The organism is Citrobacter sp. W9 (genome assembly GCF_026719375.1).
GTDB classification, from domain to species: Bacteria; Pseudomonadota; Gammaproteobacteria; order Enterobacterales; family Enterobacteriaceae; genus Citrobacter; species Citrobacter werkmanii.
Genome location: NZ_JAPPTE010000006.1, coordinates 57,672 through 253,722, shown reverse-complemented (window position 1 = coordinate 253,722; position 196,051 = coordinate 57,672). Strand labels below are relative to the sequence as shown.

Below are 196,051 nucleotides of genomic sequence, written 5' to 3'. Positions count from 1 at the left end.
TGCAGGACTTTAATTTCCATACGAATCTCAAAAGTGATCATAAGCTCCCCTGTATTCAGAGGAGCAGATTAACCCCTGGATCAATTTTCAACCGCTGGGGTGGATCAGTTTTGCACCGTTGGTAACATACAATGCCATTGATTAAATTAATAACATCCTGGCGCGTAATCTCAGCAGCATTTCGGGCTCCTAGGCTTTTAACGGCGTCACCATAGAGAGTACGACGAACCTCAGCCTGCCCTTTCGGCTTTCTGGCGCCGGGAATAACCTTCCCGTCCTTCGTTTTACGATCCTCAATACGTTCGGTAAGATACAGTTCAACTAATCCCTGTACGGTCAATTCAGGGATCTTAGCTTGTTCAGCCTGAATCGCACGCTGGATCTTATCTTTTTTGAGTTCAGTCGCAGGGCACCGGCCTTCCTGTCGGAGGAGCTTTAATTCGTGGAGTTTAAGACGTGCAGCGGCGAGAGAAGTCTGCGGGAAGTTACCAATTTTAACCTGAGCAAGCTTGCCAGTCAGAGGACTTGTGTAACGGTAGAAAAAAGACTTAACCCCAGTTGCACCACAGGAGACACGTAAGCCACGATTTTCGCCTACATCAGCCTTATCTTTGTCGCCAGGCTTCATCATTTCTACCGCTTTAAACGAAAGTGGCTTTCCCTCTTGTTTTCCTACCATAAAGACTCCGTTATCATGCACCTTATGTAGTTATGAACAAAAATGTAGGTTGTGCTGTATGTAGCCATATTTTACCAGGCTATAGGTTGGCAAGCTACACTTTAACCTACATTTAAATGTAGGATTTCATGAGATCCAATGAGACAAAGTGAAACTCAATGAGAACAACAAAATTCACTAACTCGTTAAAATTTAAGAAAATGGACATCATAAACTGATGAGTACACAAGAGAATTTCGACGCCCACACCCCAATGATGCAGCAGTACTTCTCTAGACAATCTAATGTCATGATCTAAAATGAATAAATATAAAAACCCTCTTCAAAAGTTACTTATAGGCTACATATGAAAAGGATAATCGGTTATCTCTTCACATTACTCTTACTTGTTGTGCTTGTGTATGCAGGATTAGTAAAGGGCGATGTATTCCCTGAATGGATCATGAGTAAGAAGCTCATGATTCGTTGTGGATTGATAGGTGTTCTTGGTGGAACTCTTTACTGCATTCGTGGAGTATATCTAAACAAATGTGTTAGGAATTGTTGGGATGACCGTTGGCATGTTTGGTATGTATTAAGACCTATCGTTAGTGGCATCTGCGGTGTAGTGGCTTATCTATTCCTTAAAGCTGGATTAATAGTGTTAGATGCATCACAAAATGGCAGTGGTGGTGACTACGGATATATGGCATTTGCCTTCTTTGCAGGGTTGAATGTCGATAAGTTCGTTGGCAAAATTGAAGATGTTGGTATGGCTATTTTTGGGATTGAAAAATCTCGCACAGCAAGATCGGGTGATAATTCCGATCAGAAATAATTAAAAAGGATATGATATGTCTGCAAAGATATGCTTCTTTCCCGTTGGGAATGGGGATATGACCCTCATCCAAACGGAAGATGATAAAAATATTTTAATAGATTGTCGCATCAGGGATGGTGAAGAACATCCTGATGTTCGCACCCAACTCAGAGAAAAGCTTCCTCGAAATAACGAAGGTCGTTTGTTTGTCCATCTTTTTATTTGGACTCACCCTGATTCAGATCATTGTGATGGGGTGGCTGACCACTTTCATTTAGGAAAACCAGAAGATTGGAGTGAGAAGAACGATAAAATTTTTATAAATGAGATTTGGTCAAGTCCAATTGTATTCAGGCGACACCATGCACAAAATCATCCGTTATGCGATGATGCAATAGCTTTGAATAAAGAAGTTAAGAGAAGAGTTAATCTTTATAAAGAAAAAAATTATTTGGATGGAGTTGGAAACCAAGTTCTGGTCTTAGGAAAAGACGAAGATGGGAAAACAGACGACATACCAGGTATCCTATTAGAATTAGACCAAAAAACCCGCTGGATTAATCAAAGTTATTCTTCATATTTTGAAGCTCATTTATTGGGTCCTTCACCCAAGAAAGATCTTGATGAGTTGGAAGATAAATTAGGTAAAAATCATTCCAGCGTAATAATAAATTTTGAAATTAAAGGTGACAATAAAACTGCACACTTTTTAAGTGGTGGTGATGCAGAAGTCGTTTGTTGGGAAGGTGTTAGAGATCGTTTAACCAATAAATATTCTATGTCATGGTTAGATTATGACATTTTACAAGCACCACATCACTGTTCTTGGCATAGTCTATCTCATGATAGTTTAAGCAAAAAAGGAGATGATGCTAAAACTTCCGAGAAAGCTATGGAAGTTTTTAATAGAGCAAAAGAAAAAGCATTTATAATTTCAAGCTCTAAAACAATTGAAAATGACGAAAAAGATCCTCCAGCATACCGAGCCAAAGAAGAATATGAAAAAATAGTAGATGATGTGCAAGGTCAGTTTTTATGTGTGTCAGACCATAAAAAGAATGGAGAGAATATTCCGTTAGAGATTGAAATTTCCGATAACGGTATTAAGAAAATTGCTGCATCTGCATTAGGTATGGCCGAATCATCAAGTGCCGCTGTAAATAGACAAGGTGGTGGTGGTTATGCCTGATTGTCTTAATAAAAAGATAGATCAGTTGAGCACTATCCTTGCACCTTATGGTGCAAGGAAGCTTTCTACGAATGAATTATCAAAATTCAACGGTAAATATGTTTGTGCTTGGGAATTAGTAACTGATTTAGAATTTAGTAATGAACCTATTGTATTGCAACTAAGATACAAAACTCTTAGTCAATTTGACATCCCAGATGTGTTTATTTCCTCACCAAAAATTGATGTTTGCCAACTCCCACACTTGGAAAAAAATGGCAAGTTATGTGTTTGGCCTGACATTTATATCATCGATCATAATGATATGACCTATGCAGTCGATTTACTAAACGATGCTATACTAATGCTAAGAAAAGGAATAAATGGTGATTTAAATGAGGATTTTATTGATGAGTTCCAGAACTATTGGATTTATCAATGTAATAAAATAGATCGACTTATAAGCCAGTGTGATCTAACAAATAAAAACACAAGGTTGGTTTTCGGTTATCGGACCCGGAAATTTGGAGTAATATATTCTGACACACAAAAAGAATTAATTAACTGGTTGGAAAACCAAAAAATATTGCCATTAGAATCGGATGGAAGTAATTCAAAAGATAAACGAATAAGGCAACAGCAACTCTCTAAAGTAGTTTCAATTCCATTGATATTCTTCAATGAAGCCTGGTATCCGAGTCAATATCCCAAAACTGCAAGGGATTTTTTTGAACTCATAAATCAGCAACAGGAAGATCCAGAAAGCACTATTGAATTGATCTTAAGATCTTGTGCTAATATGTTCAATGTCAAGCCCATAATTCTAGTTTCATTCCCAACGCCTTCTGGGATGAATATTATAGGAATACAGATTCCTAAGGGAGTTAGTGATCTTGCCACTGACCGCTTTGATACCAGAGGTATTAGTCGGGGTCGATTCAGAAATACAGCTTTATTAGATGGTTATAGAAATTACATTGATGGAAAGATTTTAAAAAATAGAATAGGCCAAACTAAAACAGAAAATCTTATAGTAGACCGTTCTGACGATTCTTGGTTAACGGGTCGTGAGCATAACAAAACTTACAAGAAAATCTCTGAACATAAAGTAGCTATCGTCGGATGTGGTTCAGTAGGATCTTCGGTATCAAGACTGTTACTTCAATCAGGCATTAGAAAAATGATGCTTTGGGATGATGATTTAATGAAGAGTGAAAACTCCTCTCGTCATCTATTAGGATTTGATTCTGTTTATAAAAATAAAGCATTAGCTCTTGCCTCAAGGCTACGGGAAGAGTTTCCAAATGTCTATATAGAAGCTTTTAATGAAGATTGGACAGAAGATTCCAAGTATAACAAAAAAATTGCAGAAGCCGATATTATAGTAAGCTGCACTGCACATTGGAATACTGAACAGCAGTTAATTAAAAGACAGTCGGAAGACATTCTCGGTGCTATTGTCTTTGCATTTGTTGAAGCTCATGCAATGGCGGGGCATGTAATAGTCAACCAAGTGGATTCTAATGCTTTTAATAGCTGGCATATTACAGAAGGCAAAAATATAGGTGCATTAAAATATCCTGCTACTTACTGGAAAGAAAATACTCGTAAAAGAATAGCAGCATGTGCCGGAGAGTTCCAACCATACGGAGCTATCCCTTTGACTAATTTACATGCTCTAACGGCAAGAACTGTAATAGATCTAATCATGGATCGTTTTTCAAATAAATCTTTTGCATATAGTTACATAGGAAGAGAAGCAGAGCTTTTAGAACTTGGTGGTAACTGGAATGATAAATGGATTGCACAATTCGGAAACCCAGGAAAGGGTGATTGTATTATACCTTTGATTTTTGAAAATTCTAATTGGGAAAAAAGTGATGCATAAATTTCATTGTGCCGAATTAGATTTCAAAATATGCATCAGCCAAAGCATAGTAGATGAATTATTTTCTCATCGTCAAACCCACTGTTTTAGTAAAGAATCAGGAGGTATGCTATTTTCCAATAATCTCAATGATTCTGAGATTGAAATCAATAAAATAACTACACCAGGCTCTACTGACTTGAGGAAAAGAAATTATTTCAAGTTAGATGAGAAAAAAGCCAAAGAAGATATCATATCGTTATTCAAGCAGGGTTTCCACTACTTAGGTGATTGGCATACACATAACGAAGGAATGGCAAGCCCATCAGGAACAGATATCCGCAGTATCCAAGACTTATTTATCAAATCAGGTCATACAAGACCTTTTTTTCTCATGCTAATAATCCCAAACAAAGAAAATATTTCACACTGTTATTTATCAGCAGCAGATGGGAAGATGTTATATAAATTCACATATCAAAAACCAAACAAATAAAAAGGTTGTAATTATATGAATAGCACAAGTAAATCATATCCACGGTGGTTAATCATATTAATACTGTTATTTATTTTTGCTGGCTTCGTTGTTCTTGGGGTAATAATTAATCATAAGTATCACTCTAATGAAAGCTTATCTAAATATATACTCTTAATTCCCCCTGCAATTTTGTCATTAGGTTTTTCTGTATTTTATAAAAGATACGAAGTACAAGCTGAGTGGCTATTTTCATTTGCGACAGCTTCGGCTGCGATAAGTTTATGCGTTGATTCTTTACCTGGTGTCCAAAATGACCTTTTTCCTATATTCCTTCAAAGCGGGTTAGGCTATGCACTTCTCGTAATAATTGCAGCATTGTCGTTCGCAAAAATAATTTCGGCTTTCGTCAGTAGATTCATAAACTAATCATATTTCAATTCTTAAAAGTGTAGTTAATATTTTCAGTTGCTACACTTTTTTACAGGAAAGAAAACAAAAGGGAATACAATAATATAATATATAGGTAGTAAAATTATAAATGTTTCACCAAGACTATTGCTGTTAGCTAATAGTTCATTAACGAAAAAAGTGTATATGAATGATAACAGGAACATAAAAGCCAACAGATATAGTATTTTTTTATTATTAATCATAATCAGGCCTCATCTATTTTAACAATAATCCATTGATACAACATTATATGAGTATGTCAATAGCATCTATATAGATGCAAGGTATGACTAAACGAAGCGGAGCTTCGTTTAGTCTCCTTGTTTTTCGCCCTTCGGTTGAAAAAGAAAGAAAGTCAAAGTCTTATCTAACTAATTGACATAAATTGCATTTCTATTATAACTGTATTATGGGTGTGCAAGGATTGCTCACCATAAAGCGAATACACATATGAAAAGGAGTTTCTATGAGTAATACAATAACCTTATCCTATACAAATGATTTTAAACCAGTCAATAATCATATCCCCCCTGCTCAATCTTTGCGAATACATTGTGTCAGTGTTCGATTTAATAAAGAAGAATTGGCTATTCTCAATAAAAACAGAGGTGACAAAAGCAAAGGCGAATGGCTTCGTTTAACTTCTCTTGATAGGCTTCCTCCTGTCGTTCCTGCTATCAATGTTGAAGCTTGGAAATCACAGTCTAACATATCCCAAAAGCTGAACCGCCTTATAAGCCATCTTGATGCAAAAAGTAGCAATAGTGAGTTAGCTAAAACAGAGATCTTCGCAGTCAAGAAACAGATCAAAGAGCTTCGCTCGTGCCAGACAGCCTCTATGAGTAGGTATTCCTATGAAGTGAATGCAACAGCCCCTCATCCCTCTAAAAAATGGTCATGAGAGCATGATTGTCAGGATTGCAATTAGCCATCAAATTCTTTTTATTTTTTTAGCTTTATCTGAATTTTCTAATATGATTGAAGAAATTATTTTTTCTTCTTTTTTTGCAATTAGAGATTGGATATTAATAGTACCATAATCTAAATTATCTCCCCACCAGTACATGAATTCTTTTATTACGGGAGTCATATTGTCTATAACCTCTTGAGATCCTTCGTTATAAATAAAAGATAGTATTTTTAAATTTTCAACATCAATCTCTTGCACAATTATCCGAAACATATCATCAGTTGGATATAAATTCGTTTCATTTAATGATATATTTAATTTTTCAAGCATCTCATTCATAAGCAAGTCTACTTCATTGAAGGCCGTATTATATTCAGTCATTATTTAACCTCTTGTTTTAAATTTATACAACATTACAATTAATCACTTTAAGAAAGAATGTCAAGCATTTTTGTGAAATAACTAATATTTATTATAAAAAGAATTGCTTGAGTGAATAATTTTTTAATTATAAGCACCATACAGTGTCATCTATTCAACCGAAGCGGAAATTTATAGCATCTTCTGTGCTGCAAGAGAAGCTTTAAAATAAATGCAAGTTAAGCTGTATATCTTTATATAAAATATCAGGCACTGCGATTTTTTATTATTATAGCGAAATGAAGCAAGGGCTAACTCTGCGAAGCCGCTGCGCTTGCTTCTTCGAGTTCCCCTTGCTTTTCTGCCCTTCGGTTAGAAAAGAAACCAAACCGCTACCAACCTTGAATATCTATATCCTTGAATAGCCCCTCCCCCCTTAACTATCATTATCAAAAATAAAAAAATAATTTTACAAACAACCCCATACACATCATTTTAATTACAACCTTATTAAATTAAAAATTCAACCTTAGATGGAATTTAATGTGCAAGGAATGTCTTGCTGTAACGGAGAATTTTAAATATTGAAAATTATAGTTATGGTTTGTCATAGCCTGTGCATATATTCACCTCATGTATGTGCACTAAGAAATCTTTTTGAATACTGGAGTTACCCCTGCTAAAACGGACACGGCTAATTAACTGCTAATATGGCATCACAATATTCGCGTGGCGATTTCATGTTCCCCCCCCTTGTGTGGACGCAGATTATTATAGCCCTCTATCCATTCTGCCATTTTTTCCATCACTGAGACTGCATACAGCCAGCAGATCATTTACGTACACGTAACCCCTCTTGAACGTCTTCACAAACGATTCTGCCATGCCGTTACTTTCTGGACTGTGTACTGGTGTAGTACACACGATGAACCCCAGTAAACTGGCGAATGTACGCGTGGCATCGGCTGTGCAGCAATTATGCCAATGACAGTGGCTCCATTGACGGCAATGAGCTGACATCTACAATCCCGCTACAAAGCACTTACTCCATGAGTCATTGCACTTGCTGAGCTAAACAAACACACTAAAACAGATAAAAAATTAATCGCTTTATAAGCTCGTAACAACCGGAACTTTAAGGCAAAATAGGGCGATTTTCCTTATTCATGAAGTTACGCTAATGGCTAGAAAACCTAAAGAAATCAAAACAGACCCGTTAGAGGTCATCCTGTGGAAAGCGGCTGATAAGCTACGTAAAAACATTGATGCCGCAGAGTACAAGCACGTGGTACTGGGCTTGATTTTTCTTAAATACATTTCAGATTCTTTTGAATCACATTACGAACAGCTAAAAGCCGGAGAAGGTGAATTTGCAGGAGCCGATCCGGAAGACAAAGACGAATATACCGCCTATAACGTGTTCTATGTTCCTGAACTGGCGCGATGGAGTTACCTGATATCTAAGGCCAAGCTACCGGAAATCGGTAAGCTGGTTGATGATGCGATGGAGTTTATCGAAGCGGGTAACCCACAGCTAAAAGGAGTCTTGCCGAAAGTCTATGCTCGCCAGAATCTTGATGCCACAGTGCTGGGGGAACTGATAGATTTGATTGGCAACATTGCTTTGGGAGATGCCAAAGCGCGTTCTGCTGACGTTTTAGGCCACGTATTCGAATACTTTCTTGGTGAATTTGCACTGGCAGAAGGCAAACAAGGCGGTCAGTTCTATACGCCTAAATCTATTGTAAGCCTGCTGGTCAACATGCTGGAACCCTACAAAGGCCGTGTGTTTGACCCCTGTTGCGGTTCTGGTGGTATGTTTGTTCAGTCAGAGAAATTCGTTGAAGCTCATCAGGGTAATATCGACGATATTTCGATTTACGGTCAGGAATCCAACCAGACGACCTGGCGACTGGCAAAAATGAACCTTGCTATTCGTGGTATCAACTCAGAACACGTCCGCTGGAACAGTGAAGGCTCATTCCTGAACGATGCCCATAAAGATTTAAAATCTGATTTTATCATTGCTAACCCACCGTTTAACGTTTCCGACTGGTCAGGTGAACAACTTCGGAGTGATGCCCGTTGGCAATACGGTATCCCTCCTGCTGGCAACGCTAACTTTGCCTGGATGCAACATTTTCTGTATCACCTGTCGCCAAAAGGTCAGGCTGGGGTTGTGCTGGCAAAAGGGGCTTTGACTTCGAAAAGTTCTGGTGAAGGTGATATCCGTGCGGCGCTGGTTAAAGATGCAAATGTTATTGACTGTATCGTTAACTTACCCGCAAAACTGTTCCTGAATACCCAGATCCCTGCCGCATTATGGTTTATGCGCCGTGATCGTGAAAACAGCAGCCAGTATCGTGATCGCAGTAAAGAAATTCTGTTTATTGATGCCCGTAATCTTGGTCATTTGATTAATCGTCGTACCAAAGTGCTTTCTGACGACGATATCAAGACCATTGCTGATACCTACCATAACTGGCGTAATAAAGGTGGTGACTATGAGGACGTTGCTGGTTTCTGTGCTTCCGTAGACATTGATGAAGTGGCTAAACTCGATTATGTGCTGACACCGGGTCGTTATGTCGGTCTCGCTGATGAAGAAGACGATTTCGACTTTAAAGAACGGTTTACTGCTCTTAAAGCGGAGTTTGAAGCACAACTGGAAGAAGAAGCGCGCCTGAATAAAACTATCGCTGATAATCTGGCGAAGGTGATGTTATGAGTGAGTGGTCAAACGTAAATCTAGCGTCATTGTTGTCGTTTGGTAATGGCAAATCCCGGCCATTAGATTCTGGAAATATTCCAGTATATGGCGGCAACGGTATTATGAGCTATGTATCTCACTTTAACTATGATCATGAAACAATCATAATTGGTCGTGTAGGGGCCTATTGCGGTGCTACTTATTATGAAAATAAGCCCATTTGGATTTCTGACAATGCTCTGTCAGCCAAAGCGGTTGGTGAACATAATACAAAATATTTATATTATCTATTAAAAAACTTAGATTTAAATCAATTTGCAGAAGGTTCAAGTCATCCTCTGCTAACACAAAAGCTGTTAAATTCAATTGAAACAAAAACAGCATTAAATCCTAATGAACAAAAATCTATTGCCTCTGTGCTGTCCTCTCTTGATGACAAAATAGATCTGCTTCATCGCCAGAATAAAACTCTGGAATCTATGGCTGAAACCCTGTTCAGGCAGTGGTTTATTGAAGAAGCACAAGATGAATGGCCTGAAAAAAGCCTCAATCAATATGTTGAGCTAAATAAATCATCAATAAGTAAAAAGTATGATTTCAAAGAGATTCAATACTTGGATACAGGTTCTCTAACCAAAGGGAAAATATCTGAACTTCAAACCATGCTGTTATCAGAGGCACCAAGTCGAGCTAAAAGATTAGTCAATGAGTTTGACATAATAATATCAACAGTACGCCCAGATCAGTGTCATTATGGTATTTGCATTGATCCACCGTCAAATCTCGTTGTTTCAACAGGTTTTTGCGTCATTTCTGGCAAATCAATTAGCCCATTTTTTATTTACTATCTTTTAACTTCTGAGGATATGACCGAATATCTGCACTCAATAGCAGAAGGTTCTACGTCAACCTATCCTTCTTTAAAACCAGAAGACATTGGCAATGTTTTATTCCTCTATCCAGGTGAGGAAAAATTAAAAAACTTTCATAAACTTGTTGGCTCTTACTGGAACAAGATTCATAACAACTACAAAAAAATACAGACCCTAGAAACCCTCCGAGATACTCTCTTACCGAAGCTGATGAGCGGTGAAGTACGGGTTCAGTATGCAGAACAAGCAATCGCGTCAGTAGCATAAAATAATTAAGCGGATACACAGCCCGTTCTCTGGGTAAGCAATAAGGACAATACGCATGGCAAAGATGACCGAATCCGATATTGAAGTAATGGCGATTGAGCACCTGCAAGGTCTGGGCTATGAGTATGTTTACGGCCCGGACATTGAACCCAGTGGCATCAATCCGTTACGTAGCTATCAGCAGGTTATCCTTGAAGATAAAGTGCGTACTGCCCTGCAACGTCTGAACCCGCACCTTAGCGAACAGAAGTGTGAGGAAGCCCTGAAACAGGTGATGCAGATCAGCACACCTGACCTGATGGCAAACAATCTGGCTTTTCATCGCCTGTTGACCGAAGGAATTAATATCGAAGTCAGTAAGGATGGTAATACACAAGGAGAGCTGGCCTGCCTGATCGACTTTAACGATCCCACGAATAATGAATTTCTGGTCATTAATCAGCTCACCATCAAAGAAGGCAACCATACCCGTAGACCGGATCTTATTTTGTTCATCAACGGTCTGCCATTAGTCGTTATCGAACTTAAAAATGCCGCTGACGAAAATGCAACGGTTGCAGGTGCTTATAACCAGATTAAAACCTATCAGAACCAAATCCCCAGCCTGTTTACCTACAATACATTTAATGTGATATCTGACGGGCTGGAAGCCAAAGCGGGGACGGTTTCTGCCGATTTCAGTCGTTATATGACATGGAAAACATCAAACGGCAAAACGCAAGCCACCAGTACCCAGCCAATGCTCGAAGTCCTGTTACAGGGGTTGCTTAATCCTGTAACACTGCTGGATATGATCCGCCACTTTATCGTGTTTGAGGCCAGCAAACATGAAGACAGCAAAGGGATTATCAGTATCCGTACTGTTAAAAAAATGGCGGCTTATCATCAATACTACGCTGTCAATGCGGCGGTACTTTCCACTATCCGTGCCTCGGCGGTGAATGCGGACTCCCCCTCTGCCGAAGTAGCAGTACGCCAGCAGGGGCGTAACAGTAAAGATCTCGTTAATGCGCAAAAAACCGGGGACCGCAAAGCGGGCGTAGTCTGGCATACCCAAGGTTCCGGTAAATCGCTTTCGATGGTGTTTTATACCGGGAAAATTGTACTGGCGCTGGATAATCCGACCGTGGTTGTGATCACTGACCGTAACGACCTTGATGATCAGCTATTCGGTACGTTTTCTTCTGCTACACAGCTACTACGTCAGACACCTAAACAGGCTGATAACCGGGAAGAACTCAAAGAATATTTGCGCGTCGCGTCTGGTGGTGTGGTGTTTACCACTATTCAAAAATTTCAACCTGATGATGGCAGTAATATCTTTGAGTTGCTGTCAGACAGAACCAATATTGTCGTTATCGCTGATGAAGCCCACCGCTCACAGTACGGTTTCAGCGCCAAAGAAGTTGACGTGAAAGACAGCGAAGGCAACGTAACAGGTAAGCGCACCGTTTATGGCTTTGCCAAATATATGCGTGATGCCTTACCCAATGCGACCTATCTGGGCTTTACCGGAACCCCCATAGAAAAAACGGACGTAAATACCCCTGCTGTTTTCGGTAACTACGTTGATATCTACGATATTTCGCAGGCCGTTGAAGACGGTGCAACCGTGCGTATCTTCTATGAAAGTCGTCTGGCGAAAATTGCCATCAGTGATGAGGGTCGACAGCTTATCGAAGAGTTTGACGATGAGTTTAACGAGGATGAGCTGACACTTACCCAGAAAGAACGTTCTAAATGGGCCAGAATCGAAGGGCTGATTGGCAGTTCAAAACGCATTAAAGCCATTGCAGCGGATATGGTCCAGCACTTTGAACAACGCTTAAAGTCCAATGCCGATCATGGCAAGGGCATGATTGTTACCATGTCCCGTCGTATTGCCGCTGAATTGTATAAGGAAATCGTCGCACTTAAACCCGAATGGCATAGCGATGATTTAAATGACGGCGTGATTAAAGTCGTGATGACCTCTTCCGCTGCTGACGGGCCAGAAATCGCTAAACACCATACCACTAAAAAAGAACGTCAGGTTCTGGCTAACCGAATGAAAGACGACGACGACAAGCTGAAACTGGTGATAGTGCGTGATATGTGGCTGACCGGCTTTGATGCGCCAAGTATGCATACCCTGTATATCGACAAACCGATGAAGGGCCACAACCTGATGCAGGCCATTGCCCGTGTCAACCGCGTGTACAAGGACAAAATCGGTGGTCTAGTGGTTGACTATCTGGGTATTGCTTCTGATTTAAAAGAAGCCTTGTCGTTCTACTCCGATGCCGGAGGACGTGGTGATCCAGCCGAAGTTCAGGAAGAAGCCGTAACGCTCATGCAGGAAAAGCTGGAAATCCTGGAAGGCATGATGCATGGATACGATTACAAAGCTTACTTTGCCGCAACTACCTCACAACGCCTGACAATTATTCTTGAATCAGAAAACCATATTTTAGGGCTGGATAACGGTAAAGGTAAAATGCGTTTCCTGGCTGCGGTTGCAGCCTTATCGCAGGCATTTGCATTGGCGACACCGCACGATAAAGCAATGGAAGCGGCACCCGAAGTAGCATTCTTCCAGGCAGTAAAAGCCAGACTGAATAAATTTACTGAAAACTCAGACGGATCAGAAGAAGAACACAATGACAGTCTCGAAGTTCGGGTAAAACAGACTATCGATCAGGCTCTGGTTACCGATAAAGTTGTTGATATTTTTGACGCTGCTGGGATACAAAAGCCTGATATTTCCGTTCTTTCTGAAGAATTCCTTCAGGAAATGAAGGATTACCAACACAGAAATATTGCTTTGGAAACGCTTAAAAAACTGCTTTCTGACGAGATCAAGGTTCGCTCGAATCAAAGTATCACCCAAGGCAAAAAACTGATTGATATGCTGACCTCTGCAATCAATGGCTACCAGAACAAGGTACTGACCGCAGCGGAGGTAATTGATGAGCTAATCAAGCTTGCCAAGACTATCCAGGAATCTGACAGCCTTGCCACCCAGTTAAACCTCAGCGCTTATGAATATGCCTTCTATTCTGCTGTTGCAGATAACGACAGTGCTCGCGAGTTAATGGAAAAGGAAAAACTACGAGAACTGGCAGTCGTACTTACGGAGGCTATCCGCAACAATGTCAGTCTTGACTGGACAGTGAAAGAAGCAGCAAGAGCAAAAATTCGCGTGGTGGTAAAACGTCTGCTCAAAAAATATGGTTATCCACCCGATATGTCCTTGCTCGCCACAGAGACCATTTTGAAGCAGGCTGAACTTTTAGCTGGAGAATTAGGAAAATGATTCCCTAAATTTTTAGCATATAAACTATTTTAAGTTATACAGGAGAAGCTAATGGATAGCAGGCCATATCTTAAAACAGTACTATATATACTATCACTGTGGCTTTTATTTTTATCATTATTAATTATGTCCTACGATAAGGTTTTGATAAAAAATGTGTGGGACTATATTTTCACTGAAAATTTTACTTTTCCGATCTCGTCATTGAGAGTGAGAAATATCGTTTTCATAGTTAGTTTGGTTTTCATCTTTATCGGTGCAATTATTTTAATAATTCTTGCAAATAGTTTTGGTTCGGGCTGGTCTGTTGCATGTACTGTATCAGACATTAGCAATGAAAATCATGAGCATTTAGAGTTTTTAACCACTTATATAATGCCCTTAGTTTTTACTGATGTCGACAGTAAACGAACTGTATTAAATTTAGGATTGATGATATTTGTCATCGGCGCGATATACGTAAAAACAAATAGGTTTTATTCAAATCCATCACTTGCAATACTCGGATTCAGAATATACAAAGCTAATGTTCATGATAGAGGTGTTAAAAAATGCACAATTATATGCCGTGGTGTTCTAAAAAGCACAGATAGTATAAAGTATATAAAAATCGACGATGAAACTTATTTGGCTAAAATAATATAGAGATCACAATATGTTCACTGACATTGAAAATATTTTACAATCACAGAAAATCTCTGGTGAAGCTTTTTTTGTTGCTGATACTCAAGGTGTTGTAGATATATTTAAAGTTAATCTTGAACCTAATGCCGAAGTAGATCTGACCACTTCATTTTCCAAAAGTATAATGGATAATATCATTGAACCTAACAGAGGTAAGGCAGTAATCCCACTTGTGTCAACATTACTGGAACGAGACAAACAAGTTTTCGAATATGACCATTTAGCAATCAATCACCTCCCTATTGAATTTACGAAGATGAACGATGTGCTAAATTTCGGAGTCAATGGTAATGCAACACAGTTTGATTTCACTACACAAAGCCTTACATCGGTAAAAGCCGTAATTTACCATATTTGTGATGGCAATGGGAACAGTGTAGTAATTTACCAACACAAATACCCTGTTTCACTACATAAGAAAACAAAAAAATCTTTTTTTAGTTTAAATGGCAGAACCTTAGATAAAATAACTCATGATAGTATTGATATAAATGACACTATTGACTTTTTCTTCTTCCAGAATAAATATTACGCATTAAATATTAAATTACTTGAAAGAATGTATGGGTTAGAGAGTGTGATAGATAATCTTGCAAACAACTCAACGCCATTGATAATCAGTCTTGGAATTGTTAACACACAAGGTATGCCAGCACCGCTAGATATTTTCAAGGATATGTATAAAGACAGGGCATTTATGCGTAGACTTGCTATGGTCTCGAAAGGAAGCTTAGTACAAACGGGGGTATCAATACCTCAAATACAACAAGTAATGCAGCAATTCCCTGTTTTTCAGAGAAATATTGATCTGACAGGTGGCTTAGTGAACCTTAATACGAAAGATCAAAAAAGATATTTTATCCGACTACTTAATAATGAAGCTTCTTTTGCTGCCCTCGACAACTCGCCCTTCCTGGCTGTTGAAAAAGACTCCGCTGCTTAAATTTTAAATGAGCATCCTCAAGCCGAATAACTTAAAGGATGCTCTTCAAATTTTAATAAGCATTATCAACAGCAAAAAACCTCATAAAAAACACTACTCATTTAATTTCCAAAATTAAGAAGAACATTAATAATCACCATTATATTACATGATCTTTTCCATATCCTATAGCATTACTCTCTAAAGTATTAATATCTGAGCCTCTAATTATCTCCTTTATACAGATCAGTTCCAATATGGATAAATATTTTTGTGAAAATGGTTAACCCACATCACATAGGATAACCTTAACGTCCCTATGTTCCATTAAGTTAAGAATAACCTCAAACAAACCAAATCAGATCCCCCCCTAATAAAACAAAAATAAATTTGAATACCGTAAAATCTGGTGTCATTAATATCTTGAAAACAACAAAAAAGGAGATAAACAATGATATCAAGCGAAAATAATAAAAATAACCTATTCCGTGTAAAGTCTAAAAATGGTGTCCTTCGTTGCCTTAAGGCTGGCGTGGATATAAATACCTGTAATGAAAAAGGTCAAACAGCTCTTTTTACCTGTAATGTACCTGAAGCTATACAGGCAATGATTGACGCTGACATTGACATTCACCACTTGGATAATGACGGTAATAATGCATTATTCTATGCTCAAAATGTTGAAACAGTGGAACTTCTTGTCAGCAATGGTATTAATGTTAACCACCGGAATAAGTCAGGTACCCTTGCGATTCAACATATTGATGTTTCACCAGGGTTAGTAAAATATCTTATCAAAGCTGGACTAGATATCCATACCAAAGATAGCTATGGCAACTCCTTTCTTTTCATTCCATTTGAAGGATATGTATACGATGCACTCATTGAGGCTGGTTGCGACATTAATCATAAAAATTTAAGCGGGCAGACAGCATTCGATTACTGGCAGTCAGAAAACCACAGCATAGCTGGTAAATATACTCACTGGGAATCTAAAAACGATAACTACATTCGTTTTCTTATCCGTAATATTCATCTTAAAGACAGTTCAAAAATTGTATTCACGAACATTACATTTAAATCAATTGAGCTGTTGTCGTTACTTATAAAGCAAAAAAATGAATTTGAGATAAGTGATAAGTGCATTATCACACCAACAAATGCCGACGTTAAAAAATTAATTTTACAACTAAAGAAACTGACAGACATTAGTCATGTTTGGTTTTACATAAACAGTACATATCTACTGACTCACTATGCAGGAAGACTGCTAATTAAATGGTTAATATGTCATGATATAAAAGTTGATATAGAATCACTAAAAGAACGCTACTTCTATGAAGAAATCCTCCAGGAAAAATCACAGAGAGAGCAAAAGGTTTTACCAACAACGATTCAACCAGTTACCTGTAAAGCAATTACAAAAAAAAGATTATGAATTGAATCTGCCTGAACACTCTCCCCTTGGCTTTAACCTTTAGTTAGATAGCCAAGGGACGCTAACATCATTAATTTAATACAAAGCCCCACATTGCACCTTAGCACTTTGAGAAATTTATTTTTAAAAACACCCTCATCGCCAATTCATACAATATCAATTACTACTCTCAAACCAAATCAATCAAATAAAACACAGCACTTTTTGATAAAAATAATTAACAATGAAAAACAACACCTTATATGAAATATAATAAAAATATATCTATTTAATTAAATAAATATAAAAATATATTTGCATTTTGTTTATTTAATAATATATATTTCCTTTGTTAATTAAATAAAGGAGAACTAAAATGAATAAAACAAACTATCCAAGCCTGACTAACTATCTCGCAAAAACAAAAAAGAACGCAGATCTTTATAGATTATATAATCCACAATTTTCTTTTTTCTGCAAAAGTGACACTCAGGAGCAAAGATTTTATTTCGATTATTTCTCAAGACATATGGTCTCGAAGAGAAATATTTTAACCGTATTCTCTATCTATACATTCACCTCTTATAACATGAATAAAAAAGAGACAATAAAAAATTTCATTCGATTTCTCAAAACGACGAATGAAAGTACATTCCATAATGCTTTTTCATTTCGCGGTGGTAACATTTTGTATGTAAGCAACAAAAACATGTTGAAAGAGATCTCATGGTTTTCACTCGCTCGAATTTACGAAGACATTAAAAAAATAAAGGAATATAAAACCAACCATGACAACTATATCAGATTAGTCGCTTAACAGAGGAGAAAAATTATGAATAACAACGCAATAAATGCATTACTCTCTTGTAAAACTCCAAAAGACATTCAGGCTTGCATTAATGCAGGCTCCGATATTAATACACTGGATTCGTTTGGAAGAAATATACTGTTTTACTGTAAAAACCCAAGAATGATTGACACTCTGGTTAAAGCAGGAATAGATTTTAACCATGCTGACAACTATGGTCACAATGTTTTGTTTAACCAGCGAAATCCTCACATACTGAAAAAATTGATTGATTCCGGCGTAGATATACACCACAAAAATGGTCTCGGCCAAACCTGTTTATGCTCGTTAGCTGATAATATATCCTGTTGCAAAACCCTGATCAATGCTGGAATTAATGTCAACAATGTGGATAAATGCGGAAGAACAATACTTTTTTACGTAAAAAATCACTCTATCTTTGATTTGATGGTTCAGGCCGGTTGCGATATAAACCACAGAGATAACCAGGGTCACGGTATTTTTGAAATTTGCTATTCATTAGGCGATTTCAAAGCCAAAATGCTCATTCGTCATATTAGTATGAAGGATAGCAGTCCAGTAATTTTCAACTACCTCAACAGCGAAAGTCTGCAGATAATGGATTTGCTTCAGAAGAAAAACCTTAACTTTACTATCTCTGATAACTGCCAGGTTTATCTAAGTGCCAATGAAAATGAAATGAGCTCTTTCTTCAGTGAACTAAAGAAGAAGACAGATATCAGCAACACACATTTTCGCCATATTGTACTGCGAGGTTATGATTTACGCGGGGACATTGAAACCATTAAATGGTTTATCCGCAATGACATCAAAATAGATAAAAAACAACTGGAACAGCATATTCGACATGATGAGATTTGTAAATATATAGCAGAACATGAGAGAAAGAAACTTAGCGAAATTATGAAACAAACAATCTCTTTAATGCCAGTAAAACGTAGATTGTAACCTCCACCCCTCCTCACTGTCATAATGAATTTAATATGAACCCTATTTTCACCCAGAGCAGATTACCTAATTAGCAATCTGCTCCACCTATCTTATTTATAAATTTCGACACTGCCTTGACTTATTTTACCAATGCGCTAACTGTAGATCATGAACACATTTTAAAAAAGGTTAGATATGCATAAAAATGAAAGTAAAGAAGATCTATCAAGAAGCTCAAGAAGAGGTAAATTCCATACAGCAAAATATACACCTAATGAAGTTCGAACTCACTGCGTCAGCGTTCGGTTAAACGAAGAAGAATTATCTATTCTCGATAGTAAAAGAGGCCCTTATAAAAAAGGGGAATGGCTAAGAATGGCATCCCTCAACAAACTCCCACCGGTGTTACCTGAAATCAATCGTGAAGCATGGATTAAACTCGGCAACCTTTCACAGGATTTAAACCGCCTGCTGAATCATCTCGACAGCAAAAGCCCTGACAGCGAACTGACCCGTACAGAACTCTTCGCCCTGCGCAGACAAATCAAAACTCTCAGGGATCACCTTATTCCATCAACCTTTCTGGAGCAAGACCAGTGAAAGGCATGCAGAAAATAAAGCGGGGTAAACAGTTTGCAGGTGTGGTTCTCTATAGCCTTAAGTCAGGATCTCACCACAAAATCACGCCTTATATTATCGGTGGCAACATGACGGGAAGCACTGCTGCTGAACTTATCAGTGAATTTGAAGGCACAAGACTACTGCGCCCCGGTGTCGCCAAACCTGTCTGGCATAATTCGCTTCGCCTGCCAAAGGGAGAAACACTGTCAGTCAGACAATGGGCGGCATTCGCTGACGATTATATGACCCGGATGGGATTCACTGAAACCCATCTTCGCTGCTATATCATGCACGATGATTCGGACGGGCAGCATATCCATATAATAGCTAACAGAATTAACATGGTCGGTGGGAAGCTGTACCTTGGGAAAAATGAAAATCTTATCAGTACCCGGATTATCAGCGAGCTGGAGAAAGTCCACAAACTCACTCAAACCACATCTGCAATCAGTAGTCATAGTCAGGAGAAAAGAAAGCCTTCCCGCAACGAGCTGATGATGGCTGAAAGAACGACAACTCCCTGCCCCAGGTCCACTCTGCAGAGCCTGATTGATAATGCGTTAACCGGCCGCCCTGATTTGCTGACTTTTATCGCTATGCTGGAAAAGGTAGACGTCAGCTGCAAACCCAATATCGCCTCAACGGGAAAAATGAACGGCTTTTCATTTCAGTACCAAGGTATTGCCTTTAAAGCCTCTCAATTGGGTAAAAAATATGGCTGGTCTTCCCTGCAAACATTGATTGATTTCGTACCGGAACATCTGACTTTACTGAAACAAGCACAAAAGCCAACAGTACCTGCACCTGTGCCATTAACAGTGCCAATGCCAATGCCAATGCCAATGCCAATGCCAATGCCAATGCCAATGCCAATGCCAATGCCATCATGCGAGTCTGAAGAACAGGCTGCAAACCGGGAAACGATTCTGGAGAAAATCCATCAGCTTGAAGAAAAAATTCGTCTGGAAAGACAACAGGAGACAGTGGGTATCATTCAGCTCAGGAGCAAGCTGCACAATACAACCCGTCAGATACCCCGCCAGCGTCGCCTGAAGGCGTGGCTTTTACTACTCAGCCAAATTGTTGTACTTCTAAGGCGCAAGGGACTGTCACTGCTGCATGCCACAATACATCATTTCCGCAAGATTCTTCATCTGCACCTATTAGAACCCATTCCTTTCACAGCCGGTCATTCCCTTCAGGAACAATCAGTTAGTAATAACCAGCACCTCACACCATAAGAATCCTTAGTTTATAATGCAATGATAGTCAATAAATTATTGATCGTTTATATAGATCGATAATTTGATTACAATAGTTAAAACCAATCACAAAGCAATCATCGATCGGTACAAGCAATTTTACTAAAGCGGGTCATTCATCGAAAATGTTCAAAAATACATCACCTTAAATCAGGCCATGGAGTCATGATGGATAATAAAACGATTAGCTGCCCCTTCTGCTTTACACAAAGCCCGCACGGCGTGCGGATTTGCAAAGGCTGCCATGCAAAAGTGGCCTATGGTGAAAGTCCGCTCAGTGTGGCATTCCTTTTTCAATTCGTGGCATTAGCTCTCGCCTGGTTAGTATTTTCATTGACCGGCAGTACTCCTGTCTCAGTCATTACGTTTTTTGCCAGCGTTATTATTCTTATCTGCATAATTAAAAAGACCTATGCAGACAGAGTTATCTTTATACGGTGATATTAATTTCACACCACAGCAAACATAAAAAATTAACATGAGGGACCTATGAAAAAATTCATTACTTCTGCGTTTTTTATTTCCGCTTTACTTATTTCTGGCTGTTCGACATCAGGCAATCAGCATCTCAAAAACGAAACATCACAAAGTCTGCAGTCAAAAATCATCAAAAATAAAACAACGAAATCAGAAATAATTACCGCATTAGGCGAGCCCGAAACCAAGACTACACTTGATAGTGGAAATGAAGAATGGACTTATTCGATGGATAACAATCAGTTTGATGCCACCACATTTATTCCCGTTGTCGGGCTGCTGACGGGGGGCTCACAGACGCAGGCCAAAACGCTGGAAATCGAATTTAAAGGAGAAACGGTCAGCAAATGGTCGTTCTCTGAAAATACAAGCAGAATGAATACAGGTCTGATTCAATAACTCACGTTACAGCCAGGGAATTATTTATGAAAACTTATGCCGTTATCACACTCGTTACCGCTGCATCGTTGCTGAGTGGCTGTAACAGCGAACCTTCCGAACAGGATATTTACACTGCCATGAATAAGGTCGTTGCGCAGGCGAATGCTTTCGTGAAATCTATAGCAGGCAAGGATGTCCCAAAAGACGCACTGCGCGAATTAAAATCAGTCAAAAAGCATGACTGCGTAGAAGTCTCTGATAAAAGTTATAAATGCAATGTGACGGCTATTGTCGATAACGAAAAGCGTACTGCTGCTGTAACCCTTGTCAAAACGGATGATGGCTGGCAGGTCGTTGATAAGTAAACCCACCTTAAAGCCATCACGACAGGCGGGACGCCAACTGGGTGGCTCCTGCCTTTTTAATACTCGATTTTGACCTGCCGGAAACGCCAGCTCCATTTCTCTCCACCATTCAGCATCCCATTCCTTGTACACGCTGCTGCCGCTATCAAAGTCTTTTCCTGATCACTGAGCCTGGCGGAGTATAAGCCAGAGAGCCTGCAATGCGTTTCTTTTCATACTGAGCCAGCAAATCAGCATAAATATGCTCTGCTTCGTCCAGATTGCCTGAAATATAATTCACAAGTGAATTCAGGCAATGCAGCAATGTATTGCTGTTTGCAAGCTTCCTGAGCAGAGTTGTGTTCAGGGTTGAAACGACTCCTGTAAACATCTGCATAATATTATCAACGTGATAACATGAATTGCGATACTGCGCCCGTGAATAAAAATACTTCAGATGATACCCGGCGAAGAGAACATAAAGTTTTTTGTAAAAGACATTGTTATTAACGCTGTTGTGATGATGGGTTATAAATTTATCAACAACATGTATAAACTTTTCCTCCTGAGATAAAACATCAATAGCACTCATAATTTTCTCCATTTTTTGTTTTTATAATTAAGTACTATCATCTTCAAAAATAAAATCAATAGTAATTTAAAAATATTTTTATAAAACAATATTTATTCTATTCTCACTTAAAACAGCTTTCACTGTGGAGATATTGAGTCCTCCAGATTGCATTACTATTTCATATTTCAATTATCTGAGTCATTTCCATATTTCAGATAAAAAAACCACAGGAATATTTTTGAGAGCGTGCTACGCACTGGCTTACGCCCCGACTACCGATAAATGTTAATTATTTTTACCAAACCGGTGAAAACCATAATTTTGTTTCCCTGGCAGCGCCGCTGAGTGCCCACAGCACTCACTCGCTGAAGCAGAAAGGGTTTTTCCGAAGGGTCCCGGCGTGAGCCGTACTCAGCAAATGGGCAAATCATGTATCTGTGTTCGCTTTCCCGATCAACTCAGCCTCCTGATTTTTTGCGCGAAGCGTATTTGTAATGACAGTTAACCTCAGGTCTATGAACTCGTGCGCGAAGCGTATTTATACTTACAGAAAATACTGTAGTAATGTTCTGAAGCCCAATGGCGCAACACACAGTTGCGCAGGCTTCACTTAAGAAATGATATAATGTAAGAAAAACAATAATAAAAGTGTTTTCATCAGGTACACCAAGGCCTTGAGTATCATTCTAATGCAAAACTGTGGTTTCTTATTTCTTTATCACTCTTTTATCTTGCAGAACACAATTGAAAATTAACCAATAAAATCAAATAATTAAACAAACCCTGCCGTTATTAATTTCAGAACCAAAAATCATTAATTACATAACAGGTGATGGTGAAATTTAGCACCCCTTGTTTTAAATTTGATAACCAACCATCTCCCACTAAATAACAACCGTAAAATCTCAAAGTAAATACAATTAAATAATACTACCAACCAAGTTGACAAATAAATTAAATGTGCCATATATGTAATCACAACAATAAAAAAGGAGCCATCATGTCAATCACAAGCGTTGTATTAACTAAAGAACAAAAGTCCATTATTGCAGAAGCATTAGAGGTTATGCCCGAAGATCTGGAAGAAATAAAGATTAAAGCAAATAGCTATAAAAAAACGTCATTCAGAGACGATTTCTCAATGATATTCAAAGGCAATATGGCCACACTCGCCAGGATGGATTTGACGCCCACAGCGTTTAGAATTGTGCTTTATCTCTTCTCAGTAATTGATTATGGAAATATTATCCCTGATTTTTCACAGTCACGTATAGCCAAAGATCTTGGGCTGAATAAATCAAATGTCTCACGCGCATTCAAAGAGTTATTTGAGAGAAAAATACTTATTCGTGACGCCATAGATAACCAAGTATACCTTAATTCAAACTTGTGTGTTAAAGGAATCCCTCGTCGTTTCAATGAAGATCTGATGGATAAATTTAGAAAGTCCAGACTGGAGACAGAAGACTTTGCCAATTCGTTTAACTTTTATCGTGCAGGGAGTAAAACAAAGCCGGTTAAAAATCCCAAAAGAAGATATCCTACAGACGGCATTCCATTTGATTAAAATAATAAATAATGCTGTTGAACAATTTATACTTCCGCAAATGACTATTTCCCAATATAAATTTAATTTTATATTGGGAATGAAATTAATCATAAAATATCATTAAGTATATGACGTTCTTGTTCAATTTCACATGATTTAACCATCCCACTTAGTACACTAACAAAAACGTCATTCCATTTCTGGCGCTCTCTCGAAGCATGCCAGTTCTCAAACAACACTTTCTCAAGAGAGATCCAAATAACTTCTGCGCGAGAGGTATTTAATAGCTCCTTGAATACTTCGTCAGATACAGTAAGGGCATGAGAATAAATTTTATTATCAATAGTCCAGAAAGGCTCTGGCTTGGTAAAATCAGCCAAAGAAGCAAAAGCCAACCCACGGACCTGTGCTGCTTCCATTGTGCTGTTCACTTTATGATTATCCCGCCAGGTTTTTAAATCACCCAACAGATAATTTACGCGTTGATTTCTTGCTTTGCTATCTTCAGCCTGGTATTGGATATAAGCAGGGCCATTACCAGTCTGGCGATAACGAGCCAATGTTTTGACACTTACACCAAGGTAAAGGGCCGAAACTTCAGCACTCAGGGTTGCATCATCTGGCATACTACCAAATAGCCGCCATACTTCAGCATATTCCCTTAAAGTATCGATTGCACTCATTCCCTGTCCCCCTAATTTGTTGGCAATGGTTGATATTTCGCCGAAGCCAAAAGTGTATTATACAACTCAGGTACTGTCATCAGCATATGAAGCTCAATCCGTTGAAGTGCCTCAAAAACTCGCTCGTTATCAGGCTCAGCATATCTTTCAGTAGGGTCCGTGGTATTACGGTGGTTAAGCAATCTTTTCACCACTGCATACGAAGTTAGTTCTTCTGCAACACGGCCAAAAGTTCTTCGCAGATCGTGCATTCCCAGCTTCATTATTCCAGCTTCCTGACAGATATACTCGCGCAAGCTTTTACTGTCAGAATAATGTCCAACCTTGCTTCGTGATGAACGAGCCGGAAAAACCCATTTGCGTTTATCTGCCCGTATTTCGGTATCGTTGACGATATCTCGTCGGTCTTCCAGAATTCGCTTTGTAGCATCACAGATTGGAAGCTCATGGTCGTTACGATTTTTCGTGTCGTAAAAGCGAATAACCCGGTTTTCGAGATCGACATAGCTTGTCGTTCTGACTTCCTCTTCTGTCAGGGCCTCTCGCCAGCACAGTGTTGCTGTCTCTTCTTTCCTGGCTCCTGTCAAAATGGTCAGCAACAGATAATCACAACCCAAACGATTAAAACCTCTCTTATTGTGTAATGCAGCTAGAAACCGTCCCAAAGTATCTTTGGGGGACAATGGATTTCGTACGCCCTTGGCACGATAGCTATCTTCCAGCTCAGATCGTGTTCTGAACTTCTTCTGTACCTTTAAAATTGAAAAAGGATTATAGGACAACGAAGGTTGTCGTTGCTGGGTCTGAGCATTCCCAGCTTCAATCTCGATTGCGTGTTTTACAGCAACATTGGCCCACCTAAAAGTCTGTTCTGCTGCTGTTCTGGCTCTTGAAGCAATCTCGTCAAACTTTCGAAGGATTTCATTACCAGTAAGATCCTTGATTCGAAGGTTTTGCCATTCTTTCAACCGATTCTCAGCTTTGTCTAACACATTGAGAGTGTTTGGTTTAGCAGGTTTGGTTCTGCCAAGTAAGTGACTCCTGTATTGGGCAAAAGCTTCACTCACGGTCAATTCAGCCAGATCGAGTTCCCTTTTAATCTTGTTGGGATTTCTCTTTGTTGCAATCATTGTCTGAACCAACTGCCGAGCTGCCTCACGGGCTTGATCGATACTCGGAAAATCGGACACATTCCCAACCTTTACTTTCAAGACAGAGCTTGGCTTCTTACCCTCACTGACATTACGATCTGAAGAGGCTACTCTTCGCTGGATTACATAGGTTTTTTTCGTCAAACTGACCTTCACACCGAAGCCAACGGGTGAATCTCGATGATCGTCAAAAACTATGTAAGGTTTTTGGTCAGGGTTGGCTTCGAAAACGACTTTTCCAGAGCTACTGAGCTCAGGCTTAACATTAATACTTAACTTGTTGATAATAAAAGCCTGATTGAGAGTTGTTTTCAAAGTATCACCACCATTTGTAACCCAAAGAAGGAGTACAACCAATCTATCACGCTTTGGGCTACAAGTGAGCTACAAATTTATGGGTTTATGTGGGTTTAAAGGGGTTTTACCTGGGGCCATATGAGCACTTGAAAGAATTAAAAAATGAGTAAAATCAATATGAATGAAGACATTGATAAGGACTTCTCTAGCCATACCCCCATGATGCAGCAGTATCTCAAGCTGAAAGCTCAGCACCCGGAAATACTGCTGTTTTACCGCATGGGCGACTTTTATGAACTGTTTTATGACGATGCGAAACGCGCGTCTCAGCTGCTTGATATCTCCCTGACTAAGCGCGGCGCATCCGCAGGCGAGCCCATCCCAATGGCGGGTATTCCCCACCATGCGGTAGAAAACTACCTTGCCAAGCTGGTCAATCAAGGGGAATCCGTCGCTATTTGCGAACAGATTGGCGATCCGGCCACCAGCAAAGGACCGGTGGAGCGTAAAGTTGTGCGCATCGTTACGCCCGGCACCATCAGTGATGAAGCGCTGTTACAGGAGCGCCAGGACAACCTGCTGGCCGCCGTCTGGCAGGACAGCAAAGGCTACGGCTATGCCACGCTGGACATCAGCTCCGGGCGTTTTCGCGTTAGCGAGCCTGCCGACCGCGAGACCATGGCCGCCGAACTGCAGCGTACTAACCCGGCTGAACTGCTGTATGCCGAAGATTTTGCAGAAACCTCACTGATTGAAGGACGTCGCGGCCTGCGCCGCCGTCCGCTGTGGGAATTTGAAATTGATACTGCCCGTCAGCAGTTAAATCTGCAGTTTGGCACACGAGACCTGATTGGCTTTGGCGTTGAGAACGCCCCGCGCGGATTATGCGCTGCTGGCTGTCTGCTGCAATATGTGAAAGATACCCAGCGTACCTCACTGCCGCATATTCGTTCCATCACCATGGAGCGTCAGCAGGACAGCATCATTATGGATGCCGCCACCCGCCGCAATCTGGAGATCACCCAGAACCTGGCTGGCGGCGTTGAAAACACATTGGCTTCGGTACTCGACTGCACCGTAACACCGATGGGCAGCCGTATGCTCAAGCGCTGGCTGCATATGCCGGTCCGCGACACCAAAATCCTCACTGAACGCCAACAAACCATCGGCGCGTTACAGGATATCACCAGCGAATTGCAACCCGTGCTGCGTCAGGTGGGCGATCTGGAACGCATTCTGGCGCGTCTCGCTCTGCGTACCGCGCGCCCGCGCGATCTGGCCCGCATGCGCCACGCTTTCCAGCAACTCCCAGAACTACGCGCGCAACTGGAAAACGTAGACAGCGCCCCGGTGCAGATGCTGCGTGAGAAAATGGGGGAGTTTGCGGAGCTGCGTGAACTGCTGGAACGCGCCGTCGTGGAAGCTCCACCGGTGCTGGTACGCGACGGCGGCGTCATCGCGTCTGGCTATAACGAAGAGCTGGACGAGTGGCGAGCGCTGGCCGATGGCGCAACCGACTACCTCGACAGACTGGAGATCCGCGAGCGCGAACGCACGGGTCTTGATACGCTGAAAGTTGGATTCAACGCCGTTCACGGATACTACATTCAGATCAGTCGTGGACAGAGCCATCTGGCGCCAATTAATTACGTGCGTCGCCAGACGTTGAAAAACGCTGAACGCTACATTATTCCAGAACTGAAAGAGTATGAAGACAAAGTTCTGACTTCCAAAGGTAAGGCGCTGGCACTGGAAAAACAGCTATACGACGAGCTGTTCGATATGCTGCTGCCGCATCTGGCTGATTTACAACAGAGCGCCAGCGCGCTGGCTGAACTGGACGTCCTGGTCAACCTCGCAGAACGTGCTTATACGTTGAATTACACCTGTCCGATCTTCACCGATAAACCCGGCATTCGCATTACCGAGGGCCGTCACCCGGTGGTGGAGCAGGTACTGACAGAGCCGTTTATCGCCAACCCGCTCAACCTTTCCCCACAGCGCCGGATGCTGATCATCACCGGGCCGAACATGGGGGGGAAAAGTACCTATATGCGCCAGACCGCATTGATTGCGCTGCTGGCGTATATCGGCAGCTATGTCCCGGCAAAAAAAGTCGAGATTGGGCCTATCGACCGTATATTTACCCGCGTTGGCGCGGCGGATGATCTGGCATCAGGTCGTTCCACCTTCATGGTTGAGATGACCGAAACCGCCAACATTCTGCATAATGCTACCGAAAACAGCCTGGTGCTGATGGATGAGATTGGACGCGGCACTTCAACCTACGACGGCCTGTCGCTGGCATGGGCGTGCGCAGAAAACCTGGCGAATAAAATCAAAGCATTAACATTGTTCGCCACCCACTACTTCGAACTGACTCAGTTACCGGAGAAGATGGAAGGCGTCGCGAATGTACATCTGGACGCGTTAGAGCATGGCGATACCATCGCCTTTATGCACAGCGTACAGGATGGCGCGGCGAGCAAGAGCTATGGCCTGGCGGTAGCAGCCCTGGCAGGTGTACCGAAAGAGGTCATAAAACGTGCGCGGCAAAAACTGCGCGAACTGGAAAGCATCGCGCCGAATGTTGCCGCAACCCAGGTCGATGGTACACAGATGTCGCTGCTTTCGGTTGCGGAAGAAACATCTCCCGCCGTTGAAGCGCTGGAAAATCTCGACCCGGATTCACTCACGCCTCGCCAGGCACTGGAATGGATCTATCGGTTAAAAAGTCTGGTGTAACGCCGTTGTGCCGGGTACGGTTTCGCCGCACCCGGCATTTTTTGATTAACGCTTATCTTCCGCCAGCAGCGGCGGGATACTTGGCACCATTGGCGCATCGTCGATATCTTTCTGCGTCATGCGAAACGCTTGCGGATAATGCTCGCGGCTGGTACGGCGTAGCGGCTCGGTATTACGCCAGGTGTACAGACAATGCTGGCATTGATATACGGTCCAGACACCTTTTACCGGCGAGTTCGCCATCACTTCAATATGTTCATCGGCACAACGTGGACAAATCATCTGCTACTCCTTATTTACGGTTGGCCAGCATGGCGGTCAGCTTTTCAGCCCAGGCTTTTGTTTCCGGTAAATCACATACCGGTTGGCTGTAATGACCTCGGTTATCCGGTGCAACCGGTGTCGTGGCATCGATGATGAGCTTGTCGGTAATCCCCGCCGGACTGGAACCGGGATCAAGTTCCAGCACCGACATATTCGGCAGTTGCACCAGATCGCCCGCCGGATTGACCTTCGAGGAGAGCGCCCACATCACCTGCGGCAGGTTGAACGGGTCAACGTCTTCATCAACCATAATCACCATCTTCACGTAACCCAGGCCGTGCGGCGTGGTCATAGCACGCAGTCCCACCGCGCGGGCAAAGCCGCCGTAGCGTTTTTTGGTGGAAATAATCGCCAGCAGTCCGTGGGTGTACATGGCGTTCACCGCCTGCACTTCCGGGAATTCGGCTTTCAATTGTTGATAAAGCGGTACGCAGGTCGCCGGGCCCATCAGGTAGTCGATTTCGGTCCACGGCATACCGAGATAGAGTGATTCAAAAATCGGTTTGCTGCGATAAGAGACTTTATCGATACGCACCACGGTCATATTGCGTCCACCGGAATAGTGGCCGGTAAACTCGCCAAACGGACCTTCGATTTCGCGTTTACGGCTTTCAATGACCCCTTCGAGGATCACTTCAGAGCCCCACGGCACGTCAAAACCGGTGAGCGGCGCGGTAGCGATCGGGTACGGGCTTTCACGCAGCGCTCCCGCCATCTCGTATTCAGACTGATCGTATTTCAGCGGCGTGGCGCCCATCAAAGTGATGATGGGATCATTACCCAGCGTGATGGCAATCGGCAAATCTTCACCGCGCTCTTCCGCTTTATGCAGGTGCAGCGCGATATCATGCATTGGCACCGGTTGCAGACCGAGCTTACGTTTGCCCTTCACTTCCATGCGGTAGATGCCGACGTTCTGTTTGCCGAAGTTGTCCCGATCCAGCGGATCGCGCGACACCACGCAGGCTTTATCCAGGTAGAAACCGCCGTCGCCATCGTTCAGGCGAAACAGCGGCAGAATGTCGAAAAGATTAATGTCTTCGCCGTCGACGGTATTTTCAGCCCATGCCGGGTTCGCACGACGTTCCGGGGCAACCGGAAATTTATCCCAGCGACGGATAAACTCATCAATTTGTTTTTTCACTGGAGTATTTGGTGGCAGACCTAAAGAGATGGCGTGATTCTGCCATGAACCGATGGTGTTCATCGCCACGCGGGCATCGGTAAAACCGCGAATATTGTCAAACCACAGCGCAGGCGCGCCATCACCAATACGCCCGGTCGCATTGGCCGCCGCCGCCAGATCCGGCTCGGCGTTAACTTCCTCACTGATTTTCAGCAGTTGTCCCTGGTCGTCCAGCGCCTGCAAAAAGCTGCGCAAATCATCAAATGCCATTATTCGTTCTCCTGTGCAAAATTCTGCGCCTGTCGTAATCCCTGCCAACGACGGGCGTTAGGGTGTTCAAGCCCAAACTGGTCGAGCACACGCGCGACAATGTGCTGGGTGATGTCATCGACCGTTTGCGGATGGTTGTAAAACGCGGGCATTGGCGGGACCATCGCCACGCCCATGCGGGAAAGCGAGAGCATGTTTTCCAGATGGATGGTGCTGAGCGGCATTTCACGCGGCACCAGCACCAGTTTGCGCCCTTCTTTCAGCACCACGTCTGCGGCACGCCCCACCAGCCCTTCCGCGTAACCTGCGCGAATACCGGCCAGCGTTTTCATGCTGCAGGGGATAATGATCATGCCGTCAGTACGAAACGATCCGGACGAGATGGTCGCGGCCTGGTCCGCTGGCTTGTGGCAATAGTCTGCCAGTGCGGATACATCGCGGACGCTGTACGGCGTTTCCAGCTCAATGGTCGTTTTTGCCCATTTCGACAGCACCAAATGGGTTTCCACCCCCGGCATTTCCCGCAGCGCCTGTAGTAGCGACACGCCGAGCGGTGCGCCGGTAGCCCCCGTCATTCCTACGATCAGTCTCATTCAACCCCTCAATTTGTTCGTGTACGAACGTTTTGATTAAAATACTCCCACAATTCATTGTGGGCAAGGCCACCGCGCACGGATAGCTAAAACAGCGATGGTTAAAAAAGGAGGCGTAACCCGCTATGATAGAGACTGACCGATATCCCGGAGCTCTCATGCCGTTACGCAATAAAGCATTTCATCTTTTACGTCAGCTTTTTCAGCAGCATACGGCTCGCTGGCAACATGAGTTACCAGAGCTAACCAAACCGCAGTACGCGGTGATGCGCGCCATTGCCGAACAGCCCGGCATTGAACAGGTCGCCCTGATGGAGGCAGCGGTCTGCACCAAAGCCACACTTGCGGAAATGCTGAGCCGAATGGAAAAGCGTGGGCTGGTCAGGCGGGATCACGACCCGGCGGATAAGCGTCGGCGGTTTGTTTATTTGACTGCGCAGGGAGAAGCATTATTGGCCAGCGCAACCCCGGTAGGAGATCGCGTGGATGATGAGTTTCTGGGCAGACTGAGCGAGGAAGAGCGCAAACAGTTTACTCAACTGGTGCGTAAGATGATGGGATAATCGTTCGGATGGCGGTTTTGGGTGATGTCTTTGTAGGCCCGATAAGCAAAGCGCCATCGGACAATATGTGCCGACCAATAAGCGGTAGCGCTAAAGAAAAAGGCCAGTCTCGATGAGACTGGCCTTTCTTGATGGAACTTGTGCTTACTCGCGGAACAGCGCTTCGATATTCAGCCCCTGAGTCTGCAGAATTTCGCGCAGACGACGCAGGCCTTCAACCTGAATCTGACGAACACGTTCACGCGTGAGACCGATTTCGCGGCCCACATCTTCCAGTGTCGCAGCTTCATACCCCAGCAGACCGAAACGACGTGCCAGCACTTCACGCTGTTTGGCGTTCAGTTCGAACAGCCATTTGACGATGCTCTGTTTCATATCATCGTCTTGCGTGGTGTCTTCCGGGCCGTTTTCTTTTTCATCGGCCAGGATGTCCAGCAACGCTTTTTCGGAATCGCCACCCAGCGGGGTGTCTACCGAGGTAATGCGCTCGTTGAGTCGGAGCATACGGCTGACGTCATCAACCGGTTTATCCAGTTGTTCAGCAATCTCTTCTGCGCTCGGTTCATGGTCCAGTTTATGCGACAACTCACGCGCGGTACGCAGATAGACGTTCAGCTCTTTTACAATATGAATCGGCAGTCGGATCGTACGGGTTTGGTTCATAATAGCCCGTTCGATCGTCTGACGGATCCACCACGTTGCGTATGTTGAGAAGCGGAACCCGCGTTCCGGGTCAAACTTCTCGACGGCACGGATAAGCCCCAGATTGCCCTCTTCAATCAAGTCCAGCAATGCCAGACCGCGATTGCCATAACGGCGAGCAATTTTCACCACCAGACGCAGGTTACTTTCAATCATGCGGCGGCGAGAGGCGACATCTCCACGCAGTGCGCGACGCGCAAAATAAACTTCTTCTTCGGCTGTTAACAGTGGTGAATAACCAATCTCACCAAGGTAAAGCTGAGTCGCGTCCAACACACGCTGTGTGGCCCCCTGCGATAACAGCTCTTCTTCAGCCAGGTCGTTATCACTGGGTTCCTCTTCACTCAAGGCTTTCTCATCAAAAGCCTCTACTCCGTTCTCATCAAATTCCGCATCTTCATTTAAATCATGAACTTTCAGCGTATTCTGACTCATAAAGGTGGCTCCTACCCGTGATCCCTAACGGAACTAGCAAGTGAAAGCCTGGTTCCGCCGAATTATCGCTGCGGCAAGTAACGCAGCGGGTTTACGGATTTCCCCTTGTAACGAATTTCAAAATGCAAGCGTGTTGAACTGGTTCCGGTACTACCCATGGTAGCTATTTTCTGCCCCGCCTTGATTTCTTGTTGTTCCCGGACCAGCATTGTATCGTTATGGGCGTAGGCGCTCAGGTAATCATCGTTATGTTTGATGATAATAAGATTACCGTAACCACGCAGCGCGTTACCGGCATAAACGACGCGTCCATCTGCGGTCGCGACAATAGCCTGTCCTTTGCTGCCTGCAATGTCGATCCCTTTATTGCCACCTTCGGTAGCCGCAAAGTTTTCGATCACTTTGCCGTCAGTTGGCCAGCGCCAGGTAGAGATTGGCGCGCTGGTCGACGTTGAGCTTGCAGTTGTTTCGGTTGTGCTAACTGCTGGAGCCGTTACTGGCGCTGTGACAACTGTCCCAGCAGGCTTGTTGTTCGGCAACATTTTGTTAGCACTTTGTTCACCTGAATCCTCAGAATACGTAATTGTTGGTTTCGAAGCAACAGCAACGGTGGAATTTTGTGCAGGGTTGGTCACAACTCCTTGCTGTGCTGCATCCGCCTGGGTGATGGCATTCCCACCGGTAATCGGTGTACCCGAGGCGTTGCCCACTTGCAGAGTTTGCCCGACATTCAGGCTATACGGGGCCGGAACGTTATTGCGCTGTGCGAGGTCACGGAAATCGTTCCCGGTAATCCAGGCAATATAGAAAAGTGTGTCGCCTTTCTTGACAGTATAGGTGCTGCCGCCCGTGTAGCTACCTTTCGGAATATTCCCATACTTACGGTTGTACACGATACGACCGTTTTCCATCTGTACAGGCTGTTCTGCAACAGGTTGAATTTGCGTTGGTTGCGTAGTCGGAGTCTGCACCGGTTGGATCTGTGGCGTCTGTTGTACTGTCGACGTCGAGCCCATTTTTGGCGGAGGCGTAATCAGCATGCCGGAACTGGTGTTCGTGGATGCACCGCCGTCAACCGAGCTGACCGGCGCTGGTGGATTCGAGGTGTTTGAACAACCTGCCAGCCATAATGAAACCAGTGACAATGCCGCAATACGGCGAATGGTAAATTTGTGGCTTCCCGCGCTCATTTATCCCCCAGGAAAATTTGGTTAAAACCCGTAACGTAATCACCGTGCAAAAGCATCGACACGATACGCTGACTAATTCCAGAATATCCAGGAAAACTCCAGGTATTCAGAGCCAGTGTCTACGCAAGCTCCCCTTTTACTAAGGGAACAAAACGTACGGCCTCCACGGTATCAATAATAAATTCGCCTCCCCGACGACGCACCCGCTTCAGGAACTGGTGCTCATCGCCCACGGGTAAGACGAGAATACCGCCTTCATCCAGCTGCATCATCAGCGCAGTTGGGATCTCCGGCGGTGCTGCCGTTACAATGATAGCGTCAAACGGGGCTCGCGCTTGCCAGCCCTGCCATCCATCACCGTGACGGGTAGAAACATTGTGTAAATCCAGCTGCTTCAGGCGACGACGCGCCTGCCATTGCAGGCCTTTAATACGCTCAACGGAGCATACATGCTGCACCAGATGCGCCAGAATCGCCGTCTGGTAGCCGGAGCCAGTGCCAATTTCCAGCACCCGCGATTGCGGCGTTAGCTCAAGCAGCTCAGTCATGCGTGCAACCATATAAGGCTGCGAAATCGTCTGCCCTTGACCAATCGGCAAGGCAATATTGTCCCAGGCCTTATGTTCAAACGCCTCATCAATGAATTTCTCACGCGGCACGGCGGCGAGTGCATCCAGGACATGCTCATCTCGGATGCCCTGCGCACGTAATTGTTCAAGAAGAGTATGTACGCGTCTGCTTACCATTGCGTGTCGACTCCCACGCTGTCCAACCAGCTCGAAACCACCTCATGCGCGCCGTAGGCGGTTAAATCGACATGCAGCGGCGTGATGGAAACATAGCCTTCATCGACGGCGGCAAAATCGGTATCCGGCCCGGCGTCGCATTTTTCCCCCGGCGGCCCAATCCAGTACAACGTATTTCCGCGCGGATCCTGCTGTGGAATAACCTGATCCGCCGGATGGCGGCTGCCGCAGCGGGTGACGCGGATGCCTTTAATCTGATCCAGCGGTAGATCCGGAACGTTGATATTTAAAATACGCCCGGTGCGCAGCGGTTCACGACTCAGCGCCCGTAAGATACGACAGGTTACTGCCGCAGCAGTATCGTAGTGCTTATGGCCATCAAGCGAGACAGCCAGCGCAGGGAACCCAAGGTGACGACCTTCCATTGCCGCCGCAACGGTACCGGAATAGATGACATCATCCCCGAGATTAGGACCTGCGTTAATACCAGAAACGACAATGTCCGGACGCGGACGCATTAACGCGTTCACGCCCAGATAGACGCAGTCGGTGGGCGTACCCATTTGTACGGCGATATCGCCGTTATCATAGGTAAACGTGCGAAGTGAAGATTCCAGCGTCAGCGAGTTAGACGCGCCACTGCGGTTACGATCCGGGGCAACCACCTGTACGTCAGCAAACTCACGCAGGGCTTTCGCCAGCGTTTGTATACCGGGTGCATGGACCCCATCATCGTTACTCAGCAATATACGCATAATCACCCATTGTGTTAATAAGTTCCCTTACTACACTGGTGGCGAAGCTACCTGCCGGTAGCCAGAAGCGTAACTCAACGGTTACGTCATCCCACCAGTTCCAGCTTAATTGTTGTGGATACAGCAACATAGCGCGTCGCGATGCCTCGACTTTCTCGCGCAATAGTAGAGACTGCAGCACGGTTTCATCCGCAACAGCGCTTTCTTCAAACACCAGCGCGTCGCGCTGAGTTCCCCACTCACCGCTACCCGGTAATGCCGCTGTAATCATCAATTCTTTGTCATCGACGCGCCGCTGTAATTCAGTCTGTTCTTCCTGCGTGGCGACAAACCAGCTTCCGCGTCCCGACAATTGTAGCGCATCGCCGTCAACAACTTGATTAAAGTCTGTTTTTTTCAAGCGTTCACTGACGATCTGATTAAACAACGCGCTACGGGCCGCCGACAACCAAAAACTGCGTTTATTGCGATCGCGCACCGGCGCATCGCTTTGCGCCCAGCGCAGCGCCCCTTGCAGGTTGCTGCCGCCGATCCCAAAACGCTGAGCGCCAAAATAGTTCGGTACGCCGCGCTCGCTAATCGCCTGTAATCGCGCTTCAACATCATTTCGCTCGCTCACTTCACGCAGCACCAGCGTAAATTCGTTGCCTTTCAGCGCCCCTAAACGCAGCTTACGCTTGTGGCGCGCGTACTCCAGCACTTTACAGCCTTCGAGCTCAAATTTGCTTAAATCAGGCATTACATTGCCCGGCACGCGCGCGCACAGCCACTGTTCCGTGACCGCATGCTTATCTTTTTGCCCGGCAAAGCTCACTTCACGGGCGTGAATTTTCAGGAACTTCGCCAGCGCATCAGCGACAAAACGGGTATTGCAGCCGTTTTTCAGGATGCGCACCAAAATGTGCTCGCCTTCGCCATCCGGTTCGAAGCCTAAATCTTCGACGACGACAAAGTCTTCCGGATTGGCTTTCAGGACGCCATGGCCCAGTGGTTTACCATGAAGATATGTCAGATTTTCAAACGCAGTCATTTCGTTGCCTTAATGAGTAACGCCACCGCTTCACAGGCAATCCCTTCCCCACGCCCGGTGAAACCGAGTTTTTCCGTGGTGGTCGCTTTCACGTTAACATCATCCATATGGCAGCCAAGATCTTCGGCAATAAATACGCGCATTTGCGGAATGTGCGGCAGCATCTTCGGCGCCTGAGCAATAATCGTCACATCCACATTACCAAGCGTATAGCCTTTCGCCTGAATACGCCGCCAGGCTTCACGCAATAATTCGCGGCTATCTGCACCTTTAAAGGCCGGGTCGGTATCCGGGAAGAGTTTACCGATGTCACCCAGCGCCGCCGCGCCCAGCAAGGCATCGGTTAGCGCATGTAACGCCACATCACCATCAGAATGCGCCAGCAGTCCTTTTTCATACGGGATGCGCACGCCGCCAATGATAATTGGGCCAACGCCGCCAAAAGCGTGTACGTCAAAACCGTGTCCGATTCGCATTATGCATTCTCCAAATGGATTGTTCGGGAGAGATAAAACTCCGCCAGCGCCAGGTCTTCCGGGCGGGTGACTTTGATGTTGTCAGCGCGTCCTTCGACCAGTTGCGGATGAAAACCGCAATATTCCAGCGCCGAAGCTTCGTCCGTAATGGTTGCGCCTTCGTTGAGCGCACGGCTCAGGCAGTCATGCAACAGCTCGCGAGGGAAAAACTGCGGCGTTAACGCATGCCATAAGTCGGTACGATCGACCGTATGGGCAATGTCTGTGCGGCCCGGTTCAGCGCGTTTCATCGTATCGCGTACGGGTGCCGCCAGGATCCCGCCAGTGCGGCTGGTTTCACTGATTTCCAGCAAACGTGCTAAGTCATCCTGATGCAGACACGGACGCGCGGCGTCATGCACCAGCACCCAACGCGCATCTCCTGCGGCTTGCAAACCGGCAAGGACAGAATCGGCACGTTCGTTGCCGCCATCCACTACGGTAATTTGCGGATGCGCGGCAAGTGGAAGTTGGGCAAAGCGGCTGTCGCCTGGGCTGATAGCGATGACGACTCGCGTCACCCGGGGATGGGCCAGTAGCGCATCAACCGAGTGTTCAAGAATGGTTTTATTGCCAATTGAGAGGTACTGCTTAGGACACTCTGTTTGCATTCGGCGGCCAAATCCGGCAGCCGGCACCACGGCGCAAACGTCCAATAAAGTGGCTGCCATGTTAGATCCCTGGACGATTTATCGATTGTTTTGCCCTGCAGTCTGGGCGCGTTTAGACGCGTCAGGCACCAGACGATAAAAAGTTTCGCCCGGCTTAGTCATGCTGAGTTCGTTGCGCGCGCGCTCCTCAATGGCCTCTTGTCCGCCATTGAGATCGTCAATTTCGGCAAAGAGCTGATCGTTACGCGCTTTAAGTTTCGCGTTTGTAGCCTGCTGCGCAGCAACATCATCGTTGACGCGACTATAGTCATGTATGCCGTTCTTACCGAACCACAGCGAATACTGTAGCCAGACTAATAAAGCCAGCAACAGCAGCGTAAGTTTACCCATCCTGCCCCCTGAAAAACGGCATTAACATCCCATAACTTCCGTAGACGACTTTACATCAACGGACGGGAATGCCGCGACAACGCGGGCAAATGTACCACATTTGCCCGTTGTTACGTATACCCCGTGTAAGGAGAACATAATCTCATTGTTGGTTACGGTTTGAATTATGACCAGACAGTGAACGACATCGGCGATCGTTTAAAACGCACTTAGCCTAGCCCAAAAGCCAAAAGAATAGCGCGCTAAACATTCCACCCACCACCAGTAGGGTGCTGGTAATGCTCAGCAGCAGCTTTCCTTTTAACAGCGAGTGCAGGGCAATACCCGCCACAATCGCCACGGGCAGCAACGCGAGGAAGAAAGGCCAGGTATAAAGGAAGAAAAACAGTGTGTTAGGGCCATACATCAGACATGGTAACCCCAGCGCCAGCAGCCACGCTACAAAACCGACCACGGCCCCTGGTAGGGACCAGGTGGTTTCGTCGTCGGTAGCGAAGGTCTCTGACTCTGTAATAGTAATGTTATGGCTGTTACGCATATCTAATCCTGTGACCGTGACTGACCGGGCATGTAAGCTCGGGTGTCTCAGGATCTGATAATATCTCCCTGCCTCAGCAGGTCTAATAATTGGGGAACCAAATTTGTTACCAATTGTTCACCATCCAGATGAATCTCTGGCGATTCAGGCGCTTCGTATACCGAATCAATTCCGGTGAAATTGCGCAACTCCCCCGACCTGGCTTTTTTATACAGCCCTTTTGGGTCGCGCGCTTCGCACGTTGCTAATGGCGTATCGACAAAAACCTCAATAAAACGCCCTGCGCCAACGCGCTCGCGGACCATTTTTCGCTCGGCGCGATGCGGAGAGATAAAGGCGGTCAGAACTACCAGACCGGCATCCACCATCAGGTTAGCCACCTCGCCAACCCGACGGATATTCTCCTTACGATCGGCATCGCTAAACCCCAGATCGCTGCACAGGCCGTGACGCACGTTATCGCCATCCAGCAGATAAGTGCTGACGCCCAGCTTGTGCAACGCTTCTTCCAGCGCTCCCGCTACCGTAGATTTACCGGAGCCAGACAGTCCGGTAAACCACAGCACAACACCACGGTGACCGTGGCGTTGCTCCCGCTGTTGCGGTGTAACAGGATGGGCATGCCAGACGACGTTTTCGTCATGCAACGCCATTATTTGCCTCCCAGCAGATCGCGCGCACCCCAGTGTGGGAAGTGGCGACGCACCAGCGCATTCAGCTCCAGTTCAAACGCGCTGAACTGAGAAGCGGCGGCCTGCTCCTGGATGATAGGCTCACGCACCAACCCCGCGCCGACGGTGACGTTAGTCAGGCGGTCAATGATAATCAACCCACCCGTAACCGGGTTCTGCTGATAGGTATCCAACACCAGCGGTTCATCAAACGTCAGATTAACCAGACCAATGCCGTTCAGCGGTAACGCGTCGACCTCACGCTGGGTCAGGTTGTTAATATCGACCTGGTACTGCACGGTATCCACGCGCGCGCGGGTCTTCTTGCCGGCAACTTTGATGTCGTAGCTCTGCCCCGGCGACAGCGGCTGTTCCGCCATCCACACCACATCAACGGCAGCACTTTGTACCGCTGGCAACGCTTCACCTGCATCCAGCAGCAGATCGCCCCGGCTGATATCAATCTCATCTTTCAGCACCAGGGTGATCGCTTCACCGGCATGCGCTTGCTGTAAATCACCATCAAAGGTAACGATCCGCGCCACGCTCGACTCAACGCCGGACGGTAACACCTTGACGCGTTGTCCTACCTGCACGCGACCGGAGGCCAGCGTTCCGGCATAACCACGAAAATCCAGATTTGGTCGGTTCACATACTGCACCGGGAAACGCATCGGCTGGGTATCGACAATGCGCTGGATCTCAACGGTTTCCAGCACTTCGAGCAGCGTCGGGCCGCTGTACCATGGCATGCTGACGCTTGGCGAAGCCACGTTATCGCCTTCCAGCGCGGAGAGCGGCACAAAACGGATATCCAGGTTGCCCGGCAGTTGTTCAGCAAACGTGAGATAGTCTTCGCGGATGCGGTTAAATGTCTCTTCGCTAAAGCTCACCAGATCCATTTTGTTGATCGCTACCACCAGGTGCTTGATCCCAAGCAGCGTGGAGATAAAGCTGTGACGACGGGTCTGATCGAGCACGCCTTTACGCGCATCGATCAACAGGATCGCCAGGTCGCAGGTCGACGCACCGGTCGCCATGTTGCGGGTGTACTGTTCGTGACCGGGGGTATCCGCAATAATAAATTTTCGCTTCTCGGTGGAGAAATAACGATAAGCCACGTCGATGGTGATGCCCTGCTCGCGCTCGGCCTGCAAGCCGTCAACCAATAGCGCCAGATCGAGTTTTTCGCCTTGGGTGCCGTGGCGTTTACTGTCGTTATGCAGCGATGAGAGCTGATCTTCATAGATCTGCCGGGTATCATGCAGCAAGCGACCAATCAGGGTACTTTTCCCGTCATCCACGCTACCGCAGGTTAAAAAACGCAGCAGGCTTTTGTGTTGCTGAGCAACCATCCAGGCTTCAACGCCGCCTTCATTAGCAATTTGTTGTGCAAGTGTCGTATTCATGGCGGCTCCTTAGAAATACCCCTGACGTTTCTTCAGCTCCATGGAGCCCGCCTGGTCGCGGTCAATCACGCGGCCCTGACGTTCACTGGTGGTTGAGACCAGCATCTCTTCAATAATTTCCGGCAGCGTCTGCGCGTTAGACTCCACCGCGCCGGTCAGCGGCCAGCAGCCAAGCGTGCGGAAACGCACCATGCGCTTTTTAATCACTTCGCCGGGTTGCAGATCGATTCTGTCGTCATCAATCATCATCAGCATGCCATCACGCTCCAGCACCGGACGCTCAGCCGCCAGGTACAAAGGTACGATGTCGATATTTTCCAACCAGATGTACTGCCAGATATCCTGTTCGGTCCAGTTAGAGAGCGGGAATACGCGAATGCTTTCGCCTTTGTTAATTTGTCCGTTGTAGTTGTGCCACAGTTCCGGACGCTGATTTTTCGGGTCCCAGCGATGGAAGCGATCGCGGAAGGAGTAAATGCGCTCTTTGGCGCGCGATTTCTCCTCATCACGGCGTGCGCCGCCGAACGCGGCGTCAAAACCGTATTTGTTCAGCGCCTGCTTAAGCCCTTCGGTTTTCATAATATCGGTATGCTTAGCGCTGCCGTGGACAAAGGGGTTGATGCCCATCGCCACCCCTTCCGGGTTTTTATGCACCAGCAGTTCGCAGCCGTAGGCTTTCGCCGTACGGTCACGAAATTCATACATCTCGCTAAATTTCCAACCGGTATCAACGTGCAGCAAGGGGAACGGCAGCGTGCCAGGATAAAACGCTTTGCGCGCCAGATGCAGCATTACGCTGGAATCTTTGCCGATGGAATACATCATCACCGGATTAGAAAACTCGGCGGCCACCTCACGAATGATATGGATGCTTTCCGCTTCCAGTTGCCGCAGGTGGGTAAGTCGTTTTTGATCCATAACCGTTCCTATGTAATGCCGTTATTTTGCTAACGATGCTCAGATAACCTGACTATAGGGAGGGCAAGGAGGCGAATGAAATTACGAATTGGAATGAGTAGTTCCTCAAAGGAATAACGATCTGGAAAAGCAAATATCAAAAAGTGCTTAAGCCACCGGATTTCGGGCATTTAGGAGCAAATGAAATTGTTTTACCGCGATCACGGTTTCATACTAGCGGCTAAAAATTTCTGCTTGGTATTTAAGGACTCACTATGTTTTCCGCATTGCGCCACCTGACTACCGCCCTGGCGCTCGGCGCGTGCTTTATCCTTCCCGCACAGGCAACATCTTCGAAGCCCGGAGATATCGCAAATACCCAGGCACGCTACATCGCCACATTCTTCCCAGGCCGTGTGACGGGTTCTCCGGCAGAAATGTTATCTGCTGATTATATACGTCAGCAATTTCAGCAGATGGGCTATAGCAGTGATATTCGGACGTTTAACAGCCGCTATATTTATACCGCCAAAGATAATCGTAAAAACTGGCATAACGTAACGGGCAGTACCGTCATTGCAGCCCATGAAGGCAAAGCGCCACAGCAGATTATTATCATGGCGCACCTCGACACCTACGCTGCGCAAAGCGACGCCGATTCCGATGCCAATCTGGGTGGATTAACCCTACAGGGTATCGACGACAACGCCGCAGGGGTGGGCGTGATGCTGGAGCTGGCTGAACGACTCAAAAATGTGCCGACGCAGTACGGTATTCGCTTTATCGCCACCAGCGGTGAAGAGGAAGGCAAACTCGGCGCAGAGAACATCCTTAAGCGAATGAGCGCCGCCGAGAAGAAAAATACGCTGCTGGTTATCAACCTCGATAACCTGATCGTTGGCGATAAGCTCTATTTCAACAGCGGGAAAAGAACCCCGGAAGCCGTACGAAAACTGACGCGCGACCGGGCGCTGGTCATCGCACGCAGCCGCGGTATTGTCGCCAGCACCAACCCCGGACTGAACAAAGACTATCCGAAAGGTACCGGCTGCTGTAACGACGCAGAGGTGTTCGATAACGCGGGAATTGCCGTCCTTTCCGTTGAAGCGACCAACTGGAACCTGGGCAAGAAAGATGGCTATCAACAACGCGCCAAAAGCCCTTCATTCCCGGATGGCAACAGCTGGCACGATGTGCGTCTGGATAACCAACAGCATATCGATAAAGCGTTACCTGGGCGAATCGAACACCGCAGCCGCGACGTGGTACGCATCATGCTGCCGCTGGTAAAAGAGCTGGCGAAGGCAGGGTAATCCTGAAAAAAAGAGCCTCGGTAATGCATAACGCTTACCGAGGCTCATATTACCCTTCGTGCAGCCCGCACTCGCGCTTCAAGCCGAAGAAGCGCGTCTCTTCTTCCGCCATGCCCGGCTCCCATTTGCGGGTGGTATGCGTATCGCCCACCGACAGATAGCCCTGGTCCCACAGCGGGTGATATTTCAGCCCGTGCTTTTGCAGATACTGGTAAACGGTACGGTTATCCCAGTCGATGATCGGCAGCACTTTAAACACGCCGCGCTGAATTGCCAGTACCGGCAAATGCGCCCGGCTGCCTGACTGCTCGCGGCGCAGGCCCGCAAACCAGGTCTGTGCTTTCAGCTCTTTTAGCGCCCGGTTCATCGGCTCGACTTTGTTGATGTCATTGTATTTCTCAATGCCTTCAACGCCCTGCTCCCACAGTTTGCCATAGCGTGCTTCCTGCCAGGCAGCACTCTCCTTCGCCCGATAGACTTGCAGATTCAGCCTGAGTTTGTCCGTTAACTCGTCAATAAACTGGTAGGTTTCCGGGAACAGATAGCCGGTATCGGTCAGAATTACCGGGATATCCGGGCGGATCTGATTCACCAGATGCAGGCTTACTGCGGCCTGAATACCAAAGCTGGAAGAGAGCACGTATTCTCCCGGCAAATTCTCCAGTGCCCACGCCACGCGGCCTTCGGCGTCCAGCTTTTCCAGTTGGCTGTTAGTTTCCGCCAGCGCCATAACGCGTTCAACTTTCGGCAGGTCGTTCAATGCGTGTAGATCAAGTACGGACATGATTACCTCATCTTATGCCTGATAGCGCTACGCTTATCAGGCCTACAAAACCGTCGTGTCACCAGGCAAAGGGAACTTATTCCCAGAAATCACGTGCTGGATCGAGCACCGGGCGAATGATGCCCGCACGCACCGTAAAATCGCCGAAGCCTTCACCCGCTTCGCGCTCTTTCGCCCAGCGCCCAACCAGTTCGTCAATGGAATCGAGAATTTCCGCTTCCGTAATGTTTTCGCGATACATGCGTGGAATACGTGTTCCCATGCGGTTGCCGCCCAGATGCACGTTGTAACGCCCCGGGGCTTTGCCCACCAGACCCAGCTCCGCCAGCATCGCGCGGCCACAGCCGTTCGGGCAGCCGGTCACGCGCATCACGATATGCTCGTCAGGAATGCCGTGTTTTTCCAGAATCGCTTCCACTTTGTCCGTAAACGACGGCAGGAAACGCTCGGCCTCCGCCATCGCCAGCGGACAGGTCGGGAACGACACGCAGGCCATCGAGTTTTCACGCTGCGGTTTCACCGCATTCATCAACCCGTGGTCGCGCGCCAATTTCTCGATCTTCGCTTTCTGGCTTTCCGGCACGCTGGCAATAATCAGGTTCTGGTTAGCGGTGATGCGGAAATCGCCTTTGTGGATCTTCGCGATCTCCAGTAAACCGGTTTTCAGCGGGCGTCCAGGATAATCCAGGATACGACCGTTTTCGATAAACAGCGTCAGGTGCCAGTTGTTGTCGATCCCTTTCACCCAACCGATGCGATCGCCACGACCGGTAAATTCATACGGGCGGATCGGCTCAAACTTGATCCCCGCGCGACGCTCAACCTCTTCCTTAAAGGTGTCGATACCGACGCGCTCCAGGGTATATTTGGTTTTCGCGTTTTTACGGTCGGTACGGTTACCCCAGTCACGCTGGGTCGTCACCACCGCTTCGGCCACGGCCAGGGTATGCTCCAGCGGCAGGAAGCCGAACTCGCTTGCCGTACGCGCATAGGTTTTCTTATTACCGTGCTCAATAGACAGACCGCCGCCAACCAGCAGGTTAAAGCCCACCAGCTTGCCGTTTTCAGCAATCGCCACGAAGTTCATGTCGTTGGCGTGCAGATCGATATCATTCTGCGGCGGGATCACCACCGTGGTTTTGAATTTACGCGGCAGATAGGTTGCGCCGAGGATCGGTTCTTCGTCGGTGGTCGCGACCTTCTCCTGATCGAGCCAGATCTCCGCATAGGCGCGGGTACGCGGCAGCAGATGTTCAGAGATCTTTTTCGCCCACTCGTAGGCCTCGGCGTGCAGCTCGGACTCATACGGGTTGGAGGTGCACAGCACGTTACGGTTCATGTCGTTGGCGGTCGCCAGCGCGTCCAGCCCGACGGAGTGCAACATCTGATGCACCGGCTTGACGTTCTTCTTCAGAATGCCGTGGAACTGGAAGGTCTGACGGTTGGTCAGACGGATGCTGCCGTAAATCGTGTTGTCAGCGGCGAATTTATCGATGGCCTTCCACTGGGTGGTGGTGATCACCCCGCCCGGCAGACGACAGCGCAGCAACATCGCATGGCGCGGCTCCAGCTTCTGCTCGGCGCGCTCGGCGCGAATGTCGCGGTCATCCTGCTGGTACATGCCGTGGAAACGGATCAGCAGGAAATTATCGCCGTGAAAACCGCCGGTCAGACCGTCATTCAGGTCTTCCGCGATGGTGCCGCGCAGGAAATTACTTTCACGCTTCATGCGCTCGGCGTCAGTCAGTTTGCCTTCGACCACTAAAGGCCCTGGGTATTTTTCGCTCATTAGTAGACATCTCGCTGATAACGGCGCTCAACGCGCAGCTCACTTAAAAATTCATCCGCCGCTTCGATGTCCATTGCACCGAACTCAGCAATCACTTCCAGCAATGCTTTTTCGACATCTGCGGCCATGCGCCTGGCGTCGCCGCAGACATAAATGTGGGCACCGTCATTAATCCAGCGCCACAGCTCCGCGCCCTGTTCGCGCAGTTTGTCTTGTACGTAGATTTTTTCTTTTTGATCGCGGGACCAGGCCAGATCGATACGGTTCAGCACGCCTTCTTTCACGTAGCGCTGCCATTCGACCTGATAGAGGAAATCTTCGGTGAAGTGCGGGTTGCCGAAGAACAGCCAGTTCTTACCTTCCGCACCGTCGGCGGCGCGCTGCTGCATAAAGGCGCGGAACGGCGCGATACCGGTGCCCGGACCAATCATAATCACCGGGGTCTGCGGGTTCGCCGGCAGGCGGAAGTTGTCGTTGTGCTCAATGAACACGCGCACTTCGCCCTCTTCTTCCACGCGGTCGGCGAGGAAGCTGGAAGCACCACCGGCGCGGGCACGACCTTCGATGTCGTAACGCACGACGCCGACGGTCACGTGGACTTCGCTTTCAACTTCCGCCTGCGCGGAGGCGATAGAATAGAGACGCGGCGTCAGTGGACGCAGCAGGCCGATTAATGCTTCGGCATCAAGCTGTGCCGGGGAGAAACGCACCATATCGACGATTGGCGTGGTAGCCGCATACTGCTGAAGCTGGGCTTTATCGCCCACCAGCGGCAGCAGCGATTCACTGCGCGTCAGCGTGGCGTAGTTTTCCACGATATTCGCGGTGTTGACCGTCAGCTCAAAATGCCACTCCAGCGCTTCGGCCAGCGGCAGGGTTTTGCCATCAACCGTGACCGGTTCATCCCCTTTCAGCCACAGCAGTTCTACCAGCTCTTTGACCAAAGCCGGATCGTTCTGATACCACACGCCCAGCGCGTCACCCGGCTGATAACGCAGGCCGGAATCACCGAGATCGATTTCGATATGGCGGACGTCTTTTTCCGAGTTACGACCGGTAATTTTCTGGTTCACCGACAAGGACGCCGTCAGCGGCGCTTCTTTGGTGTAGGGGCTGGTATGTACTTCATTTACCGCACCGCTCGCTGCAACCTGTACAGACGGTGCTGCAGGCGCACGCGCTTTCAGTACATCAACCAACCGGGCGCGCCACTGCGCGGCAGCGGCCTGATATTCGACGTCGGCATCGACGCGATCGAGCAGACGTTCACCGCCAAGCTCAGCCAGCTTGCTGTCGAAATCTTTACCGGCCTGACAGAAAAATTCGTAAGAGGTATCGCCGAGAGCAAACACGGCGAAAGCGGTGTTATCGAGTTTCGGCGCTTTTTTCGAGAACAGGAATTTATGTAACGCCACAGCTTCTTCCGCTGGTTCTCCTTCTCCCTGAGTCGATGCCACCACAACCAGCAACTTTTCATTGGCGATTTGTTTGAATTTGTAGTCGCCGGCATTGATCAGAGTGACATTGAGCTTCGCGGCAATCAGATCATCGCGCAGGGCTTCCGCCACACGACGCGCATTGCCGGTTTGCGAGGCGGAGATAAGCGTAATCCCCGGCATTTCGGCAACAGGCGCAGGAGCCGCTGCATTCGCCCCCGGCTGCTGATTCAGCACGCCCCAAAAATAACCAGAAACCCACGCAAGCTGCGCGGGAGTGAAATCGGTCGTGGCCGCCTGAAGGCGAGCCAGTTGCTCCGGGTTTAGCGGTAGCAGAGCGGAAGGTGGGGCCTGTGTCGTCATGCGTTGTCATGTTCCAGTAAGCAAAGCTGTTTTTCGTGCCCAAATGGCACCAAAAAAAGAAATGAAAATACTCTAAATAATTCGAGTTGCATGAAGGCGGCAAGTGAACGAATCCCAGGAGCTTACTGAAGTAAGTGACTGGGATAAGAGAGTGAAGCCAACACACATGCAGCTCGAAGTATGACGAGTATTAGGTTAACGGCGGGCATAGTAACAATTAAAGAAGGGATAGAAATAACAAATAACCAAATGAACTAACCTGTTTTAGTTATAGTTATTAACAGCGAAATCGATTTAATAAGCATTTGATATATAAATAGTTATTGAACATTATCTTTATGAATGGATTGTTCTGATACTCTGCGCCCTTTTAACTAATGATAAAATTTGCTCTTTACGGTACCCTACGGCGGTTTTTCGCATTCTTGAGAGTAAAAAATGTCCACCACCTTGTTTAAAGATTTCACCTTCGAAGCCGCTCACCGCCTGCCGCATGTACCGGAAGGGCATAAGTGTGGTCGCCTGCATGGTCACTCATTTATGGTGCGTCTTGAAATTACCGGTGAAGTCGATCCGCATACCGGTTGGATCATGGATTTCGCAGAGTTAAAGGCGGCGTTTAAGCCGACTTATGACAGACTTGATCACTACTATCTGAACGATATTCCAGGCTTAGAAAACCCAACCAGCGAAGTGCTGGCAAAATGGATTTGGGATCAGGTAAAACCGGTTATCCCTCTGCTGAGCGCAGTGATGGTAAAAGAGACCTGCACAGCGGGTTGCGTGTATCGCGGCGAGTGATTGTGACTTTGCCGGATGGCGATGCGAAGCCCACCCGGCAAAATTTATCAGGCAATATTCAGGTATTTATGGGTCTGCATCGACAGACGCCAGTTACGCGCGATACAGGTATCAATGCACAGACGCGTCGCATCTTCTTTCTGGCTGATTGGCTGTAAGGCAATGATTCGCGGCTTATCATCGCTCAACGTTGCCAGCAGTTCATCCAGCGCTTCAATATCGCGAACGCGGCCGACCGGATGTTTGATTTCATTCGCGCGCTCCAGCGCCTGTGACAGCACATCATAACCACCGCGCATATTCACCTTCGGCGATACGGTCACCCAGGTATTCGGCGTACAGCGTACTTCGTGGGTACCGCTGGTTTCAATCTGGCAGCTAAAGCCGTTCTTTTCCAGCAGGTCAGTCAGCGGCATCAGGTCATGAATGCAGGGCTCACCGCCGGTGATCACCACGTGACGGGCGGTATAGCTCTGACGCTGAATAACAGCCAGCAAATCTTCGCTGCTCGCCGCGCCCCACTTATCGCTCTCTTTCGTTTTAGCCAGGATGCTGTACAGGGAGACTTCCCGATCCTCAAGCTTATCCCAGGTGTGTTTGGTATCGCACCAGGCACAGCCAACCGGGCATCCCTGTAAACGAATAAAAATGGCGGGGACGCCGGTAAAGTAACCCTCACCTTGCAGGGTCTGGAACATCTCGTTAATCGGGTACTGCATAGCGTTCTCAATATGGGGATAAACGCTAATTATCGCAGATCCCCGCCAAAGTATCATGCCCCATCGATGCTTTACGAGGCGATCGCCGCGACAAAGCGTGCCGTTATCTGCTGCGGACGCGTGATAGCGCCTCCAACCACCACGGTATGCGCGCCTAATGCCAGGCAACGTGCGGCGCGTTCCGGGGTATCGACGTTACCTTCCGCCACAACCGGTATGGTGACCGCCGCCAACACCTCACGTAAAAAACCGCAGTCGTTTTCCGCCAGCACATGCCCGGCAGTGTCCGCAGTATAGCCATAGAGTGTAGTGCCTACGCAGTCAAAACCCAGCCGCTCGGCTGTTATCGCCTCATCGACGGTAGCGATATCCGCCATCAGCAGTACGGACGGGTAGCGGGCGCGGATTTGCGTGACCAGCTCTTCCAGCGTTTGCCCACCGGGGCGCGGTCGCGCTGTCGCATCCAGAGCAATAATTTCCGGCTCAACGGTCATCAGCTCATCCACTTCCTGCAGGGTGGCCGTGATAAATACATCGCAGCCCGGATAATCGCGCTTGATAATCCCTATTACCGGCAGGGAGACACTCTCTTTGATCGCGCGAATATCTACCACGCTGTTCGCACGGATACCTGCCGCACCGCCCTGCGCTGCCGCCAGCGCCATACGCGACATAATAAACGGGCTGTGCAGGGGTTCATTTTCCAGCGCCTGGCAGGAGACAATTAATTTACCTTTCAGGGAATCCAGTACAGTTTTCATCACGATAAGATCTCTTCGACTTCATTTTTAATGATGGTGACATGCGGGCCATAAATCACCTGAACACCGTTGCCGCGAATAATTACGCCGCGCGCTCCGGTCGCTTTCAGCGCAGCTTCATCAACCTTGCTGCTCTCTTTCACCGTCACGCGTAAGCGTGTGGCGCAACAGTCCACCTCTTCCAGATTCTCTTTGCCTCCCAGCCCGGCGATGACTGCCGCTGCGCGTTCGCTCTGAGGCAGACCGGACTCCACCTGGGCAGCGCTCTCACGCCCCGGCGTCAGCCAGTTAAAGCGGTTAATCAAATAACGGAAGGTGAAGTAGTAAAGAAAGAACCACGGCACCCCAACCAGGGGGACGTACATCCAGTTGGTTTTCGCTTCCCCCTGTAGCACGCCGAAGAGGAGGAAATCGATAAATCCCCCCGAAAAGGTTTGCCCAATAGTGATATGTAAAATATGCGCCATCATAAACGCCAGACCATCGAAGAAGGCGTGAATGACATATAACACCGGAGCCACAAACAGGAAGGAGAACTCAATAGGCTCAGTGATGCCGGTCAGGAAAGAGGTCAGAGCCGCCGATAGCAACAGTCCGGCGACAAGCTTCCTGTTCTCCGGTTTTGCCGTGTGGTACATCGCCAGGCATGCGCCAAGCAGGCCAAACATCATGGTGATAAAGCGCCCGGACATAAAGCGCGAGGTACCAGCATAAAACTGCTGCGTATTCGGATCGGCAAGTTGGGCAAAGAAAATACGCTGGGTGCCTTCGACCAGTTGACCGTTGACGATTTCGCTCCCGCCCAGCGCCGTTGTCCAGAACGGCAAATAAAAGATATGGTGTAAACCCAGTGGGCCAAGCATACGCAGAATGAAACCGTACAGTAGCGTCCCCAGATAGCCCGTCGCATCCACCAGACCGTCCAGTCCAAAAATGAGCTTCTGGAAATGCGGCCATACCACCGTCATGATCGCCCCCACCACAATCGCGGCAAGCGAGCTGATAATCGGTACAAAACGCGAACCACTGAAAAAGCCAAGAAACTGAGGGAGTGAGACTTTATTGAAACGGCTATGCAGCGCGCAGGTGACCAGACCAATCACGACCCCACCAAACACGCCCGTTTCCAGCGTCTGAATGCCCAGCGTCATTCCCTGGCCCACAGCACCTGGATTCTCGTGCGCCAGCGTTCCGTTGAGCGTTAACAAAGCATTGATGGTGGCATTCATCACCAGAAAAGCCAGCAATGCCGCAAGGCCCGCCGTGCCTTTATCCGTTTTCGCCAGTCCCACGGCAACACCAACCGCAAAAAGCACCGACAGGTTGGCAAACACGATAGAACCCGCGCTGGTCATGATCGTGAAGATTGCCTGCAGCCAGTCGACATTCAAGAAAGGGTAGGCCGTCAGCGTATTGGGATTCGACAAAGCCCCACCAATCCCCAACAACAACCCCGCTGCGGGCAATACCGCAATCGGCAGCATGAACGATTTGCCGAACCGCTGCGCTTTTTCAAACCATGCGCCTGACGAAGCGCCGCTAAATATTTGCATCATTTTTTCATCTCCCCGAACATTGATGAAAATTTTTACCATAATTAATTTTAAAAATGAAAATTACCATCAAAAACCAGGACGCCGATCATACTTTTTTAAAATGACTGGCATCTCTCCCCTGCTTTCCGCCACACTATCGGCAGAGAAACGCATTAAGGATTTTGCATGTCAGAAAATGAAAACCTGCTGCTAAGATTGCGCCAGGGCGTTGATGGATATAGTCGAACTCAACAAAAGCTGGGAGAGTTTGTGCTTAGCGATCCGGCAAGAGTGGTCTATCTGACGATTACCGAACTGGCGCGTGAAAGCGACACCAGCGAGGCGAGCGTCACGCGTCTGTGCCGTACGCTGGGGTGTAAGGGCTATAACGAATTTAAGATGGCGCTGGCACTCGATCTCCGGCAAGGAGAGCCGGTAGAGCACAGCGGTGATGAGATTGACAATGTGGTCAATGAATCCGTGCAAGCGCTGCAGGACACGGCAAAATTACTCGACAGAACATTACTGGAAGCAGCCGCTCTGGCGCTGCATCAGGCTCAGTCGGTACAAATTTATGGCGTAGCGGCCAGCGCTATTCTGGGGGAATATTTACATTACAAACTCCTGCGCCTCGGCAAACCCGCGCAATTGTTCAGCGACATGCACCGTGCTGCTATGAACGCTACAACGCTAAGCAAAGATACGCTGGTAGTGGCGATATCCAGTTCGGGATCCACGCGCGATCTGCTGCATGTCGTAAAGCTGGCGCGTAAGCAAGGCGTACGCGTACTGGCGCTAAGTAATACACCGCGTAGTCCACTGGCATCGCTGAGTGATATTCAACTGGTCGCAGCCAAACCAGAAGGTCCGTTGAGCGCCGGCGCGCTAAACGCCAAGGTGGGTGTCATGCTGTTGGTGGAACTGCTCACCACGTCGCTGATTGGACTGGATGAAAAGTACAGTGATGTGAGCCAGCAAACGGCGAGTGCGACCTTACCACTACTACTTTAAAGGCATAAAAAAACCCGCCGCAGCGGGTTTTTACGTTAAGAGTTAAAGAACAGGATTACGCCTGACCTTTGATCTCTTTACGACCGTTGTACGGAGCTTGTTCGCCCAGCGCTTCTTCGATACGAATCAGCTGGTTGTACTTAGCTACGCGGTCAGAACGGCTCATAGAACCGGTTTTGATCTGGCCTGCAGCGGTACCAACAGCCAGGTCAGCGATGGTAGCGTCTTCAGTTTCGCCAGAACGGTGAGAGATGACAGCGGTGTAGCCAGCGTCTTTCGCCATTTTGATCGCAGCCAGAGTTTCGGTCAGAGAACCGATCTGGTTGAATTTGATCAGGATGGAGTTAACGATGCCTTTTTCGATGCCTTCTTTCAGGATTTTGGTGTTGGTTACGAACAGATCGTCACCAACCAGCTGGATTTTGTCGCCCAGAACTTTAGTCTGGTATGCGAAACCGTCCCAGTCAGACTCGTCCAGACCATCTTCGATGGACACGATCGGGTACTGTTTGGTCAGTTCTTCCAGGAAGTGAGTGAATTCTTCGGAGGTGAACGCTTTGTTGCCTTCGCCAGCCAGAACGTATTTACCGTCTTTGTAGAATTCAGAAGCTGCACAGTCCATCGCCAGAGTGATGTCTTTGCCCAGCTCGTAGCCAGCTGCTTTAACCGCTTCAGCGATTACAGCCAGAGCTTCAGCGTTGGAGCCCAGGTTCGGCGCGTAGCCGCCTTCGTCACCAACTGCAGTGTTCATACCTTTAGCTTTCAGAACTTTAGCCAGGTTGTGGAACACTTCAGAACCCATACGTACGGCTTCTTTCAGAGTCTTAGCGCCAACCGGCTGAATCATGAACTCCTGGATGTCGACGTTGTTGTCAGCGTGCTCACCACCGTTGATGATGTTCATCATCGGAACCGGCATGGAGTATTTGCCCGGAGTACCGTTCAGTTCAGCGATGTGCGCATACAGCGGCAGGCCTTTAGCAGCAGCTGCTGCTTTGGCGTTCGCCAGGGACACAGCCAGGATGGCGTTTGCACCGAAGTTGGATTTGTTTTCAGTACCGTCCAGATCGATCATGATCTTGTCGATGCCAGCCTGATCTTTAGCATCTTTACCCAGCAGAGCCTGAGCAATTGGGCCGTTAACAGCTGCAACAGCTTTCAGTACGCCTTTACCCATGAAACGGGATTTGTCGCCATCGCGCAGTTCCAGTGCTTCGCGGGAACCAGTAGAAGCACCTGACGGAGCTGCTGCCATACCAACGAAACCACCTTCCAGGTGTACTTCGGCTTCAACAGTCGGGTTACCACGGGAGTCGATGATTTCACGACCGATGATTTTAACGATTTTGGACATTAGGTTTTCCTCAGTACAAGTTAAACTAAAACTCCAGACAAACAATGCACCCGAATGGGTGCATTGCCGTTCTAACTTTTTACTTCTTACTTCGCCTGACGCTTCTGATGTTCACTGGCGGCTTTCACAAAGCCGGCAAACAGCGGGTGCCCATCACGTGGCGTGGAAGTAAATTCCGGGTGGAACTGACAGGCCACGAACCACGGATGATTCGGTACCTCGATGATCTCGACCAACTGATCATCACCGGAACGGCCTGCAACACGCAGACCAGCAGCTTCAATCTGTTTCAACAGCATATTGTTGACTTCGTAGCGGTGACGGTGGCGTTCAACGATTGTCGGCGTGCCGTACAGTTGACGGACCAGGCTTTCATCGCTCAGCTGACACTGCTGCGCGCCAAGACGCATGGTGCCACCCAGATCGCTCTTCTCGGTACGGACTTCGACGTTGCCGTCTTCGTCACGCCATTCGGTAATCAGAGCCACCACCGGGTACTTACAGTCTGGCACAAATTCCGTGGAGTTGGCGTTGTCCATACCCACTACGTTACGCGCAAACTCAATCAACGCAACCTGCATACCCAGGCAAATGCCCAGATAAGGAATATTGTTCTCACGCGCAAAGCGCGCCGTCGCGATTTTACCTTCAACACCACGGTAGCCGAAGCCGCCAGGGATCAGGATAGCATCAAGACCTTTCAGGATCTCAACGCCGCGCGTTTCGACATCCTGCGAATCGATCAGCTTGATGTTGACGTTGACACGATTCTTCAGACCACCGTGTTTCAGCGCTTCAATCACTGACTTATAGGCGTCCGGCAGTTCAATATACTTGCCGACCATACCGATAGTCACTTCACCTGCCGGATTCGCTTCTTCGTAGATAACCTGTTCCCATTCTGACAGATTAGCTTCCGGACAGTTCAAGCTGAATCGTTTACAAATATAATCGTCAAGGCCCTGGGATTTCAACAGGCCCGGAATTTTATAGATGGAATCGACATCTTTCAGAGAAATCACCGCTTTTTCCGGAACGTTACAGAACAATGCAATTTTCGCACGTTCATTCGCCGGAACTGCGCGATCGGAGCGGCAGATCAGGATATCTGGCTGAATACCGATAGAAAGCAGCTCTTTTACAGAGTGCTGAGTCGGTTTCGTTTTGACTTCACCTGCCGCCGCCATGTACGGAACCAGCGTCAGATGCATAAACAGCGTGTGCTCACGGCCAATTTCTACGGCCATCTGGCGAATCGCTTCAAGGAACGGCAGAGATTCGATATCCCCAACGGTTCCGCCGATTTCGACCAGAACAACATCATGACCTTCACCGCCTTCCAGAACGCGCTCTTTAATTGCGTTGGTGATATGCGGGATAACCTGAACAGTAGCGCCCAGATAGTCGCCACGGCGTTCTTTACGCAGAACGTCAGAGTAGATACGCCCCGTGGTGAAGTTGTTGCGGCGGCTCATTTTCGTACGGATGAAACGCTCATAGTGACCCAGGTCCAGGTCGGTTTCAGCGCCGTCTTCGGTAACGAACACTTCCCCGTGTTGGATTGGGCTCATAGTACCCGGATCGACGTTGATGTACGGATCCAGTTTCATCATGGTCACGTTGAGGCCACGGGCTTCAAGAATGGCTGCGAGGGAGGCTGCGGCAATGCCTTTTCCCAGAGAGGATACGACCCCGCCGGTCACAAAAATATAGTTCGTTGTCATGCTGGACCTGAGAAGTTAGGGTGAAACGATGGAATTACCAAGACGGGAAAGTAGTATACCCGAACATGACGAGCGCCACAAACTTTCATTATCCCTCCTCTTCACCAGGCTCACATTAACATCGGGAGTGAGAAAATAGCCCCTTTGGGGTAAATGTTTTTGACGTAAATCAAGCGCTTGTTATTTAAAAAATCACACAAAACGCCCTTGACCGACGAAATCCCTTAGAGATCAATTTCCTGCCGTTTTACCTGTTGCCAGACTTCTTCCATCGTTTCCAGATCAACACCCGTCATTTCCAGACCACGAGCAGCGACAATTCGCTCAACTTCACGAAAACGTCGTTCAAATTTCTCGTTCGCTTTTTGTAACGCAGTCTCGGCTTTTGTCCCCAGATGACGAGCCATGTTGACTGTGGCAAACAGCAGATCGCCCATTTCCTCCTCCAGTTTAGCCTGGTCGACAACAGCCTGCTTTGCCTCAAACATGACTTCGTCGATCTCTTCATAAACCTTGTCGACAACCGGTCCTAATGTTTTCCAATCGAAGCCAACATTAGAGCAGCGTTTCTGGATTTTCTGGGCGCGCATTAACGCCGGTAAACTGCGGGGAATATCGTCGAGTGCGGAATGCTGTGCTTTCCCGGCGCGTTCCTCGCTTTTAATTTGCTCCCAGCGGGTTAGCACTTCAGTACTGTTGCTGGCAGAAACATCAGCGAATACATGCGGATGCCGGCGTTCAAGCTTATCGCTGATGGCGGCGCAGATATCATTGAAATCAAAACGGCCTTCTTCCTGCGCCATCTGGGCATAAAACACCACCTGGAACAGCAGGTCGCCGAGCTCTCCGCGCAGATCGTCGAAGTCTTCACGCGCAATCGCATCCAGTACTTCATAGGTTTCTTCGAGAGTGTAAGGGGCAATAGTGGCGAATGTCTGCTCTTTATCCCACGGACAACCGTTTTCCGGGTCGCGCAAACGCTGCATAATACCGAGCAGTCGATCGATTTGGTTCATGTGAAAATCCTGAAATTTCAATACGGTAGGCCGGATAAGGCGATAGCCGACATCCGGCAACATGGCAATGCCTGATGGCAACGCTAACGCGTTTTATCAGGCCTACAAGATTATCCGGCCTACAAAATAATTAATTACCGTGCAACCGCCGTGCGTCGATCACATCCGGCACCTGGTTCAGCTTGCCAAGCACGCGTCCGAGCACCTGCAGGTTATAGATTTCGATGGTCATATCGATGGTGGCCAACTGTTGTTTGGTATCGCTCCGGCTGGCAACCCCCAGCACGTTCACTTTCTCGTTGGCAAGAATGGTGGTGATATCACGCAATAAACCGCTGCGATCGTTGGCCTGTACGCGAACCACCAGCGAATATCCCGCCGAGTAGCTTTCGCCCCAAACCGCATCAACAATCCGCTCCGGCGCGTGTGAACGCAGCTCTGCCAACTGTTCGCAATCGGCCCGGTGCACGGAAATACCGCGCCCCTGGGTGATAAACCCAACGATTTCATCGCCAGGAATCGGCTGGCAGCAGCGCGCGATGTGGTGCATCAGGTTACCGACCCCTTCCACCACGACGCGACCATCGTCTTTACGGCGACTCTGCGGCGCCTGGGTTTTCTGCTGAAGCTGTTTCAGCGCGGCTGCATCCTGCTCGGCAGCGCTGGGCTTATTAAACTGCGCCTGCAGGAAGTTCACCATCTGGTTGAGACGGATGTCTCCTCCGCCAATCGCCGCCAGCAGTTCATCCAGTTCATTGAAGCTGTAGCGCGGCAGCAGATGTTTTTCCGCCTCTTTCAGGCTAATGCCCAGGTGCGCAAGCTCATCGTCGAGGATCTGGCGGCCCGCAAGGATGTTTTTGTCACGATCCTGTTTACGGAACCAGGCGTGGATCTTCGAGCGACCACGGCTGGTGGTCACATAGCCAAGGTTAGGGTTCAACCAGTCACGGCTTGGGTTTGGCTGTTTCTGGGTGATAATTTCAATTTGATCGCCCATCTGTAACTGGTAGGTAAACGGTACGATACGCCCACCAATTTTCGCGCCAATGCAACGATGCCCTACATCACTGTGAATGTGGTAAGCAAAGTCCAGCGGCGTGGAGCCTGCAGGTAAGTCAACAACGTCACCTTTTGGCGTAAAGACGTAAACCCGGTCATCGAAGACCTGGCTGCGCACTTCATCCAGCATTTCGCCGGAATCCGCCATCTCTTCCTGCCAGGCGATCAGCTTACGCAGCCACGCAATGCGGTCTTCATGCCCAGAACGCGCCGCGCCTGACGCAGTCCCTTCTTTGTACTTCCAGTGCGCCGCCACGCCCAGTTCGGCATCTTCATGCATCTGTTTAGTGCGGATCTGGATTTCAATGGTTTTTCCACCCGGCCCCAACACAACCGTATGGATCGACTGGTAGCCGTTGGGTTTCGGATTAGCGACGTAATCATCGAACTCATCCGGCAGATGGCGATAGTGAGTATGTACTATCCCGAGCGCGGCATAGCAGTCCTGTAGACGCTCCGCCACGATGCGCACCGCGCGCACATCGAACAGTTCATCGAAGGCTAACTGCTTTTTCTGCATTTTACGCCAGATGCTGTAGATATGCTTCGGACGCCCGTACACTTCGGCTTTGACGCCTTCCGTTTTCATTTCTGAGCGCAGATGACCAACGAACTCTTCAATATAGTGTTCGCGATCGATGCGACGCTCGTGCAGCAGCTTAGCAATGCGTTTGTATTCGGCCGGGTGCAGGTAGCGGAAGCAGTAATCTTCCAGCTCCCATTTTAATTGTCCGATGCCCAAACGGTTGGCCAGCGGCGCATAGATATTGGTGCACTCTTTTGCCGCCAGAACGCGTTCATCTTCCGGTGCGTCTTTCACTTCACGCAGATGCGCGATCCTCTCCGCCAGCTTGATGACCACGCAGCGGAAATCATCCACCATTGCCAGCAGCATACGGCGGACGTTATCGACCTGCTCGGAAGAGACTGAATCGGTATGCGTGGCTTTCAGCTGGCGTATCGCCGCCATATCGCGCACGCCATGGATAAGATGCACAATGGATTTACCCACGCTTTCGCGCAGGATGTCCTCACTGACCACGTTGGCATCCGCCAGAGGAAACAGCATTGCCGCACGCAGCGTGTCGATATCCATGCTCAACATAGAGAGTATTTCTACCATCTCCACGCCACGCCATAGCAGCAAATCCGCATCAGGATGTCCCTGTGTTTGCTGCTGGCAGTACGCCCAGGTTTCGGCTAAGCGTTCACACGACTGCTGGCTGGAGATTCCCAGACTCGCGATCCATTTCTTGGGATCAAACTCACCAGCTTTATTTATATGTGCACTTCTTACCGCAACCATTGTCCTCTCCTTTAGGGGCCTGGCCTGTCGAAGTCGACAAGCCATACCCATTGTCTTTCATGCTGCATTACAACCCGAAATCCAATGGGTACAAATTTCATTACAAACGCTCAAACAGGACCATCGATTCCAGGTGTCCAGTGTGCGGGAACATATCGAGCATTGCCAGTCGCCGTATGGCATATCCCGCGTTGAGCAAAGCGTCGCTGTCACGAGCCAGCGTTGCTGGGTTACAGGATACATAAACAACGCGACCAGGGCTTAATTTTATAATATGTTGCATCACACCGGCAGCCCCCGCACGCGCAGGATCGAGCAATACTTTGTCGAATCCGTTTTTCGCCCACGGCTGCTGGGTAACATCCTCCTCAAGGTTTTCATGAAAGAATGTCACGTTGTGTAATCCGTTATTCAGCGCGTTTTCCCGGGCTTTTTCGACCAGCGCCGGTACTCCTTCAACCCCCACCACGCTTGCTGCCCGCACAGCCAGCGGCAGAGTAAAATTCCCCATACCGCAGAACAGATCGAGCACGCGATCTTCAGGTCGCACATCCAGCCATTCCAGCGCACAGGCGACCATTTTTTGGTTTACCCCTGCATTGACCTGAATAAAATCACGCGGGCTGAAGCTTAACCGTAGTCCATTTGAGTCATACCAGGGCGATTCTTCTGATACTGATTCCAGTATCTCGCTTTGCGGGGCCAGAAACAAAGACAGCCCCTGAGAATGCGAAAAGCATTCCAGTTTTTCTTTATCCGCAGCACTTAATGGCGCCGTATGGCGCAAAATCATCAACGCGCCGCTCCCTGCCTGCACCAGCTCAACATGACCGAGATGACGTAACCCTTGCAAACTCTCCAGACACGCCCTGATGTGGGACAACAGCGCTTCAAGTTGGGGCACCAGAATAGGGCATTGTTTGACATCAATAATGTCGCTGGAACCGGATTTGCGAAAACCCATCTGCAATTTTTGTTCTTTTGGCCGATAGTTCAGGCTCAAACGTGCGCGACGACGATAGCCCCACGGGGTATCAGCGATAACATCCGACACTTCACATTTCATTAAACGCGCTAACGCCGCGCTTTTGCTACGCTGCTGCAACGGGATGCTGGCGTGCTGCTGCTGGCAACCGCCACAGACGCCAAAATGCGGGCAACGTGGCACTTCACGTTGTGGACTGTCGTTTAAACGTCGTTTTACTTGCGCGCGGGCGAACTGTTTTTTATCTTCGGTAATCACCACCTCTGCGCTTTCCTGGGGTAGCAATTCCGGTATAAACAACGCCTTTCCGTTATGGCGAGCGACACCCTGACCAAAAGGATCGAGGTCATTGACGGTAACGGTTATGATCTGACGCGTCGTCACGCGTCGTTTTGCAGAGTAGAATTGCGCCATCGACGAGATATTTCTCTATTTAACAGTGTGACCCTAATTGTCCCATAACGGAACTCCATGACCAACTACAGCCTGCGCGCACGCATGATGATTCTGATCCTGGCCCCGACCGTCCTGATTGGTTTGCTGCTCAGTATCTTTTTTGTTGTGCATCGCTATAACGACTTGCAGCGTCAACTGGAAGATGCCGGCGCCAGTATCATAGAGCCACTGGCGGTCTCCAGCGAATATGGCATGAACCTGCAAAACAGGGAATCCATCGGCCAGCTCATCAGCGTGCTGCATCGCCGCCATTCCGATATCGTGCGGGCAATTTCTGTCTATGACGAGAACAACCGGCTGTTTGTCACCTCCAATTTTCATCTCGATCCGTCTGAAATGCAGCTGGCGACCGGTTCACCGTTTCCCCGTAAGCTGAGCGTCACCCGGCTCGGGGATATCATGATCCTGCGAACGCCAATTATATCGGAAAGCTATTCGCCGGATGAATCTGCCATAAGCGACGCCAAAAATACGCAAAATATGCTGGGGTATGTAGCGCTTGAACTGGACCTCAAGTCGGTTCGACTGCAGCAATATAAAGAGATCTTTATCTCCAGCGTAATGATGCTGTTTTGTATTGGTATTGCGTTAATTTTCGGCTGGCGTCTGATGCGCGACGTAACCGGCCCGATTCGCAACATGGTGAATACCGTTGACCGTATACGTAGAGGGCAGCTCGACAGCCGTGTGGAAGGTTTCATGCTGGGCGAGCTGGATATGCTCAAAAACGGTATCAACTCGATGGCGATGTCTCTTGCAGCCTACCATGAAGAGATGCAGCACAATATCGATCAGGCGACTTCCGACCTGCGTGAAACCCTGGAGCAGATGGAAATTCAGAACGTCGAACTGGATCTGGCGAAAAAACGCGCCCAGGAGGCGGCCCGAATTAAGTCTGAGTTTCTGGCTAACATGTCGCACGAGCTACGCACCCCGCTGAATGGCGTGATTGGCTTTACGCGCCTGACGCTGAAAACCGAGCTTAACACCACGCAACGCGATCACCTGAATACGATTGAGCGATCGGCCAACAATCTGCTGGCCATCATCAATGATGTTCTCGATTTCTCCAAACTGGAAGCGGGCAAGCTCATTCTGGAAAGCATTCCGTTCCCGCTACGCAGCACGCTGGATGACGTCGTCACGCTGTTAGCGCACTCGTCCCATGATAAAGGGCTTGAGCTGACGCTGAATATTAAGAATGATGTGCCGGACAACGTCATCGGCGACCCGCTGCGCTTACAGCAGGTCATTACCAATCTGGTCGGCAATGCCATCAAATTTACCGAAGGCGGTAATATCGACATTCTGGTCGAGAAACGCGCCCTCAGTAACACGAAAGTGCAAATTGAAGTGCAAATCCGTGATACCGGCATCGGTATCCCTGAGCGCGATCAGTCACGCCTGTTCCAGGCCTTCCGTCAGGCGGACGCCAGTATTTCCCGCCGCCACGGCGGTACCGGACTGGGTCTGGTCATTACGCAAAAACTGGTCAACGAAATGGGCGGGGATATCTCCTTCCATAGCCAGCCGAACCGCGGATCCACCTTCTGGTTCCATATTAGTCTCGATCTCAACCCTAACGTTCTCATCGATCGCTCGACAACCCGGTGCCTTGCTGGTAAACGACTGGCTTATGTCGAACCTAACGCTACTGCCGCGCAATGCACGTTAGATATATTAAGTGAAACGCCGCTGGAGGTGATTTACAGCCCTTCATTCTCCGGGCTGCCGAAGGATCACTACGATATTCTGCTGATTGGCATTCCGATCACGTTGCGCGAACCGCTCACCATGCAACATGAGCGGCTGGCAAGCGCAGCGGCGATGACCGATTTCCTGTTATTAGCCCTGCCCTGTCACGCACAGATTAACGCCGAGAAATTGAAACAAGGCGGCGCGGCGGCGTGTCTGCTGAAGCCTCTCACCTCAACCCGACTGCTGCCTGCGCTGACAGAGTATTGCCAGTTGAACTACAGCGCGGATCAGCCATTGCCAGATGAAAGCAAAATCGCCATGACCGTTATGGCGGTGGACGACAACCCGGCGAACCTCAAGCTGATTGGCGCACTGCTGGAAGATAAGGTACAGCACGTCGTACTCTGCGACAGCGGGCACCAGGCGGTGGATCGCGCCAAACAGATGCCGTTTGATCTGATCCTGATGGATATTCAGATGCCCGACATGGACGGTATTCGCGCCTGCGAACTGATCCACCAGTTGCCTCATCAACAACAGACGCCAGTTATTGCGGTCACCGCGCATGCGATGGCCGGGCAAAAAGAGAAGCTGCTCAGCGCCGGGATGAATGATTACCTGGCGAAGCCTATCGAAGAAGATAAGCTGCACAATCTCCTGTTACGCTACAAACCCGGCGCGGCCACATCGCTTAGGGCGCTCGCAGTTGAACCTCCGGAGCCGGTCGTCAATCCGAATACCACGCTCGACTGGCAACTGGCATTAAGACAAGCCGCGGGGAAAAACGATCTGGCGCGGGATATGCTGCAAATGCTGCTCGATTTTCTACCCGAGGTGCGCAACAAAATTGAAGAACAACTGGTAGGCGAAAACCCTGAAGGGCTGGTGGATATGATTCATAAGTTGCACGGTAGTTGCGGCTATAGCGGCGTCCCGCGCATGAAAAACCTGTGCCAGCTCATTGAGCAACAATTACGTAGTGGGACCAAAGAAGAAGAGCTGGAGCCTGAGTTTTTAGAGCTGCTGGATGAAATGGACAACGTTGCCCGCGAAGCGAAGAAGTTGTTGGGCTGATATTCGCCGGATGGCGGTGTGACCGCCTTATCCGGCCTGTAACTCAGCGTAACTGTTGCCCCGCTTTCAGCGTCGCAGCCACGTTGCGCGCGGTCATGCGTACGTTCTCATTCGCATTCTTCAGCGCCTCATCCAGCGAACAAATGGTATAGATGACGCTGAAAACCGCATCCAGCCCATGCTGGTGCACAACACCGACATCCGCCGTCAGGCTACCGGCAATGCCGATCACCGGTTTGTTGTAACGCTTTGCGATCTTCGCTACGCCAACCGGAACCTTACCGTGAATAGTCTGGCTGTCGATACGCCCTTCACCTGTCACCACTAAGTCTGCATCCGCAACGCAGGCATCCAGGCGTAACGCATCCGTCACGATCTCAATACCGCGGCGTAGCTGTGCACCGCAAAACGCATACAGCGCCGCCCCCATACCGCCAGCAGCGCCACCGCCGGCCAGCTCCAGCACATTGACATCCAGATCGCGCGCGATCAGTTGCGCATAGTGCGTAAGCGCCCGATCAAGACGCGGAATCATCTCCGCCGTCGCCCCCTTTTGTGGGCCAAAGACCACTGAGGCTCCTTCTTTACCGGTCAACGGGTTAGTGACGTCGCAGGCCACTTCGATACGACATCCGGCAAGACGCGGGTCTAACTGCGAGATATCAATCCGGGTGAGCGATTCCAGGCCCATCGCGCCATGAGCAATATCTTCATCTTGCGCATCCAGCAACCTTGCGCCCAGCGCCTGCACCATACCAGCACCGCCATCATTGGTGGCGCTACCGCCAATCCCAATGATGATATGCTCCACGCCCGCATCCAGCGCATGACGAATTAGCTCCCCGGTTCCCCAGGAGGTCGTTTTCAGCGGATCGCGTAAATTAGCAGGAACCTGCTCCAGCCCGCTGGCGGCTGCCATTTCAATAAACGCCGAGCGCTCATCGCCGGATAAACCATAAAAAGCCTGAATTGTATTGCCCAAAGGGCCGGTAACATCAACATGCACAAGGTGGCCTTGCGTAGCGGCAACCATCGCTTCGACCGTTCCCTCACCGCCATCTGCGACCGGGATTTTCACGTAATCCGCCTCAGGCCAGATCTCACGGAATCCCAGTTCAATCGCCGTTGCGACTTCAAGCGCACTCAAACTTTCCTTATAGGAATCCGGTGCGATCACTATTTTCATAAAGCATCCTTACGCATGTTGACTGTGTTAAGCATACACCAGGAGGAAAACCGCTCCATTTATGGGAGCGGTCCCAGTTCGCTTAGCGTACCATGCACGGGCGCTTATTATCAAATGTCCAGTTCGGGATCAGATACTGCATTCCCATCGCATCATCACGTGCACCCAGTCCATGTTGCTGATACAGCTCATGCGCTTTCATCACCTGATCCATATCCAGCTCCACGCCCAGGCCCGGTTTCGCCGGAACCTGCACCATACCACCCTTGATTGCAAAAGGTTCTTTGGTCAGTCGCTGGTTACCTTCCTGCCAGATCCAATGGGTATCGATAGCGGTAATTTTCCCAGGCGCCGCCGCCGCGACATGAGTAAACATCGCCAGCGAAATATCAAAGTGGTTGTTAGAGTGCGAGCCCCAGGTCAGCCCGAACTCATGGCACATCTGCGCCACGCGAACAGAACCCTGCATCGTCCAGAAGTGCGGATCCGCCAGCGGGATATCCACGGACTGCAACGACAGGGTATGCCCCATCTGACGCCAGTCGGTAGCGATCATATTGGTCGCCGTCGGCAGCCCGGTAGCTCGACGGAATTCCGCCATCACTTCACGACCGGAGAAGCCCTGCTCTGCGCCGCACGGATCTTCCGCATAAGCCAGCGATCCTTTCAGGTACTTACCAATTTTAATCGCTTCATTCAGCGACCATGCGCCGTTGGGATCGAGCGTGACGCGCGCCTGTGGAAAGCGTTTCGCCAGCGCCACAATAGATTCCGCTTCTTCTTCCCCGGCCAGTACGCCGCCTTTCAGTTTGAAGTCGTTGAAACCATATTTCTCATACGCTGCTTCCGCCAGACGCACTACCGCGTCCGGGGTCATCGCCTCTTCATGACGCAGGCGATACCAGTCGCATTTTTCATCCGGTTGGCTTTGATACGGCAGCGGCGTCGCTTTACGGTTACCAACGAAGAACAGATAGCCAAGCATTTCGACTTCGCTACGTTGCTGACCATCGCCCAGCAGAGATGCGACGTTGACGCCCAGATGCTGACCTAACAGATCCAACATCGCCGCTTCGATCCCGGTAACCACATGAATAGTGGTACGTAAATCGAAAGTCTGCAAACCACGGCCACCGGCATCACGATCGGCAAACGTATTACGTACCGCGTTCAGTACGTTTTTGTACTCACCCAGCGTTTTACCCACCACCAGCGGAATGGCATCTTCCAGGGTCTGACGAATTTTTTCGCCGCCAGGAATTTCCCCTACCCCGGTATGGCCAGAGTTATCTTTAATAATCACAATATTACGTGTAAAGAACGGGGCATGAGCACCGCTCAGGTTCATCAGCATGCTGTCATGGCCCGCAACCGGGATCACCTGCATAGAGGTCACGACGGGGGTAGTAAATTGTGCGCTCATATTTAAATCCTTATTCAAAATTAGTGGCGGCCGAAAACGGGACGTTTACGGTCAAAAGTCCATCCGGGAATCAGGTACTGCATCGGGCCTGCGTCATTACGCGCGCCGCCGGGCAGCGCCTTATAGGCCTCATGGGCTTTCTGTATCTGCTCCCAGTCCAGCTCCACGCCCAGACCGGGCGCATCGGGTACCGCAATTTTTCCGTTTTTAATCTCCAGCGGATTTTTGGTCAGACGGCAATCGCCCTCCTGCCAGATCCAGTGGGTGTCGATAGCCGTCGGGTTGCCCGGTGCCGCGGCGCCAACGTGGGTAAACATCGCCAACGAAATATCAAAATGGTTGTTGGAATGGCAGCCCCAGGTCAGGCCCCAGTCATCGCATAACTGTGCCACGCGCACCGCGCCGGAAAGGGTCCAGAAGTGCGGATCGGCCAGCGGAATATCTACTGAATTCAGCATCACCGCATGCCCCATTTCACGCCAGTTGGTGGCGATCATATTGGTCGCCACCGGCAGACCGGTCGCACGGCGGAACTCGGCCATCACTTCGCGGCCTGAAAAACCCTGTTCGGCACCGCACGGATCTTCAGCATAAGTCAGAACATCGTTCAGCCCTTTACACAGGGAAATGGCTTCATCCAGCAGCCAGGCCCCGTTGGGATCAACCGTAATACGCGCCTCCGGGAAGCGTTTTTTCAGCGCACGAGCGGTGTCGATTTCTTGCTCGCCGGGCAGTACGCCCCCCTTGAGTTTGAAATCTTTAAAGCCGTAGCGATCTTGCGAAGCCTCTGCCAGGCGCACCACCGCTTCACTGTTCATCGCTTGCTGGTGACGCAAGTGATACCACTCATGGTGGCCCGGCGTGCTCTCCAGATACGGCAGATCGGTTTTGCTGCGATCGCCGACATAGAACAGATAGCCGAGCACAGTGACCGCATCGCGCTGCTTGCCTAGCCCTAACAGTTCACAAACCGGAACGTTCAGCGCCTTGCCCAGCAGATCGAGCAATGCGGCTTCAAGCGCGGCCACCGCATTAACCCGCAGTTCAAAGGTCCAGGCGCCTTTGCCGAAAGTGTCAAAGTCAGCGGCCTGGTTGCCTTTATGCACCTGCTGAACCACTTTATTCAGACGCGCGACTTCCTGTCCCAACACCTGTGGGATTGCATCCACCAGCGTCTGATAAATCACTTCACCGCCCGGCGCTTCACCAACCCCGGTATTGCCGGCGTTATCGGTGAGCACCACGATATTGCGGGTAAAATATGCGTTATGCGCACCGCCAATATTGAGCAGCATGCTGTCATGCCCGGCCACCGGGATGACCTTCATATCGGTAATAACGGGACTCGATTGTGTTGTCATCGTCATTGTCCTGCGACAGGTTTCAATTCGATACGTTTAATATCCCCCACCAGCACCAGATAACTGACGACAGCAATCAGCGCATGTACCCCTACGTAAATCAACGCGCCGTTAAACGAGCCGGTAGTGCCCACAATGTAGCCAATGGCAATTGGCGTGACGATGCCGGAAATGTTGCCAAACATATTGAACAGGCCGCCGCTCAGACCGCTGATCTCTTTTGGCGCGGTATCGGCCATCACCGCCCATCCCAACGCGCCGATGCCTTTGCCGAAGAAGGCCAGCGCCATAAAGCCGATGATCATCCACTCGACGTTGACGTAGTTACAGAACACCATCACCATCGATAACAGCATCCCCATGACGATTGGCGTTTTACGCGCGATATTCAGCGAACCGGTACGGCGCATCAGCCAGTCGGAAATAATGCCGCCGAGCACGCCGCCCGCAAATCCGCAAATGGCCGGGACCGAGGCAACAAAGCCGGCTTTCAGAATGGACATACCGCGCGCCTGCACCAGATAAACCGGGAACCAGGTGATAAAGAAGTAGGTCAGCGCATTAATGCAGTATTGGCCAATATAAATACCGATCATCATTCGCGAACCCAGCAGTTGTTTGATCTGCCCCCACTTCACGCTGAACGGTACTTTAGCTTTGGCTGCCGCCTGATCCATATTGATCAGCGCCCCGCCTTCGGCAATGTACTCCAGCTCTTTTTGGTTTACGCCCGGATGCTGGTTCGGTTCATGAATCACCTTCAACCAGATAAAGCTGATAACAATTCCGAGACCGCCCATAAAGAAGAACACGTGTGACCAACCCACTTCATGAGTCAGCCAACCCATGATTGGCGCGAAGATAACGGTGGCAAAGTATTGCGCCGAGTTAAAGATAGCGACCGCCGTGCCCCTTTCCTGCGCCGGGAACCACGCCGCCACAATACGACTGTTGCCGGGGAAAGAGGGGGCTTCGGCTAACCCTACGAGGAAGCGCAGGGTAAACAGCGCGACGATAATACCGAAGCCGCTAAAGATATCGACGAAGCCCTGCAGCAGGGTAAACATGGACCAGATAAAAATGGACCAGAAATAAACACGTTTGGAGCCGAAGCGATCGAGCAGCCAGCCGCCGGGGATCTGGCCGATGACATACGCCCATGAGAAAGCGGAGAATACATACCCCATGCCTACCGCATCCAGGCCAATGTCTTTGGCCATCTCCGAACCGGCAATGGATAAGGTGGCGCGATCGCCGTAGTTGAAGGATGTGACGATAAACAGCATCACCACTATCCAGTAGCGAGCGTTAGTGCGTTTTTCCGCGCTGCTCGCCGCCTGACTTAATGAACTCATTGTTGCACTCCTGAATCCTGGCTTGCGCCAGTTCATTCTGTACAGCACCTGTAGGGTGATCAGAATGAGAGGTTAGTGTGTGGCAGTTTTGGTACAGCTCAGGGCCGTTTTATTCTGACTCGCTGCCATTCCGGGAACTGACGGGAAAAGTATATGAAGGAGTGCCACTTCCCCTCACCGTGCATGAACACAACATTAGGGAGGCAGTGAGAAGTTGTTTGGGGCATAAGCCCAAAGCAATGGAAGTTAGTTCACGTAATTGGGGTTTTATTGCCGGGTGTCGGCTTCGCCTGACCCGGCCTACGGTTTTCTAATGAGGGTTGTATGCCCGTGCGGGCGAGGGATTATTTAAGCAAGGTGCCCCAGTTTTCTACCCAGGGATTAGATTCGCTTTCCGGTTCAGGATGCTCGCTGGCATCAATCAGCAGCATTTCACCTACACGCTGCGCGCTTTGTTCCTGTAACAGCGCATCGAACTGCTTGCCGCCATTGCAAAAATTAACGTAGCTGCTGTCGCCAAGCGCAATGACGCCATAACGCAGATTCGGCTGGAAACCAAGACTATCTTTGATTCCCTGAAACAGCGGTACGATGCTATCCGGCAGATCGCCCTGCCCAGTCGTTGAGGTTACCACCAATGCATATTTATCCTGATATGCCTGCCAGTCGGTAAGCTCCGGGTCTTCAAATACCGTGGCTTTATGGCCCTGCGCAGTTAAAATCGCCTCGGCCTCTTCGGCAACCAGCAGCGCGTTTCCATACATCGTGCCGACAAAAATTCCAATTTCCGCCATAACCTTTATCTCCAGGGACTTAAGAATCTATCTGTTCATCCTGACCTGACAGCCCGCTGAACTCAACCCTTTCATTCTCCGGGAGAAGTCCGCGCCAGCCAAACTGTAACAGCGCCTGCATCCAGACCTCATCCAGCCCGGCGCGAATAACCAACGGCTCGCCAGTGAAAGGATGAGTCAACTCAAGCTGGCTGGCATGCAGCATCAAGCGCTGACAGCCGAAATGCTCTGCGGCGCTGCGGTTTTGCCGTAAATCACCATGCTTGCTGTCGCCAATAATCGGATGGCGCAAGTGAGCCAAATGGCGTCTGAGCTGGTGCTTACGACCGGTCTGAGGCTCCAGTTCCACCAGCCCGTAACGGGTGGTGGGATAGCGCCCGGTCGCCACCGGCATTTCAACCGTCGCCAGACCGCGATAATGGGTGACCGCAGGCTGCGGCTCTTTATCCTCGCGGGCAAATTTATCGGCTATCTTATCCCGCTCTTCCACCAGCGGGTAATCCAGCACGGCGTCGTCCATCAGCCAGCCACGCACAATCGCATGATAGCGTTTCTGCATTTGATGATGTTCAAACTGCTGAGACAGCAACCGCCCGGCTTCGCTGGACAGCCCCATCAGCAGCACGCCGGAGGTCGGTCTGTCGAGCCGGTGGGCGGTAAACACGTGCTGACCAATCTGGTCGCGCACCGTTTGCATCACCACCACTTTCTCATCGCGGTCGAGCCAACTGCGGTGAACCAGCCAACCAGAAGGTTTATTGACCGCAACCAGCCATTCGTCCTGATAGAGGATCTCCAGCATCAGGCGTTATCACTTGTAAATAGCGCATCCAGTTCCTGCAATGCCGTCAGGAGAATGTCGCGTTGCGGGTGATCGGCCGTCAGCGCCATTTCGTAATACGGTGCGATGGCAAAAGCCTGCGGCAACGGCTGCGCATTATCAAGCAGCGTATGCATACGGGGAATCAACACCCACTGCAGCCATTCGACCGGCTCCATGGTATCCATACAAAAAGGCTGCGTGCTGGCAAACAGATGCTCTGCTGGCTCGTCCATCCGCCAGTGATGATGTTCACGCAGTAGCGCTTCAAGCGCGTGTAACTGCTGGCGCACACGGTCATGAGTCGTCATGAAATTAACCTCAATGATGAAAAATCTGGCGCGAAGAATAGCATTAGTGAAAAGGAAATAAAAAAAGGGAGCACTGTAAAAACAGTGCTCCCGGTTCGTTTCGCAGCATTCCAGCTACTTTTGGTGCTCCCTGCTCATCCGTGACAACTTTTCCTGTGGTCTTGCGACCTTGTTCATCCTGAACTTTTGCATCCTGCTCACACCACCCCGATGTGAAAACTTCATCCTGAAGCGTCCTGGCCATCCTGACCCGCCGAACATCCTGACCGGCTCTCATTCTCCATCCTGGAGGTGTCCTTTAACGCATCCCGCGCTTTCCTCTTTGCTTCATCCTGAAGCCTGTCCTTGCAACACCATCCTGGTGTGTCCTGCCGAAGAGCCATCATCCTGATGTTCACTTCGTTGTGCGACTCCTTGTCGACATATATAGAATCGCCTGTTTCGCTTTGTCTTACAAGATACCTACAGACATACCCTTAAGATAATTTTCATATGAAAGTTGACAATAAAATATTAACAAATTGAATTATAAGTAATTATTAGTTTTTCAATTCATTAAGTCTTCACTTATTACCTGGCAATGTCCTACAGGGTTTGTAAGAGATATCTCACACGATTGAGGGCAAACTGGATTACAGAACTGGCTTAAGTTGAGTGAGGAATTCCGCAAGCGAGGCCGCCAGCACCGTTCGTTGACGGGTTCCCAGCGTTTCTTTGCACACTTCACCGGACAGATTGCACACCGAGATGACATCAAGTTCGTTGTCCTGCGTGGCAATAAAAAGCGTAGGCGAGAGCTTGAGTCGCTTTTGCGTAACCAAGTGACCAATCAGGTTTTCCTGGACGCGCCTGAAGTCATCCTCACTCCAGGTTTGCAGCAACGTCAGCTTTTCATTCGCAAACTGCGCGTGCATATCCCCGGCAAACTGGGCGGTGTAAAAAGCATGAACGGCAGGTTGTATCACAATGTCAAAGGCACGTTCAACCGCATTGACGTTTTTTTCACCGACAAAAGGCTGAGGTTGCCAGTAAACCGCATCGTTAGTGGAAGAAATGATGCATGGTGAAGGTACGCCATACAGCTCTTCGCTGAGCGGCCAGCTGTTGTTTTTGTCATGCCACGCGTCGCAATAACGCGTCGTAAAGGCTGTCAACGCCTGCGCTGTCAATTCGTCCACTGATTTCTCTCTTCACAAAAGCCAGGATACACTTGTCGCATAGTGTATCTGGTTTATGACGGTGAAACATGTCTTCTTATGAAAATCATCGGGCGCTTGACGGCCTGACTCTCGGTAAATCAACGGATTACCGGGACAATTACGATGCCAGTTTGTTGCAGGGCGTTCCGCGCAGCCTCAACCGCGACCCGCTGGATTTAAAGGCCGATAATTTGCCTTTCCACGGTGCCGACATCTGGACGCTGTATGAACTGTCATGGCTGAATGCTAACGGCTTACCGCAGGTTGCGGTCGGTCATGTGGAGCTGGATTACACCAGCGTAAATCTGATTGAATCGAAAAGCTTTAAGCTGTACCTGAACAGTTTTAACCAGACGCGTTTTGACTCCTGGGAGGCGGTACGCCAGACGCTGGAAAACGATCTGCGCGCCTGCGCTCAGGGCGATGTCAGCGTGGCGCTATACCGCCTTGACGAACTGGAAGGACAACCGATCGCCCACTTTAACGGCACCTGTATCGATAATCAGGATATCGTCATTGATAACTACCAGTTCAGCACTGAATATCTGGAAAATGCCGTGAGCGGCGAAAAAGCGGTGGAAGAGACGCTGGTCAGCCATCTGCTGAAATCCAACTGTCTGATCACCCACCAGCCCGACTGGGGCTCCATACAAATTCAGTATCGCGGACGCAAAATCGACCGGGAGAAGCTGCTGCGTTATCTGGTCTCCTTCCGCCACCATAATGAATTTCACGAGCAGTGCGTGGAGCGTATTTTCAATGACATTCTGCGCTTCTGCCAGCCGGAGAAACTGAGCGTCTACGCGCGCTACACGCGGCGTGGCGGTCTGGACATTAACCCATGGCGCACCAATACCGATTTCACGCCAGCTACGGGCCGACTGGTACGTCAGTAATCTTTTTTCTCAATTTTGCGTGTCGGATTCCGCGCGCAAGGTTGTGAAAGGCCATCAGCCAGGGCTATTGTAACTACCAGGGAATGACGTTTTGCGTCCCATAAGGAGTCTACTTGATTACACATATTAGCCCACTTGGCTCAATGGACATGTTGTCGCAGTTGGAAGTCGAATTACTTAAACGCACGGCCAGCAGCGACCTGTATCAACTGTTTCGTAACTGTTCACTTGCCGTTCTGAACTCCGGTAGTCTAACCGACAACAGCAAAGAACTGCTGTCCCGCTTTGAAAATTTCGATATTAACGTGCTGCGCCGCGAACGGGGCGTGAAGCTGGAGCTGATTAACCCGCCTGAAGATGCGTTTGTTGATGGGCGCATCATTCGTGCGCTGCAGGCCAACCTGTTTGCCGTGCTGCGCGACATTCTGTTCGTCAATGCTCAGATCCATAACGCGGGTCGTTTTCAGCATCTGGATCTCGAAAGTTCGGTGCATATTACCAACCTGGTGTTCTCGATCCTGCGTAACGCCCGGGCGCTACATGTCGGTGAAGCGCCGAACATGGTCGTCTGCTGGGGCGGTCACTCAATTAACGAAAATGAATACCTGTATGCGCGTCGCGTCGGCACCCAGTTAGGCCTGCGTGAGTTGAACATCTGTACCGGCTGCGGTCCGGGAGCGATGGAAGCGCCAATGAAAGGCGCAGCGGTCGGTCACGCCCAGCAGCGTTACAAAGACAGCCGCTTTATTGGTATGACCGAACCGTCAATCATCGCCGCTGAGCCGCCTAACCCGCTGGTTAACGAACTGATCATCATGCCGGACATTGAAAAACGTCTGGAAGCGTTCGTGCGCATCGCCCACGGTATTATCATCTTCCCGGGTGGCGTCGGGACTGCGGAAGAGCTGTTGTATCTGCTGGGGATCCTGATGAACCCGGCTAATAAAGATCAGGTGCTACCGCTGATTTTGACCGGACCAAAAGAGAGCGCCGATTACTTCCGCGTGCTGGACGAGTTTATCGTGCACACGCTGGGGGAAGATGCCCGCCGACACTATCGCATTATCATTGACGATGCGGCTGAAGTTGCGCGCTTGATGAAAAAAGCGATGCCGTTGGTAAAAGAGAACCGTCGCGACACCGGAGACGCCTACAGCTTTAACTGGTCGATTCGTATCGCACCTGATTTACAGATGCCGTTCGAGCCGTCCCATGAAAACATGGCTAACCTGAAACTGTATCCGGATCAACCCGTTGAAGTTCTGGCGGCCGACCTGCGTCGTGCATTCTCGGGTATTGTGGCCGGTAACGTGAAGGAAGTCGGCATTCGCGCCATCGAAGAGTTTGGCCCGTACAAAATCCACGGTGACCGCGAAATGATGCGCCGCATGGACGATCTCCTGCAGGGATTCGTTGCGCAGCATCGTATGAAGTTGCCAGGCTCCGCGTACATCCCTTGCTACGAGATCTGCGCCTGACCTTCAACACCCGATAGCAGACGCTCTCGTGGTGACAGTTTTGTCCATATCAAAGCCGGGTTTGGCGCAGTCGCCTCCCGGCTTTTTTTAGTGATACCAGTCACATAGCTCAGACGATTATATAAATACCAATGATATGTCGTTAAAAATCACGCGCCACGCAAACGATTACTTCCAAAAACCAACCGTTATTTATCTTAGGAAATTATTATTAGTCGCCAAAATCCTCTAAAAACAACAGTTTTTACAGCGCAACGCTCGTATCTTCGCGCCTTCGCTTTCATGAGATATGTCGTTAATGTTAGCCTCTGCGCCCGTAAATTCGCTTTGACTATTTTTTAACAGATTAATGGTCCAAATTTATCCACATAAAAGGTGGATTATTGCATTTGGGATCGCGATCACTGATACATTCATTACTAAAATGTATCTTTCCGCCCGCAAATTATTACGGCGAAAAATTATATAAAAAATCGCTCAACGAATTTCGATTTACAGTCGGGTTCTTTCTCATTGGATTGACCCCAAACCCGACTTTTTAAGCTTCCTCCAGGAGAAATAGATGGAAAACACTCAAACCAGCACTATCGTTACGGGCCAGACCCGCAGCGCATGGCGCAAGACGGATACCATGTGGATGCTGGGCCTTTACGGCACGGCGATTGGCGCGGGTGTATTGTTCCTGCCGATTAACGCAGGTGTAGGCGGTATGATCCCGCTGATCATCATGGCAATCCTTGCCTTCCCAATGACCTTCTTTGCGCACCGTGGCCTGACCCGCTTCGTGTTGTCCGGTAAAAACCCGGGTGAAGACATTACTGAAGTTGTAGAAGAACACTTTGGCGTTGGCGCAGGTAAACTGATTACCCTGCTCTACTTCTTCGCAATCTACCCGATTCTGTTGGTTTACAGCGTAGCAATCACCAATACCGTTGAAAGCTTCCTGACCCACCAGCTGGCGATTACTCCGCCGCCGCGTGCCATCCTGTCTCTGATCCTGATTGTCGGCATGATGACCATCGTGCGCTTCGGTGAGCAGATGATCGTGAAGGCGATGAGCATCCTGGTATTCCCGTTTGTTGCTGCCCTGATGCTGCTGGCTCTGTACCTGATCCCTCAGTGGAGCGGCGCGGCGCTGGAAACACTCTCTTTTGACTCTGCGGCTTCTACCGGCAACGGTCTGTGGATGACTCTGTGGCTGGCGATTCCGGTAATGGTGTTCTCCTTCAACCACTCTCCGATCATCTCCTCCTTCGCCGTGGCGAAGCGTGAAGAGTACGGTGATGACGCTGAGAAGAAATGCTCCAAAATCCTGGCATTCGCTCACATCATGATGGTACTGACCGTTATGTTCTTCGTTTTCAGCTGTGTACTGAGCCTGACCCCGGCGGATCTGGCTGCAGCGAAAGAGCAGAACATCTCTATCCTGTCTTACCTGGCGAACCACTTCAACGCGCCGATTATCGCCTGGATGGCGCCAATCATCGCGATGATCGCTATCACCAAATCCTTCCTCGGCCACTACCTGGGCGCACGTGAAGGTTTCAACGGTATGGTGATTAAGTCTCTGCGCGGCAAAGGCAAAACCATCGAAATCAACAAACTGAACAAAATCACTGCGCTGTTCATGCTGGTCACCACCTGGATTGTGGCGACGCTGAACCCAAGCATCCTCGGTATGATTGAGACCCTGGGCGGCCCAATCATCGCGATGATTCTGTTCCTGATGCCGATGTATGCCATTCAGAAAGTACCGGCAATGCGTAAATACAGCGGCCATATCAGCAACGTCTTCGTTGTAATTATGGGCCTGATCGCTATCTCCGCAATTTCCTACTCTCTGTTCAGTTAATTCCCCTGCGCCGCTCCCCGGGGCGGCGCACCTCGATACACAATGGACGCCTCATGATTAGCGTATTCGATATTTTCAAAATCGGCATTGGCCCTTCCAGCTCCCATACTGTTGGCCCGATGAAAGCAGGCAAACAATTCACGGATGACCTGATTGCACGCGGAATTCTCACTGACGTAACCCGCGTAGTGGTTGATGTTTATGGTTCTTTGTCCCTGACGGGGAAAGGTCACCATACCGATATCGCAATTATTATGGGTCTGGCGGGTAATCTGCCGGATACCGTAGACATTGATGCCATCCCGGCCTTTATCCAGGATGTGAACACTCATGGGCGTTTGCTGTTGGCGGACGGTCAACATGAAGTCGAATTCCCGGTCGACAAGTGCATGAATTTCCATACGGACAATCTGTCCCTGCACGAAAACGGGATGCGTATTACTGCACTGGCGGGCGAAAAAGCCGTTTACAGCCAGACTTACTATTCCATTGGCGGTGGGTTCATCGTTGATGAAGAACACTTTGGTTTACCGAACAGCGCTCCGGTAAACGTACCGTATCCGTATAAATCTGCGGCGGATTTGCAACGTCATTGCCAGGAAACCGGCCTGTCGCTTTCCGGCCTGATGATGCAAAATGAACTGGCGCTGCACAGCAAAGAAGAGCTGGAACAGCACTTTGCCAACGTCTGGGAAGTGATGCGTAGCGGGATTGAGCGCGGTATCACCACCGAAGGCGTATTGCCGGGTAAACTGCGCGTTCCGCGTCGTGCGGCGGCGCTACGTCGTATGCTGGTAAGCCAGGACAAAACCACCACCGACCCGATGGCGGTTGTTGACTGGATCAACATGTTCGCGCTGGCCGTGAATGAAGAAAACGCTGCCGGTGGACGTGTGGTTACCGCGCCAACCAACGGCGCATGCGGGATTGTTCCTGCCGTGCTGGCTTACTACGACAAGTTTATCCGCGAAGTGAACGCTAACTCGCTGGCACGCTACATGCTGGTCGCGAGCGCCATCGGTTCACTGTACAAGATGAACGCCTCTATCTCTGGCGCCGAAGTCGGCTGTCAGGGAGAGGTTGGCGTAGCCTGCTCCATGGCAGCGGCCGGTCTGGCTGAACTGCTGGGCGGTAGCCCAACGCAGGTATGCATCGCGGCGGAAATCGGTATGGAACACAACCTGGGTCTGACCTGCGATCCCGTTGCCGGCCAGGTTCAGGTACCGTGCATTGAGCGTAATGCCATTGCTTCGGTCAAAGCGGTTAACGCCGCGCGTATGGCGCTGCGCCGTACCAGCGAACCGCGCGTGTGCCTCGATAAAGTCATCGAGACCATGTACGAAACCGGGAAAGACATGAATGCCAAATACCGCGAAACCTCTCGCGGCGGTCTGGCGATGAAGATTGTCTCCTGCGATTAAAGCCCTGCCTATTGCCGGATGGCGGCTGACGCCTCATCCGGCAAAATGTTGATTTCAGATATTCGCCTCCCCCCGCCGTGAATGTTACCCTACAGCCTGATTTGTTAGGGAGAACACCGTGGCCGTCCACTTACTTATTGTCGATGCACTGAATCTTATCCGCCGCATTCACGCCGTACAGGGATCTCCCTGCGTGGAGACGTGCCAGCACGCGCTCGATCAATTAATTGTGCACAGTCAGCCCACGCACGCCGTGGCGGTATTTGATGATGAAGCGCGCAATAGCGGCTGGCGTCACCAAAGACTGCCTGATTACAAAGCCGGTCGTCCACCGATGCCAGATGACTTGCATCAGGAAATGCCCGCCTTACGCGCCGCTTTTGAACAGCGCGGCGTCAGCTGCTGGGTCTCCAGCGGTAATGAAGCCGACGATTTAGCCGCTACGCTGGCGGTTAAAGTTTGCCAGGCGGGACACCAGGCCACCATCGTCTCCACCGATAAAGGCTACTGTCAGTTGCTCTCCCCGACGCTGCGTATTCGCGACTATTTTCAGAAGCGCTGGCTGGATGCACCGTTCATTGAGAAAGAATTTGGCGTGCTGCCGCAACAACTGCCCGATTACTGGGGGCTGGCCGGGATCGGTAGTTCAAAGGTTCCTGGCGTGGCAGGTATTGGCCCCAAAAGCGCCACACAATTGCTGACGCTGTTTCCAACGCTGGAAGGGATTTACGCGCATCTTGATGAGGTGCCGGAAAAGTGGCGCAAGAAGCTTGAGATGCATAAAGAAATGGCGTATCTGTGTCGCGATATCGCACGACTGCAAACGGACTTACATATCGACGGGAATTTACAGCAGCTACGGCTGGCTCGGTAGTGTTATTGCCGGATGACGGTGTAAACACCTTATCCGGCCTACTTATCGTACAACCCTGTAGGCCGGATAAACGCCGGGTGATTACCAGGCGGTATGGTACAGCTCAACGATATCGCCCAGGCTCGCTTCACGCGGATTTCCCCCGGTACAGACATCATCAAATGCAGCCTGCGCCAGCGCAGGAATATCCTCTTTGCGTACGCCAACATCGCGCAGGTGCCGCGGGATCCCAACATCGTGGTTAAGGGCAAATACCGCATCCACTGCCGCTTTCCGTGCTTCTGCCAGCGTCAGTCCTTCAACCTTCACGCCCATCACCCGGGCGATATCGCGGAATTTCTCCCCGGTGTATTCGGCGTTATAGTGCATCACATGCGGCAGCAAAATGGCATTTGCGACGCCGTGCGGGGTGTTATAAAACGCGCCCAGCGGGTGCGCCATGCCATGTACTAATCCCAGACCAACGTTGGAAAAACCCATTCCCGCCACATACTGGCCCAGCGCCATCGCTTCCCCCGCCTGACTGTCGCCCGCGACCGATCCGCGTAAAGCCCCGGCAATAATTTCAATCGCTTTAATGTGCAGCGCATCGGTAAGCGCCCACGCCGCGCGCGTGATGTATCCTTCAATGGCATGGGTCAGGGCATCCACACCCGTGGCCGCTTTTAACGCCGCAGGCATGCCGTCCATCATGTCAGCATCGATAAACGCCACCTGCGGAATATCGTGTGGATCGACACAAACAAACTTACGCCGGTTTTCTTCATCCGTGATCACATAGTTAATGGTCACTTCCGCCGCCGTCCCTGCTGTGGTTGGGATAGCCATAACCGGCACGCTCGGGCAGCGCGTCGGGGATAACCCTTCGAGGCTGCGTACATCCGCAAACTCAGGGTTATTGTTGATAATGCCAATCGCTTTACAGGTATCCTGCGGGGAGCCTCCGCCAATGGCTATCAGATAGTCTGCGCCACTTTGCTCAAAGACCTCCAATCCTTCCTGCACCACCGCAATGGTTGGGTTAGGAATAACGCCTGAATAGATGTCCCACGCCAGACCCGCGTCATCCATCCGGGACGTCACCTTCTCGACAACACCGCACCGCACCAGGTTTTCGTCGGTCACAATCAGCGCCTTGCGATAACCACGACGGATGACTTCATCGGTCAATGCACCAACAGCTCCCCGGCCAAACCATGCCGTTTCGTTCAGAATCATTCTGTTCGCCATCGTATTTCTCCTTTTCGCTATGCGAAATTACTCTTCAATTCGTAATCCGTAAGATTTGAATTTCTCCAGCACAATAGCGATCTCCTCATCGTCCAACACCGGAACCGGATCAACAATGGCCAGGGTGCTCAGATAAAGGCGCGCCAGAACTTCCACTTCATGCGCCAACCACAGTGCTTTTTCCAGATTCGCTTCACAAGCAATCAGCCCATGGTGCTGTAAAAGCGTTGCCTTACGGTTTTTCAGGGCGACGCTCACATGCTCTGACAACTCTCGTGTACCAAACGTCGCATAAGGCGCACACGGAATAGAGTTTCCCCCCGCCGCCGCAATCATGTAATGGATTGCCGGAATTGGACGGTTGAGAATCGAAACGGCCGTACAATGCACAGCATGGTTATGGACGACCGCATTGGCGTCCGGACGCGTCTGGTAAGCCGCCAGGTGAAAACGCCATTCGCTGGAGGGTAACTGACCTTTATCATATTTTCCGTCGTTATCTACATACACGATCATGTTTTCAGTAAGTCTTTCATAAGGAATACCGCTGGGCGTGATCAACATCCCATTCTCATATCGCGCACTCACATTTCCCGCCGTCCCCTGATTTAATCCAAGGCTGGTCATTTCAAGACAGGTTTCAATGATTTCTCGTGACAAACGCATTCTTTCCATAATGATTCTCCGGGTACAGTTTCTCCTCGTCTTTAATTGCGAAAAATGTAGCCGCAGAGTAAGACGGGTCAGGTTTCAGATATGGGCAGCCACTGAATGTGTTTATTCAGATCCAGTTGGCCGATTTATTTATAGCAACGTATTATTGTTGTCTTACGCGCTTAATAAGTTTCATCGGTACTTTTACAGTTTCTTTAATAGGTTGGTCGTCTATGGCACTCATCATCATATCAAATGCTTTTTCCGCCCAAACATTTTCATCCTGCTGCATTGACCAGACATTATTGGCGAGGAATCCCAGCATCGGATGTTCATCGAATGTGCCAATATTAATATCAGGTGGAATTGTGCCGAAACGATGGCGAATAGCGTTAATAGCACCTTCCAGTACGGGTAATGATGAAGCTATAAACGCCTGTGGCCGCCCCTGTTCACCAATCAATCTATCCATCAGTTGAAAGCCACCTTCAGGAGTGTTGTCAGGACCTTCACGCACCCAATCACGGTGATGAATACCATTATTCTTCAAAGAATTAAGGTAACCTTGCAGACGATCGCCAATACTGGGTAATCCGGTATCTCCGACTAAAAACCAGATTGGAGCCTTTCCGGCATCAAACAAACTTTGCGTCAACTTTTCGCCGCCTAAAATATTATGACTTTCAACCAATGCGTTATCGGTATACTTAAAATCACGGTCCAGTAACACCATCGGTTTTCTGACCTGGCGTAAATGGTGTTGCTGATTCTCCAATGTAGAGGGAACAATAAAAAGGCCATCAACATTGCGAGCGATTAACGCTTTGGTCAATTTATTTTCGTAATCAACATCATCATAGGTACAGCTAATCATTAACTGATAACCGGAGCGACGACAGCGTTGCTCAAGTTTCTCGGCGAGAGTGGCAAAAAAAACGTTGGAAATATTGGGAACAATCAGTCCCAATGTATCCGTTTTATTCAATTTCAGGCTACGGGCTGAATGGTTTATGACGTAACCATAGCGCTCAACATATTCATTAATACGCGTTTGGGTTTTGACACTGATTCGATATTGCTCTGCTTTCCCGTTCAGCACCAGTCGTACGGTCGTAACCGATAAATTCAGATCGCTGGCTATCTGTTCTACTGTTTTAGCCATTTATATGCCCCAGTCCACATCCAAAAACGTCAATCTCCAATCATAAAAGTATTTTAAACTTTTGTCTTACTGCATAAGTTGGTTAATCGCCTGCTGCTGATCCCACATCATCAGATAAGCCTGGTATTTGCGGTCATAGAAGTCCCGCCGTGCCGGATTAGCCTTAATAATCTCGCCGGAGCGAACCATCGCCTGGCATGCAGATGGAATATTCGCCCACGCGCCGCTTGCTACCGCGCCGGTGATAGCTGCCCCTAACGTCACTGCATCTTCCTCCTGCATAAGATGAATATCGCATCCGGTAGCATCGGCATATTCCCGCATCCACAGCGGGTTATGCGTTGCGCCGCCGCACAGCGCCAGTCGGGAAATGGTATGGCCGTTTTCACGCATCACTTCCATAATGTGCCGCGTGCCGCAGGCAATCGCCTGTAACGTCGCCAGGTACAGGCGAGCCACCTGCATCTCGCCTCGCTCAAGAGTCAAGCCGCAGACGCTGCCCCGTGCATCGGGTCGCGCGCGGGGGGAGCGATTGCCATGGTGATCGGCCAGCACATGCAAATAACGACCAGGTTCAGACTCCTTCCTCTCAAGTTCCGCAACCCATTCGTTGACTAAAACGATCGGATGGCAACCCCGCGCCTCGGCCTTATGAAATAGCTCGGCACTCGCGCCTGATTCCTGGAGCGTCCAGTCGACCAATGCCCCAGCGGCGCTTTGCCCTCCCTCCGTCAACCAGTAACCAGGCAGCATGGCAGACCAATACGGTCCCCATACGCCCGGCGTATAAATTTCCTGTTTGCTGCACAGCATATGGCAGTTTGACGTTCCGCTAATCAACGCTAACGTTCCCGTAGGCTCAACGCCAGCAAGCGCCAAACCGCCTGCATGGGCATCAATCATCCCACTGGCGACGACAACAGCCGTCGTCAGCCCCAGCGCCTGGGCCGCATCGGCGCTAAGCGTTCCCACGGCGGCGCCTGGCGGAAGAATATGCGACGGGATTTTGCCCGTTAAATCCGTTAACTCTACGGCGTCGAGCAGAGAGTGGCTAAAGCGTTGTTCATGGGCCAGATAGTTCCATTTACAGGTCAGCGTACACAGACCGGCAACGTCACTCCCGGTGGCTTTACAGACAAGATAGTCAGCCAAATCGTAAAAACGATGCGCACTGTGCCAGGTTGCAGGAAAGTGTTTTTTTAGCCATAGCACCTTGGGAAGCTCCATTTCGACGCTGACTTCACCGCCAACGTAACGTAGAGCCGGATCCTGCGTAGCGTTAATATGCTGAGCTTCCTGCACCGCGCGATGATCCATCCACATGATGATGTTATGGTCTGATGGTTCGCCAGGTGAAACCGCCAGGCCCTGCCCCTGCTCGTCGAGAGCCACCAATGAACAAGTGGCATCGAATCCCAGTGAACGGATATCCTCAATGCAGATCCCGGATGACGATACTGCCCCCTTAACCGCATCGCAAACCTGCTGCCAGATTTCTGCAGATGACTGCTCAACCCGATCGGGGCCGGGTCGAAACTGCGAGATAGGGCGTGTCGCAAAGGCCAGACGTTTGCCGCTGGCATCGAACACACCCGCCCTGACACTGGCAGAGCCGACATCCACACCGAGGAAATATCCACTGCTCATAGTAACTCCCTGACGTTAGCTAATAGTGGGGCGAGTACCTCGCCCCAACGCTCTTATTTTTTACCGAATGGGTGTAACAGCTTGTCAATTTCTGGGGTATCAATGTTCTTCGCACTAACGAATTTCACCGGAATATCAATCTCTTTTGGTACAGACTGACCGGATACCGCCGCATTCAGCGTCTTGATACCCTGATAGCCAATCTGGTAGGCGTCCTGCACAACAAAGCCCTGAATCACCCCGGACTTCAGGAAGGCAATAATGGCCTCGGTGCTGTCAAAACCAATCACCTTCACTTTGCCTTTCAGGTTTTGACTATCAATTGCGTTTGCTACGCCGAGCGTTGAGCCTTCATTCGTGCCATAAATCCCTGCAATATCCGGGTTGGCCTGAATCATATCGATGGTTTTATCCATCGCTTTTTGCGGATCGCCATCGCTATACTGGACCGGTAGCACCTGGATATCCGGATATTTCTCCTTCATGCGGGCAATAAACCCTTCTGAACGCTCAATCGCTGAGGAGGTCCCTGCTACGTGCGCAATAATGCCCACTTTTCCTTTGTTGCCCACTTCCGCTGCCAGCGCGTCTGCCGCTTCAGCCCCGGCTTTACGGTTATTCGTGGCGACAAAACTGACCGGAATATCAGAATTCACACCGGAGTCAAAGGTCACAACTTTAATGCCGCGTGAATTTGCGGTCTCAACTAATGGCGCCAGCGCATTGGCATCTAACGCGGCCAGTAATAGTCCATTAGGTTTTTGCGCCATCGCGTTTTCAACTAACTGAATCTGCTCGGCAATCTGAGTTTCATCCGCCGGGCCCACATAGCTGGTTTTGTCACCCAACTCTTTTGCTGCCGCTTCCGTCCCCATTTTTACGGTTTGCCAGAATTCATGCTGGAAACCTTTACTGACCACGGGAAGATTCATATCTTTAGCCAAAACGCTGGATGTCATACAGGCCAGCAGGGATAACGCATAGACAAAATTCCTGGTTCTCATTGTTTTACTCCGTTCTGAGTGAGTCACCCTAAACGTCAGGGTTATGATGTCCCGTGACTTCCGGGAGCGTAAATCAACGAATTTTTTTGCGTAATGTGTCGAGATAAACCGCAGCAATGACCACTATCCCCATGGCCACCATTTGCCAGAACTGGGAAACACCCATCAGGTTCAGACCATTTTTCAACACGCTCATAATGAATGCGCCAATGATAGTGCCGCCGATGGTGCCAATCCCGCCCATCAGACTGGTACCGCCAATAACGACCGCCGCGATGGCTTCCAGCTCATAACCCACACCGACCGTCGGCTGCCCGGAGTTTAAACGTGAGGCCAGAATGACCCCGGCAATCCCGGTCAGCAGACCACAAAAGGCGTAGACGAAAATTTTCACGCGCTGCACTTTAATCCCGGAAAGATGTGCCGCCACCTCATTACTGCCCACCGCGTAAACATAGCGGCCTATCACCGTTTTCTTCAGGATGTACGCGGCGATGAGCGCCACCACCACCAGGTAAAAAACGGGATAGGGCAGCACATCAAACAACCGTCCCTGGGCCAGCATTTTGAAGGTGGGGTAATCAGCGAAGTAAATCGCGCGGCCATCGGTCATCACCATATTGATACCTCTGACGGACATCATCAGACCCAGCGTGGCGATAAAAGGCGGGATAGTCATTTTGGTAACCAGCAGACCATTGATATAGCCGCATAATCCTCCAGCCAGTACACCCGCAAAAATACAGACGGGCAGAGGCAGACCTAGCGTGGCGCAGATACCTACCGCGACACCAGAAAATGCCACGACTGAACCGAGAGAAAGGTCGATCCCTGAAGTGATAATGACGAAGGTAACGCCAATCGCCATAATGCCAATCACCGAGGTTTGCAGGGCAATTGTCATAATGTTTTCAGTGTTAAAGAAAAATGGCGAACCAAAACTAAAAAATATTACCAAAATAATCAGACTTAAAAGTGGCGCAAGGCGCATTAAAAGTTCTTTGTTAATTTTTATTTTCTTATTATTGCTGTCTGAAGAGGTTACAGAGATAGTCATAAGTTAGTCCTCTAACGTCGCATATTGCATGATTTTTTCTTGTGTGGCGTCATCAGAAGCTAGCTCCCCGGTAATACGCCCATTACGCATCACTAAAATGCGATCGCACATACCCAGCACTTCCGGTAATTCAGAGGAGATCATGATAATTGATTTCCCTTTTGCCACCAGCCGATTCATTAATTCATAAATTTCAAGCTTGGCCCCCACATCAATCCCGCGAGTGGGTTCATCAAAGATGAGAATATCGGTGTCTTTACACACCCATCGGGCAATAATAATTTTCTGCTGATTACCACCACTTAAATTCAAGGCGGCTTGCTCTAAATGTGGTGTTTTAATACGTAGGGCTTTAACCTGTTCCTCGCTGGTTTTCTGGCAACGTTTGCTGTCCACATTGCCAAAACGATCGGAATACTCAGGGTAATTGCCCAACATAATATTGCGCTCAACGGACAGTCCTAATGCCAGTCCCTCTTTTTTCCGGTCCTCGGTTAAATAGCTGATACCCTGTTGGATAGCATCAGGAATATCTTTAATCACCGTAACTTTACCGTTCAGCTTAAGGGTTCCACCATCAATGGGATCCGCGCCAAAAATCGCCCGCGCCAGCTCAGTACGCCCTGCGCCCATCAGACCGGCGAAGCCCAGGATTTCTCCTTGGTAAAGCGTGAAATCAATATTGTTCAATACACCATTACGCGTCAGCCCACTCACTTCCAACACGGGCTTACGTTGAGCCAAAGGTTCACGGCGAGGATAAATATTACCGAGGTCACGCCCGACCATCATGGCAATCAGGTCGCTAATTTTGACCGCATCATAATCCACGGTGGCAATAAACTGCCCATCGCGCATTACCGTAGCGCGATCGGCTATCAGCGCCAGCTCCTCCAGTCGGTGCGAAATGTAAACAATGCCAGTCCCCTGTTCTTTCAATAAACGGGTTACCTGAAACAAGCTGTCGATTTCCGTTTCCGTCAGTGCCGCCGTAGGTTCATCCATAATAAGAATCTTGGCATTGACCGATATCGCTTTAGCTATCTCAACCATTTGTTGTTGAGCAACGGTCAGATCGGCAACCAACGTGTCTGGGGCGATATTCAGGTTTAACTTTTGCAAAATATCGATCGCAGCCTGTCGCTGTTGTTTTTCATCCAGACGCCAGCGATTATTTTTGCAAAACTCCCTGCCAATAAATATATTTTCTTCAACGGTGAGTTCAGGGAATAGGTTAAATTCCTGATGAATAATCGTGATACCTGCACTTTGCGCACTTAACGGGTTAGCGAAAGTAACTGGCTGCCCCTCAAAAATAATCTCCCCTTCATCAGGCTGATAAACACCGGATAAGATCTTCATCAACGTAGATTTTCCTGCGCCATTCTCACCCAGCAGCGCATGAACCTCACCTTTGTGTAAAGCAAAATCCACATTACTCAACGCTAATACGCCGGGAAAACGTTTCGTAATATGACTCATCTGTAAAAATGTTTCAGACATTGCTGCTTTCCTCAATATACAGAAACTGCAGTCAGTGAATCAGGCGAAAACAAGATTCCAGAGGGCCATCGTCACCGTTAATGCGAATACTACTTACAAGTTCATATGCGTTTTATCAATTATGCTAACTCGAGTTAGCGAAGTGCCTTTTAAAGCTATTTTAGCTACTCAAATTAGCCAAATCATTTGGTTTAAAACTGTGATGCTGAACAGACAATTTATTATATTGTTATGATTTAAAAGGTTTTTATTAAAAATCTGCGTATTTGTTTATTTGACGCAGATCGAATTTTAACCACTTCTCGTGAAGCCTCTCACAGTTCCATAACAAAAAAGTTGTGTAAAAAACTCTCCAATACCTAAGCTAACTCGAGTTAGCAAAAATGGGTAATTCAGCCAACTGCGACAGTGGTGTTCAACATCCGCTTTTGCAGCACGGCACAAAGTGAGATGAGGAACCTCGAATGAGAAAAAATAGCTTACCGAAGATTGGTATCCGCCCGGTTATTGATGGTCGTCGTATGGGGGTACGTGAGTCGCTTGAAGAGCAAACCATGAATATGGCGAAAGCCACCGCCGCGCTTATTACGGAAAAACTTCGCCATGCCTGTGGCGCACAAATTGAATGTGTAATTGCCGACACCTGTATTGCCGGTCTGGCGGAATCCGCAGCCTGTGAAGAAAAGTTCAGCAGCCAAAATGTTGGCGTAACGATTACCGTTACCCCCTGCTGGTGTTACGGCAGCGAAACCATCGACATGGATCCGATGCGTCCGAAAGCTATCTGGGGCTTTAACGGCACAGAACGCCCTGGCGCCGTTTATCTTGCTGCCGCGCTGGCTGCGCATAATCAAAAAGGTCTGCCCGCGTTCTCCATTTACGGTCACGACGTACAGGATGCCGGCGACACCACCATCCCCGCCGATGTCGAAGAAAAACTGCTGCGTTTCACCCGGGCGGGCTTAGCCGTTGCCAGTATGAAAGGTAAAAGCTATTTATCCGTAGGCGGCGTTTCTATGGGCATTGCCGGTTCTATTGTCGATCATAACTTCTTTGAATCCTGGCTGGGAATGAAGGTTCAACCTGTTGATATGACTGAACTTCGCCGTCGAATTGATCAGAAAATTTATGACGAAGCTGAACTGGATATCGCACTGGCGTGGGCAGACAAGCATTTCCGCTACGGCGAAGATCAGAACGCCCAACAGTATAAGCGTAACGAAGAGCAGAGCCGCGCGGTACTGAAAGAAAGCCTGCTGATGGCGATGTGCATCCGCGACATGATGCAAGGCAATCAGAAACTGGCAGACAAAGGTCGTGTTGAAGAATCGCTGGGTTACAACGCGATTGCCGCGGGCTTCCAGGGCCAGCGTCACTGGACGGATCAATATCCAAACGGCGACACTGCCGAAGCACTGCTGAACAGCTCCTTCGACTGGAATGGTGTGCGTGAGCCGTTCGTTGTCGCGACTGAAAACGACAGTCTCAACGGCGTAGCGATGCTGTTTGGTCACCAACTCACCGGTACAGCACAGGTTTTTGCTGATGTGCGCACCTACTGGTCGCCAGAGGCGGTGGAGCGTGTCACGGGTAAACCGCTGACCGGGCTGGCTGAGCACGGCATTATTCACCTGATCAACTCTGGATCGGCAGCCCTGGATGGTTCCTGCAAGCAGCGCGATGGCGAAGGGAAACCAACCATGAAGCCGCACTGGGAAATCTCGCAGAAAGAGGCCGATGATTGTCTGGCGGCGACCGAATGGTGTCCGGCTATTCACGAATACTTCCGCGGCGGCGGTTACTCCTCTCGCTTCCTGACCGAGGGCGGCGTGCCATTCACCATGACTCGCATCAATATTATCAAAGGGTTAGGACCGGTACTGCAAATCGCCGAAGGCTGGAGCGTGGAGTTACCAAAAGAGGTGCATGCTCAGCTTGATGCGCGTACCAACTCGACCTGGCCGACCACCTGGTTTGCGCCGCGCTTAACCGGTAAAGGTCCATTCAGCGATGTCTATTCCGTCATGGCTAACTGGGGCGCAAACCACGGTGTGCTGACGATTGGCCACGTCGGCGCAGACTTTATTACGCTTGCCGCCATGCTGCGTATTCCGGTTTGCATGCACAACGTGGAAGACGAAAAAATCTATCGTCCTTCAGCCTGGGCAGCCCACGGTATGGATAGCGAAGGCCAGGATTATCGTGCCTGCCAAAACTACGGCCCGCTGTATAAACGTTAATGTGGCTTAGCCCGGTGGCGCAAGCTTACCGGGCCTACGGACGAGTGAACCGTAGGCCGGATAAGCGTAGCGCCATCCGGTAGCGTTTCAGGAGTTGTTATGAAACAAGACGTTATCCTGGTACTTGACTGCGGCGCGACCAACGTGCGGGCCATTGCCGTTGACCGACAGGGAAAAATTATCGCCCGCGCCTCAACGCCCAACGCCAGTGATATTGCCGCAGAGAACGGGGCCTGGCATCAGTGGTCGCTGGAGGCCATTTTGCAACGTTTCGCCGACTGCTGTCAGCGGCTCTCTACGCAACTGGCCAATTGCCGTATCTGTGGGATCGCCGTCACCACCTTCGGCGTAGACGGTACGCTGGTCGATCAACACGGCAAACAGTTATATCCGGTAATCAGTTGGAAATGCCCGCGCACCGCAGCAGTGATGGAAAATATCCATCGCTACATGTCGCCCCAGCAACTGCAGGAAATCTCCGGCGTCGGCGCGTTCAGCTTCAATACCCTGTATAAACTGGTGTGGCTGAAAGAAAACCACCCACAATTGCTCGAACAGGCACACGCCTGGCTGTTTATTTCGTCGCTTATCAACCACCGTTTAACCGGCGAGTTCACCACAGATATCACTATGGCGGGCACCAGCCAGATGCTGAACATCCAGCAGCGCGATTTCAGTGATGACATTTTGCAGGCAACAGGCATACCGCGCCGACTGTTTCCACGTCTGGTGGAAGCGGGCGAACAGATTGGGGCACTGCAACACGAGGCCGCCATCCTGCTCGGGCTTCCAGTGGGTATTCCGGTGATATCTGCCGGGCACGACACGCAGTTTGCGCTGTTTGGCGCGGGGGCTCAGCCAGACGAACCGGTGCTCTCTTCCGGTACATGGGAAATTCTGATGGTGCGCAGTGCGCAGGTGAACACCTCTCTGCTCAGCCGTTATGCGGGTTCCACTTGTGAATTAGACAGCCAGGCCGGACTGTACAATCCCGGCATGCAGTGGCTGGCCTCCGGCGTACTCGAATGGGTGCGTAAGCTGTTTTGGACTGCCGAAACGCCCTGGCAGACGCTGATTGACGAAGCCCGGTCCATTCCTGCTGGCGCAGAAGGCGTCAAGATGCACTGCAACCTGCTGGCCTCTCAGGATGCGGGCTGGCAAGGGGTTACGCTCAATACCACCCGCGGGCATTTTTATCGCGCCGCGCTGGAAGGACTGACAGAACAGTTGCAGCAGAATTTGCACACGCTGGAAAAAATCGGTCATTTCCAGGCCTCTGAATTGTTATTGGTTGGCGGGGGCAGCCGTAACGCATTGTGGAACCAGATTAAAGCTAACGTTCTCGGGATCCCTGTCAAAGTGCTGGATGACGCCGAAACCACCGTGGCAGGCGCCGCAATGTTTGCCTGGTCAGGTATGGGTGAATTTACCACCCCGGAACAGGCTCGTGCCCAGGTGAGCTACCAGTACCGTTACTTCTATCCGCAAACCGAATCTGAACTGACAGGAGTCGAGTAACATGCTCAAAACGATATCACCCTTAATTTCTCCCGACCTGCTGAAGGTGCTGGCTGAAATGGGTCACGGCGATGAGATTATCTTTTCCGATGCCCATTTTCCGGCTCACAGCATGGGACCGCAGGTGATTCGCGCCGACGGTCTGCTGGTCAGCGATCTGCTGCAGGCGATTATTCCGCTTTTTGAACTGGACAGCTACGCCCCGCCGCTGGTGATGATGGCGGCAGTAGAAGGCGACGCTCTCGATCCTGACGTCGAGGCTCGCTATCGCCAGGCGCTTTCCTTACAGACCCCCTGCCCAGACATCACGCGTATTGACCGTTATGCCTTTTACGAACGCGCGCAAAAGGCGTTTGCGATCGTTATCACAGGAGAACGGGCAAAGTACGGGAATATTCTTTTAAAAAAAGGGGTAACGCCATAATCTCTGGTCAGCATGCCCGTCTGGTACGGGCATGCTGCATAAAATGAGGATCAGAACATGAAAGCGGCGCGCCAGCAGGCCATCGTAGATCTGCTTACCCACCACAAAAGCCTGACAACCGAAGCCCTGTCTTTGCAGCTTAACGTCAGCAAAGAGACCATCCGCCGCGATCTCAGTGAATTACAAACCCAGGGCAAAGTGCTACGCAATCACGGACGGGCCAAGGCCATTCACCGGAAAAATCAGGACAGTGGCGACCCGTTTCATATTCGACTCAAAAGCCACTATGCGCACAAAGCGGATATTGCGCGGGAAGCGCTGGCATGGATTGAAGAAGGAATGGTGATCGCCTTAGACGCCAGCTCAACCTGCTGGTATCTGGCACGTCAGCTACCGGACATCGACATTCAGGTTTTTACCAACAGCCAACCCATTTGCCAGGAATTGGCAAAACGCGAACACATTCAGCTCATCAGCTCTGGCGGCCGCCTTGAACGTAAATACGGCTGTTATGTTAATCCCGCGCTCATCTCGCAGCTAAAATCCCTCGATATCGATCTGTTTATTTTTTCCTGCGAAGGGATCGACAGCGACGGCACGCTCTGGGACTCCAATGCCACCAACGCAGACTTCAAATCCATTCTGCTTAAGCGCGCATCGCAATCTTTATTGCTGATCGATAAAAGTAAGTTTAATCGTTCCGGGGAGGCCCGGATTGGGCGTCTGGATGGTGTGACGCATATCGTGTCAGATACGCAGCTGATTGAAACAACATAGACCGGATAAGACGTTTACGCCGCCATCCGGTCTATGTTTAGCGTTATCGCTCGTCCCGGCGACCGCCGACGGCAGCCCACAGACGACGCACGTGTACGGTCACTTCTTCCCGATCATGATACAACTGACGCGCCTGCATCTGGGCATTGACGCCATGCTCATCAAGCTGTGCCTGGATATAGGCCAGATTCTGCGATACCTCTTCATAACGTTTTTTCATCGGCAGCTTGAGGTTGAAGATCGTCTCGCGACACCAGCCGTTGACCAGCCACTGCGCCATCAGCGCGGCAACCTTCGCCGGTTTCTCCACCATGTCGCACACCATCCACGAGATGTTGTTACGATTCGGGCGATACTTAAATCCGTCTTCGCGCAGCCAGGTGACCTGCCCTGTATCCATCAGGCTTTGCGCCATCGGACCATTATCCACGGAATAAACCCACATGTTGCGTTTAACCAGTTGATAGGTCCAACCGCCCGGACATGCGCCTAAATCCACGGCATACATGCCATTGGCCAAACGCTCGTCCCACTCATCTTCTGGAATGAACACATGCAGCGCCTCTTCCAGCTTCAGCGTTGAGCGGCTCGGCGCATCGGCCGGGAACTTCAGGCGCGGAATACCCATGTAGAACGGGGAGTTATTGTCAGGCCAGGAATAACCGGTATAACAACAGCCAGGGGCGATAAAGAAAACATGAACCACTGGACGTTTCGGCGTTTCATATTTTGCCAGTACGCCCGCTTCGCGCAGCGCCGCGCGCAGCGGTACGGTAAATTTACGGCAGAACTTAACCAGCTCTTTGCTTTCATTGGTGTCGGCGACTTCGACTCGCAGATCGCCGCCTTTTTCCACCACGCCCTGCAACATGCCGACAATTGGCGTAATACGGTCTTCCGGCGGTAAATATTGCAGCAGTTCGCCCACCACAAACATCTGACGGGCAAAAATCAACGAGCTAAACGGCAGCTCTTTCACTAACTTTTCGGCATCGTCCTGCTGATAGCATTCGAAGATCACATAGCCCGCATTGTCTTTTACACGGGCGAAACCGAAGATTTCCCGACGTCCTGCTTTATCCGTAATTTCTGCGGCGCACTCTTTTTCAAAACCCGGGCGACACAACAATACAACCTTATTCATGGCTAACGCCCTTACGTTTCAATCGAATAGCGCCCACTAACATCAGCGCCCAGCCCACAAGGAAGCTAAAACCACCGACGGGGGTAACAAACGCCCACAGGCGTAAATGGGAGAGCGCGAGGCAATACAGGCTACCGCTAAACAGCACCGTTCCTAATGCCAGAAACACGCTACTCCAGTAAAACCAAATGCTAATGCGTCGCTGCATGGCGACGGCCAGGCCGAAGATAGCCAGCGTATGAAACGCCTGATACTCAAGGCCAGTCTGGATCCAACCCATTTCTACGACACCCAGGGTTTTACTCAGAACATGTGCCCCAAAGGCGCCCAACGCCACAAAGATAAAACCACTTACGGCGGCAAAAATCAGCATAAAACGGCTGGTCATGTTAATACCCTACGTAATTTATTGTTCATAACGAAAGCGGAATTTTTCTTGTTCCGAGGCCGCTTTCGCCAGTATCCACTGACGGAAGGCGGCTATTTTACCCAGTTCTGCCTGACTGTCATGACAAACCAGATAAAACGCGTTTTTGCTGACCAGAACATCATTGAACGGACAGACCAGACGTCCGGCTTCAATTTCGGACTGCGCCATAACGTTATTCGCCAGCGCAATCCCCTGTCCATGGATAGCAGCCTGTAGCACCATGGCGCTATGGCTGAAGATAGGCCCTTGCTGTACGTTAATATGATTCAGGCCAAGCTGGCGCGTATAGGCTTGCCAGTCACGCCGCGACGCATCGTGCAACAATGTGTGTTTTGCCAGATCATCCGGCGTCTTCAGCGGCTTATCACCGGTAAGTAGCAGCGGCGAGCAGACCGGCAATAAATATTCTGCGTACAATTTTTCAACGCGCAGACCCGGCCAGTTGCCGCGTCCGTAGAAAATCGCCACATCAACATCGTCAGCCAGTTTGTCTTCCTGACGGTCCACCGCCTGGATCCTGACATCGATTCCCGGATAAGCTGAGTTAAAGCTAGAGAGTCTGGGCACCAGCCATTGGATCGCGAAACTGGGCAATAAACTAACGGTAAGCGCACCTTTTGCACTGCGTGCCTGAAGTTTACGCGTCGCGTCAGTTAATTGCGAAAAAATCTCTTTGATGTCGAGGAAATAGCTTTGACCCTCTTCTGTTAACAGCAGAGATCGATTGCGTCGACGAAACAGCTTCAGCCCCAGGAAATCCTCAAGTGACTTGATTTGATGACTTACTGCGGCCTGCGTCACAAAAAGCTCTTCCGCTGCGCGGGTAAAGCTCAAATGGCGCGCTGCGGCATCAAAAACACGCAATGCATTTAGGGGTGGTAATCGTTTTGACATGACTTTTAGGCTTTGATGTTAAATGAATTTAACAATTATCTAACAGGATGTAACCTATTAGTTTTTTTTATCTGAGCCATTATAAATTGTCCGTTGAGGTTCTACCAGCAAATACCTATAGTGGCGGCACTTCCTGAAGCCGGAACGAAAAGTTTTATCGGAATGCGTGTTCTGGTGGGCTTTTGGCTTACGGTTGTGATGTTGTGTTGTTGTGTTTGCAATTGGTCTGCGATTCAGACCATGGTAGCAAAGCTACCCTTTTTCACTTCCTGTACATTTACCCTGTCTGTCCATAGTGATTAATGTAGCACCGCCAAATTGCGGTGCTTTTTTTTGTCCGACTTTATGTCAATGGCGACCGGTTAGTTATCCAGTTCTACCATCTCTTTCACATCGGTACGGTTGATCTGCTGTTTGTTGCCGTTAGCGTCTTTATACGAAATCATTCCCGTTTCATTGTCGGTCTGTGGCTTGCCATCAGATACGATTGATCGACCATCGTTGGTGTGCATCACGTAATTCGATCCAGAACAGGCGCTCAGGGCAAAAGTCAGCATACAGGCAGAGATAATTGCGGCAGTCTTTTTCATCTTCTTCTCCTTAAAGCGATTTATGCTATTAAAAACACACTCCGTAACAGGCAAAATTGCTCGCCTAACGCTATTTAGCATAAGACACTGTGAGGACTTTGCCAGGATATCCAGAGTATTCCGATGGTTAGCACAACCCTTGTGTCAGCGCCTGTTTTGCGCGACGATCGGTTTATTGAACTGAGGATGACCATGAACGCATTTAATCCCGCGCAGTTTCGCGCGCAATTTCCCGCACTCAACGATGCCGGCGTCTACCTCGACAGCGCTGCTACTGCACTGAAGCCGCAATCCGTGATTGAGGCGACCCAGCAATTTTATAGCCTGAGCGCCGGGAACGTGCATCGCAGCCAGTTTGCCGAAGCGCAACGCCTGACCGCGCGCTATGAGGCCGCACGGGAAAAGGCCGCGCGCCTGATCAACGCCCCGGATGACAAAACGATAGTCTGGACCCGTGGCACAACGGAAGCTGTCAACATGGTTGCCCAAAGCTATGCGCGTCCGCGCTTACGGCCGGGCGATGAGATTATCGTCAGCGTGGCGGAACATCATGCCAATCTCGTTCCATGGTTGATGGTGGCTGAGCAAACGGGCGCTAAGGTAGTCAAACTCCCGCTCAACGCCCATTTGCTACCGGACGTCGAGCGTCTGGTTGAGCTCATCACTCCGCGCAGTCGCATTCTGGCGCTGGGGCAGATGTCGAACGTCACCGGCGGTTGCCCGGATTTAGCCCGCGCCATTACGCTCGCCCATGAGGCTGGCATGGTGGTGATGGTTGATGGCGCGCAGGGAATTGTGCATTTTCCCGCTAACGTGCAGCAGTTAGATATTGATTTCTATGCCTTCTCGGGCCACAAGTTGTATGGCCCTACCGGTATTGGCGTACTGTATGGTAAGCCAGAATTACTGGAAGCCATGTCACCGTGGCTCGGCGGCGGCAAGATGATTAGCGAAGTCAGCTTTGACGGTTTCACCACCCAGGCGGCCCCCTGGAAGCTTGAGGCCGGTACGCCTAACGTAGCTGGCGTCATCGGGCTAAGCGCGGCGCTCGAGTGGCTGGCGGACATTGATGTTGCGCAGGCCGAAAACTGGAGCCGGGGTCTGGCGACGCTGGCAGAAGACGCCCTGGCGAAACGTCCCGGTTTTCGTTCCTTCCGTTGTCAGGACTCCAGTCTGTTAGCCTTTGATTTCGCTGGCGTTCATCACAGTGACATGGTGACGCTGCTGGCCGAATATGGCATTGCGCTGCGCGCAGGGCAACACTGCGCACAACCACTGCTGGCGGAGCTGGGCGTATCCGGGACCCTACGCGCCTCTTTTGCGCCCTATAATACGCAAAGTGATGTGGATGCGTTGGTCGCAGCCGTTGACCGCGCGCTGGAAATATTGGTGGATTAATGACAAGCCCTTTATTCGCCGGACACCCGTTTGGCACAACCGTAACGGAAGAGACGTTGCGTACTACGTTTGCCCCGCTCAGCCAGTGGGAGGATAAATATCGTCAGCTAATTCTGCTGGGTAAGCAGCTTCCGGCGCTGCCGGAGGCGCTAAGGGCGCAGGCAAAAGAGATAGCGGGATGTGAAAACCGCGTCTGGCTGGGATATACCCTGCACGAGAACGGCACCCTGCATTTCTTCGGCGACAGCGAAGGCCGCATTGTGCGCGGGCTGTTGGCGGTATTGCTCACCGCCGTTGAAGGTAAAACCGCAGCCGAGTTACGGGCGCATTCACCCATGGCGCTATTTGACGAGTTAGGGTTAAGCGCGCAACTCAGCGCCTCGCGAAGCCAGGGCCTGCATGCGTTGAACGAGGCGATTCTTGAGGCTGCCCGGCAAGCCGGATGACGACGGCTGATGCGTCTTATCCGGCCTATAACATCGCACGAACTGTAGGTCGGATAAGCATAACGCCATCCGACACAATCAACTCTGGCGCGCCGCTTTCGCCATCATCTTCTTCAGCGCATGGGAAACGGCTACAAAGCCAAAGGTAGCCGTCACCATGGTGGCGGCGCCAAACCCTGAGGCACAATCCATACGTTTTGGCCCTTCCGCCGTCGCCTTCATGGCACACACCGAGCCATCTGCCTGCGGGTAAACCAGCGCCTCGGTCGAGAACACGCAATCCACGCCCAGCTTGCCTTTACTGTTTTTCACCACGCCAAAATCACTCTTCAGCCGCTCACGCAGCTTGGCCGCCAGCGGATCCTGAATGGTTTTTGCCAGATCAACCACCTGAATCTGCGTCGGATCGATCTGCCCGCCCGCACCGCCGGTGGTTACCAGCGGAATCTTATTACGCCGACAGTACGCAATGAGCGCCGCTTTCGGGCGCACGCTGTCAATCGCATCGATGACATACGAATAACCCGCATTCATATACTCCGCAACGTTATCTGGCGTAACAAAATCATCGACCACGTTCACCCGGCACTCCGGGTTAATCTGGCGGATACGTTCCGCCATCACCTCAGCTTTCGCTAAACCAACGTTATCGCGCAGCGCATGGATCTGACGGTTAGTATTGGTGACGCAAACATCATCCATATCGATGAGCGTAATCGCGCCAATGCCGGTACGCGCCAGCGCTTCCGCCGCCCACGATCCCACACCGCCAATCCCGACCACGCAAACATGCGCGCCGGCAAATAACTGCAGCGCATTTTCGCCATACAGCCGCGCCGTGCCGCCAAAACGCTGACGCCAGGCGTCACTGATAACCACAGACATAGAACCTCAAATATAGAAAACAAAAAGAGCGGACAAATACCGCCCTTGATGACTGCATCATTGCCTGATGGCGGCTACGCCTTATCAGGCCTACTCAGTAATGTAGGCCGGATAAGCGAAGCGCCATCCGGCAATTAACCGCTAAATACGTTACCCGCGTTGGCCGCTGTTTTCAGCACCCATACGCGACCGTAGTGATTATACCACCCGGCACGATGTCCGGCGTCAGCGCCAATACCCTGATAGATATCAAAGTGCTGGCCTTTAATCGCACCGCCCACATCCAGCGCCACCATCAGGCGCAGTTCGTACTGGCCGGTGAACTTACCGTTATTGTCCAGTAAGGGGACTTCCGCCAGTAACGTGGTGCCCGCAGGAATGATACTGCGGTCAGAAGCCACGGATGCGCGGCCAATCAGCGGTACCGCGCTGGCCCCTTTCACCGGCGCAAAAGATTGCGGCTTAAAGAAGACAAACGATGGGTTCTGCTCCAGCAGCTCACGCACTTCGGCCTCGCTGTGCGTCTCTCCCCAGTGGCGAATGGCCTGCATCGACATATCTTCTTTTTTCACTTCGCCACGATCAATCAACACCTTACCGATACTGCGATAGGCATGGCCGTTTTTCCCGGCATAGCTAAAGAAGTTTAGCGGGCTGCCGTCGCCAAAATCGATATAGCCACTGCCCTGAACATCCATAATAAAGTTGTCCATCAGGGAGTTGCTGTACGCCAGAATATAATTATCGCTTAGCGCGCCTGCGTAGATCTCGGCACGAGAGGGTAAACGTCCGCGTTTTGGCGGCATGCGATAAATAGGATACTGGAACTCGCCCTGACGCGTGTGGCGCGCCTGAATAACCGGCGTGTAATAACCCGTAAACTGGACGTTACCGTAGTTGTCCGCCCCTTCCATTTGCCACGCGTCAATACCAAACTGACGCATGCTGCGCGTATCACCGCCCGCACGTAACCATTGCTGGATAGCGTTGTAGACGTTGCTCTGGTTACCGTACAAACGCGGCGAAGCGCTGCGAATTTGATTAACCTGCTCGGCGAAATCACCGGCATTGATTGGCGCGCCAACCGCATCAGGCTGGTTCACCAGTGAGAAAGGCTGGGTAAATTTCCCGTCTTTATACTGCTGCCCACGATCGGTGGGTTTTGAGGAACACGCGGCGAGCATCGCAACGACAGCTCCCGCCAGAAGATATTTTGCCCAACGTCCTTTCATTGTTCTCGTCTTATGTTGCCTGAATGCGAGACGAAGATAACAAACCCCCGTACCTAATGAAATGCGTATGCATACCCGAACGCAAATTTTGCGCAAAAAATAATCCAGAATACGTTGTTTTTGTTCATTTTCACCCTTAAAACGTGATCAAGGTGAAAAAAGGGTTGCATGAAAATGCGAGCAGAGTATAGTGCGCATCCACGGACGCGGGGTGGAGCAGCCTGGTAGCTCGTCGGGCTCATAACCCGAAGGTCGTCAGTTCAAATCTGGCCCCCGCAACCAATTAAAATCAGAAGCAGTAACGTTACTCGATGGAAGAGTAATGACGGACGCGGGGTGGAGCAGCCTGGTAGCTCGTCGGGCTCATAACCCGAAGGTCGTCGGTTCAAATCCGGCCCCCGCAACCAATCATATTTGCTGCAATATTTTTGCAAAGTAGTTCGAATCACAGCAAGGCGGCGACGCAGTGAATCCTTAGGAGCTTACTCCAGTAAGTGACTGAGGTGAACGAGGAAAGCCAATGTAGATGTGGTTTGAAATACCAAGCAAAAAGACGGACGCGGGGTGGAGCAGCCTGGTAGCTCGTCGGGCTCATAACCCGAAGGTCGTCGGTTCAAATCCGGCCCCCGCAACCAACACATTAAGCACCTTAACGGGTGTTTTTTTGTATCTGTCGTTCGTAAAAAAAGCGCTTTTCAGCGCTTTTTTGTTATCCCCTTCTCGCCAGCGTCGCACCATCGGCAAAGTAAGCTTTAATCCCTGCCAGAATCGACTCCGCCACTTCCTGCTGGAAGGTCGCCGTCTTCAGCTTACGCTCTTCTTCGACGTTACTGATAAATGCCGTTTCCACGAGGATGGAGGGAATATCCGGCGCTTTCAGCACCGCGAACCCGGCTTGCTCAACCTGATTCTTATGCAGGTTGTTGATTTTACCAAGCTTATTCAGCACCGCTTTGCCAAACTTCAGGCTGTCGGCGATGGTCAGCGATTGCACCATATCGAACATGGTGTGGTCGACATAACGGTCACCGCTTTTGCTAACGCCACCGATGAGATCCGAGGCGTTCTGGGTTTGGGCCAGATATTTTGCCGCGGTACTGGTCGCCCCTTTAGTCGAGAGCGCAAACACCGATGAGCCGCTGGGTTGCCGGCTGGTAAAGGCATCGGCGTGAATAGAGACAAACAGGTCTGCACGCTGTTTCTGCGCTTTCGCCACACGCACTTTTAGCGGAATGAATATATCTTCATTACGCGTCATAAAGACCTTCATGTTGCCCTCTTTTTCAATAAGGGCTCGCAGGCGACGGGCAATTTGCAGTACCACATCTTTTTCACGCGTCTTGTATTTCCCCACCGCACCGGAGTCTTCTCCACCGTGTCCGGGATCCAGCATAATGACAATCGGACGATCGCGCCCCGCTTTACCCGGTTGCGGACCACTTTGCGCAGGCGGCACCTGTTTATCCAGATCGTCCTTGTTGTAATCTTCAAGCAGCGCCAGCAGCGGATCCTGAACATCCTGCGCATTGGCAGGATAAAGATCCATGACCAGGCGCTCTTTAAAACCGGCTACGGGGGCCAGGGCAAAGAGTTGCGGCTTCACATTCTGTTTCAGCTCGAACACCATCCGCACGGTCTGCGGGTCAAATTGCCCGACTCTCGCCGACTTAATATAGGGATCGTCAGGACGAATCTGCGCGCCGATGCCCTTAAGCACCGAGTTCAAATTAACGCCTTCAATATCGACAACCACACGCTCAGGATTACTCAGGGCAAACTGTTTGTATTTCAGCAAACGGTTGGATTCCACCGTGACGCGGGTATAACTGGACGCAGGCCAGATACGAACGGCAACGACCTGACTCACAGCAGCCAGACCAACCTGACTGACGCTCAAAAGCCACATAGCACCCGCACCTTGCAGTAAACGACGGCGACTGATTGCTGAATTGGATCCCGACATGCTTCTCCCGAGCAAAAGAAATCTTTATTGAAGTAATACGTAAAACGTCCGAATTGACCGGAAACTTTAACGAATGACGCATAATCTGTCATCTATAAAAGGGTAAACATTCTTTTTATATTCACGGCATTACTGAAAAAAATCTTCGGCATGAGTAAAAATTACGCTTGCGCACAGCACCAAAACAGAATAAAAATACACAAATTACGAATAATCATGCAATGAGGGTGTGCCGTGGTGAAGGAGCGTAGAACCGAACTGGTACAGGGATTCCGCCATTCTGTTCCCTATATCAATACCCATCGGGGAAAAACGTTTGTCATTATGCTGGGCGGCGAAGCCATCGAGCATGAAAACTTTTCCAGTATCGTCAATGACATTGGGCTTCTTCATAGCCTCGGCATCCGCCTTGTCGTGGTCTATGGCGCACGACCGCAGATTGATGCCAATCTTGCGGCGCATCATTATGAGCCGGTGTACCACAAAAATACGCGCGTCACCGACGCTAAAACCCTGGAGCTGGTCAAACAGGCTGCGGGATTGCTCCAGCTTGATATTACCGCCCGCCTGTCGATGAGCCTGAATAATACGCCATTGCAGGGTGCGCATATCAATGTGGTCAGCGGTAATTTTATTATCTCCCAGCCGCTGGGCGTTGATGACGGCGTAGACTACTGCCATAGCGGGCGTATTCGTCGTATTGATGAAGAAGCCATTCACCGTCAACTGGACAGTGGCGCGATAGTCCTGATGGGGCCAGTCGCCGTTTCCGTTACCGGTGAGAGCTTTAATCTGACGTCAGAAGAGGTCGCCACGCAGTTGGCTATCAAACTGAAGGCGGAGAAAATGATTGGCTTTTGCTCCTCCCAGGGGGTCACCAACGATGATGGCGATATTATTTCCGAATTGTTCCCTAACGAAGCCCAGGCGCGCGTCGAGTCACAGGAAGAGAAAGGTGACTACAGCTCAGGTACGGTGCGCTTCCTGCGTGGTGCGGTGAAAGCCTGTCGCAGTGGCGTACGCCGCTGCCACCTGATCAGCTATCAGGAAGATGGCGCGTTGCTGCAGGAACTGTTCTCACGCGATGGCATCGGTACGCAAATCGTGATGGAAAGCGCGGAGCAAATTCGTCGCGCCACCATTAACGATATCGGCGGTATTCTGGAGCTGATCCGTCCGCTGGAACAACAAGGCATTCTGGTCCGCCGCTCGCGCGAGCAACTGGAAATGGAGATCGACAAATTCACCATTATTCAGCGCGATAACCTGACCATCGCCTGCGCCGCACTGTATCCTTTCCCGGAAGAGAGGATTGGCGAAATGGCCTGCGTGGCGGTACACCCGGATTACCGTAGTTCGTCACGTGGGGAAGTATTGCTGGAGCGGATCGCCGCGCAGGCCCGGCAAATGGGGCTGAGTAAGCTGTTCGTACTGACCACCCGCAGCATCCACTGGTTCCAGGAGCGCGGCTTCACGCCGGTGGATATCGACCTGCTGCCGGAAAGCAAGAAAGAGATGTACAACTATCAGCGGCGATCAAAAGTGCTGATGGCTGATTTGGCCTAGGCGTGGCTGCCGGATGCGGCATAACAGCCTCATCCGGCCGACAGCTACATCATGCCGTCATTAAATAACGCCGACAGTCCGCTGCGGCGTTCGGTACGCATGACAATTGCCCCGCCCAATATTCGTTCATCGGCATACAGCGACAGACGGCGGCGCGCGCGGGTTACGGCGGTATAGACCAGCTCGCGGGTAACCACGGGGGAATGCTGGCTGGGTAAAATCAGCGCCGCATGGTCAAACTCAGAGCCCTGCGATTTATGTACCGTCATCGCCCAGGTGGTTTCATGCTCAGGCAAGCGGCAGGGTTGCACCGACTTAATCGAACCGTCCGGCAGCGCAAACCACACCCTCAGCCCTTGTCCGCGATCGAGGGCAATGCCAATATCACCGTTAAATAACCCCAGCGAACTGTCATTGCGCGAAATCATCACCGGTCTTCCCTCATACCAACGACTGTGCGTCGAACGGTGAATTTTACGTTTTTGCGCCATCACCTGCTCAATGCGCTCATTCAAACCGCCTACGCCAAACGGCCCTTCCCGCAAAGCGCATAGCAGCTGATACTCATTGAAGGCCTGAATGATGGCATCCGGCGCGGCGCCCTCATGCAGTAAATCCAGGTAGTGCCCATAACCTGCCAGCGCCTCATCCAGCATCGCGGCGTAATCTTCACTGCTGCGTAACGTGCGTTTTTCGATATCGCTGAATCCCTGCTGGAAAACCGTTTTTACCGCAGCTTTGTCACCGCGATTAATCGCAGCAGCCAATTGACCGATCCCAGAATCACTGCCGAAACGATAGCTTTTTTGCAGCAGACACAAACTGTCACGCAACGCCGCCGCCTGAGTACCCGTTCCCGCCGGAATAGCGCTACCGGTCAGGCGACTAAGCTGCCGGGCACGTTCCGGGGTAAATCCTTCGCTGACAAAAGCACAGATATCCCCGAGCACCGCCCCCGCCTCGACGGAGGCGAGCTGGTCACGATCGCCGAGAAAAATCACCCGCCCGTGCGGCGGTAGGGCATCGATAAGGCGCGACATCATCGGCAAATCAATCATTGAAGCTTCATCCACCACCAGCACATCCACATGCAGCGGATTCCCCGCGTGATGACGCAAGCGCTGGCTGCCGGGCTGAGCGCCTAATAACCGATGCAGCGTACTGGCATCATCGGGAATGCGTTTCTTTTGCTCATCGGTAAGCGGCAGTTCTCGCAACGCCGCTCCCAACGAGGCGGTCAGACGCGCAGCCGCTTTTCCCGTTGGCGCCGCCAGACGAATACGGCAGCGTTCACCGTCCGCCATCTGGATCAACGCCGCCAGAAGTCTCGCGACCGTTGTCGTTTTTCCGGTGCCCGGCCCGCCGGAGATCACTGATATACGGCGGGTCAGCGCCACAGCAGCGGCCACCTTTTGCCAGTTAACGCCTTCCGATGATGGAAACAGCGCCTCCAGCGTGTCAGTCAGCCGTTGTTCATCCACCTCAATGGCGTGGTTAACTTCACTGAAAAAACGCGCCACCGCGCGTTCGTTATGCCACATGCGGTTCAGATACAGGCGATCGCCGTACAGCACCAGCGGGGTCGGTTGCTCGCCATGGCTTACTGCCCCGGAGGCCAGCAAACATTCCGCCCAGTCTTCAGGCTCGCCCATCTCAGCAAGCCAGGCGCTTAACAAAGGATGAGCATCTTCGCGTAAGGATAATCGCGAAAGTGGTAAGCAGACGTGCCCTTCTCCCGCTTCGCGGCTGAGCAATGCCGCAGCCAGCGCAACCGCAGGATTACCATTTCCGGCCACTGCCAGCGCAAACTGGGCATCCAGAGGCCGGAGCTGTTTTTGTTCAACGGCTTCCAGTAATCGTTTCTGGATTGTCATGACATCTCCTCCAGCTCCGCACCAGCAAACATCTCATCCATCAAAGCGATCAATTCTCCGTCTGGTCGGGTGGCGTAAATTCCCTGCTGCGGATCCTCGCCATCAACGCCGCGCAGGAAAAGATAGATAACGCCGCCAAAATGGCGTTCATAGTCATAATCAGCAATGCGATGGCGTAAGTAGCGATGCAGCGCCAGGGTATAAAGTTGATATTGCAGGTCGTAGCGATGCGCCTGCATGGCTGAGGCCATCGCCTGCTGCGTGTAGGCTGCGCTGTCTTCACCCAGCCAGTTAGATTTGTAATCAAGCAGGTAATAACGCCCCTGATGACGAAACACCAGGTCAATAAACCCTTTTAGCATGCCGCGTACCTGCATAAAATCCAACGCAGAGCAGCCCGCTGAGAGCGGATCGTATTTACGGATCAACGCATCAAGTCGGCTGGCCATCAGCGGCTGCGAAATCGGCAGATAAAACTCCATCTCCACCTGTTTTTCACGGGCGGAAAGTTGGCTCAAACTGACGCCCGTCTCGTTAAGAGGCGCCTGCAAAATGACGTCCAGCCATGCGGTCAAAACCGGCGTCCAATGCGCGTCATAACCGCCCAAGGCCAGTTTTTCCTCGACCCAATGCGGATCTACCGGTTGGGTAAAATCAAGGTCCTCAAACAGGCTATGCAAAAACGTGCCCGGCGAGGCGCCGCGCGGAAATTGATGCGGGGTGAGTCCTGACTCCGCAATGACCTCGCCAACGCCTGCGGCATCAACATCCAGGCGCGGGATCAGATCCTGCGCGATTCCATGTCCGCGCTGTTGCAGGCCGGAATAACTGGTCACGCGCCAGCCATCGCCGGGGGTGCGTTGCAATGTTCTCGCACTCAATGTGGCGCTGACCGGCTGTGCAACCTGCCAGCGCTCACCGTCAGGTTGACCTGGCGTCAGGCAGGCAATATCGTCGCAACCCAGTGCGTCAATCGCGCCACGCAGTCCCACGGCATCCATTGGCTCACCTTTTTGCAACAGACGACCAAGGGCGCTCTGATGCACATCGGTATCCCCTTTTTTATCGCCTCGACGACGTATCAACGGCGCAACGCCAAGGCTGCAGTGCCATACCGAACGGGTTAGCGCAACGTAGAGCAAGCGCAGGTCTTCCGCCAGGCGTTCAGCCTCTGCCAGCTCAACGCTCTCCCTGGCGTCACTGAGGTCCAGTACCGCTTCAAAGGAGCTGCGATCGTGGTAGAACGCCTGATCCTGGACGCGGAAATTCGTGATAAACGGCAGCCAGACCAGCGGGTATTCCAGCCCTTTCGATTTATGAATGGTCACGATTTGTACCAGATGCTTGTCGCTTTCCAGTCTGAGCTGCTGGCTGGACGCATTGCTGTCCGGTTCAAGAATATGCTGGGACAACCAGCGCACCAGCGCATGCTCGCTTTCCAGTTGCGATCCCGCTTCCTGGAGCAGTTCGCTGATATGTAAAATATCGGTTAGACGGCGTTCGCCCCCTGCCGTCGCCAGCAGGTTTTCCGCAATCTGGCGATTTGTCATCAGCGCACGCAGCATCGGCATGACGCCGCGTTTATGCCAGATTTGACGATAGCCGTCGAATTCTTCAACTACCGCATCCCAGGCATTCTCATCGTTATTTAATGCTTCAATATCCTGCGCATTCAGCCCCATCATTGAGGTCGCCAGCGCGCTACGCAGTGTGTTTTCCCGTTCCGGCGTCATCACCGCTTGCAGCATCCACAGCAATTCCTGCGCTTCCAGCGTTTCAAATACGCTGTCACGGTTGGAAAGGTAGACGGAGGGAATCGCCAGTTGCGTCAGGGCATCGCGGACCAGCGCCGCCTCCTGGCGGCTACGAACCAGTACGCTGATGTCTGAGGCGCGTACCGGCCTGGATGCTTTACCGCTGACCAGTTGCGCATCACCAGAGTGTCCGGCCTTCAGCCAGTCGCGAATTTGCGTCGCGCACACCTGCGCCATGTAGTTCTGGTAGTCGCCTACGCCACAACTTTCCCCTTCCATCAGCCACATACTCATTGCGGGCTGCGTTTCACCATGTAAAACAAACCGCAGCGACTGGTTTTTCTCTGCAAATTTTACCGGGCTAAAGGGGATTTCGCGGAACATAAAGGCGTCGTCCATCTGGCTGAAAAGCGTATTCACGCTATTGACCATGCCGGGGGCAGAACGCCAGTTGGTATCGAGCGTATAGTGTGCGCTGACTTCGCTGCGCGCCTTCATATAGGTGAAAATATCCGCGCCGCGAAACGCATAAATAGCCTGTTTGGGATCGCCAATCAACAGCAGCGCGGTCTCTGGCTGATGCTGCCAGATCCGGCGGAATATGCGGTACTGCTGCGGATCGGTATCCTGAAATTCATCGATCATCGCGACCGGGAAACGGGTACGGATAGCCGCCGCCAGCGCATCGCCGCTGTCACTGCGCAACGCCGCATCCAGACGGCTGAGCATATCGTCAAAGCCAAGCTCGCCGCGTCGACGCTTCTCCTCAGCAACAGCGGAACGGATCTCCGCCAGCGCCCGGGTGATCACCAGATCGCGGAGAGTTAACGGTTCGCTAAGTAGTTCATCAATGGCGACGAAAAGCGGGTGCTGAGGCGTTACGCCCCCCGCTTTGGTGCGCTCTTGCAGAAAACGCTGTGAGAATTTCTCCAGCGCGTCAGGAAGCTGGTAACTCTGGGTTTCTTCCTGTGCCCATGCGCTGATCTTTTCGATCCACTTGCTCTGGTTACCGCGATTGAATTTACGTCGGTCGATCCCGGAGGCTTCCAGCAGCCCGTCCAGCTCATCAACAGAGCCGCGCCATTGCTGCTTAATCCGGTTAATGCGGGCGAGAATTTGTTCGTGTCGGGAGGCCAGCGTTTCGTCATCGGACGGGGGAGCCTTGATCACCGGCGCTTCGCCCTGCAGATAGCGATCGATATCCCTCAATAGCGCCTGAGGACCTTTCCACGTTTCAAAAATGACCTGCGCAATGTCGCGGGACAACGGATAGCAATGCCGCCGCCAGAAGTCCGCGCACGCCTGATAACGCAGCAGTGATTCGTCTTCAATCAGTTGCTGTTCAAACAGCATGCCTGACTCAAAGGCGTTGAGGCTCAGCATGCGTTGACAAAAACCATGAATGGTAAACACCGCCGCTTCATCCATCTGTCTTTCAGCCAATAGCAGCCACTGGGCGGCCTGTTTTTTATCGGCTATTTCGTCTAACAAACGGGCATATAGCGGGTTGTCGGTGGTTTCACGCAGGCAGGCAATGCGCAGCTCATGAATGTTGCTACGAATTCGGCCACGCAGTTCCTCTGTGGCCGCCTCGGTAAAGGTGACCACTAACAGTTCTTCAACGGTCAGAGGACGTGGAAAGGCGGCAGAGCCGCCCAGTCCAAGCAGTAAACGTAAATACAGGGCGGCGATGGTAAAAGTTTTACCGGTGCCCGCAGAGGCTTCAATCAGGCGCTCGCCCGTCAGGGGCAAGCGCAGTGGATCAAGGGACTCAGCGGCATCATTCATTCTTGTCACTCATCAGGGGTAAGGTTTGCTGCAACGCGCTAACGGTCTGCCACACTTTCCAGCCTTCCGGGCGCACGTATTCTGCTTTCCCGTTCTGACTGCCGGAAACCTGTGACAGTATCGCCATGCCTTGCGGCTCAACCACCGCCTGATGGAAGAAGTCGGCAAGTTTTTGCGGCGTCAGCAGTTTAATCTGAGCCACTATTTTATCACGTGAATCGAAGCGCATATTGCCGCGATCAAAATCTTTGCTTAACTGTGAGGCTTCTTCCCCCAGCGTTTGCGGCGCCTGTAGCATTTGCGCAATGATCGCCTGCTGAATTTGTGCAAACTCTTCAGGTTTCATTGTCCGCAGCTTCGCTTCCGCCGTCGGGAAAAATGCTTTATAACGCTCCCAGAGGTAAGACGGTTGCTTATCACTGCTTTGTAACAGGAACCCCATCCCCCACTGACGCCCAACGCTCATCGGGAAAGCAAATACGGCATAGCCTAACTGCTCTTCAGTACGCAGTTGGTTGTAGAACCACGGCTGAACAATTTGCCCTAACATGGCGCTGTAGGCTGAACTGCTGTATTCGTCATAGCCAGTTGGCACAAATACCGCCGCCAGCGCAGAATCCGTGCTGCTGCCCGCTTTCTCAAAGATGACGGACTGCTTCTTGTCCACGACCACTTCTTTGTTCCGGCACCACTGCGAGCCATTCGCGCCAAGCTGTTTCTGAATATCCTGCGCCATGGTTGTAGCCTGAGCTTTGCTCATATTACCCACCACCAGGAACTCAGGCCGCGCCCCCGCTTTTAACGCATCGCGGTAGGACATCACCTCTTGCAACGTAATGGATGGCAATAGCGCGCGACGTTCATCGCGTGAGAAATAGGGCACCTGAGACAGCATTTGCACCGGCATAATCGCCTGATCGTAGGCTTTACCTTTTTCCGCAGAGTCCATCATCTGGGCGTACCAGGATTTCGCCTGTGCCAGTTGTTCATCCGTTGAGGTGTAGCTGAAATAACCGCTCAATAACGCCTGAAAAAGCTGCGGCAGACGTTGAGTGTAGCCGTTAGCGTTAAGCATCAGACCATTGTTTGCGTTGGTCGAAAAACCTATTCCCCCCACCGATGCCTGGTTGCTTAACTGATCGAGCGCGATTCCCGCCAGGTAATCGTTCAGGGCGAATAATACCTGGTTGCGCGCGCTATCCATCGCTTTCGGGTTACGCAGGATCACGCTGACATCAGCCTTCGGCTCGCTGGCAAAATACTGGCTCGGCGCATACACCACGCGCAAATCCGGCTCATCGACGATCAGTTCCGGGTGAGCGTATTTTTTATCCGCTTTGATCAGCGTGAAATCATCCGGAATGTAGGGGTTCAGCTCTGGCAAAGACAGCGCAATGCCCTGTGCTTTTTGCTGCCAGTCAGCAAAGGTTTTGTCGCTGATTTTGTCCACCTGATAAGGCGCATCGACAAAATAAGCGGTTTTATTATGCGGTTCTTTCGCGCTGATATACCAGATACGCGCATTCTGCGGCGTCATCATTGCCAGACGTTGCGCAATGGCTTGCGCATCATATTGGTCGGCAATATTCACCGCATCCAACGTATGCTCGACGGGAACGCGGATCATGGTATCAGCCAGCCATTCCACGTAGTCCATATCACGAGTGATTGAAGGATAACGGAAATCGAGATCCAGCACGTGTGCCAGTTCGTTAAAGTAGCGTTTATCGACGCCTTTCTCACGTAACAGATTGAGATAGCTAAAGATGGCCGCAACAACTTCATCGCGGTTCGCCAACCCTTTGTCGGTTAACGTCGCAGAAATGGCTAATACCCCGCTGTTGCCATTAACCACCGGATCGGAATCGGCGCGAATGCCCTCCACCAGCCCCTGTTTTTGCAGCCAGTCGGACAGCGTACCAGGACTACGATTGCCAATCAGGTAGGTTATCAGTTCATCAGTTTTACTGCGGAACTTTGCGCTGTTGTTATCGATACGAAACTCGACGCGCAAGACTTTGCGCGGCATCGCCGGCACATAGTGGATGATGATGCCTTTCTGCGCGTCGGTGACAACCGGTACGGTGATTTCCGGTTTTTCGATATTTCTGTTCGGTACGCGGCCGAAAGTATCAGCGGCTATCCGCGCCAACTCTGGCAGTGGTTTATTACTATAAATCACCGCCTTCATCAGGTTCGCGGAGTAGTACTTTTCATGAAATTTTTGTAAAGCCAGCACCACCGGGTTACCCGGTTTATCGCTTAATGTCTCCAGATTTCCGCCGGAGAAACGCGAGCCAGGGTGCGCCGGGTTGATCGTCTCAGCGCTGACCTGCGCCATACGCATCCCATCCCGGGTACGCGCCAGCGTCAGCTCGGAGTTCACCGCGTTACGCTCGCGATCGGCATATTTTTTATCCAGCAACGGATCGGCGATCGCGTCCGCCAGTCTATCCACTGCCCCCACCAGCGCGTCGTTTTCGACTTCAAGATAAAAAGCCGTACGGTAAGGCGCTGTGCTGGCATTGTGGCTGCCGCCATGCATTTTCAGGAATTCAGCCAGGCTGTCGGGCTGCGGGTATTTTTTCGAGCCCATCAGACACATGTGTTCGAGATAATGCGCCAGCCCCTGATGATCGTCCGGATCTTCCAGCGAGCCAACAGGCACCACCAGTGCAGAAAGGGATTTCACGGCCTGCGGATCGGATACCAGCAACACGACCATGCCGTTATCAAGGCGCACGGCCTGATACTGGCGGGTATCTTTATCGCTTTTACGGATGGTTTCAGCTAAAGGCTGCCAACCGGTATCTGCCTGACTTACGGGAACCCAAAGGGCGACGAACAACAGTAATGCGCTGAACCAGGTGCTGCGGGGCATTCACAAACCTCATCATTAACGTATTCACCTGTTCACTGCAAACCACGTATCAATACGTGGCATGAACAGGGCAAGACTTCGTGCTGAACAAGTCAGCATCTTCTCTTTTTAAGAATCAGTCCGTGACAGAATGCGCATCATAGTGGAAGCCATCAAATTGCGCAATTTTTATACAACCATCAGGACTGGTTAAAGCGAAAAATCGGTAACAGATAGCGCTGTGACTGTAAAACAATGCGTTCCAGCGTCTCGGCATCCAGTTGACGCCACAGGCGTTGATACCAGATATCATCGCCTTCGCCACGAACCATCATGTTGCCTTCATAAGCCTGCAAAAACTTACTGCGCGCTTTTTGCAGCGTATCGTCGTCCTCTAACATGGCATCATTTGCAGCGTCATAACAGGTTTTTATCCATGCGCCGCCGCTTTCCGGTAATACCAGCAATGGCGACGACATGCCTTCCCGATATCCCTCAATGAGCTGCGACAAATACAGCAGCGCCTGTTCTGCCGCCAGTGGAGGGAAACGCCATTCCCCGTCTTTGCGCAGGAACAACCGACTCTCTCCCATACCGCCACTGGCACAATAGACAAGATGTTCCAGCCAAAGTTGCACCCCCTGGGCAATGCTTATCAAAGATGGGCGCCAGCGCAACAAACCGTCCTCTTGCACCTGCGGCAACCAACCGGTGATTTGCACACCGTTACAGATGAGATCAATCTCCATGCTCTGGCAAGGCTGACGGCAGGCGATAATGCGTTCAGCCAGCGACTGCATCTCCTGACGCTGCGTATCCCACAGAATTTCGCCAAATGACCCATAGGGCAGCACGCCTGCCGCACGAAAACGGCGGAACAGTCGTTCAGCATCGTTCTCTTCAACCAGCGTGTTAAGCAATTGCTGATTAAGCTGATAGCGAGTTAATCCTTCCAGAACAAAAGGTTCAGTTTCCGGGATCTCACTTTCTTCAGAACGAAAGTTGACCTGCAAACGCATCTGAAAAAAGGCCCGTACCGGATGAGCCCAAAATCGCTGTAACGTTTCCAGCGTTAACGTGGCTGGCATTTCAAAGGGGAGAGGCTGCACAAAATCCGTGTGCGCTTTTCCTGACAGGCTCGCCGCAGGCAGCCACTCCCGGGCATAGCTTTGCTGTTCGCCAGGCTGATAGTTTTGTGCGTCAAAAGGCATGCGGGTATGCAGACAGGTAATGTGCGCTTTTACCCGGGCCTCGCTTTGATCGCAGGTCAACGATTCGTCGCCCGGCAAATAGTGGCTTTGCCCGATGTAATCCATCAGTTCCTGCACCAATACCGACGGGAAGCGTTCGCTGTTATCCTGAATTGAGCGGCCAATGTAGCTGATGTAGAGCGTTTGCTGCGCCGAAATTAATGCTTCGAGGAACAGATAACGGTCATCATCGCGACGGCTGCGATCGCCCCGCATCGGTTTTTGACTCATCAGATCAAAGCCCAGCGGCGCAAGCTGACGCGGATAAACGCCATCGTTCATGCCCAGCAGGCATACAACCTTAAAAGGAATAGAGCGCATCGGCATCAGCGTACAAATGTTAACGGGCCCTGCCAGGAAGCGCTGGCTAATGCGTTCCTGGTCGAGACGCTGCGCCAGCTCATCACGTAGCAAGGAAAGCGGTACGGCATCGCCATACTCAGCCCCCAGTCCTTCAGTAATAATGGCCTGCCACTGCTGTTCAATCAGCGTCATCGCCGCTTCGGTATCCGCATCCGGCAGGAAGAAATCATTAAGCATGTCCCGACAAACAGGCAGCCACTCTTCCAGCGGGCGCTCCTGCGCCAGTCCTCGACGCCAGAGATTAAGCTGCATCAGCAACGAGGCCAGATGCCCTACCAGTTCGGCAATCAAACCGCTCGACTCATCATAGGGCAATACCGATTGCCACTCGCCCTGGGCGCTTTCCATCGCATAGCCGAGCAGCATGCGCGTTAAACCAAATTGCCAGGTATGCTGACCCGTTGGCGGAAGTTCCAGCTCACGCACGTTATCGTCGTCAATTCCCCAGCGAATACCTGATTCATTAACCCACAAACGAAGATAGCGCAGACCATCTTCATCAATATTGAAACGTGCCGCCAGCACGGGGACATCCAGTAATGCCAGCACATCCTCAGAGACAAAACGGCTATCCGGTAGCGACAGCAGACTGATAAAGGCCTGCAAGACGGGATGAGACTGACGCGCCCGACGGTCGGAAATCGCATAGGGTAAGTAACGGTCGGCTGGCGCGCTGCCAAAAACCGCCTGAATGAACGGGCTGTAGCTGTCGATATCCGCCACCATCACGATAATGTCGCGCGGCGTCAGCGTGGGATCTGCTTCCAGCATTGCCAGCAGTCGGTCATGAAGAATTTCCACTTCACGCTGAGGGCTATGGCAGACATGGAAAGTCACGCTGGTGTCGTTCACATCAAGCAGTCGTTTGTTATCGCTCCGGGAATACTCGTCCAGCGTAACGCCCGCCACGTCCCGGCTTTGTAACTCGAGGATATCCGACTGAATGTTATGCAAAAGATTGTCTGGGGTTATATCGACAAACGCATCCAGCTCCTGGCTGTTTTCCAGTTCTGAAAGCAGATAAATATAATCACGTCCCAACTTACCCCACGAGGCCAGCATCGGGTTGCCTACATCCTGCTCACCATCACTGTTAAACAATCCTGCCGCATTCTGAGTATCACGAAACAGCGGCAGGTGACGTTCTTCAAAACTGTGCCGACGCTGACGCGCCAGCAACTTTGCCAGCCAGGCGGGATCTTTAATGTCGCCCCAATAGTAGCGACAAGGGTTGGTAAACAGCAGATGAATATCAATGTGCTTACCCAACGCCTGCAAGGCCTGCAGGTAAACCGGCGGTAGCGCCGAAATTCCGCAAATAAAGACGCGAGAAGGCAGCCCCTGCGGACATTCAGACGCATTTTCCAGGGTGTGAATAAATCGCTGATATAAATTGGCGCGATGCCAGCGCGGTTGACCCAGTTCAGCGGTGTATTCCACCAGCGCTTTCCACAACGGCGCCTGCCATGCCTGAGCCTCGCCGAGTCCTTCAATCTGGCGCCCCGCTTCCCACTGCGTTAACCAGTCAGGGCGATAAACTAAATACTGATCGAAAAGGTCCGCCGCGCGAGAGGAAAGCTGAAACAGCTTACGTTTATCGGTGTCGTCCGTCAGATAGTGTCGCAGCAGTGCGAAGTCATCGTTATCCAGCAATTGCGGCAGCAGAGTCATTAACTTCCAGCTCATGCTCTGTTTGCTGAACGCGCTCTCTTTCGGGATATCCGGCAGCACGCGCACAAACATATCCCAGATAAAACTCGCGGGTAGTGGGAAATCGATGTTGGCGGCGATACCAAATTTCTGTGCAAGGGTCATTTGTAGCCACTGCGCCATACCAGTGCTTTGCACCAGGATCATTTCCGGCTCAAAGGGATCGTCCAACCGCTCGCGCTCAACGATAAACTCCATTAACGCTTCCAGCACATCCAGACGATTGGAGTGGTAGACCCTTAACATAGCGGCTCCTGACTACTGACGGTTCGGGCAATGCAGACGTGTCATTTGACCTTGCCTGCCCAGAGGTGAAGAAATTTTAACGCTGATGCTGACACATCCTGCTTCCGTTGTCTGCATTCGGTTAACCTGCCAGTTCACAGGTGGTGAAAACGGATACAGCTGGGTTTGCTGCCAGGCGTGACGCCAGAGTTGCTGATACTGGTTTCTGACGATAAAACTGTTCATCAACGCCCGCTGGTATCCCGATAGCGCAGTCACAACCATGATCATCAGCACCATTGCCAGCATAACTTCCGGCAGGCTAAAACCACGTTGTCTGTTCAGGGAGTCTGACATAACGCTACCGCCTTTAACGGACAAAAATCGCTCCAGCCATGCGCCGAAAATTCGATATTGCCATCGATAATCGCCCCCTGACGCCATAGCGATACGCCTTCATAATGCGCAATAAGCAGCACGGAAGTCTCAGTAAGTCGTCGCAGGCAAACCGCGACGTCCTGCCCGGTATAACGCCGACACTGTAAAGCCGGTTGTAAGCCCCAGGACTGCATGCGTCCCCATTCGATGGCGGATTGCACTACCGCCTGCCGTTGCAAAGACCGACTTTCCGTTGTAACACGCGATGCAAAACTCGTTTCTTGTCGGCTAACACCCTGCAATAACAGGCTGCCGAGCACCAGAAGTAGCAGGACCATCGCCAGGGACGAAACACCTCGCTCACTATTCACAGGTTGAAACCTGTCACACTGTAAAAGGCTTCAATGACTTTTTGCGGTTCGACGTTGCTCACTCCACGCAAACGCAACGTAAGGAGTGGTTGAAATCCGCGAATATTCAGGCGCTCAACCTTAAACGCCTGAATCTCTATCGTGGCTGGATCGGTCATTTTCTCCCACCCTTTGCCATTACAACTCGTTGCTCCTCGCTGGGTCTCCAGGACTTTGTCCTGTAAACGAAATCCGATGGTATCGGACTCTTTCGCGGGAACGCTCTCCCAAATGCCGTTACTGTTGGCATCCCAACGGGCAATGACACAGTCACCCTTAGCCGATATCACCAGTCCCTCTCCGACACAGGTTCCCCGGCAATACCCTGCCCGCTGAAGATGTTTTGCCACGGTATAGACCCGCTGCCATATTTCATCCTCCAGCGCTAGCTGGCACGTATTGCGTAGGATCTCTCGCTGCAGAGCGGGTAAAAATCGCGCTGCGCTGAGCAGTAAAATGCTGCTAATGACCATAGCAATGAGCACCTCCAGCAGTGAAAAACCCCGCTCGTTTACTGACATGACCTGGCCTCATCGCGCTCGCAAAGCCTGATCCGCCCCCAGCCTGACACCACCACGCGCCATTCGCCTGCCGCATTTTTCAGACGAATATGTCCAGCCCATGCCGTATTGCGCAGCCCAAAAAAGGCCAGTGAAGGCGTTATCTCTGCCATTTCGACATCGTCCCAGCGCGGTGCAAACACCAGCGGTGAAGTCGGTTTACACCCGTCTTGTAAAGCCGCAGAACTGACCAGACACCACGATGGCCCATCCTCCATCACGCTTACCACGTGATCGCGGTTACGCCAGTTAGCATCTTCACGTAGTTGCAGCAGGTAGTCCCGCACCTGACAGGCGGTCTGCCACAGACGCTGTTGTTGTTGCCAGGACTGCCAGCCATACAACCCGGACGCGCCAAGCGCCGCGACAATCAGCATCGCAATCAGGGTTTCGAGAAACGTGTAGCCTTGTTGTTTTTTCATGCCGCCAGTATGGCGTGAGGAAAATGAATAACGAGCGGGAAATTCGGTTTCTACGACGAGCTACGGGGAATATTTGACGCGTTGCAGAGCGTTGCAATATTTCAGGAACCCGCGCCGAAGAATGAAATGACAGACAAAAAAAACCGACGCGCGAAGGCGTCGGTTGTGACAGCATCAAGCCCGGTTAGATAGCTACTGGCGCTTTAATACCGGGATGTGGATCGTAGCCTTCGATTTCGAAATCTTCGAAGCGATAATCAAAGATAGATTCAGGCTTACGTTTGATGATCAGCTTCGGCAACGCGCGCGGTTCGCGGCTAAGCTGCAGATGCGTTTGATCCATATGATTGCTGTACAGGTGCGTGTCGCCGCCGGTCCAGACAAAATCACCCACTTCAAGGTCGCACTGCTGCGCCATCATGTGTACCAGTAAGGCGTAGCTGGCAATGTTGAATGGCAGACCGAGGAACACATCGCACGAACGTTGATACAGCTGGCAAGAGAGCTTGCCATCCGCCACATAGAACTGGAAGAAAGCATGGCACGGTGCCAGCGCCATCTTATCCAGCTCACCGACGTTCCATGCGGAAACGATGATGCGTCGAGAGTCCGGGTCATTTTTCAGTTGGTTTAGCACCGTGGTGATCTGGTCAATATGGTGACCGTCCGGCGTTGGCCACGCGCGCCACTGTTTGCCATAAACCGGGCCTAAATTACCGTTTTCATCCGCCCATTCATCCCAGATTGAGACATTGTTTTCATGCAGGTAGGCAACGTTAGTGTCACCCTGCAAAAACCACAGCAGCTCATGAATGATCGAGCGTAAATGGCAGCGTTTAGTCGTAACCAGCGGGAACCCTTCCTGCAGATTAAAACGCATCTGATGACCAAAAATGGAAAGCGTTCCGGTTCCGGTACGGTCGTTTTTCTTTGTGCCTTCATCCAGCACTTTTTGCATCAGTTCTAAATACTGTTTCATGGTTCCTCAGGAAACGTGTTGCTGTGGGCTACGGCGATACGCCCAAACCATCATAATAATGCCTGCGACAATCATCGGGATAGAGAGGATCTGTCCCATGCTGATGTACTGCACCCAGGTGCCGGTAAACTGTGCGTCCGGCTGGCGGAAGAATTCAACGATAATACGAAACGCGCCATAACCAATCAGGAACAGACCGGACACCGCACCCATAGGACGCGGCTTGCGAATGTACAGGTTCAGAATGATAAACAGTACAACCCCTTCCAGCGCCATCTCATAAAGCTGCGAGGCGTGACGCGGCAGCGAGCCGTAGGTATCAAAAATGGACTGCCACTGCGGGTTGGTTTGCAGCAGTAAAATATCTTCGGTACGGGAGCCCGGGAACAGCATGGCATACTTGAAGTTCGGGTCGACGCGTCCCCACAGTTCACCGTTGATAAAGTTGCCCAGACGCCCTGCGCCCAGACCAAACGGGATCAGCGGAGCGATGAAATCAGAAACCTGGAAGAACGAACGCTTGGTGCGTCTGGCGAAGATAATCATCACCAGAATCACGCCGATAAGCCCGCCGTGGAAGGACATGCCGCCATCCCAGACGCGGAACAGATACAGCGGATTATCGAGGAACAATGGGAAGTTATAGAACAGTACGTAACCAATACGCCCACCGAGGAAAACTCCGAGGAAGCCTGCATACAGTAAGTTTTCTACTTCATTTTTAGTCCAGCCACTGCCCGGACGATTAGCACGGCGCGTCGCCAGCCACATCGCGAAAATAAAACCCACCAAATACATCAAGCCGTACCAGTGAAGCGCGACGGGTCCGATTGAGAAAATGACCGGATCGAAATCCGGAAAATGCAGATAGCTACTGGTCATCTGTCACCACAAGTTCTTGTTATTTCGCTGAAGTCAGACAGCAATTGATAAGCGCGCCTGCATAAAGCAGGCGCTCCAAAGGTGCGAATGATAGCACAAGGGGATCGCAGCGGATGCCGGGAAGATGTAAAAGATCTGTATAGGTAATCTTTCCCCCGTAATGCCTGACAGCGTTACGCTTATCAGGCCTACAGTCCCCCGCGAATCAGCCCCCCCATGCCACGGCGCTCCATAAAGGCCGCCACCTGATGGCGTACTTCAGCCGCCATCTGCGCTTCCAGGCTGCGCTGGGCCAGCGTTTGCGCCTCGCCAAAATCGATATGGCGCAGCAGATATTTCACGCGGGCCACGGATCGACCGTTCATTGATAAATGACGGAAACCCAGGCCGATCAGAATGGCCACGCACATCGGATCGCCCGCCATTTCACCGCATAAGCGCAAATCGATACCGCTTCTTTCGGCTTCTTGCGCAATCATCGCCAGCGCACGTAACATCCCCGGATGCAGACTGTCATAAATGCTGGCCACCCGCGTATTGTTACGATCAACGGCCAGAATGTATTGGGTGAGATCGTTGGTTCCGACCGAGATAAAGTCTATCCGGTTAGCCAGATGCGGCAACATAAACACCATCGACGGAACTTCCAGCATGATGCCGATGCGCGGTTTCGGGATTGCGTAACCGATCATCTCTTCCACTTCGCGTCCGGCGCGTTCAATCAGGCGTCGCGCTTCGTCCACTTCATCAATACTGGTCACCATCGGCAGTAAAATGCTCAGGTTACCGGTTGCCGCGTTTGCACGCAGCATGGCCCGGACCTGGATCAAAAAGATCTCCGGTTGATCGAGCGTAATGCGGATCCCACGCCAGCCAAGGCATGGGTTCTCTTCACTGATCGGCATGTAGGGCAGCTGTTTATCGGCCCCGACATCCAGCGTCCGCAGAGTCACCGGCTTGTCGTTAAACATTTGCAGCATCCCTTGATACTGCGCAACCTGTTCTTCTTCCGAAGGAAAGCCGCTTTGCAGCATGAAAGGAATTTCTGTGCGATACAGACCAATGCCATCGATCCGACTGCCCAGCTTCTCTTCATGTTCCGGGCTGAGACCCGCATTGAGCATCACCTTCACGCGCTCGCCGCTTTTTAACTGCGCCGGTTGGTTAACGTCATCTTCCGCCAGGCGGCTCAGCTCGATCTCTTCGCTGATAAGGCGCTGGTATTCCTGGACCAATACCGGTTCCGGATCGACCAGCACTTCGCCACGATAACCATCCACCACCAACGTTCGACGGTGTAGTACTGACGGCTGGATATCAGCCCCCATGACGGTAGGAATACCCAGCGCACGCACCATAATCGCCGCATGAGAGTTGGCTGCGCCGTCCCGGACAACCACGCCGACTAACCGGTCCTGGGGAAGTTCCGCCAGCGTCGTAGCGGAAAGCTCATCCGCCACCAGCACAAAACGTTCCGGCCAGGCATTCGGTCCCTGGATCGAGTCGTCAAGATGGAACAGCAGACGCTGGCCCAGCGCGCGTAAATCTCCGGCCCGCTCTTTGAGATAGTTATCGCTCAGCGCGGCAAACTGTTCGGCAAATTTTTCGATGATCGTTTTAACGGCCCACTCAGCCACCGAGCCGTTATCCACTTCCGCAAACAGTTCGCGGCGCAGACGGGTATCGGAAAGCAGGTGCGAGTAGAGATCAAAGATCGCCGCCGTTTCTTTCTGCGCCCCGGCGGTAAAGCGTTTGCTGTAACGGCGGAATTCGTTCGCCGCCTCTTCCAGCGCGCCGGTCAGCCGCTCGCGTTCAAGCACCGGGTCCAGCGTTGAAGCCTGATAGACCTGCTCCATCAGCGGTAGCGTTGCATCCTGCCAGCCTTCGGCAATGGCTACGCCGGGAGCGGCTGGCAATGCACGGATACGCGTTTGCCGGTATTGGCCGAACAGTGCGTTCAGTTGCGACTGGGAAAGTATGGCCGCCATTTGCGTGGCGAGCGTCACCAGAAAAGACTCTTCGCTTTCGTCGTACTGACGTAATTCACGCTGTTGCACCACCAGCACACCTAACAGCTGACGACGCTGAATAATCGGTACGCCTAAGAACGCACGAAAGCGCTCTTCTTTTACCGAAGGGATGTATTTAAAGCTGGGATGTTTTTGCGCATCGGCGAGGTTGATAGGTTCCGCCAGCCTGCCAACCAGGCCAACGATACCTTCATCAAACGCGAGTGCGACGGTGCGACCACGTGGTTTTTTCAGACCTCGTGTCGCCATGAGGTAATAACAACGTCGGTCGTGATCGGCCAGATAGACCGAGCAGACCTCTGTATCCATCGCAAGACAGATGTCGGTAACCAGTATATTGAGCGCCTCATTAAGACGTGGAGCACTGGCCACCTTTTCGACTATTTCGCGCAGGCGGGTGAGCATAATTTGCGTAGCTTAACCTCTTTTACGTCTGTACGCAGGTGCGCTTTGCGGTTTAGGAGTGCTCTCCTGAAGCGCCATGACAACACTTGCGAATTCTTTCATCACCCTGCGATAGACATCGCGTTTAAATGACACCACCTGTCGAACCGGATACCAGTAACTCACCCAGCGCCAGCCGTCGAACTCAGGTGTACTGCTGGTTTGCATATTAATTTCAGCATCGCTGCTGACCAATTGCAGAAGAAACCATTTTTGTTTCTGGCCGATACAAACCGGCTTTGTGTCCCAACGCACCAAACGTTTCGGTAACTTGTAACGCAACCAGTTACGAGTAGAAGCAAGGATCCGTACATCTTTACGGCTGAGACCCACTTCTTCAAAGAGTTCCCGGTACATCGCCTGCTCTGCTGTCTCTCCTGCGTTTATCCCACCTTGTGGGAATTGCCAGGAGTGCTGACCAAATCGCCGGGCCCACATGACCTGCCCCTGGCGGTTACAAATTACTATCCCTACATTCGGGCGGTAGCCATCGTCATCAATCACCGGACTACCTCAACATAAACCTTATATACAAACGATTGTTTCACACTCCTGAGAGGCGGTAAACCACTCTGTTAAGGGTGCGATATTCTAATAACAATTGAATAACTCACAGCGAAGCCCAGAGTTATAAACAGAAGAAGGGCATTCAGGGCGATTTTATTCACCTTTTCTGTGGATATAGTTGTGAAGAAGTACGGAATTACTATGGGAAAACCCAGAACAGTCCGAATAAGACATTCGTCACATATAAAAAATAGTCTTATTTATTCATTAAGTTAAAAACGATCGGTACCAACGCACACACATAAATGTGATGTGTGTCACGCACACGATCTTCACGCTGATGAAAGATCGACCAGCGTTGGTTTTATCCACAGATTATGCCAATAAGTTAGGCACAATTTGTGTAAAAATTCGATTTTCGTCGCACGTCAAGGCTGTAAATTGAAACAGTAGTGGGTGTTTTTCACAGTTATCCCATCTTTCTGTGGATAACATGGTGTAAGATCCTGTTCATTGTCAGTGACCAGAATTGGAAAACCCGCATTGCTGTTGCGCAACTGCGCGCGTGTGAATATAAAAACCAATATAAATCATATAATTGAATAAAGCATGTGGAAAAAGATAAACTCTGTCCACACGGTATAAAATCATTGCTCATTTTTTCGCCTAAGGGTTAATCCGATGCCAGAACTCCATCCGCTACTTTCTCCACCTGACTCTGAAGCCCAATTGCTGACTCAGGCGCGGCAGCTTGCGGGCTACTCGTTGGGAGAATTGGCGACCATGGCGGGGCTCGTCACCCCAAGGGATCTCAAGCGTGATAAAGGCTGGATTGGCGTCCTGCTGGAGATTTGGCTGGGTGCCAGCGCAGGCAGCAAGCCGGAGCAGGATTTTGCGGCGCTGGGCGTGGAGTTGAAAACGATCCCTGTGGACAGTCTTGGCAGACCGCTGGAAACCACCTTCGTATGCGTAGCGCCGTTAACTGGCAATACAGGCGTCACCTGGGAAACCAGCCATGTGCGGCACAAACTTAAACGCGTACTGTGGATCCCGGTAGAGGGTGAACGCAGCATTCCACTGGCTGAACGTCGCGTCGGCTCGCCCTTGCTCTGGAGCCCAAACGACGAAGAAGACCAGCAATTACGGTTGGACTGGGAAGAACTAATGGACATGATTGTGCTAGGCCACGTCGAACGCATCACCGCTCGCCATGGGGAAGTGTTACAACTGCGTCCCAAAGCCGCCAATGCCCGAGCGCTTACCGAAGCGATTGGCGCCCATGGCGAACCCATCCTGACCCTGCCGCGCGGGTTTTATCTGAAAAAGAACTTCACGCGCGCATTGCTTGAGCGGCATTTCTTATTCCAGCCGCAATAGGCACTGCCCGGCCTTTCACCCGCCGCGTTACGGGCCTATAATTACCGCTTCTTTTTTTTGGCAGGACTTTGCTCGATGTTATTTGCATGGATAACCGATCCTAACGCCTGGCTTGCGCTCGGTACGCTGACGCTGCTGGAGATCGTTCTTGGGATCGACAATATTATTTTCCTCTCTCTGGTTGTAGCCAAACTTCCGACAGCGCAACGCAATCATGCCCGACGTATTGGGCTGGCGGCAGCAATGATTATGCGTCTGGCGCTGCTGGCCTCTATCGCCTGGGTAACACGGCTGACAAACCCGTTGTTCGAGGTATTTGGCGAGGCGATTTCGGCGCGCGATCTGATCCTTCTGCTCGGCGGGTTGTTCCTGATCTGGAAAGCCAGTAAAGAGATCCACGAATCCATTGAAGGTGAGGAAGAGGGACTGAAAACCCGCGTCTCTTCATTCCTGGGCGCGATTGTGCAGATCATGTTGTTAGACATTATCTTCAGTCTGGATTCCGTAATTACAGCGGTAGGCTTGTCTGACCATCTGTTTATCATGATGGCGGCGGTGGTGATTGCCGTGGGCGTGATGATGTTTGCTGCTCGCCCAATTGGTGAGTTTGTCGATCGTCACCCTTCAGTGAAAATGCTGGCGCTCTCTTTCCTGATTCTGGTCGGTTTTACGCTAATTCTGGAAAGTTTCGACGTCCACGTTCCAAAAGGATACATCTATTTCGCCATGTTCTTCTCTATCGCGGTAGAGACACTGAACCTGTGGCGTAATAAAAAAAATCCGCTCTGATGAAATCTGTCGCTCCCCGCAAGGGGAGCGAATACCGCGCCGGACCTACCTCTTCTCACAGTTTAAGATTTTACTGCTTTCGTCATGCATAACTTCGCGTTATTACTAAACTATTGTCAGACGCAGGCCATGAGAGGATAAGCAGATGAAAAAATGGGCAGTTTTGATTTCCGCCGTAGGACTGGCTTTTGTAGTTTCTGGGTGCAGCAGCGATTATGTAATGGCGACAAAAGATGGCCGAATGATCCTGACCGACGGAAAACCAGAGATTGACGACGATACCGGTCTGGTGAGCTACCACGATCAGCAAGGCAATGCGATGCAGATCAACCGCGACGATGTATCTCAAATCATTGAACGCTGATGGTTGAGGTCAGCAGCGCGCTGGCCTTAACAATTTTACTTCCCTTTTTCTCTTCCCTCAGCCATTTTTATAATCCTTATGTTGTGATTATAAAAAGGAAACGGCTATGCAATATCACCGTATACCCCACAGCTCGCTGGAAGTCAGTACACTGGGGCTGGGCACAATGACGTTTGGTGAACAAAACAGCGAAGCCGACGCCCATGCACAGCTCGATTATGCCGTGGCACAAGGCATAAATTTGATCGACGTTGCCGAGATGTATCCGGTTCCGCCGCGTCCTGAAACCCAGGGGCTCACCGAAACTTACGTGGGCAACTGGCTAGCCAAACACGGTAGCCGCGAAAAGCTAATCGTGGCGTCGAAGGTCAGTGGACCATCACGTAACAACGACAGCGGCATTCGACCGAATCAGGCGCTGGACCGTAAAAATATCCGTGAAGCGCTGCACGACAGTCTGAAAAGACTGCAAACCGATTACCTGGATCTGTATCAGGTTCACTGGCCGCAGCGCCCCACCAACTGCTTTGGTAAGTTAGGCTACAGCTGGACGGACTCCGCGCCGGTCGTTTCCCTGCTGGATACGCTGGACGCGCTGGCTGAGTTTCAGCGCGCGGGAAAAATTCGCTACATCGGCGTTTCCAATGAAACCGCGTTTGGCGTGATGCGTTATCTGCATCTGGCGGACAAACACGATCTGCCGCGCATCGCCACTATCCAGAATCCCTACAGCCTGCTGAACCGTAGCTATGAAGTTGGACTGGCAGAAGTCAGCCAGTACGAAGGGGTTGAACTACTGGCCTATTCTTGCCTGGGCTTCGGTACGCTAACCGGTAAGTATCTGAACGGCGCGAAGCCTGCCGGCGCACGTAATACGTTGTTTAGCCGTTTCACACGCTACAGCGGTGAGCAAACGCAAAAGGCCGTTGCAGCCTATGTGGATATCGCGAAACGCCATAATCTGGATCCTGCGCAAATGGCGCTGGCATTCGTGCGTCGTCAGCCGTTTGTCGCCAGCACCCTGCTGGGAGCAACGACGATGGAGCAGTTAAAAACCAACGTTGAAAGCCTGCATCTGGCGTTGAGCGAAGAAGTTCTGGCCGAGATTGAAGCGGTGCATCAGGTGTATACCTATCCTGCACCATGACGGTTAGTGCCTGATGGCGCTACGCTTATCAGGCCTACAGAAAGCATTCCCTGTAGGCCGGATAAGGCAACTACACGTCACAGACTAATGGCGGCGCTGCCAAATCCATAGCGCCGCAATCGCCAGCGCAAACAGCGCGCCAAACCCTATACCAATCGCTACCGCCGGGATCCCCACCAGCACCGCCAGCGAGTAAATACCCAGCATCAGCAGCATCGCGCTGTTTTCACCCAGGTTTTGCACCGCAATCGCATTACCCGCACTGACGCTTTTCTTGCCCCGCTCCTGTAACAACGCATTCAGCGGCACCACAAAGAAACCGCCTGACACGCCGATAAGCATCAGCAACGCGTAGGCCGGAAGCAGCGCATGTTGCAGCGAGAAGATCAGCACCACGACGCCAATCAGGATCCCTGCAGGCATACAGCGCGACACGGTTTCCAGCGTCACCAGCTTCGCTGCCGCACCCGCGCCGACCACAATCCCAATCGCCACCATGGCATTCAGGTAAGTAGGTGTGGCGTTATCGGTGATGCCCAGCGCTACCGGCACCCACAGCACCAGCAGAAAACGCAGCGTGACGCCAGCGCCCCAAAAGAGGCTGGTTCCCACCAATGAGAAACGCGTTTCACCGTTACGCCACAGCGAAGTGGCCGCACAGAAAAAACTGCGGGTCATTTTCCCCAAATGCCAGGACTGGCCAGGGCGAGCCGCGGCCAGCTTCGGGATAAACAGGTTAGCCACCACAGCGCCCGCATAGGCCAGCGCACAGGCAGAAAGCGCAGCAATCACGTGCCAGTCGGCCAGCACGCCCCCCGCCACAGAACCGAGTAAAATCGCGGCAATGGTGGAGGCTTCCATCAGGCCGTTAGCTTTCACCAGTTTGTCGCCAGTGGTCAGTTCACCGAGAATGCCATACTTGGCTGGTGAATACGCCGCCGCGCCGATCCCCACCAGCGTATAGCCGAGAAACGGATTAACGCCGAAGCAAATACTCGCCGCGCCCAGCAGCTTCATGCCGTTAGCGAACATCATCACCCTGCCTTTGGCAAAGCTGTCCGCCACCTGCCCGACAAAGGGCGCAAACAGGATGTAAGCGCCCACAAACACCATTTGCAGGATCGGCTGACTCCAGTCCGGATAAAATTGTTCCTTAAGCAAAGCCAGCGTGGCGAACAGTAAGGCGTTATCGCCAAACGCCGACAGGAACTGCGCGGCGATAACGGACATCATCCCTTTGGACCAGATAGAAGTGTTAGTGTGCACTGACTCACTCATGTTGTTTTTCCGGCTCATCGACCCAGCTTTTCAGCGTGACAAAATCCGGCTTACCGCTGCCGAGTAATGGGAGTTGTTTCAGGTGGCGAATATCACGCGGCACGGCAAGTTCAGGCACGCCGTGCGCTCGCGCATACTGCTGCAGTTTTTCGCGCGTCAGTTCACTGTCGGTGGTGAACAGCACCAGCGCCTCGCCTTTGCTGGCATCGCTTTTGATCGCCGTGGCGTGCATTTTATCCGCAGATACCGCCAGCGCCAGTTGCTCAACCATTTCCAGCGAGATCATCTCTCCGGCAATTTTAGCAAAACGCTTGGCGCGTCCCTGGATCTGTACAAAGCCGTTTTCATCAAAGCGCACGATGTCTCCGGTGTCATACCAGCCGTGCTCAATCTCACCCTGCGCATTTTCTGCCGTCGGCACTTCCAGCACGCCGGGTTTTTCGACGCGCAAATAGCCGCTCATAATATTAGGGCCTTTCAGCTGTAAACGCCCTCCGTCCTCAATGCCTGGAACAGCTAACAGTCGGGCATCCATACCGGGCAAGATGCGCCCTACCGTTCCTGATTTCGCCGCCATCGGCACGTTGATCGACACCACTGGCGCACATTCCGTCACGCCATAGCCTTCAAGGACGCGCAGACCAAATTTCTCCTGCCACAGCTGTTTTGTGGTGTTTTGCAGTTTTTCCGCTCCCGCCACCACATAGCGCAGACGGTGAAAATCATAGGGATGCGCGAAACGCGCGTAGTTGCCAAGGAACGTTGACGTACCAAACAGTACGGTGCAGTTCCGGTCGTAGACCAGCTCCGGCACAATGCGGTAATGCAGCGGGCTGGGATAAAGAAACACTTCTGCGCCGGTCAGCAACGGCGTGAATAATCCCACCGTCAGACCAAAGGAGTGGAATAGCGGCAACGCAGACATAAAGCGGTCGTCGGCGGTGAAATCGGCGATGGTTTTAATCTGCTCGACGTTCGCCAGAATGCTCTTGTGGCTATGTACCACACCTTTTGGATGACCTTCCGAGCCAGAGGTAAAGAGGATCACCGCAGCCTCTTCCGGCTGCTGTTTCACCTGCGCCAGATGCGGTGCCAGCAGGTGTGAGAAGATCCACAGCTTATCGCTAAACGTCACATCGGCTTTCAGGTCTTCCAGGTAAACCCAGCGCACCTGGGTGAGCTGTTCCGGTAAATGCCAAAGTTTGCCTTTATCGAGAAACTGTCGGGAAGTGAAGATAGTTTTGATTTCTGATGCAGTAATGGCGCTGGTTAGCCCTTTTACACCTGCTGTATAGTTCATCATCGCCGGAATACGTCGACGCGCAATAGCGCCAAAAATGACCGCCGCACTGATCCCCGCGTTTGGCAGCATCAGGCCAATTTTTTCACCCTCAGAGGTATATTTTTCCAGAATACGGGCCACAAACAGCGTCTTAGTCAGCAGTTTACGGTAGCTGTCCGGCGTAAAGTTAACATCTTCAATGCAGTTTTTGCCTGCGCCATAGCGATATTTCGCCGCCAGCAGAGACTCATAAAGCGTTTCACGCGGACGTACCGCCATGCGCGCTTCCATCATAATTTGATGCAGCATTTCACCCGCGATTTTGCGGCGATCGCGAGCACGCGGCGCTTCCGGCATCGGCATATGGGTCGGCGGCAGGATGTGCAAGCGAATACGCGGGAAGAATCGCTGTTTAACCAGACCTTTCAGGCGACTAAAGCGTGACAGCTCCGCGCCTTCGATACGCACAGGAACCACCGTGGCCCCTGACTTTGCCGCGACAAACCCGGCGCCGTCATAGATTTTCATCAATGAACCGGTGGTCGAAATACGCCCTTCCGGGAAAATAACCACCGGACGTCCCTGCTCGACCAGGCGAACCAGATGTTTAATCGACATCGGTTTGGTCGGGTCTAACGGCACGAAATCAATCAGCGGGGTCAGCCAGCGCATGTACCATTGCTGGCTTATAGAGGTGTAAACAGCAAAAACGGGGCGAATCGGTAAAAAAAGCGCCAGCAGGATGCCGTCGATAAATGAGACATGGTTGGGAGTAATTAGAACGCGTTCTCCCTGTAGCGCGCTGATATCGCCCGTGACGCGAACGCGGAAAAGCACGCGAAACAGATTACGAAAAAAGCCAAATAGCATCTCAACTCCCTGTGCCATTAATTACATAAACATTAATGATGGGAGAGTATACGAGTTGGGGAATGGGCGCGACAGGTAACTGGTGAATTCAATCCGAAAAAAAACCTGCGCATCCGCGCAGGTCGGTGCAAGAGACAGGTACGAAGTGCGTACCGAATAATCTCACCAATCAATACCTCTGGGATCTTGATTGTGGTCGTCAGCAGCCAGATACGCCAGTGCGAAAACGCAAAGGAATGAACCCAAATGCAACGAGTTGTGTAAATTATCGGTTACTGTTACAGATAGGCCGAAGACAAAAAAAAACCTGCGCATCTGCGCAGGCTGGTGTAAATCTAGTGATCAACCCGAAAGTTGATTTCACCTATCAATACCTCTGGGATCCCAACTTTAGCAATCTGCTCAGTGCCCTCACCAGCAAACAATCGCAACAGCACATCGCAAAGTGTAAGTAAAAATTAGCGTTTTCTATTTTCTGTCTTACTTCGCTCGTGCGCGCTCACATTTGCGACGTCCTGACAGGCAATCTGCTTGAACAGCCAGCCGTTTTCCGTAACACTGACACAATGTAAGCGTTTACCCACAACAGGTACTATCATGGCGACCATAAAGGATGTAGCCCGACTAGCTGGTGTATCAGTCGCCACCGTTTCTCGAGTGATTAATGATTCCCCCAAAGCCAGCGAAGCATCGCGTCTGGCCGTAACGAGTGCAATGGAATCACTCAGCTACCACCCCAACGCCAACGCGCGTGCGCTGGCGCAACAATCTACCGAAACCGTCGGACTGGTGGTTGGTGATGTGTCAGATCCATTTTTTGGGGCAATGGTTAAAGCTGTCGAGCAGGTGGCCTATAACACCGGTAATTTTTTACTGATCGGCAACGGCTACCATAATGAACAGAAGGAACGTCAGGCGATTGAACAGCTTATTCGCCACCGCTGCGCTGCGCTTGTTGTCCACGCCAAAATCATCCCGGATGCAGATCTGGCTTCATTAATGAAGCAAATCCCCGGCATGGTATTAATCAACCGAATTCTGCCAGGATTCGAACAACGCTGCGTTGCCCTCGATGACCGCTTCGGCGCGTGGTTGGCTACCCGACACCTTATTCAGCAGGGCCATACGCGTATCGGTTATCTGTGCTCCAATCACACCATTTCAGATGCGGAGGATCGCCTGCAAGGCTATTACGATGCGCTGACGGAGAGCAATATACCGATTAACGATCGGCTGGTGACCTTTGGCGAGCCGGATGAGAGCGGCGGTGAGCAGGCCATGACCGAGTTGCTTGGCCGTGGTAAAAACTTCACGGCTGTAGCCTGCTATAACGACTCAATGGCGGCTGGCGCGATGGGCGTGTTAAATGATAACGGCATTGATGTACCAGGCGAAATTTCCCTGATCGGCTTCGATGATGTGCTGGTTTCCCGCTATGTGCGTCCACGTTTGACCACGGTACGCTATCCGATAGTGACGATGGCGACCCAGGCCGCTGAACTGGCGCTGGCGCTGGCGGAGAAGCGACCTGCGCCTGAAATCACCCACGTATTTAACCCAACTCTGGTGCGCCGCCATTCCGTTTCGACGCTGACAGAGCCGGGCAATTCTTCGTCAAACGATTAACCAGGATAGCGTCATGACCACGATGTTGGACGTTTCACGACACGCTGGCGTCTCAAAAGCGACCGTTTCGCGCGTGCTGAATGGTACGGGTCAGGTAAAAGAGAGCACGCGCCAGAAAGTGTTTAAGGCCATGCAGGCACTTGATTATCGACCCAATTTTTTAGCGCGTTCTTTAGCGAACCGTACCAGCAATAGCATTGGCCTGGTGGTTTCCACGTTTGATGGATTCTACTTTGGCCGTCTGCTGCAACAGGCTTCGCGCCAGACGGAATCTCACGGTAAGCAGTTGATCGTCACCGACGGTCACGACACGCCGGAGCGTGAACAGGAAGCCGTGCAAATGCTGGCCGACAGGCAGTGTGATGCCATTATTCTCTATACCCGTTATATGAGTGAGCAGGCGATTATGTCACTGATGAACAGCATTGCTATGCCGTTGCTGGTCATTAACCGTGATGTCAGTCAGGCCCGCGATCGCGCGATTTTCTTTGAACAGGAAGAAGCCGCGTTCCAGGCGGTCAATTATCTGATCTCCCAGGGGCATAGCGATATTGCCTGCATCACCGTGCCGGGCCATACCCCTACCGGTAAATCACGTTTGATGGGATATCGTAATGCGCTGGAAAAAAACGGTATTCCCTGGGACCCCGGCAAGGTTAAATACGGCGATTCAACGATGACGCGTGGCTATGAAGCCTGTCGTGAGCTGCTGGAGGAAGGGGTGACATTTAGCGCTCTGTTCGCCTGTAACGATGACATGGCATTAGGTGCATCAAAAGCGTTGCATCAGGCTGGCCTGAAGATCCCGACGGACGTCTCGTTGTTTGGTTTTGACGATGCGCCCAGCGCTAAATGGCTGGAGCCGGGACTCTCTACCGTCTATCTGCCGATTGACGCCATGATAACAACGGCAATTGACCAGGCTATCCGTCTGGCCAACGGTGAGAACGTAGAGCCGATCCCACCGTTTACTGGCAAACTGGTGTTGCGGGAATCGGTGACAACGGGGCCGTACTTTAAGTAATCAGATGCCGGATGGCGCTACGCTTATCCGGCTTTTCACAACGCTGTATTCAGATTAATTCCAGCGCCAGTAGCTCATCAATAGTCTGACGACGACGAATCAGTCGCGCCACGCCGTGATCAAACAACACCTCCGGCAGCAACGGGCGGCTATTGTAGTTTGACGACATTGACGCGCCGTACGCCCCGGTATCATGCAGCACCAGATAATCCCCCGGCACCACCGCTGGCAGTAGACGGGTTTCCACATTTCCGCCTTCCTGCTGGGTAAAGACGTCGCCGGACTCACACAGCGGCCCGGCTACTACTGTTTCTATTTGCGCGGCTTGCTCCAGAGAACGGCCATCCCCCGACAGTGCAGAGATATGGTGATAGCTACCGTACATCGCCGGGCGCATCAAATCGTTGAAGCCTGCGTCAATCAGCACAAAGTGACGGCTGCCCATCGCTTTTACGCTGCGCACCTGCGCCACCAGCACGCCGGATTCCGCCACCAGAAAACGGCCCGGTTCGATCTCCAATTTAACAGCGTGACCCAGATGACGCGCAATTTGATCGCGCGCGGCGTTCCATAACCCAAAATAATGATCGGTGTTGATCGCCTCTTCGCCCTCACGATATGGGATCGACAGCCCGCCGCCCGCGGAGATCGCCTCCAGATCCTGACCAAACTCGACAACCTGACGCACCATCGCGCCGCATACCTGTTCCAGATGGCCGTAGTCGACGCCGGATCCGATATGCATATGAATGCCAACCAGCTTCAACTGATAGCGCTGGATCACTTCCAGCGCCGCCGGTAGATCGCTGTACCAGATCCCGTGTTTGCTGTTCTCGCCGCCGGTGTTGGTTTTCTGACTATGCCCATGACCAAAGCCAGGGTTCACGCGTAGCCACACGCGATGGCCCGGCGAAAGCTGACCCAGTTGCTCCAGCATATCCACTGAACCGGCATTTACCGGAATGCTCAATTCATGCACCCGAGCGAGCGTCGCGCCATCGATCATATCGGCGGTAAAGACAATCTCATCTTTTCCCGGCTCAAAACCCGCCGCCAGCGCGCGTTCAATTTCGCCCAGCGAGACGGAATCGACCTTCACGCCCTGCTCGCGCATCAGGCGCAGAATATGAATATTTGAGCATGCCTTCTGGGCAAAACGCACCACGTCAAACTGGCTCAGTTTGGCAATCTGCGCGCGGATAATCTGCGCATCATACACCCACACCGGGCAGCCAAATTCAGCGGGCAGGCGTAGCAGGTTGTCGGCGGTGAGATCGGTATCAGTGCTGTTGAGTGGGCGTGGCATGGTGTGCTCCGGTATTGGCTTTTTTATGATTACGCCACAGCCCGAAAAGAATAAAAAATATCGTTTTATCGTGAGTCTATGCAAAAATGATATGGATTACATCATTCGAGGATCCGCCATGCCCGCCGTTAACCTGCGCCATATTGAAATTTTTCACGCCATCATGACCGCAGGCAATCTGACGGAAGCCGCGCGGATGCTACATACCTCGCAGCCGACCGTCAGTCGGGAACTGGCCCGATTCGAGAAAGTGCTGGGATTAACGCTGTTCGAACGTTCGCGTGGCAGGCTGCATCCGACCGTGCAAGGGTTACGTCTGTTTGAAGAGGTGCAACGTTCCTGGTATGGTCTGGACAGGATTGTGAGCGCCGCTGAAAGCCTGCGCGAATTTCGTCAGGGCGAATTATCGATTGTCTGCCTGCCGGTGTTCTCGCAGTCTTTTTTACCGCCGCTGCTGGAGCCATTCCTCACACGCTACCCGCAGGTCAATATTCAGATAGTGCCGCAGGAGTCACCATTGCTGGAAGAGTGGCTGTCGGCGCAACGCCACGATCTGGGGATCACAGAAACTCTGCATACTCCCGCCGGCACTAAACGTACAGAATTGCTGGCGCTGGATGAAGTATGCGTGCTGCCACAGGGACATCCGCTGAGCGGGAAAGCGGTATTAACGCCGCAGGATTTTCAGGGCGAAAACTACATCAGCCTGTCGCGGACTGACAGTTACCGTCAGCTTCTGGACACCCTGTTTAATGAGCATCAGGTGAAACGCCGCATGGTAATAGAAACCCATAGCGCCGCTTCAATTTGTGCCATGGTGCGGGCGGGCGTAGGGATCTCGGTGGTCAATCCATTAACGGCGCTGGATTACGCCAGTAGCGGGATCGTTATTCGCCGCTTCAGTATTTCGGTACCGTTTACGGTCAGCCTGATTCACCCGCTTCATCGCCCCGCCTCGGCGCTGGTAGATGCTTTCACCGCGCATCTGCAAGCCCATCTGCCGAAGCTAATCGATCCGCTGAACGCTATTTTACATCCACAGACGAAAGCATAAACTCCACCGCATCTTGCGCATGGATAGCCGCAGTGTCGAAAACCGGTAGTGGGCTTAGCTCGGCTGGCACCAGCAGACCAATCTCGGTACAGCCAAAAATTACCCCTTGCGCGCCCTGCTTAGCCAGCTGAGCAATCACACTGAGGTAATAATCGCGGGACGTGTTACTGAATTCGCCGAGGCACAGCTCATCGAAAATAATCTGGTTTATTTTTTGCCGGTCGTTAGCGTCAGGGATAAGCGTACTAATGCCAAATTCAGCCTGTAAGCGCCCACGGTAAAAATCCTGCTCCATGGTGTAGCGCGTACCCAGCAGCGCCACGTTGCTCATCTGCTGCTTTTGTATGGCGCGACCAGTGGCATCAGCAATATGCAGGAACGGTACATCACAGGCGGTTGCAATCGCCTCAGCAACCTTGTGCATCGTGTTGGTACACAACACGATGCCCTCAGCTCCCGCCTCCTGTAGCCCTCTGGCGGCCTGCGCGAGGATCTGCCCGGCCCGCTGCCAGTCGCCGCTGGACTGACAGGCTTCAATCTCATGAAAATCTACGCTGTGCAACAGAATCTGTGCCGAATGCAGGCCACCCAGACGCTGTTTTACCCCTTCATTAATGAGTCGATAATAAGGAATGGTGGATTCCCAGCTCATACCGCCTAACAGACCGATCGTTTTCATCGCTTCCCCTCATTTGTTGTTATCTCTTCAGTGAACCAAAGATGTGATCAACTTTCCACATCTGTTGGTGTGCATTTCTTTTTATACTTTGCTGATATAAATTTAATAAAACACCGTTTCACTAACTTACAGGAATGTCGGATGTTTATTTTTCATAAAGAGACCACGCTTGAAGATCTGGGCAATGGCGTTACCCGTCGCATTCTTGCTCACGACGGTAAAATGATGGCGGTTGAGGTGAACTTCGAGCAGGGCGCGATTGGTCCGCTGCACAACCACCCGCATGAACAGCTGACTTACGTTTTATCCGGTGAGTTTGAATTTACTATTGGGGAAGAAAAGCATGTCGTTTCCGCAGGTGACACCCTGTATAAACAGCCCAACATTATGCATGGCTGCGTCTGCTTAAAAGCAGGAACATTACTCGATACGTTCACTCCGGTGCGCGACGATTTTCTGCACGGGTAATTTCGCTGTTCTCAAACCATGCTACTGACCGGTCTGAGAACACGCTAAAATGCGTACTCAGTTCCCTAAAAATGCATACGTTACAAGGTAGGGTATTTTCCTTCGATACCAGCTCGCATAAGCGTTAATTCCGGGATGCGCCCCGCCATGTGGGCGATTACAGTCACGTTAACTTAATTAACGGTGACGGATCGCCATGACAAAAATGACAACGGCCACTCCACATGACGCGGTCTTCAAACAGTTCTTGTACCATCCCGATACCGCAAGAGATTTTCTGGATATCTATCTTCCATCAACCTTGCGGGAGCTATGTGATCTGCAAACACTAAAACTGGAATCAGGCAGTTTTATTGAGGATAGCCTGCGAGCCAGCTACTCCGACGTGCTGTGGTCATTAAAAACAAACGAAGGCGTTGGATATATCTATGTTGTTATTGAGCATCAGAGTTCGCCAGACGCTCACATGGCATTTCGGCTAATGCGCTACGCCATGGCTGCAATGCAACGCCATCTGGATGCTGGCCATAAAACATTACCTTTGGTGATACCGATGCTGTTTTATCATGGCGCTCTCAGCCCCTACCCCTTTTCACTCTGCTGGCTGGATGAGTTTGACGATCCCGCATTGGCACGACAGTTATACTCAGCAACATTTCCGCTGGTAGATATCACCGTAATACCCGATGACGAAATTATGCAACATCGCCGTATAGCACTGCTGGAATTGATGCAAAAACATATCCGCAAGCGTGATTTAATGGGATTAGTGGAACAACTGGTCTCGTTGCTGGCTACGGGATACGCTAATGACAGCCAGCTCAAAACGCTATTTAATTACATGATGCAGTTTGGAAATACGCCTCACGTTGATAAATTTATCCGTGAGGTTGCCTATCGGGTACCACAGCAAAAGGAACGTCTGATGACTATCGCGGAAGTATTGCAACAGGAAGCCAAACAACAAGAGGCGTTACGCATTGCCCAGATGATGTTAGCGAATGGTATTAGTCATGAAATTATACTAAAGATAACCGGGCTGTCTGCTAAGGACATCCTCGCCAGGCAGGCCTCTCCACATTGAAACAGGTAGCAATGGGAGCCCGATAATGAGTTGATCTATCGGGCTCTCTGCTCACTTACACCCCAATATTTCTTAGCTTCTCACCCGACATCAGCTTGCGCTCGATGTGTTCCAGCGTGACGTTTTTGGTTTCCGGGATAAGCCAGAATGTAATACCGATAAAAGCGACGTTCAACGCGGTATACAGCCAGAATGTACCCGCCGCGCCGATGCTGTCGAGCAGCGTCAGGAACGTGGCGCCAATGATCATGTTCGACACCCAATTGGTGGTGGTCGAGCAGGTAATACCAAAATCGCGGCATTTCAGCGGCTGAATTTCCGAACACAGGATCCACACCACCGGCGCGGCGCTCATCGCGTAACCTGCAATGCACATCATGGTCATACCGACTGACAGCCAGGACAGACCACTGGAAGCCGTGCCGTTATCAAACTGCATCAGGCAATAGCCGAGTACCAGCGTCCCAATGGCCATCACGCTGAAACCAATTTTCAACGCCGGTTTGCGTCCGGCTTTATCAACCGTAAAGACGGCAATAAATGTCGCGAACATGAACGTTAAGCCAACCACCAGCGTGGCAATCATCTGCTGTTCGGTGGTGGTAAAGCCCGCCATTTTAAAAATGCGCGGCGCGTAGTACATGATGATATTCATCCCGGTGAACTGCTGCATCGCCTGCAACAACATTCCGAGGAAAACCGCACGACGCACGTTACGGTTAATTTTAAACAGCGCCCATCCGCCCTGCTTCAGCTTCAGGCTTTCACGGATTTCGTTCAGCTCATCGCGGGCTTTTTCTGACGTATCGCGCAGCATTCGCAATACTTCTTCGGCTTCGATGTGGCGACCTTTTTCCGCCAGCCAGCGCGGACTGTTCGGCAGGAAAACCACCAGGATAATCAGTAAAACCGCCGGGAGCGCCAGCACCCCCAACATGGCGCGCCAGTTACCGCTGTAGCTAAATGCCGTATCAGATAAAAAGGCCAGCACAATACCCAGCGTAACCATCAACTGGTACATACTGATCATCTTACCGCGCACATTCTCACTGGCCATTTCGGAAAGATAGAGCGGCGCGGTGTAAGACGCGATACCCACCGCAACGCCCAGCACCACGCGGGCAAAAATAAGCATTTCAACGCTGGACGCAAACGCCGATCCCAGAGATCCGACGACAAAAAGGATCGCGCCCGCCATCAGGCTGTATTTACGTCCCAGGCGGAATGACAGCCAACCATTAAATAGTGCGCCAATTGCCGCACCCAGCATCATGCTGCTCACCACCCACTCCTGCAGACGACTGGTCAGGACAAAATGGTCGGTGATGAAAGGCAACGCGCCGGCTATCACGCCAATATCCAGGCCGAATAACAATCCTGCGACAGCCGCAGAGATAGAGACAAACATATTCATACGTCGCGTATCGCGCACAGGGCGCGGCGCTAAAGCAGCATCATTATTTATTGAGACCATTTTTTCCTGCCAGATACAGAGTAAACCATGTCCCTGAAAGTAAGGGATCCCTTACATGGAGCGTCAGGCGGGAAACGGCAAAAACATGGATGAAATAGCTACACCACCTCGTTATGTGATGGATATTCCAATTTTAAAATTTATCAGCAACCACTCAATTAAATTTAATTTATTGATATTAAAGAGGATTAAACATTACAAATTCATACATATATAATTATGTATGGATTAATTTATAGACAGAATATGGATTAAAATAACTTAAAACCAAAAAAAACCCTGCCAGATGACAGGGTTTGTTGTTCAGAGAATGTATTAACGTGCCAGCCAGCCGCCGTCTACCGCAACGGTATAGCCGTTAATATAGTCAGACGCGCTGGACGCCAGGAACACAACAGGCCCCATCAGGTCGCTCGGCAGTCCCCAACGTCCTGCCGGAATACGATCGAGGATTTCTGCGCTACGCTGCTCATCAGCACGCAGCTGCTGAGTGTTGTTGGTCGCCATATAACCCGGCGCAATCGCGTTGACGTTGATGTTATGTTTTGCCCACTCGTTCGCCATCAGACGGGTGACGCCCATTACGCCGCTTTTAGACGCAGTGTAAGACGGAACGCGGATACCGCCCTGGAAAGAGAGCATAGAGGCGATATTGATAATTTTGCCGCCGTTACCCTGAGCGATAAAGTGCTTCGCCGCGGCCTGAGACATAAAGAATACGCTCTTAATGTTCAGGTTCATCACGTCATCCCAGTCTTTTTCGCTGAAGTCGATCGCATCGTCACGACGGATAAGGCCCGCATTGTTGACGAGAATATCGATATGGCCGAATTCTGCCACTGCGCGCTCCAGCAGAGCTGGAATACCATCAATTTGGCGCAGGTCGGCGGTCAGACTCAAGAAACGGCGGCCCAGTGCGGTCACACGTTCGATGGTTTCCGTCGGTTCAACAATGTTGATACCGACAATATCGCAACCCGCTTCCGCCAGCCCCAGCGCCATACCCTGACCCAGGCCGGTGTCGCAACCGGTCACAACGGCGACTTTACCTTCAAGAGAGAATGCATTCAAAATCATTGTAAATCCTTAATTTTTTATAATGCCCGCCGCAGGCAGGCACGGCTGTCGCCCGCAACTAGCGCAGATCTTTGACGGCGACATGGTCCATATCATCAAAGACCTGGTTTTCACCCACCATGCCCCAAATGAACGTATAAGCTTTTGTGCCAACGCCTGAGTGAATAGACCAGCTCGGCGAAATCACCGCCTGCTCGTTGTGCATCACAATATGACGCGTTTCCTGGGGCTGTCCCATCATGTGGAAGACGCAGGTATCTTCTTCCATGTTGAAGTAGAAGTAGACTTCCATACGGCGTTCATGGGTATGGCACGGCATGGTGTTCCATAGGTTGCCCGGCGCCAGTTCAGTCAGGCCCATGCTCAACTGGCAGGTTTCCAGCACATCCGGCACAAAATATTTATTGATGGTGCGACGATTACTGGTGAGGTTGTCGCCCAGCGTCACTGGCGCAACGTCAGCAGGCGTGACTTTTTTGGTTGGATAAGTCGTGTGGGCCGGCGCGCAGTTGTAGTAAAACTTCGCCGGTTTCGCCGTATCAACGCTGGCAAACACGACTTCTTTTGCCCCTTTGCCGACGTACAGCGCATCACGATGACCAATTTCATAGCACTGACCGTCAACGGTAATCGTGCCCGGACCACCGATGTTAATCACACCCAGCTCACGGCGTTCGAGAAAATAGGTTACGCCCAGTTGTTTACCGACTTCGCCACCCACAGAGACGGTTTTGGCCACAGGCATAATACCGCCGACAATAATACGGTCGATGTGGCTGTAAACCATGGTGTATTCATCTGCGACAAATACTTCTTCGACTAAAAACTCTTTACGCAGCCCCTGAGTGTCGAGGGTTTTTGCATGCGCACTATGGATGCTTTGTCTTACGTCCACATTTACCTCCAGTGATAAATTGACCGTGAATACTTTAACGAATAGCAAAACGCTGTTCCGTTTTATCTAATGCGCTCATGATAGCCCTCCCGGATAGGGTTTTCAATTACAAATGAAACGTTGTTTCACTTTTTCCGCATCTTATTATCAAAAGTGTAATTGCGATCACGCTCGGCAAATAAATCGCGGGAGTAATTCAAATAAAATTATTTAAAACAATTAGATAGATAAAATACAAAGGAGATAATCATGAGTGGCAGGGATAAAACATTGAAAATACAGCCGGGCACATACGATGTTCGCACACCTTTGCTGACAAAGTGCGCAGTCAATCACATGAAATGAAACGATGTTTTGATATATTGACGGCGTTTAGAGTGTATGTTTCTGTAACTGGCCTTGCCCTCCTGTTGGAGGGCTTTTTTATGGATGCCGGGGTAACACACTAAAAAGGCGTTTAAGAAGGGAAATCTAAGATCGTTAGTCTCGTTCGATAGCGAGCGCCACCCCTTGACCGCCGCCGATACACAGCGTTGCCAGCCCTTTGTGCGCCCGACGTTTCACCATTTCATGCACCAGCGAAACCAGAATACGACAACCCGATGCGCCAATCGGATGGCCAAGCGCGATAGCGCCGCCGTTCACATTTACCCGCCGCTCATCCCACTCCAGCATTTTCCCAACGGACAATGCCTGCGCGGCGAACGCTTCGTTGGCTTCGATCAGATCAACATCAGCCAGTTGCCAGCCCACACGCTCAAGGCAGCGGCGCGTCGCATACACTGGCGCAATCCCCATCAGTGCGGGATCGACCCCGACGCTGGCGAACGCGCGAATGCGGGCCAGCACCGGCAAATTCAGCTCCTGCGCCTTGGCTTCGCTCATCATCATCACCGCGGCGGCGCCATCGTTGATGGATGAGGCGTTCCCCGCTGTGACCGAACCGAGCCGGTCGAAGGTAGGATCCAGACGCGCCAACCCTTCCGCACTGGCATCGGTACGCGGTTGCTCATCGGTATCCACTACGAATGATTGGCCATTACGCTGGGTCACCACCGGCACGATTTCATCTTTAAAGCGTCCGGCGTCGATAGCCATCCGAGCCTTGTGTTGCGAGTGCAGCGCGTAGGCATCCTGTAATTCACGGCTAATGCCATATTCCCGCGCCAGGTTTTCCGCAGTGACGCCCATATGATAATCGTTGAAAGCATCCCACAGACCGTCATGCACCAGGCTGTCGACCAGTTGACTGTTCCCCAGTTGTGCGCCAGTGCGGCTATCGGTAAGGACATGCGGCGCACGGCTCATATTCTCCTGCCCGCCGGCAATCACAATGTCAGCTTCACCGCACTGGATAGCCTGGGTCGCCAGATGCAGCGCTTTCAGCCCCGAACCGCAAACATCGTTAATGGTGATGGCGGAAACGGTATTAGGTAGCCCACCATTGATGGCGGACTGACGGGCCGGGTTCTGCCCGGCACCTGCGGTAAGCACCTGCCCGAGGATCACTTCATCCACGGCGTGAACATCCACGCCCGTGCGTTCCAGCAACGCTCTGACCACCATGCTGCCTAACTCAACGGCAGAGTGGCGCGCCAGCGTTCCCTGGAAGCAGCCGATCGGTGTCCTTAACGCCCCGACTATCACAACCTCTTTCATCACTACCTCAGCGCAAAATAACACCGCAATAGTAGATGATTGTTAAAAGTAGTTATCAAAGTTGTTTAAAAATGGTGATTTTTATCACAAAGGAATTTCGTATCATTTATTGGTCATCTGAACACCACTCTGCTGTAAATGGTCGCGCAGCCAACTTCCCGCCACGCCAGGCGGTGATTTCTTATTCCACAACAGATCGATAGAGATAGCCTTTGGCCAGCCGGGCACCTGTAGCTGAACCAGCGGTTTTTCTGCGGCAAACTCCTCCACCAGCGCACAAGGGAGCGCGCACCAACCGAATCCCTGAACCGCCATACTCAGCAACAACAAATAGTTAGGCGCTGACCAGACCGGTCCGCGCGCCACGTTAGTACCGCTTTCCAGGTAGGTATTCAGGCGCAGTTCGCGCCAAGTGTGGAGTTGTTCCCATTGTAGTTTTTCCTGACTCGCCAGCGGATGCGCGTCCGCAACGTACAGCCCCATCCAGGATTGCATCGGCAGCCGCGTCACGCCCATGTCGGTCGGGTAATCCTCTCTTGCCTCAATCAATCCGACCTGCGCGCGCCCTTTTTGCAGCAGATCGATCACGTCTTCATCTTCACCAATCAGACATTCAAACTCGGTATGCGGAAACTTGCGGTCAAACTGCACCATCAGTTCTTCCAGCACATCCGGGTGCAGCGTGTCCGAAAGCACGAAGGTCAGGCGCGCTTCCGTCTCACCCGACAGCGAGATTGCCGCCTCATCGAGACGTTCGCTGGCCGTCAAAATTGCCTGCACATAGCCCAGCACCCGTTTACCTTCTTCGGTCAGCGTTGGCTGACGGGAGGATCGGTCAAACAACGCAAAACCGAGATCGGCTTCCAGATGCGCAATAGCCGTACTGATAGTGGACTGGCTTTTACGCAGCCGTCGGGCCGCCGCAGAAAATGAGCCGCAGGAAACGGTCTCTACAAATGCCGTTAACGCTTCAGGAGAGTAACGCATGAACTATCTACTTCATCGATGGATACTATCTTTTAGATATCACATAAAACGATAAAATTGCCACCATTCCGTTATCCGGGCATCAAAGAAGGTTTGAGGTTATGCAACACGATACAGTCCAGCGCCGCTCGTTAGTAGAGCGAATTTTTCATGCCGTTTGTTTTGAAGGCATTGCCACCGCGATCCTTGCGCCGACTACCGCGTGGCTGATGCAGCGTTCGGTGCTGGAAATGGGCGGACTGACCATTATTCTGGCTACCACGGCGATGATCTGGAATATCATTTATAACGCCCTGTTTGACCGCTTATGGCCGTCGCATCGGGTAAAACGTACGGCTAAAGTTCGCGCCTTTCACGCCTTAGGCTTCGAGAGCGGGTTTATTGTGATCGGGGTGAGCATCGTGGCCTATGTGTTGAACGTCAGCCTGCTTCAGGCATTCACGTTGGAAATAGGTTTCTTCCTGTTCTTCCTGCCGTACACCATGTTCTATAACTGGGCGTATGACACATTACGCGAGCGCATGATGAAGCGCCGCCAGCAGCGCGTTACTGCCTGATAATTCAATAAATAGTCGGAATTATCTTAATTCCGGCTATTCATCCATTCACCAGCCCGCTTGTTCACACTTCCCCCAGCCCCTCTCATTTGTGGTAAATTGCGCTTCTTTTTGTTTATTTTATAGTTGATACGTTCAAATAATGTCGAAAATTTGGTCAAAAGAAGAGACTCTCTGGAGCTTCGCACTATATGGGACTGCCGTCGGCGCAGGAACCCTCTTCCTCCCCATACAGCTGGGTTCTGCAGGCGCGGTGGTGCTGTTTATCACCGCCCTCGTGGCCTGGCCTTTAACCTACTGGCCACACAAGGCGCTGTGCCAGTTTATCCTGTCGTCAAAAACGTCAGCAGGCGAAGGCATCACCGGTGCAGTCACCCATTACTACGGCAAGAAGATCGGTAACCTGATCACCACTCTCTATTTTATTGCCTTCTTTGTCGTCGTGCTGATCTACGCCGTGGCGATAACCAATTCACTCACCGAACAGCTGGCAAAACATATCGCCATCGATTTGCGTGTTCGCGTGCTGGTGAGTCTCGGCGTGGTGCTGGTACTGAACCTGATTTTTCTGATGGGCCGACAAGCCACCATTCGGGTTATGGGCTTTCTGGTATTCCCGCTCATCGCGTACTTTTTGTTCCTTTCGCTCTACCTGACCGGAAGCTGGCAGCCAACGCTGCTCACCGGCCAGATGTCTTTCGATCAGCACACGCTTCATCAGGTTTGGATCTCTATTCCCGTGATGGTTTTCGCTTTTAGCCATACGCCAATTATCTCAACGTTCGCCATTGACCGACGTGAGAAATACGGCGAGCAGGCCATGGGTAAATGCAAAAAAATCATGAAGGTCGCCTACGTCATCATCTGCCTGAGCGTACTGTTTTTCGTCTTCAGCTGTTTGCTTTCGATTCCAACAAACTATATCGAAGACGCGAAAAATGAAGGCGTGACCATTCTGTCAGCGTTATCGATGATGCCAAACGCACCGGCATGGCTGTCGATTTCCGGGATTATTGTCGCCGTTGTGGCGATGTCAAAATCGTTCCTTGGCACCTACTTTGGCGTGATTGAAGGGGCAACAGAAGTGGTAAAAACGTCGCTGCATCAGGTGGGCGTGAAGAAAAGCCGGGCTTTTAACCGCGCCCTGTCCATTATGTTAGTTTCGGCCATTACGTTTATCGTCTGCTGCATTAATCCTAATGCGATTTCAATGATTTACGCCATTAGCGGGCCACTCATCGCCATGATTTTGTTTATCATGCCGACTCTCTCCACTTATCTGATTCCGGCGTTAAAGCCGTACCGTTCAGTGGGTAATCTGATCACTCTGATTGTCGGGTTGCTGTGTGTATCTGTGATGTTTTTTGGCTAGAACGTATAGTTAACGGCTCATTCTCCTGAAATTGGGTGCGATGCCGCTCATTTAACGACTCAGTTTCAGAAAGTATCAACCTGTGTTAGCGGAAGTAATGAACATGCTATCTCAGAGAAAGGGTTCCGTTCACCTCATGTTCATTGTTTCTCTGAAGTACCGATTCCTGTGAACGTGCAAGGGAGGCTCACCGCCGCCTCCCTTGCAACCCAGGCTCCCGGCGGGAAAATCGTCGCTACGCGATTCATTCGTCTTATGCCGTCTGCCTGTCGGGTCGGGGCGGAGCCTGCGTCCATGCAGGCCGTCCCCTCTGTCCGCATCCCTGCGGACAGCCCCGGTCAGCCGTCAACAACTCATCGATTTTCAGCCGGACCGGAGTCATCGCTTCAACGCTCTGACTTCCAGTTAAATCTGTTTTGCTGTTTAAACAAAAAACGCAAATGGTCAGGTGTGGGCTGGTCCGGCTGAAAATTGCCGACGTGTTTCCGTAAGGCCGGGAGAGCCAGCATGGATGCTGGATCAGGGCGCGCTTTGCAAGGACGCTACCTCGCGCCCGGCCCGGTAGCCTGGAGGAATGAGCGGAGGGGACCGCGGAGCGGCAATTTTCCCGCCAGGAGCCGGGATTGTAAAGGGCGTGGCGAAGAACGCCCTTTACACGTTCACGGGTATCGATGCTTCAGATAAATGACACTGCTGAGGTGAACGGAACCCTGAGCAAGAATCACATATTCACCCTACATGCTTAACTTGACGGTATTGAACGTGGATGAGCCGTTCAACTGACTTATTTGATATACGAATCCAGTACTTTCAGGACCACATCCAAATCTTCTTCGCGCTTTATTTCATCGCCCTGATGCACGATGTGCTCGGTCAGATGCCCCTTAATCACCTCACGCATTAACCCGTTTACCGCACCGCGGATCGCCGCGATTTGCTGCAATACTGCCGCGCATTCATGCGGTTCATCCAGCATGGTTTTCAACGCCGCTACCTGCCCCTGAATCTTGCTGGTTCGGGCTTTCAGCTTTTGTTTGTCGCGGATCGTATGTGACATAGCTTTACCTTTTTAACGTCTTGCCGTAGCGACAATACCATCGACATTCTACTGGGGGGTAGTATTTCATACTGGGGGGGAGTAGAATCGGGCAAAATTAAACAACTAAGAATCATTCTCATGGGTGAGTTTTCTACACTTCTTCAGCAAGGCAATGCCTGGTTTTTCATTCCCAGCGCGATTTTATTGGGTGTGTTACACGGTCTGGAACCGGGACATTCGAAAACGATGATGGCGGCCTTTATTATTGCCATTAAAGGCACCATCAAACAGGCGGTGATGCTGGGGCTGGCGGCTACACTCTCGCATACCGCCGTGGTGTGGTTGATAGCACTGGGCGGGATGTATATCAGCAAAGCGTTTACCGCCCAGGCCGTTGAGCCCTGGCTGCAGTTTGTCTCGGCGATTATTATTCTCGGCACTGCATTCTGGATGTTCTGGCGCACCTGGCAGGGAGAGCAGAACTGGCTGGCCCGGACGCATCATGAGCATCACCATGATCATGACGATCATCATCATCGCCACCACCATCATGACCACGATGATGATCATCACCATCATCACCACGAACACGATCATGACCATGCCGCGCTGGCAGGGCTGAGCGAGGGTTCAAAAGAGTATCAGGATGCCCACGAACGGGCGCATGCCACTGATATTCAGCGCCGCTTTGCGGGCAAAGAGGTCACCAACGGCCAAATATTACTGTTCGGCCTGACCGGCGGGCTTATCCCTTGCCCAGCCGCCATTACGGTGCTGCTGATATGCATCCAGCTCAAAGCCTTCACGCTGGGCGCGACTATGGTGCTGTGCTTCAGCCTAGGACTGGCGTTGACGCTGGTGACGGTGGGTGTGGGCGCAGCAATCAGCGTACAGCAGGCGGCCAAACGCTGGAGTGGATTTAATACGCTGGCACGCAAAGCGCCTTATTTTTCCAGTGCGCTCATTGCGATGGTCGGCTTATATATGGGCATTCACGGCTATATGGGGATCGTCGGTTAACGAGCAGAGTGCGCAGCAGCAGTTGCCGCTGCGCGTAAATCCAGACTAGCTTGCGACATTCCCCCACACCAGTTGTCCTTTATGGAAGGTCGCGGTGCGGGGGGAGATGCGGGCAACCGCTTCTGCCGAACAGGAGGCATCCACCAGCACAAAGCTGGCTTCATCCTGCGCTTTCGGCCACACGCGTTCACCTTTATCGTTTAGCGGCAGCACATCGCCGGTGGCAAGAAACAGCGCGCGCGACAGGTTAAGCTCGTTGGGGCGAATATAGAGCTGCGCGTACAGATTCGCCTTCTCCAGCATGTCTCCCAGCCCGTACGGCGACCAGTGGTCAATCACGCTGTCGGTCCCGGTAATCACCTCCACGCCTTTGTCACGCAGTTGTTTGAGTGGCATATGCAGCGTGCCAATCGGCACCGTCGAGGCAATGGTAATCTGCTGAGCCGCCATACGAGTCGCCAGCGCGTCAACCTGCTGTTCGTTCAGCGTTGCCAGCGCGAAAGCGTGGCTGATGGTCAGTTTGCCCTTCAACTGCGGCGTTTTCTCTACCGTTTCCACCATGTAATTCACCGCCGCCACGCCCGCCGGGCTGGTTTCGTGCAGATGAATATCCACGCCTTTATCGTAATCCAGCGCAATCTGGAACATAGTGTCGAGGGATTTTTCCATCGCCCCGTCCACGCTGGTTGGGTCCAGACCGCCAACGTAATGCGCCCCCGCTTGCATCGCTTCACGCATCAGCGGTTCAGATTTTGATAACAGCAGGCCATGCTGCGGAAATGCCACGATTTCACAGGCAAAACCCGGCTGACGACGCGCCAACACCGCCTGCAAGTTTTCCAGGTTTTTCAGCCCGGAAACCGGTTCGATGTTGCAATGGCTGCGGGCGATCGAGGTACCTTTGGATTGCAGCAAATCGATAAGCTTTTCCGCGCGCTCCTGGGTGTAAGTCTGGAGTTCAGGCAGCAGCTTTTGCTCCAGGCGGATCATATCCTGAATAGTGGTGCCAGCCGGACGGTTCAGTGAGCGCCACGGACCGCCATAAAAGGTTTTATCCAGGTGGATGTGCATGTCGCGCATAGCGGGCAGCATCAGCTTGCCGCCCGCATCGTAGTGCGGCAGTGTCGCATCCGGATGCTGCTTATTCTCGCGCAACGCAACGATTTTCCCGTCCTGGATTTCGATGGTTTGCAGCGCGGTACGGGTATGGACTGCCACCGAATTTTCGTACCCGAACCCGGCTTCCAGCAGAACGTTGTCCAGGTAATAGTGTTTATCGTTAATCGTCATTGTGCTCTTCGACCCGCAGGTGTTCCCGACAGGATTAGCAGCATACGCGACCGGGGCCACCGCGCCAAACAGCGCGGCAGCGGTCACCATTTTTCCGCTCTGGCTTAAAAATTCGCGGCGGCTGTTACTTTCTTTCATTCGTATCTCCTCTCAGGAATGGACAATGTGGGTACCCGTTTCGCCGCGGAGTGCGGCGGGCAGACATTCCGGCGTGGTGATGATCACTCGCTTACCGCCGCGTGCCAGGAATGTCAGGCTGGCAACGATTTTGGGTAGCATGCTGCCCGGCGGGAAATGTCCTTCCTGCATGTAGCGGGTCATCGTGGCGACATCCACCGTATCCAGCGCCTGCTGCTCAGGTTTGCCAAAGTGAATACACACTTTCTCAACGCCGGTGGTGATCACCAGAATGTCGGCGTGAATCTCCTGAGCCAGCAGCGCTGTGGAAAGATCTTTGTCAATCACCGCGTCCACGCTCTGGTAATCACCTTGCTCACCACGCACCACCGGGATCCCGCCGCCGCCCGCGCCAATCACCACAAAGCCTTGCCGGGTTAGCGCCTTAATCGCCTCCGCTTCGACGATGCGCTTCGGCTCTGGCGAAGCGACCACCCGACGGTAGCCGCGCCCGGAATCCTCCACAAAGCGCCAGCCGGGATTGACCCGCAGCAGTTCATCGCGCTGGGCTGCGTTAAAGAATGCGCCGATAGGTTTGGTTGGATTCGCGAAGCCCGGATCGTTTTTGTCGACCTCCACCTGGGTCACCACGGTGACCGCTTTCTGCTCGCCGCGCCGCGCCAGACGATTGTTCAGCGCTTGTTGGATCAGATAACCGATGCCGCCCTGGGTATCGGCGACACAGTTTGCCAACGGGGTCAACGGCAAACCTTCACGCTCATGCGCGATTTCCGCCCGTCGCAGATCCAGCCCCACCTGCGGTCCGTTACCGTGCGTCAGCACAATGTTGTAGTCCGATGCCAGCATCTCCAGCACCGTATCCGCCACCGCTTTCACCGCTTCAGCCTGGTGCGCAATCGACTGGCTGGCGTTATCTTTGATAATGCTGTTGCCGCCAATGGCAACGACCACAAGTTCTTTCATAGTGTCATCTTCCGCTTGCAGGCGATTCAGGTGGATTTTGTCGGTTGCTGCTCAGGCGCAGTCACCGCTTCACGGCTGTCGAGCACATGCTTGAGGACAAACATGCCGCTCATCATCAGGTAGGCCAGCACAAACATCATTGAGCTGCCCTCTGCAAAGCCGACCGCCGGGGAGTGGATCACACCAAACAGCGACAGCAGTGCGCCAAAGGCGGCGGCAATCGCCCCACGCAGTGGCTTATTCATAATGGCGAAGATGGCGACACAGCCCCACAGCATGCTGGCCAGCGGCGCGCCGCTTCCCAGATGCACCAGCCCGTCGTAATAGACGCCTTTGCTGTGCAGCAGGTCGCTACCGAGCTTACCGGCTGACGTACCAGCCGCGCCCATCACGCTATTAACGATGGTTAGCGCCCAGTTAGCGATCCACGGGAACAGACAGATGAAGATAACGGGAACCTCGACTTTGGGCGTTTCTCGCACCACCTGGTTGGCGGTCACCACGCCGATAAACACCAAAATCGGCACTATCGCGGTCATCGGAATAATGGCGAGCATAAACGCCCCCAGACCAAACAGCGGTACCAGGAACATGGTGATGCCTGAAGCGAGGGTGTAACCAATGCTGGCGCCCATCGCCTTCCAGCCTGCATGGCCGACATACACGGTCACCGGGAACGGGTTGCCCAGCATGCAACCAAGCATGGAGGCAAAACCGTTCGCCATCATGACCTTACGGGTGTTGTACTCATCGCCTGCGGCGTGCGCGCTTTCTATGTTTTCGAGGTCAAAAATGTAGTTCGCCAGACCCAGAGGCACCGCAGACGCCAGATACGGCAGCGCGTGCGGCAGCCCTTGCAGGAAGCTGTCGACATGAATTTCCGGCGGGTTAAAGCCAAAAGAAGACATCGACGCTTTAATCGCTTCCGGGCTTTGCAAACCCGAGATCCACGCCAGGGCCGTCCCGGCAATCAGCAGCAGCAAACCGGTAGGAATGCGGGCAAAAATCGGCTTCTTACCGAACCAGTTAATAAAGATCAGCAGCAGGACGATGAAAGAAACGGTTGGCGCTTCAAATGCCTGCAGCATTGGGTTCATCGCCAACAGCAGCAGGCCCAGGCCGGATAAACAAGAGAGCAGTACCGTTCGTGGGATCATCTTGCGGATGGTCTCGCCCAGGAAGGAGCCGCCCACCAGGATTAACGCTTCCACAAAGCACCATACCAGCGCAATCTGGATGGCGAAGTTGGCATCTTTGGTTTGCTGATAAACCGGCATCAGCACCAGGAAGGTCACGGTAAAGATCGACGGTGCGCTCGGCCCGGACGGCAGCGCCGTTACGTCATTACGTCCGGTATGTTTTGCCATTTGCAGGCCAAACCAGGCGTAGCAGACGCTGGCCACCAGCACCGCCAGGCCAAAGGCAGGCGCAATGCGGCCATAGACTATTTCGGTTGGGATCCCGACGACAAAAATGAGCAGCCCCATCATTGTCAGCAGGTTTGTCAGGTTGTTGGTCATCAGCCCAAAGTAAGCCGCCCAGTCACCACGTTTCCATTCTAGTTTTATGCTGTTCATGGAATATCCTTAACAGGTTAAGCATCGTTTGCGATCGCGGAGATCGCCCAGCCCTGCAGGTAAGCAACGTTTTGCGCTTTGCTACTGTGGGGCTAACGCCGTTAGCCCCGGTTGTTGTTATTAGCAGTAGCGGTCACGCCAGTTGAGGATCGCCTTTTCAAAACAGGCGAACGGCGGGTGGACGATTCCGGCGCCGATCATGCCGATCCCCGCATCTTTGTGCGCAATGGCAGTGTTGATCACTGGCAAAATGCCGGTGCTGCCCACGCGCGTAATGTCGATAGCAGTCGGTACGCCCATAAAACCGAGCAGCGGAATGGTAACGTTGGGGTTTTCACCGAGGGTGATTTCGCGCATCTGGCGAGAGAAATCGACCGCCTCCTCGACCGTACCGCCGACCAGCGCCACAATGGCAGGCGCCGTCGCCATGGCAAAACCGCCAATGCCATAGGTTTCGGTAATCGCGCTATCGCCAATATCGCGCCCGGAATCTTCCGGCTTATAGCCCGCGAACATTGGGCCAATCACCTGCTGCGCCGGACCGGTAAACCATTGCCCCGGCAACCCGCTGACGCGCAGACCGAACTCGACGCCGTTACGCGCCATCGTCGTGACCACGGTGCTGTATTCAATGCCGTGTGCAGCGTCCATCGCGGCTTTACACATCGCCATCCAGGTCGGCCCGGAGAAGTAATCACTGCTGAGGACGAACTCGAATACCTCGCGCTGCTGCGCAACCGGATAACCGGTCTGGATGATCCACGGCGTTAGCGCCTGAATCAGTAGCGCCGTCCCGGCGTTGTTACGGTTATGGCATTCATCGCCCATGTGCAACGCCTGCGCCAGCATCAGACGCAGATCGATTTCGCCCGCCAGTTTCATGGCATCACGCAGCATCGGTCCCATCACATCGCGCATCCAGTTCAGGCGATCGATAACGCTCTGATCGTTCGCCCCCATGCGCAGGATCTTCGCCATCTGCTCGCTCATATTGGTATATGCGCGGTTGCCGTAGGTTTTGTTCTCCACGATGTGCATAAACATCGACGCTGACGTCACACCCGCCATCGAGCCAACACAGTCATGCTCGTGGCACGGAGAGAAGATGATCTCCCCCGAGGCGGCCAGTTCGGCGGCTTCATCCAGATCTTTCGCCAGCCCTTCAAACACCAGCGCCCCGGTTACCGCGCCCTTCATCGCGCCGCACATTTTTTCCCAGCGGATCGGCGGGCCGGCGTGCAAAATGGTGTTGCGGGTCATGCCCGGCACCACGTTGATGGCTTGGTCATAACCAATCAGCACCGGATGTGACTGGATGATGCGCTCCAGCGCCTGCTGGTTAGCGGCCGCGATTTTGTCCGCCAGCGGCGAATCAGCAATGTCGTCCAGCGCCGCGACCACCTGCATGTTGCCCTGGCCCGGCGGCGTCCAGTCAAGCTGGGTTACCGGTACGTTCTGTTTTTTCAGGTCATCGCTGAACATCGCGATGCCGACGTTAATCACGTTCAGCGGCTGGTTAAACAGTGTCTGGCTCATCAGGCTTCCTCCCCTTTACAGATAAATTCACGCGCCAGCAATCCGGTGTTGGTACTACTGCTCGCCCAGATAACCCCGGCATCGGTCAGCATCTGGCACTGTTTTTCCAGCGACGGCGTATCGAGATCGGTTCCCAGCACATAGCCGAGGATTTCCAGAGGACGACCCTCTGCGGCGGCGATCGCTTTGGCTTCAACGATCGCGTCCAACATCACCCCGACCGGATCTTCATGCGATCCAAATCCAAGCACGAAATCCATCACGATCACGCCCACTTCAGGATCGCGCGCCTCCTGCAGCAGACGACTGATACGGTTGGTGGGATCGATCATCGGGTGTGGTTTACCGTTGGTAAAATCGTCATCACCGAAATCAAGGAAGGTATGCGCCACGCTGCGGTTGAGATCTTTCAGGCGGAACGCCGGATCGGGGTGAATGTTGCTGTAAACCTGCGCGTGTTTTTCCATGGCGGCAAACATCGCCTCATCACACAACGTGCCGCCGCAGAATAAGCCACGGATGTACTTTTGCTGTGGGGTCAGGCGGGCGCGGACCTCTTCAATCAGCGGCCAGTTGAGCGGATGCAGGTCCAGGCTCTCTTTTTTCACGCCGGTCAGCAGCACCGCTTTCAGCGCCGCTTCTTTGGTACCGCGTGCAAACTGCAGACCTTGTTCATCCGCAGGCGCGGCTTCGCGTCCGAGGAAGCACACCACGACTGGCTTTTGGCAGGCGCGCGCACGCTCCAGCACCTTGCGCGCCACCGCTGGGGCAGGAGGTTTAGAGATAAGCGCAATGATTTCGGTTTGCGGATCGGCTTCCAGCATGCCAATCGCATCAAGCATCATCAGGCCGCCAATCTTCTCACTCAGATCGCGACCACCGGTGCCAATCAGTTGGGAAATCCCGCCGCCAAATTCATGAATGCGCACGCTCAGTTCCTGGCTGCCAGTGCCGGATGCGCCCACAATCCCAATGTTGCCGCGACGTACCGCGTTGCCAAAGCACAGCGCCGCGCCGTTAATAATGGCGGTTCCGCAGTCTGGCCCCATCATCAACAGCCCCTTTTCGTGCGCCAGCTGTTTTAGCGCCAGTTCATCCTCAAGAGAAACGTTGTCAGAGAACAGCATCACATTGAGGTTATTTTGCAGCGCCTGACGCGCTTCACGCGCCGCAAACAAACCGTTGACCGAGATCACCGCCAGATTGCTGTCAGGAACATGCTTTTTCGCGCTGGCGAGCGTGGCATAGCGCGCTTCATGCTGGCCGCCCTGCTCTTTATGCGTAAACAGATCTTCAATTGCGCCCAATGTCTGGTCGTTCGCCGCCTCGCTGGCGCCTTTAATGACAATCATCAGGTCGCCACTTTTCGCCTCTTCCAGTTCAGGCGTCAGCAGGCCGAGATTCTTCAGCACGCCCTTGTTCATTTCCGTAGCCATCGCCACGAATGCCTGCTCAACGCCATCGAGCTTATTGGCGCGTGTGGAGATAGACATCAGTGAAACGGAATCAAAATACGTGTTCTTTTTAACAACTATCCTGATCGACATAATTCCCTCCGGACCTGTGGCTCAGGGCGCAGGCGTCCGCCATGCCATACAGCATGTCGCAGCCAGAACTTGAGCCGATATTTTTAATGTCAGTAATATATTGCGTAGAAACGGGTTGTTGCTCAGTAATAATATGCTGCAGCAGCCGCACGACGCTTTCCCGATAACGTTGATGCAAAGCTTCTTCGAGCGTTATTTTGCTAAGTAGCGTCGTATTATTTCCGGCGCATTGTAATGCCGCTAAAAAATCTCCACGATATTTCTCCAGCGGATGTCCTGGGATTAATAAAATGGCACTTAAGCCCACTAAATAATCATCGGATGATGGCGTCAGGCCAATTCCCAGACCAATTAAATGGCTGGCCGCTGTTGAAATATTTACTCCCGTATATAGCGCCGCTATTAGTGTCTGTCGGCGGTTGAGTAATTGACGGGTGATTTCCTGATAAAACGGATTATCCCCCTGATACAAAAATAATGTGTCGTCGCTGCTTAACTGTTGGCGGATTACCTCTTCCCAGCGCTGCCAGTGGACTGCGGCGAGGGTGACTGCATCTGGTGCCCACTGTGGTATGCGCCACGGCAGGCAACCAGAGGTCTCTATCCATTTATCTTTGCCAACGGCTATCCCCGACTCGGTAAATCTGACCTGCTCACCGGGGAGAAACAGGTTCGCGCAATGCGTCAGCGCCAGTCGACAGCTATTAGGCGCGTTATCACAACCTTCACTCAGCAACGTCAACAGTCGCTGCTGGTCAGGTATCAACAGGTTCACCGCGCGGGAAAAAACCTGTTCAACTTGCCCCGTCCCCCGGAAAGCGAGAAACGCGCTATCTGCGGTTAGCGCCTGTACGCATCGCCGTGATGGCGTAGCGATAGCGGCGCTCCTCTGTCAGGCTCCGGCGGCAATCAGCAGCTCGGCAATTTCGTGATAACCTTTCTCCCGCGCCAGTTCCAGCGGGGTTTTACCGTATTTATCCGTCATATGTGGGTTTGCGCCATGGTCAAGTAGCAGCTTGACGATCTCTTGCTGCTTCGCGCCGCCATCATTAAGCACAATGGCTTCCAGAAGCGGCGTCCAGCCCACGAAGTTGGTATGGTTGACATTGATATCGGTACGCAGCAGCAGCTCGCGCACGATCTCCACATGACCTTTTTCACTGGCTGGCGTAATGCCTACGCCGCCAAAACGACTCAGGCAGTTAAGGTCGGGGTTAGCAGGTAATACGGTACGCAGCAGCGTTAAATCGTTCGTCAGACAGCTAATCAGGAAAGGATTAAAACAGGTTTGGTCCTGTTTATTAATATCGGCACCGGCGGCAATCAATAAAGAAACACAGTCATAATGCTTATTCAGGCTGGCAATAATAATGGCGGTACGTCCCTGGCGGTTCGTGGCATTAATATCCACATTTTTTGCCAGACAGGATTTTAATCCATCGGCATTACCTTGTTCTGCCGCCAGCAGAAATTCAGTAATGAGTTCTTTCTCTGACATAATTGCTCTCCTGCAGTTTTTTAGACTTTCTAAATATCCGATAAGCTGAGAATAGCAACAGAGTGTAGAGAATAACATCCGCTTAAATTTCATTCATCGTAAGCGCGTCAATTATTGAATAAAATTTAACAATGAGAGCAAAGCGTGCTGTAGTGCAATCTTTCCCTTATGGCTGGGGCGTTTTTTGCCACTCATGAATAGTCGGGTAAATCAAGCGGTATGCTGCGCGGATAGCGGCCTGCAATTAATATGCAGAAGTGTGATTGCCTTCAAATCAAATGTAAAACTAGTGTTAAATTCTGTTCAAAACTGATTGCTCTGTATAAGGATTACAAATACATTCAACAATCATTATGCGGCGGGGCGTGTTGGTAGCCTGAGAGGAGAAAAGATGAATTCCATTTTTACCGAGGAAAATCTGCTGGCATTTACCATGGCTGCCCGCTACAGCAGCTTCAGCAAGGCTGCGGAGGAGCTGGGCTTAACCACATCGGCTATTAGCTACACCATTAAACGCATGGAGATGGGGCTCGATGTGGTGCTGTTTACGCGTAGCACCCGAAGCATTGAGTTGACCGAGTCTGGTCGCTATCTGTTTCGCAAGGCCTCCGACCTGCTCAACGACTTCCACGCGATTAAGCGCAGCATTGATACCATCGCTCAGGGTATTGAAGCCCGGGTGCGCATCTGTATTAACCAGTTGTTGTACACCCCACAGCATACGGCGCGGCTACTGCAGGTACTCAAGAAACAGTTCCCTACCTGCCAGATAACCGTCACCACCGAGGTGTATAACGGCGTCTGGGATTCGATCATCAACAACCTTGCCAATATCGCCATTGGCGCGCCCGATACGTTACTGGACGGCGGCGGGATTGATTATACCGAGATCGGCGCTATTCGCTGGTCGTTTGCCATTGCCCCGGATCATCCGTTGGCTTTTATGCCTGAACCGATTTCTGAGAGCCAGTTGCGTTTGTATCCGAACATTATGGTGGAAGACACCGCCCACACCATTAACAAAAAGGTCGGGTGGCTGTTACACGGCCAGGAGTCGATTCTGGTTCCAGATTTTAATACCAAATGTCAGTGCCAAATTCTGGGCGAAGGCATCGGTTTTTTACCGGATTATATGGTACGCGAAGCAATGGAAAAGTCGCTGCTGGTCACGCGACAGATCCACAATCCGCGTCAGGATTCACGGATGCTGCTGGCAACCCAGCATTCGGCAACCGGTCGAGTCACTCAGTGGATTAAAAAAGAGTTTGGCCCGCAAGGGGTACTGACGGGCATTTATCAGGATTTGTTGCATCGGGAGTGATATGCCGGATAAGGCTACCCGGCGGAAATCAGACTTCAGGCGCGAATATCGTCGTACTCGCGGGTTTTATCAAATTCATGTTTGGCAAACGGACACAGCGGAATCACTTTGCGATTTTCAGCGCGCATTTTCTCCACCACCTTCGCCACCAGCTGTTTGCCGACGCCCTGACCTTTCAGACTGGGGTCAACATCGGTATGTTCAATGATGCTCAGATGCTCGCCCGTCGGCACAAAGACAATCTCGGCAACCTGATTGCCTTCAGCATCGTTGACATAAAATTTGTTGTGGCCTGCAAGAATTTCCATGGTTCCCTCACTTATTTCTGGCGATATTTCAGCGCACCGCTTGGACAGGTATCGATGACCTTAATAACCGTCGCGACATCCACTTCATCGGGGATTATCCAGGGTTTGCGTTTCAGATTGAAAAGCTTCGCGCTTCCCCGCACGCAGTTTCCTGAATGCTGACATATCGCCGTGTTGAAGTAGACGTCAATCTTCTCGCCGGTATAGGCCCGGTAACCTGCCTCCAGTAGTTCCTTTTCCACGACATTACCTCGCATTTTTTATTGTCTGAGTCTAATCATAGACCGATGCGAGGCTGAAGGAAGTGGCGGGTAGCAGAAATATCACTCGGGCCTTTTCTGTAACGATGGCTCCCGCTCCGGCGGCAAATATTCCAGCATTGCAGGCGTCGGCGGCGGCAGGCGGTTATCGGCGATGTGCTTGTCCACATCGATATGACTGATTTCGCCATTCTCATGGTGATGGACCGTCAGCACCCTCGCTTTGTTCAACTCTATAACCAGTTCACGGGTAATACGTAAACTTTCCGCCAGCTCATGGTCTTCCAGTCCTGGTCTGCGACTGCGACGCTCCACCCGAAAACGAAACTGGTTGTATTTCGCCCAGCCGATCAGCACCAGTCCGTTGACCAGCGCGACAAGGATGTAAAACGTGACCGTATCCAGCGTGGTGAAAAAGGGACGCACGCCCATATACGGTGAATGCGCCAGGGCCGTAATCAGCCCTTTGTAGATTAAGTATAAAAATCCAACCCAGGCAAAAATCGTTAACAGAACGTCAATGATGCGCGGCAGCAGACGCCGCTCCGTAAAGATCAGCGGCTGACTCATGATTCGATCCTCCCTATTCCACGGTCAGGACTCACCCAGCGCGCCCTGCCGCGTTTGCGTTTGAGCATCACTTTCGGGAATGACACCAACGTGGTAAACAGGCTCAACAGCCAGTACACCACCGGGAACCAGATTATCCAGAACAATGAGGCGCCAATGCCTTTTTCATAGCGTCGTTCAATCATCAGGCTTATCGCAAACTGTATTAAGCAGACCACGCCGAGAATAAGTCCGGTAAAGGCTGGCGGGAACAGATGTTGAACATACAGCGAGTCCGGCATCGGGATCATCAGTCCCAGCAGGAACAGCACGATACTGATCGCATAGGCAAATGCCCAAGTGGTAGAAAAGCAGAACTCGAAAAATAGCGGCCACATGCGACGGAACTCCCACGACCACAGACGGCGCATGTTAACAATAAACACCTCCGCCCCGCCTTGCGCCCAGCGCAGGCGCTGCTTCCACAGCCCTCTTAACGTTTCAGGCATCAGGATCCAGCACAGCGCGCGCGGCTCAAAGAATATCGACCAATGGCGCAACTGCAGTTTCCAACTGATATCGATGTCTTCGGTGATCATGTCCGGGCTCCAGTACCCCACCTCGGCCAGCGCGCGACGACGAAACGCCGCAACTACGCCAGAGACGCTAAAGATCTGACCATAGACTCGTTGAGTACGCTTAATTAAGCCGATAATGGAAGAGAACTCACCGACCTGCACACGACCGATTAGCGTGGAACGGGTGCGAATACGCGGGTTGCCGGTTACCGCCCCAACGCGTGGGAACTGGATCAGCGGAGCGACCAGATACGCCACGGCATCACGATCCAGTAACGCATCGCCATCAATACACACCAGGTAATCGCTGCGCGCAGCGGCCGCGCCCGTTTTGAGCGCCAGCGCTTTGCCCTGGTTTTCAGCCAGATGAATGACGCGCAGGCTGGGGTACTCAATCGCCAACTGTTCCAGAACATCGTGCGTATCGTCCGTTGAACCGTCGTTAATGGCAATCACTTCGATATTCTTGTAGCGCTGTGCCATCGCAGCGCCGATGGTTTCCCGCGCGTTGATCCCTTCGTTAAAGCAGGGGATCAAAATGGAAACCAGCGGATTTCCCTCCAGCGTCGGTGGCGGTGTATCGTCTCCCCATTTCCAGTGACGCTCACGATAAAACCAGAAATAGACCCCGCCGCTTATCCATAATGCAGACATGAATAAAGGCCAGAAGAAGACGAAGTTCAACATGACTTCACCTGTAAAGATGACAGCCACGCCAAACGGCAGGCTGAACATCAGGCAAAGTATCAGGAAAGCAATAATGCGATCGGTCATTTTTGCGGGTACCAGTATGAGGAGAACGTCGAGCGAATCTCTGACATCTCAGGTTTGTCGCTGATGAAATCATCCGGATAATAGCCGTAGTTACCTGCACCACTTAGTTTCAGTTGGCGCATCCATTCGGCTATTTGTTTTCCACTGATTTCTGCCTCGTCCCCGGATTTACGCCAGTCTCGTGCCTGCAGTTCAAACACGGTTTTGTCCAGCGCGCCGGGCGTTTGTGCAACGGCATTGACTAATCTGTCGAGCCAGGCATTGGCATCATTAGCCGGGATCTGCTCCATGAATGGCATCGCCATGGGTGCCGTCCAGTCATAGGTATTGAGGAAATCATTCAGGTTTTGCGCAAACCAGGCTTCGCTTTCAGGCTCCAGTACCGGCATGGCGTATATATTGCGGGCAGTTTGCACCTGCGGACCGCGAATATTGCGCACTGAGCGGGTCAACTGTTTGGTGAAGTCGATCAGCATCTTACTTTTCAGACGCGTCCAGCGTTCGAAGGTTTGAGGGTTGCTACGGATTTGCTCAATACTTCCCGGAAGCCCTGCGGCGCGGTAGGCGGCTAACGCCTCCGGTGACGCATCTTCAAAGTCCGTCAGGAAAGCATCGTCGTGGAACAAAATCCCTTTGAAGCTGGCATGCTTCGCCAGGTCTTCATAGATTTCAGTGATACGTTTACGCGCTTCGCTGTCCCAGGGAGACAGACGCACATAGTTCTCGTGATTGATCGCAGTGCGTCCTGTTTTCGGATCCCATGCCGTCACGCGTGGAATGGAAGCATCGAGGTCGAAAGCCAGTACCGGCATCCAGGCATATACCGTCACCCCGGCCCGCGTTTGTAACTGCCAGGAGATATAGTTAAAGAGATCGGCACGCATCGGCAGCCAGCGGTTAGGGAAATAGAGTTCGCGAATATTCCCGTCGCCTTTAGGATCGGCGTACGCCTGCAGGAAGACATGAGAAATACGCATGTCATAAACACGCTGGATCAGCTTGTCGATGTTTCGCTTCTGCTGGGCAGGATCTTTGTCATACACGTAATCCAGATCGACGTGCATCACACGCATCGTTTGTGGTTCACGTACCTGAGCGACCTGACTGGCAAAGCGCTTGAGAGACGGGTTATCAGAGATCAGTACACGCGGGATATCATCAAGAAACGCAGCGTTCGCCAGCCCTTCATTGAGCGTAAAGGCCATCTTATAGCCATGTTCTTTGGCCAGGTTTAAGGTGGTGCCGTTAGCCGCACCATAAGGCCACACCCACGCGCGCGGCGATTTCCCGGTTACCGATTTAATCTTATTGGTGATCAGCGAGATATCAGTATTAATGCGACGATTGTACTGTTCGTCGGTTTCGTAAGTCCCGGTTTTCTTATCGTAAAGGCGATTCGCCACCGCAGGTTCTTTGCTTCCTTGCGGGTTCGCCTCAGCGCCGAAATGCGAGTTCCAGGTGTGCGCCCCCACTTCCACCAACGGCGATTTGCCCATTTCCTCGACCATCTTCCAGGTGGCAAATTTATCTCGCGCCGTCATTAAGCCGCCAAAATCGACTTTTTTATTGGCTGGAGAATCAACCCAACTGCCCACTGGAGCCCAGAGCGCAGGCCAGTTGTAGGCTTTCAGCAGCGGCCAGACGCGGGTATAAAAACTGCTGTATCCGTCGTCAAAGGTGAGTAAGACCGCTTTTTCCGGCAACACAATTTTACCGTCATGAGCGTCCAGAATTTGCTGCACGCTAATCGGGTTATAGCCATTATCACGCAGCCAGGCCATTTGGTCGCTCAACGCGCTGGTGCGCACGGAGAGGTAGCGCTGGTCGGCGGCGCCATCCTCAACATCATGATAGCCGAGCACCAGGAAGCTGTTTTTCGGCCATGGATGATCTGCCGTCAACGGCGTTCTCTCTGCGGGAGGAACATAGCGAGGCGTTGTATTGTGCGCGCTACTGCACGCGGTAATCATCAACCAGCCAGCGATTAATGCGCTAAGCCACAGGCATCTTTTCAGCATGAACAATCCTTAAAACCTGACATTTAAATCGAAAGCGAGGGAGATATTCCGCTCACGTTTACCGTCATAGGGGCGTTTATCCCAAACCAGCATCACCCCGCCATCTACGACGTTGTTCCATTTGAGCCGTTGTCCATATCCCACCTGAACGATAGCGCCAACGTCTTCACCTTGCTGCCAGTAGCCACCCACTCCGGCTATGCCTTGCTGGGTCCACACGGTGTCATAATGGCGGTAAAGAACCTGTTCCGCGCTCAGGCCTGGCACAACGGAAAAATCACTCTTAGGGTTGTAATACGGCACATTCTCTTTAGTGTTGGTGCTCCCACCGATACCCGGGGTAAAGTCCAGCGTAAAGCGCGGCGTGGTCCACATGCGCTCTTTTCCGCTCAGCCCATATTCGATGCGATCGTTACCATCCGAGAAATGTGATGCGGCAAACGACAATTGGTATTCACGTCGTTCGTTTTGATACCAGCGAACAAACAAATCGCCGCTGTTGGCATATACGCCGCTACGCAGCGCGCGCAGTGGCGTGTTGCGCGAAAGACGCTCGGCCGAACCGCCCACGCGCCAGTTATCGTTGAAATCATGCCAAGCGGAAAGACGACCGCCTATTTTCTGCCCATCGCCATAGTTTCGGCCAGACACTTCCATTTCGGCCCAGTAATCACGGGAAGTCCATTCCGCACCAGCCGCCAGATCGCGGCTAATCCCTTTCCCTTCCTCAAACTCGCCGGTCGCGAAGTTGAATCCGGTAAACAGTCGCCAGTTGTCATTAATTGGCGGGCTGTAAATGGCCGTGTTGATGTTGAAATCATTCTTACCGCTGACCGGGCTATCGGACGAGATCCCCTGCGTGCCGCTAATACGTACTTCCGACATTTTATGCACATCACGCATGCGTGCGAGGCGCAGCGTCGCTTCATCATCCGGACTGCGAGCAATAACGTCATCCGTCAGTTCATCGGCCTGCTTCCACTCCTGGAGATCCAGCGCCACATAGGCCTGCTGACGCTCCAGTTCCAGATTACTGGGCTCAATCACTTCCGCCAGTTTAAGCTCTTTCTCCGCCGCATGCGGCAGTCCACGGGCTTCAAGAACAGAAGCATAGGATATGCGCAGCCCTTGGTTACCCGAGCCTGTTCGCGCCAGATGCTCTGCGAGTTTTTCTGCCTCCGGCAGTTCATTGGCAGCGATATGATATTGCGTCAGCAGCGACTGTCCCAGCAGCCAGTTATCGTTTGGCTGCGGCGTTGGCGAACCATAGATGCGTCGCAGATATGGGCTGTCTTTAATTAACGCATCGACCTGTTTTTTAGCTGCATCAAAGTTTTCATTATCGATGTGCGCGTAGAACAGATCCTGTTGATCCTCAGGACCGAGCGGCGTAACCGGAATCGGTCCGTTCGGATAGTAGATGCTCATCAGCATCGCTTCGGTTTTTTCCGGCTGCCGTTCGCTTAACCATGCCGATGCTACCCAGCGTTTTGCGTAGTTTGGCACCTCGCCGCTCGCAGACAGCGATTCGTATTCACTAATCACTTCAGAAGTGCGTTTACGGACCAGCAAGGCGCCCATGCGGTCAATTCTGGCCCGGCGGACATCATTCTGCGCAGAAGGCTCATCTTTCCAGGCAGTCAGCAACTGGTCATAACGGGCCAGCGCTTTATCGGCCACGATAAAACGCTCTTCTTCATTACGCGCAGAGGTATAAGAGGAACGTACCATTTCAGCCGCCGCATCAAGCTCAAGGCGACGCTTCACCGGATCGGCAGTTGGTACCACCTCTGCCATATTTAAGGCGGGCCCGGAAACGCGGTTTGCTGACAGCGCAGACAGTAATGTGGATTTTGCATTTTTGTTGCCTGGATCGACGTCATCCGCCTGGCTGGCAACTAACAATGCATCCCAGTTTTTTCCCTGCGAATGGTAGACATAGGCAAGTAGCGCATCAGAATCAGCCCCGGGATGCGCCTGCGCCCATTTATTCGCTTCAGTAAGGGCTTGCTGATTGTAGCGAGCATCCGCCAACGTCATTATCCAGCCGGTACGTACATCTACGTTATCAGGCTCTTCCTGTAAAACGCTTTCCCAGATGGCTAAAGAATCATTCCAGTTCTTCTGGTTGCGATATGCTCGTGCAGCGGCGACTTTGCCCCGGGCAGGTACATTCATCTGTCCACGATACTGCTGCCAGATTTCAAGGTAATGACTCCAACTTATTGATAGTGTTTTATGTTCAGATAATGCCCGATGACTTTGTCATGCAGCTCCACCGATTTTGAGAACGACAGCGACTTCCGTCCCAGCCGTGCCAGGTGCTGCCTCAGATTCAGGTTATGCCGCTCAATTCGCTGCGTATATCGCTTGCTGATTACGTGCAGCTTTCCCTTCAGGCGGGATTCATACAGCGGCCAGCCATCCGTCATCCATATCACCACGTCAAAGGGTGACAGCAGGCTCATAAGACGCCCCAGCGTCGCCATAGTGCGTTCACCGAATACGTGCGCAACAACCGTCTTCCGGAGCCTGTCATACGCGTAAAACAGCCAGCGCTGGCGCGATTTAGCCCCGACGTATCCCCACTGTTCGTCCATTTCCGCGCAGACGATGACGTCACTGCCCGGCTGTATGCGCGAGGTTACCGACTGCGGCCTGAGTTTTTTAAATGGCGGAAAATCGTGTTGAGGCCAACGCCCATAATGCGGGCGGTTGCCCGGCATCCAACGCCATTCATGGCCATATCAATGATTTTCTGGTGCGTACCGGGTTGAGAAGCGGTGTAAGTGAACTGCAGTTGCCATGTTTTACGGCAGTGAGAGCAGAGATAGCGCTGATGTCCGGCGGTGCTTTTGCCGTTACGCACCACCCCGTCAGTAGCTGAACAGGAGGGACAGCTGATAGAAACAGAAGCCACTGGAGCACCTCAAAAACACCATCATACACTAAATCAGTAAGTTGGCAGCATCACCAGATTTCAATTGTGGTTTTATCGTTGTTATCGACCCAACTGGAAACTTGCAGCCAGTCGGCAACCTGATTTGGCGTTAGCGCGCTTTTCTTTCCCTGATCCTCAAGGAAACGTAATAGCGGTGCGCTATTACCTCCCCGCGCTTCAATAACCAAAGCGTCATAATCTGATACCGCTGCAAAGATTGGCATCGGGAAAAGAATGCTTGCCGTAAATAAACAGCTTACAGACTTAAAACGTTTAATGAAGTTGGCATGTCGACGCATACTTAACATATCTGCCCTTATATCTTACATCATAGTGAAAATAAGCGTTTTCAATAAGTTACAGTCTATCCCTGACGGTTGCCGACCATGTAAGACGCACTGCCGCTTATTTCGTAATAGGGTTATGAAGCAATTAATTCTTTCGTCTTATTGACTACCTGTGCCTCGTCCTCTAATCATTGGAAAGAAGGCATAAACTCGAGAATTTTATCACTCAGCGTAGTTCGTGGCTATGTAATAAGATAATGCTTAGGCAAAAAAAGGATTTTAGACTAAGTTATTCTAATACTCTTGGGATTGAATTCTGGATTTAGATTAATTTCCCGTGGAGAAGTCATGTGACGATGTTAACTATTGCCGGATGACATAACTACCCTCTGTAACTGTTTGCATGGTAACTATTTGGTATGGATAGAGAAAGTTCTGATAACAGGTACTCAGATAACAAGATAAGCACTATAACGTATTTTTAGGTTGCAGGCAGTGTTGATGAAATAAAATTAAGGGTACAGCCGCAATAATAATTAGGTACAGTGATAATATTATGATATTAAAGTACTTTATTAATTTATGATTGAACGTTAGTATTTTCCCATCCGCCAATGTCGGTGTGGGAAATTATCAGTTTTCCTATTTAACATTTTATTTATCACCCTGACTTGCTATCGTCAGCATCAGCCACAATCAATTCTTTACCCTTACAATTAACAAGCCTAATTTCATTATGAACTGGTGATTGAAGCATAACTTTTTGCGCTTACCTTCCCTTCAGACTTTCAGGTAATCTGAAAAAAGACGCCAATGGGAGCTGGTCTAATGAAAATCGTTAATGCAGAAGAAAAACACATCCCCGCCATACGCGATATCTATGCACACCACGTGATTCACGGTACTGGCAGCTTTGAAACTGCCCCACCGGATACCCACGAAATGCTGGCTCGTCTGGAAAAAATTCATAGTCTGGGGCTGCCGTGGGTTGTCGCCCTGCAGGAAGACAAGGTCATCGGATATTGTTATCTCACTCGTTATCGTGAACGCTACGCTTACCGCTATACCCTCGAAGATTCGATTTACATTGACCCGGCGGCACAGCGTCAAGGGGCGGGAAGTGCGTTACTGCGCCATGTTATTGACTGGGCCGAAACGCATGGCTATCGACAATTAATTGCCATGGTCGGCGACAGCAATAATCAGGGATCGTTAAAAGTTCATCAGCAGGTCGGATTTACAGAAATAGGCACGCTGAAAGACGTTGGCTTCAAGCATGGTCGCTGGCTGGATACAGTTTTGCTGCAACGCGCTCTGGGGGAAGGGAACAGTACACTACCAGCGGATGTCGATGCGGCTATTTAACTTTTCTAAGGGATGACTTCAGGAAAAGGAAATCTGGAGCGGGCGAAGGGAATCGAACCCTCGTATAGAGCTTGGGAAGCTCTCGTTCTACCATTGAACTACGCCCGCATTGAAGTGCGTAAGGGATTATAAACCTTACGCTCTTCTTGGCAAGGGACGAACCGACTGACTGGCGATTAATTCACCGTCAGCATTTTGGCTTACTGCCCTGCGGCGGTAAATAACGCAGCGGATCGATAGCCGTTGCGCGATAACGGATCTGGAAATGCAGACGCACCGTCGTCGCATCCGTGCTGCCCATCGTGGCGATCTTCTGCCCGGCTTTCACGTTTTGACCGTTGTTCACCAGCATGGTGTCATTATGCGCATAGGCAGTGATGTAATCCTCACTGTGCTTAATCATGATAAGGTTGCCATAGCCCCGCAGTTGATTGCCGACATAGACCACTTTCCCGGCTCCGGCCGCATAAATCGGCGTACCGCGCGCAGCAGAAATATCAATGCCCTTATTACCGCCGTCCGCCGTGGAATAAGGCAGAATCACCTTACCGCTGGCGGGCCACTGCCAGCAGCGTTGTCCTACCGGCGGCCAGGACGACTGAGGTACAGAAGAAGACGGTCTGACGGCAGTCGTTTTGGTAGAAGATTTGCTCGAGGATTTCGCGGTTGCTTTACGCGCTGTTGTTCTGGTTTTCGCATCACCGTTAAGCTTCAGCTTTTGCCCCACCTCAATGGTATAAGGGGGGGAAATGTTGTTCAGACGGGCGAGATCCCGAACGCTGGTGCCAGTAGAGCGTGAAATGGCGTACAGCGTATCACCGCGCTTCACAGTATACGTGGAACCGGAATCAGATGAACTGGAACACCCTGCCAGGATCAGGCTGCTCACCAACATTATCGTGATATAAAAACGTTTATTCATCAGCCATTCTGCACTCAACACAACGTTTACCTCGAAATCAGAGGTCATTATCATACCAGCCAGCCGGACGATCCCCAATCGCTACGCTTCAATCGGTAGGGTTAAACGGATATCCCTGAGCGATAATATCCATTAACGCGGGTAGATAAGGCATAGAGGGTAATTTCACCAGCGCAGGATAAAATATTTGTGGCGAAGGAAAAACGTCTACCACGTAACATTGGCTAAGTTTATCAGCATCGACTTCCGAAGACGGTAATAACGTCGCAGCCTCAAGGCCGGACTCCAGCCAGTCGAGAATGACCCCCGGTTGCGTAATATGCATGATCACTTTTGCGCTTACTCCGGATTTACGAAACAGATCCATCAGCATCTCGTAAGTCCCTGAATCCTTTGCCCGATGCAGCAGCACCAACGGCATCTCCGCCAGCGCAGTGTAGTTATAGGGATTTGCAGGAGGGCCCGGCAGGCATTTTTTATTAATTACCGCCACCAGCTTAATCGGATCAAACGACACATAATCAAAGCCTTCACTGCGATAGGGACGCTGTATTAAAGCAATATCGATTCCCCCTTCCGTTAATAATGTCTCAAGATGGCTGGAGTCGGTAACAGAAATATTGATCGCCGTATCCGGATTACGTCGGTAAACTTCCATCAACAGTGCTTTAAAATAGTTCTGGTAGAGATGAGTTAAACCTATTCTTAATTCGGCTCTGTTTTTTTGTGCAATATCTGTCGTTTCCCTGGCGGTATCCTCCACCTGACGTAATATTTCACATCCTTTGCGATAGAGAAAAAAACCGGCTTCCGTGGGTTCAATACGATTTCCACGGCGAACAAAGAGCGAGACCTGAAGTTCTTCTTCCAGCTCCTGAATCCGCTTGCTGAGGGGGGGTTGCGCCATGTTCAACGATTTCGCCGCCTGGCTGACCGACCCTTGTTCCACCACCCGACAAAAATACCGTAAGCGCTTTAAATCCATCATCATCACCCGTGGTTTAACATATCGCCAGTATCACACTTACCCAAAAAAATAAAAAGCCAGCCCGCTACATCTCATGTTAATTAATCATTATTTAACAGGTCATTAAAATAAACTTTTTTGATCTACTAACTATCCGGTAAACGGTATTTGTGTAAAAGCGCCACGGAAAATATTGTGCAGACAACGAAACATCTTTTCCGAAGGAACCATCCCATGGCAAATACTGATAACAAATCTCCCTCAACGGTGCATGATTTACGCTCTGCGCTCCAACTACTGAAAACACTTCCCGGCGAGTACGTTGAAACCGATACCGAAGTCGACCCGCACGCGGAACTCTCTGGGGTGTATCGTTATGTGGGCGCGGGCGGAACCTGCCAGCGCCCGACCCGCAAGAACGGGCCGGTGATGGTATTTAATAAAATCAAAGGATTTCACGATATCAGCGTGGCAATTGGCCTGAACGGTTCGCGCCAGCGCGTCAGCCATTTTCTGCAGTGCGAACCAGCAAAACTAGGGCATCTGCTGAAAGATTCTGTGGAAAACGCCATAGCGCCAGTCATGACTCAGGGCGCGGCGGAATGTCAGGAAGTGGTGCATCTGGCGAGCGATGCCGATTTCGATCTGCGTAAACTATTACCCGCTCCGACCAATACAGAAGAAGACGCTGGTCCCTATATTACCATGGGCCTGTGCTACGCCTCAGACCCGGAAACTCACGAATCCGATATCACCATTCACCGCTTGTGTGTACAGAGCCGCGACGAACTGTCCATGTGGCTGACCCCTGGTCGCCATATTGATGCTTTCCGCATGAAAGCAGAAGCCGCAGGTCAGCCGCTACCGATTTCAATCAGCATCGGCGTGGATCCGGCGATTGAAATTGCCGCCTGTTTTGAGCCGCCAACCACCCCACTGGGCTTCAACGAATTGAGCATTGCGGGCGCGCTGCGCGGCAAAGCCGTTGAGATGGTGCAGTGTAAAACCATTAACGAAAAAGCTATCGCTCATGCGGAGATCGTCATTGAAGGCGAACTGCTGCCAAACGCACGCGTACGCGAAGATCAGAATACCCATACCGGGCGCGCAATGCCTGAGTTTCCGGGTTATACCGGCGAAGCGAAAGAGACTATTCCGGTGATCAAAGTGAAAGCCGTTACTCACCGCATTAACCCCATCTGGCGCACCACCGTCGGACCTGGCGAAGAACATGTCAATATGGCCGGTATTCCGACTGAAGCCAGCATTCTGGATATGGTAGAACGCGCTATGCCGGGCAAACTACTCAATGTTTTCGCCCACTCGGCGGGCGGTGGCAAACTTCTGGCGGTCCTGCAGTTTAAAAAATCTTCTCCGACAGATGAAGGTCGGCAGCGCCAGGCTGCTCTACTGGCTTTCTCTGCATTCCCGGAACTCAAGCACGTCATCCTGGTGGATGAGGATGTAGATATTTTCGATAGCGACGACGTTCTCTGGGCCATGCAAACCCGCTACCAGGGGGATGTTGACACCATTACGATCCCTGGCGTTCGTTGCCACCCGCTCGATCCGTCACAGGTGCCGGAATACAGCCCGAGCATCCTGCAACAGGGAATGTCCTGCAAAACCATTTTCGACTGTACGGTGCCATTCCACCTGAAGCACAACTTCCAGCGTTCCAAATTTAAAGATGTGGACGTGAAGCGCTTCCTGCCGGATTTCGAGTAAAGGAGACCACCATGACAGCACGCATCATCATTGGGATCAGTGGGGCCTCCGGGTTTCAGTACGGCGTTAAGGCGCTGGAGTTGCTTCGCCAACACCCCGTTGAAGTCCATCTGGTGGTCTCAAAAGGAGCAGAAAAAACCTGCGAACTGGAGACAGATTACCGCCTGGACGATGTGACAGCGATGGCTGACGTGGTACATCCCATCGCGGATCTGGGGGCGGCTATCTCCAGCGGTTCATTTAAAACACTGGGGATGCTGATCGCACCATGTTCCATGCGCTCTTTGGGCGCAATCGCCCACTGCCTGACGGACAACCTGCTGACCCGTGCGGCGGACGTGGTGCTGAAAGAGCGTCGTCGTCTGGTGCTGCTGGCCAGAGAAACGCCGCTGAACCTCGGCCATATTCGCAATATGGCCGCAGTAACTGAAATGGGCGGGATCATCTTTCCGCCGGTTCCGGCGCTGTATCAACGTCCGCAAACGGCGGACGACATCATCACCCATAGCGTTAATCGTGCGCTCGATCTGTTCGACCTTGAGGTCAACAATATCCCCCGCTGGGGTGAAGGCGAGCTAAATTTTACTTAACAGGACATTTCTCAATGTTAATCGGCCCATATGTAAATGGTTCCGCCGTCATTCTTGGCGGGCTAGTTGGCGCAATGGCGGGCGGCAAGCTCCCTGAGCGTGTGAAAACGGCGCTGCCGATGACTTTCGGGCTTTGCTCCGTTGGTCTTGGTATCACGCTGGTACTAAAAGTGAAATATATGCCAGCAGTGGTGCTGGCAATGGTGATCGGCGCCATTCTCGGTGAATTGCTGCATCTGGAAAAAGGAATTGGTAAAGCCGCTGGCTCCACGCGCGGTTTAATCAACAAAGTTCTGCCGCCAGTTAATGGCCTGGGTCACGAAGAGTTCACAGAGAAATTTGTCGCCATCCTGGTACTATTTTGCGCCAGTGGCACCGGGATTTTCGGGGCGATGACCGAAGGGATGAGCGGCGACCCATCAATTCTGTACATCAAAACGATCCTCGATCTGTTTACCGCAGGGATTTTTGCCACACTTCTCGGCTACGCGGTTATGACCATCGCCATCCCACAAATCCTTATTCAGGTGGCGCTGGCGATGCTGGCAGTGATTATCCTGCCGATGATCACTCCTGACATGATGGCGGATTTCTCTTGTGCTGGCGGACTGCTGATGGTGGCCACCGGTTTGCGTATCTGTAACATTAAACTTTTCCCGGTCGCCAACATGTTGCCAGGGCTTGTTTTGGTAATGCCTTTGTCCCATTTATGGGCTACCCTAGTGGCCTGAGTGCATGACCCGGCGGGTTTGTGTCGGGTCATTTTTTATTTTCAGGAGTTGTCATGGCCGGGGAACATGTCATTTTGCTGGACGAGCAAAATAAACCGTCAGGCATGCTGGAAAAGTATGCCGCCCATACCTTCAACACCCCTTTGCATCTCGCGTTTTCCTGCTGGATATTTAACGACCAGGGACAACTGCTGGTGACGCGCCGTTCACTGCACAAAAAAGCCTGGCCTGGCGTCTGGACAAACTCTGTCTGTGGCCATCCGCAGTCGGGGGAGACAACCGAAGATGCCGTTATCCGCCGCGCCCGTTTTGAACTGAGCGCAGACATTACCGCGCTCGCCTCTGTATATGCGGATTTCCGTTATTGCGCTACGGATCCCAATGGAATTATGGAGAACGAAGTTTGTCCGGTCTATGCCGCGCAGCTTACCAGCCAACTACAGCCAAATGCGGATGAAGTGATGGATTACCAGTGGAGCAATCTTGAGGATGTGTTAAGCGGGATTGATGCAACGCCGTGGGCATTTAGCCCGTGGATGGTGATGCAGGCTTCAAACGATAAGGCGCGAGAATTACTGCGCAAGTTTGCCAACGGGAATTAATTGCCTGATGGCGCTATGCTTACCAGGCCTACATAACGAGTTGTAGGCCGGATAAGGCATCAGCCGCCATCGGGCATGTCACATCTTACTTAACCGGGCGCATCGCCGGGAACAGGATCACGTCGCGGATGGTATGGCTGTTGGTGAACAGCATAACCATACGGTCGATACCAATACCCAGACCCGCAGTCGGCGGCAGACCGTGTTCCAGAGCGGTAACGTAGTCTTCGTCGTAGAACATCGCCTCGTCATCACCCGCATCTTTGGCGTTAACCTGATCCTGGAAACGCTGCGCCTGATCTTCTGCATCGTTCAGTTCGCTGAAACCGTTACCGATCTCACGTCCGCCGATGAAGAATTCAAAGCGATCGGTGATTTCCGGGTTTACGTCATTACGACGCGCCAGCGGAGAAACTTCTGCCGGGTACTCGGTAATGAAGGTCGGTTGAATCAGGTGCGCTTCCGCGACTTCTTCGAAGATCTCGGTCACGATACGGCCCAGACCCCAGCTTTTCTCAACTTTGATGCCGATAGATTCAGCGATCGCTTTAGCAGAGTCGAAGTTATCCAGATCGGCCATGTTGGTTTCCGGACGGTATTTCTGAATCGCTTCGCGCATGGTCAGTTTTTCGAACGGCTTACCGAAGTCGAAGACTTCTTCGCCGTAAGGCACTTCGGTGGTTCCCAGAACGTTCTGCGCCAGCGTGCGGAACAGTGATTCGGTCAGTTCGATCAGATCTTTGTAGTCCGCATACGCCATGTAGAGTTCCATCATGGTGAACTCTGGGTTATGACGAACAGAGATGCCTTCGTTACGGAAGTTACGGTTAATTTCGAATACGCGTTCGAAGCCGCCAACCACCAGACGCTTGAGGTACAGTTCCGGCGCGATACGCAGGTACATATCCAGATCCAGCGCGTTATGATGGGTGATGAACGGACGCGCCGCCGCGCCGCCAGGGATCACCTGCATCATCGGGGTTTCTACTTCCATAAAGCCGCGACCCACCATGAACTGGCGGATGCCAGCCATAATCTGTGAACGCACTTTAAAGGTATTGCGGGATTCATCGTTAGAGATGAGATCCAGATAGCGCTGACGATAACGCGCTTCCTGGTCCTGCAGCCCGTGGAATTTATCCGGCAGCGGGCGCAGCGCTTTCGTCAGCAGACGCAGCTCGGTGCAATGAATAGACAGCTCACCGGTCTTGGTCTTGAACAACTTACCTTTCGCGCCGAGGATATCGCCCAGATCCCATTTTTTGAACTGCTCGTTGTAAACGCCTTCCGGCAGATCGTCACGAGCAACGTACAGCTGAATACGGCCGCCAACATCTTGCAGCGTAACGAATGAGGCTTTACCCATAATACGGCGGGTCATCATACGACCAGCAACGGATACCTCAATGTTCAGCGCTTCCAGCTCTTCGTTTTCTTTCGCGTCGAAGTCAGCATGCAGTTGGTCTGAGGTGTGATCGCGACGGAAATCGTTCGGGAACGGGATCCCCTGCTCACGCAGGCTCGCCAGCTTCTCACGGCGCGTTTTCAGTTCATTGTTAAGGTCGGCTACCGCGTCAGCGCCCTGTACGTGTTGTTCAGACATGTTGGTTCCTCATAACCCTGCTTTCAAACTTGCTTCGATAAATTGATCCAGGCTGCCATCCAGCACCGCCTGCGTGTTACGGGTTTCAACCCCGGTACGCAGATCTTTAATGCGGGAGTCATCAAGGACATAAGAACGAATCTGGCTACCCCAGCCGATATCTGACTTATTGTCTTCCATCGCCTGTTTCTCGGCATTCTTCTTCTGCATTTCCAGTTCATAAAGCTTCGCTTTCATCTGCTTCATGGCCTGGTCTTTGTTCTTGTGCTGGGAACGGTCGTTCTGACACTGCGTCACAATCCCGGTCGGGATGTGGGTGATACGCACCGCCGATTCTGTACGGTTAACGTGCTGACCGCCCGCGCCAGAGGCGCGATAAACGTCAATGCGCAGATCCGCCGGGTTGATGTCGATATCGATATCATCGTCAACTTCCGGATAGACAAACGCCGAGCTGAACGACGTATGGCGGCGACCACCGGAGTCGAACGGGCTCTTACGTACCAGACGGTGTACGCCGGTTTCAGTCCGCAGCCAACCGTACGCATATTCGCCAGCAATTCTGATGGTCACGGATTTAATACCCGCCACTTCGCCTTCAGATTCTTCAATAATTTCAGTCTTAAAGCCGCGAGCTTCGGCCCAACGCAGATACATACGCATCAGCATGCTCGCCCAGTCCTGCGCTTCCGTACCGCCGGAGCCAGCCTGAATATCGAGATAGCAATCTGCGCTGTCATATTCGCCGGAGAACATACGACGGAATTCCAGCTGCGCCAGCTTATCTTCCAGGGTATCGAGTTCTGCTACGGCTTCGTTAAAGGTTTCTTCGTCGTCGGCTTCTACAGCCAACTCCAACAGGCCGGAGACATCTTCCAGGCCCTGGCTCATTTGGTCGAGTGTATCTACGATGGCCTCAAGGGAGGAACGCTCTTTACCCAGCGCCTGCGCGCGTTCGGGTTCGTTCCATACGTCCGGCTGTTCCAGCTCGGCGTTTACTTCTTCCAGACGCTCTTTCTTGGCATCATAGTCAAAGATACCCCCTAAGAACGTCAGAGCGCTCCGTGAGGTCCTGAATGCGGTTATTTACCGGATTAATTTCAAACATTGTCTGATTTCTTTTATTGGACTAGTCAAAATGCGGTTATAAGAGCGGGATTGTAACTAATCCACGCCCTTTTTTATAGCGATTAGTGACGCTAAAGTGGCCAGATATTATCGATTATTAGCTGCAAACTACGGTTGCCGCGAAACTCATTAATATCCAGTTTGTAGGCCAACTGAACATCGCGCACGCCGTTGTCCGGCCAGCAACTGGTATCAACGTTGAACGCAATTCCGTCCAGCAGAGGTCCGCCGCCAACCGGCTCCACCATCACCTTCAGATGACGCTCACCCACCAAACGCTGCTGAAGCAGACGGAAATGTCCATCAAACAGCGGTTCCGGGAACATTTGCCCCCACGGCCCGGCATCACGCAGCATTTGCGCGACCTCCATGGTCATCTCCGCGGCGCTTAGCGGGCCATCTGACACCACTTCGCCCTGCAGCAAGGCGGGATCCAGCCACTCGGTTACCAGTTCGCCGAAACGCTGCTGGAAACGCTCAAACTGCGCCTCTTCCAGCGACAAGCCCGCCGCCATGGCGTGACCGCCAAACTTGAGGATCATGCCAGGATGAAGGGTGTCCAGGCGCTCCAGCGCATCACGCATGTGCAGCCCCTGAATCGAACGCCCGGAGCCTTTGAGCGTACCGTCGCCGGCAGGAGCAAACGCAATCACCGGACGATGAAAACGCTCTTTAATGCGCGATGCCAGAATGCCGACTACTCCCTGATGCCACTCAGGATGGTACATCGCAAGGCCGCCCGGTAGCGTCTCGCTACTGCGCTCCAGCTTTTCACACAGGATCAGCGCTTCCGCCTGCATGCCCTGCTCAATTTCTTTGCGTGTCTGATTGAGCGCGTCCAGTTCATTGGCCAGCATGCGTGCCTCGCCAATGTTGTCGCACAGCAACAGCGCCACGCCGACGGACATATCATCCAGACGGCCAGCGGCATTCAGCCGTGGCCCCAGCGCAAAACCTAAATCGCTGGCAGCCAGCTTAAGTGGGTCGCGGTTGGAAATTTCCAGCAGCGCCTTAATGCCGGGACGGCACTTTCCGGCACGAATACGGCTTAATCCTTGCCACGTCAGAATGCGGTTATTAGCATCCAGCGGGACCACGTCGGCCACCGTGCCGAGCGCGACCAGATCGAGCAAGTCCGCCAGGTTCGGCGGCGCAATGCCTCGTTCATCAAACCAGCCTTTGTCACGCAGGAAGGTGCGCAGCGCCAGCATCAGATAGAAGGCCACGCCAACCCCTGCCAATGATTTAGACGGGAATTCACAGTCGTGCAGATTGGGGTTGATGATCGCCTCTGCATTAGGCAGCGTATCCCCTGGCAGATGGTGATCGGTCACCACCACCGGGATCCCCAGCGCTCTGGCATGTTCCACACCGGCGTGAGACGAGATGCCATTGTCTACGGTGACAATCAGCTGAGCGCCACGCGCATGCGCCTGCTCCACCACTTCCGGGCTTAAGCCATAGCCGTCTTCAAAACGATTAGGCACCAGGTAGTCAACGTTACCGCAACCCAACGCACGCATCGCCAGAATACTGAGCGCCGTACTGGTCGCGCCATCGGCGTCGAAATCGCCGACCACAATAATGCGGGTTCCCGCGCGAAAGGCGTTATAGAGGATCTCAACTGCTTTTTCGACGCCATTCAAATGCTGCCACGGCAGCATTCCTTTTACGCTACGTTCAAGTTCCTGGGCGCTGCGCACGCCGCGGCTGGCGTATAAACGACGCAGCAATGGCGGCAGGTCATCAGGTAGCTCGGTTGTCTCGTCGGCTTCACGCCGACGAAGTTGTATCTTTTGTTTCACGCGAATTATTTACCGCTGGTTTGTTTTGCATGTGCGTCGAGGAATTCTTTCATCTCTTTCGGGCCCTGATAGCCAGGCACGACATAGCCGTTGCTCAGCACAATCGCCGGCGTGCCGCTAACGCCAAACTGCACGCCCAGCGCGTAGTGGTTCGCGATATCCACATCGCAGGTTGCTGGTTTCACGTCCTTGCCTGCCATCGCGTCATCAAAGGCTTTGTTTTTATCCTTCGCGCACCAGATCGACTTCATGTCCTGCTCGGCCTGGCTTTCCAGACCCTGACGCGGGAAGGCCAGATAACGAACGGTGATCCCCAACGCATTATAGTCTTTCATCTCTTCATGCAGCTTGTGGCAGTAACCACAGGTGATGTCGGTGAAAACGGTAATGACGTGTTTTTCCTGCGGCGCTTTGTAGACGATCATCTCTTTTTCCAGCGCGTTCAAATGCTTCATCAGCAACTGGTTAGTAACATTCACCGGGCTTGCGCCGCTCACGTCATACATCGGTCCCTGAATAATATGTTTACCGTCTTCAGTCACGTACAGCACGCCGCTATTGGTCAGTACGGTTTTCATACCCGCCACCGGAGCAGACTGAATCTCGGTGCTCTGTACCCCCAGCTTTGCCAATGACTGGCGAATCGCCGCATCGTCTGCATGTACCATGCCGGAAAACGCCGTTGCCAGCAGGGTGAACATCATAAAACGTTTTTTCATAACCTATCCTTTCCTGTCAGCACTCACGCTCGCGGGTGATGCTGTTGATGTAGTTGACGCAAGCGCTCCGTTGCGACATGAGTATAAATTTGTGTTGTCGAGAGGTCGCTATGCCCCAGTAGCATCTGCACCACGCGCAGGTCAGCGCCATGATTGAGCAAATGCGTGGCAAAAGCATGCCGCAGGACGTGCGGTGACAGCTTCTCGCTGTCGATTCCCGCCAACACAGCATAGTGTTTAATACGATGCCAGAAGGTCTGACGGGTCATCTGTTGCGCCCGCTGGCTGGGAAACAGCACATCAATTGATTCACCGTTGAGCAACCATGGACGCCCATGTTCCAGATACGTTTCCAGCCAGTAAACCGCCTCTTCACCCAACGGCACCAGGCGTTCTTTGTTGCCTTTACCGATCACCCGAACCACACCCTGACGCAGGCTGACGTCACTCATTGTCAGTCCCACCAGCTCAGATACGCGCAGGCCCGTTGCATACAATACTTCCAGCATGGCTTTGTCGCGTAGCTCCAACGGTTGCTCAATCAGCGGCGCCTGCAACAGTCGCTCCACCTGTGCCTCACTGAGATCTTTGGGCAGGCGCTGCGGAAGCTTCGGTGATGCAAGCGAGGCGCTGGGATCGTCTTCGCGAAATTTTTCGCGGTAAAGATGCTGAAAAAAGCGCCGCGTAGCACTGAGCAAGCGAGCGGAACTGGTGGCTTTATATCCCCCATCCATCCGCTCGGCCAGTAATGCCTGCAGATCATCGCTCTGCGCCGTCGCCAGCGAGACGCCACGGTGATGTAACCATTCGACAAGCATGGTCAGATCGCGACGATACGCACTTAACGTGTTTTCCGCCAGATTTCGTTCCAGCCACAGGGCATCAAGAAACTGCTCGATGCGCGCCAGATCCTGTTCCACTCGCGCCCCTTATTCCACTCTCATTTTTGATGCATTATGCCTCATTGTGCCGGGATTGCGGCGATTCTGTTACACTACCCGCAACGCTACAGCAGAATTGAGATGTTTACGTCATGAACATGGGTCTTTTTTACGGTTCCAGTACCTGCTACACCGAAATGGCAGCAGAAAAAATCCGCGATATCCTGGGTCCCGAACTGGTGACACTGCACAACCTCAAAGATGATTCCCCGACCTTAATGGAGCAGTATGATGTGCTCATTTTGGGCATCCCGACCTGGGATTTTGGTGAAATTCAGGAGGATTGGGAAGCGGTCTGGGAGCAACTGGACGACCTCAACCTGGAAGGCAAAATTGTCGCGCTTTACGGGATGGGCGATCAGCTAGGATATGGCGAATGGTTCCTGGATGCGCTGGGGATGCTGCACGATAAACTGGTCACCAAAGGCGTCAAGTTTGTCGGTTACTGGCCAACCGAAGGCTATGAATTTACCAGCGATAAACCCGTCATTGCTGATGGACAGCTGTTTGTTGGTTTGGCACTGGATGAAACGAACCAGTACGATCTCAGCGATGAACGCATCCAGAACTGGTGCGAGCAAATTCTTGGGGAAATGGCCGAACACTGGTCCTGATAAGCGTGTTGCCGGATGACGCCGTGAACGCCTTATCCGGTTTACCTCACGCATCAAACCTAAGGCCCTAAAGCGGCACGCCATCAGATATTTGTTGGCATTACCCCTGCTTCGCCTGTTGCAGCATTAACCGCCGTAAATCTCGCCACTCAGCCTCATCCATACTGTCTGCCGCCAGCCACAAATGCTGACGTTTCCCGGTATCTGAACGCAAACGCAGCATCATGCCTGTTTTGACCATCCAGGGCGCGCTAACGATAGTCCACTCCTGCCCTTGCCAGCGCAGACGGCCGTCCATCAACAGCCTAATCTCGCCCTGACAGGCGTTAATTCTACGTTGGCTGCGTACGCTGTCGAACACCACCAGAGAGAGCAGAACCATCCATAATGGGGTGTAGCTCAAAGGCCAGGGCATCAATAAAATAAATACCGCGACCAGCCCATGAACGAGCAACGAAAGCCACTGCGCGCGCCATGAAACGCGTAAATCAGATTGCCACTGGACCACGTTCCCGATTCCGTGTCTGGATAAGTCGCACCATCTGCTCCAACTGAGCATCAGCTGGTTTCCCATGATTCATCAACCAGTTAAATAAATCTGGATCGTCACATTCTAGCAGACGGATAAAGATACGTTTTTCTTCGTCACTTAAGCTGTCATATTCATGTTCGAAAAACGGCATGATAGAGATGTCCAGCTCGCGCATACCGCGGCGGCATGCCCAATGAATACGTGCTTTATTATTAATATCCATGTTCTTCTTCCTGTCTCGCGAAAACGAAGTATCCGGCTATTGTAACGTGTTTTTCACGCGCTTTTGCGGGATTATCAGCTAATGGAAGCACATTCGCTAAATAAAACCGCATTAAGTCAAAGGATTCATCATTTTTGGATGTCTCCTCGCAAAGCTTACTATATGGCACAAATAGCCTGTTTAAACCGCTTGCAATGGGCCATAGCTCTTTTACCATTAGTCATTATCACTGCGTTAAGCAAATCAGGACATTATTATGGCTTTTACATCTTTTCCTCCTCGCCAGCCTTTTGCGTCAACGCGTTTACCTCTGACGCTAATGACGCTCGATGACTGGGCGCTCGCCACCATTACCGGTGTCGACAGTGAGAAGTATATTCAGGGTCAGGTCACGGCTGATGTCAGCCAGATGACCGAGCATCAGCACGTGCTGGCAGCCCATTGTGATGCCAAAGGTAAAATGTGGAGCAATCTGCGCCTGTTCCGTAACAGTGACGGTTTTGCATGGCTTGAACGCCGCAGCTTGCGCGATGCGCAGCTTACAGAACTGAAAAAATATGCGGTCTTCTCGAAGGTAGTGATTGCGCCGGACGACGAGCGTGTTCTGTTGGGCGTAGCGGGATTCCAGGCACGAGCGGCGCTGGCCAATCTCTTTAGCGAATTACCGAACAGCGAAAAACAGGTTATTACCGAAGATGCTTCCACAATACTGTGGTTCGAACACCCTGCCGAGCGTTTCCTGCTGATTGTTGATGTTGCAACGGCGGAAAGCCTGGTTGAGAAACTGCGCGGCGAAGCGGAGTTAAATAACAGTCAACAGTGGCTGGCGCTGGATATCGAAGCGGGTATTCCGGTCATTGATACTGCCAACAGCGGACAGTTTATTCCCCAGGCGACCAATATGCAGGCTCTGGGCGGGATCAGCTTCAAAAAAGGCTGCTATACCGGCCAGGAAATGGTGGCGCGCGCCAAATTCCGCGGCGCCAACAAACGCGCCATGTGGACTCTGGCAGGTACGGCCAGCCGGGTGCCGGAAGCTGGCGAAGATCTGGAACTGAAAATGGGTGAGAACTGGCGTCGTACTGGTACCGTACTCGCCGCAGTACAGCTCGCTGATGGCCAGATACTGGTGCAGGTCGTGATGAATAACGACATGGAAGCCGACAGCGTGTTCCGCGTTCGCGATGACGCAAAAACGCTGCATATTGTGCCGCTGCCGTATTCGCTGGAAGAGTAAAAGCTTAACGCCGGATGGCGCTACGCTTATCCGGCCTACAGGCACATTTTGTAGGCCGGATAAGGCGTTAGCCGCCATCCGAAATCAAGGGTTACGCCTGTCCAACATACAAATAAATCGCCAGGAAGTGGCAAACGCTGCCGCCCAGTACAAAGCCGTGCCAGATCGCGTGGTTATATGGAATGCGCTTACAGACATAGAAAATAACGCCCAGCGAATACACCACACCACCAACGGCCAGCAAGGTCACGCCTCCCGCCGCCAGTTTAACCGCCAATTGATACACCACAATCAGCGATAGCCAGCCCATTGTCAGGTAAGTCACCAGCGACAGAACCTTAAAGCGGTGCGCAATGGTCAGTTTGAATAAAATACCGAGCAGCGCCAGGCTCCAGATAACAATCATCAGTCCACGTGCCAGCGGCGAATCAAGCCCCACCAGCAGAAATGGCGTATAGGTCCCGGCAATCAGCAGATAAATCGCGCAGTGGTCGAATTTTTTCAGCCAGACTTTCGCTCGCTGATGGGGGATCGCGTGATACAAAGTTGAGGCGAGAAACAGCAGGATCATGCTGCCGCCGTACAGGCTATAACTGGTAATCGCCATAGCGCTGGCGTTGGTATCCACTGCCTGAACCAGTAACAACACCAGCCCGACAATCCCAAACACCAGCCCGATACCGTGACTGATGCTGTTGGCTATTTCCTCTGCCAGCGAATATCCCTGCGCGATTAATGGTTTCTGAACCATAGCTTACTCCCGAGAAACGAACACTTTCGTTATTGCCCCTCTAGCGTAACTGAGAATGGTTCCAGTGAACACCTGTTAGCCGTAATATTTATCTTAAAATAAATAGTTCATAAAAATCATATAATTAATTTTAATCTTTCAGCTAACAAGTGTACGCATTAAATCAAACACATTTAAAATCAATCACATAAAATTGCGTTTGATCCGGGTAAATTTCGGCAATCACACGTTTCAGTTCTTCAAGCGACATGTTTTCCTGCTGAGCATGTTTTTCAGTCAGCGTATCCAGCATGACGGTTGAGGTGCCAACAACTTCAATCGTGCAGAAGTATCCCTCATCTTCAAAGCGCCCAACCCGTAGAATGTCACCGGTTTTGAAGTGTGATTCGGACTCGTCACGAATGGTGATGGTTTTGCGTCCGGCCAGTATGTCATCCTGGAAACGCTGAAAAAAAGTGATGTCATTTGGCTGCATGTTATTATTCCCTGTAGATGAAGTCTGATGAGTGAGTTTTGCTATTGTGAGTATGTTCTCCCACGCTGCCATCGCCAGTCTCAACAATCTTGAGATGCTGGTCTACAACTATGTCATCAAAAATCGTGACAAAGTCATGTACATGACCATTCGCGAACTGGCCGATGCCGTGGGCGTTTCCACTACCACCGTACTGCGCTTTTGCCGCAAGCTTAAGTGTGAAGGTTACTCAGAATTTCGCGTACGCTTCAAATTATATTTAGAGCAGAATGAACCGCAACAGGCTAATTTCGGCGCCAGCGAAATTATCAGCTTTTTTAAAAGCGTCAATAACGACGAATTCGATAAACTGCTCGATCAGGCTGTTGATATTATATTATCTTCCGAACGTATTATATTTGTTGGCGCAGGAACGTCAGGAGCGCTTGCGAAATACGGCGCGCGTTTTTTCTCCAACTTCGGAAAATTCAGTAATCATATTGACGACCCTTATTTTCCGGTAACCAATGATATGGCCAGAAACGCGCTGGCAATCGTGCTTTCCGTCTCCGGCGAAACAGAGGAGATCCTGCGTTTTGCCAGCCAGTTCAGCTTGCACCACTGTAAAGTGTTGTCTGTAACCAGCCATGAACAGTCACGTCTGGCGAAACTCGCCGACTTTAATCTCTCCTGGCACGTTCCACAAACACGCATTGCCGGGGTATACGATATAACCACGCAAATCCCCGTTATTTATATTCTGGAATCGCTTGGCCGCAAACTGGCGAAAAGAATAGCGTAAAAAAACAATCTGTTTTTTTGATGTAACAAATCACATTAATGCTATTTTGTTATATCGTGACATTTAGGTTTCCTTTGTTAGACTCAAAATCAGATTGTATTAATTTGAGACTGAGCGCAGATGAAAAAACTTACCTTAGCAAAAGATTTTTTATGGGGCGGCGCGGTTGCGGCGCACCAGGTCGAAGGTGGCTGGAACAAAGGTGGCAAAGGCCCCAGCATTTGCGACGTACTGACCGGTGGGGCACACGGCGTTCCACGAGAAATCACTCAGGAAGTCGTGCCCGGTAAATACTACCCCAACCACGAAGCCGTCGATTTTTACGGTCATTACAAAGAAGACATTAAGCTGTTTGCCGAAATGGGCTTCAAATGTTTCCGTACCTCCATCGCATGGACCCGTATCTTCCCCAATGGGGACGAAACCCAGCCGAACGAAGAAGGTCTGAAGTTCTATGACGACATGTTCGATGAATTACTGAAATACAACATCGCACCGGTCATCACCCTTTCCCACTTCGAAATGCCGCTACATTTGGTTCAACAGTATGGGAGTTGGACCAATCGCAAAGTTGTTGATTTCTTTGTTCGATTTGCTGAAGTCGTCTTTGAGCGTTACAAACACAAAGTCAAATACTGGATGACCTTCAACGAGATCAATAACCAACGTAACTGGCGCGCACCGTTGTTTGGCTATTGCTGCTCCGGTGTGGTGTATACCGAGCATGAAAACCCGGAAGAGACCATGTACCAGGTGCTGCATCACCAGTTCGTGGCCAGCGCGCTCGCAGTGAAAGCCGCACGCCGCATCAACCCGGAAATGAAAGTGGGCTGCATGCTGGCTATGGTGCCGCTCTATCCATTCTCCTGTAAGCCCGAAGATGTCATGTTCGCCCAGGAGTCAATGCGTGAACGCTACGTCTTTACTGACGTCCAACTGCGCGGCTACTACCCAAGCTATGTGTTGAACGAGTGGGAACGTCGCGAATTTAACATCAGGATGGAAGACGGCGACGAGCAAATCCTGCGTGAAGGCACCTGCGACTATCTCGGATTTAGCTACTACATGACCAACGCGGTGAAAGCGGAAGGCGGTAGCGGTGATGCCATTTCCGGTTTTGAGGGTAGCGTGCCGAACCCGCACGTCAAAGCGTCCGACTGGGGCTGGCAGATTGACCCGGTTGGCCTGCGCTATGCTTTATGTGAGCTGTACGAGCGCTATCAGAAGCCGCTGTTTATCGTTGAAAACGGGTTTGGCGCCTACGATAAAGTGGAAACAGATGGCAGCATCAATGATGACTACCGCATCGATTATCTGCGCGCCCACATCGAAGAGATGATGAAGGCGGTCACCTATGATGGCGTAGATCTGATGGGCTACACGCCGTGGGGCTGCATTGACTGCGTTTCGTTCACCACCGGTCAGTACAGCAAGCGCTACGGCTTCATCTACGTGAATAAGCACGATGACGGCACTGGGGATATGTCGCGTTCACGCAAGAAGAGTTTTGAGTGGTATAAAGCGGTGATCGCCAGCAACGGCGAGAATCTGTGATTTTTCGCCGGATGGCGGCGTAAACGCCTTATCCAGCCTACAGGTATGATCCCGTAGGCTGGATAAGCGCAGCGCTATCCGGCCATTAAATCCCTACTTCCCGCCGGCCAGCTCCAGAAAACTGCCCGTGACGTAAGATGCCTTCTCGCTCAGTAGCCAGCAAATCGCCTGCGCGACTTCTTCCGGCTGCCCACCACGCTGCATAGGCAACATGGATTTCACGCGATCAACCCTTCCCGGCTCTCCACCCGACGCATGCATTTCAGTGTAGATCAGACCTGGACGTACGCAGTTTACGCGGATCCCCTGCGCCGCCACCTCCAGTGCCAGGCCGGTGGTGAGCGTGTCCACCGCACCTTTTGAAGCGGCATAATCAACATATTCGAATGGTGCACCGAGCCGTGATGCCGCCGAAGAGACATTCACAATCGCCCCACCCTGACCGCCGCGCTTAAACGACATGCGCTTTACCGCTTCCCGACAGCACAGAAAATAGCCGGTAACATTGGTCGCCAGTACGCGGTTAATTCGCTCTGCAGTTAAGTTTTCCACCGTGGTCTGTTCAAATAAAATCCCGGCATTATTCACCAGCGCAGTCAGCGGTTCCCCTTCACGGTCGATCGATTCAAACATCGCCAGCACCTGACTTTCATCACTGATATCCGCACGCAGCGCAAATGCCTTACCACCTGCCGCGACGATGTTGTTCACCACCTCGGTTGCCGCACGAATATTGTGATGAAAATTAACGGCGACCGTGTAACCCTCCAGTGCCAGTTGCAGCGCGGTTGCTCGCCCAATACCGCGACTGCCGCCAGTAACAAGTGCGATTCCCATAGAGACCTCCAGATATGAAAAAGCCGGGAGGCGGCTTCGCCTTACCCGGCCTGGAAATTGTTTAACTACGCGGAAAAGTTACTGATATTCGCTCATCGGCACGCAGGAGCAGAACAGGTTACGGTCGCCGTAAACGTCATCAAGACGCTTCACGGTAGGCCAGTATTTGTTCGCCACGCCTGCCGGGAAGACTGCGATTTCGCGGCTATAACCGTGGTTCCACTCGCTCACCAGCTCATTCTGGGTGTGCGGCGAGTTTACCAACGGGTTATCTTCCAGCGACCACTCACCGGCTTTCACGCGCTCGATCTCAGCGCGGATTGCCAGCATCGCGTTAATAAAGCGATCCAGTTCCACTTTGCTTTCAGATTCGGTCGGTTCCACCATCAGCGTACCCGCTACCGGGAACGACATGGTTGGCGCATGGAAACCATAGTCGATCAGACGTTTGGCAATATCCAGTTCGCTGATGCCGGTCTCTTCTTTCAGTGGGCGAATGTCGAGAATACATTCATGCGCTACACGGCCATCGCGACCGGTATACAGCACCGGATAGGCATCTTTCAGACGGCTGGCAATGTAGTTAGCGTTAAGAATAGCGACCTGGCTTGCCTGCTTCAGACCTTCTGCGCCCATCATACGGATGTACATCCAGCTGATTGGCAGAATGGATGCGCTACCGAACGGTGCGGCAGACACCGCGCCCTGACGGGTAAGCATCCCTTCAATCTGTACCACGCTGTGGCCAGGCACAAACGGTGCCAGATGCGATTTAACGCCGATCGGTCCCATGCCCGGGCCGCCGCCGCCGTGCGGAATGCAGAAGGTTTTATGCAGGTTGAGGTGCGAAACGTCCGCGCCGATAAAGCCCGGCGTGGTGATTCCAACCTGGGCGTTCATGTTCGCGCCGTCGAGGTACACCTGGCCGCCGAACTGGTGCACAACTTCACACACTTCGCGGATCGTTTCTTCATATACGCCGTGGGTGGACGGATAGGTCACCATGATGCAAGAAAGGTTCGCAGCATGTTGTTCTGCTTTTGCCCGCAAATCGTCGAGGTCGATGTTGCCGTTCTTATCACAGGCGACTACCACCACCTGCATCCCCGCCATTTGTGCGGAAGCCGGGTTAGTACCGTGGGCGGACGCCGGGATCAGGCAGATATCGCGATGGCCTTCGTTACGGCTTTCGTGATAATGACGAATCGCCAGCAGGCCAGCGTATTCGCCTTGTGCGCCGGAGTTCGGCTGCATGCAGACTGCGTCATAGCCGGTCAGTTTTACCAGCCACTCGGAAAGCTGACCGATCATCTGGTGATACCCTTCCGCCTGCTCTGGCGGGCAGAACGGATGCAGTTCAGCGAATTCCGGCCAGGTGATAGGAATCATCTCGGCGGCGGCGTTCAGCTTCATGGTGCAGGAACCCAGCGGGATCATCGCCTGATTCAGCGCCAGATCTTTACGCTCCAGCGAGTGCATATAGCGCATCATCTCGGTTTCGCTGTGGTAGCGGTTAAACACCGGGTGGCTGAGGATCGCGTCGTCACGCAGCATGCTGCTCTGAATGGAACGGCTGTCGAGCGCCACGTCTTTATCCAGTGTGTCGATGCTCAGGCCGTGGCTGTCGCCCAGCAGAACATTGAACAACTGCACCACGTTTTCACGGGTGGTGGTTTCGTCGAGCGTAATACCTACCGCGTTATGAATATCGCTGCGCAGGTTGATCTCTGCCGCTTCCGCACGCGCCAGTACCGCAGCTTTATCGGCCACTTCAACACACAGCGTGTCGAAGTAGTGCGCATGACGCAGCTTTAAGCCTTTCTGTTGCAGACCAGCCGCCAGAATATCGGTCAGGCGGTGGATACGATTAGCGATGCGCTTCAGACCGACCGGACCATGATAAACGGCATACAGGCTGGCGATGTTAGCCAGCAGTACCTGTGAGGTACAAATGTTGGAGTTCGCTTTCTCACGACGGATATGCTGCTCGCGAGTCTGCATCGCCATGCGCAGTGCGGTATTGCCCGCCGCATCTTTTGATACGCCGATAATACGGCCTGGCATGGAGCGTTTGAATTCGTCTTTGGCGGCAAAGAATGCCGCGTGTGGGCCACCGTAGCCCATCGGTACGCCGAAGCGTTGCGCAGAGCCGAAAACGATATCCGCGCCCTGTTTGCCCGGTGCGGTCAGCAGAACCAGCGCCATAAAATCGGCAGCGACACTGACCACAACTTTACGGGATTTCAGCTCAGCAATCAGTTTGCTGTAATCGTGCACTTCACCAGTGGTACCAACCTGCTGCAACAGCACGCCGAACACATCCAGGTGATCCAGTGCTTTCTCAGCGTCATCCACAATGACGTCAAAACCAAAGGTTTCTGCACGAGTGCGAACCACATCCAGCGTTTGCGGATGAACATCAGCCGCCACAAAGAAACGGTTGGCGTTTTTCAGTTTGCTGACGCGTTTGGCCATCGCCATGGCTTCGGCCGCTGCGGTGGCTTCATCCAGCAGAGAGGCGGAGGCCATGTCCAGTCCCGTCAGGTCCAGCGTGACCTGTTGGAAGTTAAGCAGCGCTTCCAGACGGCCCTGAGAGACTTCCGGCTGATACGGCGTATACGCGGTGTACCAACCCGGATTTTCCAGCATGTTACGCAGGATAACCGGTGGCAACTGCACGGCGGTATAGCCCATGCCGATGTAGGACGTGAAGCGCTTGTTACGCCCGGCGATGGCTTTTAATTCGGCCAGCGCAGCGTATTCTGTCGCCGCCTCGCCTACCTGCGGCGGGGTTGCGAGCTGAATGTCTTTCGGCACAATCTGGCCGATCAGCGCGTTTAACGACTCGGCGCCAACCGCATTCAGCATCTCTTGCTGCTGCGCGGCGTCCGGTCCGATGTGGCGTTCAATGAAAGCGCCGCTGTTTTCAAGCTGGCTTAACGTCTGTGTCATGGGCGATGGTTCCTGAAACGTGCAGTGAATCGTGATTGTCTCTAACTCAATTGCCCGGTGGCGCTGACGCTTACCGGGCCTACGCGTGCGAAAACGAATACGCAAAATAATTCGCGTTGCAGTGAGTAGGCCGGATAAGCATTAGCGCCATCCGGCACAACATTATTCGTCTTCTAACAATGCTTCGTACGCAGTGGCATCCAGCAGCGATTCGATTTCGCTTTCATCGCTGGCTTTGATTTTGAAGATCCAACCGCCGGCATACGGTTCGCTGTTAACCAGTTCCGGGGAGTCGCTGAGCGCGTCGTTAACCGCGACAATCTCACCGCTTACCGGCGCATAAATATCAGAAGCCGCTTTTACGGATTCCGCAACGGCGCAGTCATCGCCCGCGCTGACGGTGGCGCCAACTTCTGGCAGGTCTACGAAAACCATGTCACCCAACAGCTCCTGAGCATGTTCGGTGATACCAACGGTGTAAGAGCCGTCAGCTTCTTTGCGCAGCCATTCGTGTTCTTTGCTGTATTTCAGTTCTGCAGGTACGTTGCTCATCAATCAATCTCCAAAAAGGATGAATCACGCGACGGCTTTGCCGTTACGCACAAAAACAGGTTTAGTGACTTTTACTGGCATTTCGCGGTTACGGATCTGCACGATCGCTGTCTCACCGATACCCGCAGGGACACGCGCCAGCGCGATGCTGTAGCCCAGGGTTGGGGAGAATGTTCCGCTGGTGATAATGCCTTCATGTTGGTTACCGGAAGCGTCAGTGAAACGGACTGGCAGTTCATTACGCAGCACGCCCTTCTCGGTCATCACCAGTCCGACCAGCTGTTCATGGCCTTTGTCGCGCTGCATTTCCAGTGCTTCACGACCAATAAAGTCGCGGTCGGCAGGTTCCCACGCAATGGTCCAACCCATGTTGGCTTCCAGCGGAGAAATCCCTTCGTCCATCTCCTGACCATACAGGTTCATACCCGCTTCCAGACGCAGCGTGTCACGCGCGCCCAGACCGCAAGGTTTGACGCCTGCTTGTACCAGCGCACGCCAGAAATCAGCCGCTTTTTCATTCGGCATGGCGATTTCATAGCCTGCTTCGCCGGTATAACCGGTGGTTGCGATAAACAAATCACCCGCCTGAACGCCAAAGAACGGCTTCATACCTTCTACCGCATGGCGCTGTTCGTCAGTAAACAACGTGGCTGCTTTTTCCTGCGCGTTTGGCCCCTGCACCGCAATCAGCGACAGGTCGTCACGAACGGTGATGTCGATGGCGTAGGGTTCAGCATGTTGGGTAATCCAGGAGAGGTCTTTTTCGCGGGTGGCGGAGTTTACAACGAGGCGGAAGAAATCTTCAGTGAAGTAATAGACAATCAGGTCATCTATCACACCGCCCGATGCGTTAAGCATACCGGAGTAGAGGGCTTTACCCGTCTTCGTTAGCTTCGCAACGTCGTTTGCCAGCAGATAACGCAAGAACTCCCGGGTGCGGCTGCCGCGCAGGTCGACGATGGTCATATGCGACACATCAAACATACCGGCATCGGTGCGAACAGCATGGTGTTCATCGAGCTGAGAACCGTAATGCAGTGGCATCATCCAGCCATGGAAATCTACCATGCGCGCGCCACATAGCGTGTGTTGTTCGTACAAAGGAGTCTGTTGAGCCATCTTTTCCTCGTTGAATAAGCGGGGCTACCAACTCTTTCGCGGTGAAATTTTCGCCACGAAACCCAGCACCGCAGCCGCTCCAGGGGCTACGACGCAAACGTTCTCTTTGTCCTGAACTTACCACCGAAACAGACGCTAAACCATAAGGCAAAATTAGCCATCACATTAGCTTATGGCAAAAAATGGCCAGATCGACGACAGAATAAAAATCCACAAGTACGCAAAAAAATCAGAACAACAAACAGCATAGAGAAGAAAAAATCAGCATCAAACCACATTAAATATGGAAAAAATGTCAAAAATGGCGTTATGAAAAAAACGTGATATTAAAAAAACTAATGCGAAAAAAGGTGTGGAATTAGATTATTTCAAATGAGAGAAGCATCCCGGCGCGAGGGCCGGGAGAGGAAAATGTGACGGGTCTCAAACTCTTAAGATTGTCCTTACGGACGCTAGCGTAGCCACTCGGGAAGATCGTTCAGCCCCATCGCCTGACGGATGAGCTGCGGTTTTACACCCGGAAGGGTATCGGCCAGTTTCAGACCAATATCACGCAGCAGTTTTTTCGCCGGATTCTCGCCGGCAAACAGTTCACGGAAGCCCTGCATACCGGCCAGCATCATTGCTGCGCTGTGCTTACGGCTGCGCTCATAACGACGCAAATAGAGATACTGGCCAATATCTTTGCCCTGACGTTGTAGCCGCTTAAGCTCATCGATAAGCTCTGCCGCATCCATAAAGCCGAGGTTAACCCCCTGGCCCGCCAACGGATGGATGGTATGCGCCGCATCCCCCACCAGCGCCAGACGATGGGCGGCGAACTGACGAGCATAGCGTCCCGTTAGCGGAAACGTCTGCCGTTCGCTTTCAACGTTGCACAGGCCCAGACGGTTATCAAAAGCGATATTCAGCGCCTGATTAAACTCATCAACGCTTGCCTGCTGCATGCGTTCGGCTTCCTGCGGAGAAAGTGACCAGACGATAGAGCACAGATGCGGGTCACTGAGCGGCAGGAATGCCAGGATACCCTCGCCGTGAAACGCCTGGCGCGCAACCGCGCCGTGAGCTTCCTGCGTACGGATCGTCGCCACCAGCGCATGATGACGGTAATCCCAGAAGGTGAGCGGAATGTCTGCTTTATTACGCAGCCAGGAGTTAGCGCCATCCGCGCCGATCACCAGGCGAGCCGTCAGCATTGTGCCCTCTTTCAGAGTCAGAAATGCCTCGTTCTCACCCCAGGCTACCTGCTGTATTTCAGCGGGCGCCAGCAGCGTAATATCCGGCGAACGCTGCGCCTTTTGCCATAACGCGTAATGGATCTCTGCGTTTTCGACGATGTGGCCCAAATGGCTGTAGCCCATGCTCTGGTCGTCAAATTCAATGCGCCCGAAGCTGTCTTTGTCCCAGACTTCCATACCGTGATAGCAGCACGCGCGACGGGCAGCGATATCTGACCAGACGCCCAAACGAGTAAGCAGTTTTTCACTGGCGGCATTGATTGCCGACACGCGAAGCTGAGGAGGTGCATCCACCGCCAACGACTGCGGAACATGTTGTTCTAACACCGCAACGCGTAACCCGCTGCCCTGCAAGCCGCAGGCAACCGCCAGTCCCACCATGCCGCCACCGACAATTGCTACATCAACACTTTGCACTGTTTACTCCTGGAAACCGGAACAATCAAAACCGTAGGCCGGATAAGGCATTTACGCCGCCATCCGGCTTACAGGCCATATTTATCGCGCAACCCAACCCAGGGTCCGCTCCGCCAGCGCATCGCGCGCGGGTGTGAATAACTCCATCGCCATCAGCCCGGCATTTCGCCCAACAACCAGCGGGGCCCAGCGGTTGGCAAACAGATACACCAGATTGTTGGTTACGCCAATTGTCGTTTCGCGATCGCGCTCACGACGTTGCTGATAGCGTGCCAGCACTGCGTAATCACCAATATCTTCCGCGCAGTTTTGCGCCTGAGTTAACGTCTCAGCAAGGCTCATTACGTCGCGCAGACCAAGGTTGAAACCTTGTCCGGCAATGGGATGTAGCGTCTGAGCGGCGTTCCCCACCAGCACGGTACGATGGGTAATCGCCTTCAGCGCAGTGGTTAATGACAGCGGATAAGCGCTGCGTTTACCGGTCTGGGTAATACGTCCCAGCCGCCAGCCAAACGCGGTTTGCAATTCACGGCAAAACCGTTCGTCGGACCAGGCCATGATCTCATCGCGCTGATCCAGCGGATGGCACCACACCAGCGAGCAGCGACCATCAGACATCGGGAGCATTGCCAGCGGGCCATGCTGCGTAAAACGTTCAAACGCGCGCCCATCGTGGGGAACGGAGGTCGAAACATTGGCGATTACCGCCAGTTGTTCATAAGGCTGCTGCAGCCAGTCCACACCGCAGGCGGTAGCCAGCGCGGAACGTGTACCGTCAGCGGCGACCACCACGCGACCGGTAATGGACTCGCCATTTTCCAGTGTGACCTCAACATGACCCTGCGTACGCGACACGCTGGCTACGCGATCGGGACAATGCAGCGTGACGCCCGGCGCTTTACGCAGTAGCGCAAACAGACGCAGCCCAACATCGTGGAGTTCCACCACCTGACCCAGCGCCGGGAGACGATATTCCTGCGCATCCAGCGTAACAAATCCGGCATGGCCGCGATCGCTGACGTGGACCGTTTTAATTGCCGTTGCGCAATCGGCAATCGCCTGCCACACGCCAATTCGCGCCAGCTGCTGACAGGTTCCTGCCGCCAGCGCAATCGCCCGGGCGTCAAACCCAGGATGACGGTCAGTTTCAGGTTCGCTCGCTTCTATCAGATGAACTGGCAGCGTCCCATGACTGAGCTGGGAAATGGCCAGCGCCAGCGTCGCGCCGACCATGCCACCACCAACGATAATTACGCTCATTGCAGTCGCGCCGCAGCCATTAAGGCTTCAATATCATCCGCTTTCTTCACCACGCTGGCGGTCAGATTTTCATTACCGTCTTCGGTGATAAGGATGTCATCTTCTATACGAATGCCAATGCCCCGATAAGCAGCCGGTACATCGGCATCCGGCGCGATATATAACCCTGGCTCGACGGTCAGCACCATTCCTGGCTCAAGGATACGCGAACGATCCTGACCATAAACGCCAACATCGTGCACATCCAGCCCCAGCCAGTGGCTAAGGCCATGCATAAAGTATGGCCGGTGCGCATTCTCGGTAATTAACTGGTCGACGTCACCGCGCAATACGCCAAGCTTCACCAGACCGGTAATCATGATGCGCACAACTTCACCGGTGACGTCCTGAATGGAAGTTCCGGGGCGATACAGACGTAGGCTGGTCTCTAAGGATTCCAGCACGATATCGTAGATTTCGCGCTGCGCGGGGGTAAATTTGCCATTAACCGGAAAAGTACGCGTAATGTCGCCCGCATAGCCTTTGTATTCACAGCCAGCGTCAATCAGCACCAGGTCGCCATCGCGCATTTCACTTTCATTTTCGGTGTAATGCAGGATACAGCCGTTTTCACCGCTTCCGACAATGGTGTTATAGGACGGATAACGCGCGCCGTGGCGGGTAAATTCGTGGTGAATCTCCCCTTCCAGTTGGTATTCAAACATCCCCGGACGGCATTTTTCCATCGCGCGGGTATGCGCCAGGGCGGTGATCTCTCCGGCACGGCGCATGATCGCAATCTCTTCTGGTGATTTGAACAGGCGCATTTCATGCACCATCGGACGCCAGTCGATGATCGCGCCAGGCGCGTGCAGATTTTGTCTGGAACCTTTGCGTAGTTTATCCAGCGCCGTGCAGACAATTTCGTCAGCCCAAGCGTACTCGCCCTGTGCGTGATACACCGCGTCCAGGCCATTGAGCAGCAAGTGCAGCTGTTGGTTGATTTCACTGAAGGCCAGCGCCCGGTCAACGCCGAGTTTTGCCGGCGCGGCATCCTGGCCCAGACGGCGGCCAAACCAGATCTCCGCCGTCAGATCGCGAACCCGGTTGAACAAAACGCTGTGGTTATGAGTATCATCACTTTTAATCAGCACCAGCACGGCTTCAGGCTCGTTAAAGCCGGTGAAATACCAGAAATCACTGTTCTGGCGGTACGGGTATTCACTGTCCGCGCTGCGCGTCGCTTCCGGCGCGGCAAAAATCAGCGCGGCGCTGCCGGGCTGCATTTGTGCCAGCAAAGCCTGACGACGACGCTGGAATTCTTGCTGAGATATCTCACTCATAACACTCTCCTTGGCGTTGTTGTATTTAGTGCAGAGTCGGTTTACGGACTTCCGGCGCAGTCGGCTGCTGACGCGTAAACGTGTCATGGCACAGCAAGGCGGCTACACGCACGTATTCGATGATCTCTTCGAGCGACATTTCCAGCTCTTCCTGATCTTCGTCTTCGTCATAGCCCAACTGGGCGATATTGCGCAGGTCGTCAATCGCTTCACCGGTTTCGCCGGTCACTTTGTCGAGCTTAGGCTGCGTGACGCCGAGGCCCAGCAGGAAGTGGTTTACCCAGCCAGCCAGCGCATCGGCGCGATCGAATACGCTGACGTCATCACCTTCAGGCAGAAAAAGCTGAAAAAGGAAGCCGTCGTCCTCAAGGGCATCGCTGGTAGCAGAGTGCATTTTCAGCAGCGCCTGAGCCAGCTCGTGACCAAAGGCCAGACCTTCGTTCGTCAGGTCGTGCAACAGCGGCTGCCATGAGCTGTCGTTGTTACCGCCACAAATTATCCCGCTGATTAAGCCGTGCATTTCGGCCGGGGTTAATCCAGCCCCTTGTTGGTTCAAAAACTGGCTAACTTCGCTGTAGCCAGGCATTTCGTTCTGTATAGACATAAGCATTCGTCATCAAAGGGAGGAATATTCATGATATGCTACCACTTTGGACCCTGGTGGACCAGAAAAGGGCTTGTATCTTGATACCAGGGTAGCTATAGTGTCGCCCCTTCGCGGACCCAAGGTCTGGAGACGAAGGCAGCGCAGTCAATCAGCAGGAAGGTGGCATGTCTGCACAACCCGTCGATATCCAAATATTTGGCCGTTCACTGCGAGTGAATTGCCCGCCTGAACAAAGGGATGCGTTGAATCAGGCTGCGGACGATCTCAATCAGCGATTGCAAGATCTGAAAGTTCGCACTAGAGTCACAAATACTGAGCAGTTGGTTTTCATCGCCGCGTTGAACATCAGCTATGAATTAACTCAGGAAAAAGCGAAGACGCGTGAGTACGCGGCGAGCATGGAACAACGTATTCGGATGCTGCAACAGACCATCGAACAAGCGTTGCTTGATCAGGGTCGCATAACCGAAAAAACGGGCCAAAACTTTGAATAACACTTTTCGGTTTACTGTGGTAGAGTGACCGTGAAGACAAAATTTCTCTGAGATGTTTGCAAGCGGGCCAGTCCCCTGAGCCGATATTTCATACCACAAGAATGTGGCGCTCCACGGTTGGTGAGCATGCTCGGCCCGTCCGAGAAGCCTTAAAACTGTGACGACACATTCACCTTGAACCAAGGGTTCAAGGGTTACAGCCTGCGGCGGCATCTCGGAGATTCCCTTCTACCTGGCAACAGCCATGACACTACTTTCTGAACTCCCTTTATCTCGACAAGAAATACGCACACTGATTCGTCAGCGTCGCCGTGCGCTTACCAGCGATCAGCAACAACAATTTGGTCAGCAAGCCGCGACCAGAATGCTCAGTTTTCCCCCTGTTGTTCTTGCCCATACCGTAGCGGTGTTTCTCTCTTTCGATGGCGAACTCGACACCCAACCGCTGATCGAACAGCTGTGGCGAGCGGGTAAGCGCGTCTACCTTCCGGTTCTTCATCCCTTCAGCCCTGGCAACCTGCTGTTCCTGCACTATCATCCGCAGAGTGCGCTGGTGACCAACCGCTTAAAGATCCAGGAGCCGCGACTTGATGTCCGCGACGTATTGCCACTGGCAAAGCTGGATGTACTGGTTACGCCGTTAGTCGCGTTTGATGAAGACGGGCAGCGCCTGGGCATGGGCGGCGGATTTTATGACCGTACGTTGCAAAACTGGCAGCAGCATAAGATCCAGCCCGTGGGCTACGCGCATGATTGCCAGTTAGTGGAAAAGCTGCCTGTCGAAGAGTGGGATATCCCACTGCCTGCGGTGGTGACACCATCCAAAATTTGGCAGTGGTAGCCGTTTTTTGCCGATTGACAGCGCCGTTTTTTTGACCTAAATTCCTCGGTGAAGGGTGAGGGAGGCGAACCTCCCTCCTGCGTACTCTCTGTTAATATGCTGGGCAAGCGATGATTAACAGGATCAGCAGCATGATGACGTATCTCATCATCGTCCCTTTCCTTTTTAGAGCCCCTGCTTCGGTAGGGGCTTTCCCGTTTCAGCGCGATGCTGAGCCCCTATCGTAAATTTCTTTTAGTGCTGTACAACACGCAGCACTGCCTTTAGTTGCCAATTGCGGCAAGGCTCGAAAACAGAATGTATGCGTTACAGAAAGAAATTTTGAGGCAGGGAAATCAGAGGAAAGATGGGCAGGTCATCGCCTGCCCATTTAGAGGAAATTAGTACAGCAGACGGGCGCGAATGGTTCCCGGAAGGGCTTTCATCGCCAGCAGCGCTTTTTCCGCCACATCTTCATCCGCTTCAATATCGATGACCACATAACCTACCTGCGCGGAAGTCTGCAGATACTGCGCGGCAATGTTGACGCCCTGCTCGGCAAAAATCTGGTTCAGCGCGGTCAGAACGCCAGGACGGTTTTCGTGAATGTGCATCAGACGACGACCACCGTGCAGCGGCAGCGAAACTTCCGGGAAGTTAACCGCAGACAGCGTGGAGCCGTTGTCGGAATACTTGATCAGTTTCCCCGCCACTTCCAGACCGATATTTTCCTGTGCTTCCAGCGTGGAACCACCAATATGCGGCGTCAGGATCACGTTGTCGAAATCACACAGCGGCGAAGTGAACGGATCGCTGTTCGTTGCCGGTTCGGTTGGGAACACGTCAATTGCCGCCCCTGCAAGATGTTTGGTCGCTAACGCGTCGCACAACGCAGGAATATCAACCACCGTACCGCGTGCGGCGTTAATCAGCAGCGCGCCCGGTTTCATCAGCGAAATCTCACGCGCGCCCATCAGGTTTTTGGTAGAGGCATTTTCCGGCACGTGCAGGCTCACCACGTCGCTCATATTGAGCAGGTCGGAAAGATGCTGAACCTGCGTGGCGTTACCCAGCGGAAGTTTATTTTCAATATCATAGAAATAGACATGCATCCCCAGCGATTCCGCCAGAATGCCTAACTGAGTACCGATGTGCCCGTAGCCGATGATCCCCAGTTTTTTGCCACGCGCTTCAAAAGAGCCAGTAGCCAGTTTATTCCACACGCCGCGGTGCGCTTTGGCATTCGCTTCTGGTACGCCGCGTAGCAGTAGCAGCAGTTCGCCAATCACCAGTTCAGCAACGGAACGTGTGTTAGAGAATGGCGCGTTAAACACCGGGATCCCGCGCTTTGCCGCAGCGCTAAGATCAACCTGGTTGGTGCCGATGCAGAAGCAACCAATCGCGACCAGTTTTTCTGCGGCGGCAATTACATCTTCAGTCAGATGGGTACGGGATCGCAGGCCAATGAAGTGAGCATCACGGATGGACTCTTTCAGTTGTTCGGTGTCCAGAGCGCCTTTGTGAAACTCGATGTTGGTATAACCTGCTGCACGAAGGCTCTCGAGTGCTTTTTGGTGCACGCCTTCTACCAGCAGAAATTTAATCTTATCTTTCTCCAGTGATACCTTTGCCATTTCCCCGACCCTGTCTTTTTTGTCCAATCTGATGTGTTGTGTGTGGGATTTTCATCCGCCTCTTCAACATATCAAAAAATAATATTGCAGCAATATGAACGTTTGCGTCGTCATGCTGAGGAAATGTCATTCAGCGGGAAATGTCAGAGGAAAATACTGGCGATAACTTTTTCTTTGGAGAGATCGGCAGGGCAATATTGTAAACGTGACACAAGTCACCAAATTTGCCCTGCCAAAATTTTTTTAACGGGAGAAGACGCTCCCATCAGATCATTTTACGATAGTTTTCACGCCGTCTGGGGTACCGATCAGCGCGACATCCGCACCACGGTTAGCGAACAAACCTACGGTTACCACGCCCGGAATCGCATTAATGGCGTTTTCCAGTGCGATAGCGTCGAGGATTTCCAGACCATGCACGTCAAGGATCACGTTACCATTGTCAGTTACCACGCCCTGACGGTATTCAGGACGACCGCCCAGCTTCACCAACTGGCGAGCCACTGCGCTACGCGCCATTGGGATAACTTCTACCGGCAACGGGAAGTTACCGAGAATATCGACTTCTTTGGACGCGTCAGCGATGCAAATAAATTTCTTCGCCACGGAAGCAATGATTTTTTCACGGGTCAACGCTGCGCCACCGCCTTTAATCATCTGCATATGGCCGTTGATTTCATCTGCGCCGTCAACGTAGACGCCGAGGCTGTCCACTTCGTTAAGATCGAACACGTGGATGCCAAGGCTTTTGAGTTTTTCGGTCGAGGCGTCAGAACTGGACACCGCGCCTTCAATCTGACCTTTCATTGTGCCCAGCGCATCAATAAAGTGTGCGGCTGTTGAACCTGTACCTACGCCCACAATGGTACCGGGCTGTACATACTGAAGTGCCGCCCATCCTACTGCTTTTTTCAGTTCATCCTGCGTCATGATCGTTTCGCCTGTGGTGTGAATATGGTGGGAAAATTCACGCGCATTATAGAACATTGTGCAGAAAAATGTCCCCACACCCGCTCCCGGGTGGCTGATTTCGTCTTTACCCAACCCAAATTTGTGTCATAGTGCAGAACAAGCAAAAATTTCAGGAGTGCGCCAAAGCAATGAAACGTCCGGACTACAGAACACTACAAGCACTGGATGCGGTTATTCGTGAACGAGGATTTGAGCGCGCGGCGCAAAAGCTGTGCATCACGCAATCCGCCGTTTCACAGCGCATAAAACAGCTTGAGAATATGTTCGGACAGCCGCTGCTGGTGCGTACAGTACCGCCTCGCCCTACTGAACAAGGGCAGAAACTCCTGGCGCTTTTACGCCAGGTTGAACTGCTGGAAGATGAGTGGCTGGGTGATGAGCAAACTGGCTCCACGCCGCTGCTGCTTTCGCTGGCGGTGAACGCCGACAGTCTGGCAACCTGGTTGCTTCCGGCGCTGGCCCCGGTACTGGCTAATTCACCGATTCGGCTGAACCTGCAGGTTGAGGATGAAACGCGAACGCAGGAACGTCTGCGCCGTGGTGAAGTGGTCGGTGCGGTGAGTATTCAACATCAGGCGCTGCCAAGCTGTCTGGTGGATAAACTTGGCGCGCTGGATTACCTGTTTGTGGGTTCAAAAGCGTTCGCCGAGCGCTATTTCCCGAACGGCGTCACTCGCTCTGCCCTGCTGAAAGCCCCGGCGGTCGC

General features: G+C 51.4%; 173 protein-coding genes, 4 tRNA genes, 1 other RNA gene and 3 pseudogenes (1 of these 181 running past the window's edge). 67 read left to right on the top strand and 114 right to left on the bottom strand.

Annotation, left to right across the window (positions count from 1 at the left end):
* Positions 1-55: 55 nt before the first annotated feature.
* Positions 56-679, bottom strand: coding sequence for an Arm DNA-binding domain-containing protein (locus OOJ59_RS12060; protein ID WP_370605921.1), 624 nt, complete (start codon positions 677-679; stop codon positions 56-58).
* A 442-nt stretch (positions 680-1,121) separates the two neighbouring features.
* Here OOJ59_RS12060 and OOJ59_RS12055 point away from each other — a divergent pair, with 442 nt between their 5' ends.
* The 5 genes from OOJ59_RS12055 (at position 1,122) to OOJ59_RS12035 (ending at position 6,342) form a co-directional block, all read left to right on the top strand.
* Positions 1,122-1,496 carry a hypothetical protein gene (locus OOJ59_RS12055; RefSeq protein WP_123912595.1) on the top strand — a complete coding sequence of 125 codons (375 nt, stop codon included), beginning with the start codon at positions 1,122-1,124 and terminating at the stop codon, positions 1,494-1,496.
* Between the two features lie 16 nt (positions 1,497-1,512).
* Positions 1,513-2,667 (top strand): hypothetical protein, encoded by a 1,155-nt coding sequence (locus OOJ59_RS12050; RefSeq protein WP_021241927.1) that lies wholly within the window; start codon positions 1,513-1,515, stop codon positions 2,665-2,667.
* Positions 2,660-4,534: a ThiF family adenylyltransferase gene (locus OOJ59_RS12045; RefSeq protein WP_021241926.1), complete on the top strand. Its 1,875-nt coding sequence runs from the start codon at positions 2,660-2,662 to the stop codon at positions 4,532-4,534. Before OOJ59_RS12050 ends, OOJ59_RS12045 begins: the two co-directional genes overlap by 8 nt.
* A complete protein-coding gene (locus OOJ59_RS12040) occupies positions 4,527-5,009 on the top strand; it encodes a Mov34/MPN/PAD-1 family protein (protein WP_031275127.1) in 483 nt (160 codons plus the stop codon). The genes OOJ59_RS12045 and OOJ59_RS12040 overlap by 8 nt, the downstream gene beginning before the upstream one ends.
* Positions 5,010-5,907: 898 nt before the next feature.
* Positions 5,908-6,342 (top strand): hypothetical protein, encoded by a 435-nt coding sequence (locus OOJ59_RS12035; protein ID WP_004114820.1) that lies wholly within the window; start codon positions 5,908-5,910, stop codon positions 6,340-6,342.
* Positions 6,343-6,372: 30 nt separating this feature from the next.
* Here the strand turns inward: OOJ59_RS12035 and OOJ59_RS12030 are convergent, their stop codons facing one another.
* Together OOJ59_RS12030 and OOJ59_RS12025 are read right to left on the bottom strand one after the other, a co-directional pair.
* Positions 6,373-6,732: a hypothetical protein gene (locus OOJ59_RS12030; protein ID WP_004114822.1), complete on the bottom strand. Its 360-nt coding sequence runs from the start codon at positions 6,730-6,732 to the stop codon at positions 6,373-6,375.
* 673 nt (positions 6,733-7,405) lie between these two features.
* Positions 7,406-7,680 (bottom strand): annotated as a pseudogene (locus OOJ59_RS12025) (integrase core domain-containing protein); the annotation flags it as partial.
* Between the two features lie 211 nt (positions 7,681-7,891).
* On the opposite strand from OOJ59_RS12025, the gene OOJ59_RS12020 reads away from it, so the two are divergent.
* The 13 genes from OOJ59_RS12020 (at position 7,892) to OOJ59_RS11965 (ending at position 21,743) form a co-directional block, all read left to right on the top strand.
* Entirely contained in the window at positions 7,892-9,439 is a 1,548-nt protein-coding gene (locus OOJ59_RS12020; protein ID WP_021241924.1) for a type I restriction-modification system subunit M, read from the top strand.
* Positions 9,436-10,560 carry a restriction endonuclease subunit S gene (locus OOJ59_RS12015; RefSeq protein ID WP_021241923.1) on the top strand — a complete coding sequence of 375 codons (1,125 nt, stop codon included), beginning with the start codon at positions 9,436-9,438 and terminating at the stop codon, positions 10,558-10,560. Before OOJ59_RS12020 ends, OOJ59_RS12015 begins: the two co-directional genes overlap by 4 nt.
* A 55-nt stretch (positions 10,561-10,615) precedes the next feature.
* Complete coding sequence (locus OOJ59_RS12010) at positions 10,616-13,855, top strand: type I restriction endonuclease subunit R (protein WP_021241922.1); 3,240 nt, start codon at positions 10,616-10,618, stop codon at positions 13,853-13,855.
* Positions 13,856-13,906: 51 nt separating this feature from the next.
* Positions 13,907-14,500 (top strand): anti-phage protein KwaA, encoded by a 594-nt coding sequence (gene kwaA / locus OOJ59_RS12005; RefSeq protein ID WP_021241921.1) that lies wholly within the window; start codon positions 13,907-13,909, stop codon positions 14,498-14,500.
* A 10-nt stretch (positions 14,501-14,510) separates the two neighbouring features.
* A complete protein-coding gene (locus tag OOJ59_RS12000; protein WP_021241920.1) occupies positions 14,511-15,482 on the top strand; it encodes a Kiwa anti-phage protein KwaB-like domain-containing protein in 972 nt (323 codons plus the stop codon).
* 430 nt (positions 15,483-15,912) lie between these two features.
* On the top strand, positions 15,913-16,899 hold the full coding sequence (locus OOJ59_RS11995; protein WP_021241919.1) for an ankyrin repeat domain-containing protein: 987 nt from the start codon (positions 15,913-15,915) through the stop codon (positions 16,897-16,899).
* A gap of 355 nt (positions 16,900-17,254) precedes the next feature.
* On the top strand, positions 17,255-17,695 hold the full coding sequence (locus OOJ59_RS28095) for a hypothetical protein (RefSeq protein WP_001044498.1): 441 nt from the start codon (positions 17,255-17,257) through the stop codon (positions 17,693-17,695).
* Between the two features lie 15 nt (positions 17,696-17,710).
* Entirely contained in the window at positions 17,711-18,655 is a 945-nt protein-coding gene (locus OOJ59_RS11990) for an ankyrin repeat domain-containing protein (RefSeq protein ID WP_001062023.1), read from the top strand.
* A 177-nt stretch (positions 18,656-18,832) separates the two neighbouring features.
* On the top strand, positions 18,833-19,237 hold the full coding sequence (locus OOJ59_RS11985; RefSeq protein WP_031275125.1) for a hypothetical protein: 405 nt from the start codon (positions 18,833-18,835) through the stop codon (positions 19,235-19,237).
* A complete protein-coding gene (locus tag OOJ59_RS11980) occupies positions 19,234-20,499 on the top strand; it encodes a relaxase/mobilization nuclease domain-containing protein (RefSeq protein ID WP_058999176.1) in 1,266 nt (421 codons plus the stop codon). The genes OOJ59_RS11985 and OOJ59_RS11980 overlap by 4 nt, the downstream gene beginning before the upstream one ends.
* A gap of 189 nt (positions 20,500-20,688) precedes the next feature.
* Positions 20,689-20,961, top strand: coding sequence for a hypothetical protein (locus OOJ59_RS11975; protein ID WP_004114852.1), 273 nt, complete (start codon positions 20,689-20,691; stop codon positions 20,959-20,961).
* A gap of 48 nt (positions 20,962-21,009) precedes the next feature.
* The gene (locus OOJ59_RS11970) at positions 21,010-21,396 is read left to right on the top strand and encodes a hypothetical protein (RefSeq protein WP_000713577.1); all 387 of its coding nucleotides are present in this window, start codon (positions 21,010-21,012) and stop codon (positions 21,394-21,396) included.
* Between the two features lie 26 nt (positions 21,397-21,422).
* Positions 21,423-21,743: a hypothetical protein gene (locus OOJ59_RS11965; protein WP_000860569.1), complete on the top strand. Its 321-nt coding sequence runs from the start codon at positions 21,423-21,425 to the stop codon at positions 21,741-21,743.
* A 145-nt stretch (positions 21,744-21,888) separates the two neighbouring features.
* On the opposite strand, the gene OOJ59_RS11960 is transcribed toward OOJ59_RS11965, so the two are convergent.
* On the bottom strand, positions 21,889-22,314 hold the full coding sequence (locus OOJ59_RS11960; RefSeq protein WP_004114857.1) for a hypothetical protein: 426 nt from the start codon (positions 22,312-22,314) through the stop codon (positions 21,889-21,891).
* A gap of 982 nt (positions 22,315-23,296) precedes the next feature.
* Between OOJ59_RS11960 and OOJ59_RS11955 the strand changes: the two genes are divergently transcribed.
* Positions 23,297-23,863 carry a helix-turn-helix domain-containing protein gene (locus OOJ59_RS11955; RefSeq protein WP_016239675.1) on the top strand — a complete coding sequence of 189 codons (567 nt, stop codon included), beginning with the start codon at positions 23,297-23,299 and terminating at the stop codon, positions 23,861-23,863.
* An 89-nt stretch (positions 23,864-23,952) separates the two neighbouring features.
* On the opposite strand, the gene OOJ59_RS11950 is transcribed toward OOJ59_RS11955, so the two are convergent.
* Both OOJ59_RS11950 and OOJ59_RS11945 read right to left on the bottom strand, forming a co-directional pair.
* On the bottom strand, positions 23,953-24,528 hold the full coding sequence (locus OOJ59_RS11950; protein WP_004114867.1) for a hypothetical protein: 576 nt from the start codon (positions 24,526-24,528) through the stop codon (positions 23,953-23,955).
* Between the two features lie 11 nt (positions 24,529-24,539).
* Complete coding sequence (locus OOJ59_RS11945; protein WP_001530776.1) at positions 24,540-25,994, bottom strand: tyrosine-type recombinase/integrase; 1,455 nt, start codon at positions 25,992-25,994, stop codon at positions 24,540-24,542.
* A gap of 159 nt (positions 25,995-26,153) precedes the next feature.
* Here OOJ59_RS11945 and mutS point away from each other — a divergent pair, with 159 nt between their 5' ends.
* Positions 26,154-28,721: a DNA mismatch repair protein MutS gene (gene mutS / locus OOJ59_RS11940; protein ID WP_268063404.1), complete on the top strand. Its 2,568-nt coding sequence runs from the start codon at positions 26,154-26,156 to the stop codon at positions 28,719-28,721.
* Between the two features lie 45 nt (positions 28,722-28,766).
* Here the strand turns inward: mutS and OOJ59_RS11935 are convergent, their stop codons facing one another.
* Genes OOJ59_RS11935 through OOJ59_RS11925 form a run of 3 tightly spaced genes read right to left on the bottom strand, consistent with a single transcriptional unit; the run spans position 28,767 to position 31,034 of the window.
* Positions 28,767-29,003, bottom strand: a complete 237-nt coding sequence (locus tag OOJ59_RS11935) for a non-oxidative hydroxyarylic acid decarboxylases subunit D (protein WP_038633131.1) — start codon at positions 29,001-29,003, stop codon at positions 28,767-28,769.
* A 10-nt stretch (positions 29,004-29,013) separates the two neighbouring features.
* On the bottom strand, positions 29,014-30,441 hold the full coding sequence (locus tag OOJ59_RS11930; RefSeq protein ID WP_038633134.1) for a non-oxidative hydroxyarylic acid decarboxylases subunit C: 1,428 nt from the start codon (positions 30,439-30,441) through the stop codon (positions 29,014-29,016).
* A complete protein-coding gene (locus tag OOJ59_RS11925) occupies positions 30,441-31,034 on the bottom strand; it encodes a non-oxidative hydroxyarylic acid decarboxylases subunit B (protein ID WP_160955752.1) in 594 nt (197 codons plus the stop codon). Before OOJ59_RS11925 ends, OOJ59_RS11930 begins: the two co-directional genes overlap by 1 nt.
* 158 nt (positions 31,035-31,192) lie before the next feature.
* Between OOJ59_RS11925 and OOJ59_RS11920 the strand changes: the two genes are divergently transcribed.
* Positions 31,193-31,597 carry a MarR family winged helix-turn-helix transcriptional regulator gene (locus OOJ59_RS11920; protein WP_038633140.1) on the top strand — a complete coding sequence of 135 codons (405 nt, stop codon included), beginning with the start codon at positions 31,193-31,195 and terminating at the stop codon, positions 31,595-31,597.
* Positions 31,598-31,741: 144 nt separating this feature from the next.
* Here the strand turns inward: OOJ59_RS11920 and rpoS are convergent, their stop codons facing one another.
* The 12 genes from rpoS to cysD form a co-directional block, all read right to left on the bottom strand.
* Positions 31,742-32,734, bottom strand: a complete 993-nt coding sequence (rpoS, locus tag OOJ59_RS11915; RefSeq protein WP_000081498.1) for an RNA polymerase sigma factor RpoS — start codon at positions 32,732-32,734, stop codon at positions 31,742-31,744.
* 62 nt (positions 32,735-32,796) lie between these two features.
* Positions 32,797-33,879, bottom strand: a complete 1,083-nt coding sequence (nlpD, locus tag OOJ59_RS11910; protein ID WP_223229542.1) for a murein hydrolase activator NlpD — start codon at positions 33,877-33,879, stop codon at positions 32,797-32,799.
* 164 nt (positions 33,880-34,043) lie between these two features.
* A complete protein-coding gene (gene pcm, locus OOJ59_RS11905; RefSeq protein WP_038633150.1) occupies positions 34,044-34,670 on the bottom strand; it encodes a protein-L-isoaspartate O-methyltransferase in 627 nt (208 codons plus the stop codon).
* Entirely contained in the window at positions 34,664-35,425 is a 762-nt protein-coding gene (gene surE, locus OOJ59_RS11900; protein WP_038633152.1) for a 5'/3'-nucleotidase SurE, read from the bottom strand. The genes pcm and surE overlap by 7 nt, the downstream gene beginning before the upstream one ends.
* Complete coding sequence (gene truD / locus OOJ59_RS11895) at positions 35,406-36,455, bottom strand: tRNA pseudouridine(13) synthase TruD (RefSeq protein WP_038633155.1); 1,050 nt, start codon at positions 36,453-36,455, stop codon at positions 35,406-35,408. The genes surE and truD overlap by 20 nt, the downstream gene beginning before the upstream one ends.
* A complete protein-coding gene (ispF, locus tag OOJ59_RS11890; protein WP_003034167.1) occupies positions 36,452-36,931 on the bottom strand; it encodes a 2-C-methyl-D-erythritol 2,4-cyclodiphosphate synthase in 480 nt (159 codons plus the stop codon). The genes truD and ispF overlap by 4 nt, the downstream gene beginning before the upstream one ends.
* A complete protein-coding gene (ispD, locus tag OOJ59_RS11885) occupies positions 36,931-37,641 on the bottom strand; it encodes a 2-C-methyl-D-erythritol 4-phosphate cytidylyltransferase (protein WP_160955751.1) in 711 nt (236 codons plus the stop codon). Before ispD ends, ispF begins: the two co-directional genes overlap by 1 nt.
* A gap of 18 nt (positions 37,642-37,659) precedes the next feature.
* Positions 37,660-37,971 (bottom strand): cell division protein FtsB, encoded by a 312-nt coding sequence (gene ftsB, locus OOJ59_RS11880; protein ID WP_003034163.1) that lies wholly within the window; start codon positions 37,969-37,971, stop codon positions 37,660-37,662.
* 214 nt (positions 37,972-38,185) lie between these two features.
* On the bottom strand, positions 38,186-38,509 hold the full coding sequence (locus OOJ59_RS11875; protein ID WP_160955750.1) for a DUF3561 family protein: 324 nt from the start codon (positions 38,507-38,509) through the stop codon (positions 38,186-38,188).
* A 47-nt stretch (positions 38,510-38,556) separates the two neighbouring features.
* Complete coding sequence (gene cysC / locus OOJ59_RS11870; protein WP_069324554.1) at positions 38,557-39,162, bottom strand: adenylyl-sulfate kinase; 606 nt, start codon at positions 39,160-39,162, stop codon at positions 38,557-38,559.
* Complete coding sequence (gene cysN, locus OOJ59_RS11865) at positions 39,162-40,589, bottom strand: sulfate adenylyltransferase subunit CysN (protein WP_069324553.1); 1,428 nt, start codon at positions 40,587-40,589, stop codon at positions 39,162-39,164. The genes cysC and cysN overlap by 1 nt, the downstream gene beginning before the upstream one ends.
* A gap of 9 nt (positions 40,590-40,598) precedes the next feature.
* A complete protein-coding gene (cysD, locus tag OOJ59_RS11860) occupies positions 40,599-41,507 on the bottom strand; it encodes a sulfate adenylyltransferase subunit CysD (RefSeq protein WP_003034152.1) in 909 nt (302 codons plus the stop codon).
* Positions 41,508-41,761: 254 nt separating this feature from the next.
* Here cysD and OOJ59_RS11855 point away from each other — a divergent pair, with 254 nt between their 5' ends.
* Complete coding sequence (locus OOJ59_RS11855; protein ID WP_038633171.1) at positions 41,762-42,799, top strand: aminopeptidase; 1,038 nt, start codon at positions 41,762-41,764, stop codon at positions 42,797-42,799.
* 49 nt (positions 42,800-42,848) lie between these two features.
* Here the strand turns inward: OOJ59_RS11855 and cysH are convergent, their stop codons facing one another.
* The 3 genes from cysH to cysJ form a co-directional block, all read right to left on the bottom strand.
* A complete protein-coding gene (gene cysH / locus OOJ59_RS11850; RefSeq protein WP_085048822.1) occupies positions 42,849-43,583 on the bottom strand; it encodes a phosphoadenosine phosphosulfate reductase in 735 nt (244 codons plus the stop codon).
* A gap of 76 nt (positions 43,584-43,659) precedes the next feature.
* Positions 43,660-45,372 carry an assimilatory sulfite reductase (NADPH) hemoprotein subunit gene (gene cysI / locus OOJ59_RS11845; protein ID WP_069324551.1) on the bottom strand — a complete coding sequence of 571 codons (1,713 nt, stop codon included), beginning with the start codon at positions 45,370-45,372 and terminating at the stop codon, positions 43,660-43,662.
* Positions 45,372-47,171, bottom strand: coding sequence for an NADPH-dependent assimilatory sulfite reductase flavoprotein subunit (gene cysJ / locus OOJ59_RS11840; RefSeq protein WP_160955749.1), 1,800 nt, complete (start codon positions 47,169-47,171; stop codon positions 45,372-45,374). The genes cysI and cysJ overlap by 1 nt, the downstream gene beginning before the upstream one ends.
* A gap of 438 nt (positions 47,172-47,609) precedes the next feature.
* Between cysJ and queD the strand changes: the two genes are divergently transcribed.
* A complete protein-coding gene (queD, locus tag OOJ59_RS11835) occupies positions 47,610-47,972 on the top strand; it encodes a 6-carboxytetrahydropterin synthase QueD (protein ID WP_160955748.1) in 363 nt (120 codons plus the stop codon).
* 47 nt (positions 47,973-48,019) lie between these two features.
* On the opposite strand, the gene queE is transcribed toward queD, so the two are convergent.
* The 3 genes from queE to OOJ59_RS11820 form a co-directional block, all read right to left on the bottom strand.
* Positions 48,020-48,691, bottom strand: a complete 672-nt coding sequence (gene queE / locus OOJ59_RS11830) for a 7-carboxy-7-deazaguanine synthase QueE (protein ID WP_038633185.1) — start codon at positions 48,689-48,691, stop codon at positions 48,020-48,022.
* Positions 48,692-48,762: 71 nt separating this feature from the next.
* On the bottom strand, positions 48,763-49,452 hold the full coding sequence (locus OOJ59_RS11825; RefSeq protein WP_085048820.1) for an N-acetylmannosamine-6-phosphate 2-epimerase: 690 nt from the start codon (positions 49,450-49,452) through the stop codon (positions 48,763-48,765).
* Entirely contained in the window at positions 49,452-51,008 is a 1,557-nt protein-coding gene (locus OOJ59_RS11820) for a maltose/glucose-specific PTS transporter subunit IIC (RefSeq protein WP_160955747.1), read from the bottom strand. Before OOJ59_RS11820 ends, OOJ59_RS11825 begins: the two co-directional genes overlap by 1 nt.
* 165 nt (positions 51,009-51,173) lie before the next feature.
* Here OOJ59_RS11820 and OOJ59_RS11815 point away from each other — a divergent pair, with 165 nt between their 5' ends.
* Positions 51,174-51,998 carry a MurR/RpiR family transcriptional regulator gene (locus OOJ59_RS11815; RefSeq protein WP_087856940.1) on the top strand — a complete coding sequence of 275 codons (825 nt, stop codon included), beginning with the start codon at positions 51,174-51,176 and terminating at the stop codon, positions 51,996-51,998.
* Between the two features lie 55 nt (positions 51,999-52,053).
* On the opposite strand, the gene eno is transcribed toward OOJ59_RS11815, so the two are convergent.
* From eno to rlmD, 5 genes are all read right to left on the bottom strand, one after another.
* Positions 52,054-53,352, bottom strand: a complete 1,299-nt coding sequence (eno, locus tag OOJ59_RS11810; RefSeq protein ID WP_003034129.1) for a phosphopyruvate hydratase — start codon at positions 53,350-53,352, stop codon at positions 52,054-52,056.
* Between the two features lie 86 nt (positions 53,353-53,438).
* Complete coding sequence (pyrG, locus tag OOJ59_RS11805; protein ID WP_160955746.1) at positions 53,439-55,076, bottom strand: glutamine hydrolyzing CTP synthase; 1,638 nt, start codon at positions 55,074-55,076, stop codon at positions 53,439-53,441.
* Between the two features lie 224 nt (positions 55,077-55,300).
* A complete protein-coding gene (gene mazG / locus OOJ59_RS11800) occupies positions 55,301-56,092 on the bottom strand; it encodes a nucleoside triphosphate pyrophosphohydrolase (protein WP_085048930.1) in 792 nt (263 codons plus the stop codon).
* A 130-nt stretch (positions 56,093-56,222) separates the two neighbouring features.
* Positions 56,223-58,457, bottom strand: coding sequence for a GTP diphosphokinase (gene relA / locus OOJ59_RS11795; RefSeq protein ID WP_042310708.1), 2,235 nt, complete (start codon positions 58,455-58,457; stop codon positions 56,223-56,225).
* A 100-nt stretch (positions 58,458-58,557) separates the two neighbouring features.
* Positions 58,558-59,856 (bottom strand): 23S rRNA (uracil(1939)-C(5))-methyltransferase RlmD, encoded by a 1,299-nt coding sequence (gene rlmD / locus OOJ59_RS11790; RefSeq protein ID WP_160955745.1) that lies wholly within the window; start codon positions 59,854-59,856, stop codon positions 58,558-58,560.
* 57 nt (positions 59,857-59,913) lie between these two features.
* Here rlmD and barA point away from each other — a divergent pair, with 57 nt between their 5' ends.
* Positions 59,914-62,670 (top strand): two-component sensor histidine kinase BarA, encoded by a 2,757-nt coding sequence (barA, locus tag OOJ59_RS11785; RefSeq protein ID WP_085048817.1) that lies wholly within the window; start codon positions 59,914-59,916, stop codon positions 62,668-62,670.
* A gap of 43 nt (positions 62,671-62,713) precedes the next feature.
* Here the strand turns inward: barA and OOJ59_RS11780 are convergent, their stop codons facing one another.
* From OOJ59_RS11780 to syd, 9 genes are all read right to left on the bottom strand, one after another.
* The gene (locus OOJ59_RS11780; RefSeq protein WP_160955744.1) at positions 62,714-63,856 is read right to left on the bottom strand and encodes a glycerate kinase; all 1,143 of its coding nucleotides are present in this window, start codon (positions 63,854-63,856) and stop codon (positions 62,714-62,716) included.
* Between the two features lie 82 nt (positions 63,857-63,938).
* On the bottom strand, positions 63,939-65,279 hold the full coding sequence (gene gudD, locus OOJ59_RS11775) for a glucarate dehydratase (RefSeq protein WP_042310713.1): 1,341 nt from the start codon (positions 65,277-65,279) through the stop codon (positions 63,939-63,941).
* Positions 65,280-65,299: 20 nt separating this feature from the next.
* Positions 65,300-66,640 carry an enolase C-terminal domain-like protein gene (locus tag OOJ59_RS11770; protein ID WP_160955743.1) on the bottom strand — a complete coding sequence of 447 codons (1,341 nt, stop codon included), beginning with the start codon at positions 66,638-66,640 and terminating at the stop codon, positions 65,300-65,302.
* A gap of 2 nt (positions 66,641-66,642) precedes the next feature.
* A complete protein-coding gene (gene gudP / locus OOJ59_RS11765; protein WP_061382367.1) occupies positions 66,643-67,995 on the bottom strand; it encodes a galactarate/glucarate/glycerate transporter GudP in 1,353 nt (450 codons plus the stop codon).
* 344 nt (positions 67,996-68,339) lie between these two features.
* Positions 68,340-68,789: a flavodoxin gene (locus tag OOJ59_RS11760; RefSeq protein WP_038633219.1), complete on the bottom strand. Its 450-nt coding sequence runs from the start codon at positions 68,787-68,789 to the stop codon at positions 68,340-68,342.
* A 19-nt stretch (positions 68,790-68,808) separates the two neighbouring features.
* Positions 68,809-69,591, bottom strand: a complete 783-nt coding sequence (truC, locus tag OOJ59_RS11755) for a tRNA pseudouridine(65) synthase TruC (RefSeq protein WP_160955742.1) — start codon at positions 69,589-69,591, stop codon at positions 68,809-68,811.
* Positions 69,591-69,920, bottom strand: a complete 330-nt coding sequence (locus OOJ59_RS11750) for a YqcC family protein (protein WP_038633225.1) — start codon at positions 69,918-69,920, stop codon at positions 69,591-69,593. The genes truC and OOJ59_RS11750 overlap by 1 nt, the downstream gene beginning before the upstream one ends.
* Positions 69,921-69,963: 43 nt before the next feature.
* Positions 69,964-70,197 carry a hypothetical protein gene (locus OOJ59_RS11745; protein WP_085048813.1) on the bottom strand — a complete coding sequence of 78 codons (234 nt, stop codon included), beginning with the start codon at positions 70,195-70,197 and terminating at the stop codon, positions 69,964-69,966.
* A gap of 355 nt (positions 70,198-70,552) precedes the next feature.
* Positions 70,553-71,098, bottom strand: coding sequence for a SecY-interacting protein (syd, locus tag OOJ59_RS11740; RefSeq protein WP_085048812.1), 546 nt, complete (start codon positions 71,096-71,098; stop codon positions 70,553-70,555).
* 68 nt (positions 71,099-71,166) lie between these two features.
* Here syd and queF point away from each other — a divergent pair, with 68 nt between their 5' ends.
* The 5 genes from queF to xni all read left to right on the top strand — a co-directional run bounded on the left by queF (position 71,167) and on the right by xni (position 77,640).
* Positions 71,167-72,015: an NADPH-dependent 7-cyano-7-deazaguanine reductase QueF gene (gene queF, locus OOJ59_RS11735; protein WP_038633229.1), complete on the top strand. Its 849-nt coding sequence runs from the start codon at positions 71,167-71,169 to the stop codon at positions 72,013-72,015.
* Positions 72,016-72,128: 113 nt separating this feature from the next.
* Entirely contained in the window at positions 72,129-73,493 is a 1,365-nt protein-coding gene (gene ppnN, locus OOJ59_RS11730; protein WP_038633231.1) for a nucleotide 5'-monophosphate nucleosidase PpnN, read from the top strand.
* Positions 73,494-74,055: 562 nt separating this feature from the next.
* Complete coding sequence (locus OOJ59_RS11725) at positions 74,056-75,345, top strand: HAAAP family serine/threonine permease (RefSeq protein WP_006687002.1); 1,290 nt, start codon at positions 74,056-74,058, stop codon at positions 75,343-75,345.
* 53 nt (positions 75,346-75,398) lie between these two features.
* Entirely contained in the window at positions 75,399-76,766 is a 1,368-nt protein-coding gene (locus tag OOJ59_RS11720; RefSeq protein WP_085048811.1) for an L-serine ammonia-lyase, read from the top strand.
* Between the two features lie 118 nt (positions 76,767-76,884).
* Complete coding sequence (gene xni / locus OOJ59_RS11715; RefSeq protein WP_087856946.1) at positions 76,885-77,640, top strand: flap endonuclease Xni; 756 nt, start codon at positions 76,885-76,887, stop codon at positions 77,638-77,640.
* A gap of 81 nt (positions 77,641-77,721) precedes the next feature.
* On the opposite strand, the gene fucO is transcribed toward xni, so the two are convergent.
* The 7 genes from fucO to OOJ59_RS11680 all read right to left on the bottom strand — a co-directional run bounded on the left by fucO (position 77,722) and on the right by OOJ59_RS11680 (position 85,897).
* Positions 77,722-78,870 (bottom strand): lactaldehyde reductase, encoded by a 1,149-nt coding sequence (gene fucO / locus OOJ59_RS11710; RefSeq protein ID WP_085048809.1) that lies wholly within the window; start codon positions 78,868-78,870, stop codon positions 77,722-77,724.
* A gap of 27 nt (positions 78,871-78,897) precedes the next feature.
* Positions 78,898-79,545 (bottom strand): L-fuculose-phosphate aldolase, encoded by a 648-nt coding sequence (gene fucA / locus OOJ59_RS11705; RefSeq protein WP_003034062.1) that lies wholly within the window; start codon positions 79,543-79,545, stop codon positions 78,898-78,900.
* 142 nt (positions 79,546-79,687) lie between these two features.
* The gene (locus OOJ59_RS11700; RefSeq protein WP_038633242.1) at positions 79,688-80,686 is read right to left on the bottom strand and encodes a LacI family DNA-binding transcriptional regulator; all 999 of its coding nucleotides are present in this window, start codon (positions 80,684-80,686) and stop codon (positions 79,688-79,690) included.
* Between the two features lie 66 nt (positions 80,687-80,752).
* Positions 80,753-82,333 carry an FGGY-family carbohydrate kinase gene (locus tag OOJ59_RS11695; RefSeq protein ID WP_137351631.1) on the bottom strand — a complete coding sequence of 527 codons (1,581 nt, stop codon included), beginning with the start codon at positions 82,331-82,333 and terminating at the stop codon, positions 80,753-80,755.
* A 53-nt stretch (positions 82,334-82,386) separates the two neighbouring features.
* Complete coding sequence (locus OOJ59_RS11690) at positions 82,387-83,337, bottom strand: ABC transporter substrate-binding protein (protein ID WP_061382372.1); 951 nt, start codon at positions 83,335-83,337, stop codon at positions 82,387-82,389.
* A 73-nt stretch (positions 83,338-83,410) separates the two neighbouring features.
* Positions 83,411-84,394: an ABC transporter permease gene (locus OOJ59_RS11685; RefSeq protein ID WP_160955740.1), complete on the bottom strand. Its 984-nt coding sequence runs from the start codon at positions 84,392-84,394 to the stop codon at positions 83,411-83,413.
* Between the two features lie 3 nt (positions 84,395-84,397).
* A complete protein-coding gene (locus OOJ59_RS11680; protein ID WP_069324532.1) occupies positions 84,398-85,897 on the bottom strand; it encodes a sugar ABC transporter ATP-binding protein in 1,500 nt (499 codons plus the stop codon).
* A 464-nt stretch (positions 85,898-86,361) separates the two neighbouring features.
* Here OOJ59_RS11680 and fucI point away from each other — a divergent pair, with 464 nt between their 5' ends.
* From fucI to fucR, 4 genes are all read left to right on the top strand, one after another.
* Positions 86,362-88,137: an L-fucose isomerase gene (fucI, locus tag OOJ59_RS11675; protein ID WP_069324531.1), complete on the top strand. Its 1,776-nt coding sequence runs from the start codon at positions 86,362-86,364 to the stop codon at positions 88,135-88,137.
* A 99-nt stretch (positions 88,138-88,236) separates the two neighbouring features.
* Positions 88,237-89,655 (top strand): L-fuculokinase, encoded by a 1,419-nt coding sequence (gene fucK / locus OOJ59_RS11670; RefSeq protein WP_085048805.1) that lies wholly within the window; start codon positions 88,237-88,239, stop codon positions 89,653-89,655.
* A 1-nt stretch (position 89,656) separates the two neighbouring features.
* On the top strand, positions 89,657-90,079 hold the full coding sequence (fucU, locus tag OOJ59_RS11665; protein ID WP_006686989.1) for an L-fucose mutarotase: 423 nt from the start codon (positions 89,657-89,659) through the stop codon (positions 90,077-90,079).
* Positions 90,080-90,136: 57 nt separating this feature from the next.
* The gene (gene fucR / locus OOJ59_RS11660; protein ID WP_160955739.1) at positions 90,137-90,856 is read left to right on the top strand and encodes an L-fucose operon activator; all 720 of its coding nucleotides are present in this window, start codon (positions 90,137-90,139) and stop codon (positions 90,854-90,856) included.
* A 43-nt stretch (positions 90,857-90,899) separates the two neighbouring features.
* On the opposite strand, the gene rlmM is transcribed toward fucR, so the two are convergent.
* The 4 genes from rlmM to OOJ59_RS11640 all read right to left on the bottom strand — a co-directional run bounded on the left by rlmM (position 90,900) and on the right by OOJ59_RS11640 (position 93,914).
* On the bottom strand, positions 90,900-92,000 hold the full coding sequence (gene rlmM, locus OOJ59_RS11655; protein ID WP_038633266.1) for a 23S rRNA (cytidine(2498)-2'-O)-methyltransferase RlmM: 1,101 nt from the start codon (positions 91,998-92,000) through the stop codon (positions 90,900-90,902).
* Entirely contained in the window at positions 91,993-92,388 is a 396-nt protein-coding gene (locus tag OOJ59_RS11650; protein WP_003034037.1) for a DUF423 domain-containing protein, read from the bottom strand. The genes rlmM and OOJ59_RS11650 overlap by 8 nt, the downstream gene beginning before the upstream one ends.
* A gap of 18 nt (positions 92,389-92,406) precedes the next feature.
* Positions 92,407-93,324, bottom strand: a complete 918-nt coding sequence (gcvA, locus tag OOJ59_RS11645; RefSeq protein ID WP_038633269.1) for a glycine cleavage system transcriptional regulator GcvA — start codon at positions 93,322-93,324, stop codon at positions 92,407-92,409.
* A 362-nt stretch (positions 93,325-93,686) separates the two neighbouring features.
* Positions 93,687-93,914, bottom strand: coding sequence for a YgdI/YgdR family lipoprotein (locus OOJ59_RS11640; protein ID WP_016154261.1), 228 nt, complete (start codon positions 93,912-93,914; stop codon positions 93,687-93,689).
* 192 nt (positions 93,915-94,106) lie between these two features.
* Between OOJ59_RS11640 and csdA the strand changes: the two genes are divergently transcribed.
* Together csdA and csdE are read left to right on the top strand one after the other, a co-directional pair.
* Positions 94,107-95,312 carry a cysteine desulfurase CsdA gene (gene csdA / locus OOJ59_RS11635; RefSeq protein WP_160955738.1) on the top strand — a complete coding sequence of 402 codons (1,206 nt, stop codon included), beginning with the start codon at positions 94,107-94,109 and terminating at the stop codon, positions 95,310-95,312.
* Positions 95,312-95,758 carry a cysteine desulfurase sulfur acceptor subunit CsdE gene (csdE, locus tag OOJ59_RS11630; RefSeq protein ID WP_069324527.1) on the top strand — a complete coding sequence of 149 codons (447 nt, stop codon included), beginning with the start codon at positions 95,312-95,314 and terminating at the stop codon, positions 95,756-95,758. The genes csdA and csdE overlap by 1 nt, the downstream gene beginning before the upstream one ends.
* A gap of 78 nt (positions 95,759-95,836) precedes the next feature.
* Here the strand turns inward: csdE and tcdA are convergent, their stop codons facing one another.
* Both tcdA and mltA read right to left on the bottom strand, forming a co-directional pair.
* Positions 95,837-96,643, bottom strand: coding sequence for a tRNA cyclic N6-threonylcarbamoyladenosine(37) synthase TcdA (gene tcdA, locus OOJ59_RS11625; protein ID WP_038633280.1), 807 nt, complete (start codon positions 96,641-96,643; stop codon positions 95,837-95,839).
* 134 nt (positions 96,644-96,777) lie between these two features.
* Positions 96,778-97,875 (bottom strand): murein transglycosylase A, encoded by a 1,098-nt coding sequence (gene mltA, locus OOJ59_RS11620; protein WP_042310759.1) that lies wholly within the window; start codon positions 97,873-97,875, stop codon positions 96,778-96,780.
* Between the two features lie 205 nt (positions 97,876-98,080).
* On the opposite strand from mltA, the gene OOJ59_RS11615 reads away from it, so the two are divergent.
* The 3 genes from OOJ59_RS11615 (at position 98,081) to OOJ59_RS11605 (ending at position 98,510) form a co-directional block, all read left to right on the top strand.
* Positions 98,081-98,157, top strand: a tRNA-Met gene (locus OOJ59_RS11615).
* A gap of 48 nt (positions 98,158-98,205) precedes the next feature.
* Positions 98,206-98,282: transfer RNA gene (locus OOJ59_RS11610), tRNA-Met, on the top strand.
* Between the two features lie 151 nt (positions 98,283-98,433).
* Positions 98,434-98,510, top strand: a tRNA-Met gene (locus OOJ59_RS11605).
* A 74-nt stretch (positions 98,511-98,584) separates the two neighbouring features.
* Here the strand turns inward: OOJ59_RS11605 and amiC are convergent.
* A complete protein-coding gene (gene amiC / locus OOJ59_RS11600; RefSeq protein WP_268063399.1) occupies positions 98,585-99,838 on the bottom strand; it encodes an N-acetylmuramoyl-L-alanine amidase AmiC in 1,254 nt (417 codons plus the stop codon).
* 234 nt (positions 99,839-100,072) lie between these two features.
* Between amiC and argA the strand changes: the two genes are divergently transcribed.
* Complete coding sequence (gene argA, locus OOJ59_RS11595; protein WP_038633289.1) at positions 100,073-101,404, top strand: amino-acid N-acetyltransferase; 1,332 nt, start codon at positions 100,073-100,075, stop codon at positions 101,402-101,404.
* A gap of 44 nt (positions 101,405-101,448) precedes the next feature.
* Here the strand turns inward: argA and recD are convergent, their stop codons facing one another.
* The 12 genes from recD to rppH form a co-directional block, all read right to left on the bottom strand.
* Positions 101,449-103,278, bottom strand: coding sequence for an exodeoxyribonuclease V subunit alpha (recD, locus tag OOJ59_RS11590; RefSeq protein ID WP_268063398.1), 1,830 nt, complete (start codon positions 103,276-103,278; stop codon positions 101,449-101,451).
* Entirely contained in the window at positions 103,275-106,820 is a 3,546-nt protein-coding gene (recB, locus tag OOJ59_RS11585; RefSeq protein ID WP_160955414.1) for an exodeoxyribonuclease V subunit beta, read from the bottom strand. The genes recD and recB overlap by 4 nt, the downstream gene beginning before the upstream one ends.
* Entirely contained in the window at positions 106,813-109,701 is a 2,889-nt protein-coding gene (gene ptrA / locus OOJ59_RS11580) for a pitrilysin (RefSeq protein ID WP_160955413.1), read from the bottom strand. Before ptrA ends, recB begins: the two co-directional genes overlap by 8 nt.
* A 179-nt stretch (positions 109,702-109,880) precedes the next feature.
* Positions 109,881-113,249 carry an exodeoxyribonuclease V subunit gamma gene (gene recC, locus OOJ59_RS11575; protein ID WP_160955412.1) on the bottom strand — a complete coding sequence of 1,123 codons (3,369 nt, stop codon included), beginning with the start codon at positions 113,247-113,249 and terminating at the stop codon, positions 109,881-109,883.
* Between the two features lie 12 nt (positions 113,250-113,261).
* Positions 113,262-113,585, bottom strand: coding sequence for a prepilin-type N-terminal cleavage/methylation domain-containing protein (locus OOJ59_RS11570; protein WP_038633302.1), 324 nt, complete (start codon positions 113,583-113,585; stop codon positions 113,262-113,264).
* Positions 113,570-113,977: a DUF2509 family protein gene (locus OOJ59_RS11565; protein ID WP_121529510.1), complete on the bottom strand. Its 408-nt coding sequence runs from the start codon at positions 113,975-113,977 to the stop codon at positions 113,570-113,572. Before OOJ59_RS11565 ends, OOJ59_RS11570 begins: the two co-directional genes overlap by 16 nt.
* A complete protein-coding gene (locus tag OOJ59_RS11560) occupies positions 113,974-114,537 on the bottom strand; it encodes a prepilin peptidase-dependent protein (protein ID WP_160955411.1) in 564 nt (187 codons plus the stop codon). The genes OOJ59_RS11565 and OOJ59_RS11560 overlap by 4 nt, the downstream gene beginning before the upstream one ends.
* Positions 114,528-114,998: a prepilin peptidase-dependent protein gene (locus OOJ59_RS11555; RefSeq protein WP_160955410.1), complete on the bottom strand. Its 471-nt coding sequence runs from the start codon at positions 114,996-114,998 to the stop codon at positions 114,528-114,530. The genes OOJ59_RS11560 and OOJ59_RS11555 overlap by 10 nt, the downstream gene beginning before the upstream one ends.
* A gap of 184 nt (positions 114,999-115,182) precedes the next feature.
* Complete coding sequence (thyA, locus tag OOJ59_RS11550; RefSeq protein WP_160955409.1) at positions 115,183-115,977, bottom strand: thymidylate synthase; 795 nt, start codon at positions 115,975-115,977, stop codon at positions 115,183-115,185.
* Between the two features lie 6 nt (positions 115,978-115,983).
* Positions 115,984-116,859 (bottom strand): prolipoprotein diacylglyceryl transferase, encoded by an 876-nt coding sequence (lgt, locus tag OOJ59_RS11545; protein WP_038633319.1) that lies wholly within the window; start codon positions 116,857-116,859, stop codon positions 115,984-115,986.
* 188 nt (positions 116,860-117,047) lie between these two features.
* Positions 117,048-119,294: a phosphoenolpyruvate--protein phosphotransferase gene (gene ptsP, locus OOJ59_RS11540; protein WP_038633322.1), complete on the bottom strand. Its 2,247-nt coding sequence runs from the start codon at positions 119,292-119,294 to the stop codon at positions 117,048-117,050.
* 12 nt (positions 119,295-119,306) lie between these two features.
* Positions 119,307-119,837, bottom strand: a complete 531-nt coding sequence (gene rppH, locus OOJ59_RS11535) for an RNA pyrophosphohydrolase (RefSeq protein ID WP_003825602.1) — start codon at positions 119,835-119,837, stop codon at positions 119,307-119,309.
* A 684-nt stretch (positions 119,838-120,521) separates the two neighbouring features.
* Between rppH and mutH the strand changes: the two genes are divergently transcribed.
* The 4 genes from mutH to OOJ59_RS11515 all read left to right on the top strand — a co-directional run bounded on the left by mutH (position 120,522) and on the right by OOJ59_RS11515 (position 123,517).
* On the top strand, positions 120,522-121,217 hold the full coding sequence (gene mutH / locus OOJ59_RS11530; protein ID WP_038633327.1) for a DNA mismatch repair endonuclease MutH: 696 nt from the start codon (positions 120,522-120,524) through the stop codon (positions 121,215-121,217).
* Between the two features lie 75 nt (positions 121,218-121,292).
* Positions 121,293-122,006: a TerC family protein gene (locus OOJ59_RS11525; protein ID WP_038633330.1), complete on the top strand. Its 714-nt coding sequence runs from the start codon at positions 121,293-121,295 to the stop codon at positions 122,004-122,006.
* A gap of 145 nt (positions 122,007-122,151) precedes the next feature.
* Positions 122,152-122,370: a lipoprotein YgdR gene (gene ygdR / locus OOJ59_RS11520; protein WP_038633333.1), complete on the top strand. Its 219-nt coding sequence runs from the start codon at positions 122,152-122,154 to the stop codon at positions 122,368-122,370.
* Positions 122,371-122,476: 106 nt separating this feature from the next.
* Positions 122,477-123,517 (top strand): NADP(H)-dependent aldo-keto reductase, encoded by a 1,041-nt coding sequence (locus tag OOJ59_RS11515; protein WP_038633335.1) that lies wholly within the window; start codon positions 122,477-122,479, stop codon positions 123,515-123,517.
* Positions 123,518-123,601: 84 nt separating this feature from the next.
* Here OOJ59_RS11515 and lplT read toward each other — a convergent pair whose 3' ends face one another.
* Together lplT and aas are read right to left on the bottom strand one after the other, a co-directional pair.
* Complete coding sequence (gene lplT, locus OOJ59_RS11510) at positions 123,602-124,795, bottom strand: lysophospholipid transporter LplT (RefSeq protein WP_268063396.1); 1,194 nt, start codon at positions 124,793-124,795, stop codon at positions 123,602-123,604.
* Positions 124,788-126,947, bottom strand: coding sequence for a bifunctional acyl-ACP--phospholipid O-acyltransferase/long-chain-fatty-acid--ACP ligase (gene aas, locus OOJ59_RS11505; RefSeq protein WP_160955408.1), 2,160 nt, complete (start codon positions 126,945-126,947; stop codon positions 124,788-124,790). Before aas ends, lplT begins: the two co-directional genes overlap by 8 nt.
* A gap of 597 nt (positions 126,948-127,544) precedes the next feature.
* Between aas and galR the strand changes: the two genes are divergently transcribed.
* Positions 127,545-128,573, top strand: a complete 1,029-nt coding sequence (galR, locus tag OOJ59_RS11500) for an HTH-type transcriptional regulator GalR (RefSeq protein WP_038633343.1) — start codon at positions 127,545-127,547, stop codon at positions 128,571-128,573.
* 13 nt (positions 128,574-128,586) lie between these two features.
* A complete protein-coding gene (locus OOJ59_RS11495) occupies positions 128,587-129,597 on the top strand; it encodes a LacI family DNA-binding transcriptional regulator (protein ID WP_137351622.1) in 1,011 nt (336 codons plus the stop codon).
* A gap of 49 nt (positions 129,598-129,646) precedes the next feature.
* Here the strand turns inward: OOJ59_RS11495 and lysA are convergent, their stop codons facing one another.
* Entirely contained in the window at positions 129,647-130,903 is a 1,257-nt protein-coding gene (gene lysA, locus OOJ59_RS11490; RefSeq protein ID WP_160955407.1) for a diaminopimelate decarboxylase, read from the bottom strand.
* Between the two features lie 118 nt (positions 130,904-131,021).
* Between lysA and OOJ59_RS11485 the strand changes: the two genes are divergently transcribed.
* A complete protein-coding gene (locus OOJ59_RS11485; protein WP_160955406.1) occupies positions 131,022-131,957 on the top strand; it encodes a LysR family transcriptional regulator in 936 nt (311 codons plus the stop codon).
* On the opposite strand, the gene OOJ59_RS11480 is transcribed toward OOJ59_RS11485, so the two are convergent.
* Positions 131,929-132,636, bottom strand: a complete 708-nt coding sequence (locus OOJ59_RS11480; protein ID WP_121529515.1) for an aspartate/glutamate racemase — start codon at positions 132,634-132,636, stop codon at positions 131,929-131,931. The genes OOJ59_RS11485 and OOJ59_RS11480 overlap by 29 nt on opposite strands.
* Positions 132,637-132,777: 141 nt before the next feature.
* Between OOJ59_RS11480 and OOJ59_RS11475 the strand changes: the two genes are divergently transcribed.
* Positions 132,778-133,104 carry a cupin domain-containing protein gene (locus OOJ59_RS11475; protein WP_085048791.1) on the top strand — a complete coding sequence of 109 codons (327 nt, stop codon included), beginning with the start codon at positions 132,778-132,780 and terminating at the stop codon, positions 133,102-133,104.
* A gap of 196 nt (positions 133,105-133,300) precedes the next feature.
* Positions 133,301-134,188 carry an Rpn family recombination-promoting nuclease/putative transposase gene (locus tag OOJ59_RS11470; protein WP_038633357.1) on the top strand — a complete coding sequence of 296 codons (888 nt, stop codon included), beginning with the start codon at positions 133,301-133,303 and terminating at the stop codon, positions 134,186-134,188.
* Between the two features lie 55 nt (positions 134,189-134,243).
* On the opposite strand, the gene araE is transcribed toward OOJ59_RS11470, so the two are convergent.
* From araE to OOJ59_RS11445, 5 genes are all read right to left on the bottom strand, one after another.
* A complete protein-coding gene (gene araE, locus OOJ59_RS11465) occupies positions 134,244-135,662 on the bottom strand; it encodes an arabinose-proton symporter AraE (protein WP_038633360.1) in 1,419 nt (472 codons plus the stop codon).
* Positions 135,663-135,977: 315 nt separating this feature from the next.
* Complete coding sequence (kduD, locus tag OOJ59_RS11460; RefSeq protein WP_003033923.1) at positions 135,978-136,739, bottom strand: 2-dehydro-3-deoxy-D-gluconate 5-dehydrogenase KduD; 762 nt, start codon at positions 136,737-136,739, stop codon at positions 135,978-135,980.
* Between the two features lie 58 nt (positions 136,740-136,797).
* Positions 136,798-137,634 carry a 5-dehydro-4-deoxy-D-glucuronate isomerase gene (kduI, locus tag OOJ59_RS11455; protein ID WP_160955405.1) on the bottom strand — a complete coding sequence of 279 codons (837 nt, stop codon included), beginning with the start codon at positions 137,632-137,634 and terminating at the stop codon, positions 136,798-136,800.
* A 480-nt stretch (positions 137,635-138,114) separates the two neighbouring features.
* Positions 138,115-139,293 (bottom strand): acetyl-CoA C-acetyltransferase, encoded by a 1,179-nt coding sequence (locus tag OOJ59_RS11450; protein ID WP_006686936.1) that lies wholly within the window; start codon positions 139,291-139,293, stop codon positions 138,115-138,117.
* Between the two features lie 102 nt (positions 139,294-139,395).
* Positions 139,396-140,280: a LysR family transcriptional regulator gene (locus OOJ59_RS11445; protein ID WP_160955404.1), complete on the bottom strand. Its 885-nt coding sequence runs from the start codon at positions 140,278-140,280 to the stop codon at positions 139,396-139,398.
* Positions 140,281-140,381: 101 nt separating this feature from the next.
* Here OOJ59_RS11445 and OOJ59_RS11440 point away from each other — a divergent pair, with 101 nt between their 5' ends.
* Positions 140,382-140,837 (top strand): multidrug/biocide efflux PACE transporter, encoded by a 456-nt coding sequence (locus tag OOJ59_RS11440; RefSeq protein WP_087856765.1) that lies wholly within the window; start codon positions 140,382-140,384, stop codon positions 140,835-140,837.
* 142 nt (positions 140,838-140,979) lie between these two features.
* On the top strand, positions 140,980-142,209 hold the full coding sequence (locus OOJ59_RS11435) for an amino acid permease (protein ID WP_038633372.1): 1,230 nt from the start codon (positions 140,980-140,982) through the stop codon (positions 142,207-142,209).
* Between the two features lie 784 nt (positions 142,210-142,993).
* On the opposite strand, the gene rcnR is transcribed toward OOJ59_RS11435, so the two are convergent.
* Positions 142,994-143,266 carry a Ni(II)/Co(II)-binding transcriptional repressor RcnR gene (rcnR, locus tag OOJ59_RS11430; RefSeq protein ID WP_003825567.1) on the bottom strand — a complete coding sequence of 91 codons (273 nt, stop codon included), beginning with the start codon at positions 143,264-143,266 and terminating at the stop codon, positions 142,994-142,996.
* A gap of 120 nt (positions 143,267-143,386) precedes the next feature.
* Here rcnR and OOJ59_RS11425 point away from each other — a divergent pair, with 120 nt between their 5' ends.
* On the top strand, positions 143,387-144,268 hold the full coding sequence (locus OOJ59_RS11425) for a nickel/cobalt efflux protein RcnA (RefSeq protein WP_085048787.1): 882 nt from the start codon (positions 143,387-143,389) through the stop codon (positions 144,266-144,268).
* Between the two features lie 45 nt (positions 144,269-144,313).
* Here the strand turns inward: OOJ59_RS11425 and OOJ59_RS11420 are convergent, their stop codons facing one another.
* The 7 genes from OOJ59_RS11420 to OOJ59_RS11390 all read right to left on the bottom strand — a co-directional run bounded on the left by OOJ59_RS11420 (position 144,314) and on the right by OOJ59_RS11390 (position 152,817).
* Positions 144,314-145,696, bottom strand: a complete 1,383-nt coding sequence (locus tag OOJ59_RS11420) for an amidohydrolase family protein (RefSeq protein WP_150345398.1) — start codon at positions 145,694-145,696, stop codon at positions 144,314-144,316.
* A gap of 12 nt (positions 145,697-145,708) precedes the next feature.
* On the bottom strand, positions 145,709-146,659 hold the full coding sequence (locus OOJ59_RS11415) for a carbamate kinase family protein (RefSeq protein WP_087856767.1): 951 nt from the start codon (positions 146,657-146,659) through the stop codon (positions 145,709-145,711).
* Between the two features lie 26 nt (positions 146,660-146,685).
* Entirely contained in the window at positions 146,686-148,236 is a 1,551-nt protein-coding gene (locus OOJ59_RS11410) for a hypothetical protein (RefSeq protein WP_038633383.1), read from the bottom strand.
* A gap of 120 nt (positions 148,237-148,356) precedes the next feature.
* Positions 148,357-149,772 (bottom strand): DUF1116 domain-containing protein, encoded by a 1,416-nt coding sequence (locus OOJ59_RS11405; protein WP_160955402.1) that lies wholly within the window; start codon positions 149,770-149,772, stop codon positions 148,357-148,359.
* Positions 149,772-151,319 (bottom strand): acyl-CoA synthetase FdrA, encoded by a 1,548-nt coding sequence (fdrA, locus tag OOJ59_RS11400; RefSeq protein ID WP_160955401.1) that lies wholly within the window; start codon positions 151,317-151,319, stop codon positions 149,772-149,774. Before fdrA ends, OOJ59_RS11405 begins: the two co-directional genes overlap by 1 nt.
* A complete protein-coding gene (locus OOJ59_RS11395; protein ID WP_137351690.1) occupies positions 151,297-152,085 on the bottom strand; it encodes a DUF2877 domain-containing protein in 789 nt (262 codons plus the stop codon). The genes fdrA and OOJ59_RS11395 overlap by 23 nt, the downstream gene beginning before the upstream one ends.
* Positions 152,086-152,211: 126 nt before the next feature.
* Positions 152,212-152,817 carry an ankyrin repeat domain-containing protein gene (locus OOJ59_RS11390; protein ID WP_038633392.1) on the bottom strand — a complete coding sequence of 202 codons (606 nt, stop codon included), beginning with the start codon at positions 152,815-152,817 and terminating at the stop codon, positions 152,212-152,214.
* 391 nt (positions 152,818-153,208) lie between these two features.
* On the opposite strand from OOJ59_RS11390, the gene OOJ59_RS11385 reads away from it, so the two are divergent.
* Positions 153,209-154,138: a LysR substrate-binding domain-containing protein gene (locus tag OOJ59_RS11385; RefSeq protein ID WP_038633395.1), complete on the top strand. Its 930-nt coding sequence runs from the start codon at positions 153,209-153,211 to the stop codon at positions 154,136-154,138.
* 35 nt (positions 154,139-154,173) lie between these two features.
* Here the strand turns inward: OOJ59_RS11385 and OOJ59_RS11380 are convergent, their stop codons facing one another.
* The 8 genes and pseudogenes from OOJ59_RS11380 to hmsH form a co-directional block, all read right to left on the bottom strand.
* Positions 154,174-154,446, bottom strand: a complete 273-nt coding sequence (locus tag OOJ59_RS11380; RefSeq protein ID WP_003033869.1) for a GNAT family N-acetyltransferase — start codon at positions 154,444-154,446, stop codon at positions 154,174-154,176.
* An 11-nt stretch (positions 154,447-154,457) separates the two neighbouring features.
* Positions 154,458-154,703 carry a 4Fe-4S mono-cluster protein YjdI gene (gene yjdI, locus OOJ59_RS11375; protein ID WP_160955400.1) on the bottom strand — a complete coding sequence of 82 codons (246 nt, stop codon included), beginning with the start codon at positions 154,701-154,703 and terminating at the stop codon, positions 154,458-154,460.
* A 66-nt stretch (positions 154,704-154,769) separates the two neighbouring features.
* Positions 154,770-155,276: a poly-beta-1,6-N-acetyl-D-glucosamine biosynthesis protein PgaD gene (pgaD, locus tag OOJ59_RS11370; protein WP_150345400.1), complete on the bottom strand. Its 507-nt coding sequence runs from the start codon at positions 155,274-155,276 to the stop codon at positions 154,770-154,772.
* A complete protein-coding gene (gene pgaC, locus OOJ59_RS11365; protein WP_034167705.1) occupies positions 155,273-156,607 on the bottom strand; it encodes a poly-beta-1,6-N-acetyl-D-glucosamine synthase in 1,335 nt (444 codons plus the stop codon). The genes pgaD and pgaC overlap by 4 nt, the downstream gene beginning before the upstream one ends.
* A complete protein-coding gene (pgaB, locus tag OOJ59_RS11360) occupies positions 156,604-158,625 on the bottom strand; it encodes a poly-beta-1,6-N-acetyl-D-glucosamine N-deacetylase PgaB (RefSeq protein ID WP_085048779.1) in 2,022 nt (673 codons plus the stop codon). The genes pgaC and pgaB overlap by 4 nt, the downstream gene beginning before the upstream one ends.
* A gap of 9 nt (positions 158,626-158,634) precedes the next feature.
* Positions 158,635-160,833 (bottom strand): annotated as a pseudogene (pgaA, locus tag OOJ59_RS11355) (poly-beta-1,6 N-acetyl-D-glucosamine export porin PgaA); the annotation flags it as partial.
* Between the two features lie 14 nt (positions 160,834-160,847).
* Positions 160,848-161,545 (bottom strand): IS1-like element IS1B family transposase gene (locus OOJ59_RS11350; protein WP_095033700.1). Its coding sequence is split into 2 segments (ribosomal slippage): positions 160,848-161,296 and positions 161,296-161,545, totalling 699 coding nucleotides; the frame shifts between segments, so codons are not numbered across the junction.
* A gap of 53 nt (positions 161,546-161,598) precedes the next feature.
* Positions 161,599-161,874, bottom strand: a pseudogene (gene hmsH, locus OOJ59_RS11345) (poly-beta-1,6 N-acetyl-D-glucosamine export porin PgaA); the annotation flags it as partial.
* Positions 161,875-162,681: 807 nt separating this feature from the next.
* Here hmsH and OOJ59_RS11340 point away from each other — a divergent pair.
* Positions 162,682-163,218 carry a GNAT family N-acetyltransferase gene (locus OOJ59_RS11340; protein WP_087856770.1) on the top strand — a complete coding sequence of 179 codons (537 nt, stop codon included), beginning with the start codon at positions 162,682-162,684 and terminating at the stop codon, positions 163,216-163,218.
* Between the two features lie 34 nt (positions 163,219-163,252).
* Here the strand turns inward: OOJ59_RS11340 and OOJ59_RS11335 are convergent.
* From OOJ59_RS11335 to OOJ59_RS11325, 3 genes are all read right to left on the bottom strand, one after another.
* Positions 163,253-163,326 (bottom strand) — tRNA-Gly (locus OOJ59_RS11335).
* 79 nt (positions 163,327-163,405) lie between these two features.
* Positions 163,406-164,140, bottom strand: a complete 735-nt coding sequence (gene actS, locus OOJ59_RS11330; protein ID WP_159121456.1) for an amidase activator ActS — start codon at positions 164,138-164,140, stop codon at positions 163,406-163,408.
* 88 nt (positions 164,141-164,228) lie between these two features.
* A complete protein-coding gene (locus OOJ59_RS11325) occupies positions 164,229-165,089 on the bottom strand; it encodes a LysR family transcriptional regulator (protein WP_239177474.1) in 861 nt (286 codons plus the stop codon).
* Between OOJ59_RS11325 and OOJ59_RS11320 the strand changes: the two genes are divergently transcribed.
* The 5 genes from OOJ59_RS11320 (at position 165,046) to idi (ending at position 168,758) form a co-directional block, all read left to right on the top strand.
* Complete coding sequence (locus OOJ59_RS11320; RefSeq protein ID WP_255366011.1) at positions 165,046-165,180, top strand: hypothetical protein; 135 nt, start codon at positions 165,046-165,048, stop codon at positions 165,178-165,180. The genes OOJ59_RS11325 and OOJ59_RS11320 overlap by 44 nt on opposite strands.
* A gap of 161 nt (positions 165,181-165,341) precedes the next feature.
* Positions 165,342-166,835 carry a UbiD family decarboxylase gene (locus OOJ59_RS11315; protein WP_193157131.1) on the top strand — a complete coding sequence of 498 codons (1,494 nt, stop codon included), beginning with the start codon at positions 165,342-165,344 and terminating at the stop codon, positions 166,833-166,835.
* An 11-nt stretch (positions 166,836-166,846) separates the two neighbouring features.
* Positions 166,847-167,425, top strand: coding sequence for a UbiX family flavin prenyltransferase (locus tag OOJ59_RS11310; RefSeq protein WP_038633460.1), 579 nt, complete (start codon positions 166,847-166,849; stop codon positions 167,423-167,425).
* A gap of 14 nt (positions 167,426-167,439) precedes the next feature.
* Positions 167,440-168,156 (top strand): DUF554 domain-containing protein, encoded by a 717-nt coding sequence (locus tag OOJ59_RS11305; protein WP_121529521.1) that lies wholly within the window; start codon positions 167,440-167,442, stop codon positions 168,154-168,156.
* A 53-nt stretch (positions 168,157-168,209) separates the two neighbouring features.
* Positions 168,210-168,758: an isopentenyl-diphosphate Delta-isomerase gene (gene idi / locus OOJ59_RS11300; protein ID WP_038633466.1), complete on the top strand. Its 549-nt coding sequence runs from the start codon at positions 168,210-168,212 to the stop codon at positions 168,756-168,758.
* Positions 168,759-168,843: 85 nt separating this feature from the next.
* Here idi and lysS read toward each other — a convergent pair whose 3' ends face one another.
* The 5 genes from lysS to xerD form a co-directional block, all read right to left on the bottom strand.
* A complete protein-coding gene (lysS, locus tag OOJ59_RS11295; protein ID WP_006686909.1) occupies positions 168,844-170,361 on the bottom strand; it encodes a lysine--tRNA ligase in 1,518 nt (505 codons plus the stop codon).
* 9 nt (positions 170,362-170,370) lie between these two features.
* Positions 170,371-171,469 (bottom strand): peptide chain release factor 2 gene (gene prfB, locus OOJ59_RS11290; protein WP_100194817.1). Its coding sequence is split into 2 segments (ribosomal slippage): positions 170,371-171,393 and positions 171,395-171,469, totalling 1,098 coding nucleotides; the frame shifts between segments, so codons are not numbered across the junction.
* A gap of 91 nt (positions 171,470-171,560) precedes the next feature.
* The gene (gene recJ, locus OOJ59_RS11285) at positions 171,561-173,294 is read right to left on the bottom strand and encodes a single-stranded-DNA-specific exonuclease RecJ (protein WP_038633470.1); all 1,734 of its coding nucleotides are present in this window, start codon (positions 173,292-173,294) and stop codon (positions 171,561-171,563) included.
* Between the two features lie 5 nt (positions 173,295-173,299).
* Positions 173,300-174,013 carry a bifunctional protein-disulfide isomerase/oxidoreductase DsbC gene (gene dsbC, locus OOJ59_RS11280; RefSeq protein WP_061382414.1) on the bottom strand — a complete coding sequence of 238 codons (714 nt, stop codon included), beginning with the start codon at positions 174,011-174,013 and terminating at the stop codon, positions 173,300-173,302.
* Between the two features lie 23 nt (positions 174,014-174,036).
* Positions 174,037-174,933 carry a site-specific tyrosine recombinase XerD gene (xerD, locus tag OOJ59_RS11275; RefSeq protein WP_160955397.1) on the bottom strand — a complete coding sequence of 299 codons (897 nt, stop codon included), beginning with the start codon at positions 174,931-174,933 and terminating at the stop codon, positions 174,037-174,039.
* Positions 174,934-175,046: 113 nt separating this feature from the next.
* Between xerD and fldB the strand changes: the two genes are divergently transcribed.
* On the top strand, positions 175,047-175,568 hold the full coding sequence (gene fldB, locus OOJ59_RS11270) for a flavodoxin FldB (RefSeq protein WP_038633478.1): 522 nt from the start codon (positions 175,047-175,049) through the stop codon (positions 175,566-175,568).
* A 100-nt stretch (positions 175,569-175,668) separates the two neighbouring features.
* Here fldB and OOJ59_RS11265 read toward each other — a convergent pair whose 3' ends face one another.
* Both OOJ59_RS11265 and sdhE read right to left on the bottom strand, forming a co-directional pair.
* Positions 175,669-176,076: a protein YgfX gene (locus OOJ59_RS11265; RefSeq protein ID WP_038633481.1), complete on the bottom strand. Its 408-nt coding sequence runs from the start codon at positions 176,074-176,076 to the stop codon at positions 175,669-175,671.
* Complete coding sequence (sdhE, locus tag OOJ59_RS11260; RefSeq protein WP_016154349.1) at positions 176,057-176,323, bottom strand: FAD assembly factor SdhE; 267 nt, start codon at positions 176,321-176,323, stop codon at positions 176,057-176,059. The genes OOJ59_RS11265 and sdhE overlap by 20 nt, the downstream gene beginning before the upstream one ends.
* Positions 176,324-176,579: 256 nt before the next feature.
* Between sdhE and ygfZ the strand changes: the two genes are divergently transcribed.
* Positions 176,580-177,560, top strand: coding sequence for a tRNA-modifying protein YgfZ (gene ygfZ / locus OOJ59_RS11255; protein ID WP_085048764.1), 981 nt, complete (start codon positions 176,580-176,582; stop codon positions 177,558-177,560).
* 91 nt (positions 177,561-177,651) lie between these two features.
* Here ygfZ and trhA read toward each other — a convergent pair whose 3' ends face one another.
* Entirely contained in the window at positions 177,652-178,311 is a 660-nt protein-coding gene (trhA, locus tag OOJ59_RS11250; protein ID WP_038633489.1) for a PAQR family membrane homeostasis protein TrhA, read from the bottom strand.
* Positions 178,312-178,474: 163 nt separating this feature from the next.
* Positions 178,475-178,786: a N(4)-acetylcytidine aminohydrolase gene (yqfB, locus tag OOJ59_RS11245; RefSeq protein ID WP_160955396.1), complete on the bottom strand. Its 312-nt coding sequence runs from the start codon at positions 178,784-178,786 to the stop codon at positions 178,475-178,477.
* Between the two features lie 52 nt (positions 178,787-178,838).
* Here yqfB and OOJ59_RS11240 point away from each other — a divergent pair, with 52 nt between their 5' ends.
* Positions 178,839-179,567: a MurR/RpiR family transcriptional regulator gene (locus OOJ59_RS11240; protein WP_160955415.1), complete on the top strand. Its 729-nt coding sequence runs from the start codon at positions 178,839-178,841 to the stop codon at positions 179,565-179,567.
* Positions 179,568-179,687: 120 nt separating this feature from the next.
* Positions 179,688-181,121, top strand: coding sequence for a 6-phospho-beta-glucosidase BglA (gene bglA / locus OOJ59_RS11235; RefSeq protein ID WP_160955395.1), 1,434 nt, complete (start codon positions 179,688-179,690; stop codon positions 181,119-181,121).
* Between the two features lie 93 nt (positions 181,122-181,214).
* Here bglA and OOJ59_RS11230 read toward each other — a convergent pair whose 3' ends face one another.
* From OOJ59_RS11230 to OOJ59_RS11195, 8 genes are all read right to left on the bottom strand, one after another.
* Positions 181,215-181,958, bottom strand: a complete 744-nt coding sequence (locus OOJ59_RS11230) for an SDR family oxidoreductase (RefSeq protein WP_137347456.1) — start codon at positions 181,956-181,958, stop codon at positions 181,215-181,217.
* A gap of 78 nt (positions 181,959-182,036) precedes the next feature.
* Positions 182,037-184,910: an aminomethyl-transferring glycine dehydrogenase gene (gcvP, locus tag OOJ59_RS11225; RefSeq protein ID WP_159121464.1), complete on the bottom strand. Its 2,874-nt coding sequence runs from the start codon at positions 184,908-184,910 to the stop codon at positions 182,037-182,039.
* A gap of 162 nt (positions 184,911-185,072) precedes the next feature.
* Entirely contained in the window at positions 185,073-185,462 is a 390-nt protein-coding gene (gene gcvH, locus OOJ59_RS11220; RefSeq protein ID WP_006686886.1) for a glycine cleavage system protein GcvH, read from the bottom strand.
* Positions 185,463-185,486: 24 nt separating this feature from the next.
* Positions 185,487-186,581, bottom strand: a complete 1,095-nt coding sequence (gene gcvT, locus OOJ59_RS11215) for a glycine cleavage system aminomethyltransferase GcvT (RefSeq protein WP_038633507.1) — start codon at positions 186,579-186,581, stop codon at positions 185,487-185,489.
* A gap of 452 nt (positions 186,582-187,033) precedes the next feature.
* Positions 187,034-188,236 carry an FAD-dependent 2-octaprenylphenol hydroxylase gene (ubiI, locus tag OOJ59_RS11210; protein ID WP_087856778.1) on the bottom strand — a complete coding sequence of 401 codons (1,203 nt, stop codon included), beginning with the start codon at positions 188,234-188,236 and terminating at the stop codon, positions 187,034-187,036.
* An 81-nt stretch (positions 188,237-188,317) separates the two neighbouring features.
* Positions 188,318-189,496: a 2-octaprenyl-6-methoxyphenyl hydroxylase gene (ubiH, locus tag OOJ59_RS11205; RefSeq protein WP_137351601.1), complete on the bottom strand. Its 1,179-nt coding sequence runs from the start codon at positions 189,494-189,496 to the stop codon at positions 188,318-188,320.
* Positions 189,493-190,818, bottom strand: a complete 1,326-nt coding sequence (gene pepP, locus OOJ59_RS11200) for a Xaa-Pro aminopeptidase (RefSeq protein ID WP_160955394.1) — start codon at positions 190,816-190,818, stop codon at positions 189,493-189,495. The genes ubiH and pepP overlap by 4 nt, the downstream gene beginning before the upstream one ends.
* A 25-nt stretch (positions 190,819-190,843) precedes the next feature.
* Entirely contained in the window at positions 190,844-191,422 is a 579-nt protein-coding gene (locus OOJ59_RS11195) for a YecA/YgfB family protein (RefSeq protein ID WP_087856780.1), read from the bottom strand.
* Positions 191,423-191,589: 167 nt separating this feature from the next.
* On the opposite strand from OOJ59_RS11195, the gene zapA reads away from it, so the two are divergent.
* From zapA to OOJ59_RS11180, 3 genes are all read left to right on the top strand, one after another.
* Positions 191,590-191,919, top strand: a complete 330-nt coding sequence (zapA, locus tag OOJ59_RS11190; RefSeq protein ID WP_003026980.1) for a cell division protein ZapA — start codon at positions 191,590-191,592, stop codon at positions 191,917-191,919.
* Between the two features lie 41 nt (positions 191,920-191,960).
* Positions 191,961-192,144, top strand: a non-coding RNA gene (gene ssrS / locus OOJ59_RS11185) — 6S RNA.
* A gap of 19 nt (positions 192,145-192,163) precedes the next feature.
* Positions 192,164-192,760, top strand: coding sequence for a 5-formyltetrahydrofolate cyclo-ligase (locus OOJ59_RS11180; protein WP_038633522.1), 597 nt, complete (start codon positions 192,164-192,166; stop codon positions 192,758-192,760).
* 380 nt (positions 192,761-193,140) lie between these two features.
* On the opposite strand, the gene serA is transcribed toward OOJ59_RS11180, so the two are convergent.
* Together serA and rpiA are read right to left on the bottom strand one after the other, a co-directional pair.
* Positions 193,141-194,373, bottom strand: a complete 1,233-nt coding sequence (serA, locus tag OOJ59_RS11175) for a phosphoglycerate dehydrogenase (protein ID WP_006686878.1) — start codon at positions 194,371-194,373, stop codon at positions 193,141-193,143.
* Positions 194,374-194,643: 270 nt separating this feature from the next.
* Complete coding sequence (rpiA, locus tag OOJ59_RS11170) at positions 194,644-195,303, bottom strand: ribose-5-phosphate isomerase RpiA (RefSeq protein WP_016154364.1); 660 nt, start codon at positions 195,301-195,303, stop codon at positions 194,644-194,646.
* A 170-nt stretch (positions 195,304-195,473) separates the two neighbouring features.
* Here rpiA and argP point away from each other — a divergent pair, with 170 nt between their 5' ends.
* Positions 195,474-196,051 carry the 5' portion of a DNA-binding transcriptional regulator ArgP gene (gene argP, locus OOJ59_RS11165; RefSeq protein WP_032940465.1) on the top strand. The gene runs 316 nt beyond the window's last position, so the window shows 578 of its 894 coding nt (coding positions 1-578); its start codon is at positions 195,474-195,476; the stop codon falls past the right edge of the window.

What these genes read in the sequence shown, in the direction of transcription:
- OOJ59_RS12060 (WP_370605921.1), bottom strand. Translation starts at nt 679, where the DNA reads ATGGTAGGAAAACAAGAGGGAAAGCCACTTTCGTTTAAAGCGGTAGAA.
- OOJ59_RS12055 (WP_123912595.1), top strand. Translation starts at nt 1,122, where the DNA reads ATGAGTAAGAAGCTCATGATTCGTTGTGGATTGATAGGTGTTCTTGGT.
- OOJ59_RS12050 (WP_021241927.1), top strand. Translation starts at nt 1,513, where the DNA reads ATGTCTGCAAAGATATGCTTCTTTCCCGTTGGGAATGGGGATATGACC.
- OOJ59_RS12045 (WP_021241926.1), top strand. Translation starts at nt 2,660, where the DNA reads ATGCCTGATTGTCTTAATAAAAAGATAGATCAGTTGAGCACTATCCTT.
- OOJ59_RS12040 (WP_031275127.1), top strand. Translation starts at nt 4,527, where the DNA reads ATGCATAAATTTCATTGTGCCGAATTAGATTTCAAAATATGCATCAGC.
- OOJ59_RS12035 (WP_004114820.1), top strand. Translation starts at nt 5,908, where the DNA reads ATGAGTAATACAATAACCTTATCCTATACAAATGATTTTAAACCAGTC.
- OOJ59_RS12030 (WP_004114822.1), bottom strand. Translation starts at nt 6,732, where the DNA reads ATGACTGAATATAATACGGCCTTCAATGAAGTAGACTTGCTTATGAAT.
- OOJ59_RS12020 (WP_021241924.1), top strand. Translation starts at nt 7,892, where the DNA reads ATGGCTAGAAAACCTAAAGAAATCAAAACAGACCCGTTAGAGGTCATC.
- OOJ59_RS12015 (WP_021241923.1), top strand. Translation starts at nt 9,436, where the DNA reads ATGAGTGAGTGGTCAAACGTAAATCTAGCGTCATTGTTGTCGTTTGGT.
- OOJ59_RS12010 (WP_021241922.1), top strand. Translation starts at nt 10,616, where the DNA reads ATGGCAAAGATGACCGAATCCGATATTGAAGTAATGGCGATTGAGCAC.
- kwaA (WP_021241921.1), top strand. Translation starts at nt 13,907, where the DNA reads ATGGATAGCAGGCCATATCTTAAAACAGTACTATATATACTATCACTG.
- OOJ59_RS12000 (WP_021241920.1), top strand. Translation starts at nt 14,511, where the DNA reads ATGTTCACTGACATTGAAAATATTTTACAATCACAGAAAATCTCTGGT.
- OOJ59_RS11995 (WP_021241919.1), top strand. Translation starts at nt 15,913, where the DNA reads ATGATATCAAGCGAAAATAATAAAAATAACCTATTCCGTGTAAAGTCT.
- OOJ59_RS28095 (WP_001044498.1), top strand. Translation starts at nt 17,255, where the DNA reads ATGAATAAAACAAACTATCCAAGCCTGACTAACTATCTCGCAAAAACA.
- OOJ59_RS11990 (WP_001062023.1), top strand. Translation starts at nt 17,711, where the DNA reads ATGAATAACAACGCAATAAATGCATTACTCTCTTGTAAAACTCCAAAA.
- OOJ59_RS11985 (WP_031275125.1), top strand. Translation starts at nt 18,833, where the DNA reads ATGCATAAAAATGAAAGTAAAGAAGATCTATCAAGAAGCTCAAGAAGA.
- OOJ59_RS11975 (WP_004114852.1), top strand. Translation starts at nt 20,689, where the DNA reads ATGGATAATAAAACGATTAGCTGCCCCTTCTGCTTTACACAAAGCCCG.
- OOJ59_RS11970 (WP_000713577.1), top strand. Translation starts at nt 21,010, where the DNA reads ATGAAAAAATTCATTACTTCTGCGTTTTTTATTTCCGCTTTACTTATT.
- OOJ59_RS11965 (WP_000860569.1), top strand. Translation starts at nt 21,423, where the DNA reads ATGAAAACTTATGCCGTTATCACACTCGTTACCGCTGCATCGTTGCTG.
- OOJ59_RS11960 (WP_004114857.1), bottom strand. Translation starts at nt 22,314, where the DNA reads ATGAGTGCTATTGATGTTTTATCTCAGGAGGAAAAGTTTATACATGTT.
- OOJ59_RS11955 (WP_016239675.1), top strand. Translation starts at nt 23,297, where the DNA reads ATGTCAATCACAAGCGTTGTATTAACTAAAGAACAAAAGTCCATTATT.
- OOJ59_RS11950 (WP_004114867.1), bottom strand. Translation starts at nt 24,528, where the DNA reads ATGAGTGCAATCGATACTTTAAGGGAATATGCTGAAGTATGGCGGCTA.
- mutS (WP_268063404.1), top strand. Translation starts at nt 26,154, where the DNA reads ATGAATGAAGACATTGATAAGGACTTCTCTAGCCATACCCCCATGATG.
- OOJ59_RS11935 (WP_038633131.1), bottom strand. Translation starts at nt 29,003, where the DNA reads ATGATTTGTCCACGTTGTGCCGATGAACATATTGAAGTGATGGCGAAC.
- OOJ59_RS11930 (WP_038633134.1), bottom strand. Translation starts at nt 30,441, where the DNA reads ATGGCATTTGATGATTTGCGCAGCTTTTTGCAGGCGCTGGACGACCAG.
- OOJ59_RS11925 (WP_160955752.1), bottom strand. Translation starts at nt 31,034, where the DNA reads ATGAGACTGATCGTAGGAATGACGGGGGCTACCGGCGCACCGCTCGGC.
- OOJ59_RS11920 (WP_038633140.1), top strand. Translation starts at nt 31,193, where the DNA reads ATGCCGTTACGCAATAAAGCATTTCATCTTTTACGTCAGCTTTTTCAG.
- rpoS (WP_000081498.1), bottom strand. Translation starts at nt 32,734, where the DNA reads ATGAGTCAGAATACGCTGAAAGTTCATGATTTAAATGAAGATGCGGAA.
- pcm (WP_038633150.1), bottom strand. Translation starts at nt 34,670, where the DNA reads ATGGTAAGCAGACGCGTACATACTCTTCTTGAACAATTACGTGCGCAG.
- surE (WP_038633152.1), bottom strand. Translation starts at nt 35,425, where the DNA reads ATGCGTATATTGCTGAGTAACGATGATGGGGTCCATGCACCCGGTATA.
- truD (WP_038633155.1), bottom strand. Translation starts at nt 36,455, where the DNA reads ATGACTGCGTTTGAAAATCTGACATATCTTCATGGTAAACCACTGGGC.
- ispF (WP_003034167.1), bottom strand. Translation starts at nt 36,931, where the DNA reads ATGCGAATCGGACACGGTTTTGACGTACACGCTTTTGGCGGCGTTGGC.
- ispD (WP_160955751.1), bottom strand. Translation starts at nt 37,641, where the DNA reads ATGGCAGCCACTTTATTGGACGTTTGCGCCGTGGTGCCGGCTGCCGGA.
- ftsB (WP_003034163.1), bottom strand. Translation starts at nt 37,971, where the DNA reads ATGGGTAAACTTACGCTGCTGTTGCTGGCTTTATTAGTCTGGCTACAG.
- OOJ59_RS11875 (WP_160955750.1), bottom strand. Translation starts at nt 38,509, where the DNA reads ATGCGTAACAGCCATAACATTACTATTACAGAGTCAGAGACCTTCGCT.
- cysC (WP_069324554.1), bottom strand. Translation starts at nt 39,162, where the DNA reads ATGGCGTTGCATGACGAAAACGTCGTCTGGCATGCCCATCCTGTTACA.
- cysN (WP_069324553.1), bottom strand. Translation starts at nt 40,589, where the DNA reads ATGAATACGACACTTGCACAACAAATTGCTAATGAAGGCGGCGTTGAA.
- cysD (WP_003034152.1), bottom strand. Translation starts at nt 41,507, where the DNA reads ATGGATCAAAAACGACTTACCCACCTGCGGCAACTGGAAGCGGAAAGC.
- OOJ59_RS11855 (WP_038633171.1), top strand. Translation starts at nt 41,762, where the DNA reads ATGTTTTCCGCATTGCGCCACCTGACTACCGCCCTGGCGCTCGGCGCG.
- cysH (WP_085048822.1), bottom strand. Translation starts at nt 43,583, where the DNA reads ATGTCCGTACTTGATCTACACGCATTGAACGACCTGCCGAAAGTTGAA.
- cysI (WP_069324551.1), bottom strand. Translation starts at nt 45,372, where the DNA reads ATGAGCGAAAAATACCCAGGGCCTTTAGTGGTCGAAGGCAAACTGACT.
- cysJ (WP_160955749.1), bottom strand. Translation starts at nt 47,171, where the DNA reads ATGACGACACAGGCCCCACCTTCCGCTCTGCTACCGCTAAACCCGGAG.
- queD (WP_160955748.1), top strand. Translation starts at nt 47,610, where the DNA reads ATGTCCACCACCTTGTTTAAAGATTTCACCTTCGAAGCCGCTCACCGC.
- queE (WP_038633185.1), bottom strand. Translation starts at nt 48,691, where the DNA reads ATGCAGTACCCGATTAACGAGATGTTCCAGACCCTGCAAGGTGAGGGT.
- OOJ59_RS11825 (WP_085048820.1), bottom strand. Translation starts at nt 49,452, where the DNA reads ATGAAAACTGTACTGGATTCCCTGAAAGGTAAATTAATTGTCTCCTGC.
- OOJ59_RS11820 (WP_160955747.1), bottom strand. Translation starts at nt 51,008, where the DNA reads ATGATGCAAATATTTAGCGGCGCTTCGTCAGGCGCATGGTTTGAAAAA.
- OOJ59_RS11815 (WP_087856940.1), top strand. Translation starts at nt 51,174, where the DNA reads ATGTCAGAAAATGAAAACCTGCTGCTAAGATTGCGCCAGGGCGTTGAT.
- eno (WP_003034129.1), bottom strand. Translation starts at nt 53,352, where the DNA reads ATGTCCAAAATCGTTAAAATCATCGGTCGTGAAATCATCGACTCCCGT.
- pyrG (WP_160955746.1), bottom strand. Translation starts at nt 55,076, where the DNA reads ATGACAACGAACTATATTTTTGTGACCGGCGGGGTCGTATCCTCTCTG.
- mazG (WP_085048930.1), bottom strand. Translation starts at nt 56,092, where the DNA reads ATGAACCAAATCGATCGACTGCTCGGTATTATGCAGCGTTTGCGCGAC.
- relA (WP_042310708.1), bottom strand. Translation starts at nt 58,457, where the DNA reads ATGGTTGCGGTAAGAAGTGCACATATAAATAAAGCTGGTGAGTTTGAT.
- rlmD (WP_160955745.1), bottom strand. Translation starts at nt 59,856, where the DNA reads ATGGCGCAATTCTACTCTGCAAAACGACGCGTGACGACGCGTCAGATC.
- barA (WP_085048817.1), top strand. Translation starts at nt 59,914, where the DNA reads ATGACCAACTACAGCCTGCGCGCACGCATGATGATTCTGATCCTGGCC.
- OOJ59_RS11780 (WP_160955744.1), bottom strand. Translation starts at nt 63,856, where the DNA reads ATGAAAATAGTGATCGCACCGGATTCCTATAAGGAAAGTTTGAGTGCG.
- gudD (WP_042310713.1), bottom strand. Translation starts at nt 65,279, where the DNA reads ATGAGCGCACAATTTACTACCCCCGTCGTGACCTCTATGCAGGTGATC.
- OOJ59_RS11770 (WP_160955743.1), bottom strand. Translation starts at nt 66,640, where the DNA reads ATGACAACACAATCGAGTCCCGTTATTACCGATATGAAGGTCATCCCG.
- gudP (WP_061382367.1), bottom strand. Translation starts at nt 67,995, where the DNA reads ATGAGTTCATTAAGTCAGGCGGCGAGCAGCGCGGAAAAACGCACTAAC.
- OOJ59_RS11760 (WP_038633219.1), bottom strand. Translation starts at nt 68,789, where the DNA reads ATGGCGGAAATTGGAATTTTTGTCGGCACGATGTATGGAAACGCGCTG.
- truC (WP_160955742.1), bottom strand. Translation starts at nt 69,591, where the DNA reads ATGCTGGAGATCCTCTATCAGGACGAATGGCTGGTTGCGGTCAATAAA.
- OOJ59_RS11750 (WP_038633225.1), bottom strand. Translation starts at nt 69,920, where the DNA reads ATGACGACTCATGACCGTGTGCGCCAGCAGTTACACGCGCTTGAAGCG.
- OOJ59_RS11745 (WP_085048813.1), bottom strand. Translation starts at nt 70,197, where the DNA reads ATGAGAGCCGGTCAGGATGTTCGGCGGGTCAGGATGGCCAGGACGCTT.
- queF (WP_038633229.1), top strand. Translation starts at nt 71,167, where the DNA reads ATGTCTTCTTATGAAAATCATCGGGCGCTTGACGGCCTGACTCTCGGT.
- OOJ59_RS11725 (WP_006687002.1), top strand. Translation starts at nt 74,056, where the DNA reads ATGGAAAACACTCAAACCAGCACTATCGTTACGGGCCAGACCCGCAGC.
- OOJ59_RS11720 (WP_085048811.1), top strand. Translation starts at nt 75,399, where the DNA reads ATGATTAGCGTATTCGATATTTTCAAAATCGGCATTGGCCCTTCCAGC.
- fucO (WP_085048809.1), bottom strand. Translation starts at nt 78,870, where the DNA reads ATGGCGAACAGAATGATTCTGAACGAAACGGCATGGTTTGGCCGGGGA.
- fucA (WP_003034062.1), bottom strand. Translation starts at nt 79,545, where the DNA reads ATGGAAAGAATGCGTTTGTCACGAGAAATCATTGAAACCTGTCTTGAA.
- OOJ59_RS11700 (WP_038633242.1), bottom strand. Translation starts at nt 80,686, where the DNA reads ATGGCTAAAACAGTAGAACAGATAGCCAGCGATCTGAATTTATCGGTT.
- OOJ59_RS11695 (WP_137351631.1), bottom strand. Translation starts at nt 82,333, where the DNA reads ATGAGCAGTGGATATTTCCTCGGTGTGGATGTCGGCTCTGCCAGTGTC.
- OOJ59_RS11690 (WP_061382372.1), bottom strand. Translation starts at nt 83,337, where the DNA reads ATGAGAACCAGGAATTTTGTCTATGCGTTATCCCTGCTGGCCTGTATG.
- OOJ59_RS11685 (WP_160955740.1), bottom strand. Translation starts at nt 84,394, where the DNA reads ATGACTATCTCTGTAACCTCTTCAGACAGCAATAATAAGAAAATAAAA.
- OOJ59_RS11680 (WP_069324532.1), bottom strand. Translation starts at nt 85,897, where the DNA reads ATGTCTGAAACATTTTTACAGATGAGTCATATTACGAAACGTTTTCCC.
- fucI (WP_069324531.1), top strand. Translation starts at nt 86,362, where the DNA reads ATGAGAAAAAATAGCTTACCGAAGATTGGTATCCGCCCGGTTATTGAT.
- fucK (WP_085048805.1), top strand. Translation starts at nt 88,237, where the DNA reads ATGAAACAAGACGTTATCCTGGTACTTGACTGCGGCGCGACCAACGTG.
- fucU (WP_006686989.1), top strand. Translation starts at nt 89,657, where the DNA reads ATGCTCAAAACGATATCACCCTTAATTTCTCCCGACCTGCTGAAGGTG.
- fucR (WP_160955739.1), top strand. Translation starts at nt 90,137, where the DNA reads ATGAAAGCGGCGCGCCAGCAGGCCATCGTAGATCTGCTTACCCACCAC.
- rlmM (WP_038633266.1), bottom strand. Translation starts at nt 92,000, where the DNA reads ATGAATAAGGTTGTATTGTTGTGTCGCCCGGGTTTTGAAAAAGAGTGC.
- OOJ59_RS11650 (WP_003034037.1), bottom strand. Translation starts at nt 92,388, where the DNA reads ATGACCAGCCGTTTTATGCTGATTTTTGCCGCCGTAAGTGGTTTTATC.
- gcvA (WP_038633269.1), bottom strand. Translation starts at nt 93,324, where the DNA reads ATGTCAAAACGATTACCACCCCTAAATGCATTGCGTGTTTTTGATGCC.
- OOJ59_RS11640 (WP_016154261.1), bottom strand. Translation starts at nt 93,914, where the DNA reads ATGAAAAAGACTGCCGCAATTATCTCTGCCTGTATGCTGACTTTTGCC.
- csdA (WP_160955738.1), top strand. Translation starts at nt 94,107, where the DNA reads ATGAACGCATTTAATCCCGCGCAGTTTCGCGCGCAATTTCCCGCACTC.
- csdE (WP_069324527.1), top strand. Translation starts at nt 95,312, where the DNA reads ATGACAAGCCCTTTATTCGCCGGACACCCGTTTGGCACAACCGTAACG.
- tcdA (WP_038633280.1), bottom strand. Translation starts at nt 96,643, where the DNA reads ATGTCTGTGGTTATCAGTGACGCCTGGCGTCAGCGTTTTGGCGGCACG.
- mltA (WP_042310759.1), bottom strand. Translation starts at nt 97,875, where the DNA reads ATGAAAGGACGTTGGGCAAAATATCTTCTGGCGGGAGCTGTCGTTGCG.
- amiC (WP_268063399.1), bottom strand. Translation starts at nt 99,838, where the DNA reads ATGTCGGGATCCAATTCAGCAATCAGTCGCCGTCGTTTACTGCAAGGT.
- recD (WP_268063398.1), bottom strand. Translation starts at nt 103,278, where the DNA reads ATGACAATCCAGAAACGATTACTGGAAGCCGTTGAACAAAAACAGCTC.
- recB (WP_160955414.1), bottom strand. Translation starts at nt 106,820, where the DNA reads ATGAATGATGCCGCTGAGTCCCTTGATCCACTGCGCTTGCCCCTGACG.
- ptrA (WP_160955413.1), bottom strand. Translation starts at nt 109,701, where the DNA reads ATGCCCCGCAGCACCTGGTTCAGCGCATTACTGTTGTTCGTCGCCCTT.
- recC (WP_160955412.1), bottom strand. Translation starts at nt 113,249, where the DNA reads ATGTTAAGGGTCTACCACTCCAATCGTCTGGATGTGCTGGAAGCGTTA.
- OOJ59_RS11570 (WP_038633302.1), bottom strand. Translation starts at nt 113,585, where the DNA reads ATGTCAGACTCCCTGAACAGACAACGTGGTTTTAGCCTGCCGGAAGTT.
- OOJ59_RS11560 (WP_160955411.1), bottom strand. Translation starts at nt 114,537, where the DNA reads ATGTCAGTAAACGAGCGGGGTTTTTCACTGCTGGAGGTGCTCATTGCT.
- OOJ59_RS11555 (WP_160955410.1), bottom strand. Translation starts at nt 114,998, where the DNA reads ATGAAAAAACAACAAGGCTACACGTTTCTCGAAACCCTGATTGCGATG.
- thyA (WP_160955409.1), bottom strand. Translation starts at nt 115,977, where the DNA reads ATGAAACAGTATTTAGAACTGATGCAAAAAGTGCTGGATGAAGGCACA.
- lgt (WP_038633319.1), bottom strand. Translation starts at nt 116,859, where the DNA reads ATGACCAGTAGCTATCTGCATTTTCCGGATTTCGATCCGGTCATTTTC.
- ptsP (WP_038633322.1), bottom strand. Translation starts at nt 119,294, where the DNA reads ATGCTCACCCGCCTGCGCGAAATAGTCGAAAAGGTGGCCAGTGCTCCA.
- mutH (WP_038633327.1), top strand. Translation starts at nt 120,522, where the DNA reads ATGCCAGAACTCCATCCGCTACTTTCTCCACCTGACTCTGAAGCCCAA.
- OOJ59_RS11525 (WP_038633330.1), top strand. Translation starts at nt 121,293, where the DNA reads ATGTTATTTGCATGGATAACCGATCCTAACGCCTGGCTTGCGCTCGGT.
- ygdR (WP_038633333.1), top strand. Translation starts at nt 122,152, where the DNA reads ATGAAAAAATGGGCAGTTTTGATTTCCGCCGTAGGACTGGCTTTTGTA.
- OOJ59_RS11515 (WP_038633335.1), top strand. Translation starts at nt 122,477, where the DNA reads ATGCAATATCACCGTATACCCCACAGCTCGCTGGAAGTCAGTACACTG.
- lplT (WP_268063396.1), bottom strand. Translation starts at nt 124,795, where the DNA reads ATGAGTGAGTCAGTGCACACTAACACTTCTATCTGGTCCAAAGGGATG.
- aas (WP_160955408.1), bottom strand. Translation starts at nt 126,947, where the DNA reads ATGCTATTTGGCTTTTTTCGTAATCTGTTTCGCGTGCTTTTCCGCGTT.
- galR (WP_038633343.1), top strand. Translation starts at nt 127,545, where the DNA reads ATGGCGACCATAAAGGATGTAGCCCGACTAGCTGGTGTATCAGTCGCC.
- OOJ59_RS11495 (WP_137351622.1), top strand. Translation starts at nt 128,587, where the DNA reads ATGACCACGATGTTGGACGTTTCACGACACGCTGGCGTCTCAAAAGCG.
- lysA (WP_160955407.1), bottom strand. Translation starts at nt 130,903, where the DNA reads ATGCCACGCCCACTCAACAGCACTGATACCGATCTCACCGCCGACAAC.
- OOJ59_RS11485 (WP_160955406.1), top strand. Translation starts at nt 131,022, where the DNA reads ATGCCCGCCGTTAACCTGCGCCATATTGAAATTTTTCACGCCATCATG.
- OOJ59_RS11480 (WP_121529515.1), bottom strand. Translation starts at nt 132,636, where the DNA reads ATGAAAACGATCGGTCTGTTAGGCGGTATGAGCTGGGAATCCACCATT.
- OOJ59_RS11475 (WP_085048791.1), top strand. Translation starts at nt 132,778, where the DNA reads ATGTTTATTTTTCATAAAGAGACCACGCTTGAAGATCTGGGCAATGGC.
- OOJ59_RS11470 (WP_038633357.1), top strand. Translation starts at nt 133,301, where the DNA reads ATGACAAAAATGACAACGGCCACTCCACATGACGCGGTCTTCAAACAG.
- araE (WP_038633360.1), bottom strand. Translation starts at nt 135,662, where the DNA reads ATGGTCTCAATAAATAATGATGCTGCTTTAGCGCCGCGCCCTGTGCGC.
- kduD (WP_003033923.1), bottom strand. Translation starts at nt 136,739, where the DNA reads ATGATTTTGAATGCATTCTCTCTTGAAGGTAAAGTCGCCGTTGTGACC.
- OOJ59_RS11450 (WP_006686936.1), bottom strand. Translation starts at nt 139,293, where the DNA reads ATGAAAGAGGTTGTGATAGTCGGGGCGTTAAGGACACCGATCGGCTGC.
- OOJ59_RS11445 (WP_160955404.1), bottom strand. Translation starts at nt 140,280, where the DNA reads ATGCGTTACTCTCCTGAAGCGTTAACGGCATTTGTAGAGACCGTTTCC.
- OOJ59_RS11440 (WP_087856765.1), top strand. Translation starts at nt 140,382, where the DNA reads ATGCAACACGATACAGTCCAGCGCCGCTCGTTAGTAGAGCGAATTTTT.
- OOJ59_RS11435 (WP_038633372.1), top strand. Translation starts at nt 140,980, where the DNA reads ATGTCGAAAATTTGGTCAAAAGAAGAGACTCTCTGGAGCTTCGCACTA.
- rcnR (WP_003825567.1), bottom strand. Translation starts at nt 143,266, where the DNA reads ATGTCACATACGATCCGCGACAAACAAAAGCTGAAAGCCCGAACCAGC.
- OOJ59_RS11425 (WP_085048787.1), top strand. Translation starts at nt 143,387, where the DNA reads ATGGGTGAGTTTTCTACACTTCTTCAGCAAGGCAATGCCTGGTTTTTC.
- OOJ59_RS11420 (WP_150345398.1), bottom strand. Translation starts at nt 145,696, where the DNA reads ATGAAAGAAAGTAACAGCCGCCGCGAATTTTTAAGCCAGAGCGGAAAA.
- OOJ59_RS11415 (WP_087856767.1), bottom strand. Translation starts at nt 146,659, where the DNA reads ATGAAAGAACTTGTGGTCGTTGCCATTGGCGGCAACAGCATTATCAAA.
- OOJ59_RS11410 (WP_038633383.1), bottom strand. Translation starts at nt 148,236, where the DNA reads ATGAACAGCATAAAACTAGAATGGAAACGTGGTGACTGGGCGGCTTAC.
- OOJ59_RS11405 (WP_160955402.1), bottom strand. Translation starts at nt 149,772, where the DNA reads ATGAGCCAGACACTGTTTAACCAGCCGCTGAACGTGATTAACGTCGGC.
- fdrA (WP_160955401.1), bottom strand. Translation starts at nt 151,319, where the DNA reads ATGTCGATCAGGATAGTTGTTAAAAAGAACACGTATTTTGATTCCGTT.
- OOJ59_RS11390 (WP_038633392.1), bottom strand. Translation starts at nt 152,817, where the DNA reads ATGTCAGAGAAAGAACTCATTACTGAATTTCTGCTGGCGGCAGAACAA.
- OOJ59_RS11385 (WP_038633395.1), top strand. Translation starts at nt 153,209, where the DNA reads ATGAATTCCATTTTTACCGAGGAAAATCTGCTGGCATTTACCATGGCT.
- OOJ59_RS11380 (WP_003033869.1), bottom strand. Translation starts at nt 154,446, where the DNA reads ATGGAAATTCTTGCAGGCCACAACAAATTTTATGTCAACGATGCTGAA.
- yjdI (WP_160955400.1), bottom strand. Translation starts at nt 154,703, where the DNA reads ATGCGAGGTAATGTCGTGGAAAAGGAACTACTGGAGGCAGGTTACCGG.
- pgaD (WP_150345400.1), bottom strand. Translation starts at nt 155,276, where the DNA reads ATGAGTCAGCCGCTGATCTTTACGGAGCGGCGTCTGCTGCCGCGCATC.
- pgaC (WP_034167705.1), bottom strand. Translation starts at nt 156,607, where the DNA reads ATGACCGATCGCATTATTGCTTTCCTGATACTTTGCCTGATGTTCAGC.
- pgaB (WP_085048779.1), bottom strand. Translation starts at nt 158,625, where the DNA reads ATGCTGAAAAGATGCCTGTGGCTTAGCGCATTAATCGCTGGCTGGTTG.
- OOJ59_RS11340 (WP_087856770.1), top strand. Translation starts at nt 162,682, where the DNA reads ATGAAAATCGTTAATGCAGAAGAAAAACACATCCCCGCCATACGCGAT.
- actS (WP_159121456.1), bottom strand. Translation starts at nt 164,140, where the DNA reads ATGAATAAACGTTTTTATATCACGATAATGTTGGTGAGCAGCCTGATC.
- OOJ59_RS11320 (WP_255366011.1), top strand. Translation starts at nt 165,046, where the DNA reads ATGTTCAACGATTTCGCCGCCTGGCTGACCGACCCTTGTTCCACCACC.
- OOJ59_RS11315 (WP_193157131.1), top strand. Translation starts at nt 165,342, where the DNA reads ATGGCAAATACTGATAACAAATCTCCCTCAACGGTGCATGATTTACGC.
- OOJ59_RS11310 (WP_038633460.1), top strand. Translation starts at nt 166,847, where the DNA reads ATGACAGCACGCATCATCATTGGGATCAGTGGGGCCTCCGGGTTTCAG.
- OOJ59_RS11305 (WP_121529521.1), top strand. Translation starts at nt 167,440, where the DNA reads ATGTTAATCGGCCCATATGTAAATGGTTCCGCCGTCATTCTTGGCGGG.
- idi (WP_038633466.1), top strand. Translation starts at nt 168,210, where the DNA reads ATGGCCGGGGAACATGTCATTTTGCTGGACGAGCAAAATAAACCGTCA.
- lysS (WP_006686909.1), bottom strand. Translation starts at nt 170,361, where the DNA reads ATGTCTGAACAACACGTACAGGGCGCTGACGCGGTAGCCGACCTTAAC.
- dsbC (WP_061382414.1), bottom strand. Translation starts at nt 174,013, where the DNA reads ATGAAAAAACGTTTTATGATGTTCACCCTGCTGGCAACGGCGTTTTCC.
- fldB (WP_038633478.1), top strand. Translation starts at nt 175,047, where the DNA reads ATGAACATGGGTCTTTTTTACGGTTCCAGTACCTGCTACACCGAAATG.
- sdhE (WP_016154349.1), bottom strand. Translation starts at nt 176,323, where the DNA reads ATGGATATTAATAATAAAGCACGTATTCATTGGGCATGCCGCCGCGGT.
- ygfZ (WP_085048764.1), top strand. Translation starts at nt 176,580, where the DNA reads ATGGCTTTTACATCTTTTCCTCCTCGCCAGCCTTTTGCGTCAACGCGT.
- trhA (WP_038633489.1), bottom strand. Translation starts at nt 178,311, where the DNA reads ATGGTTCAGAAACCATTAATCGCGCAGGGATATTCGCTGGCAGAGGAA.
- yqfB (WP_160955396.1), bottom strand. Translation starts at nt 178,786, where the DNA reads ATGCAGCCAAATGACATCACTTTTTTTCAGCGTTTCCAGGATGACATA.
- OOJ59_RS11240 (WP_160955415.1), top strand. Translation starts at nt 178,839, where the DNA reads ATGTTCTCCCACGCTGCCATCGCCAGTCTCAACAATCTTGAGATGCTG.
- bglA (WP_160955395.1), top strand. Translation starts at nt 179,688, where the DNA reads ATGAAAAAACTTACCTTAGCAAAAGATTTTTTATGGGGCGGCGCGGTT.
- OOJ59_RS11230 (WP_137347456.1), bottom strand. Translation starts at nt 181,958, where the DNA reads ATGGGAATCGCACTTGTTACTGGCGGCAGTCGCGGTATTGGGCGAGCA.
- gcvP (WP_159121464.1), bottom strand. Translation starts at nt 184,910, where the DNA reads ATGACACAGACGTTAAGCCAGCTTGAAAACAGCGGCGCTTTCATTGAA.
- gcvH (WP_006686886.1), bottom strand. Translation starts at nt 185,462, where the DNA reads ATGAGCAACGTACCTGCAGAACTGAAATACAGCAAAGAACACGAATGG.
- gcvT (WP_038633507.1), bottom strand. Translation starts at nt 186,581, where the DNA reads ATGGCTCAACAGACTCCTTTGTACGAACAACACACGCTATGTGGCGCG.
- ubiH (WP_137351601.1), bottom strand. Translation starts at nt 189,496, where the DNA reads ATGAGCGTAATTATCGTTGGTGGTGGCATGGTCGGCGCGACGCTGGCG.
- pepP (WP_160955394.1), bottom strand. Translation starts at nt 190,818, where the DNA reads ATGAGTGAGATATCTCAGCAAGAATTCCAGCGTCGTCGTCAGGCTTTG.
- OOJ59_RS11195 (WP_087856780.1), bottom strand. Translation starts at nt 191,422, where the DNA reads ATGTCTATACAGAACGAAATGCCTGGCTACAGCGAAGTTAGCCAGTTT.
- zapA (WP_003026980.1), top strand. Translation starts at nt 191,590, where the DNA reads ATGTCTGCACAACCCGTCGATATCCAAATATTTGGCCGTTCACTGCGA.
- OOJ59_RS11180 (WP_038633522.1), top strand. Translation starts at nt 192,164, where the DNA reads ATGACACTACTTTCTGAACTCCCTTTATCTCGACAAGAAATACGCACA.
- serA (WP_006686878.1), bottom strand. Translation starts at nt 194,373, where the DNA reads ATGGCAAAGGTATCACTGGAGAAAGATAAGATTAAATTTCTGCTGGTA.
- rpiA (WP_016154364.1), bottom strand. Translation starts at nt 195,303, where the DNA reads ATGACGCAGGATGAACTGAAAAAAGCAGTAGGATGGGCGGCACTTCAG.